Source organism: Serratia sp. CY47280 (assembly GCF_052168655.1).
GTDB lineage: Bacteria > Pseudomonadota > Gammaproteobacteria > Enterobacterales > Enterobacteriaceae > Serratia > Serratia bockelmannii.
Genome location: NZ_JBJNMG010000001.1, coordinates 336,157 through 565,248, shown reverse-complemented (window position 1 = coordinate 565,248; position 229,092 = coordinate 336,157). Strand labels below are relative to the sequence as shown.

The 229,092-nt window shown below is 59.6% G+C and carries 210 protein-coding genes, 3 tRNA genes and 3 pseudogenes (1 of these 216 only partly in view); 115 read left to right on the top strand and 101 right to left on the bottom strand.

The genetic code is table 11. The features are described 5' to 3' along the window. Positions 1-147: 147 nt before the first annotated feature. The 3 genes from ACJ8J4_RS02790 (at position 148) to ACJ8J4_RS02780 (ending at position 9,997) form a co-directional block, all read left to right on the top strand. A complete protein-coding gene (locus ACJ8J4_RS02790; protein ID WP_264383942.1) occupies positions 148-8,094 on the top strand; it encodes an RHS repeat domain-containing protein in 7,947 nt (2,648 codons plus the stop codon). A gap of 58 nt (positions 8,095-8,152) precedes the next feature. Beyond that, the gene (locus tag ACJ8J4_RS02785) at positions 8,153-9,637 is read left to right on the top strand and encodes a Ca2+-dependent phosphoinositide-specific phospholipase C (protein WP_049204014.1); all 1,485 of its coding nucleotides are present in this window, start codon (positions 8,153-8,155) and stop codon (positions 9,635-9,637) included. A 66-nt stretch (positions 9,638-9,703) separates the two neighbouring features. After that, positions 9,704-9,997, top strand: a complete 294-nt coding sequence (locus tag ACJ8J4_RS02780; protein ID WP_004928553.1) for a SelT/SelW/SelH family protein — start codon at positions 9,704-9,706, stop codon at positions 9,995-9,997. 6 nt (positions 9,998-10,003) lie between these two features. Here the strand turns inward: ACJ8J4_RS02780 and ACJ8J4_RS02775 are convergent, their stop codons facing one another. After that, positions 10,004-10,945, bottom strand: coding sequence for a LysR family transcriptional regulator (locus ACJ8J4_RS02775; RefSeq protein WP_197810947.1), 942 nt, complete (start codon positions 10,943-10,945; stop codon positions 10,004-10,006). A 97-nt stretch (positions 10,946-11,042) separates the two neighbouring features. Here ACJ8J4_RS02775 and ACJ8J4_RS02770 point away from each other — a divergent pair, with 97 nt between their 5' ends. The 7 genes from ACJ8J4_RS02770 (at position 11,043) to ACJ8J4_RS02740 (ending at position 15,663) form a co-directional block, all read left to right on the top strand. Further along, positions 11,043-12,242 carry an MFS transporter gene (locus ACJ8J4_RS02770; protein WP_025302806.1) on the top strand — a complete coding sequence of 400 codons (1,200 nt, stop codon included), beginning with the start codon at positions 11,043-11,045 and terminating at the stop codon, positions 12,240-12,242. Positions 12,243-12,347: 105 nt separating this feature from the next. Next, positions 12,348-12,842 carry a TIGR00645 family protein gene (locus ACJ8J4_RS02765; RefSeq protein WP_025302805.1) on the top strand — a complete coding sequence of 165 codons (495 nt, stop codon included), beginning with the start codon at positions 12,348-12,350 and terminating at the stop codon, positions 12,840-12,842. A gap of 189 nt (positions 12,843-13,031) precedes the next feature. Continuing rightward, a complete protein-coding gene (gene fabZ, locus ACJ8J4_RS02760; RefSeq protein ID WP_025302804.1) occupies positions 13,032-13,487 on the top strand; it encodes a 3-hydroxyacyl-ACP dehydratase FabZ in 456 nt (151 codons plus the stop codon). Between the two features lie 30 nt (positions 13,488-13,517). Beyond that, positions 13,518-14,306, top strand: coding sequence for a spermidine synthase (locus ACJ8J4_RS02755; protein WP_049204011.1), 789 nt, complete (start codon positions 13,518-13,520; stop codon positions 14,304-14,306). 80 nt (positions 14,307-14,386) lie between these two features. Next, entirely contained in the window at positions 14,387-14,581 is a 195-nt protein-coding gene (locus tag ACJ8J4_RS02750; RefSeq protein ID WP_004928567.1) for a ribbon-helix-helix protein, CopG family, read from the top strand. A 141-nt stretch (positions 14,582-14,722) separates the two neighbouring features. Continuing rightward, complete coding sequence (locus ACJ8J4_RS02745; RefSeq protein ID WP_025302802.1) at positions 14,723-15,124, top strand: VOC family protein; 402 nt, start codon at positions 14,723-14,725, stop codon at positions 15,122-15,124. After that, positions 15,124-15,663, top strand: coding sequence for a dihydrofolate reductase family protein (locus tag ACJ8J4_RS02740; protein WP_170311432.1), 540 nt, complete (start codon positions 15,124-15,126; stop codon positions 15,661-15,663). The genes ACJ8J4_RS02745 and ACJ8J4_RS02740 overlap by 1 nt, the downstream gene beginning before the upstream one ends. Here ACJ8J4_RS02740 and ACJ8J4_RS02735 read toward each other — a convergent pair. From ACJ8J4_RS02735 to ACJ8J4_RS02725, 3 genes are all read right to left on the bottom strand, one after another. Beyond that, positions 15,648-17,045 (bottom strand): MFS transporter, encoded by a 1,398-nt coding sequence (locus ACJ8J4_RS02735; protein WP_264383941.1) that lies wholly within the window; start codon positions 17,043-17,045, stop codon positions 15,648-15,650. The two genes, ACJ8J4_RS02740 and ACJ8J4_RS02735, sit on opposite strands and share 16 nt — an antisense overlap. Before the next feature lie 113 nt (positions 17,046-17,158). Then, on the bottom strand, positions 17,159-18,226 hold the full coding sequence (locus ACJ8J4_RS02730; protein WP_025302799.1) for an oxidoreductase: 1,068 nt from the start codon (positions 18,224-18,226) through the stop codon (positions 17,159-17,161). A 12-nt stretch (positions 18,227-18,238) separates the two neighbouring features. Next, positions 18,239-18,988 (bottom strand): DeoR/GlpR family DNA-binding transcription regulator, encoded by a 750-nt coding sequence (locus tag ACJ8J4_RS02725; RefSeq protein WP_025302798.1) that lies wholly within the window; start codon positions 18,986-18,988, stop codon positions 18,239-18,241. Between the two features lie 152 nt (positions 18,989-19,140). Between ACJ8J4_RS02725 and ACJ8J4_RS02720 the strand changes: the two genes are divergently transcribed. Then, positions 19,141-20,016 carry an alpha/beta hydrolase gene (locus ACJ8J4_RS02720; protein WP_049296061.1) on the top strand — a complete coding sequence of 292 codons (876 nt, stop codon included), beginning with the start codon at positions 19,141-19,143 and terminating at the stop codon, positions 20,014-20,016. Here ACJ8J4_RS02720 and ACJ8J4_RS02715 read toward each other — a convergent pair. Continuing rightward, the gene (locus ACJ8J4_RS02715; RefSeq protein ID WP_264383940.1) at positions 19,943-21,160 is read right to left on the bottom strand and encodes an MFS transporter; all 1,218 of its coding nucleotides are present in this window, start codon (positions 21,158-21,160) and stop codon (positions 19,943-19,945) included. The two genes, ACJ8J4_RS02720 and ACJ8J4_RS02715, sit on opposite strands and share 74 nt — an antisense overlap. Then, entirely contained in the window at positions 21,160-22,317 is a 1,158-nt protein-coding gene (locus ACJ8J4_RS02710) for a serine hydrolase domain-containing protein (RefSeq protein ID WP_264383939.1), read from the bottom strand. The genes ACJ8J4_RS02715 and ACJ8J4_RS02710 overlap by 1 nt, the downstream gene beginning before the upstream one ends. A 121-nt stretch (positions 22,318-22,438) precedes the next feature. On the opposite strand from ACJ8J4_RS02710, the gene ACJ8J4_RS02705 reads away from it, so the two are divergent. The 6 genes from ACJ8J4_RS02705 to ACJ8J4_RS02680 all read left to right on the top strand — a co-directional run bounded on the left by ACJ8J4_RS02705 (position 22,439) and on the right by ACJ8J4_RS02680 (position 28,805). Then, the gene (locus tag ACJ8J4_RS02705) at positions 22,439-23,326 is read left to right on the top strand and encodes a LysR family transcriptional regulator (protein WP_025302794.1); all 888 of its coding nucleotides are present in this window, start codon (positions 22,439-22,441) and stop codon (positions 23,324-23,326) included. A 225-nt stretch (positions 23,327-23,551) separates the two neighbouring features. Next, positions 23,552-24,856, top strand: a complete 1,305-nt coding sequence (locus ACJ8J4_RS02700; protein WP_049207674.1) for an MmgE/PrpD family protein — start codon at positions 23,552-23,554, stop codon at positions 24,854-24,856. Positions 24,857-24,875: 19 nt separating this feature from the next. Beyond that, positions 24,876-26,213 carry an LLM class flavin-dependent oxidoreductase gene (locus ACJ8J4_RS02695; RefSeq protein WP_049204006.1) on the top strand — a complete coding sequence of 446 codons (1,338 nt, stop codon included), beginning with the start codon at positions 24,876-24,878 and terminating at the stop codon, positions 26,211-26,213. Positions 26,214-26,230: 17 nt separating this feature from the next. Continuing rightward, on the top strand, positions 26,231-27,145 hold the full coding sequence (locus ACJ8J4_RS02690) for an ABC transporter substrate-binding protein (protein WP_049204005.1): 915 nt from the start codon (positions 26,231-26,233) through the stop codon (positions 27,143-27,145). Then, positions 27,142-28,047, top strand: coding sequence for an amino acid ABC transporter permease (locus tag ACJ8J4_RS02685; protein WP_025302790.1), 906 nt, complete (start codon positions 27,142-27,144; stop codon positions 28,045-28,047). Before ACJ8J4_RS02690 ends, ACJ8J4_RS02685 begins: the two co-directional genes overlap by 4 nt. Continuing rightward, positions 28,044-28,805 (top strand): amino acid ABC transporter ATP-binding protein, encoded by a 762-nt coding sequence (locus tag ACJ8J4_RS02680; protein WP_025302789.1) that lies wholly within the window; start codon positions 28,044-28,046, stop codon positions 28,803-28,805. Before ACJ8J4_RS02685 ends, ACJ8J4_RS02680 begins: the two co-directional genes overlap by 4 nt. A gap of 39 nt (positions 28,806-28,844) precedes the next feature. Here the strand turns inward: ACJ8J4_RS02680 and ACJ8J4_RS02675 are convergent, their stop codons facing one another. The 3 genes from ACJ8J4_RS02675 to ACJ8J4_RS02665 form a co-directional block, all read right to left on the bottom strand. Then, the gene (locus ACJ8J4_RS02675) at positions 28,845-28,982 is read right to left on the bottom strand and encodes an AcrZ family multidrug efflux pump-associated protein (RefSeq protein ID WP_016927779.1); all 138 of its coding nucleotides are present in this window, start codon (positions 28,980-28,982) and stop codon (positions 28,845-28,847) included. 193 nt (positions 28,983-29,175) lie between these two features. Next, a complete protein-coding gene (locus tag ACJ8J4_RS02670; RefSeq protein ID WP_025302788.1) occupies positions 29,176-29,646 on the bottom strand; it encodes an Rrf2 family transcriptional regulator in 471 nt (156 codons plus the stop codon). 130 nt (positions 29,647-29,776) lie between these two features. Then, positions 29,777-30,172 carry a DUF427 domain-containing protein gene (locus ACJ8J4_RS02665; protein WP_025302787.1) on the bottom strand — a complete coding sequence of 132 codons (396 nt, stop codon included), beginning with the start codon at positions 30,170-30,172 and terminating at the stop codon, positions 29,777-29,779. A 231-nt stretch (positions 30,173-30,403) separates the two neighbouring features. Between ACJ8J4_RS02665 and osmB the strand changes: the two genes are divergently transcribed. Beyond that, positions 30,404-30,616: an osmotically-inducible lipoprotein OsmB gene (gene osmB, locus ACJ8J4_RS02660; RefSeq protein ID WP_004940700.1), complete on the top strand. Its 213-nt coding sequence runs from the start codon at positions 30,404-30,406 to the stop codon at positions 30,614-30,616. A gap of 154 nt (positions 30,617-30,770) precedes the next feature. Here the strand turns inward: osmB and ACJ8J4_RS02655 are convergent, their stop codons facing one another. Then, positions 30,771-32,396 carry a methyl-accepting chemotaxis protein gene (locus ACJ8J4_RS02655; RefSeq protein WP_425531524.1) on the bottom strand — a complete coding sequence of 542 codons (1,626 nt, stop codon included), beginning with the start codon at positions 32,394-32,396 and terminating at the stop codon, positions 30,771-30,773. 336 nt (positions 32,397-32,732) lie between these two features. Between ACJ8J4_RS02655 and ACJ8J4_RS02650 the strand changes: the two genes are divergently transcribed. Together ACJ8J4_RS02650 and ACJ8J4_RS02645 are read left to right on the top strand one after the other, a co-directional pair. Then, complete coding sequence (locus ACJ8J4_RS02650; RefSeq protein ID WP_089195870.1) at positions 32,733-33,971, top strand: hypothetical protein; 1,239 nt, start codon at positions 32,733-32,735, stop codon at positions 33,969-33,971. Positions 33,972-34,020: 49 nt separating this feature from the next. Continuing rightward, on the top strand, positions 34,021-34,416 hold the full coding sequence (locus tag ACJ8J4_RS02645; RefSeq protein WP_264383938.1) for an SRPBCC family protein: 396 nt from the start codon (positions 34,021-34,023) through the stop codon (positions 34,414-34,416). A 6-nt stretch (positions 34,417-34,422) separates the two neighbouring features. Here ACJ8J4_RS02645 and ACJ8J4_RS02640 read toward each other — a convergent pair whose 3' ends face one another. Together ACJ8J4_RS02640 and mrdA are read right to left on the bottom strand one after the other, a co-directional pair. Next, positions 34,423-36,141, bottom strand: a complete 1,719-nt coding sequence (locus tag ACJ8J4_RS02640) for a penicillin-binding transpeptidase domain-containing protein (protein WP_049295574.1) — start codon at positions 36,139-36,141, stop codon at positions 34,423-34,425. Between the two features lie 107 nt (positions 36,142-36,248). Continuing rightward, positions 36,249-38,174: a penicillin-binding protein 2 gene (mrdA, locus tag ACJ8J4_RS02635; protein WP_264383937.1), complete on the bottom strand. Its 1,926-nt coding sequence runs from the start codon at positions 38,172-38,174 to the stop codon at positions 36,249-36,251. 294 nt (positions 38,175-38,468) lie between these two features. Between mrdA and ACJ8J4_RS02630 the strand changes: the two genes are divergently transcribed. Next, complete coding sequence (locus ACJ8J4_RS02630) at positions 38,469-38,750, top strand: YjcB family protein (RefSeq protein ID WP_004940713.1); 282 nt, start codon at positions 38,469-38,471, stop codon at positions 38,748-38,750. 36 nt (positions 38,751-38,786) lie between these two features. Here ACJ8J4_RS02630 and ACJ8J4_RS02625 read toward each other — a convergent pair whose 3' ends face one another. Continuing rightward, entirely contained in the window at positions 38,787-39,233 is a 447-nt protein-coding gene (locus tag ACJ8J4_RS02625; protein ID WP_038629307.1) for a MarR family winged helix-turn-helix transcriptional regulator, read from the bottom strand. A 251-nt stretch (positions 39,234-39,484) separates the two neighbouring features. On the opposite strand from ACJ8J4_RS02625, the gene ACJ8J4_RS02620 reads away from it, so the two are divergent. Beyond that, positions 39,485-40,684 (top strand): multidrug efflux MFS transporter, encoded by a 1,200-nt coding sequence (locus ACJ8J4_RS02620; RefSeq protein ID WP_004940721.1) that lies wholly within the window; start codon positions 39,485-39,487, stop codon positions 40,682-40,684. A 171-nt stretch (positions 40,685-40,855) separates the two neighbouring features. Here ACJ8J4_RS02620 and ACJ8J4_RS02615 read toward each other — a convergent pair whose 3' ends face one another. The 4 genes from ACJ8J4_RS02615 to ACJ8J4_RS02600 all read right to left on the bottom strand — a co-directional run bounded on the left by ACJ8J4_RS02615 (position 40,856) and on the right by ACJ8J4_RS02600 (position 43,441). Continuing rightward, on the bottom strand, positions 40,856-41,347 hold the full coding sequence (locus ACJ8J4_RS02615) for a nuclear transport factor 2 family protein (protein WP_025302780.1): 492 nt from the start codon (positions 41,345-41,347) through the stop codon (positions 40,856-40,858). A 9-nt stretch (positions 41,348-41,356) separates the two neighbouring features. Further along, complete coding sequence (locus ACJ8J4_RS02610; protein WP_028127408.1) at positions 41,357-41,809, bottom strand: MoaF-related domain-containing protein; 453 nt, start codon at positions 41,807-41,809, stop codon at positions 41,357-41,359. Between the two features lie 310 nt (positions 41,810-42,119). Beyond that, positions 42,120-42,554, bottom strand: a complete 435-nt coding sequence (locus ACJ8J4_RS02605; RefSeq protein ID WP_060447195.1) for a glyoxalase/bleomycin resistance/dioxygenase family protein — start codon at positions 42,552-42,554, stop codon at positions 42,120-42,122. 17 nt (positions 42,555-42,571) lie between these two features. Then, positions 42,572-43,441 carry a helix-turn-helix domain-containing protein gene (locus tag ACJ8J4_RS02600; RefSeq protein WP_164067056.1) on the bottom strand — a complete coding sequence of 290 codons (870 nt, stop codon included), beginning with the start codon at positions 43,439-43,441 and terminating at the stop codon, positions 42,572-42,574. Between the two features lie 181 nt (positions 43,442-43,622). Between ACJ8J4_RS02600 and ACJ8J4_RS02595 the strand changes: the two genes are divergently transcribed. Together ACJ8J4_RS02595 and ACJ8J4_RS02590 are read left to right on the top strand one after the other, a co-directional pair. Continuing rightward, the gene (locus ACJ8J4_RS02595; RefSeq protein ID WP_197758701.1) at positions 43,623-44,540 is read left to right on the top strand and encodes a DMT family transporter; all 918 of its coding nucleotides are present in this window, start codon (positions 43,623-43,625) and stop codon (positions 44,538-44,540) included. Between the two features lie 54 nt (positions 44,541-44,594). Further along, a complete protein-coding gene (locus tag ACJ8J4_RS02590; RefSeq protein ID WP_089180882.1) occupies positions 44,595-45,491 on the top strand; it encodes a PhzF family phenazine biosynthesis protein in 897 nt (298 codons plus the stop codon). A 47-nt stretch (positions 45,492-45,538) separates the two neighbouring features. On the opposite strand, the gene ACJ8J4_RS02585 is transcribed toward ACJ8J4_RS02590, so the two are convergent. From ACJ8J4_RS02585 to ACJ8J4_RS02535, 11 genes and pseudogenes are all read right to left on the bottom strand, one after another. Next, positions 45,539-46,069, bottom strand: coding sequence for a hypothetical protein (locus ACJ8J4_RS02585; RefSeq protein WP_148123419.1), 531 nt, complete (start codon positions 46,067-46,069; stop codon positions 45,539-45,541). 11 nt (positions 46,070-46,080) lie between these two features. Continuing rightward, entirely contained in the window at positions 46,081-46,836 is a 756-nt protein-coding gene (locus ACJ8J4_RS02580) for an Appr-1-p processing protein (protein WP_197835867.1), read from the bottom strand. Between the two features lie 154 nt (positions 46,837-46,990). Then, positions 46,991-47,401 carry a hypothetical protein gene (locus tag ACJ8J4_RS02575; protein WP_442515981.1) on the bottom strand — a complete coding sequence of 137 codons (411 nt, stop codon included), beginning with the start codon at positions 47,399-47,401 and terminating at the stop codon, positions 46,991-46,993. A gap of 602 nt (positions 47,402-48,003) precedes the next feature. Further along, positions 48,004-48,381: a hypothetical protein gene (locus ACJ8J4_RS02570; RefSeq protein ID WP_152692839.1), complete on the bottom strand. Its 378-nt coding sequence runs from the start codon at positions 48,379-48,381 to the stop codon at positions 48,004-48,006. 209 nt (positions 48,382-48,590) lie between these two features. Then, entirely contained in the window at positions 48,591-48,920 is a 330-nt protein-coding gene (locus ACJ8J4_RS02565) for a hypothetical protein (RefSeq protein WP_227257831.1), read from the bottom strand. Continuing rightward, positions 48,913-50,154 (bottom strand): annotated as a pseudogene (locus ACJ8J4_RS02560) (RHS repeat domain-containing protein); the annotation flags it as partial. The gene ACJ8J4_RS02565 and the pseudogene ACJ8J4_RS02560, both read right to left, overlap by 8 nt. A gap of 149 nt (positions 50,155-50,303) precedes the next feature. Next, positions 50,304-50,657 (bottom strand): hypothetical protein, encoded by a 354-nt coding sequence (locus ACJ8J4_RS02555; protein WP_043143939.1) that lies wholly within the window; start codon positions 50,655-50,657, stop codon positions 50,304-50,306. 3 nt (positions 50,658-50,660) lie between these two features. Continuing rightward, positions 50,661-51,926, bottom strand: a pseudogene (locus ACJ8J4_RS02550) (RHS repeat domain-containing protein); the annotation flags it as partial. A gap of 317 nt (positions 51,927-52,243) precedes the next feature. Beyond that, positions 52,244-52,639: a hypothetical protein gene (locus tag ACJ8J4_RS02545; protein ID WP_043144027.1), complete on the bottom strand. Its 396-nt coding sequence runs from the start codon at positions 52,637-52,639 to the stop codon at positions 52,244-52,246. An 11-nt stretch (positions 52,640-52,650) separates the two neighbouring features. Next, the gene (locus tag ACJ8J4_RS02540; protein WP_442515980.1) at positions 52,651-56,877 is read right to left on the bottom strand and encodes an RHS repeat-associated core domain-containing protein; all 4,227 of its coding nucleotides are present in this window, start codon (positions 56,875-56,877) and stop codon (positions 52,651-52,653) included. Between the two features lie 31 nt (positions 56,878-56,908). Further along, positions 56,909-57,340: a DcrB-related protein gene (locus ACJ8J4_RS02535; RefSeq protein ID WP_049206109.1), complete on the bottom strand. Its 432-nt coding sequence runs from the start codon at positions 57,338-57,340 to the stop codon at positions 56,909-56,911. Positions 57,341-57,573: 233 nt separating this feature from the next. Here ACJ8J4_RS02535 and ACJ8J4_RS02530 point away from each other — a divergent pair, with 233 nt between their 5' ends. Next, a complete protein-coding gene (locus tag ACJ8J4_RS02530; RefSeq protein ID WP_049206108.1) occupies positions 57,574-58,578 on the top strand; it encodes an alpha/beta fold hydrolase in 1,005 nt (334 codons plus the stop codon). Between the two features lie 69 nt (positions 58,579-58,647). Next, positions 58,648-59,298: a dihydrofolate reductase family protein gene (locus ACJ8J4_RS02525; RefSeq protein ID WP_049206107.1), complete on the top strand. Its 651-nt coding sequence runs from the start codon at positions 58,648-58,650 to the stop codon at positions 59,296-59,298. 41 nt (positions 59,299-59,339) lie between these two features. Here the strand turns inward: ACJ8J4_RS02525 and ACJ8J4_RS02520 are convergent, their stop codons facing one another. Beyond that, the gene (locus ACJ8J4_RS02520; RefSeq protein ID WP_060447201.1) at positions 59,340-60,956 is read right to left on the bottom strand and encodes a serralysin family metalloprotease; all 1,617 of its coding nucleotides are present in this window, start codon (positions 60,954-60,956) and stop codon (positions 59,340-59,342) included. A 411-nt stretch (positions 60,957-61,367) separates the two neighbouring features. Here ACJ8J4_RS02520 and ACJ8J4_RS02515 point away from each other — a divergent pair, with 411 nt between their 5' ends. Continuing rightward, positions 61,368-61,721: a protease inhibitor Inh/omp19 family protein gene (locus tag ACJ8J4_RS02515; RefSeq protein WP_016927814.1), complete on the top strand. Its 354-nt coding sequence runs from the start codon at positions 61,368-61,370 to the stop codon at positions 61,719-61,721. A 4-nt stretch (positions 61,722-61,725) separates the two neighbouring features. Here ACJ8J4_RS02515 and ACJ8J4_RS02510 read toward each other — a convergent pair whose 3' ends face one another. After that, a complete protein-coding gene (locus ACJ8J4_RS02510; protein WP_028127817.1) occupies positions 61,726-62,247 on the bottom strand; it encodes a chromate transporter in 522 nt (173 codons plus the stop codon). Continuing rightward, complete coding sequence (locus ACJ8J4_RS02505; protein ID WP_127145882.1) at positions 62,244-62,810, bottom strand: chromate transporter; 567 nt, start codon at positions 62,808-62,810, stop codon at positions 62,244-62,246. Before ACJ8J4_RS02505 ends, ACJ8J4_RS02510 begins: the two co-directional genes overlap by 4 nt. Positions 62,811-62,913: 103 nt before the next feature. Here ACJ8J4_RS02505 and ACJ8J4_RS02500 point away from each other — a divergent pair, with 103 nt between their 5' ends. Beyond that, positions 62,914-63,828, top strand: coding sequence for a LysR family transcriptional regulator (locus tag ACJ8J4_RS02500; protein WP_173888939.1), 915 nt, complete (start codon positions 62,914-62,916; stop codon positions 63,826-63,828). On the opposite strand, the gene licT is transcribed toward ACJ8J4_RS02500, so the two are convergent. From licT to ACJ8J4_RS02485, 3 genes are read right to left on the bottom strand one after another with little or no spacing between them, the layout of a single operon-like run. Then, on the bottom strand, positions 63,813-64,655 hold the full coding sequence (gene licT / locus ACJ8J4_RS02495) for a BglG family transcription antiterminator LicT (RefSeq protein ID WP_043143221.1): 843 nt from the start codon (positions 64,653-64,655) through the stop codon (positions 63,813-63,815). The genes ACJ8J4_RS02500 and licT overlap by 16 nt on opposite strands. A gap of 20 nt (positions 64,656-64,675) precedes the next feature. Further along, positions 64,676-66,091 (bottom strand): glycoside hydrolase family 1 protein, encoded by a 1,416-nt coding sequence (locus tag ACJ8J4_RS02490; RefSeq protein ID WP_049295548.1) that lies wholly within the window; start codon positions 66,089-66,091, stop codon positions 64,676-64,678. Continuing rightward, entirely contained in the window at positions 66,088-67,941 is a 1,854-nt protein-coding gene (locus ACJ8J4_RS02485) for a beta-glucoside-specific PTS transporter subunit IIABC (protein ID WP_264383935.1), read from the bottom strand. The genes ACJ8J4_RS02490 and ACJ8J4_RS02485 overlap by 4 nt, the downstream gene beginning before the upstream one ends. A 560-nt stretch (positions 67,942-68,501) precedes the next feature. On the opposite strand from ACJ8J4_RS02485, the gene ACJ8J4_RS02480 reads away from it, so the two are divergent. Further along, on the top strand, positions 68,502-69,671 hold the full coding sequence (locus tag ACJ8J4_RS02480) for a cupin domain-containing protein (RefSeq protein WP_142590408.1): 1,170 nt from the start codon (positions 68,502-68,504) through the stop codon (positions 69,669-69,671). Between the two features lie 36 nt (positions 69,672-69,707). Here the strand turns inward: ACJ8J4_RS02480 and ACJ8J4_RS02475 are convergent, their stop codons facing one another. From ACJ8J4_RS02475 to ACJ8J4_RS02455, 5 genes are all read right to left on the bottom strand, one after another. Beyond that, complete coding sequence (locus tag ACJ8J4_RS02475; protein ID WP_025302753.1) at positions 69,708-71,012, bottom strand: c-type cytochrome; 1,305 nt, start codon at positions 71,010-71,012, stop codon at positions 69,708-69,710. Positions 71,013-71,023: 11 nt separating this feature from the next. Beyond that, the gene (locus ACJ8J4_RS02470) at positions 71,024-71,482 is read right to left on the bottom strand and encodes a (2Fe-2S)-binding protein (protein ID WP_025302752.1); all 459 of its coding nucleotides are present in this window, start codon (positions 71,480-71,482) and stop codon (positions 71,024-71,026) included. Next, positions 71,482-73,704 carry a xanthine dehydrogenase family protein molybdopterin-binding subunit gene (locus ACJ8J4_RS02465; RefSeq protein WP_049207190.1) on the bottom strand — a complete coding sequence of 741 codons (2,223 nt, stop codon included), beginning with the start codon at positions 73,702-73,704 and terminating at the stop codon, positions 71,482-71,484. Before ACJ8J4_RS02465 ends, ACJ8J4_RS02470 begins: the two co-directional genes overlap by 1 nt. A gap of 200 nt (positions 73,705-73,904) precedes the next feature. Then, positions 73,905-74,729, bottom strand: coding sequence for a M55 family metallopeptidase (locus ACJ8J4_RS02460; RefSeq protein WP_043143230.1), 825 nt, complete (start codon positions 74,727-74,729; stop codon positions 73,905-73,907). Position 74,730: 1 nt separating this feature from the next. Then, positions 74,731-75,801 (bottom strand): P1 family peptidase, encoded by a 1,071-nt coding sequence (locus tag ACJ8J4_RS02455; RefSeq protein WP_264383934.1) that lies wholly within the window; start codon positions 75,799-75,801, stop codon positions 74,731-74,733. Between the two features lie 109 nt (positions 75,802-75,910). Between ACJ8J4_RS02455 and ACJ8J4_RS02450 the strand changes: the two are divergent. Continuing rightward, positions 75,911-76,110, top strand: a pseudogene (locus ACJ8J4_RS02450) (FAD-dependent urate hydroxylase HpxO); the annotation flags it as partial. A gap of 68 nt (positions 76,111-76,178) precedes the next feature. On the opposite strand, the gene ACJ8J4_RS02445 reads toward ACJ8J4_RS02450, so the two are convergent. Together ACJ8J4_RS02445 and ACJ8J4_RS02440 are read right to left on the bottom strand one after the other, a co-directional pair. After that, complete coding sequence (locus ACJ8J4_RS02445) at positions 76,179-76,445, bottom strand: hypothetical protein (RefSeq protein WP_043143311.1); 267 nt, start codon at positions 76,443-76,445, stop codon at positions 76,179-76,181. Positions 76,446-76,736: 291 nt separating this feature from the next. Continuing rightward, the gene (locus ACJ8J4_RS02440) at positions 76,737-77,480 is read right to left on the bottom strand and encodes a sulfite exporter TauE/SafE family protein (protein WP_261463979.1); all 744 of its coding nucleotides are present in this window, start codon (positions 77,478-77,480) and stop codon (positions 76,737-76,739) included. 107 nt (positions 77,481-77,587) lie between these two features. Between ACJ8J4_RS02440 and ACJ8J4_RS02435 the strand changes: the two genes are divergently transcribed. Beyond that, positions 77,588-78,469: a LysR family transcriptional regulator gene (locus tag ACJ8J4_RS02435; RefSeq protein WP_197812655.1), complete on the top strand. Its 882-nt coding sequence runs from the start codon at positions 77,588-77,590 to the stop codon at positions 78,467-78,469. A gap of 6 nt (positions 78,470-78,475) precedes the next feature. Here ACJ8J4_RS02435 and ACJ8J4_RS02430 read toward each other — a convergent pair whose 3' ends face one another. The 4 genes from ACJ8J4_RS02430 to ACJ8J4_RS02415 all read right to left on the bottom strand — a co-directional run bounded on the left by ACJ8J4_RS02430 (position 78,476) and on the right by ACJ8J4_RS02415 (position 84,264). After that, a complete protein-coding gene (locus ACJ8J4_RS02430; protein ID WP_264383933.1) occupies positions 78,476-82,045 on the bottom strand; it encodes a molybdopterin-dependent oxidoreductase in 3,570 nt (1,189 codons plus the stop codon). Beyond that, positions 82,038-82,580, bottom strand: coding sequence for a (2Fe-2S)-binding protein (locus ACJ8J4_RS02425; RefSeq protein ID WP_038873997.1), 543 nt, complete (start codon positions 82,578-82,580; stop codon positions 82,038-82,040). The genes ACJ8J4_RS02430 and ACJ8J4_RS02425 overlap by 8 nt, the downstream gene beginning before the upstream one ends. A gap of 85 nt (positions 82,581-82,665) precedes the next feature. Continuing rightward, positions 82,666-83,139: a MarR family winged helix-turn-helix transcriptional regulator gene (locus ACJ8J4_RS02420; protein ID WP_089180871.1), complete on the bottom strand. Its 474-nt coding sequence runs from the start codon at positions 83,137-83,139 to the stop codon at positions 82,666-82,668. Positions 83,140-83,205: 66 nt separating this feature from the next. Next, positions 83,206-84,264: a 2,5-dihydroxypyridine 5,6-dioxygenase gene (locus ACJ8J4_RS02415; RefSeq protein ID WP_025302742.1), complete on the bottom strand. Its 1,059-nt coding sequence runs from the start codon at positions 84,262-84,264 to the stop codon at positions 83,206-83,208. 326 nt (positions 84,265-84,590) lie between these two features. On the opposite strand from ACJ8J4_RS02415, the gene ACJ8J4_RS02410 reads away from it, so the two are divergent. From ACJ8J4_RS02410 to ACJ8J4_RS02390, 5 genes are all read left to right on the top strand, one after another. Then, a complete protein-coding gene (locus ACJ8J4_RS02410) occupies positions 84,591-85,742 on the top strand; it encodes an FAD-dependent monooxygenase (RefSeq protein ID WP_033645813.1) in 1,152 nt (383 codons plus the stop codon). After that, on the top strand, positions 85,739-86,533 hold the full coding sequence (locus ACJ8J4_RS02405) for an alpha/beta fold hydrolase (RefSeq protein ID WP_049295535.1): 795 nt from the start codon (positions 85,739-85,741) through the stop codon (positions 86,531-86,533). Before ACJ8J4_RS02410 ends, ACJ8J4_RS02405 begins: the two co-directional genes overlap by 4 nt. Before the next feature lie 15 nt (positions 86,534-86,548). Next, complete coding sequence (locus tag ACJ8J4_RS02400) at positions 86,549-87,301, top strand: maleate cis-trans isomerase family protein (RefSeq protein WP_015377793.1); 753 nt, start codon at positions 86,549-86,551, stop codon at positions 87,299-87,301. 9 nt (positions 87,302-87,310) lie between these two features. Next, a complete protein-coding gene (locus ACJ8J4_RS02395; RefSeq protein WP_033634448.1) occupies positions 87,311-87,940 on the top strand; it encodes an N-carbamoylsarcosine amidohydrolase in 630 nt (209 codons plus the stop codon). 142 nt (positions 87,941-88,082) lie between these two features. Next, a complete protein-coding gene (locus ACJ8J4_RS02390) occupies positions 88,083-89,393 on the top strand; it encodes an MFS transporter (protein WP_016927840.1) in 1,311 nt (436 codons plus the stop codon). A 125-nt stretch (positions 89,394-89,518) separates the two neighbouring features. On the opposite strand, the gene ACJ8J4_RS02385 is transcribed toward ACJ8J4_RS02390, so the two are convergent. Further along, positions 89,519-90,934 carry an aldehyde dehydrogenase family protein gene (locus ACJ8J4_RS02385; RefSeq protein WP_025302738.1) on the bottom strand — a complete coding sequence of 472 codons (1,416 nt, stop codon included), beginning with the start codon at positions 90,932-90,934 and terminating at the stop codon, positions 89,519-89,521. Between the two features lie 105 nt (positions 90,935-91,039). On the opposite strand from ACJ8J4_RS02385, the gene ACJ8J4_RS02380 reads away from it, so the two are divergent. Continuing rightward, positions 91,040-91,936 carry a LysR family transcriptional regulator gene (locus tag ACJ8J4_RS02380; RefSeq protein WP_025302737.1) on the top strand — a complete coding sequence of 299 codons (897 nt, stop codon included), beginning with the start codon at positions 91,040-91,042 and terminating at the stop codon, positions 91,934-91,936. A 107-nt stretch (positions 91,937-92,043) separates the two neighbouring features. Here the strand turns inward: ACJ8J4_RS02380 and dcp are convergent, their stop codons facing one another. Then, positions 92,044-94,245, bottom strand: a complete 2,202-nt coding sequence (dcp, locus tag ACJ8J4_RS02375) for a peptidyl-dipeptidase Dcp (RefSeq protein WP_197812661.1) — start codon at positions 94,243-94,245, stop codon at positions 92,044-92,046. 300 nt (positions 94,246-94,545) lie between these two features. Here dcp and ACJ8J4_RS02370 point away from each other — a divergent pair, with 300 nt between their 5' ends. From ACJ8J4_RS02370 to ACJ8J4_RS02330, 9 genes are all read left to right on the top strand, one after another. Then, entirely contained in the window at positions 94,546-94,836 is a 291-nt protein-coding gene (locus ACJ8J4_RS02370) for a hypothetical protein (protein ID WP_049208108.1), read from the top strand. Then, on the top strand, positions 94,833-95,120 hold the full coding sequence (locus ACJ8J4_RS02365) for an E492 group microcin (protein WP_442515979.1): 288 nt from the start codon (positions 94,833-94,835) through the stop codon (positions 95,118-95,120). Before ACJ8J4_RS02370 ends, ACJ8J4_RS02365 begins: the two co-directional genes overlap by 4 nt. 78 nt (positions 95,121-95,198) lie before the next feature. Then, a complete protein-coding gene (locus tag ACJ8J4_RS02360) occupies positions 95,199-96,725 on the top strand; it encodes an MchC protein (protein WP_264383931.1) in 1,527 nt (508 codons plus the stop codon). An 18-nt stretch (positions 96,726-96,743) separates the two neighbouring features. Further along, positions 96,744-97,193: a toxin-activating lysine-acyltransferase gene (locus ACJ8J4_RS02355; protein WP_025302733.1), complete on the top strand. Its 450-nt coding sequence runs from the start codon at positions 96,744-96,746 to the stop codon at positions 97,191-97,193. 17 nt (positions 97,194-97,210) lie between these two features. Continuing rightward, complete coding sequence (locus tag ACJ8J4_RS02350) at positions 97,211-101,017, top strand: AMP-binding protein (protein WP_264383929.1); 3,807 nt, start codon at positions 97,211-97,213, stop codon at positions 101,015-101,017. Then, positions 101,017-105,162: a non-ribosomal peptide synthetase gene (locus ACJ8J4_RS02345; protein ID WP_099816813.1), complete on the top strand. Its 4,146-nt coding sequence runs from the start codon at positions 101,017-101,019 to the stop codon at positions 105,160-105,162. Before ACJ8J4_RS02350 ends, ACJ8J4_RS02345 begins: the two co-directional genes overlap by 1 nt. A gap of 237 nt (positions 105,163-105,399) precedes the next feature. Beyond that, positions 105,400-105,660: a hypothetical protein gene (locus tag ACJ8J4_RS02340; RefSeq protein ID WP_016927848.1), complete on the top strand. Its 261-nt coding sequence runs from the start codon at positions 105,400-105,402 to the stop codon at positions 105,658-105,660. Between the two features lie 24 nt (positions 105,661-105,684). Continuing rightward, a complete protein-coding gene (locus ACJ8J4_RS02335; protein WP_016927849.1) occupies positions 105,685-105,852 on the top strand; it encodes a hypothetical protein in 168 nt (55 codons plus the stop codon). 105 nt (positions 105,853-105,957) lie between these two features. After that, a complete protein-coding gene (locus ACJ8J4_RS02330) occupies positions 105,958-106,182 on the top strand; it encodes a hypothetical protein (protein ID WP_154892309.1) in 225 nt (74 codons plus the stop codon). A gap of 186 nt (positions 106,183-106,368) precedes the next feature. Here ACJ8J4_RS02330 and ACJ8J4_RS02325 read toward each other — a convergent pair whose 3' ends face one another. The 3 genes from ACJ8J4_RS02325 to ACJ8J4_RS02315 form a co-directional block, all read right to left on the bottom strand. Beyond that, entirely contained in the window at positions 106,369-108,468 is a 2,100-nt protein-coding gene (locus ACJ8J4_RS02325) for a peptidase domain-containing ABC transporter (protein WP_016927850.1), read from the bottom strand. Beyond that, positions 108,461-109,747 (bottom strand): HlyD family secretion protein, encoded by a 1,287-nt coding sequence (locus ACJ8J4_RS02320; RefSeq protein WP_049295529.1) that lies wholly within the window; start codon positions 109,745-109,747, stop codon positions 108,461-108,463. Before ACJ8J4_RS02320 ends, ACJ8J4_RS02325 begins: the two co-directional genes overlap by 8 nt. A gap of 437 nt (positions 109,748-110,184) precedes the next feature. Next, positions 110,185-111,099 (bottom strand): LysR family transcriptional regulator, encoded by a 915-nt coding sequence (locus ACJ8J4_RS02315; RefSeq protein ID WP_049295526.1) that lies wholly within the window; start codon positions 111,097-111,099, stop codon positions 110,185-110,187. A gap of 103 nt (positions 111,100-111,202) precedes the next feature. Here ACJ8J4_RS02315 and ACJ8J4_RS02310 point away from each other — a divergent pair, with 103 nt between their 5' ends. Further along, entirely contained in the window at positions 111,203-112,369 is a 1,167-nt protein-coding gene (locus tag ACJ8J4_RS02310) for an MFS transporter (protein WP_264383928.1), read from the top strand. Here the strand turns inward: ACJ8J4_RS02310 and guaD are convergent. Continuing rightward, the gene (gene guaD / locus ACJ8J4_RS02305; RefSeq protein ID WP_164099485.1) at positions 112,351-113,667 is read right to left on the bottom strand and encodes a guanine deaminase; all 1,317 of its coding nucleotides are present in this window, start codon (positions 113,665-113,667) and stop codon (positions 112,351-112,353) included. The two genes, ACJ8J4_RS02310 and guaD, sit on opposite strands and share 19 nt — an antisense overlap. 187 nt (positions 113,668-113,854) lie before the next feature. Between guaD and ACJ8J4_RS02300 the strand changes: the two genes are divergently transcribed. From ACJ8J4_RS02300 to ydfG, 6 genes are all read left to right on the top strand, one after another. Beyond that, positions 113,855-114,037, top strand: a complete 183-nt coding sequence (locus ACJ8J4_RS02300) for a hypothetical protein (protein ID WP_127146125.1) — start codon at positions 113,855-113,857, stop codon at positions 114,035-114,037. A 58-nt stretch (positions 114,038-114,095) separates the two neighbouring features. Beyond that, entirely contained in the window at positions 114,096-114,620 is a 525-nt protein-coding gene (fecI, locus tag ACJ8J4_RS02295) for a ferric citrate uptake sigma factor FecI (RefSeq protein WP_060447216.1), read from the top strand. After that, positions 114,617-115,573 carry a ferric citrate uptake sigma factor regulator FecR gene (gene fecR, locus ACJ8J4_RS02290; protein ID WP_060447217.1) on the top strand — a complete coding sequence of 319 codons (957 nt, stop codon included), beginning with the start codon at positions 114,617-114,619 and terminating at the stop codon, positions 115,571-115,573. Before fecI ends, fecR begins: the two co-directional genes overlap by 4 nt. 115 nt (positions 115,574-115,688) lie before the next feature. Next, positions 115,689-118,040: a TonB-dependent Fe(3+) dicitrate receptor FecA gene (gene fecA, locus ACJ8J4_RS02285; RefSeq protein ID WP_442515978.1), complete on the top strand. Its 2,352-nt coding sequence runs from the start codon at positions 115,689-115,691 to the stop codon at positions 118,038-118,040. A 199-nt stretch (positions 118,041-118,239) separates the two neighbouring features. After that, positions 118,240-118,761, top strand: a complete 522-nt coding sequence (locus ACJ8J4_RS02280; protein ID WP_025302723.1) for a GNAT family N-acetyltransferase — start codon at positions 118,240-118,242, stop codon at positions 118,759-118,761. Between the two features lie 125 nt (positions 118,762-118,886). Then, positions 118,887-119,636: a bifunctional NADP-dependent 3-hydroxy acid dehydrogenase/3-hydroxypropionate dehydrogenase YdfG gene (gene ydfG, locus ACJ8J4_RS02275; protein WP_025302722.1), complete on the top strand. Its 750-nt coding sequence runs from the start codon at positions 118,887-118,889 to the stop codon at positions 119,634-119,636. A 36-nt stretch (positions 119,637-119,672) separates the two neighbouring features. Here ydfG and ACJ8J4_RS02270 read toward each other — a convergent pair whose 3' ends face one another. Beyond that, positions 119,673-119,999, bottom strand: a complete 327-nt coding sequence (locus ACJ8J4_RS02270) for a YnfA family protein (RefSeq protein ID WP_025302721.1) — start codon at positions 119,997-119,999, stop codon at positions 119,673-119,675. A 148-nt stretch (positions 120,000-120,147) separates the two neighbouring features. Here ACJ8J4_RS02270 and ACJ8J4_RS02265 point away from each other — a divergent pair, with 148 nt between their 5' ends. Both ACJ8J4_RS02265 and ACJ8J4_RS02260 read left to right on the top strand, forming a co-directional pair. Further along, entirely contained in the window at positions 120,148-120,516 is a 369-nt protein-coding gene (locus ACJ8J4_RS02265) for a DUF1283 family protein (RefSeq protein WP_019455910.1), read from the top strand. Between the two features lie 89 nt (positions 120,517-120,605). Further along, complete coding sequence (locus tag ACJ8J4_RS02260) at positions 120,606-120,905, top strand: DUF1161 domain-containing protein (RefSeq protein WP_019455911.1); 300 nt, start codon at positions 120,606-120,608, stop codon at positions 120,903-120,905. A 50-nt stretch (positions 120,906-120,955) separates the two neighbouring features. Here the strand turns inward: ACJ8J4_RS02260 and ACJ8J4_RS02255 are convergent, their stop codons facing one another. After that, on the bottom strand, positions 120,956-122,443 hold the full coding sequence (locus ACJ8J4_RS02255; RefSeq protein WP_193402459.1) for an MDR family MFS transporter: 1,488 nt from the start codon (positions 122,441-122,443) through the stop codon (positions 120,956-120,958). A 509-nt stretch (positions 122,444-122,952) separates the two neighbouring features. Between ACJ8J4_RS02255 and ACJ8J4_RS02250 the strand changes: the two genes are divergently transcribed. From ACJ8J4_RS02250 to clcB, 5 genes are all read left to right on the top strand, one after another. After that, the gene (locus ACJ8J4_RS02250) at positions 122,953-123,669 is read left to right on the top strand and encodes an ABC transporter permease (protein WP_043143261.1); all 717 of its coding nucleotides are present in this window, start codon (positions 122,953-122,955) and stop codon (positions 123,667-123,669) included. A gap of 64 nt (positions 123,670-123,733) precedes the next feature. Next, positions 123,734-124,591: a glycine betaine ABC transporter substrate-binding protein gene (locus tag ACJ8J4_RS02245; RefSeq protein WP_169541220.1), complete on the top strand. Its 858-nt coding sequence runs from the start codon at positions 123,734-123,736 to the stop codon at positions 124,589-124,591. A gap of 8 nt (positions 124,592-124,599) precedes the next feature. Next, positions 124,600-125,250, top strand: a complete 651-nt coding sequence (gene osmW / locus ACJ8J4_RS02240) for an osmoprotectant ABC transporter permease OsmW (protein WP_015377782.1) — start codon at positions 124,600-124,602, stop codon at positions 125,248-125,250. Further along, the gene (gene osmV / locus ACJ8J4_RS02235; RefSeq protein ID WP_016927861.1) at positions 125,247-126,386 is read left to right on the top strand and encodes an osmoprotectant ABC transporter ATP-binding protein OsmV; all 1,140 of its coding nucleotides are present in this window, start codon (positions 125,247-125,249) and stop codon (positions 126,384-126,386) included. The genes osmW and osmV overlap by 4 nt, the downstream gene beginning before the upstream one ends. A 125-nt stretch (positions 126,387-126,511) precedes the next feature. Then, a complete protein-coding gene (clcB, locus tag ACJ8J4_RS02230; RefSeq protein ID WP_025302717.1) occupies positions 126,512-127,813 on the top strand; it encodes a voltage-gated ClC-type chloride channel ClcB in 1,302 nt (433 codons plus the stop codon). Here clcB and ACJ8J4_RS02225 read toward each other — a convergent pair. Then, positions 127,810-128,202: a helix-turn-helix domain-containing protein gene (locus ACJ8J4_RS02225; protein WP_043143268.1), complete on the bottom strand. Its 393-nt coding sequence runs from the start codon at positions 128,200-128,202 to the stop codon at positions 127,810-127,812. The two genes, clcB and ACJ8J4_RS02225, sit on opposite strands and share 4 nt — an antisense overlap. Positions 128,203-128,271: 69 nt before the next feature. Here ACJ8J4_RS02225 and ACJ8J4_RS02220 point away from each other — a divergent pair, with 69 nt between their 5' ends. Further along, positions 128,272-128,766: a DUF2938 family protein gene (locus tag ACJ8J4_RS02220; protein ID WP_043143271.1), complete on the top strand. Its 495-nt coding sequence runs from the start codon at positions 128,272-128,274 to the stop codon at positions 128,764-128,766. A 5-nt stretch (positions 128,767-128,771) separates the two neighbouring features. Here the strand turns inward: ACJ8J4_RS02220 and bioD are convergent, their stop codons facing one another. From bioD to ACJ8J4_RS02205, 3 genes are all read right to left on the bottom strand, one after another. After that, positions 128,772-129,437, bottom strand: coding sequence for a dethiobiotin synthase (bioD, locus tag ACJ8J4_RS02215; RefSeq protein WP_025302714.1), 666 nt, complete (start codon positions 129,435-129,437; stop codon positions 128,772-128,774). 144 nt (positions 129,438-129,581) lie between these two features. Further along, positions 129,582-130,799, bottom strand: a complete 1,218-nt coding sequence (mlc, locus tag ACJ8J4_RS02210) for a sugar metabolism global transcriptional regulator Mlc (protein ID WP_025302713.1) — start codon at positions 130,797-130,799, stop codon at positions 129,582-129,584. Between the two features lie 159 nt (positions 130,800-130,958). After that, entirely contained in the window at positions 130,959-131,849 is an 891-nt protein-coding gene (locus tag ACJ8J4_RS02205; protein WP_025302712.1) for a LysR substrate-binding domain-containing protein, read from the bottom strand. Positions 131,850-131,996: 147 nt separating this feature from the next. Between ACJ8J4_RS02205 and ACJ8J4_RS02200 the strand changes: the two genes are divergently transcribed. Next, positions 131,997-133,265 carry an MFS transporter gene (locus ACJ8J4_RS02200; RefSeq protein WP_031300458.1) on the top strand — a complete coding sequence of 423 codons (1,269 nt, stop codon included), beginning with the start codon at positions 131,997-131,999 and terminating at the stop codon, positions 133,263-133,265. A gap of 51 nt (positions 133,266-133,316) precedes the next feature. Here the strand turns inward: ACJ8J4_RS02200 and ACJ8J4_RS02195 are convergent, their stop codons facing one another. Continuing rightward, positions 133,317-134,603, bottom strand: a complete 1,287-nt coding sequence (locus ACJ8J4_RS02195; protein ID WP_197835607.1) for a family 10 glycosylhydrolase — start codon at positions 134,601-134,603, stop codon at positions 133,317-133,319. 126 nt (positions 134,604-134,729) lie between these two features. Further along, positions 134,730-136,526 carry a glycoside hydrolase family 3 N-terminal domain-containing protein gene (locus ACJ8J4_RS02190; protein ID WP_442515977.1) on the bottom strand — a complete coding sequence of 599 codons (1,797 nt, stop codon included), beginning with the start codon at positions 136,524-136,526 and terminating at the stop codon, positions 134,730-134,732. A gap of 366 nt (positions 136,527-136,892) precedes the next feature. Between ACJ8J4_RS02190 and tus the strand changes: the two genes are divergently transcribed. Continuing rightward, positions 136,893-137,831, top strand: coding sequence for a DNA replication terminus site-binding protein (gene tus, locus ACJ8J4_RS02185; protein WP_099816806.1), 939 nt, complete (start codon positions 136,893-136,895; stop codon positions 137,829-137,831). On the opposite strand, the gene ACJ8J4_RS02180 is transcribed toward tus, so the two are convergent. From ACJ8J4_RS02180 to ACJ8J4_RS02170, 3 genes are all read right to left on the bottom strand, one after another. Next, positions 137,821-138,189, bottom strand: a complete 369-nt coding sequence (locus ACJ8J4_RS02180) for a VOC family protein (protein ID WP_028128189.1) — start codon at positions 138,187-138,189, stop codon at positions 137,821-137,823. The genes tus and ACJ8J4_RS02180 overlap by 11 nt on opposite strands. 90 nt (positions 138,190-138,279) lie before the next feature. Beyond that, a complete protein-coding gene (locus ACJ8J4_RS02175; RefSeq protein WP_025302706.1) occupies positions 138,280-138,969 on the bottom strand; it encodes a helix-turn-helix transcriptional regulator in 690 nt (229 codons plus the stop codon). A gap of 1 nt (position 138,970) precedes the next feature. Beyond that, positions 138,971-139,861, bottom strand: coding sequence for a LysR substrate-binding domain-containing protein (locus ACJ8J4_RS02170; protein WP_442515976.1), 891 nt, complete (start codon positions 139,859-139,861; stop codon positions 138,971-138,973). Positions 139,862-139,964: 103 nt separating this feature from the next. Between ACJ8J4_RS02170 and ACJ8J4_RS02165 the strand changes: the two genes are divergently transcribed. Continuing rightward, on the top strand, positions 139,965-140,630 hold the full coding sequence (locus ACJ8J4_RS02165; RefSeq protein WP_049203490.1) for a peroxiredoxin-like family protein: 666 nt from the start codon (positions 139,965-139,967) through the stop codon (positions 140,628-140,630). A 48-nt stretch (positions 140,631-140,678) separates the two neighbouring features. On the opposite strand, the gene fumC is transcribed toward ACJ8J4_RS02165, so the two are convergent. Both fumC and ACJ8J4_RS02155 read right to left on the bottom strand, forming a co-directional pair. Continuing rightward, on the bottom strand, positions 140,679-142,076 hold the full coding sequence (fumC, locus tag ACJ8J4_RS02160) for a class II fumarate hydratase (RefSeq protein WP_049203492.1): 1,398 nt from the start codon (positions 142,074-142,076) through the stop codon (positions 140,679-140,681). A 230-nt stretch (positions 142,077-142,306) separates the two neighbouring features. Beyond that, the gene (locus ACJ8J4_RS02155) at positions 142,307-142,642 is read right to left on the bottom strand and encodes a hypothetical protein (RefSeq protein ID WP_169541210.1); all 336 of its coding nucleotides are present in this window, start codon (positions 142,640-142,642) and stop codon (positions 142,307-142,309) included. A gap of 476 nt (positions 142,643-143,118) precedes the next feature. Here ACJ8J4_RS02155 and manA point away from each other — a divergent pair, with 476 nt between their 5' ends. The 3 genes from manA (at position 143,119) to ACJ8J4_RS02140 (ending at position 147,299) form a co-directional block, all read left to right on the top strand. Further along, positions 143,119-144,297: a mannose-6-phosphate isomerase gene (gene manA / locus ACJ8J4_RS02150; protein ID WP_025302701.1), complete on the top strand. Its 1,179-nt coding sequence runs from the start codon at positions 143,119-143,121 to the stop codon at positions 144,295-144,297. Positions 144,298-144,437: 140 nt separating this feature from the next. Further along, complete coding sequence (locus ACJ8J4_RS02145) at positions 144,438-145,964, top strand: YdgA family protein (protein ID WP_197835562.1); 1,527 nt, start codon at positions 144,438-144,440, stop codon at positions 145,962-145,964. A 78-nt stretch (positions 145,965-146,042) separates the two neighbouring features. Continuing rightward, positions 146,043-147,299 carry a hypothetical protein gene (locus ACJ8J4_RS02140; RefSeq protein ID WP_261456330.1) on the top strand — a complete coding sequence of 419 codons (1,257 nt, stop codon included), beginning with the start codon at positions 146,043-146,045 and terminating at the stop codon, positions 147,297-147,299. A gap of 107 nt (positions 147,300-147,406) precedes the next feature. Here the strand turns inward: ACJ8J4_RS02140 and ACJ8J4_RS02135 are convergent, their stop codons facing one another. After that, positions 147,407-148,564: a serine hydrolase domain-containing protein gene (locus ACJ8J4_RS02135; RefSeq protein ID WP_197821825.1), complete on the bottom strand. Its 1,158-nt coding sequence runs from the start codon at positions 148,562-148,564 to the stop codon at positions 147,407-147,409. A 102-nt stretch (positions 148,565-148,666) separates the two neighbouring features. Between ACJ8J4_RS02135 and ACJ8J4_RS02130 the strand changes: the two genes are divergently transcribed. After that, a complete protein-coding gene (locus tag ACJ8J4_RS02130) occupies positions 148,667-149,572 on the top strand; it encodes a LysR family transcriptional regulator (RefSeq protein WP_197821824.1) in 906 nt (301 codons plus the stop codon). Between the two features lie 29 nt (positions 149,573-149,601). Here ACJ8J4_RS02130 and blaSRT read toward each other — a convergent pair whose 3' ends face one another. Next, positions 149,602-150,738 (bottom strand): SRT/SST family class C beta-lactamase, encoded by a 1,137-nt coding sequence (gene blaSRT / locus ACJ8J4_RS02125; RefSeq protein ID WP_033640466.1) that lies wholly within the window; start codon positions 150,736-150,738, stop codon positions 149,602-149,604. 206 nt (positions 150,739-150,944) lie between these two features. On the opposite strand from blaSRT, the gene ACJ8J4_RS02120 reads away from it, so the two are divergent. Next, positions 150,945-151,826: a LysR family transcriptional regulator gene (locus ACJ8J4_RS02120; RefSeq protein WP_016927880.1), complete on the top strand. Its 882-nt coding sequence runs from the start codon at positions 150,945-150,947 to the stop codon at positions 151,824-151,826. Here the strand turns inward: ACJ8J4_RS02120 and ACJ8J4_RS02115 are convergent. Beyond that, a complete protein-coding gene (locus ACJ8J4_RS02115; protein WP_033640467.1) occupies positions 151,823-152,854 on the bottom strand; it encodes a Mal regulon transcriptional regulator MalI in 1,032 nt (343 codons plus the stop codon). The two genes, ACJ8J4_RS02120 and ACJ8J4_RS02115, sit on opposite strands and share 4 nt — an antisense overlap. A 223-nt stretch (positions 152,855-153,077) precedes the next feature. On the opposite strand from ACJ8J4_RS02115, the gene malX reads away from it, so the two are divergent. Continuing rightward, entirely contained in the window at positions 153,078-154,697 is a 1,620-nt protein-coding gene (gene malX, locus ACJ8J4_RS02110) for a maltose/glucose-specific PTS transporter subunit IIBC (RefSeq protein WP_197821823.1), read from the top strand. Further along, positions 154,690-155,871 carry a MalY/PatB family protein gene (locus tag ACJ8J4_RS02105; protein WP_197821822.1) on the top strand — a complete coding sequence of 394 codons (1,182 nt, stop codon included), beginning with the start codon at positions 154,690-154,692 and terminating at the stop codon, positions 155,869-155,871. Before malX ends, ACJ8J4_RS02105 begins: the two co-directional genes overlap by 8 nt. A 31-nt stretch (positions 155,872-155,902) precedes the next feature. On the opposite strand, the gene ACJ8J4_RS02100 is transcribed toward ACJ8J4_RS02105, so the two are convergent. Both ACJ8J4_RS02100 and ACJ8J4_RS02095 read right to left on the bottom strand, forming a co-directional pair. Further along, positions 155,903-156,271 (bottom strand): hypothetical protein, encoded by a 369-nt coding sequence (locus tag ACJ8J4_RS02100; protein WP_033640470.1) that lies wholly within the window; start codon positions 156,269-156,271, stop codon positions 155,903-155,905. Continuing rightward, entirely contained in the window at positions 156,268-156,864 is a 597-nt protein-coding gene (locus ACJ8J4_RS02095; RefSeq protein WP_025302691.1) for an NUDIX domain-containing protein, read from the bottom strand. The genes ACJ8J4_RS02100 and ACJ8J4_RS02095 overlap by 4 nt, the downstream gene beginning before the upstream one ends. 97 nt (positions 156,865-156,961) lie before the next feature. Here ACJ8J4_RS02095 and ACJ8J4_RS02090 point away from each other — a divergent pair, with 97 nt between their 5' ends. From ACJ8J4_RS02090 to ACJ8J4_RS02080, 3 genes are all read left to right on the top strand, one after another. After that, positions 156,962-157,717 carry a DeoR/GlpR family DNA-binding transcription regulator gene (locus tag ACJ8J4_RS02090; RefSeq protein ID WP_025302690.1) on the top strand — a complete coding sequence of 252 codons (756 nt, stop codon included), beginning with the start codon at positions 156,962-156,964 and terminating at the stop codon, positions 157,715-157,717. A gap of 135 nt (positions 157,718-157,852) precedes the next feature. Continuing rightward, a complete protein-coding gene (gene add / locus ACJ8J4_RS02085) occupies positions 157,853-158,851 on the top strand; it encodes an adenosine deaminase (protein ID WP_016927887.1) in 999 nt (332 codons plus the stop codon). A gap of 110 nt (positions 158,852-158,961) precedes the next feature. Continuing rightward, on the top strand, positions 158,962-159,507 hold the full coding sequence (locus ACJ8J4_RS02080; RefSeq protein WP_197835558.1) for an AAA family ATPase: 546 nt from the start codon (positions 158,962-158,964) through the stop codon (positions 159,505-159,507). An 11-nt stretch (positions 159,508-159,518) separates the two neighbouring features. Here ACJ8J4_RS02080 and ACJ8J4_RS02075 read toward each other — a convergent pair whose 3' ends face one another. Beyond that, entirely contained in the window at positions 159,519-160,523 is a 1,005-nt protein-coding gene (locus tag ACJ8J4_RS02075; protein ID WP_089180848.1) for a bile acid:sodium symporter family protein, read from the bottom strand. A gap of 72 nt (positions 160,524-160,595) precedes the next feature. Next, positions 160,596-161,636 carry an oxidoreductase gene (locus tag ACJ8J4_RS02070; RefSeq protein ID WP_197835556.1) on the bottom strand — a complete coding sequence of 347 codons (1,041 nt, stop codon included), beginning with the start codon at positions 161,634-161,636 and terminating at the stop codon, positions 160,596-160,598. 222 nt (positions 161,637-161,858) lie between these two features. On the opposite strand from ACJ8J4_RS02070, the gene ACJ8J4_RS02065 reads away from it, so the two are divergent. The 4 genes from ACJ8J4_RS02065 to rsxC all read left to right on the top strand — a co-directional run bounded on the left by ACJ8J4_RS02065 (position 161,859) and on the right by rsxC (position 165,989). Continuing rightward, on the top strand, positions 161,859-162,299 hold the full coding sequence (locus ACJ8J4_RS02065; RefSeq protein ID WP_016927891.1) for a DUF2569 domain-containing protein: 441 nt from the start codon (positions 161,859-161,861) through the stop codon (positions 162,297-162,299). Between the two features lie 135 nt (positions 162,300-162,434). Then, the gene (rsxA, locus tag ACJ8J4_RS02060; RefSeq protein WP_004938443.1) at positions 162,435-163,016 is read left to right on the top strand and encodes an electron transport complex subunit RsxA; all 582 of its coding nucleotides are present in this window, start codon (positions 162,435-162,437) and stop codon (positions 163,014-163,016) included. After that, a complete protein-coding gene (rsxB, locus tag ACJ8J4_RS02055) occupies positions 163,016-163,588 on the top strand; it encodes an electron transport complex subunit RsxB (RefSeq protein ID WP_004938428.1) in 573 nt (190 codons plus the stop codon). Before rsxA ends, rsxB begins: the two co-directional genes overlap by 1 nt. After that, positions 163,581-165,989, top strand: coding sequence for an electron transport complex subunit RsxC (gene rsxC, locus ACJ8J4_RS02050; protein ID WP_264383926.1), 2,409 nt, complete (start codon positions 163,581-163,583; stop codon positions 165,987-165,989). The genes rsxB and rsxC overlap by 8 nt, the downstream gene beginning before the upstream one ends. 33 nt (positions 165,990-166,022) lie before the next feature. Here the strand turns inward: rsxC and ACJ8J4_RS02045 are convergent, their stop codons facing one another. After that, complete coding sequence (locus ACJ8J4_RS02045) at positions 166,023-166,916, bottom strand: helix-turn-helix domain-containing protein (RefSeq protein ID WP_025302685.1); 894 nt, start codon at positions 166,914-166,916, stop codon at positions 166,023-166,025. Positions 166,917-167,282: 366 nt separating this feature from the next. On the opposite strand from ACJ8J4_RS02045, the gene rsxD reads away from it, so the two are divergent. The 5 genes from rsxD (at position 167,283) to dtpA (ending at position 172,462) form a co-directional block, all read left to right on the top strand. Further along, complete coding sequence (rsxD, locus tag ACJ8J4_RS02040; protein ID WP_089196521.1) at positions 167,283-168,368, top strand: electron transport complex subunit RsxD; 1,086 nt, start codon at positions 167,283-167,285, stop codon at positions 168,366-168,368. A 9-nt stretch (positions 168,369-168,377) separates the two neighbouring features. Beyond that, positions 168,378-169,007 carry an electron transport complex subunit RsxG gene (gene rsxG, locus ACJ8J4_RS02035; RefSeq protein ID WP_025302683.1) on the top strand — a complete coding sequence of 210 codons (630 nt, stop codon included), beginning with the start codon at positions 168,378-168,380 and terminating at the stop codon, positions 169,005-169,007. Further along, positions 169,004-169,702, top strand: coding sequence for an electron transport complex subunit E (locus ACJ8J4_RS02030; protein WP_025302682.1), 699 nt, complete (start codon positions 169,004-169,006; stop codon positions 169,700-169,702). The genes rsxG and ACJ8J4_RS02030 overlap by 4 nt, the downstream gene beginning before the upstream one ends. Then, the gene (gene nth, locus ACJ8J4_RS02025) at positions 169,702-170,343 is read left to right on the top strand and encodes an endonuclease III (RefSeq protein WP_019455952.1); all 642 of its coding nucleotides are present in this window, start codon (positions 169,702-169,704) and stop codon (positions 170,341-170,343) included. The genes ACJ8J4_RS02030 and nth overlap by 1 nt, the downstream gene beginning before the upstream one ends. A gap of 604 nt (positions 170,344-170,947) precedes the next feature. Further along, complete coding sequence (gene dtpA / locus ACJ8J4_RS02020; protein WP_264383925.1) at positions 170,948-172,462, top strand: dipeptide/tripeptide permease DtpA; 1,515 nt, start codon at positions 170,948-170,950, stop codon at positions 172,460-172,462. Between the two features lie 76 nt (positions 172,463-172,538). Here dtpA and ACJ8J4_RS02015 read toward each other — a convergent pair whose 3' ends face one another. Further along, positions 172,539-174,632: a prolyl oligopeptidase family serine peptidase gene (locus ACJ8J4_RS02015; protein WP_025302680.1), complete on the bottom strand. Its 2,094-nt coding sequence runs from the start codon at positions 174,630-174,632 to the stop codon at positions 172,539-172,541. A gap of 194 nt (positions 174,633-174,826) precedes the next feature. Further along, positions 174,827-175,390 (bottom strand): helix-turn-helix domain-containing protein, encoded by a 564-nt coding sequence (locus ACJ8J4_RS02010; protein WP_025302679.1) that lies wholly within the window; start codon positions 175,388-175,390, stop codon positions 174,827-174,829. 115 nt (positions 175,391-175,505) lie between these two features. Between ACJ8J4_RS02010 and ACJ8J4_RS02005 the strand changes: the two genes are divergently transcribed. Next, positions 175,506-176,693 (top strand): benzoate/H(+) symporter BenE family transporter, encoded by a 1,188-nt coding sequence (locus ACJ8J4_RS02005; protein ID WP_264383924.1) that lies wholly within the window; start codon positions 175,506-175,508, stop codon positions 176,691-176,693. 100 nt (positions 176,694-176,793) lie between these two features. Next, the gene (locus tag ACJ8J4_RS02000) at positions 176,794-177,297 is read left to right on the top strand and encodes a cupin domain-containing protein (RefSeq protein WP_033652588.1); all 504 of its coding nucleotides are present in this window, start codon (positions 176,794-176,796) and stop codon (positions 177,295-177,297) included. Here the strand turns inward: ACJ8J4_RS02000 and ACJ8J4_RS01995 are convergent. Continuing rightward, positions 177,262-178,116, bottom strand: a complete 855-nt coding sequence (locus ACJ8J4_RS01995) for an aminoglycoside phosphotransferase family protein (RefSeq protein WP_025302676.1) — start codon at positions 178,114-178,116, stop codon at positions 177,262-177,264. The genes ACJ8J4_RS02000 and ACJ8J4_RS01995 overlap by 36 nt on opposite strands. Positions 178,117-178,298: 182 nt before the next feature. Here ACJ8J4_RS01995 and ACJ8J4_RS01990 point away from each other — a divergent pair, with 182 nt between their 5' ends. Then, entirely contained in the window at positions 178,299-178,679 is a 381-nt protein-coding gene (locus ACJ8J4_RS01990) for a RidA family protein (RefSeq protein WP_025302675.1), read from the top strand. A 712-nt stretch (positions 178,680-179,391) separates the two neighbouring features. Here the strand turns inward: ACJ8J4_RS01990 and ACJ8J4_RS01985 are convergent. Next, positions 179,392-179,772 carry a nuclear transport factor 2 family protein gene (locus ACJ8J4_RS01985; RefSeq protein WP_025302674.1) on the bottom strand — a complete coding sequence of 127 codons (381 nt, stop codon included), beginning with the start codon at positions 179,770-179,772 and terminating at the stop codon, positions 179,392-179,394. Positions 179,773-180,048: 276 nt separating this feature from the next. On the opposite strand from ACJ8J4_RS01985, the gene ACJ8J4_RS01980 reads away from it, so the two are divergent. Next, positions 180,049-180,318, top strand: coding sequence for a hypothetical protein (locus tag ACJ8J4_RS01980; protein WP_004938382.1), 270 nt, complete (start codon positions 180,049-180,051; stop codon positions 180,316-180,318). On the opposite strand, the gene ACJ8J4_RS01975 is transcribed toward ACJ8J4_RS01980, so the two are convergent. Beyond that, on the bottom strand, positions 180,315-180,707 hold the full coding sequence (locus tag ACJ8J4_RS01975; RefSeq protein ID WP_004938379.1) for a nuclear transport factor 2 family protein: 393 nt from the start codon (positions 180,705-180,707) through the stop codon (positions 180,315-180,317). The genes ACJ8J4_RS01980 and ACJ8J4_RS01975 overlap by 4 nt on opposite strands. A 202-nt stretch (positions 180,708-180,909) precedes the next feature. Here ACJ8J4_RS01975 and ACJ8J4_RS01970 point away from each other — a divergent pair, with 202 nt between their 5' ends. From ACJ8J4_RS01970 to gstA, 4 genes are all read left to right on the top strand, one after another. After that, on the top strand, positions 180,910-181,605 hold the full coding sequence (locus ACJ8J4_RS01970; protein ID WP_212637253.1) for an HD domain-containing protein: 696 nt from the start codon (positions 180,910-180,912) through the stop codon (positions 181,603-181,605). Between the two features lie 95 nt (positions 181,606-181,700). Beyond that, positions 181,701-181,964 carry a DUF3811 domain-containing protein gene (locus tag ACJ8J4_RS01965; protein ID WP_004938373.1) on the top strand — a complete coding sequence of 88 codons (264 nt, stop codon included), beginning with the start codon at positions 181,701-181,703 and terminating at the stop codon, positions 181,962-181,964. Between the two features lie 360 nt (positions 181,965-182,324). Next, positions 182,325-183,209, top strand: coding sequence for a 4-hydroxy-tetrahydrodipicolinate synthase (dapA, locus tag ACJ8J4_RS01960; RefSeq protein WP_049209383.1), 885 nt, complete (start codon positions 182,325-182,327; stop codon positions 183,207-183,209). A gap of 92 nt (positions 183,210-183,301) precedes the next feature. After that, positions 183,302-183,907 carry a glutathione transferase GstA gene (gene gstA / locus ACJ8J4_RS01955; RefSeq protein ID WP_025302671.1) on the top strand — a complete coding sequence of 202 codons (606 nt, stop codon included), beginning with the start codon at positions 183,302-183,304 and terminating at the stop codon, positions 183,905-183,907. Between the two features lie 39 nt (positions 183,908-183,946). Here the strand turns inward: gstA and pdxY are convergent, their stop codons facing one another. From pdxY to anmK, 5 genes are all read right to left on the bottom strand, one after another. After that, a complete protein-coding gene (pdxY, locus tag ACJ8J4_RS01950; protein WP_043141216.1) occupies positions 183,947-184,807 on the bottom strand; it encodes a pyridoxal kinase PdxY in 861 nt (286 codons plus the stop codon). Positions 184,808-184,891: 84 nt separating this feature from the next. Next, positions 184,892-186,166, bottom strand: coding sequence for a tyrosine--tRNA ligase (gene tyrS / locus ACJ8J4_RS01945; protein WP_043141190.1), 1,275 nt, complete (start codon positions 186,164-186,166; stop codon positions 184,892-184,894). A 138-nt stretch (positions 186,167-186,304) separates the two neighbouring features. Then, the gene (gene pdxH, locus ACJ8J4_RS01940; protein WP_043141187.1) at positions 186,305-186,958 is read right to left on the bottom strand and encodes a pyridoxamine 5'-phosphate oxidase; all 654 of its coding nucleotides are present in this window, start codon (positions 186,956-186,958) and stop codon (positions 186,305-186,307) included. Positions 186,959-187,045: 87 nt separating this feature from the next. Continuing rightward, positions 187,046-187,348, bottom strand: coding sequence for an MliC family protein (locus ACJ8J4_RS01935; RefSeq protein ID WP_043141183.1), 303 nt, complete (start codon positions 187,346-187,348; stop codon positions 187,046-187,048). 45 nt (positions 187,349-187,393) lie between these two features. Next, entirely contained in the window at positions 187,394-188,515 is a 1,122-nt protein-coding gene (anmK, locus tag ACJ8J4_RS01930) for an anhydro-N-acetylmuramic acid kinase (protein ID WP_025302667.1), read from the bottom strand. Between the two features lie 351 nt (positions 188,516-188,866). Between anmK and ACJ8J4_RS01925 the strand changes: the two genes are divergently transcribed. Further along, positions 188,867-189,331, top strand: coding sequence for a glycine zipper 2TM domain-containing protein (locus ACJ8J4_RS01925; RefSeq protein ID WP_025159710.1), 465 nt, complete (start codon positions 188,867-188,869; stop codon positions 189,329-189,331). Between the two features lie 92 nt (positions 189,332-189,423). On the opposite strand, the gene slyA is transcribed toward ACJ8J4_RS01925, so the two are convergent. Beyond that, positions 189,424-189,855 carry a transcriptional regulator SlyA gene (gene slyA, locus ACJ8J4_RS01920; RefSeq protein WP_197835547.1) on the bottom strand — a complete coding sequence of 144 codons (432 nt, stop codon included), beginning with the start codon at positions 189,853-189,855 and terminating at the stop codon, positions 189,424-189,426. Between the two features lie 180 nt (positions 189,856-190,035). Between slyA and ACJ8J4_RS01915 the strand changes: the two genes are divergently transcribed. The 3 genes from ACJ8J4_RS01915 to ACJ8J4_RS01905 are packed head-to-tail and all read left to right on the top strand — an operon-like array spanning position 190,036 to position 193,173. Further along, complete coding sequence (locus ACJ8J4_RS01915) at positions 190,036-190,272, top strand: DUF1656 domain-containing protein (protein ID WP_004931303.1); 237 nt, start codon at positions 190,036-190,038, stop codon at positions 190,270-190,272. Positions 190,273-190,275: 3 nt separating this feature from the next. After that, positions 190,276-191,139 (top strand): efflux RND transporter periplasmic adaptor subunit, encoded by an 864-nt coding sequence (locus tag ACJ8J4_RS01910; protein WP_004931305.1) that lies wholly within the window; start codon positions 190,276-190,278, stop codon positions 191,137-191,139. A 3-nt stretch (positions 191,140-191,142) separates the two neighbouring features. After that, positions 191,143-193,173 carry an FUSC family protein gene (locus ACJ8J4_RS01905; RefSeq protein WP_142590434.1) on the top strand — a complete coding sequence of 677 codons (2,031 nt, stop codon included), beginning with the start codon at positions 191,143-191,145 and terminating at the stop codon, positions 193,171-193,173. Here the strand turns inward: ACJ8J4_RS01905 and sodC are convergent, their stop codons facing one another. Continuing rightward, positions 193,174-193,695: a superoxide dismutase family protein gene (sodC, locus tag ACJ8J4_RS01900; RefSeq protein WP_025302665.1), complete on the bottom strand. Its 522-nt coding sequence runs from the start codon at positions 193,693-193,695 to the stop codon at positions 193,174-193,176. It lies immediately after the preceding gene. 241 nt (positions 193,696-193,936) lie between these two features. Here sodC and ACJ8J4_RS01895 point away from each other — a divergent pair, with 241 nt between their 5' ends. Further along, positions 193,937-195,781, top strand: a complete 1,845-nt coding sequence (locus ACJ8J4_RS01895) for a polyurethane esterase (RefSeq protein WP_043141172.1) — start codon at positions 193,937-193,939, stop codon at positions 195,779-195,781. Positions 195,782-195,842: 61 nt separating this feature from the next. On the opposite strand, the gene ACJ8J4_RS01890 is transcribed toward ACJ8J4_RS01895, so the two are convergent. From ACJ8J4_RS01890 to ACJ8J4_RS01880, 3 genes are all read right to left on the bottom strand, one after another. Then, complete coding sequence (locus tag ACJ8J4_RS01890) at positions 195,843-196,739, bottom strand: aldo/keto reductase (protein WP_025302663.1); 897 nt, start codon at positions 196,737-196,739, stop codon at positions 195,843-195,845. Between the two features lie 99 nt (positions 196,740-196,838). Beyond that, the gene (locus ACJ8J4_RS01885) at positions 196,839-197,078 is read right to left on the bottom strand and encodes a DUF1289 domain-containing protein (RefSeq protein WP_015377731.1); all 240 of its coding nucleotides are present in this window, start codon (positions 197,076-197,078) and stop codon (positions 196,839-196,841) included. A gap of 23 nt (positions 197,079-197,101) precedes the next feature. After that, on the bottom strand, positions 197,102-198,031 hold the full coding sequence (locus tag ACJ8J4_RS01880) for a LysR substrate-binding domain-containing protein (protein WP_025302662.1): 930 nt from the start codon (positions 198,029-198,031) through the stop codon (positions 197,102-197,104). Between the two features lie 139 nt (positions 198,032-198,170). Between ACJ8J4_RS01880 and ACJ8J4_RS01875 the strand changes: the two genes are divergently transcribed. The 6 genes from ACJ8J4_RS01875 (at position 198,171) to rnt (ending at position 204,012) form a co-directional block, all read left to right on the top strand. Continuing rightward, the gene (locus tag ACJ8J4_RS01875; RefSeq protein WP_025302661.1) at positions 198,171-198,812 is read left to right on the top strand and encodes an NAD(P)-dependent oxidoreductase; all 642 of its coding nucleotides are present in this window, start codon (positions 198,171-198,173) and stop codon (positions 198,810-198,812) included. Positions 198,813-198,951: 139 nt separating this feature from the next. Beyond that, positions 198,952-200,589, top strand: a complete 1,638-nt coding sequence (eptA, locus tag ACJ8J4_RS01870) for a phosphoethanolamine transferase EptA (RefSeq protein WP_197835663.1) — start codon at positions 198,952-198,954, stop codon at positions 200,587-200,589. Positions 200,590-200,691: 102 nt separating this feature from the next. Next, positions 200,692-201,315, top strand: coding sequence for a TetR/AcrR family transcriptional regulator (locus ACJ8J4_RS01865; protein ID WP_394853078.1), 624 nt, complete (start codon positions 200,692-200,694; stop codon positions 201,313-201,315). A gap of 87 nt (positions 201,316-201,402) precedes the next feature. Beyond that, positions 201,403-202,506 (top strand): alkene reductase, encoded by a 1,104-nt coding sequence (locus tag ACJ8J4_RS01860; RefSeq protein ID WP_197826572.1) that lies wholly within the window; start codon positions 201,403-201,405, stop codon positions 202,504-202,506. Between the two features lie 335 nt (positions 202,507-202,841). Further along, positions 202,842-203,249, top strand: a complete 408-nt coding sequence (gene gloA / locus ACJ8J4_RS01855) for a lactoylglutathione lyase (RefSeq protein ID WP_004931325.1) — start codon at positions 202,842-202,844, stop codon at positions 203,247-203,249. A 79-nt stretch (positions 203,250-203,328) separates the two neighbouring features. Next, a complete protein-coding gene (rnt, locus tag ACJ8J4_RS01850; protein ID WP_016927925.1) occupies positions 203,329-204,012 on the top strand; it encodes a ribonuclease T in 684 nt (227 codons plus the stop codon). Between the two features lie 68 nt (positions 204,013-204,080). On the opposite strand, the gene ACJ8J4_RS01845 is transcribed toward rnt, so the two are convergent. Beyond that, positions 204,081-204,428, bottom strand: a complete 348-nt coding sequence (locus tag ACJ8J4_RS01845) for a Grx4 family monothiol glutaredoxin (protein WP_004931329.1) — start codon at positions 204,426-204,428, stop codon at positions 204,081-204,083. A gap of 416 nt (positions 204,429-204,844) precedes the next feature. Between ACJ8J4_RS01845 and ACJ8J4_RS01840 the strand changes: the two genes are divergently transcribed. Beyond that, entirely contained in the window at positions 204,845-205,663 is an 819-nt protein-coding gene (locus ACJ8J4_RS01840) for a C40 family peptidase (protein WP_043141154.1), read from the top strand. Between the two features lie 198 nt (positions 205,664-205,861). Next, positions 205,862-206,440 carry a superoxide dismutase [Fe] gene (gene sodB, locus ACJ8J4_RS01835; protein ID WP_004931333.1) on the top strand — a complete coding sequence of 193 codons (579 nt, stop codon included), beginning with the start codon at positions 205,862-205,864 and terminating at the stop codon, positions 206,438-206,440. 61 nt (positions 206,441-206,501) lie between these two features. On the opposite strand, the gene cydH is transcribed toward sodB, so the two are convergent. Further along, positions 206,502-206,591: a cytochrome bd-I oxidase subunit CydH gene (gene cydH / locus ACJ8J4_RS01830; RefSeq protein ID WP_019455989.1), complete on the bottom strand. Its 90-nt coding sequence runs from the start codon at positions 206,589-206,591 to the stop codon at positions 206,502-206,504. A gap of 324 nt (positions 206,592-206,915) precedes the next feature. Between cydH and purR the strand changes: the two genes are divergently transcribed. Next, positions 206,916-207,941 carry an HTH-type transcriptional repressor PurR gene (gene purR, locus ACJ8J4_RS01825; protein WP_025302656.1) on the top strand — a complete coding sequence of 342 codons (1,026 nt, stop codon included), beginning with the start codon at positions 206,916-206,918 and terminating at the stop codon, positions 207,939-207,941. On the opposite strand, the gene punR is transcribed toward purR, so the two are convergent. Continuing rightward, entirely contained in the window at positions 207,938-208,882 is a 945-nt protein-coding gene (gene punR, locus ACJ8J4_RS01820; protein ID WP_025302655.1) for a DNA-binding transcriptional activator PunR, read from the bottom strand. The genes purR and punR overlap by 4 nt on opposite strands. Before the next feature lie 123 nt (positions 208,883-209,005). On the opposite strand from punR, the gene punC reads away from it, so the two are divergent. Beyond that, entirely contained in the window at positions 209,006-210,217 is a 1,212-nt protein-coding gene (gene punC / locus ACJ8J4_RS01815; protein ID WP_264383922.1) for a purine nucleoside transporter PunC, read from the top strand. 343 nt (positions 210,218-210,560) lie between these two features. Further along, positions 210,561-211,712: a cyclopropane fatty acyl phospholipid synthase gene (gene cfa / locus ACJ8J4_RS01810; protein ID WP_043141148.1), complete on the top strand. Its 1,152-nt coding sequence runs from the start codon at positions 210,561-210,563 to the stop codon at positions 211,710-211,712. Between the two features lie 73 nt (positions 211,713-211,785). Here cfa and ACJ8J4_RS01805 read toward each other — a convergent pair whose 3' ends face one another. Both ACJ8J4_RS01805 and ACJ8J4_RS01800 read right to left on the bottom strand, forming a co-directional pair. Further along, positions 211,786-212,079: an I78 family peptidase inhibitor gene (locus ACJ8J4_RS01805; RefSeq protein ID WP_016927929.1), complete on the bottom strand. Its 294-nt coding sequence runs from the start codon at positions 212,077-212,079 to the stop codon at positions 211,786-211,788. A gap of 54 nt (positions 212,080-212,133) precedes the next feature. Then, positions 212,134-212,784: a riboflavin synthase gene (locus tag ACJ8J4_RS01800; RefSeq protein ID WP_025302652.1), complete on the bottom strand. Its 651-nt coding sequence runs from the start codon at positions 212,782-212,784 to the stop codon at positions 212,134-212,136. Positions 212,785-213,023: 239 nt separating this feature from the next. Between ACJ8J4_RS01800 and ACJ8J4_RS01795 the strand changes: the two genes are divergently transcribed. The 7 genes from ACJ8J4_RS01795 (at position 213,024) to ACJ8J4_RS01765 (ending at position 217,630) form a co-directional block, all read left to right on the top strand. Beyond that, the gene (locus ACJ8J4_RS01795) at positions 213,024-214,400 is read left to right on the top strand and encodes an MATE family efflux transporter (protein WP_043141143.1); all 1,377 of its coding nucleotides are present in this window, start codon (positions 213,024-213,026) and stop codon (positions 214,398-214,400) included. A 181-nt stretch (positions 214,401-214,581) separates the two neighbouring features. After that, positions 214,582-214,658, top strand: a tRNA-Val gene (locus ACJ8J4_RS01790). 20 nt (positions 214,659-214,678) lie between these two features. After that, positions 214,679-214,755 (top strand) — tRNA-Val (locus ACJ8J4_RS01785). 20 nt (positions 214,756-214,775) lie between these two features. Then, positions 214,776-214,852: transfer RNA gene (locus tag ACJ8J4_RS01780), tRNA-Val, on the top strand. A 121-nt stretch (positions 214,853-214,973) separates the two neighbouring features. Then, positions 214,974-215,279, top strand: coding sequence for a cupin (locus ACJ8J4_RS01775; RefSeq protein ID WP_025302650.1), 306 nt, complete (start codon positions 214,974-214,976; stop codon positions 215,277-215,279). A 393-nt stretch (positions 215,280-215,672) separates the two neighbouring features. Further along, entirely contained in the window at positions 215,673-217,085 is a 1,413-nt protein-coding gene (gene pykF, locus ACJ8J4_RS01770) for a pyruvate kinase PykF (RefSeq protein WP_025302649.1), read from the top strand. 308 nt (positions 217,086-217,393) lie between these two features. After that, complete coding sequence (locus ACJ8J4_RS01765; RefSeq protein ID WP_004931354.1) at positions 217,394-217,630, top strand: major outer membrane lipoprotein; 237 nt, start codon at positions 217,394-217,396, stop codon at positions 217,628-217,630. A 139-nt stretch (positions 217,631-217,769) separates the two neighbouring features. Here the strand turns inward: ACJ8J4_RS01765 and ACJ8J4_RS01760 are convergent, their stop codons facing one another. The 7 genes from ACJ8J4_RS01760 to sufA all read right to left on the bottom strand — a co-directional run bounded on the left by ACJ8J4_RS01760 (position 217,770) and on the right by sufA (position 224,689). Beyond that, complete coding sequence (locus ACJ8J4_RS01760) at positions 217,770-218,783, bottom strand: L,D-transpeptidase family protein (protein ID WP_025302648.1); 1,014 nt, start codon at positions 218,781-218,783, stop codon at positions 217,770-217,772. A gap of 296 nt (positions 218,784-219,079) precedes the next feature. Beyond that, on the bottom strand, positions 219,080-219,496 hold the full coding sequence (gene sufE / locus ACJ8J4_RS01755; RefSeq protein ID WP_025302647.1) for a cysteine desulfuration protein SufE: 417 nt from the start codon (positions 219,494-219,496) through the stop codon (positions 219,080-219,082). A 36-nt stretch (positions 219,497-219,532) separates the two neighbouring features. Further along, on the bottom strand, positions 219,533-220,759 hold the full coding sequence (gene sufS, locus ACJ8J4_RS01750; protein ID WP_089195828.1) for a cysteine desulfurase SufS: 1,227 nt from the start codon (positions 220,757-220,759) through the stop codon (positions 219,533-219,535). Next, positions 220,756-222,042: a Fe-S cluster assembly protein SufD gene (gene sufD / locus ACJ8J4_RS01745; protein WP_197835537.1), complete on the bottom strand. Its 1,287-nt coding sequence runs from the start codon at positions 222,040-222,042 to the stop codon at positions 220,756-220,758. The genes sufS and sufD overlap by 4 nt, the downstream gene beginning before the upstream one ends. Then, the gene (sufC, locus tag ACJ8J4_RS01740) at positions 222,017-222,763 is read right to left on the bottom strand and encodes a Fe-S cluster assembly ATPase SufC (RefSeq protein WP_016927936.1); all 747 of its coding nucleotides are present in this window, start codon (positions 222,761-222,763) and stop codon (positions 222,017-222,019) included. The genes sufD and sufC overlap by 26 nt, the downstream gene beginning before the upstream one ends. Before the next feature lie 43 nt (positions 222,764-222,806). Next, the gene (sufB, locus tag ACJ8J4_RS01735; protein ID WP_025302644.1) at positions 222,807-224,303 is read right to left on the bottom strand and encodes a Fe-S cluster assembly protein SufB; all 1,497 of its coding nucleotides are present in this window, start codon (positions 224,301-224,303) and stop codon (positions 222,807-222,809) included. A 14-nt stretch (positions 224,304-224,317) separates the two neighbouring features. Further along, positions 224,318-224,689 (bottom strand): Fe-S cluster assembly scaffold SufA, encoded by a 372-nt coding sequence (gene sufA / locus ACJ8J4_RS01730; protein ID WP_004931368.1) that lies wholly within the window; start codon positions 224,687-224,689, stop codon positions 224,318-224,320. Between the two features lie 526 nt (positions 224,690-225,215). Between sufA and ACJ8J4_RS01725 the strand changes: the two genes are divergently transcribed. Further along, on the top strand, positions 225,216-225,620 hold the full coding sequence (locus tag ACJ8J4_RS01725; RefSeq protein WP_004931369.1) for a hypothetical protein: 405 nt from the start codon (positions 225,216-225,218) through the stop codon (positions 225,618-225,620). A 45-nt stretch (positions 225,621-225,665) separates the two neighbouring features. On the opposite strand, the gene menI is transcribed toward ACJ8J4_RS01725, so the two are convergent. Both menI and ydiJ read right to left on the bottom strand, forming a co-directional pair. Next, a complete protein-coding gene (menI, locus tag ACJ8J4_RS01720; protein ID WP_016927938.1) occupies positions 225,666-226,082 on the bottom strand; it encodes a 1,4-dihydroxy-2-naphthoyl-CoA hydrolase in 417 nt (138 codons plus the stop codon). Beyond that, on the bottom strand, positions 226,079-229,092 hold the 3' portion of the coding sequence (gene ydiJ / locus ACJ8J4_RS01715; RefSeq protein ID WP_149570921.1) for a D-2-hydroxyglutarate dehydrogenase YdiJ. Its footprint extends 43 nt past the window's final position; the window shows 3,014 of its 3,057 coding nt (coding positions 44-3,057); the start codon falls outside the window, past its right edge — the gene reads right to left on this strand; the stop codon is at positions 226,079-226,081. The genes menI and ydiJ overlap by 4 nt, the downstream gene beginning before the upstream one ends.

Sequence of the window (229,092 nt, the reverse complement as noted above, 5' to 3'; positions counted from 1 at the left end):
AATCTGTTTCGCGGCGATGTGAATTTATCACTTGATTTGGTTGCGTTAACCGGAAGGAATCAACTCGACGTCAAAGTCACTGCATTTTATGGCAGCAACATCAAAAATGAAATTTATCAATCAAATGTTAGCGCACCAACCGGAATTATGGGATTAGGCTGGCAATTGCCTTTCGAACGCATTGAAGTCGATCACCGGGATAATGCAACACCCGGTGACAACCTTTATCGAATTTATACCAACAACGCCTCATCAGAATTAATTCGCGCGCCCAACGATTGGCTGAGAGCGAAATTACCAATCGCCGCCACCACCGCGCTCAATAGCGGCAAAGTGGACACCGAAATCCAATCCGCTTTCATCGCCGCCGGCCTGCAGTTGGGTTGCCATGCTCAGGTCGTCACGCGGTTCGACGATCGACAATGGGAAATTATCGACCCAGTCTATCAGCGCACCTTCAACGTGCTGCGCCAGGACGCCGAACTCGCCGTCTTCTCCGGCGGTGAAGCGTTTGAGTGCTTCCACTATGATTTCAGCAAGGTCCTGTATTATCCGCAGTTCGAACGCTGGGAGCTGGTCAAGGACAACGGGGTCAGCTACTTCTACGGCGGCAACGCGCAGGATGATCAGAGCATTCAATGGAAAGTGCGCTGGGGCAACTGGTCGGGACAATCCGCTTTGACCCACTCTCCCCAGGGCGATGCCTTGCAGTCTCGCTTTGCGGCAATCTGGAATCTGGCGCAGGTGGAAAGCCTGTGGGGCGATCGGATCGCCTTCCGTTACGAGGCCGTTGAACAGCCGGTTGGCGAACGAGGCTTAAGTTTTACCAAAGCCTGCTACCTGACGCGCATCACCGACATGTTCGATCGCACCGTCGATTTTGGCTATCAGGAGAAGCGGTACGACACGCAGTCGCCCGCAGGCCCACGGGAATACCTGTCTCCGCATTGGGATACCCCCTACAGCAAGGCCCCCGCCAACGCCGCTTCAGCCTATCAGGATCGCTACGAAACGCGCTATCTGGACAACATCGTCGTCAAAAACTCGCAGGGCACATTGCTCTATGCGGTGCAGCTGAGCTATGACACGCAGAGTAATTTCAGCGGTTACCCGCAAAGCGATCCGCTTTACGGTGATACCGTCAAACGCACGCTCACCGGCGTCCAGCGGCGCTATGCGGAAAATTGTGCGCTGCCGCAGATGCAGTTCAGCTACTGGCCGGCGGGTACGGTCAATGCCGGCGCGCTCAGTGGCGCCGTCACGCCGGACGGTGCGAAAATCGCCTACCGGTATAAGCAACAAACGCTGCCGCTGTGCGATCGCCAGCGGCAGATCGTCAGTCCCTGGCCGCGCAGCGCCAAACCGCGCGTATGGTTCGGCGGCGATTACGCGGTCTGCCTGTGGCTTAACGAGTCGAGCGACCAAATCCACGTCACGTTTTACACCTGGCTTGGGCGCTGGCAATGCTGGGCTCCCGAGCAGCAAACGATCAAGGCCGCTTTCGACATCAACAGTGTCAACGTCGTCACTGCCGGTGATTTCGCCTGCCTGACCTATGCCACCCCGCAGAGCGGCAAATCCTATGCGCATGTCTATCACAAGGATAACCGCAAATGGGGCGAGTGGTTCGACAGCGCGCCAATCGCCGCCAACACCACCCAACTGCAGCTGGCCGCCGGCGACAACTTTTTTGTGGTCTGCGACAAGGATCAACGGACGCTGCTGCGCTACACCTGGGATAACTTCACCAAACGGTGGGCGATCGCCGATAGGTCGGGCGATCTCAACGCCACCGCCCGCCCCTACATCGCGGCGGCCAACGGCTATTACGCCGTCCTGGATTATGCCCCCCTCACCGGCGGCGAACACCGTAATCGGCTGGCGCTTTATTATCAGGATAGCCAAGAACAATGGCGAAACGGCGCCTCACTCCCGCTGGTGTTCACCCTCGGCGGCGATGCGTCGGCCACCCGTTTCGGTTTTGCCGCCGGCGCCTCGTTTATCGCGCTGACCTACATCACGCAGGAGGTTTCGCTCAGCGTTGATTACACCGTCAAGGTCATCGGATGGGACGCGGCATTCGGCGCCATGACCAGCACTGACTTTCCCTGCCGCCTGCCGAAAAGCGCGCCGTCGCAAACCCTCACCATTCCGTTCCTGGCAAAATTCGTCAACAACGCCATGATTGCGTCCGGCCCCTATCTGCTGCGCTATAACGGCGCAGACTGGCTGCGTAACGACAGCCTGCTGTTACGCAGTACCTGCAGCGATCAGGACATCAACTGGTTCGCCTACGGCGCCGATTACGCAATCGCCGTCAGCAACCGCGAATTCGCGGCTCAGGCGCGCATGGTAGCCTACGATCCCAACCGGCAAATCATCGCCTGGAACGATGCGGCGCGCGATCTCTATACCCGTGACGATCCGACTTCGGAAAGAAAAAGACACTACTTCCCGACGGCAGGCGCGGATATCGCCACCATGGGCAACCGCGTCTATCACCGCGGTTCCTGGTGTAATTGGTTGGACGCGGCAGCCGGATATGCCGAAGTGCCCTACGCGATAGACAGCACCACCATGATCAATCAGGGACCGCGCTTTATCTCTTATCTGAACCTGGACGGCACGGCAGCCAAAAACACCACCGTGAAAACCTTCCGCAATCAGGCCTTCGCCGGCGATGACACGCTCACGCAACGTTATTTCACGCAGATTGGCGTCTCCGGCATGGTCAAACCCAATATCAACGGCCAATATCCCGCCGGCCTGTCCGCGTTCGTTACCTATCTACCGCTGAACAAAGACTTCGATAATGCGGAAAGCCTGACGCTGAATCGCTACCTCGACAACACGCTGCAAGGCGCACTGGTGGATTACTGCGTCGACACGGTCAGCATCGATGACGGCTACGCCGTCAGCACCACCTGCTACGTGTTCGACATTGCGACAGCGACCTGCGACCCTACCGGCGCGGTCTTCAAGTACTACAAGAGTGCCAGCTATCCCGGCAGCGAGAGCATGTCCGCGCCGCGCTTCGGCTATCGCGAGAACTATTACTTCAATGGCCTGACGCGCCAGGATCCGCAGGTCGGCCAGCGAGTTCGCGCTGCAGATCAAGCGTCATCCGGGCTGTTGGACGGCCAATTGATCGAGCAAAAGGTGTTTGACGCCGACGGCAATCTGTTGGTTCACGAACAAAAAAACCTGATGGCCTTCACCTCCGTAGCGATCGACGGCGTCGAGCGACCGCTGTTCGGCGGTTATACGCGCTGCATCGCCGACAACAGCCTTAATGATGGCCTAGCGATACGTACCGATTATCGCTATGACTCACGCTTCGGCAAATTGATCCGCGAGCGCTTTGACAATGTGACCGCCACCGGAGAAACGCAGGGCGTTGCCAAACTCTACGGCTATGCGTTCGAAGCCTATCCCTGGTTCTTACTGAAAAATGCGATCGACGCGCCCTTCAGCCAATTCGACGCAGCGGGGAGCGCGGCGCTGGGAGAGGCGCTGCCAATCTACGCCGGCAGTCTGCAACGCTACGGCGCTCTGCAACGGCAACAGCCGCTTGCCGATGAAGCTGCGCCGACAGTGTGGGCCGCCACGCAAGCCTATGTGCTGCAAGCCGCGATTGGCGCCCAGCCCCCCAGTCCGCCGGCGCTGGCAAGCGATCCGGGTGACGCGTGGTTGCCGGTAGGCACAATACTGGCCAGAACATTCTATGGTGCGATCCTCTCCCAGAAAAACAGCGAAAGCCAGGTCGAAAGCACGCTGTGGGACAACAACCAGATCCTGCCGGTGGCGGCGTTCGTCAGCGGCGCGGCGGATGAGTGCGATTTCATCGGTTTCGAACCCTATCAACACAGCACCGATCCCTGGCGGCTCGACGGCGATACGGCGATCGTCGACGACGACGCCTATGTCGGCAGCCGCAGCCTCAAACTCGGCGTCGGTGCGACCCTGACCCGAACGGCGCCGCTGCGGCAAACGCAGCCGGTCGTTGTCTCCGCCTGGATCAAAACCTCGCCCGGTTTCAACGCGGCGCCCGGTGCGGCAAACTTGATCAGCCGTAGTGGCAACGCCGCGCCGCACACCACGCCTATCGTCCCCACGGCAGAAGGCGCTTGGGTTTACTGGCAAAGCGTCATCCCCTATAGCGGCGATCCGGAGCGTCCGCTCGCGCTCGCCTTCGACAACCAAAAAACGGTCGGCTATGTGCTGTTCAACACCGTCAGCGTCACGCCGTTGGCCAGCAAGATGGAGGCCCGCTGCTACGATCCGCTGTATCTGGATGAGATCGCCGTTATGGGCAACAACGCCGATGTCCAGCGCTGCGGCTACGATCCGCTGCGGCAAAAGTTCGTTGAGACCGGGCCACAAGGCGAAAGCAAGAAAGGCGTGGTGAACTATGCGCCACGCAGTTGGCACGATACGCTGCCATTCAGCTACCCGCAGCACGATCCCGCCAGCAGCTGCGAAATTCTGGCCGCCGACGGTGGGCAATACGAAACCTTCACGCAGGGCGAACAAACCTGGACGCGCTGGCGGCGCGACGACGACAGCGCCTGGCGTCTCAGCCAGGGCCGGCTACTGCATTGCGGTACGACGCTCAACCGCCTGCGTTGGTTGGCCACCGCCGGCCGCTACGCAGTGGGCTTCACCCTTTCGTCGCCGGCGACGCAGAACCTCGCCTTCGGCCTGACGATCGGCGACAGTCTGAGCGCCCAGTGGGACGCCATCGCGGGATGGCGGCTGACGCTGGCGGGCAACACCTATACTGACGACGCGACCAACGGCTGCCTGCCCACCTCGGTGCTGCTGGTACCGGGCGACGATGCCGTTCTGTTATATGCCGACGGTCGTCAGGTTTTCGCCCTTCAGACCGATGCGAGGATCGACGGTGAATTCAGCCTGCAGGCACAGGGGGAAATCTATTTTGCCAATGCGGTTACCTTCCGTTCGCCACAGCTGGTCATCACGTATAAAAACGCCAACCGGCAGGAAACGCAGCATCAGGTGCTGAACGAAGGACGATGCCTGGTGCGTGAAACGCTGTACGACGCGCTGGGCAATACGGTTGCCGAAACCAAGATCGCCGCCTTTGAACGCACGTTGTTCGGCTACCGGGCGGCCTTTGTCCGCACACTGGACGCCGCAAACGGCGTGATGACCGGTGAAGTGAGTGATTATTACCCGCAGGACGAAGGTTACCCCTATAGCGGCACCCGTTATGAGGCTTCCTCGCTGAAACGCCCGGTGGCCAAAGGCATGCCAGGCAAAATCTTCGCCATTACCGGCGACAACCCGCATATTACGCGATTCATTTACGCCGTCACCGATCACACGCAGGTGGCAGGTATCGCCTGTCGCCCTGGAGAATTGCGGGTGAGCGCCCTGTACGATGCCGATGGCACCGGCGTGCTGTCACTCAACGATCGCCGTGGCCAGACGCTGAGCAAGCAGACCGAGGCCGGCGGCGTTGTTCGCGACGCTGTCCAACAGATCTACGACGCGGCGGGCAATATCGTGCAGGTTCGCCACCCGTCGTCTTCCCCGGCGGATGACGCCTTCATCAGCCACAATCGCTACAACTTCCTGTGTCAGCTCGCTGCACGCGTCACGCCGGATGCCGGAGAAACGACATATATCTACGATCCTGCCGGACGTCTGCGTTTCAGCTCAACGCCGCTGAGCCGCGCGAAAGACCGCGTGTTGTATAAAAAATATGACGTTCTGGGGCGCCTGAGCGAGGATGGCGAAGTGGCGCAAGCCTGGGGTGACGGTTCGGCGCTGCAGGCGATCGCCGATAACGATCCGCACTACCCGCACCATGATGACTGGCAAACGCAAAACGTCTATGACGGCGAAGGCGACGAGCCGACTCTGCGCGGCCGCCTGTGGAAAATGTACCGTCGCGCCGCTGACGGACTCTGCGTCGAAAACTGCTATGGCTACGATACGGGAGGCAATGCGACCCTGTCGCAACTGCGTCTGCCGGACGCTGGCGATTACATCACGGGCTATGCCTACGACAACCTCGGCAACGTCATCCGCATCGATTATCCCGCCGGCGCGCCGCTCGCCAGCGTGGCCTATCGCTATAACGACATGGGACAAACCGCCGCCATCGGCACGCCGGACGATCCGGAGAAGTTCGTTCGCTACCGTTACCATGCCGACGGCAGCCTGGCTGAAGAGCAGTTGAATTCACAGGGGGGGCGGGCGCTGCGACGCACCATGAGTTATAACTCTCCCGGCTGGTTGAATGAAATCAACAACCACTATGCCGACGGCGCACCGCTGTTGAAACATCGCTTCAGCTACACCGACGGCGGCTACGAGGGCGCCGGTTACTTCAACGGCAATATCGCCGGCGTAGTGCACGACAATGCGGTCAGGCCCGAAAACAGCTTCGCTTATCGCTATCGCTACGATCCGCGCGGCCAATTGACGGTCGCCGAGCACAGCGTCAATTCCGCCTACAGCCTCGGCGTCGGCGCGCCGCTGACCTTCGACGCCGGCGGCAACATCCTCCGGCTGCAACAGGGAGACACCCTCTTCAGCTACGAGTATCAGCCGAATAGCGGCAAAGTCGCCGCCGTGCTCGCCAATGACGCGGTCGCGCAGCGTTACGAGTATGACGTCGTCGGTAACGTCACGCTCTCCGCCAGTCGCGGTATTCAGCGTATCGATTACAACCCACTGAATAATCTTCCGTTAACGATCGCACTGGATGACGGCCGCCAGCTTGCGCTGTGCTACAACGGCATCAATCAGCGGGTGCAAAAGCGGTTCGCCGACGGCAGCAAACTCGCTTACGTACACGGCCTGAGCGACGCGCCGCTGATGGAGTTCGGCGCTCGTACGACGCAATATCTCTATGGCGTCGGCGGATTGCTGCTGCTCATCGACGGTGGTGAGGCCCAGTACGTGCTGAAGGATCAGCAAGGTTCGATCCGTGCCGTAGTGGCGGAAAACGGTCAGGTCAACGCATTGCTCGACTACATGCCCTTCGGCCAATCGTTGCCGACTGGCGTCGGCACGTCCTCGTTACTGCGCTATCGCTACACCGGCCAGGAGTTGGACGAAGATTTGGGACTCTATAACTATCGGGCGCGCTTCTACGATCCGCAATTGGGGCGCTTTTACTCCTGCGATCCTAGATTCCAGTATGGCGGCCCTTACGTCTACTGCGGCAACAACCCGGTTAATCAGACCGACCCTTCCGGTGAGATCGCCCCAATCATTATCATCTTGCTGATCGGGGCCGCCGTCGGCGCCGTGCTGGGCGGCGGGGTCGCCCTGTACAGCGGCTATCAGTCCGGATTGCGCGGCGGCGCGCTAGCCGGTTATGTATTCGCCGGCGCAGGGATAGGAGCCCTCGCCGGGGCTCTGTCCGCCGCCGGCGGAGTCGGCGCCTTTGCCGCAGGGTCGGCAGCGGCGGCGGCGGCTTCCACCACCGCCGGCGGCATTGCGGCGGGCCTGGCGGCCGGCGCAGGGGTCGGAGCCACCGTAGGCGCGGCAGTAGGTGCGGCGCAGGGAGTGAGCCAATTCTTCATCAACGACGCCTTTGGCGTCGCCAACAGCGGCAGTTGGCAACAGTCGCTGCTGAAAGGCGCCGTTACCGGTGCCGTCGGCGGCGCGATCAGTGGCGGCGCCGCAGGGGTTGGCGGTGCGGCCGCCTTCCAGCAGGCTGCGCGTTTCGCCGAGCTGACCGGCGGCAACGGCTGGGCCTTCAGCCCGACCTCGCTCACCCAGGTCAGCAACGCCTACAACGCTTTCGGTAGCCTGGGCATCGTGCCGTTGCCAGCCTTCGTCAGCCGCATCCCCAACTACAACCTGCCACTGGTCGGGGGAATGCAAAGTTTCGTCCTGGGGAAATTCAGCCTGCCAACTTTCAGCAGTCTCGGCGGTGCGGTGGCCAAGCAGGCCGTCTCGCCGCTGCTGCCGAGCGGCGGTGGCACGGCGACAGGAACCCCGCCGACGGCCTTCTATGGACAACAGGCCTACAGCCCGGCGATGACCGGCAGCATCGGGCTGCAAACGGCGCTGGTATTGGATCCCGCCGGCTGGAGCAACGGCAAAGCATAACCCACGCAGGGTGCGGGACTGCGCGTCCCGTCCCTGCGTCTTGATGAGAGGCAACGTCATGAATGATGCAACGATTCGCTACCATCAGGTGCGGCAAAAGAGCACCCACAACTCGTATCAACGCACGGAAAGCTACCCGGCTCAGGCGCTGTACTGGCGCATCCGTTCCCTTGAGATCGATATCCACAACAGTAATAACGCCGCCGGTTGGCCGCAGTTAAACGGCAACTGGTACGTTTATCATCTGGCGGTCATCGATCAGGTCAGCTCAGTCAACACCTTGGCGGATGCACTGGACGCGCTGTTGGCGTTTCATCGCGCGGTGCCGCAGCACGAAGTCGTCACCCTGTGGCTGGATTTGAAAGACGACTTCAACGCCGCCCGAGATCAAACACCCGAATCGCTCGATCGTTTGTTGGCCGAGCGCCTGGGGCGCGAACACATTTGGGGACCACCCGATCTGATCGGCGACTGCACCGATCTGCAAGCAGCGATCGCCGCCTATGGGTGGCCGTCGCTCGACACCCTGCGCGGCAAGTTCATTGTTGGCTGCACCACCGGCGATCTCGCCTCGCCGAATTCGGTGCTCAATCAGTATGTGCAAAACGGCGCCACCGCCAATCAACGGCTGGCGTTCGTCACGCCGGAAATCACCCAGGCGCAACAAATCGACCAACACGCCTGCGCCGTGATGTTCAACCTCTCGGCCGCCCACACCGCCCTGGCGAACGCGGTGTTTACCGCCGGCTTTGTCGGCCGCGCCTACGGCCTGAACGACGCAAACAGTTGGGCTACCGGCTGGAACAGTCGCGCGCACCATCTGGCCACCAACAAGGTTAACGCCGATTGGGACGGGTGGGCGCGCACCGATCTGCCGATGACCGGCTATCCGTTTACCGGCATCGACGTCACGCTACCGCCGGATCTGACCGAATCCGGTGCACTCTGCGCCATCAAGGTCGACTCCGGCGATATCTGGAATAAACGCGACAGCGGCTATTTTCGTTTCGATCGTGCCACTATCGGTGCCGAACGCACGCTCAGCGCCTTCGTCGCCAACCCGCAGTCACATACCGACGGCTTTATCAAAGGCGGAGTGATGGCGCGGGCCACGACCGCCGATGACGCCGCCTATATCGCAATATTTCAAACCGCTGCTCACGAAATCCGCATGCAGTACCGGCGGGATAACGGCGCCGGTACGGAAAAAATCGATGCCCGTCTGCCAAATGGCGTCAACGGCAAGCCCGTCGTCAGCAGCAATACGCCGATATGGCTGAAGCTGACGGTTAGGGCCGATGGCCACCAGGCACAAGGCAGTTATTCAATCGACGGCCTGATCTGGCACGCCGTAGGGGAGATCGGCGTCAGCCAAACGCTGCCGCTGCAAGGCTGGGCGGCCTCTTCACACGGCGCCGGCTCCGTAAAATGGCTGTTCGGCGGCGCAAAGGCGCCGACAGAGAGCACCGTCTTCGGCAACTCGGCCACCGGCGAATTCATCGCCGACAGCGCCCCTGCCGCGAGCCTCGGCCCCTACCGTTAGGAAAATTGACAACGGCGGTGCGGCAGCTGATGATGCAAGCACCGCTTCCTACTCGATCCGCCAACGATGAAAAATGCCCCCGCAGTGACGATCCACTACTGTTCGCAATGCAACTGGCTGCTGCGCGCCGGCTGGATGGCGCAAGAGCTGCTGAACACCTTTGGTGACGATCTCGCCTCCGTCACCCTGATGCCGGGCACCGGCGGGGTCTATCAAATCAGCGTCGATGGCGTGATGATTTGGGATCGCAAGATTGACGGTGGCTTCCCCGATGCGGCGCAGTTAAAGCAGCGGCTGCGCGATCACAGCTTCCCCGATCGCTCTCTCGGCCACAGCGACGGTAAAAAAGCCAGGCACTGAAGGCCGTCAGCGCCCCGTCGGCGGCTGCGCGCCGATAATGCGCGGCATCGTTTCTTTCATCATTTCCATGAATTTGCGTAAACGCGCGGGATAATAGCTGGCGTAGGGATACAGCAGGTAGATAGGCAGTGGCTCGGCTCGCCACAGGGGCAACAGCGTCTGCAGAGATCCTTGCGCCAACTCTTCTTTCACCACCCAAGACGACACGATCGCTACGCCCAGCCCTTCCAGCGCCGCTTTACGCGCCGCATAAAGGCTGTCGGTGCTCAACCTGGGTGCGATGTCGAAACGCCGCTGCTCGCCGCTGGTCGCGTGGGTCAGGACGACCTCATTGCGATAAAAACTGTTTACCGCCAGCCACGGCAATGATGCCAAATCGTCGAGATCGACGATCGCCGGTCGTTCAGTCAACAGTGCGGGTGACGCCACCGTGCTGCGCGGCACTTCCGCCAACAGCACCGCCACCACCGAAGGATCGGTCACCGCGCCAACGTGAATGGCGCAGTCTACGCCTTCGGAAATGAAATCGGGAGAGTGGTCGTTCAGCGTCCACTCCACGCTGGTTTGGGGATAGCGCCGCAAATACTCCCCGAGCGGCCCGATCAGCTGATCCTGCCCAAAGGCGTGCGGAGCGCGCACGCGCAGTGCGCCAACCGGTTCGTCGCGCGCGCCGCGCAGCGCATCTTCCAGGCTTTGCCATTGCGCGAGCAAGCCGCGCGCTTGCTGATAGCAGCGTTCGCCGTCATCGGTAAGATGGAGCGCATGCGTCGACCGTTGGATCAACCTGGTGCCCAACAGCTGTTCCAACGCCCGCAGACGTCGGCTGATGGTCGGCTGCGAGGTGCCCAGCTGCTGCGCCGCCGCCGACAGGCTCCCGCTCTCGACAATACGCACCAGGGTTTGCAGCAGTATTATACGGTCGCCGTTGGGTAAATTAATTTTATTCATACGCATTACGTATAACAGTTCTACCCATATCGGGTCTACCCGCCGATAGCATTCAAGACAAAAATAGCCGCACATCCACCTTGTCAGGAATTATCGAATGAGCCTCTCACCCACCGGCGGTGCGCTTTCCGCCAAAACCGTTTTCCTGTTGGCCACCGGCGCCGGCCTTAGCGTCGCCTCTATTTACTACAGTCAGCCGATGTTGAGCGTCATGGGTGCCGACTTCCATGTCGGCGTTGGCGATACCGGATTCGTACCGACCCTGACCCAATTGGGGTATGCCTTGGGTATTCTGTTACTGGCGCCGCTGGGCGATCGCCACGATCGCCGCGGGATCATTCTGGTGAAGGGCGTGCTGCTGGCCATGATGCTGCTGTTGTGCAGCCTGGTTTCCTCTTTTTCGCTGCTGTTGCTCAGCAGCCTGACGCTCGGCCTGGCCGCCACCGTCGCGCAGGACATCATCCCCGCCGCCGCGGCTCTGGCTCCTGATGCCCGACGCGGTAAAATCGTCGGCACCGTGATGACCGGGTTGCTGGCCGGTATTTTGCTGTCGCGCGTGTTCAGCGGGCTGGTCGCCGATTATTTCGGCTGGCGCAGCGTTTATGCGTTAGCCGCGCTGGCCGTTTTACCGATCACGCTGGTGATAGGGCGAGCTTTGCCGCGCTTTCAGCCACACAGCACGCTGAGTTATCCCGCCTTGCTGCGTTCGATGAGCCGGCTTTGGGCCACCTACCCTGAATTGCGGCGCGCGGCGTTGTCTCAGGCCTTTTTGTCCGTCGCCTTCAGCGCCTTCTGGTCCACGCTCGCGGTGATGCTGGCCGATCGCTATCAGCTGGGCAGCGCAGTCGCCGGCGCGTTCGGCCTGGCCGGCGCAGCGGGTGCACTGGCGGCACCGTTGGCGGGCAGTCTGGCTGACCGATACGGCCCAGACGCCGTCACTAAAATCGGCGCTGCGCTGGTAACGGTTTCTTTCGCCCTGATGTTTTTACTGCCGTTGCTACCGCAATCGGCGCAATGGGGGCTGATTGCGCTGAGCGCCATCGGGTTTGATCTCGGCATTCAGGCCACGCTGATCGCGCACCAGACCATTATTTACGGCCTCGATCCGGCTGCCCGCAGCCGCCTTAACGCCATTCTGTTCACGCTGGTATTCATCGGCATGGCCACCGGCGCCGCACTGGGCAGCCGCGTACTGGAACACCTGGGATGGCCGGGCGTAGTGGCGCTGACGACGGCCGCGGCGGGTGTTGCTTTGCTGATCCGCATGACGCGCCACTCTTTGCGTGCAACAGCCTGATCCGCGCCGTGATAGGCGCTCGGATAACGCAACCGGTTGATTTCGCCCGGGCCACCTGCGCTATACTGAGCGCCCTTTTTGCCACGCATTTAAAACAATTTTATGATGGAACGCTTGCTAGAAAACGCGATGTACGCCTCCCGCTGGTTGCTCGCACCGGTTTATTTCGGCCTTTCACTGGCCCTGGTCGCCCTGTCGATCAAGTTTTTTCAGGAAATCCTGCACGTCCTGCCCAACATTTTTTCTGTCGCGGAAGCCGATCTGATCCTGACCCTGCTGTCGCTGGTTGACATGGCGCTGGTGGGCGGGTTGTTGGTGATGGTGATGTTCTCCGGGTATGAAAACTTCGTTTCGCAGCTGGATATCACCGAAGGGAAAGAAAAACTGAGCTGGCTGGGCAAAATGGACGCCACCTCGCTGAAAAACAAAGTCGCCGCGTCTATCGTCGCCATCTCCTCCATTCACCTGCTGCGGGTGTTTATGGACGCCAAGAACGTGCCGGACAACAAGCTGATGTGGTATGTGATCATCCACCTTACCTTTGTGCTGTCCGCCTTCGTGATGGGCTACCTGGATAAAGTGACCCGCTCAAAACACTAAAACGTACTGCCACACCCGGTCGTCATGATCGGGTGCCTCCCTCACGCGCCCTTCTTCGCCTGTTTCCCCGCCGTCGTTTTTTTCATCTGGCACATCTGATGATAATTTTATTATAATGTTATTACACTCATCATGGACTGAACGCCGGCCCTTGCACCGGTTTCGCCGCAGACAGGATCACGCTCTCTCATGCCATTGACTGGTCACCCCCTGCAATTCAACGATATTCAGGCGATTTTGCCTCATCGTTATCCCTGCCTGTTGGTCGATCGCGTGCTGCCCGCCGGCACCTGCATTGCCGAAGGGAGGCTGAGCGCCATCAAGAACATCACCGCCAATGAGCCGACGTTCTGGAACGGCCACGCGCACTTCGCCGGTTTTCCCGGCGTGCTGTTGGTGGAAGCGCTGGCGCAAAGCACCGGTCTGCTGGCGCATTACTATCTCGGGGCGCTAAACGAGGGGGAGCATTACTATTTTGCGGCCATTCAGCGTGCGCGGTTTTATCGCGCCGCCCGCCCCGGCGACCAGGTGCTGATGGAGGTGGCCTTTGTGCGCCGCCGCGGGGCGATCGCCCGCTTTACCGGCCGCGCCAGCATCGATGGCCAGCGCATTTGCACCGCCGATTTCATGTGCGCCCGTAAATAGGCCGCTTGCCGAAGGAGCCCTGCGAATACCATGTCTCTGGTTGACAGCTTACTCAAAACCCTTGATTTCTCTCCGCGCGGCCAGGTGATCGCTCGCGAAACCGACGCCTGGGGCGAAATCATCGTTTCCGACCACAAGGACTACCGCACGCTGCGGTTTGACGGCATCTGCGAACAGAGCAAGATGAGCCTCAGCAACCCCGCGCAGCCGATCCACAACTACATCAAAGCGATGCTGATGGCGGTGGCCTGGCAGCCGCCGGCCTCGGCGTTGATTTTGGGGTTGGGCGGCGGCAGCTTGCTGCGTGCGCTGCACGCGCTCGATCCGGCGATGCGCCTCGACGTCGTCGAGCTGCGCGCTGCGGTGATCGCCGTCGCACGCCGCTATTTTACGCTGCCGGCCACCGACACCATCAGCCTGCGCACCGCCGACGCCATGGACTTTGTGCGCCCGCCCGCCGAGACGCGTTACGATCTGATCTTCTCCGATCTCTATTCGGCGTTCGCCATGGATCCGCAGCAAGGCACCCAGACATTCCTGGAAAACTGCGCCGCGCGGCTGAACGACGGGGGCTGGCTGGTGCTGAATTACCACGATCTGCCCGACGAAAACAGCCTGCTGTACCACAGCCTGCACCGGATATTCGGCACCGTATTGTTTTGCGTCGCCCCCAGCGGCAACGTGATCATTTACGCCACGCCGGCCCAGGTGACGTTGCCGCTGAGCGCGCTGCGCAACCTGGCCGCCGGCAGCGGCGAGCTGTTCAACTGCGAACTCGGCTACCTGTCACGCAAAATAGAGCGGCTGCATTTCCGCTAAAGACGAGCGGCGACGCGGTCTGGCTGGCCGCTTCGCCCACGTGGTATTATCATTCAGTTATCATTCTCTGGAGGATCCTGATGGAAAAGAAAACGGCGCGGCTAACGGTGCTGATTGACCCGGACAAGAAGAAAGCTCTGGAAGAACTGTGTCTACAGCAGGACGTCACTCCTTCCCAGGTGGTACGCCAGCTGATCCGCGATTATCTGCACAAGCATCAGGTTGACTATCCCAGCCAGCCGACTCACGCCAATCCACGCGTCGAAAGCAATTGAGCGGCTGCCTGTTCCGCCTACTGTGAAGCGCGCGTTGCTCCTGCGCGCGTCCCTAATCCGAATCCTCCGTTACGGTCTGTCCATTCTGCAATATCGCTGCTACTGTTTGCGTTCATACTCTCTCTTCGGAAAGGAAGCGCCATGTTCAGCCATATTACCGTCGGCGTCAGCGATCTGGACGCCGCCGCCGCCTTCTACGACGCCATTCTGTTGCCGCTGGGATTACAGCGGCGGGAAGTGACGCCGGACGGCGGTCCCGCTGCCCGCTGCTGGGTGAAGCCGGGCCAAACGCTGCCGCGTTTCTATGCTTACCAACCCTTCGACAGACAGCCAGCCAGCGCTGGCAACGGCAGCATGCTGGCCTTTCTCGCCGCCGATGAGCTGGAGGTTAAACGCGCCTACGCTGCTGGCCTGCTGGCGGGCGGCAGCAGTGAAGGCGAGCCCGGCGAACGCGCGCATTACGGCAAGGGCTATTACGGCGCTTACCTGCGCGACCCCGACGGCAACAAGGTCCATGTGGTGTACCGGGGAGATCTCGCCTGATGAAATGTTCGGTTTATATCGCCACCAGCGTAGACGGATTCATCGCCGGCGCGGACGGCGACATCGACTGGCTGCTGCGCCCCGAGTATGCGGTTTCGTTGCTAAACGGCCTGAGTTATGAGGCATTTATCGCCGACATCGACGCACTGGTAATGGGGCGCCATACCTATGAAAAAGTCCGCGCCTTTCCCGAATGGCCCTATGGTGACCTGCCGGTGGTGGTGCTGTCGACGCAGCCGCCCTCGCCGCACGAGACAGGCCACGTTCGCTGGATGAATGGCGAACCGGCGGCCATCGTGGCGCAGTTGGCCGAGCAAGGCTGCGGTCACCTGTATATCGACGGCGGCCAGACCGTACAGCGTTTCTTGCAGGCCGGATTGATCGACGAACTGACGATTACCCGCGTGCCGCTGCTGCTGGGTGGCGGCATTCCCTTGTTCGGCGCCGATGGCCCGGAGCAACGCCTGCGCCTGCTCGCCGTCACCCAGTCGGACAATGGTTTCGTGCAAGAACGCTACGCGGTTCAGCGCGCATCGTAACGCAGCATCCGTCGGCGGCCGCCGAAGGCGATGAGCAACGCAGCCAGCGCCAACAGCGCCGCCACGCCGTAAGTCACCCGCATGCCGTCAACCGCGGCCGCCGCCGCAGTACCCGCCACCTGCTGCGAAGCCAGATAAAACAGCGCCCCCATCGCCGAAGCGCCGGTGATCGCCCCGAGATTGCGCGCCAGGTTCACCATGCCGGCGATCAGTCCGCGCCGTTCAGGAAACAGATCCTTTATCAGCATGGTGTTGTTGGCCACCTGAAACAGCGCATAGCCGGCGGTCAGCAGCGCGATGGGGGCGATATAGCCGAGCACGCCCCAGCGGTTAAGCAACGACAGCAATGCCGCCCCGGCGGCCACCGCCGCCAGCCCAAACTGGGCGATGCGCTGCGAGCCAAAACGATCCACCAGATAACCGGCCGGTATGCCGGTCAGGATCGCCACCGCCGGCCCCGCCGACATCACCAGCCCGACCTGCGCAGCGCTTAACCCCAGCGCGCGTGACAGATAGAACGGCCCGACCACCAGCGTGGCGGTCATCACCGTCATCACCAGCGCGCTGGCCGCCAGCCCCGCCGTCAGGGCCGGATGGCGGAACAGCGTCGGCGCCAACAGCGGCGATACGGCGCGGCGTTCCACACCGATGAACAGCGCCCCCGCCAACAGCGCCCCCAGCATCAACGCCAGGTTGAGCGCGCCAAAATTGCCGCGCCCAAGGGTCATCGCCAGTGAATAGCAGAGCAATGCGCCGCCCAGCAGCAGCGTACCGGCGCGATCGAACGGTTCCGGGGGCGCTGCCGCGCGCGGCCCATTCGGCAAGTATCGCCAGGCGAGCCACAGCGCCAGCAGCCCCAGCGGCAGGTTGATCAGGAACATCGCCCGCCAGCCAAAACCGACGATCAGCGCGCCGCCCAACGACGGCCCCAGCGCGGTGCCCACGGCCGACATAGTGCCGAGCAGCCCCATCGCGCGGCCGATTTTTTCCGTGCCCAGCGCCTCGCCCGCCAGCGCCATGGCAATTGACATCATGACTGCGCCCCCCAGCCCCTGCGCCAGGCGCGCCGCCAGCAGCAGCCAAAGCTGCGGAGCCAACGCACAAGCCAACGAAGCGGCGGTAAACAGCGCGATGCCCGCCAGCAGCAGGCGGCGGCGATTGAGGCTGTCGCCCAAGCGGCCGATGCCGATGATGCAGGTGGTGACGGCCAGCAAATAACAGAGCAATACCCACTGCACCGCTTGGAACGAGGCATGGAACGCGGTGGCGAGCGCCGGCAGCCCGACATTGGCGATGCTGATGCCGAGCGATGACAGCAGCATGCTCAAAGACAGTGCGGCCAGTATGCCGCGGACGCCCTGCGGCGAAGGATGGGATAACATGATAAGCACTCCTGACATAGACTGAGGATTAGCCTATGTCAGGGGATAGGATGGCGGAAGACGCACGGCGTGCACTGTATCCATGCGCCTGACGCCTTATCTGACGCGAGCCGTTACCAGGCGGCGATTTCCGCCTCGGTGAGCGGCAACGGCTGAGTCACACCGGTTTCCGCCGCCAGGGTGGCCGCCTCCAGCACCGCCATTACCGCCAGCGCCTGCGGTGCGGTAACCGGATTGCTGCCGGCGCCGCGCAGCGCGTCGCGCACCTGGACGTAATATTGACGCTGGTCGCCATCCGGCGTCGGCAGCGTACGCACCGGCTCCGTGCCGATAAACAGGCTCATCGCATCGTCGTCTTTGCCCCACTCCGCCGAGCCCGGCGTCACGCCAGCCAGCAGTTGGCTCTCCTGCCCGTCGGCGCGCGCTTTGACCACGCTGCCTTTCTCGCCGTGCACGGTAAAGCGTGAGACGCCGCCCGCCACCAGCATGCTGCCGTGCAGGATCACGCGGTGCGTCGGGTAGTTGAGCACCACGTGGGCCCAGTCGTTAATCTGCGCGTTGGGGCGCAGCGTAGCGATGTTGGCCTGCACGCTGTGCGGTAAACCGAACAGCTGCAGCGCCTGATCGACCATGTGCGGCCCCAGATCAAACCACAGCCCGCTGCCCGGCAGGTTCTGCTCGCGCCAGCGCACCCGCACTTCTGGGCGGTAACGATCGATGTGCGACTCAAAGTGCGTCACCTTGCCGATCAGCCCCTGTTCGATCACCTGCTTCACGCCCAGGAAATCGCTGTCCCAGCGGCGGTTCTGGAATACCGACAGCAGGCGATCGTGTTTTTCCGCCGCCGCAATCAGCGTACGCGCCTGCGCCAAATCCAGCGTAAACGGCTTATCCACCACCACGTGCTTGCCCGCCTCCAGTGCGGCCAGCGCCAGCGGCGCATGGGTGTCGTTCGGCGATGCGATCACCACCAAATCCACCTCCGGCCGGCGGATGGCCTCCAGCGGATCGGCGATCACCTGCACGTGCGGCAGATCGGCATGCACCTTGGCGGCATCGCGCGAAGCCACCACGCTCAGTTCCAGCCCCGGCACCGCGTTAATCAGCGGCGCGTGAAACGCCTTGCCGACAAAGCCGTAGCCAATCAGCGCCACCTGCAACGGTCGAGCAGTATCGTTCATCAGTGTTCTCCTCTAGCGGTCGTCGGCGACGACACAAAGTTCAATCAATGATTGTTCGTCCAGGTTGTCCCACGGGCGATCGGTAAACAGACGTTGGATCTGCGCCAGATCCGCAACGTGATGCGGCTCGCAGCGGTCCAGTTTCATATGGTCGGCCACCAGCCAGCGCTCGCCGCTGTTGGCCAACATGGCGCGTTTGACCTCTGCATCGGCCTCTTCGCCGGCGCTCAGTCCCAGTTGGGGATGCACCGCACAGGCGCCCAGCAAGGCGATGTCCGCGCGGTAGCGCGCCAGCAACGCCAGCGTGGCGCTGCCGGCGAATAGCCGCTGACGCACATCCCACTGGCCGCCAAGCAGGATCAGGTTAATCTCCGGCCTGTCGCTCAGGCACTGCGCGATATCCAGCGAAGCGGTGATCACCGTCGCCGGGCCGCGCAACGCCTGCGCCACCGCCAACAGCGTACTGCCCGCATCCAGCATCAGGGTGCTGCCGGGCGGGATCTGCGCAGCCACCGCGCGGCCGAGCCGCTGCTTGATCTGCGGCAACAGCGCCGCGCGCGCCTGACGTGGCATGCCGGACGGTTCGAGCGCGATCGCCCCGCCGTGATTTTTCTGCGCCAACCCTTGCCGCTCGAGATCGGCCAGATCGCGGCGCACGGTATCGACCGAAACGCCGATGGCGCCGGCCAATTCCGCCACCGCCGCCTGCCCGCGTTCGCTGAGCAAATCCAGTAAATGGCGCTGTCGTGCCGCTTTGTGCATGGGCTTATTCCGCCGTAAAAAGCATAAAACAGCAATATACAGCAGATAACAGCAATGGAGAAGCCGCAATTGTGCGCACCGGCGATCAAACATCTTTTCGCCTGTGGGACGATGATGATGAAGACATAACGCATAACAATCCGGAGAAACGCATGAACATCGATCTGACGTTTGAACACCTGAACGCACGCGCCGTGCAATACAATGCCCGCGCTTCGGTGGAGGATTTTGACGCCTGCATGGCGGAATACGCCGCGCTGGCCCAGCGCGCCAAGGCCCAGACGCCGGGCATTTACGATCTGCGCTACGGCATGAGCGCCGCCGAGCGCCTCGACCTGTTCCCGGCCAGCGCACAACCCGCCCCGCTGCTGATCTTTATTCATGGCGGCTATTGGCATTCACAGCGCAAAGAGGAAGCCTGTTCGATGGCCGCCGCGTTTGCTCGCCGCGGCGTGGCGGTCGCCACGCTGGAATACACGCTGGCGCCGGAAGCGACGCTCGCGGAGATCGTACATGAGGTGCGCAGCGCCGTCGCCTGGCTCTATCATCACGGGGCACCCTTCGGCATCGATCCGGCGCGCATTTTCGTCAGCGGCAGTTCGGCCGGCGGTCACCTGTGCGGCATGCTGATCGCCGACGGTTGGCAGCAACGCTATCGCCTGCCGCCCGACGCGATCAAAGGCGCGCTGGCGCTGAGCGGCCTCTACGATCTGCGCCCGCTGTGCGATATCTACATCAACGACTGGTTGCACCTGACGCCCGAGCAGGCGCAAACCCTCAGCCCGCTGTTTTTACTGCCGGCGAAAGACCATGCGCCGCAGATCCTGCTCGACGTCGGCCAACGGGAAACGCAAGGTTTCAAAAACCAGACGCAGGCCTATTATGACGCTTGCCGGGCGCATGGCCTCGACGTCCAGCTGCTGGCCGACCGTCACTGCAATCACTTTACGCTGGTCAACGAGCTGGCGGATGCGGAAAGCGCGATGTTCCGGCAGGTGATGGCGATGATCGACGCAACGCAACGGTAGCCTGCCGCTGCAACCGCAGCCTGGCGGCGATCGTAATCACCGCCAGCGCGGCGAACAAGGCTCCGCACAGCAGGCTGCCCTGTAGCCCCCACGCGGTAATAAACCCGCCGCCCGCCAGCGAGCCCAGCGCCACGCCCAGATTGATAAAGGCGATATACAGCCCGGTGGCGAACGCCGGCGCTTGCGGAGCTTCGGAGGTCAGCCAAATCTGCGTGACAATCAAACCGCTGGTGTGCGCCGCTCCCCAATACAGGCAAAGCGCCGTCATCGAGCCAATATTCACGCTGCCATAGCGATACAGCAGCGCATAAGCCGCAATCAAGGCTATCGGATGCAGCAGCACCGTCACCGCACGATGGCGGCTCAGCCATCTGCCGGCCAACAGGTTGCCCACGACACCGCCCACACCGAACGCCACCAGAAGAAAGCCGATGACGCCGCCGCTGAGACCGATTTCGCGGCTGAGGTACTCGGCCGCGTAAGCATAGACGGCAAACATGGCGGCAAAGATCAGCACGCAGGTAGTGATATTCAGCCACAGCGTACCGCTGCGCAGTATCGCCAACTGTTTGCCATAGCTGAGGCGCTGTACGGCCGCATCAGGCAAACGCCACAGCAATCCCAGCGCCGCCAGAAGGTTCACCCAGGCACAGAACCTGAACGACGCTTCATAGCTGAACTGTCCGGCGATCCATTGCGTCAACGGTATCCCCAGCACCATGCCCATGCTGGTGCCGATGAACGCATAGGCGGTTGCTTTGGTGGCCTGATGCGGCGGATAAAGCGCCGCGGCCGCCACCATGGCCAGTGAAAAATAGATCGGATGAAACAACGCCGGCACAATGCGCAGCAGCATGAGCATGGCGAAGCTGTCCACCTGTGCGGACAGCGCGCTGGCCGCCGCAAACACGGTCAACGCGATCAACAGCATGCGTTTGCGATTGAACCGCGACGCCAACAGCACCAACAGCGGCCCGAGCAGCGCAATGGTCAGGGCGAAGATCCCGACCAGCCAGCCGGCCTGCGCCGTGGAAATGCCATACCGTGCAATGATCAGCGGCAAAATGCCCACCACGCCGAACTCAATGCAGTAAACGCCAAACAGCCCCAGCGCGATAAAGAAAATCGGTGGCATCAGACCCATCACCTCGCTCCCATCGCGGCATAAACCGCCTGACAAATCTCGCCGACAAAGGCGCCGGACATTCCTTCCAGCGCCGTGTTGGTAAACGCCACTACGCTGAGCTGCCGGACTGGATCGACGAACCACGAGTGGCCATAGGTGCCGCCCATCCGCCAGCTGCCAACGGACTCCGGCGTTTGCGCGGCGACGGGATCTTTCAGCACGGTGATGCCCAGGCCGAAGCCGCGCCCTGGCCAAAACGGCATCGGCAGATCGCCGATTTGGTTGGTGGTCAGCGCCGCCACCCACTCGGTTGGCAGTACCGGCTTTCCTCCCTGACGCAACGCTTCCAGCAGGCGCAGAAAATCCTCGGCCGATCCGACCATGCCGGCCCCGCCGGAGGCATACGCCTGCGGATCGAGCGCACGCGCCGGCGACAGATGAAAACCGGCGCTGCCGTCGATGAACGGTAAACAATCCGGCTGGCGCAGGCGGCGTGGCTCGCCGGGATGGTCAGCGTAAGCGGCCGCCAGGCGCGCGGCGTCCACCGCCAGGAAATCGGTATCCGTCATCGCCAGCGGCCCGGTCACCCATTTGTTGACCGCCTGCGCCAGCGGCAGGCCGCTCGCCCGTTCAATAACCGCGCCCAACACATCGGTGGCGATGGAATAACGCCACGCCGCGCCGGGCGGTGCCAGCAACGGCGCGGAAGCAATGCGCCGCACATTTTCCGGCAGGCTGAGCGCCGCCTCATCCATGCCGTCGGAGACCGCCGACTGAGCGTAGAATCCCCCTTCCGGCTGGAAAAATCGGTAGCTTAACCCGGCGGTGTGGGTCATCAAATGGCGCAGCGTCAACAACGGGACAGTGCCGTCCGCCAGCCGCGGGCGAAAATCCGGCAGCCAGCGGGTAACGGGATCGTCCAACCGCACGGCGCCTTGCGCCATCAGCGCCAGCGCCGCCGTGGACACGATCGGTTTGGACACCGAGGCCAGACGAAACAGCGTATTGAGCGCCATCGGCCGGCCGGCTTCGCGATCCGCCATGCCCGCCGCGCGTCGATAAACGATTTCACCGCCCTGCGCCACCAAAACGACCACACCAACCAATCGTTTTTCGCGTAAGGCTTTCTCTATCGCGCCGTCAATCGCGTTGGCGGTGGATCCGTATTCATTCATCTTTATTACCCCAGGTAGTCAGCCCATGCTGTCGCCACCGAGCATAGGGCGTGGCGATTAACGAAAAAACAGGCTAGATTTCCTTTCATAGCGGACACTCACGTCCGTAATGGGGCAAGCAATGGATAATCTGTCTGGGGTGAGCGTCTTTGTGCAGACCGCGGAGACGCTGAGTTTCGTTGAGGCCGGGCGCGTGCTCGGCATTTCCGCTTCCGCGGTGGGGAAAAGCATCGCCCGCCTGGAAAACCGGCTGGGCACGCGCCTGTTTCACCGCAGCACGCGCAGCATGACCCTGACCGCCGAAGGCCGGCTGTTTCTGCACCGCTGCCAGCGCATTCTGGAGGAATTGGCGGCGGCGGAACGGGAAATCAGCGATACGCACAGCGCGCCGCGCGGCAAGCTGCGTGTCAGTTTGCCGCTGGTGGGCGGCCTGCTGAATCCGGTGCTGGCGGAATTTGTTCGGCGTTACCCGGAGATTGAGCTGGAAACCGATTTTTCCGACCGTCGAGTCGCGGTGATTGAAGAAGGGTTCGATGCGGTGATCCGCGTGGGCGATACCGAGGACTCTCGCTTAATGAGCCGCCAACTGGGCACGTTTCACCTACAGCTAGTGGCGGCGCCGGACTATCTGCGCCGGGCGGGAATACCCCGCCAGCCGGCAGAACTGCGCGATCACGCCTGCCTGTTATACAGATTCCCCACCACCGGCAAAGTCGAGACCTGGCCGGTGGCGGGCGGAGATAAACTGCTCGACGAAGGCCTGGGCAAGCGCACGGTATGCAACACCGTCGATACGCTGATTTACCTGGCGGAACAGGGCCTGGGCATCGCCTGCCTGCCCGATTTCGCGGTGCGACAGGCGCTGGAGCAGCAGCGGCTCCAACACGTGCTTGGCGACCAATGCCGACACAGTGGCAGTCTCAAAATCCTCTGGCCTTCAAGCAAACATCTTACACCGCGTCTCAGGGCATTTATCGACATCATGAGCGTTCGCCTTTTCTCAGCCTAAGTCCTCTACCGTGTTAGAACAAATTCAGCTTTGTTTTGCACAAAAATAGCTAAAGCGCAGCCTGCCGCGCCTGCCAGCAGCCCTGACGGCGGCGCAGTGCCGTCGTGATATTCCATTCAGCGATATAGAAGCGCCGTTCGTTCTTTCGGGACAAAGAAAACCGCCACACAATACCTTTCACCCCGCACTCGTGCATAACCATCTATAAATTCAGGTGTTAACGCCTTGTCATTATCGATAACCGCCCAATTCGCTCATCTGATATTGAACAGCCAGCCGGATCAAACCGCCCTGTCAGCCGCTCGCCGCGGCGTGAAAGATTACTTCGCCTGCGCATTGCCGATTGCCCGCGGGGCGTTGAGCGATGCCGGTCTGGCAGCGATCGGCACGACGTTTCCGCCGACCAGCAGTGAGAACCGTGCACTGCGCTATGGCTATGTCAGCCACTCGTTGGACTTCGATGATTACCATCCTGCGCTGCGTGGCCATCCTAGCACCGTAGTGCTCTCCGCCCTGCTGGCGCTGAACGGTGAGAGTGACAATGTCACTGAGCTATTAACCGCCTATGTCATCGGCGTAGAGGCCGCTGGCCGGCTGGGATTGGCCGCTGGCACGCAACATTACGTGCTGGGTTTTCACAGCACCGCCACCCTGGGCGCGGTCGCCGCCTGCGCCGCCGTGGCGCGTTATCTGCAGCTTGACCAGCGGCAAACGCAGATTGCTCTCGGCCTGGCGGCCACGCAGGCGGCGGGCCTGCGCAGCCAGTTCGGTTCGGCGGCCAAACCGCTGCACGCAGGGCTGGCGGCACGCAACGCGGTCAATGCCGCCCTGCTGGCTCAGGCCGGTTTCATCGGCCAACCGGAGGGCGTGCTGGACAGCCTGCTGACTTCCCACGGCGGCGGCAGGCAAAAACCGGAATGCCTGACCGCCGACTGGGGCACGCCCTGGCGCATCCTGCAGCCAGGGCTGGAGTTCAAGCGGTATCCGACCTGCGGTGGCACTCACAGCGCGGCCGAGGCGGCGCTCGCCCTGCGCGCGCGGCTGCTGGAACAAGGCGACGCCCTTGCGGAGATCGCACTGGTTGAGGTCAGTTTTCCGCCCGGCGCAGATACCGCACCCTATATTCGCCAGCCGGCCACCGGTGTGGAAGCGCGCTTTAGCCTCGAATACGTCATAGCCGATGCGCTATACCACGGCGAGGTCCCGCTGACGCATTACGGCGAACAGCCGGTCGATGCGGCTATCGCCGCCCTGGCGGCAAAAGTTGAGCGCCATGTCGATCCCGCAGCCCCGCCGGACGCGCTCGATCCGGAGATGCGCTTCCATCGCCTGACCCTGACGCTGCAGGACGGAAGGCAAATAAGTGACATGGTCACAAGAAAGCAAACCGCCGCCCGGCCGACAGACCTCGACGCCAAGCTGCACGCCATTCTGCAGCTGCTTCCGGGCCTCGAAGGCGAAAGCGTTATCCGCGACTGCGCCCTCATGTCCCCTGGCGCGCTGCCGCGACTGATTGCATTGTTAAATTAATAATAAAACAGGAATAATTATGAGTACTTCACCTTCAACACCATCGCGCCAACTCCGTCTCGGCCTGTTCGTTCAGGCGCTGGGACACCACATCGGAGGATGGCGCGCACAAGGCGCCAGCGGTTCACCGACCGATATCGACTGGTTCACCTGGATCGCAAAAAAAGCCGAAGAAGGCACCTTCGATATGTTCTTCGTCGGCGACGCGTTGGCAACCAGCGTGCACCGCCTGCCCTCGACGATGTCACGCCTGGAGCCGCTGACGCTGCTGGCGGCGCTGGCGGTTAACACCCGCCATATCGGGCTGGCGGCGACCGCCTCCACCACTTTCGATCAACCTTTCCATCTGGCACGCGCCATGGCCTCCATCGACCATATCAGCCACGGCCGCGCCGCCTGGAACGTGGTGACCTCTTTCTCCAGCGATGCGGCGCGCAATTTCAGTCGTGAAGACCTGCCGTCGCACGCCGAACGCTATGAAGTGGCGCGGGAATTCCTCGAGGCCAGCTACAAACTGTGGGACGGCTGGGAAAAAGACGCCATCGTGCGCGATAAGCAAAATGGCGTATACGCCATCGACGAGAAAATCCACGCCGCCAACCATAAGGGCAAGCATTTCTCGGTGCAGGGCCCGCTGAATATTTCCCGCTCGCCGCAGGGGCGGCCAGTGATCATTGAGGCCGGCTCTTCCCCGGCCGGCCAACAGTTGGCGGCGGAAACCGCCGAAGTGGTGTTCACCGCCGCCGCCAGCCTGGAAGAAGGACAGGCTTTCTACCGCAGCCAGAAAAAATACGTGGCCGACGCCGGCCGCAACCCGGACCACCTGCTGATCCTGCCAGGTGTGATGCCGATTGTCGGCCGTACCAAAGAAGAAGCGCAGGAAACCTGGTATCAGCTGAATCAACTGGTGGATATCGATAACGGCATTGAGCAGCTGTCGGCGCGCTTTGGCTTCGATTTGAGCGATTACCCGCTGGACGGCCCGGTGCCGAACGTGGGCGCCACCGAAGGCGGCCAAAGCCGCGTGAAACTGCTGACCGATCTGGCCGCGCGGGAAAACCTGACGCTGCGCGAGCTGGCGGCCGTCGCGGCCGGTTCGCGTGGCCACCGCGTGGTGGTAGGCACCGCCGCAGAGATCGCCGACGACTTCCAGCTGTGGTTGGAACAGCAAGGCGCAGACGGCTTCAACATCATGCCGGCGGTGTTGCCCAACCAACTGGAACTGTTCGTCGAGCTGGTGATCCCGGAGCTGCGCCGCCGTGGCCTGTTCCGTGAAGAGTATCAGCATGCAACCCTGCGTGAAAACCTGGGCCTGCCGGAACCGGCAATCAACTTCGCTAACGTAAAATCGGCTTAATCCGCAGGGAAATCATGATGAAAAACACATTCAAACGCACCGTACTGTCCCTGCTGTTGGCTTCCTCCACGCTGGCGCCGTTGGCCGCCGGTCATGCCGCTGAAGGCGATGTTCCCTTCAAGGCGGCGGTGAAAGCTGCCGCCGATCCGGCGCTGCACGACAGCCTGCCTGACGCTATCAAAAAGGCCGGCTATATCGTTGCCGGCACCAACCCGAACACCCCGCCGACCACCTTTTACCAGGCGGACAACAAAACGCTGGCCGGGCGTGAAATCGACGTGATGAGCGCAATTGCCGATCGCCTGGGCGTGGCGATCCACTGGAAGGACACCGGCGGTTTCGACAACATCATCCCCGGCCTGAAGTCCGGCCGTTATGACGTCGCGCTGGCCAACATTGACGCCAACAAAAAGCGCTTCCAGCAGGTGGACTTCGTCGGCTATTACAACGCTTCCAAACTGGCCTTGATCGCCCGCAAAGACGCTGCGCTTGGCCCTTACACCGAGCTGGCCCAGCTGTGCGGCCAGACCGTCGGCGCCGGCGCAGGTACCTCGCAAATCACCCGCCTGCAGCAGGCCAGCGATCAATGCGTCGCCGCCGGCAAGCCGGCCATCACCATGCCGATCTTCCCGGACCGGCCGGCCGGGGTGCAGGCGGTGATCAGCGGCCGCGTGCCGATGTTTTTCGGCCCGTATGAAGGGCTGCGCTACCAGGCCACCCACGTCAAACCGCTGACGCTGGCCGGTGATATCAACATCGACGGTACCACGGTGGCCATCGCCCTGCCGAAAGGCTCCGAACTGGTGAAACCGGTGCAGGCGGCGCTAAATTCGCTGATCGCCGACGGTAGCTACCAGAAAATCCTCGACGGCTGGGATATCGGTTTTGGTGCCGTGAAAACCGCCGGCATCAATGAAGAGATCGCAAAATGAGTGGGCAATACCCTGTCGACGACGCGGAACTGAGCATCGTTGGCCACCGGCATTACGGGCGCTGGCTCAGCGCCCTGGTTGTACTGCTGATCGTCGGCGTTATCGTCAATTCCATGCTGCACAACCCGCGCTTTGAATGGTCGGTGGTGGCGGAAAATCTTACCGAGGCGTCCATCCTCAACGGCGTGCTCATGACGCTGAAGCTGACGGTAATTTCGGTGGTGTTCGGCTTCGCCGGCGGCGTGCTGCTGGCGCTGATGCGCCTGTCGGCCAATCCGGTATTGGTGGCGGTAAGCTGGTTCTACACCTGGTTCTTCCGTGCAGTGCCGATGCTGGTGCAGCTGTTCCTGTGGTACAACATCGCCGCGCTTTATCCCCGCATCAGCTTGTGGATCCCGTTTCTGGGCGAAGTCGCCAGCGCACCGACCAATACCCTTATCAGCACCTTCAGCGCCGCGGTGATTGCGCTGGTGATGCATCAGTCGGCCTATGCGGCGGAGATCGTGCGCGCAGGCATCCAAAGCGTCGGCAGCGGCCAGTTGGAAGCCGCCAAAGCACTGGGCTACCGTCGTGGGCAAATCCTGTGGCGCGTGGTATTGCCGCAGGCGATGCGCACCATCCTGCCGCCGGCGGGCAATGAGGTGATCGGGCAGTTGAAAACCACCGCGGTGGTGTCGGTGATTGCCCTGCAGGACGTGCTGTATTCGGCGCAGATCATTTACCAACGCACCTACGAGGTCATCCCGCTGCTGCTGGTCGCCACCCTGTGGTATCTGGCCATGACTTCGATTCTGTCGATTGGTCAATACTACGTGGAGCGCTATTTTGGCCGCGGCACGCAGGCAACGCGCAGCGGCAGGTTCTTCCTCAACCGCAAAGCCCCTCAGGGAGGTGAACAATGAGCGCATCTATCCACATCAACCGGGTGCGGAAATCCTTTTCCGGCACCGACGTGTTGAAAAACATCAGCCTGACCATTCCGGCAGGTTCGGTAACGGTGATCCTCGGCCCTTCCGGCTCCGGCAAATCCACCCTGTTGCGCTGCATCAACCACCTGGAAAAGCTGGACGGCGGCACCATTCGTGTTGGCGAACAGCTGATCGGCTATCGCCAAAAAGGCCGGCATCTGTACGAGCTGAAAGAAGCCGAGGTGGCCGAACAGCGTAAAAGCATTGGCATGGTATTTCAGCAGTTCAACTTGTTTGCACACCGCACCGTGTTGCAAAACGTCAGCGACGCGCCGCTGCGGGTGAAAAAGGAAAAAAAAGCCGAGGTGCAGGAACGGGCGAAACAGCTGCTGACCCGCGTCGGGCTGGAACATCGCATCAACGCCTGGCCGCGTGAACTGTCCGGCGGCCAGCAGCAGCGCGTCGCCATCGCCCGCGCGCTGGCAATGAACCCACAGGTGTTGCTGTTTGATGAACCGACCTCCGCCCTCGATCCTGAATTGGTTGGCGAAGTGCTGCAGGTGATGAAAGACTTGGCGCATTCGGGCATGACCATGGTGGTGGTCACGCACGAAATCGGCTTCGCACGCGAAGTGGCCGACCAGATTGTCTTTATGGATCAGGGAAAGGTGGTTGAAACGGGCAGCGTGCAGCAGGTTCTGGATGCGCCGGGACATGAGAGGACGCGCAACTTCCTGGCGACGGTATTGTAACCCTCCGTCAGGGGGCGTTGCGTCCCCTGACGTTCAAATTCAGCCGTTATTTTTTCTGCCGATAGCGGAAAAGACGTTGAACACTTCACCCAGGCCGTAAATCGCGCCGAGCAAGACGGCCACCATTACCGGCACCAGGACCACCACGGTGGCCAAGCTTTCAATCATTTCTAACATCGTTCTCTCCTGGTTTATAAGCACAGCGAATCTACGCCGGAAGAAAAGGTTTCCGGCCAATCGATCGATTATCGTGGGGAGGCAGTCTAAAACGTGAGCTACATCACACTTGATGCGAGCTAATGTAACTTACACAATTACATTAACGCAATGCAAAAAATGCTCTGCGCGTAGCGGGAATTTGCGTGGTTTTTTATTGCGTATCCGCTTGATATTGCGGTGAACAAGGGACAAAAGGATAGCCTGCGCACCGTTCGACCTGCCCGGCCATTTCGGCGATGCTGGTTTGCGCCAGGCTGGCTTCCAGCGCGTGACCGACGCGTGCAAATTCTTGCTCCAGCACCGGGGTAATGGCGTGGCCGATATAGCACGCATCGTTAGGCCGGGTACGGTGCAGCATGAAATACGGTTGATCCTCTACCGCGCGATACACGTCCAGCAGCGAGATCGTTTCCGCCGGCCGCGCCAGCAGCGCCCCACCGCCTTGTCCCATCTGTGAATAGGTCAGCCCGGCCTCCGCCAGCGCGCCGAGGATGCGCCGTACTACCGTCGGATTCGTGTTGACGCTGCGCGCGATGTCTTCGGAACGCACCGTCTGGCCACGACACAGCGTGATATTGGTCAGAATATGGATGGCAACGGCAAATCGCGTAGAGGTAGACACCTTGGCACCTGCTCAGAGTTTCGTTTATGTCGGATTAAAACATAAGGAAAGCGTATCAATTTACGGTAATACACATAATGAGTAGGGATAATGAGAATGTCAACCTGCCCCGCCCGATGGCGGCGGCGGCTCACGCTTCTGTGCGGATCTCCGTCACTTTATCGGGATAAAATGCCAGATGATCCTTGATCGCTACCACGGCGTTGTAGGGCATTTCATAACTCCAGGCCACATTGGCCTCCTGCTCGCCGTTAAGCACAAGGGAGAAATAACTGCAGTCGCCCTTATAAGGGCAGTAGCTGACGTGCTCGTTTTTCTGCAACAGCGCCCGATTCACATCCTCACGCGGAAAGTAAAACACCGGCGGATAGGTGGCTTCCTGCAGGATGAGCACGTTGCGGCTGTCGGCCAGGGTCTGACCGGCTGCACGCACGACAACCCGCGCCGGATGGCGGGTCAAGGTGATTGGGTGGTCCGGGCCGGGGATTTTCACCGGTTTGCCGGATGCGGAAACGAGATCGGACATGGCGGCCTCCAGCGTGTGCGCCCCGCACCCCGCGAGGCGTCTTTCCAGTATAGACCCACGATTTTACCGGCGGCCGCACATTCGGCGAGCAATCGCTTTTCACCGCCGCAAAATTAAGAATTTTTACCTGTTCGATTTTCTTACGGAGGAATACATTCATCCCAACTTCTACCGGCAGGTTAATCGGATTATTTTTAATCCATTAATCAGTCAATTTACCAGGAACTCATTATGAATATTAAACGTGCCGCAGGTGTGTTGGTGGTGGTGATGGCAACGCTTTCCGTTACCGCATGTGGGCATATGTCCAATCGCGATCGCAACACGGCGATCGGCGCTGGCGTCGGTGCAGTCGGCGGTGCGGTGCTGACCGACGGCAGCACGCTGGGTACCCTCGGCGGCGCGGCGCTGGGTGGCATTATCGGCCACCAGACCAGCCGTTAATCATCGCGTTAAAATAATCTCTGCAGGCCGGCATTTTTTTAATCCATAAGCGCCGGTCTGTTTTTTATTTATCGAAATAACGTCCCTCAGCGGTGGAAAATAATAAATAACGTTTAGCGCAGCTTTATTATTCATTAACCTGCGTCAGGGTTATTTATTGCACAGGCAGCCTGAAACGCGCCATCGCTTTTTCCAACCGTTCCGATTCGCCCTGCAGCGACTGAGAAGCGTCGGTCACCGCGTTCACCACAGCGCCGGTTTGTTGCACCACCTGATTCAGCGCCGCAATGCGCGCCGTCACGTCCTGAATGCTCTCCCCCTGATTGAAAGACGCCTGCGAGATTTCCCCCATCAGGGCACTGCATTTGTTCACCAGATCGATAATCTGGCGCAGGTTGCCGGTCAGCAGATCCACCGCCTGCGAACCTTGATCGATTTGCTGCAGTGAACGGTTGATCAACTGCTGAATATCGCGCGTCGAATGGCTGCTCTTTTGCGCCAACAGACCCACCTCTTTGGCTACGATGGCAAAGCCGCGGCCGTGAACGCCGGCATGCGCGGCCTCGATCGCCGCATTCAGCGCCAGAATATGGGTCTGGAACGCCACGCTGTCGATCAGCGCGACGATGCCACGCATCTCGGCCGATTGGTTGACGATCCCTTGGATTGAAACATTGACGGTTTCCATCATCTGCTCACCGGCGCCGGCGTACTGCCGGGCTTGTTCGGTTCGTTGGCTGGCCTGCTGGGCGTATTGGCCGTTTTCTTCCACCCGCGCCGCCAGCTGCTGCACGTGCTCGGTCGCCAACTGCAATTCGCCGTCCTGCTTCGCCGATTGTGCCGTCAACTGGCGATTGCCGTCCGCCAGCCGGCCGACGCCACTCAGGATCCCGCTCGCCGCATCGCGCACCTCGCTCACCAGCCGCTGCAGGCCGTTTTGCATATGGCCAATGCTGGTCTGCAGCTGACGCATCTCGCGGTTCAACGCCCGCTCAGGCGGCAGCGGCCGCGAAAGATCGCCGGCGGCCAGCACGTTGAGGTGCGCGATTGCCCGCTGCAGCGGTGCGATAACCCAGCGAGAGACGCCGACCCAGACCCCTACGGCAATCAGCACCAGCGCCGCCAGCGCGCCAAACGCAAAGATCTTGGCCTGCTCCAGCGCCGCCAATTGCCGCACGTTGACGTCATCGCCACGCCGCTCGTTCAGCGTCTGGTAGGCAAGATACTTCTCGTTGAAATCCGCCTGAAACGCCTGGATCGGCACGGCGAAAAACGCATCGACGCTGGCGCTGCTTTGCAACCCTTGCGCCTGTTCCTTCAGGCCGTCATAGAACAGACGATAGCTGTCTTTCAGGGCGCCCACCGCTCCGGGCGCAGCCGCGCTCAAGCGCTCGAACCGGGCAAAGGCCTGCTTTGAAGCCGCCAACGCCGCCAACGATTCATCCAGCAGGCTATGCCAACTGCCCTCGGAGCCGGTGGCTTTATCCTGCAGATAATAGATGCCCGCACGGTTCAGGGTATCGCTGGCCGTCAGCAGCGACAGTCTGGCGCGATCCATTGTCGCCTGCTGGCGATGCAACGCATCGCCCGTCACCAGATTAACCTTGGCGTCGCGCAAAATATTGGAAATAAATAGGGTGGAAAACAATTGCAGCAGAGAAAATAGCGCGATAACGCAAATTACCCCGCTTAATAAGCCCATACTCTTGCCGAAGCCAAACGCACGCGGTAGCGCTGCCGCAGGTTTTACCCTGCGGCCCAGTGTCAGTTTTATGTTCATGATTTTTAGTCAGTCATACCAGGATGCCGCGAGTCTAACGGGCATTGATGACACGACTATTTCAGCCTGCTCTGCGTCGCCCCCGCCGGCCAAGATCCCCCAATAATCGGTATTGCCCGTCAACTCTCATTTTTATTTCTTGACTTGTTTAATACCGGATTTATAGTTTTTCCATTAAAAAAGAAACAAAGTTTCATATATTAACCGGCGCGGCATTTAATATATGAAACGCTCAATAAAATCGTCTCAAATATAAAACCGATGAGCGTAAATGCCCTGTTCACAGGTGAAACTCGCTCGCCTTAATAAACAGTCTATTTTCTTCAGGGGCCTGCTATGCGCAAGATCACGCTTTGTTTTTTCCTTGTTTCACCAGTGAGTTATGCAACCGTCGCCGCATTGCCCAACGATGTTGCCACCACCGCGGCGCCGGTAAAAAAAAGCCGCCCGGCATTTCCGCATATTCATTGGCAAAGCGAGGATAATAAAAAGAATATTGATATCGGCGGTGCACTGCGCGCCAATTATCGCTATGAAGACTGGCACAGTAGCAATTATCGGAATCCTCCGCATTTACGCTTTGACGCTTTTCGCATCGATGCCGTCGGCCAGGTAAACGATGCATTTTTCGATGGCGGATTCTGGTTTCAGGATCGGCGCAAATACGCCATCGACCGCGCCTATGTCGGCTATCACCTGTCTGAACGTTCCGCCGTGCAACTGGGCGCGCCGTTCAAACCGTTCGGCCTGATGCCCTACCCGCAGTTCGGCTGGTCGTACGGCATTCCGTTTTACCTCGGCTTTGGCGTCAACACCGGGCTGGGCGCCAAATACCAATATCAGCATGACGATTGGGCCTTCGACGCCGCCTATTACCCGCGCATGATGCCGACCGGCGTGCGTTACGCCCCCGACGTCGCCAGCTACGACGATTTGAAAAACACCAACTATGCGTCACAGCACCTGCAGCGCAACGAAAAACGCGATCAGATAAACCTGCGGCTGACGCGCGCTTTCCACCAGGGCGGCTGGGACAATGAGCTCGGCGGTTCGCTGGCGGCCTCACGGCTCTACAACCAGGCTACCGGCGATAACGGCAGCTTCTGGGCGGCAGGCCTGCATACGCTGGTGAATAACGATCCCTGGCATCTGTCCGGCCAGGTGATCCGCTACGGTTACGACGCCAAAGGCCCGGCCGGGGCCAACAATTCGGTGATCCTGATGGGCGGCAACGGCCTGACGCCGGCCTATCTGATCCCGTCGCAGGCCACCACCGCCGCCATCAACCTGGCGCGCGACGTCGACGTACCCTGGGGGCCGGTGAAAAAGCTGCGCTTCTACAACGACTACAGCGTGCTCTGGAAGGATAAGCACGGCGGTTCCGACTCCAAAATGAATACGCTCGGGGTGCAGGTGTTCGCCATGCCGGTGATGCTGTGGGTGGATCTGACCTGGGCGCAGAACGCCAACCCGTGGGGCGGCGTGGAAAACGCCACCGGTTGGACCGGCACGCAATCCTCCGGCAGCAATAAATGGTATTTTCGCACTAACGTGAACATCGGTTACTACTTCTGAGCACGGCGAGATCTACACTGAAGTATCACCGCCAACCGGAGAAGCCACGATGCTGAGCGCGCAAACGCTGCATATTGCCATCAACCGCCCCTGTGACGAGGTGTACGCCTTTCTCAGCCAGCCGGAAAATTTCCCCTTGTGGGCCAAAGGGTTAGCCAACAGTTTACGGCAGGAAGATGAAGAATGGGTGGCAGACACCCCACAGGGAAAACTTCGTATTCGCTTCAGCGCGCCGAATGCCTTCGGCGTGCTGGATCATTGGGTGACGCTGCCGAACGGCGGCGTGGTCTACGTGCCGCTGCGCGCGCTCGCCAACCGGCACGGCACCGAGGTGATCTTCACCCTGTTCCGCCAGCCGGGCATGGACGACGCGCTGTTCGCCCGCGACGCCGGGCTGGTGAACGCCGATCTGCAGGCGCTAAAGCGCCTGCTGGAATCGCGCTAATCCCCATCAGCTCTTGACCGACGACACCACGTTAAGCGGTTGGGCATCCGGCAGGATATTCATGTGCTCCAGCACCTGGGCCATGATCTTGCCGAACACCGGCCCCGCCACCGAACCGCCGAAGTGCTTGCCGGCTTTCGGGTTGTTGACCATCACCACCAGCGCCACCTGCGGATCGCTTGCCGGCGCCACGCCGGCGGTGTAGTTGATGTAGCCGCCGTCGTATTTGCCGCTGGGGCCCATTTTCTCGGCGGTACCGGTTTTGATCGCCAGCCTATAGCCCGGCACCGCGGCGCTCACCCCGCTGCCGCCAGGCAAGGCGTCGCTCTCCATCATATGCACCACGGACCGTACCGTATCCGCCGGCAGAATACGTTGCCCCATCACCGGCGGCGTCACCTTGGTGATCGACAGCGGGCGATAAATGCCGAAGGAACCGATAGCAGCATATTCGCGTGCCATCTGCAGCGGCGTCACGCGCAGCCCATAGCCGAAGGAGAAGGTAGCGCGTTCGATATCGGCCCAGCGTTCACGGTGCTGCGGCAGATAGCCGCTGCTCTCGTTGCCGATGCCAAGCTCGGTCGGCCGCCCCAGGCCAAAGCTACGGTAGACCGCCGGCAGCACGGTGGCCGGCAGCGCCAGCGCAATGTGCGATACCGCGATGTCGCTCGATTTTTGCAGCACGCCGGTGATGGTCAGTTTCGACCAGTGGCCGACGTCTTTGATCAGGTGACCGTTCACCCGATACGGCGTGGTGTCCAACACGGTATCCGGCCGGATCAGCTTATGTTCCAACCCCACCATCACCACCACCGGTTTCACCGTCGAACCCGGTTCGAAGCTGTCGCTGCTGCACACGTTGCGGATATCTTTCGCCGGCGTGCTGCCATAGTTGTTCGGGTTGAACGACGGATAGCTGGCCATACCGAGGATTTCGCCGGTGTCGATCTTGACCAGTACCGCACAGCCGGAGTCGGCCTGGTTAGCCACCACGCCGTCGCGGATCTGCGCATAGAGCACGTACTGGATAAATTTGTCGATGCTGAGCGTCACGTTCGGCGGTGGCACCGGATCCACGCTTTTGAGCACGCCGATCACCGCGCCGCTGCCATCCTTCTGATAGACCCGCAGGCCGTTTTTTCCCTGCAACAGCGGGTTGAAGCCCAGCTCGATGCCCTCCAGTCCCTGATTGTCCTGGCCGACGATACCGATCAGCCCGGCGGCATCCTGGCCCATCGGATAAAAGCGGCTGAAATCCTGCTCGGCGCTGACGCCGGTCAGGTGCAGTTTGCTGATGTAGGCGGCGTTGTCGTCCTCCACCTTGCGCGCCAGGTAGACAAAACGTTTGTGCGCGTTGCTCTGGATCAGATGCTGTACGTCCGCCAGCGGGATCTTCAGCACGTTGGCCATACTCTGCCAGCGTTCGTTACCGGTATCGGTCTGGGTATCGAGAATATGCTTCGGGTCCAGCACGATGTCTTTGGAGGACACGCTGACCGCCAGCGCCTCATCGTTGCGATCGGTGATCATAGCGCGGTTGGTCGGCACCACCTGGGTGCGGATCGAACGCTGGTCGGCCTGATCCGCCAACTGCTGGTGTTCCAGCAGCTGCAGGTAGCCGACCCTGAACGCCAACAGAAAAAAACAGACCAGCATGCCGGCGCAAATCCAGCCGAAACGAACTGTGGAATAGGTTTTACCGCTCTTTTTGGTCGATGGCGCCACTGTTGTGTTAACCCTACGTTTTTATTCGGTTTATGGTGTTATTTCAGTCTACCTTGCCGGAAATGGTCAGGAGATTGCAGTTTGTAAGAAAGTAAAAACAAACCGCATCACCGTTGCACATCCGCACTGTCGTTTAACTGCAGTTTACTTTGCGGCATATCACCGGGCTGTGGCGCGTTGGCCGGGTCAAAAATATGGTCGAGGATCGCGCGTGCGGTCGGCCCCGCCACCACGCCGTCGCCACCGCCGTTTTCCAGGATCAGCGCCATCGCCACCCGGGGGTTTTTGTAAGGCGCGAACAGCGTATAGAAGATGTGATCGCGTAGCCGCACCGGGATCATTTTGGCGTTGTAGGTCTGGTTTTGCTTCAGGCTGAACACCTGCGAGGTGCCGGATTTGGCGGCGATCTGGTACGGCGCGGTATGGAACAGCTTGTAACCGGTGCCGTTCGGCAGGTTGGCCATGCCGTACATGCCGTTGCGCACAATGCCCCAGTAAGGCGAGTGGGGATCACCGATTTGCGCCGCTTGCGCCGGCGGCTGGTAGCGCGTCACCCGGTTGCCCTGCTGCAGCGAATACAGCAGATGCGGCGTTTTCACCTGGCCGTTGTTGATCAGCGTGGTCAGCGCTTTTACCATCTGGATTGGCGTCGCCACCCAATACCCCTGGCCGATGCCCACCGAAACCGTATCCCCCTGATACCAGCCTTTTTTGTGCACCTTCAGCTTCCAGTCGCGGCTTGGCAGCACCCCGCGATACTCTTCGTTCAGATCGATGCCGGTGGACTGGCCGTAGCCGAACTGGCTCAGCCAGTGGTGAATACGATCGATGCCCATCTCATACGCCACCTGATAAAAGAAGGTGTCGGCAGACTCCTCGATCGCTTTGGTGACGTTGAGCATGCCGTGGCCGGTTTTCAGCCAGTCGCGGTAGCGGCGCTCGGTGCCGGGCAGCGTCCAGGTCGGCGCGCCGAAAAAGGTGGTGGTGGGCGTGATCACCCCGGCGAACAGCGCCGAAACGGCCATGTAGGGCTTCACCGTGGACGCCGGCGGGTACAGCCCCTGGGTGACGCGGTTGATTAGGGGCAGATCCGGGTTGCGGAGCAGCGCCTTATAGGCCTGATAGCCGATGCCTTTGACGAAGGGATTGGGATCGTAACTGGGGCTGGAGACCATCGCCAGAATGCCGCCGTCGCGCGGATCTTCCACCACCACCGCGGCGCGCTGCCCCTTCAGCACCGATTCAATGTACTGCTGCAGCGGCAGATCCAGCGTCAGGTAGATGTTTTTGCCGGCCTTCGGCGGCTGCTCCTTCAGCAGGCGGATCACCCGCCCGTGGTTATCCACTTCCACCTCCTGATAGCCGGTGGTGCCGTGCAGCTCGGACTCGTAATAGGCTTCGATGCCCTGTTTGCCGATGTTGCGGTCGGCGGCGTAGTTTTCGCTCAGGCCGGCCTTGTCCAGGCGCTTGAGATCGCTGTCGTTGATCTTCGACACATAGCCCAGAACGTGCGCCAGCTGAGCGCCGTAAGGATATTCACGCTGTTGATAGGTATCGATTGTTACCCCGTCGAAACGGTATTGATTGACGGCAAAACGCGCCACCTCGGTGTCGCTCAGCCCGGTTTTTAGCGTCACCGGCTTGTAACGGCTGTTGTGGTGCATGTCATCGCGAAACGCGCTGATGTCCTCCGGCGTCAGGTCGACGATCGGCGTCAGCGCCTGCAGCAGCGCCGCCATGTCGGTGATTTTGCTGGGCGTGATCTCGATACGATACAGTGTCACGTTTCGCACCAGCGGAGTGCCGTTACGATCAAAGATCAGCCCGCGGCTGGGAGCTAGCGGCAGCATCTTGATGTCGTTCTGGTTGGAGCGCGTCTGGTAAAAGCCGTGCTGGCGGATTTGCAGCCGGTAGAGGTTGACGATCAATACGCCGAAGCACACCACTACCAGCGCCAGCGCCACGCCTGCCCGGCGGATAAACAGTCTTTCTTCCGCAGAGTGGTCGCGAATTGTTTCTTTTAACAGGGCCATGCAGTGCCGGTACCTTTTGCGTCACATTTCCCCGCAAAATCAGGGGGCTGAAAAGCCGGCAAGCATAGCGTTATCGGGCGCGACGCCCCATGAAAAGGTTGCTAATGAAATGGCATAACTGTTTCAGCATATTGGAATGTTACCGGCGGCGATTTTTTCACCGCGATCCCCATTGAGCCCCCGTTCGCCCCAATGCTACAATGTGATCTTAATCACACTATTACCGATATTCCCCCGCATTTCCCTGTCGGCGCCCTGCCGGATGCGGCTTTTTGTTACATAGGATCGAGTTCGATGAGTACCATTGCCACCGGTTTAGTCATGATGCGCTGGGAGTTGCTGAGCGCCGTGATGATGTTCTTCGCCAGCCAGTTAAACGTCGTTTGCCGTAAAACCAGCCGCAACGGCATGGCGTTCATGTTCAGCAGCCTGGGCCTGTTTACCGCCTGCTGGTTCGTGATGGGCCTGATGGGCATCCACCTTACCCTGGAAGCCTTCACCCAGTTCTGGTCATCGGCCTGGGATCGCTACGTGGACGTGGTCAGCACCATGCCGGCCGATTGGCCGATGCCGTAACCTCGCTGCACGGGCGGCGCACCGGCCGCCCAGCGATTATTCCTCGTCCGTTGGCGCCGCCGCCAGCCGCGCCATCAACGCCCCCGCCTCAACCAACAGCGCCTGTTCTTGCTCCGTTAAACAACTTTCCATCGCCGCCAGCAGCCACGCCTCGCGCCGGCTGCGGCTTTGCTGCAGCAGGCCCAGCCCGGCGGGCGTCAGACGTACCCGCACCCGGCGTTTATCTTCGGCATCCGGCGTGCGCACCAGCAGCCCGTCGGCCTCCAGCTCACGCAACGCGGCCGCCAGGTTAGAGGAACGCATGCGCTCCGATTCCGCCAGCAGCGACGGCGTCGCCTCGCCGCCGTGGCGATCGATAGCCCCCAACAGCATCAGCTGGGCCCAGGATTTTTCGTCGCTACGCGACTCGCGCCGTAAACGGCGCACCAGCGACATTAACTGCGTGCGCAGCAGCGTCACGTCTTCAGGGTGATCTTTTTTCATTGGCATCAATCTAGCGTTCAGTTTATCCCTGCTTTCACACCGCCGGATCGCGCAGTGCCCTGCCTGGCTACCGCGCCGCTCTGGCTTAACCTAGTTATCTATGATAATATAGCTATTAATATATAGCAAAAAAGACACTGCATCGGCAGGGTTACGTTTGCTCACGCATTTGCCCCTCGCCGATTAATTTGCAGTGTTATTATTATTTTGCTTAATAAATCCCTCCTTATTCAACGTGGTACGGTAAGCCGATGGAAGCGTGGAAAGTCAATCTGATCTCGGTCTGGCTCGGGTGTTTCTTCACCGGGCTGGCGATGAGCCAAATCCTCCCTTTTCTGCCGCTGTACGTCGAACAGCTCGGCGTCAGCGATCACCAATCCCTCAGCCTGTGGTCCGGGCTGGTGTTCAGCGGCACCTTTTTGGTCTCGGCGGTGGTCTCGCCGCTGTGGGGCAGCCTGGCCGACCGCAAAGGCCGCAAGCTGATGCTGCTGCGCGCCTCGCTGGGCATGGCGATCGTCATCGCGCTGCAGGGGCTGGCCACTAACGTGTGGCAGCTGTTCGCGCTGCGCGCCCTGATGGGGCTGACGTCCGGCTATATTCCCAACGCCATGGCGCTGGTCGCCTCGCAGGCGCCGCGTGATAAAAGCGGCTGGGCGCTGGGCACGCTCTCTACCGGGCAGATCTCCGGCGTGATCGCCGGGCCGCTGTTGGGCGGGCTGATGGCCGACCATCTGGGGCTGCGGGTGGTATTTTTCGTCACCGCCGGGCTGATGTTCGTCAGCTTCCTGGTGACGCTGTTCCTGATTAAAGAGCGGCGCATCACGGTGAAAAAAGCGGATCAGCTGAGCGGCAAGGCGGTATTCCGTTCGCTGCCCTATCCGACGCTGATCGTCACCCTGTTCGTTTGTACCCTGATGATCCAGCTGGCTAACTCGTCCATCAGCCCGATCCTGACGCTGTTCATTCGCGAGCTATCGGGCGACGTCAGCAATATCGCCTTTGTCAGCGGCATGATCGCCGCCGTGCCCGGCATTGCGGCGCTGATCTCGGCGCCACGCCTCGGGCGGCTCGGCGATCGCATCGGCACCGCGCGCATCCTGATCGCCGCGCTGCTGTTCACCACCGGCCTGTTCGCCGTGATGGCCTGGGTCAATACGCCGCTGCAGCTGGGCATTCTGCGCTTCCTGCTGGGTTTTGCCGACGGCGCGCTGATGCCGGCGGTGCAAGCGCTGCTGCTGAAGTATTCCTCCGATCAGGTGACCGGGCGCATCTTCGGCTATAACCAATCCTTCATGTACCTGGGGAACGTGGTTGGCCCGCTGCTGGGATCGGGCATTTCGGCGATGATGGGGTTCCGTTGGGTGTTCGCCGTCACGGCAGTCTTGGTGCTTTGCAATGCGCTGCAGCTGCGCCATCAGTTCAAAAAAGTGGAAAATCAACGTGCGGGATAACGGGGAATGTGGGGAAACGCCTCAAGCAGTGGCGGGACAATGACGCCCATCAACCGTACCACCACTGCCAAAGGCGGCCGTAGCCTACTCGACGCGGCGGTCATTTAATATTTATGTAAGTAAATAAAGTGTTGCAGGCGCGTAGAGGGCCGCCGCAGCGGCCCTTGTGGCTCAGAACATGGTATTGTCGTTAGCCGATTTTTCCGGCACATCCTGATTGACGTCCCAATGCTCGGTGATTTTCCCCTGATCGTTCACCCGATAAATATCCACGCTGGCGGTGCCGCGATCCTGCGGGTTATTTTGGTATTTGACGTGAACGTAGACCAGATCGCCGTTGACCGCGCTGCGGTATATTTTGGCGCTGTATTGCGGATTGTCTTTAAAGGTCTGGCTGAAGAAATCGAGGAACGGCTTGATGCCGTCGCCGACGAACGGGTTATGCTGCTTGTAGTTTTCCACAATCAGCCTCTGCGCCACGCCGATGTCGTGGCGGTTGAAGAAGCCCGCGTACAGATCTTCCACCACCTTCAGCTTTTGCTGGGCATGATGATAGCCGCCCTTGCCGGCCGACTTTTGCGACGCCGCCTGATCCGTTGACAACGCCGGGTAACTCGCCAGCAAGCCGCCGACGATCGCACAGGCGATCAATGCCTTTTTCATAACTGCTCCTTAGTTTCCTGAGTGACCTACGATTTTCAGCTGCCCTTTCAGATGGGTGAAGCTGCCGTCCTTGGCGGCGATGTTGGTGTACACCTCGCCGCGCTCAAAGTCCTCGATATGCGTCACGTTGTCGCCGGACTGCGGTTCGTGCCAATAAACCATGTAGACCTTCGGCCGAATCTCCACTGCGGTGTACTGTACCGTGTCGGTAATGCCCTGCGACGCCTCGCCGATACCGGTGAAGGTCATGGTCTTGTCATCGGTAAAATCCAGCTTGAAGGCGAAATCGCCGAAGGTCACCTGCACCACTTTACCGACCGCAATAAACTGCCCGTGTTTTTCCGTCATCGTCGCCGCCTTACTGTTTGTCAGGGAGGGTTGCGCCGCCATAGCGGCAGGCAATGCCAGGGGGAAAGTCAGGGCTATCGCCAACGCGATGCCCGTTCGTTTCACTGTTTTCATCGTTCCTTCTCCTTTCCGTGGTTGAAAACGAGAATCATTATTATTTCTTAAGCATTGATGGAAATATAAGAATAATCTCTATTCCCATCAGTCACCTGGCGGCAAAAAAAGACGGGGGAAAATCGCCGTAAAATGGCATGGCAATAGCGCGTTCTGGCCCTTGGTTTTTACGCAATGAACGGGATTACTGCTTTCAGGGAAGGAAACAACTCGGGGATTCGATAGGTCTATAGCGCAGATCGCTTTAAGCTAATGCGTATTTGTTCTTAGGCCGCCCGCCGCTGCAAAACGGCGGCGAACGGCACGGCGTTTAACGCAGCCAGGGCGTATAGGTGACGCCAACCAGCAGTCCTTCCGGGCTGAGCAACCGGGTAACGCGTTGCCCCCACGGCTCTTCGCGGTTGGCGACCAACAGCCGATAACCGCGATCGACCAGCCCCTGGGTGGCTACCGCCATGTCGGCTACGTCAAACTCGATCCACGCCTGCGGCACCGCGAGATCCGCCGGCCAGCGATCGTCGCCAAAGCAGGACTGCGCCGCCTGCGCCAGCGGCCACAGGGCAAAATGCTTCACGCCGTCCAGCGCGCCCTGCTCCGACAGCAGATAGCTCTCGTTGCCCGGCATCGGCTTGAGCGGCAGCCCCAGCGCCTCGACATAAAACGCCTTGCTCTCGTCGCTCTCACGCGTGATGGGCCCGAATCCGGCGACAAACAACACGCCCAGCCCGGCAAATTGTTGATCCATGCTGCACTCCCCTTCGGTTAGCGCCCCTGCCGCACCTGCAGCGGAGCAAATCCATAGGCCGCCTTGAAGCGGTTGCTGAAATGGCTGGCGGAACTGAAGCCGCACGCCAACGCGATCTCGGTGATCGGCTGTTGGCTATGCCGCAACAGCTGTTCCGCCCGCTGCAGGCGGGCGCGCATCACAAACTGGTGCGGCGCCAGGCCAGTGGCGTGCTTGAACATGCGGGCGAAATGGTATTCGCTCAACCCGGCCTGCGCCGCCAGATCCGCCAACAGCAAAGGCCGATCGAGGTGGCTTGCGATATATTCCCGCACCCGCCTGGCTACCGCAGGGGCCAGGCCGCCGCGCACCGGCGGCAGCTTCCACTGCAGCTGGCTGTAGCGCTGGATCAGGTGTGACATCAGCAGGTTCGACGCGCTGCTGAGCGCCAGCAGATTGGCGCTGTCTTGCCAATCGCAGTTGAGCAAAAACTGGCGGTACAGCAGCGTGATCTGCGGATCTTCGCCGAAGCTGCGCGGCTCCACGTTGATCGCCGCCGGGCTGCGATCCCAGGTTTGCTCCGCCAGCTGCCGCAGATGCCCGTCGGTGCAGTACAGATGCACGAACGACAGATCGCTGCGCACATCCCAGGTGGAGGCGTATTGGCGCGGCATGATGCAGAACCGATCCGGCCCGCCGCCGTTGCGCCAGCCGCCCGGCACCTGCTGGTAGCACTCATAGCCGTCGGCGACGTACAGGCTCAGGGTATGGTGGTCGGCGCTTTCCTGCGTGACGCGATCGTTGCAGTTGGACCAGGCCGCCAGCTCCACGCCGGTGCCCAGCAGCACGCTGCCGTGCAGCCGCGCCTTGTGCTCACGCAGTGTTTCAAACGCCTGATAGTTGGACATCGCCGGCCCCGTTGTTCGACATGCCGACAGTGTAAAGAGTGGCGCCGCGGCATGCCAGCCGCCGCCCCGCGCTTTTGGCAAAAAAAGCGCAAGAATATGCAACTGAGCGCAAAGCGCTGCAAGCGCCGCCGCGCGCCAAAGCGGATACTGCGCCATCGGTTTTTTCGGAGTAACAAATAGAATGAATGCGCTGTTGTACCTCGCCGTGGTGCTGATTTGGGGCACCACCTGGATTGCGATCACCCTGCAACAGGAAGGGCCGGTGGCCATTCCCGTCTCAATCGCTTACCGCTTCGCCATTTCCGCCGCGGTGATGTTCGCCGTGCTGTTGTTAACGCGCCGCCTGCGCCGTCTCGCCCCGCGCGATCATCTGTTCTGCGTGCTGCAGGGCTGCTGCGTGTTCGGCTTCAACTTCTTCTGCTTTTACCACGCGGCGGCTTACATCAGCAGCGGGCTGGAATCGGTGATCTTCTCGATGGCGGTGCTGTTCAACGCCCTCAACAGCCTGCTGTTCTTCCGCCAGCGCCCCAGCCCCAACCTGCTGCCGGCGGCGCTGCTGGGGTTGACCGGCATCGTGGCGCTGTTCTGGCAAGATCTGGCCGCCACCCGCATGGCGCCGGAGCTGCTTAAAGGCATCGGCCTGAGCGCGCTCGGCACCTACGGCTTCTCGCTGGGCAATATGATCAGCACGCGCCATCAGCGCCGCGGGCTGGATATTTTTTCCACTAACACCTACGCCATGACCTACGGCGCGATGCTGATGGCGCTGATCGCCCTGGCGCAGGGCGCGTCGTTCCAGATGGAATACAGCAGCCGCTATATCGGCTCCCTGCTGTACCTGGCTGTCTTCGGATCGGTGATCGCCTTCGCCGCCTACTTCAGCCTGCTCGGCCGCATCGGCGCCGGCGCGGCGGCCTACAGCACCCTGCTGTTCCCGCTGGTGGCGCTGACCATCTCAACGATCTACGAAGGCTATCAGTGGCACTTCAACGCCGTGCTGGGCCTGTGCCTGATCCTGCTGGGCAACCTGGTGATGTTCGCCAAGCCGGGGCTGAAGTGGCGACGGGCAGATATCTCAAAACAAAACTCAACCCTTTGAAGCCATTGGCGAATATCGTTATCATCAGGTTTTGTTGATAACGGATGATGGCCAATGCTCAGAAGTGATGATGTGACACCCCGCGCCTACAAACAGGTGGACGTTTTCACCGCCACGCCGCTGCTCGGCAATCCCGTGGCGGTGGTGCTGGAGGCCGAAGGGCTGAACGACGCGCAGATGCTGGCATTGGCCCGTTGGACCAACCTTTCGGAAACCACCTTTGTGCTTAAACCGACGCACCCGGTGGCGGATTATAAGGTGCGCATTTTCACCACCGAAAAAGAGCTGCCCTTCGCCGGCCACCCGACGCTGGGCACCGCCTACGCCCTGCTGGAAGCCGGATTGGCACCTAAACGGCCTGGGACGGTGATGCAGGAATGCGGCGTCGGCCTGGTGGCGGTCAATATCCAGCCGGAAGGCACCTTGGCGTTCGCCGCGCCCGAAGTTGAGCTCAGCCCAATGGCGGCTGAGGAAACAGAACGGCTGATGGCCGCTTTACGGCCCGCGATGATTGCAGCAAGCCCCCTGCCGGTGATTGCCGAGATGGGTATTCGCTGGCTGATGGTGCGCCTGCCGGACGCGCAGTCCTGCCTGGCGGTGACGCCGGATCAGGCCACGATTAAACAGCTGCAAACGGCGTGTGATGTGGATGGCGTGGTGATTTATGGCGCCTGCCCCGCAACCGAACCGGCCGATTACGAAATGCGTGCGTTTATGGTGGAATGCGGTGTTTTGATTGAAGATCCGGTGACCGGCAGCGCCAACGCCTGCCTGGCGCGCTTGCTGCAAGCCAGCCGCTTCCCAGACGGCGGCCAGACCGCACAGGGCTACCTGGTGCGCCAGGGCACCCAACTGAATCGAGATGGCCGCGTGAGCGTGCGCTTTATTGACGGCGAACCCTGGATCGGCGGGCACTGCCGCACCCTGATTAACGGCACATTGGGTATTTAGTTTGGGGGAGGAATAAGAGGATGGTGAGCATCTTTTGGGAACGTCAATTAGCAACTCTCAAAGCCTATGTTTAGCTGTTCTTCATTACATAGGTCAACAAACTGCTGAGAGACAATTATCCTTTCACAATAGATGCTATCCCTAGCAATAAAGAACTCCCTGTCACACTTGTAAGCAGGCACATCAATGAGCTTGCTTCCATCCCCAAGCTCTCTGAACGTCGAGGCTTCCTCATCAATAATTGAAAAATAATTATTCACTTTACACAGAAGCATCGTTTCAGTTACGTTTTCTACCGCACATTCATAGAATAACATTTCAGACGAAACCTTGCGTTCAAATACAGCCTTAGCTCTTTTTGAAAAAATTGGAATTCCGAGACTGGCAGGAAAATAGTCATGCAAATTAAAAATATCGCTACTCAAAGCGCTTGGCACTTTCCCTTTTGGCAGTGAGTAGGATAGGAACTTACCATCACCTTCATTCCAAATAAAAAAGCTGGACAATCTTGATTTCGGATCGGGAAAACAAATCAAGTTATCGCCAAATGTAAAGCTACTGAAAGTATAGAAGTTCATGTCACTCTCACTCAACCTAATTTAACGATATTGCATTTTATTCTCTTTCTTGCCAAGCACTCTTTAATTAGAGAAAAAATAGCATCCCAATCACCACCTCCCAATCCTGCACCAATCATAGGTGATTGTATACTAAGCCTTTCTTTTAATGCATAATCAGAAACCAGACTTAGGCATTCTTTCAGTGCTTCATATGAAACATACTGAGCATTATCATCTTTACTTTTCTTTAGTCCATCCTGAGCCAACATATTTGCAACATATATCCGCTCGTTTCCGTTCACACAGATGAATTGTACATTCCCGAGAAAAAAATCCTTTTTTTCAGAGAACCACTTTAAATATCCTTCCTTTACTGCTGGATAGCGTTTTGATAGAGGAACAACAAAGCCTTTTCCCCACTTACCCTTATTATTCACAATATGAATGATCATTTTAGATTTTGACAAAGGAATAGATTCATCACCATAACTAAAACTGACATAATCATTCAAAACATCAGGGGTGATTGTCTTATCCCATTCACTTTCAAATTCAAGACTAGTTATCAACTTTGACTCAGAAAGATCAAGCTCACTTTTCTTACCATCATAAAGTAAAAAACCTATATCTTCGTGCCAATCTTCCAAAGATGAGGATGAATAATACAAATCATTTATTATAGTTATTTGTCTTGTTGCAACATCGCCATTAAACTCAGTATAGATCCTCCCTTCGCCAGAAATGAGTTCACATTTACCTTTATAATAATTCTTATCGGACTCCACAGTTCTTTCCTCCTCCTACGACAGATGGAATAAGCTATTTCTAACAATCAATCACCATGTTACTTACAATAACCCTCTAATTTTCAATGCCACTATCAAAAAACTCAAAGCTTCAATTAACTACTAGCATTCAATAATCTCGAAATCCTTTGAACTATGAAATGAGAAAACCGAAAAAATTATTTGATTCTAAAGATAATAGCCGCTCATCGTCACCTGCCTTATATTTTAAGAAAACCCCTGAGGACGGATCGTCACTATAATTTACTCCAACTATGATAACCTCCTGCTCAGTTTTAAATGACTGGGAATAAATTGACATCATAGAAAATTGATCATCCACATCTACCTCAAACCGCGGAGCGATGTTTTCAACCAAATGTGAATTAACAACCCCATCATTACCGATGTAAACCTCAAAAACAACCTCACCAGATATAAAGTAAATCCTGTCATACATCGGGTGAAAAATCGGTGGTGTATCCGAATCTATGTAGCCAGTGACAACTATATCACTCACCCCAAATTTAATTAAATGTTCACTAAACTCACTCATATATTCCATAAGCTAACGCCAGAATGAAAAATCAGATACGAAAATTTCGTTTATTATCAGACCACTAGGAATATGATTTATCGCATCGGAAATCTCATCATATGGGGATGGGAGGATAAACGAAACACCAAAATCATCATTAATAATGATGGAGCCATTGTATATTTTCTGCGACATCGTCAGCTTTATTATATCTATCACACTCATTCTGGGAAATATGATTCCATTGTAGCCCCTTGATAATGAGCATTACATCCAAGTGACAAAATGACACCGTCTTTATCAGTTACGATGGTCAAGGTATTGTCGACTGTATATGACTTTCGATCACTCCCGTCAGGTAGGAAGTGGTTTTTAATCTTAACACTAAATCTGGAGTGCATCTCATTAATATATAGTGAAATATTTTCATTTAGAACGACATTCCCTATGAAAACACCCGACACAATCCTCGCGTTAAAATCAATCATGTTAGACACCGTAATATTAAATGATTTATCAATGTGTACGGATGGATATTTCAAAATTATCAAACCTGCTCTTTTAGATACTTTTCATTCTAGACATTCAGAACCGACTGAGAATTGTCGGCTCTAGCAACATCACTTATTTTAATCATTAAAAACTAGAGTGTTTCTCTCAAGATTGTGATCTTTTATATAACTATCTTCCCATTCAAAATAATCATTCGGTGCTGTACGAGGAAAACCCTTCTCAAAATATCTATCACCATATGACATTACCATACCCCAATAATATTCATCCTCATGACCTAACATACAGGCCTCCATGAAATTCTCGGGTGGTGTTGTAAACATAGGCGTATTGTTAATTATGTAACTTGCTTCCTCTTCACTTTTTCTTCCATAAAAAACAATCACTCCATAAATAATATGGACCCAAGAATAAAAATTCATAATGACACTTTCATTTTTACTAGATTCATTCAAAAATACCAGATTGTCAATTAATCTATTATTTTCAAACATATTAATCATTACCCACCTAGATTATACACCGTGTCACTTACTTCCAATAACGCACTAATCCGATCAATGTAACACCAGAAAATATTCGCCGAACAGTCGCCGTTGTCACATCACTCCTGCGACAACCGACGGTGCTGCCACAGGAGGCTTATAAACTCTTCGAACTATGTGGTTAGTAAGAGAGAGTATTACCCTCCTATTAAGATACTTTATCTTGGTTTAAATGGATGAAGACATTGTTTAAAGACTTCTCTCATAGTCTCGTCACTCATTTTATTTAAAGAATCATGTTGATATTTATTAATTTTGTTCATTACTGCAATCTCATTGTCCGGGTTTTGTATGTCATAAAATTTTCGCTCAAACTCTCCAAGATAATCAATAGCAATCAACTTATCAAATAAACTATTGATTGCATAACTACCAGCATACTCTAATGATTCAACATCATCACAAGAAAACTTAACATACATTATAAGCTTCTTCAGTGCACTAATTTCAGCCTGAGTAACAATTATTTTCTTTTCATTTTCATCCACCACAGCTCCCCCTTGCCTTAATCTGATTAAAGGTTAATTTACTTCTCGTTTCATAATTCATTTTAGATACTATGGAATAAGGATTCCCCCCAGAGTAAAGGACATCTTTTAACTTCAACCTTCCATTATGAATGTATTCAAGGGCAGATGACTGTTTTATGTTACTCATTTGCACAGGATCTGCTTTAAAGATAATAGCATAATCACCTCTTCCTACATGCTTAGGATCATTAATAAGAATGTCCCGCATGACATCGTTAGGTGACATAAGTATATCTGTTATATAAACCTTCCCCTTGGCATTAGCCTCGAGAACTCCTGTTTTCATTATACTCTCAAAACCGCTTTTATCCGTATAATGTATAAAGACACTTTCACCACTCAACCCCAACGGATCCACCCACATCAGCGGGTTCGGCGCATACTGATAAAGGTTCAGCCCGCCGCGCAGCCCTATCGGATCCTGCGTGGTGAAACGCCCCACCTCGGGTTCGTAGTAGCGGAACAGGTTGTAGTGCAGGCCGCTTTCGTCGTCCTGGTATTGCCCGGCGTAGCGCAGCGGCTGCTGGTATTGCGCGCCCTGCCGCTTCGCCGCGCCGGCCACCGTCTGGCCCTGCAGCTTGCCGAAGGTGTCGTATTGCCCGGACCAGCACAGGTTGCCCGCTGCATCGGTCACTTCCAGCGGCGCGCTGTTCAGATCGGTGTGGTACCAGTAAATATCAGCCGAGCGGCTGTCGCCCGCCTGCTCCAGCGCCGCCAGCGGGCTCCACGGGCTGGCCGGATCGTAGCTCCAGCTGCGGCGGCTGCCGTCGTCGCGCTGCTCCTGCAGCAACCGGTAACCCTGCCACAGGAAACGGGTCGTCTGTTCGGTTTTGCCCTTGTAGTGCACCGTTTTGCGGCTGCGGCGGCCCAGCGCGTCGTAATGGTACTGCGCCTCGAACTCGCCCTGCGGGCCGCGGCCGTGCGCCTGCACCAGCCGATTGTCGGCGTCGTAGCGGTAGTGCTGTTCATACAGGCCGTTGCGCCGGCTGATCAGGTTGCCCCAGGCATCGTAACGGTAAAACAGTTTTTGCCAGTGCGTCAGCCGGTTGTCGGCGATCGGCGCCAGCGGCAGGTGCGCGTCGATGTCGCTCTGCGGGCTGCGCTCGCCCAGCAGGTTATCCGCCAGATCGTACACCAGCCGCGCGCCCGGTTTGCCCTGATTGGGTTCGCGGTGTTGCAGCAGGCGGCCTTTGATGCAACTAACAATCTAATGTTTTTACTCTTCCTTTTTTTATTTTTAAAGAACCTAATATCTCCTTTTCAAGCTTTGATCTTATATCTCATATTTAATGCTGCTCACTAAAGAGCCCCAAAGAAAGGATCCTTTCGACAGCTTGTCGGTCACTCTTCTTCGATGCACTCATCACTTATGTTCGATAATCCATCAAGTTGATTAAACGCATTCTTCAAGAATTTGTACCTGCTGAGTTTTTCTGGATTCTTCCCATTAGTGAAAGACACCTTAATTATCGTGCTAAACTCTTTGTTATCTTCCTCTAACCACTCATTAGAGTGAGGAATATAATTATCAGTAATGGTTAACTTGTCTGCATAAAGGCCAGTATATGCAAAGTAAACACCAAAATAGGAACTGTCATACTCCGAGCAAGTTACATCCCATTTATCGTCCAGTAATTTGCTCACTTCTTTTTTTGATATAACACTGCCATATTTTAAAAAATATAATTTTTTCATAATTTATCCACCACATTTACCAGGTATTCTAGTTCCCTTTCCTTTAGCCTTAACTTCAGCAGCAGACTCAAAGACCATTGCGTTCACAGGTCTACCTCCTGACATTTTAGATAATTTTTGCAATGTATCATCAATACCTAATTTCTTAGCCATTTCACTACCCATATCAATTGGTCCAGTGCGCCCTCCTTTTCCTATTCCAAGCTGTTCTGCTTTTTGATATAGCTCAGGATGTGAAATAGCAACGTCAAAATCACTAACACGGCCAACATCAAATGGTTGACCTGTAGAGAAACTTACCCCCGATACGGAGCTTCCTTGCATATATGAAACTGTGCCGGGATATCCTGATTTACTCATTCCTGCCTGTAATGCTTCACCGAATTGTTTAAATTGGCCGAAACTATTAAAGCCATGTGGAACTCCTTCTACAGATAACCCAAACGGATCCACCCACATCAGCGGGTTCGGCGCATACTGATAAAGGTTCAATCCGCCGCGCAGCCCTATCGGATCCTGCGTGGTGAAACGCCCCACCTCGGGTTCGTAGTAGCGGAACAGGTTGTAGTGCAGGCCACTTTCGTCATCCTGGTATTGCCCGGCATAGCGCAGCGGCTGCTGATACTGCGCGCCCTGCCGCTTCGCCGCGCCGGCCACCGTCTGGCCCTGCAGCTTGCCGAAGGTGTCGTATTGCCCGGACCAGCACAGGTTGCCCGCCGCGTCGGTCACCTCCAGCGGCGCGCTGTTCAGATCGGTGTGATACCAGTAAATATCCGCCGAGCGGCTGTCGCCCGCCTGCTCCAGCGCCGCCAGCGGGCTCCACGGGCTGGCCGGATCGTAGCTCCAGCTGCGGCGGCTGCCGTCGTCGCGCTGCTCCTGCAGCAGCCGGTAGCCCTGCCACAGGAAACGGGTCGTCTGTTCGGTTTTGCCCTTGTAGCGCACCGCCTTGCGGCTGCGGCGGCCCAGCGCGTCGTAATGGTACTGCGCTTCGAACTCGCCCTGCGGGCCGCGGCCGTGCGCCTGCACCAGCCGGTTGTCGGCGTCGTAGCGGTAGTGCTGTTCGTACAGGCCGTTGCGCCGGCTGATCAGGTTGCCCCAGGCGTCGTAACGATAAAACAGTTTTTGCCAGTGCGTCAGACGGTTATCGGCGATCGGCGCCAGCGGCAGGTGCGCGTCGATGTCGCTCTGCGGGCTGCGCTCGCCCAGCAGGTTATCCGCCAGATCGTACACCAGCCGCGCGCCCGGTTTGCCCTGATTGGGTCGGCGGTGTTATGCAACAGGCGGCCTTTGCTTAAAAAAATTTATTGAATACTGTCTTTTTTTCTCTAAAACCTATCTTTTTTAAAGAGCAATATGTTATTTAAATACTCACTTTACTAATTTATGATTTGGAGATCCTCCAATACCCCTTGTCTACATAAGCTACCGCAGTATTTGCTCAGTCTGTTCAACTAACGACTTTCTAAACTTATTAACCACTCCAAAATTGATTTTATATTCTGAACTTAAACTATTTTTATCCACTTAACCAACTCGTACTAATAAAAACACTTTAATGAACTAGCACCAGACAGCTATAGCTACATTTAATCTTTATCACCATCGATATAGTTACTAAATCCTTGGAATATAAAATCATCAAACTCAATATTCACACTCCAATCATCTCCCAACTGTGAAATGAACTTTTTACCTTTTTCACATACAACGTTAAGTTTTGCATAAGAGGCCTTTCTCCAGTTGATAATATTAATGTTATCACAACCAGTGCCGTTTAACTCTATGACCAAAACATTGAAATCCTTTCCCCAACCCCCCCATTTACTCACATCAACTGCTGGTTTCTGATGTGTATGTATCTTAACTGACAGACGTCCTTCGACATCGAAAACAATCTGCCCAATATATACACTTTCTTCCAAACCATTAGGGAATACTTTTTTTAAAAACTCGTTTCTTCTTACAAAATCCAATAAATTCATATAATCACCAATTAAAAATTGTAATGGCCATGCGTTCCGGGAACACTGCCTGTATTTAAATTATCGATAGGTCTCACATTAAAATGTGGCTCTGCCCCATGTAATGCAGTTGCCTTTGTATGACCAAGACTATGCTCTTGGATTACAATAGGGACCCCTTCTCTATTTGTATAGTGATATTGCCTGACCTGTATAGGTGTTCCATTAACATCAAGTATCTTATTACCTTTACCATCCAATAGGTCAACCCGATCTATTTTTGGATGTTGGTTATTACTGATTTTTGCATCACGCTTAGCTTGTCTAAAGGCATCTCTTCTACTGGTGCCAATGTATGTGGTTTTTTTATTTTTTTCAGCACCACACGCACTCAACCCCAGCGGATCCACCCACATCAGCGGGTTCGGCGCATACTGATACAGGTTCAACCCGCCGCGCAGCCCTATCGGATCCTGCGTGGTGAAACGCCCCACCTCGGGTTCGTAGTAGCGGAACAGGTTGTAGTGCAGGCCGCTTTCGTCGTCCTGGTATTGCCCGGCGTAGCGCAGCGGCTGCTGGTATTGCGCGCCCTGCCGCTTCGCCGCGCCGGCCACCGTCTGGCCCTGCAGCTTGCCGAAGGTGTCGTATTGCCCGGACCAGCACAGGTTGCCCGCCGCGTCGGTCACCTCCAGCGGCGCGCTGTTCAGATCGGTGTGGTACCAGAAAATATCCGCCGAGCGGCTGTCGCCCGCCTGCTCCAGCGCCGCCAGCGGGCTCCACGGGCTGGCCGGATCGTAGCTCCAGCTGCGGCGGCTGCCGTCGTCGCGCTGCTCCTGCAGCAACCGGTAGCCCTGCCACAGGAAACGGGTCGTCTGTTCGGTTTTGCCCTTGTAGTGCACCGTTTTGCGGCTGCGGCGGCCCAGCGCGTCGTAATGATACTGTGCCTCGAATTCGCCCTGCGGGCCGCGGCCGTGCGCCTGCACCAGCCGGTTGTCGGCGTCGTAGCGGTAGTGCTGTTCGTACAGACCGTTGCGCCGGCTGATCAGGTTGCCCCAGGCGTCGTAACGGTAAAACAGTTTTTGCCAGTGCGTCAGGCGGTTGTCGGCAATCGGCGCCAGCGGCAGGTGCGCGTCGATGTCGCTCTGCGGGCTGCGCTCGCCCAGCAGGTTATCCGCCAGATCGTACACCAGCCGCGAGCCCGGTTTGCCCTGATTGGGCTCACGGTGTTGCAGCAGGCGGCCTTCGGCGTCGTAACCGTAGTGCACTTCGCCGCGCAGCGCGTCGCTCACCCCGGCCAGCTCGCCGCGGCCGGTGTAGCGATAAGCGCGCCACAGCACGCCGTCTTCCGGCCGGGTCAGTTTGTCGTGGCCGAAGGCGCTGCTCTGCCAGCTGCGGCGGCCCAGGGCGTCGTAACGCCGCTGCTGCTGCAGCGCGCCCTGGCTGCGGCCGGTTTCCCGGTGCAGGCGATCGCGAGTGAATTCGCTCACCACCTGCTGGTTGAATTTGATGGCGCTGGCGTGGCCGGAGCCGTAATACAGCCACTGCAGGCGATCGCCCTGCGGCAGCGTCAGCGCCTGCAGGTTGGCCAGCGCATCCCACTGGTATTGCAGCTCGCCGTTGACGCCTTGCTCGCCGAGCAGCCGCCCGGCGGCGTCATAGCGCATCTGCACGCTGTCCGGCTCGATCCCCAACGCCACGCCGCTCGCCGTCGGCAGGCGGTTCAGCTCACGCAGCCGCCCCATGGCGTCGAAACGGTAATGCCATTCCGCACTGGCGTTACTGCGCCAGACCAGCTGCCCGGCCTCGTCGAAGCGGAAGCGCTGTTCGCGCTGAGTCAGCTCGCCCGCGCCGCCCGGCAGGCCGACCTCACGGTGCTCTTCCAGCAGCCCGGCCGCGCCGTAACGATAATAGTGGCGGGTGTCGTCCGGGCGTTCTTCGGCCACCACACGGCCCACCGCATCGTAGCTGAAGCGGTAGTCGCCGCCGTTGCCGTTCTCCAGCCGCGTCAGCCAGCCCTGCGGGCTGTAGTGATAGCGCCGGGTGCGGTTGATGCGGTCGGTGATGCTGACCGGCAACCCCAGGGCGTTGTACTGCCAGCGGGTCAGGCTGCCCAGCGCGTCCTGATGTTCGGCCAGCTGGCCGTGCGCATTCCAGTTAAAACGCTCTTCGCCGCCGTCCGGGTGGATCAGGGTGTGCAGGCGCCCGCCGTTATCCCATAGGTAGCGCGTCTGGTGGCCTTCGGCATCGGTCTGCGCCGTCAGTTGCCCCAGCGCATCGTAGGTATAAGCCGTGACGCTGCCGGAACAGTCGGTGTAGCGCGTCAGCTGGCCGCGGGCGTCCCACTCCAGCTTCACTTCCCCGCCCAGCGCGTCGATCACACTGGCCGGCAGGCTCTCTTCGTCATCCGGATAGCGGTACAGCGTGGCATTGCCCAGGGCATCGACATAACGCGTCGGGCGCCCCAGCGTGTCCCAGTGCTGCGCCTCGCTGCTGCCATCCGGGTACGCGACGGCGAACAGCCGGCCGCTGTTGCGCGAATATTGATAGCGCGTCATGCGGCCGAGCGGATCGGTCTCCGACAGCAGGCGGCCATAAGGATCCCATTCGCTCTGGCGCTGCGCGCCGCCGGGCAGCAGCACGCTGCACAGCTCGCCGCGTTGGTAGATAAAACCGTAGCGGCGCTGGTCGAAATCGGTGTACTGCGCCACGTTGTCGTCGTCATCCAGCCGCCACTCCGCGCGCTTGCCGTCGCCGCGCACCGCGCTGCGGCGCCCGCCGGCGAAGTCGTAACCGAACTCAAGGGATTCTCCGGCGCTGTTGCGGTAGGCCGTCACGCGCGGCACGCCGTCGATCTCTTGCCATTGGTATTCGTTCAGCAGCCCGGCGGCGTCCTGGTGGCTGATCATCAGGCCGTCGCGCCAGCCAAAGCGGCGCGTCACCTCACCGGCGCGGTTGCTCACCGTCGTCAGTTGGCCCTGCTCATCGTAACCGTAGCGCGCCAGCGTCCGTTCGCCTTCGGCGGTTTGCAGCGCCACTTCGCGCAGGCGGCCCTGCGCATAGCGGCACATCAGGCGCTGCCCGGCGCTGTCCACCAGTTCGCTCAGCAGCCCCTCGTCGTCGTAAAACAGCGAGGTGGCGTTGCCGATGGCGTCGGTGATCATGCTGAGCCGGCTCGGCTGCTCGCCCGCCAGCGGCGGGTAGTGGAAAATCTGTTCGCCGACGTCAAACAGCTGCCAGCTGCCGTCATCGTTGTGCATCAGCCAGCATTTTTCGGCTTCGCAGTAAGTTTTGTGGCCGCGCGGCACCATAGGGAAAGCGACGAAGTCGCCGGAAGGCGCGCGCCACACCAGGCCGTCCTGATACGGCTGCAGGCTGCTCTCCCAGAACAGATTCCAGCCGCGGCCCAGTACGCTGTCGCCGGGGTTGCCGCTGCGCCAATAGCGCTGCCAGGCGACCGGCAGGCGCGATGGCAGCACGAAATCGAGATCGTCTTCGCCGTCGAGGAATTTCTGGCCGCTGACGATATCCACCGGCCGGGCGATAATGCCAACCGCGGCGGTCGCGGTCATCAGGGTGCCGGCACGGCAGGCGATGCGCGCCAGTTTGTTGATGCCGGGCAGCTTGCCCAGCAGTTTGCCGAGCGCCCCCAACTTGCCGGCGGCGCCGCCCACGCCGCCCACCAGGCCGGCGAACAGCAGCGTCAGGTCAGAGACCTTGTACAGCCAATCCGGCACTTCGGGCTTGATCGGCAAGGTGGTGACGGTGCCGCCGCCGATAAACACGTTGGGCGAACCTTCCATCACCTGCGCGTCGCAGTTGGTTTTGTCCCCCACGCGCGAAGCGGGCTGGCCGTTGATGCTGACCTTGTCGGAGCCCTGCGCCATCTGCATACTCGGGCCGTCGTCGCTGCAGGCCACCTGGCTGTTGGTGGCGAGCGCGGCGGGTTTGCCGTTGATGAAAACGTTGGGGGAGCCGGTGACGATATTGCCTTTGGGGGTCAGGCTACCGGCACCGGCGTCGGCAATGCCGTCGCGCGCCGCGGTGGCCGCCTCCCCGGTGAGATACCCCACCGCCAGGCTGGCGCCGATGAGCAGCACGCCGACGCCAATACAGGAAGCCGCCAGGCCGGCGACGAACAGCGCACCCGCCGCCACCGCGCCTGCGGCGGCGATCAGGCCGCCGACAAGGGTGCCGGCAATCATGCCGGCCAGGGCATGGGAATGCCCGATGGTATCGCCGACGCGGGCCGCTTCGGTCATCGTAAGGTCCTTTTACGCAAAGAGTTCATCGTTAGGCCGCCCGGTAGCTGCTCAGCACCTGCTGCAACAGCGCGTCATCTTGTGGCGTCAGCTTGCGCGCCATCGCCAGGGTGAACACCAGCACCCGGCCTTCCGCCAGGGCGAACACCGCCTGGTTCTGCCAGATGCGTTTGCCGTCGCGCAGGTAGCTGGCGCGCACCCATTCACCGGCGGCCAGCCCATCGCCCAGCGTCGCCGGCTCGCGGCTTTTGAACGCCCAACCTTTCAGCCCCTGTGCCAGCGCATCGAGCTGGCGGGTGACGTAGCCTTCCAGGTTCTCCTCCGGCTGCAGCGCATCGCGGGAAATATTGACTGAGGGGGAAACATCATCGCCGGCCAACAGGACGTTGACCGTGCGATCGGCATAGCCTTCCGGCAAAGCGACGCTGCCTTCGCTGAAAGCGCAGCGGGATAAAGCGGACATGCGAGGATCCTTTTGCATAAATAATGCTTAAGCATCGCATAACTTAGCCTTGAAATAAAACCATCAGGCGCCGCCAATGTTGCGCGGCGTGACCGCGTTCACTGTGAAAAAGAGCGTTGCCGGAATCTGGCCGGGAATCAAACCGTCATATTACAGAATTATCTGAAACCACTGGCGCGCCGACGCCTTGATTGTGGCTATACTCGGCTCTCGTCCGTTTTCAGGAGATCAGGATGCTGAGATTCACCCGTAGCGCGCTGCTGTGCGCCGCGCTGGCCGCGTTCAACGCCGGCGCCGCCGAAACGCCGACGTTCGGCCCGGAGCTGCAGGGCTTTCACTACCCCTACCCGTTGCAGCAGTTCAGCTTCACCTCGCAGGGGCAGCCGTTAAAAATGGGCTATATGGACGTGCCGCCGGAAGGCGCCGCCAACGGCCGCACCGCGCTGTTGCTGCACGGTAAAAACTTCTGCGCCGCCACCTGGCAGGACACCATCAAGGCGCTGAGCAAGGCCGGCTACCGCGTGATCGCGCCGGACCAAATCGGCTTTTGCTCCTCTACCAAGCCGGCGCATTACCAGTACAGCTTCCAGCAGCTGGCGCAAAATACCCACGGCCTGCTGCAGAACCTGAACATCAGCAAGGCCATCGTCATCGGCCACTCCACCGGCGGCATGCTGGCCACGCGCTACAGCCTGATGTATCCGCAGGCGGTGGAACAGCTGGTGATGGTCAACCCGATCGGCCTCGAGGACTGGAAGGCGAAAGGCGTGCCGTGGCGCAGCGTCGATCAATGGTTCGCGCGCGAGCTGAACACCACCGCCGAGGGCATCCGCAATTATGAGCAGCACACCTACTACGGCGGCCGCTGGAAGCCGGAGTACGATCGCTGGGTGGATATGCTGGCCGGGCTGAACAACGGGCCGGGCCACCGCCTGGTGGCGTGGAACTCGGCGCTGATCTACGACATGATCTTCACCCAGCCGGTGTACTACGAGTTCAAGGATCTGCAAACCCCCACCACGCTGATGATCGGCACCGCCGACACCACCGCCATCGGCAGCGATATCGCCCCGCCGGCAGTCAAGGCCAAAATAGGGCATTACGCGGTGCTGGGCAAACAGGCGGCGAAACTCATCCCGCACGCCACGCTGATCGAGTTCGCCGGGCTGGGCCATGCGCCGCAAATGGAGGAGCCGGCGCGCTTCCATCAGGCGTTGCTCAAGGCGCTGCAACCCTGAGCGGCCGGTTGGCGCGGCCGCCGCACGGCGGCTAAACTTTCAGCTGGCACTCAACTGCAGGAGACAGCCATGCGACAGATTATTGCCAGCGCGTTCGTCAGCCTCGACGGCGTGATGCAGGCGCCCGGCGGGCAAGACGAAGACCGCAGCGGCGGCTTTCGCTTCGGCGGCTGGACCGCGCCCTATTGGGATGACGCCGTCGCGGAAACGATGAGCGATCTTTTCTCTGCGCCTTTCGATCTGCTGCTCGGGCGGCGCACCTACGATATCTTCGCCGGCTACTGGCCGCATATCACCGACGAGGCCGACCCGTTTTCCGCCGACATCGCCCGCGTGTTCAATCAGGCGGCCAAGTACGTCGCCACCCACCACGGCGAGACGCTGACGTGGGAGAACAGCCAGTGGCTGGGGCAAGACATCCTCGCCCGGCTGCGCGAGCTGAAGCGCACCCAGGGGCCGGTGCTGCTGGTGCAGGGCAGCAGCACGCTGATGCAACAGCTGCTGGCCAACGATCTGGTGGATGAACTGCGCTTGCTCACCTACCCGGTGCTGCTCGGCGGCGGCAAGCGGCTGTTCGATGACAACGCGGCGCCGGCGGCCTTCACGCTGACCCACTCGGTGGTCTCGCCCGGCGGCGTGATCGTGGCCCACTACCGCCGCGCCGGCGAGGTGACGACCGGTTCTTTCGTAGCGGAAAGCGCGGCGGCGGCCCAGCCGTAAAAAAAGGGCCGTTCGGCCCTTTTCTCTTCCCCTTCATCACCTCAGGCAAACAAGATATCGCTCTGCTCGACCTGCCCGACCACGTGGATCTTGAAGTCGGCGGCGTAGCTGTTGCTCTGGGTGTTCATCAGCAGATCGGTGGTGCCGTTGAAGGCGTCGAAGTTGAGCTGGATCTCGCCTTTCTGGCCGCTGAAGACGCTGCCGCTGTCGATAAAGCGCAGCTCGCTCAGGCTGTTGTTGAAGCGCAGGCCGGAGAGATCGATCTTGTCGATGCCGTGCTCGAAGTCTTCAATCACGTCGAACGCCGCCACCGTGGACTCTCTGGCGTTGAGATAGACGAAATAGTCGGTGAAGTTATTGGCGTCTTTGCCGCCCCACAGATGATCCGCCCCCAGGCCGCCGTACAGGATATCGGAGCCGGCGTTGCCCGCCAGCAGGTTGTCCTGATCGTTGCCGATGATCACATCGCGCCCGCTGCCGCCGATGGCGTTCTCGATGATCGCCCCGCGCGCGATGGCGACGTTCTGCGTGCCGCCGCCGACGCTGGAGAACGCGCCGTCGTTCAGATTGATCATCTGCTGCTGGCTGTAGCCAGAGAAGTCCAGCGTGTCGTTGCCGCCGGCGTCCCACACCGCGAAGTTGACCGGTTTGCCGTTGTCCGCCGTGGCGGTCAGGAAATCGCGCCCGGTGTTGGAGTTGAAGCCGTACACCGTGTCGCCGGTGCGGGTGCTCATGTTGGCGCCGTACAATTTTTGGATCGCGGCGATGTCATCCACCATCGGGCCATAGCCATAGACCCCTTTGGTGTCGGCGCCGGTGTAACCGGCGTTGAAATAGCTCATGATCGAGTATTGCAACGAATCCTGATAATAGGCGGCATCGTTCTGGTAGCTCGGGTTGCCCAGCGACGCGTCATAAGATCCCGGGTGTGCCAGCCCCAGGGCATGCCCCAGCTCGTGGGTGAAGGTCTGGCTGCTGAAGTCACCGCTAACCGGCGCCTGATGGGTGGCAAAGTTCTTGTTGAACCACACCGTGCCCGCAAAGGCGTTATCGCTGCCCGGTTTGGCGCTCGGCGGGTAATAGGCGTACGCGTTGATGGCATTCGGGCCGCTGCCGGCGGCGGTGCTGCCGTCGGCGCGCTGGGTGAAGTAAGCGAAGGTGATGTCCGCGCGGTGGTTGATATCGGTGGACGCCGCCTCGGTAAAGGTCACGTTCGCCACGTCGGCCCACGCCTGCATCGATTTCAGCGCCTGAGCCTGCGCCGCCTGGGTCAATGGCTGCAGCCCCTTGTCGCCGTCACCGGTCTGGCCGATGCGGTTCAGCGCGCTCTGCGTCAGGAAGGAATAGGTCAGCGCGACCGGCTGGTGATACACCTGGTCGCCGTTGTGCGTCAGGCCCGGCCGCGTCAACTGATCGGCGGCGCGATCGAAGCTGAAGTTATCGCGGATTTTACCCAAATTATTAATCGCCGCCCCGCCGCGCTGGTTGCTGTACAGGTTAGCGTTGTCCAGCGTGAACAGCGCGCCGTAGCCCAATCCGTCATAGGGGCTGCCGGGCTGGTGATAGTAAAACTGATAGTTATGATCGTTGGGGGATGTGGCGGCCAGGCTGGTGAACTCATCGTCATCTTGCAAAATGTCGTTGTGGCGACTGCGCATTGTATTCTCCTTTTACACAATAGGAACCCACTCGCTTTGTAAGACTATTCATCAGTCGTTCTAATCTAAGCCAAGGCTTAGGAATGACCAGTATAGTGACTCACCCCGCTGGCGCGAGCCCACCCGGCCTGGCTTCACCGCGCCGGGCATAGAGATGGAGATACGCGTAACAATTTGTATTCTCACTATATTAATGAGAAAAATGAGCGCATTAACGGGTTAATTATTCGTCTTTTTGCGTATTTTATCACCGATCAGATCAGAATAATCGAGGATTAAAAAACCTAATCCTTCCCTCATCATCAAGATAGGTACGTGCTAAAGTGTGAACGGACAGCCGAAAGGAGTGACCCGATGCCAACCCATTTCCTTATGCGCGCCTTGCGCCGCGCCAGCCTGACAGGAGTCGTTATGAGCATATTGTGCAGCAGTGCCCTGGGCAGTTCACTGCCGTTGCTGGAACCCGCCGCGCTGAAGGGCGACTGGCAGCTCGCCGCCATCGGCGACGGTAAAACCGTCTGCGAGGTGCAGCTGAGCGACGAAGCGGTCGCCAACACCAACGCTTTCCGTTTCAGCGCCTCCGCCCAATGCCTGCAGCCGCTGGCGCTGCACGCGCTGCCGGTCGCCTGGCGGCCGACGCCGGACGGCATGACGCTGACCGACGCCGAAGGGAGCATGGTGGCGTTTCTGGCCCTGACCGCGCCGAAGCGCTATGAGCTGATCGACCGCAATGGCCCTTCGCGCTTTGTACTGATCCCGCGCTAACCCTTCAGGCGAACAGTAACCCGAGTAGCGCGCCGCCCGCCAGCACCCACAGCGGATGGAGGCGCTTGCTCATGCTCAACCCCGTCGCCAGCGCCACGATTGCCGCCAGCCGCCAGCTGGGCGCGGAAGCCTCGGCGATCAAGATACCGCTGGCCGCCACCAACCCCACGGTCAGCGGCACCAGTCCGGCCTGCACGATGCGGCGCCACGGGCGATCCTTAAAGCGCCGCCAGGCGCCCATCACCAATAGCGTAACGATGGAAGACGGCCCGAACTTGGCGATCGAAGACACTAACAGCCCCGCCCAGCCGGCGACGTGCCAGCCGACCAGCGGCACGATCATCATGTTCGGCCCCGGCGCGGCCTGCGCCATGGCGAACAGCGCGCTGAACTCCTGGGCGCTCATCCACTGATGCACCTCCACCACCTGCCGCTGCATTTCCGGCAGAATGGTCATGCCGCCGCCGAACGCCAATAAAGAAAGCTCGGTGAAAATCAGCGCCAACGCCATCAACACCCCGCTCATGACGGCCACCGCCACATCAGCAGAATGCTCAGCGGCGCCAGCACCAGCATGGTCGGCAACAGCGGCAGGCGCAGCCAGGCGATGGCGATCAGCGCCAGCGCGACGATCGCCAGCGCCGGCCATTTACCGCGCAGCGGCAGCAGCATCTTGAGCCCGGTCGACAGCAGCAGCCCGGCGGCGGCGGCGGCCAGCCCGGCGAACACATGCTGCACATGCGGATCGTTTTGGAAGCGGGCGTACACCACGCCCAGCCCCACCACGATCGCCGTCGGCGCGCTGATGAGGCCCAGCAAGGCGCACAGCGCGCCGCGCAGCCCGCGAAACTCCATGCCCACCGCCACCGACAGGTTGATCACATTGCCGCCGGGCAGGAACTGGCACAGACCGAGCAGCTCGGTAAACTGTTCGCCGCTCAGCCAGCGCCGGCGCTCCACCAGCATACTGCGCGCCATCGGCAGCACGCCGCCGAAGCCGATAAGCCCCAGCCAGAGAAAGCCCAAAAACAGCTCCGCATTACCCGGCGCTGCCGCCGGGTGCGGTTTTAACGTATTGATATCTGACATGACATTGCCGTTCCACATCGCTTGTTTTGATGTCTGGTATCATGCGCGCCGCCGTGCCATGATGTCTAATGCATTCCGGAGAAACTAACAATACCTTTGAGGTATGGCTATGATCGAACTGCGTCGCCTGCGGGCATTCGTCACCGTGGTGGAAGAAGGCAACATCACCCGCGCCGCCGAGCGGCTGTTTATCCAACAGCCGCCGCTGACCCGCCTGCTGCAGGGGTTGGAAGACGAATTGGGCGTGAAGTTGTTACAGCGATTGCCGCGCGGCGTGCGCGTCACCGAAGCGGGGGGCGTGCTGTTCGAAGAAGCCCGCGCCCTGCTGGCGCGCGCCGAACGCCTGCGCGAAGCGGTACAGCGCGCCGCCCGCGGCGAGCAGGGCCACATCGCCATCGGTTTCACCAGTTCCGCCGCGCTGCATCCGTTCGTGCCCAACCTGCTGCGCCGCTACCGCGACATCCTGCCGGGTATCACCACCCAGTTGGAAGAAGCCGGCAGCGGCGAACTGATGGAGGCGTTGCTGGAACAGCGCCTCGACGCCGCCTTCGTGCGTTCGCCGGCCAACGGCATTCCCGGCCTGAGCGTCGAGCCGGTGCTCAGCGAGCCGATGATCGTCGCCCTGCCGCTGGGCCACCGGCTGGCGCAAGAAACGCAGCAGCCGCTGCCGCTGGCCGAACTGGCCCACGAGGCGTTTATTCTCTATCGCCGCCCGGCCGGCCAGGGGCTGTACGACGCCATCCTGGCCGCCTGCCACCGCGCCGGCTTCAGCCCGCGCATCGTGCAGGAAGCGCCACGCCTGCCGGCCACCCTCAGCCTGGTCGGCGCCGGGCTGGGGTTGTCAATCGTGCCCGGCTCGATGCGGCGGCTGGGCGGCGACGGCATTGTCTACCGCACCCTCGCCGAAGAAGCGCAGCTCAGCGCCCCGCTTTACCTGGCGCTGCGCCATAGCCCGGCCTCACCGATCGTCGAGCGCTTTCGCGAACTGGTCGCCGAGGCGGTTCAGGCCTCGGGCTGATCGGTGATGCGCGTCAGGTGGATCATCAAATACAGCAGCTCATCGTTCGACATCTCCATTTGCAGCAGATTCTTCACGTAATCGCGGATCAATAGCGCACCACGATAGGCATGCGGGTACTCGGCCATCATCTGGGCAAACAGAAAGTCGGCCTTCGAGGTCATCTGTTTGCCGTCGAGCATGCGCTGGATAAAGAACTGCATATGCACTAAAAAGCGCGCGTAGTTCAGCGAATCGGTGTCGATATTGAGGCGAAAGTGATACTTGATGATATTGAAAATATCTTTCAGCATCTTCACCGCCAGCAACGTGTGCTCCATGTTTTGCACTTCGGTCTGGCCGTTGACCAGGTGAAAGGCGATATTGCCCGCTTCCTCTTCAGGCAGTTGGATACTCAGCCGCTGGTTAATGTAGGCCAAGGCTTGCAGCCCCACCGCAAACTCTCGCGGGTAGAAACGCTTCACCTCGAACAGCAGGCGGTTTTGGATGGCGATACCCTTGTGATGACGTTCGATAGCAAAACTGACGTGATCCGCCAGCGTAAAGAAAATCTGTTCATTAATGTTGCCGTTCAGTTGGCGGTTGGCCTCACTGAGGATCATCTGCACAATTTCGATGTGTTCCGTCGGGGCAGTTTCAATCAGCCGCAGGTAATCGCGCCCCTTTTGCCCCTCCTGCACCACATACACTTTCTCAATGGCGGCCGGGTTGATCTCGTCTCCGGTTTTGCTGTTAAAACCAATTCCCTTGCCCATGACGATAACCTCACGGTTATCGTCGTCCGCGGTTAACACCAGACTGTTGTTGAGCACCTTAATGACTTTCATCGTCTCGGCCGTCACCTTGCTTATTTGCCTAACCGGCCATTGGCGGCGATAAGCTGCCGATACCAGTCAAAACTGCGTTTTTTGATGCGCCGCAGATCCTTAAGATCCCGTTCTCCGCGGTTCACGTAGATAAATCCATAGCGCTTGGCGTAGCCCTGATGCGTGCTGACGACGTCAATCGCCGCCCACGGGCAATAACCGAGCAGCTCGACGCCATCGTTGATCGCCAGCCGCATCTGTTCGACATGCTGCCGCATGAATTCAATGCGATAGTCGTCGTCGATGGTCTCATCCGCCCGCAATTCATCCGGCGCGCCAATTCCGTTCTCCGTGATGAGTATCGGCAGGTGATAGCGTTCGAAGGTCTTGCGCAGCGTTAAGCGCAGGCCAACCGGATCGATCACCCATCCGTAGCGCGTCTTGCCGACAAACGGGTTTTCCGCCGCACGATACACACCCGGTTCGCCGAGCATAATTTGCTGATCGCCGGCGCGTGCGCTCACGTCTGAACCGTCGCCGCGGCTAGCGGCGATCGTGGCGGTGGAATAGTAATTGATCGCCACATAATCCGGTCGTGCCGCCAACAGCAGCGCCGCGTCCTCCGGCTCCCTGTCCGGCGCCCACCCCCGATCCTCGAGATAACGCCAGGCCAGGGCGTTGTAGCGGCCATGCACCGCCACATCGAGAAAACTCCAACAGCGCAACGTCTCCCAGTTATGAGCGGCAATGGCATCCAGCGGATTGCAGGTCTCCTGATACATCGAGGTGGTATTGATCGCCGGGCCAATTTTCCCGCCGGGACAGCGCTGATGGCATAATGCCATGACTTTGGCCTGAGCGACCAACATATGATGACTCTGCTGATACAGCGTCCGTTTGTCAGGCAACGCACCGCCTTTGGGCGTGCCGATAGCGCCGGGGTGCAGGATCATGGTGTTCTGTTCATTGATGGTGAGCCAATACTTCACCCGATCGCCGAAGGCGTCGAACAGCACGCCGGCGTAAGTGACAAAAGCCTCGATGGTGGCGCGATTGGACCAGCCGCCCTGCTGCTCCAGCACATAAGGCAGATCGAAATGATACAGCGTCACCACCGGCTCGATGCCGTGCGCCAGCAATTCGTCGATCAACTGCCGGTAAAACGCCAGCCCCGGCGCATTGACTTCGCCGACGCCATCGGGCAACACGCGCGTCCACGCAACCGAAAACCGGTAGGCCTTTAACCCCAGTTCTGCGAACAGCTTCACATCCTCGCGAAAGCGATGATAGTGATCGCTGGCCACCGTAAAATCCGCCGTGCCTGCGGGATGTTCAAGCATATCGACGATCGACGGGCTTTTTCCGTCTTCATTCCATGCGCCCTCCACCTGATAGGCGGAAGTCGACGCGCCCCAGAGAAACTCGGCGGGAAAATCGTGCAAGCGTTGATAAATCATGCCGGCTCCTTATTGGCCTTCAGCGCCATAATCGTCTCACCGGCATGAACGCCATGCGGCTTAGGTAACACCTGAACCTGAAACGCTTCGCTGTTGACGATCAATACCGGCGTCGTCAGATCGAAGCCCAATGCGGCGATCGCGCCGATGTCAAAACGCACCAGCTCGTCGCCGACCTTCACGCGATCGCCAATCTGCAGTCCGGAGTCAAAGTGTTGGCCACCCAGGTTTACCGTGTCGATGCCGATATGCAGCAACAGCTCCGCACCGTTGTCCCCCTTGATGCCGACCGCATGTTTTGACGGCAGGAAAGTCACGATCTCGCCGTCCAGCGGCGCACGCAGCACCCCTTCCGACGGTATGATCGCCATGCCCTGGCCCAACAAGCCCTGTGAGAAGACGTCATCGTTGACCTGATCCAACGTCACGGCTTTGCCAGTCAGCGGGCTGAAAACCGGCGATACCTCGTCGGCCGCCACCTGAGTCACTTCGGTCGCCTCCTCGACCGGATCGTCGAAGCCAAGGATCCAGGTCAGGGCAAAGGTCACGACGATGGCAATGGCGCAAGTGATCAGCGCATGCACGATATTCATCGGGTTCTCACCGATAAACGCCGGCAAAGCAGCCAGGCCAGGAGAAACGAAGGCATAGCGCACCAACCCGCTCAACCCGGCGTAAATGCCGGCGCAGCCACCGCCGATCATCGCTGCGATCAACGGCTTGCGCAGTTTCAGCGTCACCCCGTACAGCGAGGGTTCAGTGATCCCCAACAACGCGGTAAAACCGGCGGAGGACGCCAACTGGCGCAAATTCGTGTTCTTGGTGCGGAATGCCACACATAGCGTCGCCGCACCTTGCGCAATATTGGACGCCAACATGCCCGGCCCGTTAATCATCTCAAAACCATTCTTGGTCAATTGGCCGGTGGCTATCGGTGTCATCGCCCAGGCGGTGCCGGTGATCACCAAAAATGGCTGCAGCCCGCCCATCAACATAGGAATCAGCCAGCTAGCCCTACCATCGACGATCGCCGCACCGGCGGCCACCATGTCATTGAGGAAAATGCCGAACGGCCCGACCACCACCAATGCCAGCGGCGCGGTGACCAGCAGCACAATCATCGGTTTGGTGAAGAACTTGATCATCGTCGGCGAAACTTTCTCGGCAAACCGCTCGATATAGGACATCAGCCACACGGTAAAAATGATCGGCAACACCGAGCCGGCATAATCCGCCAGCCGCACCGGCATGCCGAGAAAATCAATCGCGGTGCCTGCCGCCAGCATCTGAGCCAGATTAGGGTGCAGCAACGCGCCGGCGAGGGTCATCGCCAGGATGGGATTGCACTCGAATTTTATCGCGGCACCGTAAGCCAACAGCACCGGCAGGAAGAAAAACGCCGCATCGGCGACGGTATCCAGCAATCGATAGGTCGTGCCGGCGGGATCTATCGCCCCGGCCAGCTTGAGGATCGCCAGCAGTGCCTTGATCATCCCCGCGCCGGTAATGGCCGGGATCACCGGGGTAAAGGTCGTGGAAATCACGCTGATAATCCGTGACACCACGTCACCTTTCGGCTGCTGCTTTTGAGCGCCGGTTTGCGGCTGGCCAATCTCCTTTTGCAGCACGCGGAACGTTTGCTGCACGTTATTGCCGACCACGATCTGAAACTGGCCGCCGCGCACCACCACGCTGATAACGCCCGGCAGGGCTTCGATCGCCTTCGAATCCACTTTAGCGTCGTCGTTGAATTCCATACGCAAACGGGTCGCGCAGTGCGTCAGCTTGCTGACGTTGCCTTTACCGCCGACCCGCGCCAATATTTCTAAGCCAATTTTCTGATAGTCCATCGTTTTCCCCAGTAAAATGCAAAAAAAAAGACCAAAATGGAAATGCGCCTCGTCACAAGGAGAAGTGCATTCCTATTTTGGTCTTGCCTGCTTTAGCAGTAACACGCCGCAATAAAAATGGTGTGCGGTCTTCTCGACCGCGCTAAAAGTATCACCATACTCGCGAATACTCGGCAATAGCCATACGTCAGCGTTGTGAAAGGCGTCACGATTTAGCGTAAATGCACTGCAATGTCGCCGCTGCACGCTTTTTGCGCACACCCATAGCGCAATCGGAAGGAAATAACCCAAAATAATGCGCTTTATTGTCACTTTGTTTATTTAATTACGGGGGAAGATTAATTCAGATCCATGACTATTCAACTTCCGGACAATTAATTAAACCTGCACTCACTTAGTAACAAACGCAAACAAATAAGCGCCTACGCAATACATTCCAGCCGCTAGGATTTAAGGGTCACAGCCTATTCCCGCCGATGACAAAAAATCATTTCAATGGCGATCGCGCCTTCCCCGTCGCCTGCTGCTGCAGGCGCACGGTTTATATTGGAGAAAATGCTATGCTATCGCGTCGTGATATATTGAAAGTCTCCGCCGTCAGCGCGGCCGCCGCCGGCATGATCGGCGGCATCGCCAAAAATGCCGCTGCCGACGACCATCGTAATATCGTGCCTCCCAGCAGCTATCAGCCGCCTGCCGATGCGCAGCATCTCTATAAATACAAATTCACCGACAGCAAAAAACGCAGCCTGCCCAACGGCTGGGCACGCGAAGCCACCGTCGAGCAATTCCCGATCTCCGAAGGCGTGGCGGGCGTCGACATGACGCTGGAGCCGGGCGGCGTGCGCGAACTGCATTGGCACGCCATCGCCGCCGAATGGGCATTCATGCTGGAAGGCCATGCGCGCATCACCATCCTCGATCCCGAGGGAAAATGTGAGGTGGCGGATTTCGGCCCCGGCGACGTCTGGTATTTCCCGAAAGGCTATGGCCATTCCATTCAGGCGCTGGCGGACGGCGCGCATTTTATTCTGGCATTCGATAACGGGCATTTCTCCGAATTCGGTACCTTCAGCATCACCGACTGGGTGGCGCATATGCCGAAAGAGGTATTGGAAAAAAGCGTCGACATGCCGGCGGCGGTATTTTCCAAGGCCAAACAGGGCGAAGCGTATATTGTCGGCGGCGCCGTTCCGCCCGCCTTGCCATTGCCGAAAAGCGACGGCGGATTAAATAATGCCCCGCTGACCCACCGCTATGAATTAATGAAGCAAAAGCCGTTCTTTGAAAATGACGCCGGCAGCGTCCATTTGGTGTCGTCGAAAGAATTTCCTATTTCCACCACCATGACCGGCATCATCGAGATCGTGAAACCCGGCGCGATCCGGGAATTGCACTGGCACCCCAACGCCAACGAATGGCAATACTATATTGCCGGCAAAGGCCGGATGACGGTGTTCAGCTCGCACAGCCACGCGCAGACGGAAGAGTACGCCCCTTCGGACGTCGGTTACGTGCCGCAGGGCTTCGGCCATTACATCGAGAACATCGGCGATGAGGATTTGAAGGTACTGATCGTGATGGACAACGGCATTTATCAGGATATTTCGTTGTCCGACTGGCTGGCGAAAACCCCGGCTTACCTGCTGGCGGACAACTTCAATAATCAGGTTGAGGACTGGCAGGATAGACCGAAAGACAAACGGGTGATGTCGCGGCGCAGCCGCTGACGCCGCGGCGAGGGAGAATCTCCCTCGCCGCTTTCTTTACTGCTTGCGCTGCTCCGCCACCTGTTTGGCGGTGACCTTGCCCTGTTTGTCGCCGAAATGGCCGACCACGAAGTTGGCGACCGCCGCCACTTCCTCGTCGGAATAGGCGCTGCCGAACGACGGCATCATCTCATGCCGCTCACCGACGCTGATGCTCGTCCCCTTCAGGATAGCCTGCACCACGCTGCGCCCCTGCGGATCGTTCACCGCCGTGCTGCCCACCAGCGACGCGTACTCGCTCTGGCGGCCCGGCCCGTTCCACTGGTGGCAGCCGCTGCAGTCGTTGGCGAACATCCGCCGCCCGAGCGAGCTGTCTTGCCCGCCCGGCAGGATCGGGGTGGAAGCCCCCGCGCCCTTCGGCTGCAGATTCACCGCAGCGGCGCCATCGCCGGCAATCGGTTCGATGTCGCGCAGGTATTTCACCAGCGCCAGATTATCTTCCGGCGTCAGGAACTGCAGGCTGTTTTCCACCGCTTCCGCCATCGGGCCGGCGGCGCTGCTGCGCCCCGGCGCATGGCCGGTGGCCAGATATTGCGACAGCTGCTGGTCGCTCCAGCCGCCGATGCCGGTCTGTTTGTCCGGCGTGATGTTGGCGGCGAACCAGCCCTGCACCACTTCACCGCTCAGGTGCTTGCTCTGGTTAAGACCAAACCCCAGATTGCGCGGCGTATGGCACTCGCCGCAGTGGCCGAGCGCCGTCGCCAGATAGGCACCGCGATTCCACTGTTCATCCTTGTTGAGATCCGGCGCGAAACGCTGCTCCTGGAAGAACGCCAGGTTCCAGAATTTCATGCCCCAACGCTGGTTGAACGGGAACGACAGCTCGTTTTGCGGGTTGGCCTGTTTCACCGGCGGCAGACTGAACAGATAATCCTTGATCGCCAGCACGTCATCGCGGCTCAGTTCGGTGTACGAGGTATAAGGCATCGCCGGATACAGGTTGCCCTGTGGGCCGATGCCCTCACGCACCGCGCGCACGAACTGATCGTCGCTCCAGTTGCCGATGCCGGTTTCCTTGTCGGCGGTGATGTTGGTGCCGTAAATGGTGCCGAACGGCAACTTGAAGGCGAAGCCGCCTGCATAAGGCGCGCCGCCCGGCGCGGTGTGGCACGCCACGCAGTCGGCGGCACGCGCCAGGTACTCGCCGCGCGCCAGTTTGTCGGTGATGCCGGCCGGCGCCCCGGCGATCGGCGCCGCAGGCTCAGCGCCGGTGGGCCGCAGCAGCGTATACAGCGCGTATCCTCCCGCCAACACCACCACGGCGATAATCAGCCATAACAGCCCTTTCAAGGCATTGCTCATCGCATCTCTCCCTAACCCAACGCCTTGGCGGCCTGGTGGATGGCGGCGCGAATGCGCACATAGGTGGCGCAACGGCAAACGTTGCCGCCCATCGCCGCGTCGATGTCCGCATCGCTCGGGTTCTTGCTTTGCGCCAGCAGCGCGCTGGCGCTCATGATCTGGCCGGACTGGCAGTAACCGCACTGCACCACGTCCAGATCAAGCCAGGCTTCCTGCACCGCCTTGCCTTCCGGCGTGGCGCCCACGGCTTCGATGGTGGTGATTTTTTTGCCGACGGCGGCGGAGACCGGCGTCATGCATGAACGCACCGGCACGCCGTCCAGATGCACGGTACAGGCGCCGCACATGGCGATGCCGCAGCCGAATTTGGTGCCGGTCAGGCCGGCTTCGTCACGCAAGAACCACAGCAGCGGCATGTGCGGATCGCCCTCGAAGGTCAGCGGCTGCTCGTTTACGGTTAATTGAATCATCAGGTTCTCTCCTTGTCAGACGCCGGATTCGCAGTGGGATTATGCAGCGGCAGGCTCAGCGAGGTGCGCGGCCGCCCGAGCAGCGCCAGCGCGTTGCCGACTGCCGGGGCAATGGTCGGCACCCCCAGCTCGCCCACGCCGGTCGGTTTCTCGGTCGAGGGCACAATGATCACCTCGATCTCCGGCATCTCATCGATGCGCAACGGGCGGAAGTTATTGAAGTTGGACTGTTCGACCACGCCGTCTTTCAGCGTGATATTGCCGTACAGCGCCAGGCTCAGGCCGTAACCGATGCCGCCCTCGATCTGCGCGCGGATCACATCGGGGTTCACCGCCACGCCGCAATCCACCGCGCACCACACTTTATGCACTTTCGGGATGCCGCCTTCGCCGATCGACACCTCGGCCACCTGCGCCACATAGGTGTCGAACGCCTTGGCGACGCCCACGCCGCGCGCGCGTCCGTCTACCACTTTAGCGCCCTGCCAGTCAGCGGCTTTCGCTACCGCCCGCAGCACGCCCGCCGCGCGCGGCGCATCGCCCATCAGCGCCAGCCGCCCTTCGACCGGATCCTGGCCGGTTTCCTGCAACAGCTGATCGATAAAGCTCTCCACCGCATGGCCGGTGTGGGTGCTGGCGACCGACCGCAGCGAGGTGGTCGGCACCTTGCCGGGCACGATATGCGCATCGCAGCGGAAGGCTTCGAAAGTGTATGAGACCTCGCTGGCGCCTTCGACCATCATCTGATCGAGGCCGTTGACCACCAGCGCATCCATCGCGCTGTGGCGCGTCCAGGAGTGGCCGACCACGGTATCGGTCCAGCCCACCACCTTGCCGCCCCGAATGGCGCCGCGCAGGCGGTGCAGGATCATCGGGCGATACCAGCCGTTGCGGATGTCGTCCTCGCGCGTCCACACCACCTTCACGCCGTGGCCGGGGCCGATGCCTTTGGCCGCCGCCGCCATGTCGGCCGCCAGATCCGGCCCCAGCGTCGGGTTGCCTAAATCGATGCGCCGGCCGAAGCTGCCGCCCGCCAGAATGGTTTCAATCTGTACCTTGTCCGGCGGCAACTCGAACAGATCGCACAGCTGCTTGTGGTCGAGCGTTTGGATTTGGCAGCCGTAGCGCGCCTTGACGCTCTCGCCGTCCCAGAACAGATAGCCGTCCAGCGGCTCCATCGGCGCGTGCGCGACGTACGGGAAGGTGTATTCGGCCTCGATCACCTTGTCGGCCTTGTCGAACACCTCGTCCGGCTTGCCAAGACTCTTCGCCACCACGCCGGTTTTCTGCGCCACCTGACGGAATTCGGCGTAGATTTCCTCGGTGTTGCGTCGCTCCGCCTGCGCGTCGTCCCAGGTGACCCGCAGCCGGTCCCGCCCCTGGATCGCCGCCCAGGTATTGTTGGCGTAAACCGCCACGCCGGTGGCAACCTGTTTCACCGCCACCACGCCCGGTACCGCCAGCGCGCGTTCGGCGTCAAACGTCGCCACCTTGCCGCCGAAACGCGGCGGTTTTTTGATGGTGACGGTCAACATGCCCGGCTCGTGGATATCCTGCGAGAACTGCGCGCTGCCGTTGGTTTTCGCCAGCGAATCGACGCGGTGCAAACCGCGCGTTTTGCCGATCAGGGTGAAATTGGCCGGATCCTTCAGCGTCAGGCTGGCGGGATCGGGCGGCGGCAGCGTGGCGGCCAGCGCGGCGAATTCGCCGAAGCCCGCTTCGCGCCCGCTGGCGGCATGGCGGATCTTGCCCGCCTGCACGGTGATTTCCTGCGCCGAGGTTTTCCAGCTCTGCGCGGCGGCCTGCACCAACAGCGCGCGCGCCATGGCGCCCATGCGCCGCATTTGCTCATAGGCATTGGCCACCGAGCTGGAACCGCCGGTGCCCTGGAATCCGAAGGCCAGGTTTTTGTAGACATTGGTGTCCACCGGCGCGGCCACGACCCGCACCTGTGCCCAGTCGGCATCGAGCTCTTCGGCGACCAGCGTCGCCATGCCGGTATAGACCCCCTGGCCCACTTCGGTGTGTTTACTGATGACGGTGACGACGCCGTCGGCGCCGATCTGAACGAAGGCGTTGGCGTCTAACGCCGCCGCGCCGGAGGCGATCGGGGCAGCCGAACGCGCCAGCGCGCCGGTGGACGGCAGATAGGCGCCGATCACCAACGCCCCGGCGCCGACGATAAACCGCCGCCGCGAAAGCGGAACTTGGGATATGCTCATTGCTCATGACTCCAAAAAAACCGAAGGCGTCACTGCCTTCGGCGAAACAAATCTTGTTATGGGAATGGCTTGTTGCGCCCGTCAGGTGATATAGCGCAACAGAGCAATAATTAGCGTAGCCTATTATCCAGTAGACTTAATGTTGAAGAGGGTTTTTCTATTGGAGAATCGTGCGGTGCGGGCAGGCACCCGCACCGGGGTCAACTCTGCGTCGTCGCCAGATAGGAGAAAACGCTGAGCAGGTTGATTTGCGCCGCCATGTTGTCGCTGTCGAAGGCCACGGTCAGCGCGTCCTGGCGCTCCACGCCAGGCACCAGGCTGAACAGATCCGCCAGCACCGGTTTGGCCGCCATCAGCGTCAGCCGGTAAGGTGGCATAAAACGGCGCTCCACCGGCAGTCTGGCGCCCTGGCGCACCTGTTGCATCGCCCGCTCGCGGATCTCCGCCCGCGCCCGCTGTGGGCTGAGCGATTCGGCGGCGGTTTGCGAGAGGGCGCGTTTTACGCAAACATAGCCAGATTGCGGATAACGTTCAGCGATCCAACGTTGCAGCTCGTCGTCACCGCTCACCAACCACAGCGGCACGTTCAACTCCGCCGCCATCGCCGCATACAGATCGCTTTCGCCTACCACCTCGCCGTTCAGGCTGACGCGATAAAAGGCCCGGCCGTTGATGGTATGCGCCAGCACGCCGCGTTCGCCGGCGGCGCTGTGATAACCGATAAACATCAGGCCGTCGTAACGTTGATGCTGCAGCCCTTCCACCATCGACAGCCCGCGCGGCTTGCCCTGCACCAGGCGCGCCCGCGCATCGATGCGATCGGCGCGCAGATTCTGCATCATGGCGTGGCTGTCGGCCACCGTCACCTCGGTGGCGCCGCCGGCAAAAGCGCCGTCGATGGCGGCGTTGACCTCCTGCTCCATCAGCTCGCGCGCCACCGCATAGTCAGCATGGGCCGGGTTGCACTGCTCCGGCCGCATCACGCCGGCAATACCCTCGATATCCGCAGAGATAAAGACCTTCACATCAGGCTCCCGTTATTTGATTTGCCGCCAGCCGATCGAGCAGCGGGCCCAGCGCTGCGCGCGCATGCTGCTGAAAACCGCTAACGCCTTCGGCGCTCAGCAACGCATCCAACACCGCGTATTCGGTGGCGTCCGCCGCCGCCGCAAACAGCGGCTCCAGCCGTTCGTCCGGCAGCGTGGCTCCCAGCAACCGGGTGGAGAACGCCAGCGCGATGTCGCCGGAGCCGTGCCCCCAATGGCTGCCCACCCGCCCCAGACCCGCGCCCGCTCGGCGGGCGATGCGGTTCAGCTGCCGGCTGTCCAGCGCCCGATCGCAGGCGATGATGATGATGACCGAACCGGCGTCCACCTGCGGCGGTGGATCCGCCAACAGCTTGCCCAGCGCCGGGCCAACGCGCACGCCGCTCAGCGTCAACGAGTCGAGGGTGCCGAAGTTGGCCAGCACCAGTACGCCGAGCGTGGTGCCAAGCCCCGGGCAATAACGCGAGGCGGTGCCGATGCCGCCCTTCAGGCCAAAGCTGCTCATGCCGCGCCCGGCGCCGACGCTGCCGCGCGCAAAGCGGGTGGAATGGTTATCCAGCGCGCTGAAGACGTGCTCCTCACGCACCGCCATCGCCTGAATATCGTTGAGGTAGCCGTCGTTGCACTCCAGCACCAGCGGGTTGATGGTGGCGCTGCCGCGGCCGATCTGCGGGTAGCGCAGACAGCTGCGCCGCACCATGGCGTTGAACAGCGTGCCGACGGCGAAGGTGTTGCTCAGCAGGATCGGCGTTTGCAACTCCCCCAGCTCATTCAATTGCACCAATCCCAGCGGCTTGGCGAAGCCGTTGAGCACCGCGCTGCCGCACGGCAACGGTTGGTTGAACAGATCGCCCGGCGGCACGATGGCGGTGACGCCGGTCTGGCATTCGCCGTCGGCCAAGGTGTGATGCCCGACGCTGACGCCCGGCACGTCACACAGGCTGTCTGTCGGCCCGGCCGGATAGCGCGCGCCCGGCAGGCGGCGATGGCGCCGCCAATAGCTCAGCAGATTGTCGAGGCTTTGTTGTTCAAACACCTGGCTGTCAATCATGGTTCCCTCATCCGCCGTTAGCCCATCAGAAAACCAGAATATCGCGCAATGCGCCGCGCCGTAAATTGAAAGCGGAAGCGGGCAGCAAAAATCGCCTTGCCCCATCGCCGTTCAGACCCACTCGCAGGGCATCGAAGACACCCTGCTGCGTTATCAAGATCTGGTGCTGAAGGCACGCAAACGCTGCGACGTGGCGCACGGCAAAGACATGGCTATCACCCACGGCGGGTATGAAGACTGAAGAGCGAAATCGGCAAACGCATTCTCGCCGGCATGTGGGAGACCATTTTGGGCGGCCCGCAGGCCTGAGCCTTATTGGGTTTTTAGCGGGCAATCGGATAGTATAAAAAATGAATGATTCAAAACTGGATTATGGCTCAATTGAATAAATAAACCATGACCATAACAATGACGCAAACAGAGCAAAACAATAAATCACCGGAAAAATTTCTCAATGAGTCCAAATAGTCATTGCTGTTCTTATTTAGTTGGTTAATGGCATCATTTTCGTTCTCAGCTTCTACTTCAATATGATGCTTTCTGAACCCTTTCTGCTTCATATCTTTAATTATTTCTCGTGTAACCACTTCCTTTCTCTGCACCCTTGATTCATCGCTCTTTATAAAAACAACATATTTATTCATCATATACCCCATAAAAGCACAGAATTTTACTTCTGTGCTGGGATTGCAGCTGTTAATTAGCGTTTGGTTCTGGATTCTCTGGCCTCTCTCGGTCCAGTGCCATTGCCGCCATAACCATTTCCTGTAGAACTGCCATTCCCCAGAAACCACTGGCGCAGGAACCGCTGTCATAAGGGCTATTTTTTGACAAGAATGACTGAAGGTGTATTCTCACTGCTGAAAATAATCATATTGGAATAAAATCCAGAATAATATACCGAACCTAATTACACGCAGATGCTATCGATTCAATTAATTGAATCGCCAAATAATCTCAACGCCCAAGATTAATAACCCAATAAAGAAGAGGCGGCGGAACAGCTGCGGGCGACAATGACGACGCACCCTCTCCCCCAGCCACATGCCGCCCAGCGCCGGCAACAGTGCCAACAGCGAACCGCCGAGCAACGCGCCGGGCAGCGCCTGATGCCAGGCTAATCCGGCGGCCAGCGCCAGCGTCGAGACGGTGAACGACAGCCCCAGCGCCTGCACCAGATCGTCACGCGCCAGGCCCAATGCGTTCAGATAGGGCACCGCCGGTATGACGAATACGCCGGTGGCGCCGGTCAGCACGCCGGTCACCAGGCCGCACAGCGGCCCCAGCCAAGGCTCTGCCGTGGCGGAAACGCGCCAGTCGAAACGGGTGAATCCCAACAGCGCATAGCCGATCAGGCAAACGCCCAGCGCCAGCGGCGCCAGGCGGCCATCGGTTGCGGTGAGCGCGCCGGCGCTCAATAACGTGCCCAGCATGACGCACAGCATCATCGGCCAGAGCCGCCGGCACAGCGCCCCCAACCGCGGCCCGCACAGCAACTGCCACAGGTTGGTGATTAGCGAGGGCAACAGCAGCAGCGCGGCGGCCTGCCCCGGCGGCATCATCAGGCTGAGCAACCCCATCGACACCGTCGGCAACCCCAGACCGATCGCCCCTTTGACCGTGCCGGCCAGCGTAAAAATGCCCGTCAGGGCGATAATCTCGAGTAACGTCAGCGACATGCGTCTATCCTTATGGCGAATCAACGGCTCGATTGTGGCCAGCGCCGCGCCGCAGCACAATGCGGCAATGGCAGAGCCTGCCTGCGGCAAAGACAGAGGAAGAACGCATGCATTTTGACTTTATCGATCTGCGGCTGTTGGTGGCGGTGCTCGAAACCGGCAGCATCACCGCCGGCGCCGAGCGCGTCGGGCTGTCGCTGGCCGCCGCCAGCGCCCGCATGCGCGGGCTGGAACAACAGGCCGGCGTGGCGCTGTTGACGCGCAATCCGCGCGGCGTCCAAGCGACGCCCGCCGGTGAGCGCCTGTTGCAACACGCGCGCGTGCTGCTGCAACAGCGCGACCGGCTGCGGGGTGATATGGCCGAGTTCGCGCCGGGCCAGCGCAGCCAGCTGCGCATCGTCGCCAATACCGTCGCCGCCGACGCTTTTTTGCCGGAGCTGTTGGCGGATTTTCTGGTGCTGCACCCGCACACCGACATCGCGCTGGAGGAGCTGCCCAGCCCGGCCATCGCGCTGGCGATCGCCGAACGGGCGGCGGATATCGGCATCGTGGCGGACCACGCCGATCTGCGTGGGCTGGCAAGCTACCCTTTTCGCCAGGATCGTCTGGTGCTGGCGCTGCCGCCGGGGCATGCGCTCAGCGGCCGCCGCACGCTCAGCTTTGCGGACGCCCTGCCTTTTGATTTCATCGGCCTGCCGGAAGAGAGTGCGCTGCAACAGCATCTGGAACAGCTGGCGATACGCAGCGGCGGCCCGATGCGATTGCGGGCGCGCACGGCTCATTTCGACGCCATCTGCCGTATGGTGCTGCGCGGCGCCGGGCTAGCGGTGGTGCCGGAAGAGAGCGCCCAACGCCATCCGCAAATTCGGCACAGCGCCCTGCCGCTGACGGACGAGTGGGCGACCCGGCGTCTGTCGATCGCGGTGCGTGACCTGGCGCAGCTGCCGCTGCCGGCGCAGCGGCTGGTGGCGTTCCTGCGCCAAGCCTGAGGCAGCTCAGTGCGTGCCCGGCTCTGCGCGCAGCCGCGCCACCTGAGCCTCCACGTCGCGCCAGGCCGGTTTGTCGCCGGCATAGCGTTGGCGCAGATAATTCACCAGCGCCGTCACCTGCCGATCGGAAAAGCTGTCCTTAAAGCCCGGCATAAAGCCCAATTCGGCGGTGGCCGGTTTGGGGATCCCTTGCAGGATCACCTTGATCAGGTTATCGGGGCGATCGCTGAAGATATTGGTGTTATTGGCCAGATCCGGGCTGACGCCGAACAGCTGCGGCCCGCCGGCGGCGGCGCTGTGACAGGCCTGGCAAGCGCCCTGAAACAACCGCTCGCCCGCCAGTTGACCCGCAGGCAACGCGCGGGCCGCCAACTGCGCCTGCGGTTCCACATTCAGCGTCGCCTTGGTGCTCAGCGACATCACATAGTTGGCCATCGCCCGCAGATCGCTCTGCGGCAACGTCGCCAGTTCGCTGACCACCGGCCCCATCGGCCCGGCCGCCACGCCGTGCTCGGCGGAATGCCCGCTGCGGAAGTACTGAAACAGCTGCTCCTCAGTCCAGGGCTTGTCCGCATTGGCCAATTGATTCAGCGCCGGCGCTTCCCACCCGTCCACCATCCCTCCCGCCAGGAAGGCCGCGCCGCCCTTTTCCGCCCCCAGCAGATTACGCGGCGAATGGCAGGCGGCGCAGTGGCCAAGGCCGTTGACCAGATAGGCGCCGCGGTTCCACTGCGCGCTTTGCTGCGGATCGGGTTGATATTCCCCCTGGCGCAGGAATAGCGCGTTCCAGCCCGCCATCAGCGGCCGCAGGTTAAACGGGAAGCGCATCTGATTGGCCGGATTGCTCTGGCGCACCGCCGGTTGCGACATCAGATAAGCGTACAGCGCCTGCATGTCGCCGTCGGTCATTTTACTGAAGGCGGTGTAAGGAAATGCCGGATAGAGGTGGCGGCCGTCGCGGGCGATGCCCTGACGCATCGCCCGATCGAATGCGGTAAACGACCAGTTGCCGATGCCGGTTGCCACGTCCGGGGTAATGTTGGTGCTGTAGAGCGTGCCGAACGGCGTCGCCATCGCCAACCCACCGGCGTTGGTCGCCCCTTCCGACGCGGTATGGCAAACCGCGCAGTCTCCGGCGGCGGCCAACTGACGGCCGCGCTCCAGCGTGGCGGCCGACCAGGTGCCGGCGCCAGGCGTCGCCACCGGCGCGATCTCCGCCCGCCACGGCAAGGCACTGCCGGCGATGCCCAGCACCGCGCCGAACAGCCCCGCCGCGCCGCCGAACCACCATTTGCCGCGCTTCTTTTTCGTGGGAGGGGCGGCCTGCCGCTCGGCATCCGGCCCGTTCAGCGCCTCACGCAGCTTGTCCGAGGTGATCGGCAGCTCGCGAAAACGAATGCCGGTGGCGTCGAACACCGCGTTGGCGATGGCCGCCGCGCTGGGCACCGACGCCGACTCCCCGGCGCCCAGCGGCGGATCGTAAGGGCGCGGCATCATCACCACGTCCACCTCCGGCACCTCCGGGAAGGTCAGGATCGGGTAAGCTCCCCACTCTTTGGCAGAGACCGTCGATTCCTCAAACGTAACGCGCTCTTTCAACACCCGGCTGGTCGATTGCAATACGTTGCCATGGATTTGGTGACGCACGCCGTCCGGGTTAACCATCATGCCCGCGTCGTGGCCGACCACGATGCGCGTTACCGCCACTTCGCCGCTGGCTTTGTCGATCGCCACGTCAGCCACCCAGGCGGCCCAGGCCGCGCCAAAGCCGGGAAACTTGCTGTGGATGTAACGGGCATAAGCAAAGCCGCGCCCGCGCAGCACGCCGTCTTCCGCCGGGGTCTGCATCGGTTCGGTATGCGGCGTCCAGCCGGCGCGTTCTGCGGTGCTGCGCATCAGTTCACTGGCGCGTTCATCATGGATGTAGCGCAGCCGATACTCCAGCGGATCGACGCCGGCGGCGTGGGCCAGCTCATCGATATAAGACTCGTGGGCGAAGGTGTTGGGCAAGGCGGAAACGCCGCGCATCCAGGAGGCGCGCACGATCGGCGCCATGTCCTCGATGCTGACGCGCAGCGACGGATATTCGTATGGCGGCACCGAGGTGCGGTCGCCCATTTCATAGGCCACCGGCAGCGGTTCGACGCGGCCGGTCAGCAACAGCGCCAGCGTCGGCGCGCCGTTGGAAGGATAATAGGTGCGAAAATCGTAGGCGACCGGGTGCCCGGCGGCGTCCAGCCCGCCGTCCACCTCCATCAGTTGCGCCGTGCCCTTCGGTTCCCACACATGCTCTTGCTCGCGGGTCAGCTGCACCCGCACCGGCCGGCCCACCGCCCGCGACAGCAGCGCCGCGTCGGCGCAGACGTCATCGGCGCAATTGCGGCCATAGCAGCCGGCCGCCTCCATGCGAACGATCTCGATCTGCGCTTCCGGGTATTCCAGCAGCCAGGCCAGATCGGCGCGCAGCAGGTGCGGATTCTGGCTGCCTGACCAGACCTGCAGGCGCTCCGGCCGATAGTCCGCCAGCGCGCAGGAAGGGCCTATCGAGGCATGCAGCTGATACGGCCACAGGTAGCTGCGGGTGAAGCGCCTGTCGGCCGCCGCCAGCGCCGCGTCCACATCGCCGGTATCGTGCACCACCCGGGTCGAGTGCGGATTGTCGCGCAGCGCCTGCGCCACGTCGGTCATCTGCGGCAAATTGCGGCGCCAGTCTTTCCAACTGACCTGCAGCGCCTGTGCCGCCTTGATCGCCTGCTCTTCGCGCTCGGCGACGATGCCGATGAAATCGCCGATCACCACCAGTTTGACGATGCCGGGAATATGCGCGATCGAGGTTTCGTCCACCGCCAGCAGGCTGGTGCCGACAAATTCGCCGCTGTCGTAGCCGGCATAGGGCGGCCGCACCACCCGGCCGTGCAGCATGTTCGGCAGGCGCATATCGTGTACGTAGGTGGTTTCGCCGGTCGCCTTGGCCGGAATATCGACGCGCGCGGTGCTGGTGCCCACCAGGCGATACTCCGCCTGCGGTTTCAGCGGCGCGTCGCCGGAAATCGACAGCTCGACATGACCGCCGGCCACCAGCTCGGCGTAGCTGAGCGCCTGCCCCTGCGGGCTGCGGATCACGCCCTCCTCCAGCGTCAGCTGTTCCACCGGCGCATCGAAGCGCTGCGCCGCCTGGCGCAACAGCCAACGGCGCGCTTCGGCGGCGGCGTTGCGCAGCGGCACGGCGGAGATCTGCAGCGTGGCGCTGGCGATGGTGGCGCCCTGATTCGGCGCGCGCTCGGTATCGCCCAACACCATTTGCACCTGATCCATGCGCAGGTACAGCTCTTCGGCGACGATCTGCCCGAGCGCGGTGCGCACGCCGGTGCCAAGATCGACATGGCCGTTAAAGGCATAGATTTCGCCGCTGCCGCACAGGGCGATAAACAGCCCCTGCTCTTTGGGCTTCAGCACCGGCGTTTGCCCTTTGGGCACCAGTCCCGGCGGCGGTTGCACGCTGTCGACGATCAGCAGCACGCCGTCGCGCTGCAGCAAGTCGGCCTGGCTCGGCGATGGGACACGGGAATCAGTCATGGGCGTGGGCGTCCTCATCGCGGCAGAGAATGATGGCGCGCTGAACCGCACGCAGGATTTCGAGATGGGTGCCGCAGCGGCACAGGTTGCCGGACAGCGCCTGACGGATCTCCGCCTCGCTCGGGGCGGGATTACGATCCAACAGGGCTTTGGTGGTCATGATCATGCCATTGAGACAGTAGCCGCATTGCGCCGCCTGCTCTTCGATAAAGGCACGCTGCACCGGGTGCGGGCGCTGGCGATCGCCAAGGCCTTCCAGGGTCACGATCGCCCGGCCGGACACGCCGAGCGCCGGGATCACGCAGGAGCGCGCCGCCACGCCGTCGATCAACACGGTACACGCACCGCATTCGCCCAGGCCGCAGCCGTACTTCGGGCCGTTGAGCGCCAGATCGTTGCGCAGTACCAGCAAGAGCGGCGTATCCGCCATCACCTGCGCATGAAGCTGTTCGCCGTTCACCGACAGCATCAGCGGATGCTCCGTCAGCGTGGTTTTCGCGCCTTCCCTGGGCGATTGCACTTCAGATATCGCCATTGTTCGCGTCTCCGCCTGCATGTGATGGTCTTATGGGCTGGCCTCTCGCCACCGACCACCAGGCAACCGACGTTGCTCGGGCGAATCAGCCGGTGGGCGGATCTTCCAGCATTTTATTCAGCAGGAATATCAGCGCTATCCGTTCGGCCGGGTTGAGCGTTCCGAACGTCAGCTCTGTGATTTTCGCCGCCTGCGGCACCGTTTCCGTCAGCAGCACGGCGCCGGCGTCGGTCAGGCCGACCACCACCTTGCGCCGATCGATCGGATCCGGCGTTACCGTGATCAGATCGCGCGCCTTCAGCCGTTCGACGATACCGCGTATGGTGGCCTGATCCACCGCCGTCACCTGCACCAGTTCGGTCAGTGAGCTCGGCCCCATATCGCGCACCGCGCACAGGGTGATGAACTGCACCGCCGTCAGCTGCGAATCGCCGACGTTTTGCTGGAAAATCGCCACGTGGCGCTGATAAACCTTGCGCAGCAGGTGCCCGACTTGCTCGGTAAAATGATAATTTTCGGGTTGGCCGCTCACGGCTGACGGGTATTCGGGGGGCGTCATTGCGTTACTCTCACCATCTATGGAATCCACGAGAATAGTACAAACCCCCGCCGTTGGCAGCAACGATTACGCCCGGCGCACGCGCGACGCCTCCGGCGCCACCACTTCCCCGTCCGCCACCACCGTTTGCCCGTCGAGGCGAATGTCGCAGCGGCGCAGTGCGATATCCATATGGCAAGGCGTTTTGCGCGTGCCGCCCACTTCGGTGTTCGGCCCGGTGGAGAACAGGAAGTTGCCGTAGAACGCGCGCGCGTCCATGCACATGCCGTCGTTCTTGTCGTGCAGACCCATCGCCGTCCACTGGGCGCGCGGCTGCAGACCCCAGCCGATGTGCGAGATGCCGTACACCTCCGGATCGTCGAAGTATTTCATGTATTCGCGCAGGTATTCCGCCTCGAAGCCGCCGTGAATGCGAGTAACGAACCCTTGTTCGATCTCCAGCGTGATGCGTTCACGCGCATAGCTTTTGAACGGCAGCAAGATATCGCCGACCTCCAGCACCAGCACCCCTTCCGCCTGCTCCTCATTCGGCCAGGTGAACAGGAAACCGCTCGGCCAGTGATCCCAGCGCCCCGGTTCATCGGCATAGCCGTACTCGGTCACCGTCGGGTATTGCCCCAGCGGCGCGCGGAAATCGCTGCCGGCGGCGGAGGTCACCTGCATCAGCTTCGCCTGCTCCAGCACGGCGGCGGCGGCCAGCACCCGCGCCTTGTCCTCCGCGTTGGGCAACATGCGCGCCAGCACCTCCGGCGGCTCCACCGCCAGCAGGATGCGGGTGCCAGTTTTCAGGATCTGTTCCTGCTCCGGCGAATGCAGCAGCATCATGGTATCGACGATCAGGTCGGCGGCCTCCAGCGCACGCTGCGCCGCCAGATTGCCGGTCAGCGCGGTATCGCCGCAATAGGCGGTCATGTCGTTGCCCATCGCTCGCGGATGGTTGAACGCCGGCAGTTCGACGGCATACACCTTGGCGCCCAGCCGCAGCGCTGCGTCGGTCGCGGCGCGCACCGTGCGCGCATCGGAATAATGGCTTTTCAAAATCGCCACGCTCTGCGAAGCATCAACCTTCGACAGCGTAAGCACCTGCTCGAACAGCTGTACCAACTGGGTTTCATTGACCGCCATGGCCTGTCTCCTGTCTCGTCAAGGGTGACCGACGCCCGCAAGGCGGCGGTGATTTTTCAAACAATTTAAAGTGAACACACTCATTTCATCTAAGTCAAAAAAGCAAAGGAAAGCAAGCTGCGAATATCCACCATAAGAAAGTCCTATTTCATCCCGCATCAATCCTGTGATTAACATGAGTTTAACAGTAATACGCCGTCAATTAGCGTGAGCGAGATCTGATTTAACACTTTTGCAACTTTGCGTTATCTAGCGCATACACTATAAATCGATCGTCCAGCCACGCGTTGGGCCTACGCTGAAAAAAGCCAACAGACAGGGGAAACATGATGAGCAAACAACCACGCATCGCCGTCGTCGGCGCCGGGCTGGGGGGCGCCGCCGCCGCCGGGCTGCTGCAAAAAGCCGGCTTTACCGTCGATCTGTATGAACAGAGCCCGGCGTTCTCACGCCTTGGCGCCGGCATTCACATGGGGCCGAACGTACTGAAGATTTTCCGCCGTCTCGGTATTGAGCAGCGGTTGGAGCAGATGGCGTCTCATCCCGATTTCTGGTTCAGCCGCGACGCCGAAAGCGGCGACTACCTGTCGCGCATCGAACTGGGCGCCTTCGCCCGCCGGGAGTACGGCGCCGCCTATGTGACGGTGCACCGCGGCGATTTGCAGGCGTTGCAGCTCTCCGCGCTGCAGCCCGGCACCCTGCACTTCGGCAAATGCCTGAGCAAAATTGAAGATCGCGGTGACGAGGTGGTGCTGAACTTCGTCGACGGCACCTCGGCCCACGCCGACATCGTGATCGGCGCCGACGGCATCAATTCGCGCATTCGTGAGCACCTGCTGGGCGCTGAAGCGCCGACCTACAGCGGCTGGGTGGCCCACCGCGCGCTGATCCGCGGCGAGAAGCTGGCGAAATACAACCTGACGTTCGAAGACTGCGTGAAGTGGTGGTCGGCGGATCGCCATCTGATGGTCTACTACACCACCCAACGGCGCGACGAGTATTACTACGTCAGCGGCGTGCCGCACCCGGCCTGGGATTTCCAGGGCAGCTTCATCGACAGCAGCCGCGAAGAAATGTTCGAGACCTTCGCCGGCTACCACCCGATCGTGCAGGCGCTGATCGAATCCAGCGAGCAGGTCACCAAATGGCCATTGCTGAACCGCAAACCGCTGCCGCTGTGGAGCGAAGGCCGTCTGGTGCTGCTCGGCGACGCCTGCCACCCGATGAAACCGCACATGGCGCAGGGCGCGGCGATGGCGATCGAAGACGCCGCCATGCTGACCCGCTGCCTGCAGGAAACCGGCCTCGGCGACTACCGCACCGCCTTCCAGCTGTATGAAGCCAACCGCAAGGAGCGCGCCTCCCGGGTGCAGGCGGTGTCCAACGCCAACACCTTCCTGCGCACCCAGGAAGATCCGGCCTGGGTCTACGGCTACGACCTGTACGCGCAAGCGCTGAAATCGGAGAACGCCGCATGAGCACCTTCCTCTACGGCGCCCACGTTCACGCCAACGACATTCGCCAACACTATCTGCGCTACGGCGGCCACGGCCCGGCGCTGATCCTGGTCCCCGGCATCACCAGCCCGGCGATCACCTGGGGCTTCGTCGCCGAGCGGCTGGGGGAAAAATACGACGTCTACGTGCTCGACGTGCGCGGCCGCGGTCTGTCGTCCAGCGGCCCGGAACTGGCTTATGACGCAGAGACCTGCGCGCAGGACGTCAACGCCTTCGCCGCTGCGTTGAACCTGGACAGTTACGCCCTGCTCGGCCATTCGATGGGCGCCCGCTTCGCCCTGCGCGCCGCCGCTCTGCAGCCCGCCGGCGTGCGGCGGCTGGTGCTGGTCGATCCGCCGGTTTCCGGCCCCGGCCGCCGCGCCTATCCCGGCCAATGGCCGTGGTACGCCGACTCCATCCGGCAGTCGCTGCCGGGCATGAGCGCCGAGCAGATGCGCGCCTTTTGCCCAACCTGGAGCGAAGAGCAGCGCCGGCTGCGCGCCGAGTGGCTGCACACCTGCTACGAGCCGGCGATCCAACGCGCCTACGACGATTTTCATCAGGTGGACAGCCACCGTGACTACCCGCTGCTGACCATGCCGACGCTGCTGATGGCCGCGGGCAAAGGCGGCGTCATTCAGCCCGAAGACCGGGCAGAGATCCGCGCGCTACAGCCGGAGATCGCCATCGTCGAGGTCGAGAACGCCGGACACATGATCCCGTGGGACGATTTCGACGGCTTCTTCCGCGCCCTGGGCGATTTTCTGGATTAACTGAGGAACACCGACATGAGCAACCACTACCGCATCGGCCAGATCGTGCCCAGCTCCAACACCACGATGGAAACCGAGATCCCGGCGATGCTGGGCGCGCGCCAGCTGATACGCCCGGAGCGTTTCACCTTTCACTCCAGCCGCATGCGCATGAAACACGTCAATAAAGAAGAATTGGCGGCGATGGACGCCGAGTCCGATCGCTGCGCGCTGGAGCTGTCCGACGCGCGGGTCGACGTGCTCGGCTACGCCTGCCTGGTGGCCATCATGGCGATGGGGCTGGGCTATCACCGCGAATCGCAGGCCCGGCTGGCGCAGGTGACGAAAGACAATCAGGCCGCCGCGCCGGTTATCAGCAGCGCCGGCGCGCTGGTCAACGGCCTGAAGGTGATCGGCGCCAAACGCATCGCGCTGGTGGCACCCTACATGAAACCGCTGACCCAGCTGGTGGTGGACTACATCCAGCACGAAGGCATCGAGGTCAAGGTGTGGCGCGCGCTGGAGATCCCGGACAACCTCGAGGTCGGCCGGCACGATCCGGCCAGGCTGCCGGGGATCGTCGCCGAGATGGATTTACGCGAGGTCGATGCTATCGTGCTGTCCGCCTGCGTGCAGATGCCTTCGCTGCCGGCCGTCCCAACGGTAGAGGCCCAAACCGGCAAACCGGTGATCACCGCCGCCATCGCCACCACTTACGCGATGCTGACCGCGCTGGAGCTGGAACCGATCGTCCCCGGCGCCGGCGCCCTGCTGTCCGGCGCCTATTGAGGAGGCAGAATGAACGACACCCTCAGCGACAACTACCGCGGCGTCTGGGGCCAGCGCATCGGCTTCGGCCGGCGCCCGGCGCTGCTGGCGATCGATTTTATGCAGGCCTACACCACCGAAGGCGCGCCGCTGTTCGCGCCGGGCGTGGTGAGCGCGGTCGAGGAAAGCCGCGAGCTGCTGGCCTGCGCGCGCCGAACGGGAATTCCGGTGATCCACACCCATATCCGCTATCATGCAGGCCATTTTGCCGATGGCGGCCTGTGGGTGAAGAAAGCGCCGGTGATGAAAGACATGGTGGCGGGCAACCCGCTGGCGGCGTTCTGCCCGCCGGTGGCGCCGCTGGCCGATGAGGTGGTGCTGAGCAAGCAATACGCCAGCGCCTTCTTCGGCACCGCGCTGGCGCCGCTGCTGGTGGCGCAAGGGATCGACACGCTGCTGATGATCGGCTGCTCCACCAGCGGCTGCATCCGCGCCAGCGCGGTGGACGCGGTGCAGCACGGCTTCCGCGCCATGGTGGTGCGCGAGTGCGTCGGCGATCGTCACCCCGGCCCGCACGAAGCTAACCTGTTCGACATCGACAGCAAATACGGCGACGTGGTGCACAAACGGGAGGCGCTCGACTACCTGAACCGGTTATGAGTCAACGATTCACCTGCAACGACAATAACGAAGGCGCAGACAGCGCCTCACGCGACCGCCCGAAACAGGGCGGCGCCCATGCAACGCAAACACAACAGGCGCCTCCTGCGGAGGCCAACACGCACCACCTGGAGACAACATCATGGCCATTGTCGACACCCCGCTGGCGGGGAAAGCGGACGCAGAATCGCTGCTGCTGTACCGCAAAATCACCTGGAAACTGATCCCGTTTCTTTGCCTGTGTTACCTGGCGGCCTACCTCGATCGCATCAACGTCGGGCTGGCCAAGCTGCAGATGGCCGACGCGCTGCAGCTGAGCGAAGCGGCCTTTGGTCTGGGCGCCGGGCTGTTCTTCGTCGGCTATATTCTGTTCGAGGTGCCGAGCAACCTGATCCTGCAGCGCGTCGGCGCCAAGATGTGGATTGCCCGTATCATGATCACCTGGGGGCTGCTGTCCACCGCCACCATGTTCGTCACCACGCCGACCCAGTTCTACGTCATTCGCTTTCTGCTCGGCGTGGCGGAGGCCGGTTTCCTGCCCGGCGTGCTCTTTTACCTGACGCTGTGGTTCCCGACCTATCGCCGCGGCCGCATCATCGCGCTGTTCATGATCGGCCTGCCGCTCTCCAGCGTGATCGGCGGGCCGCTCTCCGGCTGGATCATGGGCCATTTCGACATGCGCCACGGGCTGCACGGCTGGCAGTGGCTGTTTTTGCTGGAGGGCATTCCCAGCGTGCTGTTGGGCGTGCTGACCTTCTGGCTGTTGCCTAACACTTATCAGCAGGCCAAGTGGCTGACGCCCGAGGAAAAACAGCGCATCGCCGACGATCTGGCGCGCGACGACGCCGAGGCCGATCACGGCAAGCACAGCTTCCGCGACGGCTTCTTCAACCTGAAGGTGTGGATGCTCGGCGGCATCGACTTCGCTATTCTGCTCAGCGCCTACGCCATGGGCTTTTGGATGCCGACCTTCATCAAAACCGCCGGCGTTACCGACATCACCACCATCGGTTACCTGACGGCGATCCCCAGCGTCGCCGCCCTGCTCGGCATGCTGCTGATCGGCAGCAGTTCCGACCGGCTGCGCGAACGGCGCTGGCATATCATCGTGCCGTTTATCATCGGCGCGCTGGCGATGGCCGGCAGCACCTTCTTCACCCACAATGCGCTGGCCACGGTGCTGCTGTTCTCCATCGCCCAGGCGGCAATCATCGGCGCAGTGCCGGTGTTCTTCAGCCTGCCGGCCACCTTCCTGCGCGGCACGGCGGCGGCGACCGGCTTCGCGCTGGCCTGTTCGCTGGCCAACATCGCCGGGCTGGTAAGCAATTCGCTGATGGGGCTGGCGCTGGATCTGACCGGCAAGAGCGGCGGCGCGCTCTGGGCCTTCGCCGGCTGCCTGCTGCTCAGCTCGCTGCTGGTGGTGGCCCTGCCGGCCAAGGTGGTGAACCGCTGAGCGTTAATAGAAAGGGGAAAGGCGCAAGACAATGACAATGATGATAAGGAACCGTTGTCTGCTTTGATTCTTGCGCCGTTTTCTCCCCATAACAGGACATGTCAATAACGACGATGGGCTCTGGGTTACCCCACCAACAACGTTTTTGCTTCCAGATAAGCCTGCATCCCCCATTTGCCCATCTCGCGCCCCAGCCCGGACTGTTTGAAACCGCCAAACGGCGCTTTAGGTTCATGATCCAACGTGTTCAGCAGAACACGCCCGGAGTCAATCTGCTGCGCCACCCGCACCCCGCGTTCGCGATCGCCGCTTAACACCAGCGCACTCAGCCCGTAGGCGGTGTCGTTGGCGATCGCAAGCGCTTCGGCCTCATTGTCGTAAGGGATGATCACCAGCACCGGACCAAAAATTTCTTCCCGGGCAATGCGCATCCGGTTATTGCCCGCAAATACCGTAGGCTTCACGCACCAGCCTTTATCCATACCCGATGGACGGCCAACGCCGCCAACCAACAATGTCGCCCCTTCTTCCTCGCCCAAGCGGATATAATCCTGCACCCGTTGCCACTGTTTTTGGCTCACCATCGGGCCGATTTCCGTATTTTCATCGCGCGGATCGCCCGACCGGACTTTGCCTACCGCGTCGGCAATCGCCTGTTCAAACTCCGCCTGACGGCTGCGCGGCACCAGAATTCGCGTGCCTGCAATGCAGGCCTGGCCGCTATTCATAAAACCGGCGGCAAGCGCCAAAGGCACGGCCTGCATGACATCCGCATCGTCCAGGATCAGCGTCGGCGATTTGCCCCCCAGTTCCAATGTCACCCGTTTCAGCGATTCTGCACCGCTTTCTACGATATGTTTGCCCACCGCCGTGGAACCGGTAAACGAGATCTTGGCAATATCGGGATGTCGATTAATGACCTCACCCACCACCTCGCCTCGCCCGGTGATAATGTTAAATACCCCGGCAGGAATGCCCGCGTCGTGCAACGCTTCGGTGATAACCCGCGTTTGCATCGCGCTCATTTCGCTGGGCTTGATCACCGCGGTGCACCCTGCCGCCATCGCCGTCGCCAGTTTGTTGCAGATAAACCCGGCATCGCTGTTCCATGGCGTAATCAGCCCGGCGACGCCGACAGGCGTCATGATGACCTGCGCCTTACCCGCCTGTTCCGTAAACTCGAAATTTTCCAGCGCGTCGATCGCCTGAGCTATCGCGTCCGCCGGGTAGCTGGCCATCCAGCGCCCACGAATTTTGGGCGCGCCATATTCCATCACGACGGCGTCCATCAGCTCATCTTCACGGGCCATAACCGCTTTGTGCATACGGCGCAATACGGCAAGGCGTTCCGCCTTACTGGTCTTGGACCAGTAAGGAAATGCGGCCTTGGCTGCGGCAATCGCCCGCTCGGCATCCACCTCGTCCGCCAGACGCACAGTGCCAATCACGTCTTCTGTCGCCGGGTTAAACAGCGTGAAGCGTTCTTCACCGTGGGGTGTCACGAATTCACCGTTGATATAAATGCTGTCAATTTTTTGCATGGTGCGCTCCACATGTTCCGATTAGTCAAACGAGTATAGAAACAGATGATCAATACGATAAGTGGGTCTATCCTGTACGAACTGTACCGATAATCGGGATAATCTATGCATCGCAGTGGACTGACAGAGTTGGAAGTCGTGTTGGCGGTGGCGCAGCGACAAAGCTTTCGCGCCGCCGCACGGCAATTAGGCATGTCGGCCACCGCCGTCAGCAATGCGGTGGCCGGGTTGGAAAGCCGCCTGAAAATACGTCTGTTTAACCGTTCGACCCGCAGCGTGGCCCTGACGCCGGCGGGCGCGCGTTATGTAGAACGAATCGCCCCCGCTCTGGCCGAGATTCGGCGTGCATCAGAAGAGATCGCCACCCAACCCGACGCGCCAACCGGCACGCTGCGCATCAGCGCACCGCAGGAGTGCGTCTCCCTGCTCTACGAACCGTTGATCGAAACGTATTTGCGGCGTTACCCGCAAATGCGGCTCGATATCACCAGCGAATCAAGAATGGTGGACATTGTGGCGGAAGGTTACGACGCGGGGATCCGTTTGGCGGAGTCCGTCCCGCAGGACATGATCGCCGTGGAGCTAACGGGAGATATCCGCATGTTGGTGGTCGCTACACCAGACTATTTCGCTGAACATGGCATACCGCAATCGCCGGAGGATCTGTTACGGCACAAAAGCGTCGGGATGCGTATGTCACACGGAGGGATTTACCATTGGGAATTGGAACGCCACCAACAGAAACTTCGAGTCAACGTACCGCCGCGCATTGTATTGAATGAAATGCGCGCCATTCATCGTGCCGCATTGAGCGGTGTGGGGATTGCCTTCGTTTCAGATTGGTTTGCCCGTGAAGATATCGCATCAGGTCGACTTATTAGCGTACTGGACGAATGGTGCCCAGCTTTCGGCGGATTGCGTCTCTATTATCCCGGCAGACGACATGTTCCTCCGGGGCTCAAGGCATTTATCGATTTGGTGCATGAAATTCAGGCCAGGTAGCTTGTCTTCTCTCTGTCGACCAGAAAACGGCACCGCCAAACGTCGGAATGCGACCGGCATTTGGCGTGCCGTTGGTTTACTCACTCTCCTTGTTCATACCCTCGGGACTATTCGTCCTTCAGCCCGCGGTTGATCAGCATCGGTTCGATGCTCGGCTCTTTGCCGCGCCAGTCGATGTACAGCTTCTCCAGATCCTGGCTGTTGCCGCGCGACAGGATCATGTCGCGGAAGCGCTGGCCGTTTTCGGCGGTCAGGCCACCGTGCTCGGTGAACCACTGGAAGGCGTCGTCCGCCAGCATTTCCGTCCACAGATAGGCGTAATAGCCCGCGGCGTAGCCGTTACCCCAGATGTGCTGGAAATAGCTGGAACGGTAGCGCGGCGGCACGTAGCCGAGATCGACCTTGTCTTTTTGCAGCGACTCGGCCTCGAACTTGTCCACGTCTTGCTGCGGCTGGTCGGCGGTCAGCATGTGCCAGTGCATGTCCAGCAGCGCGGCGGACAGCAGCTCGGTCATGCTGTAGCCCTTGTTGAACTTGTCGGCCTTCTTGATCTTGTCGACCAGTTCCTGCGGCATCGCCTCGCCGGTCTGATAATGCTTGGCGAAGTGGCTGAACACTTTCGGATCGCTGACCCAGTGCTCGTTGAACTGCGACGGGAACTCGACGAAATCGCGCGCGGTGTTGGTACCCGACAGGCTCGGGTATTCCTGATCGGCGAACATACCGTGCAGCGCGTGGCCGAACTCGTGGAACATGGTGATCACGTCGTCATACGACAGCAGCGCCGGCTGCCCCGGCGCCGGTTTGGTGAAGTTGGCGACGTTGTAGATCACCGGCTTGGTGCCGTTGAGCTTCGACTGATCGACGAAGTTGCTCATCCAGGCGCCGCCGCCCTTGTTGTCGCGCTTGAAGTAGTCGGTGTAGAACAGCGCCAGCGATTTGCCGTCCTTGTCGAACACTTCATACACCTTAACGTCCGGCTGGTAGACCGGAATGTCCTTGCGTTCTTTGAAACTGATGCCGTACAGCAGGTTGGCGGCGTAAAACACGCCGTTGTTCAGCACGTTGTTCAGCTCGAAGTAAGGTTTGATCTGCGATTCGTCCAGATCGTACTTGGCCTTGCGCACCTGTTCGGCGTAGAACTGCCAGTCCCAGGCCTGCACCTTGAAGTCGCCTTTCTGCTGATCGATCACCGCCTGAATGTCTTTGGCTTCACGCTCGGCGCGCGCGGTGGCCGCCGGCACGATGTTGCGCATAAAGCTCAAGGCGGCATCCGGCGTCTTGGCCATCTGGTTTTGCAGCTTCCAGGCGGCGTAGTTCGGGTAGCCCAACAGCTTGGCCTGCTCGGCGCGTACCTTGGCCAGACGGGAAAGGGTCTGGCGGGTATCGTTGCCGTCGCCCTTCTCCGCGCGCGTCCAGGAGGCGTCGAACAGCGCTTGGCGGGTGTCGCGATCTTTCAGGCTCTGCAGCAGCGGCTGCTGGGTGGTGTTCTGCAGCACCAACAGCCACTGTTTCTCCAGCTTGCGCTCGGCGGCCGCCTGCGCTGCCGCGGCCAGCTCACCTTCGGACAGACCGTCCAGTTTCGCCTGGTCAGTTATCGCCAGCGCGCCGTTTTTGCTCGCCGCCAGCAGTTTGTTGGTGAACTGGGTGCTCAGCGTCGCTGCTTCCTGGTTCAGCGCCTTCAGCTTGGCCTTGTCGGCGTCCGACAGGTTGGCGCCCGCCAGCTCGAAGTTCTTGTAGGTCACTTCCACCAGCCGGCGCGATTCCGGATCCAGCTTCAGCGCATCGCGATCCTGATAGATGGCCTTGATGCGCGCGAACAGCTTGCCGTTGAGCATGATGTCGTCGTTCAGCGCCGCCAGCATCGGCGAGGTTTCTTCATCCAGCTTCTGCAGCGCATCGCTGGTGTTGGCCGAGGTCATGGCGCCGAACACGTTCATCACCCGCGTCAGCAGCGAACCGGCCTGCTCCAGCGCCACGAAGGTATTCTTGAAGTTGGGCTTGGCCGGGTTGTTGGCGATCTTCTCCACCTCTTCCCGCTTTTGCTTGATGCCCGCCTCGATCGCCGGCGCGTAGTCGCTTTCCTTGATCAGGTTGAACGGCGGCGCCTGGAACGGCAGACGGCTTTGATAGAAGAACGGGTTTTGGGTCTTTTGCTTGTCGTGCTGATTGGCTTCACCGGTCACGGTAGCCTCCTTCGCCTGGCCGCTGGGCAGGGCACTATGGTCGGCGTGAGGTTGGGTTTCTGCTGCCTGTGCCTGCGAGCCCAGCGCCATGCCGATCGCCAGCACCAATGTGGATAAACGCATCAAATCGAAACTCCTCCATGTTCACGGAATAAGGTCTCGGGGAATGGCTCCCTCAGAGTCATCACCTAGCTTAGGCGCAGTTGGCAGTTTGAGCAAAAACAAGTGATTAGAAGTTAACCGCCTCGCCGACCGCGGCCAAACGCTTCTTTGACATCTTTATTTTTCATCATCGACATATAGTCACAAAAGGTAATCATTTTATGATTAATTAATTCAATACCATGATAAATAAAGAGGAATCATAAAATACCCTGTTGACTTATCAGGTTACCCAATGTAACTTGATGTAAATTTTGATTAATGGAGCTAATCAAATTGCACCTTATAACGGAAATAGTTCTTATTGTCATTTTCATCCTCATTATCAGTGCGATCTATAAAAACGCGAAGAAAAAAGGCGTGCGCACGTACCACATCGTTATGCTGTTCTTGATATTTCCCCTTGCCGTATTTTTAGACTACTGCCTGCAGCGCCAGGCGATCCTTTTGGATACGGCCGCCCTTAAAACCACGGCCAGTTATGGTTTGCCGATGGCGATTATTTTTTCGCTTGTTTTATCTATCACCTCTCGCAAGAAGGAGTTTAAATGAGAGCCTTAACGGAAGTTGAATTGTCATGTATTAACGGATCTGACGGCAACGATTCTTATAATCCGACTTCGCTCATTGTCGGTAGCCTGAGCACAATAGCGAAATTACCCACCCCCGAATCCTTAGCCGTGGGCGTCGGGACGGAAATAGCTATTCAAGCCGCACCACACATGCCGGTTAACGTTGCTATTCCACAGGTTCCTATGGGCCCAACCTGGAATGGCAGTGGCGGTGGCCGCCCTTCACCTTCGTCTTCACTTTCAACACCGGATTCATCAAATTAAAAAAACAGTCTTATTATTCCTTGTGCAATAAGGCCGGGATTTAACTTACTCTGCACCAATAAAAATAACGATTAAAAAATGACAAAGCTCGCCATGCTTCACGAAAGCTTGATCCCTTTCGTCGCAAAAAAGACAGGTTCTCAATTACTCTGGCACAATGCATTAAGCCCTGCTGAACAAGACGAACTGAAAAAAGAGACCAGCTATCTCATCGAAGAAAATAATCGCCATGCTATTTTTGATGATGGTACGCCGCGCTTAAACGATGAAAAAGTCTTTTTCGCCGAACGTTATGGCGGCGGCGCTATTTCGCGCAACGGCGGCGGAGCACGCTGTGGCTTTGATGGGCGTTGGCAGGTTAAAGGTATTGGGGCTAATGCGTTAGTCGGTCAAGGGGCAAAGCATGTCGATGGCGAGTTGACGATGACTGGCGCAGTATTGGAGGCATTATGGGGGAACGTCATGGCCAAACTGCTGCCTTACGGTGCCGTGCCCAATAAGGCGATCTTGGTGACCGATAGCCCCTTAGCCGCCATCTCTCCTGAATCGGCGAGAAGTCCCCATAACCGCAAGGCGTTGCTGGTGCGTGAGCCCGTCGTGCGCCCTGCACATTTTTGCCGCGCACCCTACTATCATCCTCATGATGCGATGCAAAGGCAGCCTTCGGATATTCAGCGGGTCGAAAAGCTGATTGTCGCCGCACCGGCTTTTCTGCCTCGTCCCCCGGAGTTTGACGCCGCAAGCTGGTTGGCATTGCCCCAGGAAGAACAAGCATTCTACGGGCTCTGCGAGCTTGCCCGGCGTCTCGCGACGCAGATCGCGTACTGCCGCACCCGGCATTTGGTGATGATGACCTCACCCTCCAATTGCGATATGGCCGGTAGGCTGCTGGACTTTCATGGTGTTCGCAGTGTTTTTCCCGCAGAACGTCGCGATCCCGGGCGCAGCTACATTCAACACAACAAGCTCAATGAAGACGCCCCTTTGTTGCTGAGAGGCTTGCAAGATCTCGCTTTTTATTTAGCCAAGCATCAATTCGGCCCGGCATTTCTCGCGGCAGCGCGCCAAGGCATCGGTGCGGCCTTCAACATGGCCTATAAACGAGCCTGCCTGCTGGATAATCTCGGTATGGCGGGTTTTGACCCTGCATTTTTACAACGCCTGCCTCTCACCGCCGAGTGGTTCTCCTTAGGCGAACGCTTGCAAAAAATGTTCGATTTGGCTCCCGGCATCTTTACCCGTCGACAAGGTCTTGGCCTGGGGAATGCTCATCCGGCGATTGCCCTATTGCACCGGCTCATCGACGCACCCGTAAGGGTTCCCGCCGAACAACAGGGTACGACTGCGGAGGAGAGATTTTCTCTGGCGTTCCGTCGGTTATACGCGCAATACCTTCAGGAAACATCAGCAGCTCAAACCTCCGCCGGATTACAACTGGCGATGAAGCAGACCGTCACCAGAAGGTTGGGTTCCCGCACGTTCATGCGCCGTGAAGTGATTTTTCAAGAAATTTCCGGCTGGCGCGGCGAAGTCAGCGAGATCACCGAACAATTGCAAACCTATCTCGACCGTTTCGAGCGCCAGGCGATCAACGTATTACAATAATAACGCTGAGGATATTTCGTGAGTTTTATCAAAGAAAACCAGCAGGGTAAAAGTAGGTTCAGTCAATACGAGAGCCTGGGCTTCGCCGTTAACTGTATGTTGATGAATAAAAATTACAGTTTGTACCATATAAAAACGTTGCAGCTATGGACTCAGGAAGCGATTAATCAAAACCAATTTAAAATATTATTCGACCATTTGGATAACCCGATAGGGTATATAACCTGGGCCTACCTGAGAGATGAGACGCTGAGTCGATTTATTAACGATCCGCAGTTTCTTCTCCATAACTCAGAATGGGATGAGGGCGGTACGCTGTGTATTTTAGATTTTTGCTGCAAGCCAGGCAGCGCGCATTTATGTTTGGAACACCTTAAAAGAGTTCACCCCATCGTAGAACGCCGCACGGTTGTGTGGCGCTCCCGCCGAACGGGCAGACTGATGACTGTAAAAAATAAAGAAAAATAATTGTCAGGGATGAGGCAATGAGCAAACATCAATTACTGGATTCACAGGCAGGATTTTACTATGGCACCAAGATCGGCGATGATAAATCGAGCTATAATATCGCGGAATATGTCGAAATAAATCACACTCTCGATATCGCAAGAATGAAACGTGCTATTCATCGTGTCATCAGCCAAACCCCTACGCTGCACGTTCTGTTTGATGAGGATAACGGCACGCCTTATCAATATTCCGTCACCGCCAATATCTCAGTGGAATGGGTAGATCTTTCGCAGAGCGCCAACGATATGGCCACCGCTATCGAATTAATGGAAGCGGATGCTAAGCGCCCCTTCTCGCTGAACGCAGCGCCATTATTCAGACAAAAAATCATCAGGCTGGGTGAGAAACGCTTTCTGTGGTATTTCTGCAGCCACCATCTGCTGCTTGATGGTTACGGCACTTATTTGCTGATCCATCAAGTGGCGCAGGCCTACCGAGACCAGACACAACAACCGCAAGACGTACCGGCGATCGATGCCTTGCTCAGGGCTGAATCTGAGTATAAACAGTCAGCCGCCTATCAAGCAGACCGACATTTTTGGCAAGCGACCAGCGCCTCACTGCCAGACCCGATGACATTAGCCTGCGCCAATATTCCCTCGGGACAGACCATCCGCCATGTGACGTCGTTGCCCTATCCTGCCGAGCGCCTTGCGCTGCAAACCGAACATCCTTCCTGGCTGGCGCGCACTTTTGTAGCGGTGATGGCGTATTTGTACCTATGTACCGGCGAGAAGCAGCAAACGATCGGCGTCCCTATGATGGCGCGAACAGACGCCCTGTCGAGGCAGGCGCTAACCTGCAAGACCAACGTTGTTCCTTTGACTCTCGATATTGAGGACACCGCTTCATGCCGACAGTTGGCGCAAACCATTGAACACGCGCTCAAGCAACTCAAGAAACATCAAGCGTTTCGTTACGAAGAGATAAAAAGTCTGAGGAGCGTCGCCAGCCGCTCGCCGTTGTTCAACATCGTGGTCAATATCATTCCCTTTGAAGCGGCAGCCTCATTCTCTCCCGCTCAGCGTAGTGAAATCCGTAACTTACGCTCAGGAGGCGCGCAGGATCTGGTCTTCAACATGCGTCCCGATCTCGATAACCAAACGCTGCGGCTGGAGATCGATGCCGACTCAGGGCTTTACGATGCGGCCAGTCTGGTGCGGCACAGCCAGGGGATACAGACCTTGTGCACCTTGCTGTACGACGATCCGGAAAATCTTTCCGTCGCGGCATTGCGACAACGTTTCCCGCTCTCGCTGCTGGGTAAAACAGCCAACGACAACGTGGTCGATATCATGCAGCGTATCGATCGTGCCGTCGTTCAAGCGCCGCAACGCACGGCGATCCTCACGCCTGAACACGCCTCGTCATCGCTCAGAACGCTGTCTTATGCCGTTTTGCAGCAGCAGTGGCGTGCGCTGGCCGATGTCCTGGCTCCCGTTCGCGCCGCACATACCGTACTGTTGCTCGACTTGCCGCAAGGGCCGGAGGCCATCATCTGCATGCTTGCTGCGTTGCAATTGAAAATGCCCTTCGTCAACCTGAATGCCAAAGGGGATGGAGCGGCTTACCGTCAACTGCTTGAACAGTTTAGCGACGCTATCCTGATTACCGATCGCACGCGTCCCTCCGTTCATTCCGAGCCTGGCGCATTGGCGCATTGGCGCGCATCGACACTCAATATGCCGACGGATTTCGCACACTTCACCGTGTTTCGCCGGCAAACATCGACTGAGGCGCCGGCGTTCCCGGTCGGTACCAGCTATATCATGTTTACCTCCGGTTCGACGGGAATGCCTAAAGGCGTGATAGGCGCCCGACATGCTCTCAACGTTTTTGTCGATGCGGCGATAAAATGCTATGGCATTCAACCGCACGAACGCGTGTTGCAATTTGCGCCCTTGCATTTCGATGCCTGCATCGAAGAAATTTTCATGACGCTGGGGGCCGGCGCCCACCTGTGTATCGCCCCCGAGACCGTCAAGCACAGCTTTGCCGCTTTCTTCACATTCTGCGACGATCATCACATCAGCCTGTTGGATCTGCCGACCGCCTACTTTAATGAAATGCTGTTCGCCTCCGGCGGTGAACAGACGCTACCGCCGGCCGTCACTACCGTTATCATCGGCGGCGAAAGCCTTTCACCGCGAGCCAAAGAACGCTGGTTCGCGCACTACCCCAAAGGCAGGAAGTTATTCAACTCCTACGGCCCAACCGAAACAACCGTGGTGGCGACGGCCGCAGAAATCAAAAACGATGGCGCCGCCGTGACGATAGGCACACCGCTGGATGGTATATACACGGCGATCGTCGGCGAGGATCTCAGGCCGTTGCCGCTCGGCTGCAGCGGCGAATTACTGATAGCCGGAGCGACCGTCGGCCTGGGATATTGGCATCAGCCAACGCTGAGCGCGGAAAAGTTCGTCACCCTTGAGGCCAACGGCCATCTCATGCCCGCCTTTCGTACCGGCGATATCGCCTGCCAGCGCCAAGATGGGCAGTTGGTGTTCCTTGGCCGCAAAATTCGTGAAGCGAAAATCGCCGGGCAGCGCGTCAATATGGGTGAGATAGAAAGCTGTCTGGCCCGCTTGCCCTCCATTGTCGAGATTGCCGTACTGGCCAAAAGCGGCGACGCGGGAACGGAACTGTACGCGCATTATCACAGCCGGCAGCCGCTCAGTGAGGCAATGCGCCGCACACTGTACGGCGAACTGCCCAATACCCATATTCCTCAGCGCTTCGTGCATCATCCAACGCCGCTGGTCAAACTGGCTAACGGCAAGATTGATTATCGCACCCTGGAGAGACAATCCCGGATGCCTGAACCCACACGGGAGTTGCGTTCGACGACATTCAACACCCTGGTGCATGAAGTTTGGCTGGCGACGCTGGGCAGTGACGATGGCGACTTCTTCACGCTCGGCGGCGAGTCCCTGCAGGCCATAAAAATCATTAACGTGCTTAACGCCCACTGTCGGTTGGATCTGAACCTGAGCGACATTCTTGAACATCCAAGACTCGCCGATTTCTGCCGACACCTGACGCAGTTGGCCCATGCACGCTATGGTCTGGATCCGCAGCATCTGGACATCCGTTGCGCTATCGGCCGCTGTCTATCAACCGAGGCGCCGACCAGCAGCAGGCTGTTTATTCAATCTCCCGAAGGCACAGATGAACGGCTTTTATTGGCCGCCCTCGCCGACAAACGCGGTGTGGACATTCTGTCACCGCAGGCGCTGCCGTTGCCTGCTGAATGGTCGCTGAACGCGGCCATATTCAACGTACCGAACGAAGCCACTCAATATGCCAGTTGGCTCGATGCACTTTCGGCCCTGCTGCACACCCTGCCCGGCCGAGTTAACCACATGATCTTTATGCATGATACGGCCGGCGGAGCCAAACTCACGCAAGGCCTGCTACGCGATTTCCGGCATGAGCGACTACTGTTGCTGCATAAAGTCGATGCGCGCCGCCAAGCCGTCGACGCCGGTGTTACAGAGTTGATAGCCCTCTCTGCGCGGCTGGGTTATTTCCCGCACATTCGGTTCGATACGGCCAATGAGCGATTGAACGGCTGCGTACTGAGGATCTTCGGTTTCGATGATGGCGAGAATATCGACCATCGCGCCGCCTTCACAATGGCGCAGCGGAGAAACCCGGGAGTGCAGTTGTGTAGCTTAGCGTATTGGCTGAATTTGATTTCCGCCCACAGCGACAAACGCCCGAATAAAAGCGGTCGAACAGCGAAAACTATCGACGTCAACATGGAAGGAGCGCACTGATGAGCGTCATCGGCTTGATCAATCTGATGGAAATGGCGAAACAGGGAGCAAAATTCGGCGAGCTGTCGCCTCGACGCCAAACCATCGAGCATGTTGACGCCGCCGCACTCAGTGCGGTGCAGGAAGACATTACCGCATTTTTATCTGTCTGTACGCCAGACAATTCAGAGCGGCACACCGGCGAGAAGCCTTGTTACACCGTCAATCACTACGCGGGCCAATACCTGTGGCTGTATGAAAACTTCACCAAGAACAGCCCGCTGTATAACATTCCGATCGCTAAAGAGATCCTGGGGCCCTTTGAACCCGAGCGTTTGCTCGCCGCGTTGAAAAAACTGCTCAAGCGGCACGGTGCGCTTTGCGGCCGCTACCGGCTAGACGGTGAAGCCATCACCGTTGACATCGTGCATCCTGATGAAACCATTTTCGAACACAGCCTCGAGGACATCAGCAGGCTGAACAGTGAAGAGCAGCAAGAAAATATGCTGGCGGCGCTTAACGCCCAGTGTACGATTCCGTTTGACCTCGCGGCTGAGTATCCCCTGCGCTGCCGGATCTTGAGAAAGAGCGCGCAGCACCACTATCTGTTCTTGACCTTCCACCATTGCGTGGTCGACGGCTGGACGGCCAATTTGCTGGTGGATGAACTGAGCCGTGACTATCAAGCGTACGAAGAGCATTGGCATTATGACAACGGTCAGGCGTTTTTCCGCTATCTTGAAGACCCTTTCCTCGCCGTCGCCAATGTCGATGACAGCATGGCGTTTTGGCGCGATGAACTGGATGGTGCGCCGGAAAAACACGCGCTTGAATACGATATCGCCATCACCGCGGCAGGCAAAACACAGAATATCGTCAGAACATCGCTGACGAACGAACTGCAGCCGGCCCTGGCCCAGTTAGCCAAACATAACGGTACGACGCTGTTTACGCTGTTGCACTCCGCCTTCGCGTTACTGATTGCCAGAGAATCGGCGACGGATCGCGTAGTCATCGGTAGCCCGATCGCCAACAGGAACGAGCCGACGTTAAACGACGCCGTTGGCAGCTTCGTCAACACGATCGCTCACCAATTTATCATCACTGGCGACAACAGTTTCACCGCGCTGCTGCAAAAGAACGCCAATAAATTTGCGCGCGCTTTCAAACATCAGGGATTGCCCTTCTCTTACCTGGTTGAACAACTCAAGCCCACGCGCGGCAAGTTCCACCCCATTTTTCAAATCATGTTCGTCTGCCAACATCGCAAAAGCAACGAGCTAAATCTTGGCGGTGCGCAGGTTAACACCCTGCCAAGACGCTATGCGCCGCCCAAGTTTGATCTGGTTCTGGAAGTGATTTCCGGCGCAGAGGGCATTCAATTGGAGTGGCAATACAACGCCAAGCTGTTTACGCCGGAGCGTATTAACGGATTGGCGCAAGCTTACGCATTGCTGTTGCAGCAAATTGCCTGCGATCCTTCGCGGGCCGTCGACCACTATTCGCTGGCGCCAATGGCCGATAACCGGCAATTGCGGCAGCTCTCCGTCGGGCAGGCGATGCCGGTATGCTTGCGGCAACCTCTTTCCGATCGGCTGTTACGCGCTGCCCACCAGCATGGGGATCGCCCGGCGTTGTTCGAGGGAGATCAGGTGTGGCATTACGATCGGCTATTGCAGCACGCCGGCCTCGTGGCGCATTGGCTGAACGCCCATACCGCTCCAGGCGCGCTCATCGCCATCGATCTTCCACGCGGCGCTCATCAAGCTATTGCGGCGCTCGGCGTGATCCTCGCCGGACGCGCCTACTTGCCGTTGGCCGAAGGATTACCGGATGCCCGCGTAGCGGCCATTATGCGAATATCGGGTTGCGCCTGGGTTTTGAGCAATCGGGCTCACCATCGCGCCCGCTATCCGCAGACAACCCGCCTTCAGGATCTGGAGGCGCTGTTTTCTCCCTCTGCCACAGGCACAGCAACCTTCCCATCAGGCGAAGCGGAAGCACTCGCCTATGTCATTTATACATCGGGGACGACAGGTACGCCAAAAGGCGTGGCGATGGAACACGGCGCCGTCACCAATACCTTGCTGACCATGAATCAACTGTTTAACGTTTCACATCGTGACAACGTATTGGCGCTCGCCGACCTGGCCTTCGATTTATCGGTCTATGACCTGTTCGGCAGTTGGCTAGCCGGCGCATCGGTAACCGTGTTATCGCCGCACGACGCTAAAGAGCCGTCAGCATGGCTACATGCGATACGCCAGCGGAAAATCAGCATCTGGAACTCGGTTCCCGCCATCTTACAAATGCTGGTGCAATACTGCGCACAAGAAAACATCCTGTCGCTGCCTCAACTGCGGCATATCTGGCTGAGCGGCGATCGTATCTCTCCGCGGCTGATCGCCGAAGCACATCGGCTTTGCCCCAACGCCACCATCACCAGCCTTGGCGGTGCCACCGAAGGGGCAATATGGTCAATTTATCATCCACTTACACGAGATACGCACTACAGAAACGCCATCCCCTATGGAACCGCATTGCCGAATCAAAGCATGTGGGTGTTGAATGAAAAACTCGAGCCGTGCGGTTTCGGCGTTACCGGCGACATTTATATCGGTGGCGTTGGCGTTGCCCGCGAGTATTGGCGCGATAGGCAAACCACCGCCGGCAGCTTTGTTCTTCTCCCAACCACCGGAGAACGCGTGTACCGCACCGGCGATCGTGGCCGTTGGCATCGCAGCGGTTACATCGAATTCCTCGGCCGCGAAGACCAACAGGTGAAACTGCAGGGTTTTCGCGTCGAATTGGGTGACGTCGAATTCGCGCTCAAAAGCAGCGAACTGGTCGCTGAAGCGTGCGTCGTCTGTCGCGATGAAACCAGGAACGGCACACCGTATCTGGAAGCCTATTTCACATTGACCGAGGCGGGGAAAGCCAGCGTCCAGGCGGAGCAAAGAATACGCGAGCAGGTTACGGCCGCATTGCCCGCGTATATGGCGCCATCCCACTATCATCTTATTGAACGTTTCCCGCTTTCACGCAACGGCAAATTGGATCGCACCTTGCTATCGCCAGGCACCGAACGGAGCCAGGCCAGCGATGCTGTTCCCGCCGCGTCCGCGGAACTCATGCTGCTACGTGAGTTGTTGGCGGATACGTTAGGCTGTGCTCCAGACAAGATCGACCCCTATGCCAGCTTCTTCAGCAATGGCGGCAGCTCGCTTTCCGGCATTACGTTTTTGGGTAACATCAAGCGCGCCCTTAATGTGGAATTAACCCTGGCGGAAATCCTTGGCTACTCACAGCTCGATAAACTTGCCGAGCGTCTGCGCGATAACGCGCCCCTGCCGTTATCGATGTTGTCCGGCGCAGCCGATCGCCCCTCTCTGCCCACCTTGTATTTGGTGCATGGTGCCGGTGGCCAGGTACATCAATATGCAAAGTGGATAAAACAACTTTACGCCTGCGCCAACATCATCACCATCGCCAGCCCGGGGTTGGCCGCGCCAGGCGCAGACGACACACTCACCCTGCAGCGATTGGCCGCCTCCCATTTGGCGGCCATACCGCGTGCCAAACGCGACACTGCCGTTATCGCCGGCTGGTCATTGGGCGGCCAATTAGCTGTCCATATGGCGGCGCAGGCTACGGAACAAGGCGCGCCCTTTGCGCATGCGGTGCTTGTCGACAGCGGTTTGCCCGCCCAGCACCCCTCAGTGAATCGAGGTTTCAGCGTGGCGCAAAGTTATCTCAGCCTGTTCGACTCTCTCGGTATTGCGCGCCATTTGTGTCGGCATCAAGAAACGAACGCGATAGACAGCTTCGCCAACGAGATAAAAATGCACTATGCGCTGAATCAGAGCGTGCTTGCGGAGAAGATCACGCTGGAACATGCCGAAGCCTTTTGTTGGGCGCTGAAAAAATCCTTTGATCTGACGAATAACGCCGGCCCTCTGCCACAGATAGCGATACCGCTGACGCTTTGGCTCAGCCAGCAACGTCAGCGTAAACACCCCAATCTTGCACAACGCTGGGAGAGGCAATCCTCTCATGACGTTCAACTCAATTATTGTGCAGAAACGCATTACAGCATTTTAAACAACGCTCAACTTCTTCGAGCGCTGACGCGGATGCTGCGCGCGTTGTCCACATCATTGGAATAACGCGAGAAGATACCCCTGGCCAATCAAACCTATCGAGGCACTGATGAAATTACCCAGCAGTTGGATTTTTTTGTTCTGCTTTTACTACACATTCATGGATATTTTTTATTCGTTATTTTTTTCCGAAGACAGGAGGTTTACCAGCACAATCATTCAATCCTTTATCTTTTCAACCTTGCTAGTGGCATTTTTCTGGTATCGGAAAACTGCAAAAACCAATAATATAAGGAAGTCGTTATGAGAGAACTTACGATTAATGAAGTGAACTTTATCGCAGCCGCTGGGGATTTCAGCTATGCGGAGCTGGGCGGGGCCGTCGCGGCCGGCGCGGTTGGTGGGGCGATGACCGGCGCCATGGCTGGCGGTGTCGGTGCCGGCCCAGGCGCTGTTGCCGGTGCCGTTATCGGTGGTGCCGCCTATACCGCAGGCAAAATGGTGGAATCCATGTTGGGTGGCAATAAACAAACATCGACGAACAATCCTGCCGACAGTAACTAATACAGGAAGATTCGTGTTCATCATATGAAAAAGTCACTTATTGTATTGTTCGCCATTTTAATTGGGCTTGTTGCTGGCACGATTGCGGATTATTTCACCCTCAATCGCTTCTTGAAATACGCCCTTATCGCCGTTGCCGTTATCGGCACGCATAAATTGCTCAATAGCGATCGCGGGCAACGCTCGGCATGATAAACGTGGCTTATTTGAAAATTTAATGATTAAGGAGCAAATATGCGCAATCTTACCTCTGAAGAATGTTCAATCATTTCCGGTGCAGGAGATCGCAGCGGTACATTGACGGTTTCCGCGGAAACGGTCGGCGCAGCGATCGGCGGTGGCATCGGCTCTATCGGTGGCGTGGCGGGCGGCGTTGTCGGCACCATTGTCGGCGGTGCTGTCGGTAACTATGTCACTGGCGATCGTGCCCCCGGCTCTGTTGGCCCATCAGGCATTCCCTGGGGCGGGAGCAACGGCGGCGGTACCATGTGGGGGAACAACAACAATACCGATTCGAACTGATCGGGGCCCTGCCAGCCACACGGCTGACCTCCCCGGTTAACGTTGGCTTCAGCGCCTAAAGCGTCATTTCATGCCAGGGTTATCGTTATGATAACCCTTTTTGTCATGGGCCCACCACAGGGTGAGCAGCGCGGTTGGCGTAGCGAAAATGTCGAGATGAAGAAGCCAGGTGAAGCGAAGCTGACGTTACCCGAGTTGAATGACTCTATCCGCAGAGGCAATCGTCGATGGACGGTGCGCAATAATCACGCGGGTAATGTTCAGTTGTGAAATAGCGCGGTTAATATGTGTTTCATTATCGAGATCCAAGTGGCTGGTCGCTTCGTCCATAAACAGAATGCTGGGGCGACGATAGAGCGCACGGGCTATCAATAAACGCTGTTTCTGTCCGCCAGAAAGGCTTCCCCCCAATTCGCCGATCAATGTTTCGTAGCCCATCGGCATGTTTTGAATATCATCATGCATATTGCAACGCCGTGCGCACGCCTCAATACGTTTCAGATCCATTTCGGCGTCAAATCCTGAAATATTTTCAGCGATAGATCCCGCCAGCAGCTTGTCATCTTGCAGCACGCAAGCGATACATTGGCGATAATTATTAACGCCAATGTTGCTGATATCCATACCATCGACCAGCACGGCTCCTTCATCCGGCGACAGCAACCCACACATTAACTTCATCAATGTGGTTTTACCCACGCCGGAGGGGCCGACAATCGCCACGCTTTCTCCCGCGGCAATGCTGAGATTCAAATCCGTGATAATGGGTTTCGCCAAACGATCATACTGGTAGCGCAGATTCCGCACCTGAAGCTCTGCGGCGTTGCCTTTTGTGAAGAGCTGACGCGCGGGCATTTGCGGTTCCGGTGACGAAAGCACAATGTCCGCCACCCTTTCATTGTGCAAGCTTAACATTCGCAGCTGAAGCATCATGTCGATCAAGCTGCTGGCACGCTCCGAGAACTGCCCACGGTAGGCGTTAAACGCGATAAACATGCCGATCGTCATTTGATTGTCTATGACCAATGCCGCGCCGAGCCAAAGGATGATCACCTGATCGCAGGTGGCAATAAACGCCCCCAAACCGCCAAACATCATGTTTAACTTGGTCAGCTTGATACCCGCATTGATCGTTTCTACGTTTAGATTCAGCCAATACTGTGAACGGGTTTCAGATAACCCCAACGCCTTTAACGTACTGATGCTATATAACGTCTCCATGAAATGAGACCCGGCCCGCGCGCCCTTCACCAACTGCTCTTCCGACAGCTGCCGATAATGTTGATAAGTCGACAGCCTGAGAATGACGTATATCGCCGTAAAGCCGAGCACCACCCAAACTAACCAGCCGCCATAGAGCAGCATCATGACAAATACCCCGACAGACATGATGCCATCAATAATGCTGCTGACGATGCTGGTAGTGAAAGTCGCTCTTATCGTATCCAATGAGCCGAAACGGGATTGAATATCACCCAACTTGCGCTTCTCAAAGAAGGAAAGCGGCAATTTCATCAGATGATCAAACACTCCCGCCTTCCATTGCACGTCTATCAACGCGCCCATGACGATAGAGATCCATGAGCGCAACATGGATACGCCGGTGCGGAATAAAATAAAGAACAGCAATCCTATACATATCAGCGCTAAAAGATCATGATCGCCGGCCAAAATCACATGGTCCATGACCAACTGCGTACCAACGGGCAACAGCAGATTAACCGCTTCAATCACGATCGACAGACAGAAGATCTTTAGCAAGGCTCCCTTAAGGCCGCGCACATTGCTCATCAGCTTACGAAAGCGCAATCTGCTTTGCTGTTTGATCGGCTGAAATTCACTGTCTGGCCATAGCTCAAGCGCTACGCCGGTAAAATGCCGCGACAGTTCATGCAACTCCAGCACTTTACGGCCAAAGGCAGGATCATGGATCACCGCCCGTCCTCGGCTGACACTGACAAGCACCACGAAATGCTTCATGTCCCAATGCAGAATACAGGGCATTTTCAACGCTTTAAGCTCATCGATATTCAGCGATAACGCTCTGGATTGCAGCTTGAGGGCGCTCGCGATGTCAATCAACGCGGAGAGCGTCGCCCCGCGTGAAGAAAAGCCGTAGCGGCTGCGCAGATTAAACAGATCGATTTGCAAACCATGGTAATGGCATACCATCGCTAAACTGGCCAGCCCGCATTCCGAGGCTTCAGTTTGCAGGATCTGCGGCACTTTGCGGCGCAGCGACAAATTGAGTTTGCCCTTTAGCGCGTCTAAATAAGATTCAGTCATTGATTGGCCCCATCAGGCTGTTTTTCATATCGTAGAAAGGTGAGAACATCCATTGATATAGAGGCCTTTCTTCCAGAAACAGCGTGGATTGAGCCCGCATGCCGTTAGTGAGCTGCAACGCTTTGCCCTGGTAACTGACATGCGTTTTATCCAGGGAAACGGTCACCTTGTAAAAAGATGCCGTTTGCGCGCTGGGTTGATGCACGGGAGAACTGCTGTAAGTTGACATTTCTTGAATGGAGGCCGGTACATAAGCGATGCTTTCTATTCTGCCGGGAAACTGACCGAACTTCTCATAAGGGAAAGCGTCATAGCGAATGTTAATGCCGTCCCCCGCTGAAACATAAGGCACACTGGTGTTCGGCAACCATAAAACTAGCTGATAAATCGCGCCGTTACGTGGAATAATCTGTACCAAGCTGTCACCGCTATTGACCATCTGACCCGGCGTAACGCTGAGAGACTCAATGCGGCCATCGCTTGGGGCGTTCACGATCAATGCGCCGCTGGCATCGGCTTCCGCTAACTGCCGTTGCAAATCATTGCGCTGAAACTGGTACTGCGAAATTTGGTTATCAAAATCTGCCGCGCGCGTAACGATGTCACTTTCCAAATTCGTAATTTGCAACGACTCCTGAATGTGTTGACTATGCAAGTTTTGGAACAGACTTTGTTGTTGATAAAATGAATAGGTTTGCCCGCTAAGCTGATCTTTGGTAATCAGACCGCGTTGCTGATATTCCTTATAGGAACGCATGTTGTCCTGAGCAAATGCCACCCCCTCTCGTGCATTATCCAACAGCTGTTTGGACTGCATATGCGCCAATTCATACTGTTTTTTTTGCGCGCGTAGATTTTCCAGCGTCATACGCTTGTTGTCTTGCAACTTAAGAATGATGCTGTCGACATGTTTTAACTGGTTTTCAAGCGCCAGGCGCGTATTGGCGCTCACTTTCCCGTTATCCGTCACTCGGCTGACATCAATCTGATAAAGACGCTGGCCTTTTTTAACCACATCCCCCACTTCGACGAAGCGTTCTGAGATAAAACCCTGTTGGGGCGCAAACACGTTGACTGAGCGGGGGAAGGTGGTGATTTCACCATAAACATTAATGCGGCGTGTATAATGACTGAATATAAGAAAAGAGAGGAAAACAAGAATAAATAAAAACGATAAAAGACCAAAGCACCAGGCAGGCAAGCCGTTTATCAATAAAGCCTTACCCGCCCATTTCGCCCGCTGATGATCCGTGGCTTCCTGTCGAAACAAATCACGCATGACATCCCTTTCCAGAAATAAAATTCAAGCCAGCCTTGGCTCGTAAAATGCGGAAGCATATCGAAAAACAGCAGCAGAGATTAAAACAGATCTGTTGTTTTTAATTAGCGATATCGTAAAGATAATTATTCTCATTATGATATCGGGCGTTCCGAATAAATGCAATGTTTTTTACGCACTTACCCAGCCACATAGCCGTATATCACTATGCATATCAATAAAAAACCAATAAAGAGCCTCCTAATCAAATAACTCTATTCATTCTATCTCTCGCCATATGTAATAGGCAGCGGCGTGACCGCCGGATCGAGCAGCAATGTGGATAAACGCATCAAATCGAAACGCCTCCATGTCCACGGAATAAGGTCTCGGGGAATGGCTCCCTCTGAGTCACCTCCTAGCTTAGGGCAGTTGGCAGTTTGAGCAAAAACAAGTGATTAGACGTGAGCCGCCTCGCCGACCTGCTGTATCAGAAAGGTCAGCAGCGCGCGCGTTTTGGCCGGCAGATAGCGGCGACCGGGGTAAACGGCATACAGCTGCAGCGGCGCCGGCGGCAGTGCCAGCGGCACCTCAACCAAACGGCCATCGGCCAGAAACGGCCGGCAGCCGAGCTCGGAGAGCATGGCGAACCCCACGCCGGCCAAGGCCGCCTTCAGCGCCATTTCCCCGCTATTGACGCGATAGCGCGCATTGACCGGGACGGTAACGAAGGTTCCGTCCGGGCGGACGAACTGCCACGGCATGCCCTTCAGCGCATCCACCGTGCTGATGCAGGGCAATTGCGTGAATTGTTCAATCTCCGACGACGGCGACCACTGCGCCAGCAACGCCGGAGCGGCCACCACGATGCAGGGGAAAGACGCCAGCGGCTGCGCGACATAGTCGCTGTCGTCCAGCATGCCCCGGCTGATCATCACCGCCAGATCGACATCGTCGAGCAGCGACGTCATACCCGCCAGGTTGGTCACGCAGCTGATTTCGATCTGCGGATGCTGCAGGGCGAACGCCGCCAGCGGCTCGCCCAACAGGTATGGCCCCACTTCATTGGGCACGCACAGGCGCAGCGGCCCACGCAGCTGTTGCTGCCGTTCGCTGAGGGTTTGCGCGGTGTGTTCCAGCGACGCCAGCAGCGGCTGGGTGCGTTCATGCAACAGCTGGCCGTTCGGCGTCAGCCGCATCGAGCGAGTGCTGCGTTCGAGCAATCGCTGCTCGAGCTGGCGCTCCAGCTGAGAGATATAGCGGCTGACGTTGGAGGTCGGCATCGCCAGCGCCCGCGCCGCCCCGACGAAGCTGCCTTGCTCCACCACCGCCACGAAAATGCGTAACAGGTTTAAATCCAATTTATCGCGCATGATTATCCCTGATTTGATAACAAACCATGCCATTTCTACCATCTAATCCCGATCAACGCCAAGCGCTACACTGCCGGCCTGACTCTGCAACCGATAGATGCTTATGACACCCACGAGAAAGCTGACGGCGATAGCGCTGGTCATCGCCTTTATTCAGTTCACCAACGCACTGGAATACATGGTATTCAACCCGATATTCCTCTACATGGCCGCCGATTTTTCCGTGCCCGTCAGCTTCGCCGGCTATGTCAGCGCGGCCTATACGCTGGCGGCGGTGATTTCCGGCATCGGCGCATTTTTCTGGATCGGCGGCGTTGAGAAGCAGCGCTTTCTGATGCTCAATGTCACGCTACTGGGCGTGACCACCTTATTGATCGCCACAACCCAGCAGTTTTACTGGCTGTTAGCGCTGCGGCTGCTGGCCGGGCTGTTGGGCGGCACCACGATGGGCGTCGGGATCGGCTTGCTGCTCAACGCCGCGCCGGCCGCGCTGCACGGCAGAATGCTGGCGACGGTGATCGCGTCTTTTTCGCTGGTGAGCATTGTCGGCATGCCGGGCATGCTGTACTTGTGCGAAGTGGCAAGCTGGCGCGTTGCGCTGGCGGCTATCGGCGGGCTGTGTCTGCTGGCGGCGGTGTTGGTGGCGCTGTTCGTTCCCAGGGATGCGCCGCAGCCACAGGCTGCCGCGCCCGTCACGCTCGATCGCCGGTTGTTGCTGTTCGCCGCCGCCGCCGGCCTGACGCAGTTCAGCCCAATGCTGCTGATCCCGGTGCTGGCGCCGCTGCTCACCCAGCGGTTACAGGTGGTAGACGCGCATTTGTCCTGGCTATTTTTCATCGGCGGCGTGGCGGGTTATCTGGCGACAGTGCTGGCAGGCCGCTGGCTGCAACGCTTTGGTGCCGTGACGCTGACGGTGGGCGCCACGCTGTTGCTGCTGGGCAGCCTGTGGCTGGCGGCGCGCGGTGGCGATCGCGGTGAACTGTTCATGGTCGCGTTTCTCGCGGCGGCCTATGCGCGGCTGGTGGCGATCTCTTCCCTGAGCATGCGCTGGCCGGACAATCGGCAACGCGCCGCCTTCGGCGTACTGCAAACCGCCCTGATACACCTGAGCGCCACGGTGGCCTTCTTGCTCTCCTCCACGCTGCTGAGCGGCGGCCTCACCCCGCTCAGTTTGCAACGTCTGTTATGGCTGTGCGCGCTGAGTGCCGTCGCCGTCGCACCGCTCAGCGTTTGGCTGCAGGCGCGGCTGCGTCAGCGCGACGCCTCATAAACCACCTTACCATTCACATAGGTGCGATAAATGTTGCGATCGTCTCCCAGGGTCATCAGCACGAACCCTTGCTCCGCAGACGTGGCGCTGTTGGCGTAGCGCAACTGCTGCAGCGGCGTGACCGCCGGATCGAGCACCACGAAATCCGCCTCTTTGCCGACGTTGAAGTTGCCGATTTTGTCGTCCAGTGACAGCGCGCGGGCGCCGCCCAGGGTGGCGTGATAGAACGCTTCTACGGCAGAGAGCCGGTAATGCTGCAGCTGGCCGACCTTGTATGCCTCGCCCAGCGTGCGCAGCATATTGAAAGTGGTACCGGCCCCCACGTCGGTGCCGATGCCGAGCTTCACCCGCTTGCGCCAGGCCTGCTTCAGATCGAACAGCCCGCTGCCGAGGAACAGGTTGGAGGTGGGACAAAACGCGATTGCCGAGCGGGTCTCGCACAGGCAGTCCCATTCCTGCTCCTCCAGGTGCAGGCAGTGGGCGAACACGCTTTTACCGCCGGTCATGCCGTAGCGATGGTAAACGTCCAGATAGCTTTGGTTCTGCGGGAACAGCGATTTTACCCAGGCCACTTCCTGCGGATTCTCGCTCAGGTGCGTCTGCAGCCAAACGTCGGGGAATTCTTCGCGCAGCCGCTGCACCTGCGCCAGCAGCGCCGGCGTACTGGTGGGCGCAAAGCGCGGCGTAATGGCGTAACCGAGGCGGCCTTTGCCGTGCCAGCGTTCGATCAGTTCACGCGTCTGGCGATAACTTTGCTCCGGCGTTTCCAGCAGCGCCTCCGGCGCATGGCGATCCATCATCACCTTACCGGCGATCAGGCGCATGTTCAGCGCTGCCGCCTGGCTGAACAGCGTATCGACCGACTGCGGATGCACGGTGCCGAACACCAGCGCGGTGGTGGTGCCGTTGCTCAACAACTCCCGCAGAAAGAAGGCCGACATCACATCGGCGTGCTGCTCGCAGCCGTAACGGCTTTCGGTCGGGAAGGTGTAATTGTTTAACCAGTCCAGCAGTTGATCGCCATAGGCGCCAATCATTTCGGTTTGCGGATAGTGGATATGGGTATCGATAAACCCCGGTACGATCGGTTTTTCGCGATACTCCGTGACCGCGAAGCCCGGTGGCAGCAGCGCCTCGCCCTGCTGCCAGCTGCCGAACCAGACGATGACGCCGTCGTTCAGCAGCAGCAAACCGTCGGGAACATGCCGCAGGCGTTCCTCGAGCTGTTGCGGCGCCTCCACACAGGCGGCGATATCAAAAAAATTGCCACGAATAGCCGTGGTGAATTGCAGTGCCATTATTTTCTTCCTTGTGACGGCCGGCCAAGCCCACCCGCGTAATAACTTGCGATGATGAAACAAGGCCCTTTTTACCCAAACATAAAGACCGGATTAAGCATAGCAAGCCGTGTGCCAACAGGCGGTCATAAAATATATTTTTATTTAAAAACAGAGTGATACTAATTCAACCAAAGAAAACCAACCGATGAAAAAGAATAAAACGCGCGGCGGTCTTCAACGGCAGACGAATAGCAACCGTTTGCTTGCCGAAATAACACCGCGCCGCTGCACCTTTATTGGGCAAGCGGATAATTTCGCGGCCGTGACGTTTATTCCAACACGATGCAAAGCGGTCTGGCCCATTCCGCAGGCCACCCGACAAACTTGAAACGATAACCATTCTCAATTATCATCCGCGCATCTTTTTGACCAGCAATGCGAAAACCATGTCCGCCACCGCTTCCGCCCCGCACACCGCGCTGTCGCGCCTTTACGCCACCCATCATGCCTGGTTGCAGGGATGGTTGCGCAGGCGGCTGGGCTGCGCGTTCGACGCGGACGATGTGGCGCAGGACACCTTCATGCGCCTGCTGAAAAGCGACGCCGCGGCGACCCTGCGCGAGCCGAAAGATTTTCTGGTCACCGTCGCCAAGCGGGTGATGGTCGATCTGTTCCGCCGCAGAACGCTGGAACGCGCCTATCTGGAGATGCTGGCGCTGATCCCGGAAGGCTACGCCCCGTCGCCGGAGCAGCGCCAGAGCCTGCTGGAAAGCCTGCAGCAGATCGACGCCATGCTCGATGGCCTGGGGCCGAAGGTAAAACAGGCCTTTCTGTTGTCGCAGCTCGACGGTCTGGGCTATGCGGACATCGCCGCGCGCCTCGGCGTGTCGGTCAGTTCGGTTAAAAAATACATGGCCAAAGCCACCGAGCATTGCCTGCTGTTCAGCCTCGAAAACGACATTTATTCATGAGCAACGCCATCACCCCCGAGCAGCGCCAGGCGCTGAAAATGGCCGCACACTGGTATGCCCTGCTGTGCGATGAGCACGTCACCGAACGCCAGCGCCAACAATGGCAAGCCTGGCACCAGCAGCATGACGATCACCGCTGGGCCTGGCAGCGCGTCGAAGCGCTGCAGAGTCAGTTGCAGGGCGTGCCGGGCAAGTTCAGCTACCGTGCGCTCGATCGCGCCGACCGCCAGTCGGCGATCGATCGCCGCACCCTGCTGAAGAGTCTGCTGTTGCTGCTCGGCGTGGGCGGCGGCGGATTCTTCTACCAGTCGCCGCTCGGCCGGGAGCTGCGCGCCGACTACCGCACCGCCACCGGCGAAATCAAACCCATTGTGTTAAGCGACGGCACCCAACTGGTGTTGAACACCGCCAGCGCGGTAGACGTGCATTACGACGATCGCCAACGGTTGATCCGCTTGCACGCCGGAGAAATCAGCCTGGTGACCGGACGCGATCCCCGGCCGCTGTGGGTACAAAGCCCGCAGGGGGCGATGCGCGCGCTCGGCACCCGTTTTTTGGTGCGCGAGAGCGACGGCGAAACGCGCCTGGCGGTGCTGGAACACGCGGTCGAGGCGCAGCTGGCGCAAGACGCGCAACAAAAGCGCCGGGTGAACGCCGGAGAACAGATCAGCTTCAGCACCACGGCCTTCAGCGACAAACAACCGGCCACGACGGAGGACGGCTGGCTGCGCGGCGTGTTGAGCGTCAGCCAGTGGCGGCTGGACCGGGTGATCGCCGAACTGGCGCGCTACCGGCGCGGCCACCTGAGCTGCGATCCGGCCGTCGCCGGCCTGCGCGTCAGCGGCAGTTTCCCGCTCAACGATACCGATCGCGCCCTCGCCCTGCTCAGCCAGACCCTGCCGGTGCGCCTGCAGAGCTTTACCCGCTATTGGCTGCAAATCGTCCCCGCCTGAATCTTTTTAAATAAAAATGATAAAAAATCGCATTCTTGATTGTCCCTTTTGCTTCGCTCATCCGACTCCCAGGAAAACACTGCAGCAATAAATAAAAAATGATTCAGGAGAAGGTATGAACAACGCTTGGGGAAAGGTCGCTCCGGCTTCGCTTTGGGGAAAACGGGCCACGCCGCTGGCCGTGGCCATTGGCCTGGTCTTCGCTGCACCGCAGATGGCGAGCGCCGCCAGCGCCGCTGCCGCCTATCACATTCCGGCCGGTGAGCTGGACGGCGCGCTGAACGCTTTCGCCGCGCGCGCCGGCATCGCGCTCTCGGTGGACGGCGCACTGACCGCCGGTAAACGTTCGCCGGGCCTGAGCGGCAGCTACGGCGTCGATGACGGCCTGAACGCCCTGCTGGCGGGCAGCGGCCTGCAGGCTAAAGCGCTCGGCAACAACGGCTACACGCTGGCCAAACTGCCGCAGCCGCAGAAAGAAGAGGACATCACCGTGGTCGGCGACTGGTTGGCGGAAGGCCGCCAGATCGACGTGTTCGAACATCCCGGTGCACGCGACGTAGTGCGCCGCGAAGACTTCGTCAAAACCGGCACCACCACCGTGCGTGAAGCGTTGAACCGCGTGCCGGGCGTAGTGGCGCCGGAGAACAACGGCACCGGCAGCCATGACATGGCGCTGAACTTCGGCATTCGCGGCCTCAATCCGCGCCTTGCCAGCCGCTCCACCGTGCTGATGGACGGCATCCCAGTGCCCTTCGCCCCTTACGGCCAGCCGCAGCTGTCGCTGGCGCCGGTCTCGCTCGGCAATATGGATGCGATTGACGTGGTGCGCGGCGGCGGCGCGGTGCGCTACGGGCCGCAGAGCGTCGGCGGCGTGGTTAACTTCGTCACCCGCGCCATCCCGAAAACCTTCGGCATGGAGGCCGGCATGCAGGGGCAGCTCAGCCCGACCTCGCGCCAGGATCACCCGAAAGGCACCGGCAACCTGATGATCGGCGGCACCGCCGACAACGGCTTCGGCGCGGCGCTGCTCTACTCCGGCACCCGCGGCAGCGACTGGCGCGAGCACAGCGCGACCAATATTGACGACGTGATGCTGAAAAGCCGCTACGCCCCGAACGAGGTGCACACCTTCAACAGCCTGCTGCAATACTACGAAGGCGAAGCGGACATGCCGGGCGGCCTGAGCCGGGCGGACTACAACGCCAACCCATTCCAGTCGACGCGCCCGTACGACAAGTTCTGGGGCCGCCGCCAGTTGGCCAACTTCGGCTATCAGTATCAGCCGGATCAACAGCATAAGTTCGACGTGCAGAGCTTCTACACCTACACCCTGCGCAGCGGCTATCTGGATCAGGGTAAAAACCTGACGCTGTCGCCGCGCGAATACTGGGTGCGCGGCGTGGAACCGCGCTACAGCCAGAGCTTCCGCTGGGGCGATTCGGCGCATGAGGTCGGCGTCGGCTACCGCTACGTCAGCGAATCCACCCACGAGCTACGCTACACCAGCAAGGCCAGCACCGGCAGGCTGCCGTCCACCGCCAGCCCGTACGATCGCGACACCCAGTCCGGCACCGAGGCGCACGCCTTCTATATCGACGATCGCATCGACATCGGCGACTGGACTATCACGCCGGGCATGCGCTACGAGTACATCAAGTCGTATCAGAACAACTACATCAAGAACAACCGCCTCGACGTTAGCTATAACGCACCGCTGCCGGCGTTGAACGTGATGTATCACCTGAACGAATACTGGAACCTGTACGCCAACACCGAAGGCTCCTTCGGCACCGTGCAATACAGCCAGATGGGCAAAGCGGTCGACAGCGGCAAGATTGAACCGGAGAAGGCGCGCACCTGGGAGCTGGGCACCCGCTACGCCGGCGATGCGCTGACCGGCGAGATCGGGCTGTTCCTGATCAACTTCAACAACCAGTACGACTCCAACCAGGTGACCGACAGCGTGACCGCGCGCGGCAAAACCCGCCACGCCGGGCTGGAAGGCAGCCTGCGTTACGATCTGTCGCAGCTGACGCCGAAACTGGACGACCTGACCGCCTACGCCAGCTACGCCTACGTCAACGCCACCATCCGCGAAGACGGCGGCTACAAGGGCAACCAGGTGCCGTTCTCGCCGAAGCATAAAGGCACGCTGGGGCTGGACTACACGCCGGGCAACTGGGCGTTTAATCTTAACGGCGAGTTCCAGTCCAGCCAGTTCGCCGACAACGCCAACACCGTGGCGGAAAGCGCCGACGGCAGCACCGGCCGCATTCCCGGCTATATGCTGTGGGGCGTGCGCGCCGCCTATGATTTCGGCCCGGAAATGGCCGGTCTGAATCTGGGCGTCGGGGTGAAAAACCTGTTCAACCACGAGTATTTCACCCGCGCCTATGACGACAACAACAAAGGTCTGTACATCGGCCAGCCGCGCACGATCTATCTGCAAGGTTCGGTGAAGTTCTGATCTTCAGCGGCGGGCGCGGTTAACCGTGCCCGCCGCCTTTCCCATCAACGTGACGATGTCACATAAAACCACTCCTCCGCGCCGCCGCAACGGCGAAAAATAAGTCGCTTCTGACGCCAATACGCGTAGTATCGACGATCCGCCCCGATTTATGGGCGCGGATTTTTTGCCGTTCTGGCCTGAAAAGCGAGGGAATAAGATGAATCATAATGACCTTTCTCAGTGCCGCGTGGACACCGACCGTTTGTTGATTGCCCCCTTTACCGCAGCAGACGCCGACGATGTTTACCAGGCGATCACCCCCACTCTGACGCGCTTTATGACCTTTGAGCCGGAAGCGTCACCGGAAGATTTCGCCAACGTCTGGCAAGGCTGGCTGCCGCTGATGCGCGAAGGCGAAGAAGTGATCTTCGTCGCCCGCCGGCGCGAAGACCGAGAGTTCGTCGGCGTCGGCGGCGCACACAACCTGCGCAGCCACACCCCGGAGCTGGGCATCTGGGTCAAAGAGAGCCTACATGGCCAGGGTTACGGCCGCGAAATCGTTGAGAGCATCGCGCGCTGGGTCAGCGAACGCTTTCAGCCGCAGCACCTTATCTACCCGGTGGCCGAACAGAATACCGCCAGCCGCCGCCTCGTCGAGTCGCTGGGCGGCGTGCTGGCCGGCCGTTGCGAACGCGTCAAGTATGACGCCGTGGTGTACCACCTGCCGCCTCAGCGCTAATCAGCATCGGGCCGCCGGCCCGGTGTGACCTTTTTTGCTTTCCGCCGTGATAACCGCTGCCACTGCCTGCGGCTTTGTGCTAATGATAGAGGTATGTAGGGTAAAAACAGTTGAGGAACAGCAACATGATTATTTTTGTTACCGGCGCCACCTCCGGTTTCGGCGAAGCCATTGCGCGCCGTTTTATCCGTGAAGGCCACCAGGTGATCGCCGCCGGGCGCCGCCTTGAGCGTCTCGAAGAGCTGCAGGACGAATTAGGGCAAGCGCTGCACATCGTGCGGCTCGACGTGCGCAACCGCGCCGCCATTCAACAGGCGATCGAAGCACTGCCGGCCGAGCTGCGTCAGATCGACGTGCTGGTGAACAACGCCGGGCTGGCGCTGGGGCTGGAGCCGGCGCACAAGGCCAACGCCGATGACTGGGAAACCATGATTGACACCAACGCCAAAGGGCTGGTGAACATGACGCGCGCGCTGCTGCCGGCCATGGTCGAACGCAACGTCGGCCACGTGATCAACATCGGCTCCACCGCCGCCAACTGGCCTTACGCCGGCGGCAACGTGTACGGCGCCACCAAGGCGTTCGTCAAACAGTTCAGCCTGGGCCTGCGTGCCGATCTGCACGGCACGCGCATCCGCGTGACCGATATCGAGCCGGGCCTGGTGGGCGGCACCGAGTTTTCCAACGTGCGCTTCAAGGGCGATGACGGCAAGGTCAATAAAACCTACGAAGGCGCCGATGCGCTGACGCCGGAAGACATCGCCGAGTCGGTGTTCTGGGTCGCCACGTTGCCGGCGCGCGTCAACATCAACACGCTGGAAATGATGCCGGTCAGCCAGTCCTTCGCCGGGCTGAACATCCACCGCGGCGCCTGATCCCTGGCGGCGGGAGGCGACTCCCGCCCTGTTTCCTCAGGCCGCGCGCCAGCCGGAAACGATGATCAGCATGCCCACCAGCGCCACCCCGGCGCCCACCCAGTCCAGCGCAGACAGCTTCACCCCATCCACCACCCGCAGCCACAGCAGCGCCGTCGCCACATACACGCCGCCATAGGCCGCGTAGACTCGCCCGCTGGCCGCCGGATGCAGTGTCAACAGCCAGACAAACAGCATCAGGCTTAATGCCGCCGGCAGCAGCAGCCAGGCGCTGCCCTGCTTCTTGAGCCACAGGTAAGGCAGGAAACAGCCGATAATTTCGGCGAGCGCAGTGGCGAAAAACAACAGCGTGGTTTTTAACATCGGTCGCAGTTTTCTCTCGATAAAGTAAACGAATCGGCGCTTGGCTGGTGAATTCCAGGAACGCAGTGGTATATTTGTCACCACGCCTGCGGGCGAGGTAACGCCAGTGCCGCCATCATCAGGCGCACTCACTCATAAGGATGAAACGATGAAAACATTTTCGACCCAACGACTGCTGCGCGGGATGCTGCCGGTCGCCATGCTGGCCGTTATGGGCGCCTGGCAGGCGCCGGCGCTGGCCGCCACCTGCACTCAGGGCAGCACCTGCGTCACCGTCGATGGCAAAGGCAGCGGCGCGATGAGCACCGAAGAAGCGCGCCAGAGCAAAGAGCAGTGGAATGATACCAAAACCCTGCGCCACAAGGTTAACACTCGCGTCGAGAAAGAGTTCGACAAGGCCGATCGCGCCGCGGATGACGAAGACCGTTGCAACGACAGCAACAACGTCAACGCCTACTGGGAACCGGACACCCGTAAATGCCTGGATCGCCAGACCGGCCGTCGGATTAATCCTTAATCCGCCTGCGGCGGGCGGGCAAGCGTGAAACCCGGTCGCCGTTGCTGCTATCCTGTTACAGGAAGTCCATTGTCTAAAAGGATGACGTGATGAAAAAAACGCTGATATTAACCGCTGTGTTGCTGGCCGGCGCCCCGCTGGCGGCACTGGCCTCCTGCGAAAGCGTGAAAGCGGACATTTCGCAAAAAATCGTCAATAACGGCGTACCGGAGTCCGGCTTCAAACTGGAGATCGTGCCCAACGATCAGGCCGATCAAGCGGGTGGCCAGGTGGTCGGCCACTGCGAAAACGACACCCAGAAGATCGTCTATACCCGCCTGAACAACGGCGACGATCGCGGTGACGCGGCGCAGACCGGCACCAGCCAGGATACCTCCAACACGCAGTAAGCCACACCGGCTATCCCGGGCGCTCTGCAGCAGCGCCCTTTCCTTATCCCTTACGCCTGCTCCGCCTCTTCTTCTTCGCCCTGCGGCCGACAACGCGCCGGGATCAGCATCGCCGCCGCCAGCGCCAGCAACGACACCAGCGCCGACACCAGAAATACCCAATGCAGCGAAGCCGCCACCTGCTGGGTCAACTGCGCCAGCGCCTCGCCCCCCATGCTCTGCCGCACCGCCGGCTCCATCAGCCGCTGCACCGGATCGTCAATCTCCGGCAGACGCCATTGCAGGTTGAGGTTCAGCGTGGCGCCCAGAATCGCGGTGCCGATGGCCGACCCCACCATGCGGGTAAACACCGTACAGGCGGTGGCGATGCCGCGAATGCTGTAATGGGCCGCGTTCTGCACCGACACTAAAAATGTGGTGTTGCACAGCCCCATGCCGGCACCGACCATAAACGCCGCCACCCGGCCCCACAGCAGGCCGCCCGCCGGCTGCAACAGCAGCAATATCAGGCCGCCCGCCACCAACAGCAGCGCCCCCAGCAGCGCCGTGGCGCGATACGAGGTCATCAGCATCAAACGGCCGCTCAGCGTGCTGGCCAGCGGCCAACCGATCGACATCAGGGCCAGCGTGGTGCCCGCCTCCAGCGGCGAGCCGCCCATCACGCCCTGAATGAAGGTGGGCAGGAAAGCGCTGATGCCCATCATCGCCGCACCGATCACCAGCCCGCCGATGTTGCCGGCGACGATCACCCGGCTTTGCCACAGCGCCAGCGGGAACAACGGTTCGACCGCACGCCGCTCCTGGCGGACAAGCAGCGCCAGCGACGCCGCCGCCAGCGCAAACAGCGGCGCCACCCACCATCCCAGACTTTCCATCTGCAACAGCGCCAGCAGCAGCGCCGAAACGAACAGCGTCAGCCAGGCGGTGCCCGCCAGATCCAGCGCGTGCCGCCGCAGCTGCTGATGCGCCGGCAGATAGCGCCAGAGGAAGAACATCGCCAGCAGGCCGATCGGCAGGTTAACCCAGAACACCAGCGCCCACGGCAGATGCTGGACGATAAACGCCCCCAACAGCGGGCCGATGATCGCCGACACGCCCCATACGCTCGACAGGTAGCCCATCACCTTCGGCCGCTCGGTGGCGCTGTAGATGTCGCCGATGATGGTGGACGCGATCGGCATGATGGCGCCGGCGCCCAACCCCTGCAGCAGACGAAAGCCGATCAGCCAATACATGTCGGGGGCGAAGCCGCACAGCACCGATCCCAGCAGAAACAGCGTGGCGCCGAAGAAGAACACCCGCTTGCGGCCGTAGAGATCCGCCAGCCGCCCGTAGATGGGGATGGTGATCGCCTGCGCCAGCAAATAGACCGCGAACACCCAGCCCAGCAGCGAGAAGCCGCCGAGATCGCCGATGATGGTCGGCATGGCGGTGGCGACGATGGTGGCTTCGATCGCCGACATGAACATCGCCAGCATGCAGGCGATCAGAATCAGCGGGCGGTGAGCGATGGGTGCGGGTGAAACGTTATTTGTCATGGCGTTATGCAGCTTTCCTGGCGTTTTTATTTTCTCTGAGTATATCAGCAAGCGCCTGCGCCGAGTCTATCCGCCCTCACATCCTGTCTTTGCCGGCGGCGAATCGCACCATTTGGACTCATTGTTACAGCGTAACGTTATGCGGCGGATTTTTTTCACTTTCCATGCATCCCAGCGCTGACGCGGGCTGAGGCGCAGATCGGCGTAAACTCAATCACCTGATTTTGTTCATAAAACTTGGCACGACCAACGACAGGGTGCTATACCTTCCCTAGCCGACGCCTTTGGGCTTCGTGCTTTCTCGGGTTTAAATATCAGTATCTTATGCTGATTAACTCACGTATTGAGCCTACGTTCAGCACGCTGTGCCGAACGCACCCTTCGCTCAATGTCGCTAACCTCATGCGAAACGCCCGTTTTGTACCGCCACGCCCGCCGGGCCGTGGGTAACAATCAGAGCGGAATGCGCCGTCTCGTCGGCCGCTCCGCGCAACGGAGGACGCAACATCATGCACAAGTCAGCGCCATACCGGCGCCTGCTCCTCGGGAGCCTGCTGTTTATCGCCGTCATCGCGCTGCTGGTTTACGGCATCGGTTGGGACACCCTCAAGTCGCGCCGGGAAGATTTGATCTATCTCGGCCAGCAACACATGTTCCTGGTGGCCTGCTCCATGCTGCTGTCGCTGCTGGTCGGCATTCCCAGCGGCATCCTGCTGAGCCGCCCCTTTGCCCGCCGCTGGGCGGAACACGTGATGCAGATCTTCAACGTCGGCAACACCCTGCCGCCGCTGGCGGTGCTGGCGCTGGCGATGGTAATCATCGGCATCGGCGATCGGCCGGCGGTGGTGGCACTGTTCCTCGCCTCGCTGCTGCCCATCGTGCGCAATACCTATGCCGGCCTGCGTTCGGTGCCGCCGGCGCTGGTCGAGGCCGCCAACGGTATTGGCATGACCGCCGGGCAGCGGCTGCGCCAGGTCGAACTCCCTAACGCGCTACCGGTGATCTTCGCCGGGGTGCGCATCGCGATGGCGATTAACGTCGGCACCGCGCCGCTGGCGTTTTTAATCGGTGCCAGCAGCTACGGCGAGCTGATCTTCCCCGGCATCTACCTGAACGACTTCCCGACGCTGATCCTCGGCGCCGCCGCCACTGCGCTGATCGCCCTGCTGCTGGATCTGGCGCTGGCCGGTCTCGGCCGCCGGCTCAGCCCGCACACCGCATCCTGATGGGAGAAACGCGATGACTCGATGGTTACAACGCCTCCGCCACGCGCTGCTGTTCTCCTTGCTGATGACCGGCGCGGCCGTCTGGGCCGCCCCGCTCACGCTGGCGAGCAAGAACTTTACCGAACAGCGCATTCTGTCGGCGATCACCGTGCAATACCTGCGGGCCAAAGGTTTTCAGGTCGAACCCAAGACCAATCTGGCCACGGTGATCACCCGCAACGCGATGATCAACAAACAGATCGACATGACCTGGGAATACACCGGCACCTCGCTGATCATCTTTAACCACATCAATAAGCGCATGACGCCGCAGGAAACTTACGACACGGTGAAAAAACTCGACGCCAAGCTAGGCCTGGTGTGGCTGCAGCCGGCGGACATGAACAACACTTACGCCTTCGCCATGCAGCGCCAGCGCGCGGAAAAAGAGCAGATTCGCACGATGTCGCAGCTGGTGGCCAAAGTGGAACAGGTGCGTAAAACCGACCCGAAACACAACTGGCTGCTGGGGCTGGACCTGGAGTTTGCCGGCCGCTCGGACGGCCTGAAGCCGATGCAGGCGCTGTACGACATGCCGCTCGATCGCCCGCAAATCCGCCAGATGGACCCCGGCCTGGTCTACAACGCCATTCGCGACGGCTTCGTCGACGCCGGGCTGGTGTACACCACCGACGGTCGGGTGAAAGGGTTCGATCTGCAGGTGCTGGAAGACGACAAAGGCTATTTCCCGAGTTATGCGGTCACGCCGGTGGTGCGCGCCGACGTGTTGCAAAACACGCCGGGGCTGGAAGCGGCGCTGAACACGCTGTCGAAACAGTTCAATAACCAGGTCATCACCGAGCTTAACGCCAAGGTAGATATCGACTACCAGACGCCGCAACAGGTCGCCGACGCGTTCCTCAAGCAGCGCGGCCTGATTTAGGAGACATGATGAATACCTTACTTTACGCCTGGCAAAACTGGGCCTATATCGCCGGATTGACGCTGGAACACCTGCTGCTGGTCGGCGTCGCCGTCGGCCTGGCGATCCTGATCGGCGTGCCGCTCGGCGTGCTGATTGTCCGCCACAAATGGTTGGCGACGCCGGTGCTGAGCCTGGCCACGCTGGTGCTGACCGTGCCCTCCATCGCCCTGTTCGGGCTGATGATCCCGCTGTTTTCCTTAATCGGCCACGGCATTGGCTACGTACCGGCGATCACCGCGGTGTTCCTCTACTCGCTGCTGCCGATCGTGCGCAATACCCACACCGCGCTCGACAACCTGCCCGGCGGGCTGCGCGAAGCCGGCCGCGGCATCGGCATGACGTTCTGGCAACGCCTGCGCTGGGTAGAGATCCCGGTGGCACTGCCGGTGATTTTCGGCGGCATTCGCACCGCCGTGGTGATGAATATCGGCGTGATGGCGATAGCCGCAGTGATCGGCGCCGGCGGCCTTGGCCTGCTGCTGCTCAACGGCATCAGCAGCAGCGACATCCGCCAGTTGATTACCGGCGCCGTGATGATCAGCCTGCTGGCGATCGTTCTCGATTGGTTATTGCACCGCTTGCAAATTGCGCTAACGCCCAAGGGGATCCGCTCATGATTAAATTGGAAAATCTGACCAAACAGTTCATGCAGAAGAACGGCACACCGTTCAACGCCGTCGACAACATCAATCTGGACGTGCCGGAAGGTGAAATCTGCGTGCTGCTCGGCCCTTCCGGCTGCGGCAAAACCACCACGCTGAAGATGATCAACCGCCTGATCGAACCCACCGGCGGCACCATTCTGATCAACGGCGAGGACACCAGCGCGCTGGATACCGTCAGCCTGCGCCGCAAAATCGGCTACGTCATCCAGCAGATCGGTCTGTTCCCCAACATGACCATCGAGGAGAACATCACCGTAGTGCCGCGCATGCTGGGTTGGGACAAAAAACGCTGCCACGATCGCGCCGAGGAGCTGATGAGCATGGTGGCGCTGGATCCCAAGCGCTTTTTGCACCGCTACCCGAAAGAGATGTCCGGCGGGCAGCAACAGCGCATCGGCGTGATCCGCGCGCTGGCCGCCGATCCGCCGGTGCTGCTGATGGATGAGCCCTTCGGCGCGGTAGACCCGATCAACCGCGAAACCATCCAGAACGAGTTTCTCGACATGCAGCGCCAGCTGAAAAAGACCGTGATGCTGGTCAGCCACGACATCGACGAAGCGCTGAAGCTCGGCGATCGCATCGCGGTGTTCCGCCAGGGCAAAATCGTGCAGAACGCCAGCGCCGATGAGCTGCTGGCGCGCCCGGCGAACGACTTCGTCGCGTCCTTTGTCGGCCAGGATCGCACGCTGAAGCGCCTGCTGTTGGTGCAGGCCGGCGACGTGGCCGATCAACAGGAAACGGTGACGGTGCGCCGGGAGACGCCGCTAGTGGAGGCGTTCGGTCTGATGGACGATATCGACGCCCGCTCGGTGACGGTGGTGGATGCCGACGGCAAACCGTTGGGATACGTCAAACGCCGTGAGGCGCGCGGCGCGCCCGGGGTCTGCGCCGACAGCCTGCACCGTTTCCGCGTCACCGCCCGTGCGGAGGAGAACCTGCGCGTGGTGCTGTCGAAACTGTACGAGCACAACACCTCCTGGATGCCGATCGTCGATGAAGACGGCCGCTACAGCGGCGAAATCTCGCAGGATTATATCGCCGACTACCTCAGCTCCGGCCGCACGCGCCGGGTGTTGACGCCGCAATAACCCCCGCCGGGGCGCTCGCCGCCCCGCCTATGCCGCAGTTTGCTAAAGATTCACTGGTCATCGGCCGGAGCGCCAAGCACAATGCGCTGATGACCCTTTGATTTTTCTCACGACGCCGCCCACGCATGAAAAGATTGGTCCACCTGCACCACTATCGCGCCCTGCTGCGCAGCCTGCTTATCGCCGTGTTTATCGGCGTCGCCGCCGCCCTGGCGGTGTGGCTGTTCCACCGTTCGATGATTGGCCTCGAGTGGCTGCTGCTCGGCAATGCCGACGGCAGCCTGGTGGCCGCCGCCGCCGCGCTGCCCGGCTGGCGACGTGCCCTGACGCCCGCGCTGGGCGGTCTGGCGGCGGGCCTGCTGCTGTATATTCACCAGCGCTACCGTCACCAGCGTCCGGCGGCGCCCACCGACTATATGGAAGCGATTGAGACCGGCAACGGCAAGCTGGATACCGGCGCCAGTCTGGTGAAGTGTCTGGCGTCGCTGCTGGTGGTGTCGAGCGGCAGCGCCATCGGCCGCGAAGGCGCGATGATCCTGCTTGCGGCGCTGGTGGGCTCGTTGTTTGCCCAGCGCTTTACGCACGAGAAAGAATGGAAACTGTGGGTGGCCTGCGCTGCCGCCGCCGGGATGGCCAGCGCCTATCATGCGCCGCTGGCGGGCAGCCTGTTTATCGCCGAGATCCTGTTCGGCACCCTGATGCTGGCCTCGCTCGGCCCGGTGGTGATCGCCGCAGTGAGCGCCCTGCTGATGACCAACCTGCTCAACGGCGGCCAGGCGCCGCTCTACCTGGTGACGCCGCTATCCGCCCCTCTGCCGACACAATACCTGCTGATGGCGCTGGTCGGCGTGGTGGCCGGCGCCGGCGGGCCGCTGTTTTTATGGCTGATGACCGCCACCGGCCGCGCGTTCCGATCGCTGCGGTTGAAGCCGCCGTTGCAGCTGGCGTTGGGCGGCCTGATCGTCGGGCTGCTTTCGCTGCTGTTCCCACAGGTGTGGGGCAACGGTTACAGCGTGGTACAGGCGCTGCTGATTGCGCCACCGGGGGTGTTGCTGCTGGGGGCGATCCTGGTATGTAAACTGTTGGCAATCCTTGCCAGCAGCGGGTCGGGCGCACCCGGCGGGGTCTTCACCCCGACGCTGTTCGTCGGCGCCGCGCTCGGCTCGATCATCGGTCAGCTGTTTGGCCTGTGGCCGGGCATGGATGCGGCGGTGCCGCTGCTGCTGGCGCTGACCGGCATGGCTACCCTGCTGGCCGCCACCACCCATGCGCCGATCATGGCGGCGCTGATGGTGTTTGAAATGACCGGCGAATACGCGCTGCTGCCCGGCATTCTGCTGGCCTGCGTGATCGCCACCACCGTGTCGCGCGGCCTGCGGCCGGTGTCGGTGTACCACACGGCGCCGCCGCCCAAACGCGAGGCTTAGAACTCACCCTGCTGCAATATTTTCCTGAACTGCGGGCACTGCAGGTGCTCGGGTTCAGGACAATCGACCATGTGCCGCAGCCCGTCGCGCACCTGCATCAGGCGCTGGATATGGCGATCAAGCTCATCCGCCCGCGCCGCCAGCAGCCCGCGATCGATCGCGATTTGGCCCCGTTCGTCAAACAAGGCACTCATCTCATCCAACGTAAAGCCGGCCAGGCGCGCGAGCGCAATCAGCCGCAGTTGATCGAGCACCCCGGCGGCGTATTGACGGCGCAAACCGTGGCGGCCTATCGACGCAATCAGCCCCTTTTTCTCGTAATGCCGCAGCGCAGAAGGCGCGACTCCGCTCAGGCGCGCCACCGCGCCGATATCCAGTTCTTTTGCCATTGACTTGAAGCCGACTTTAAGTTGCACACTGTGCGCACATTATCACGTCACTGAGTTAAGGACACCCGTATGACCCCCGATATGTTAGTGCGCATCCTGTTAACCGGCGCCGGCGCCACCCTCTGCATGGATTTGTGGGCGTTGCTGCTGAAGCGGCGCTTCGGCATCCCTTCCCTCGATTACGCGCTGGTGGGCCGCTGGTTTCTCGGCATGTTCGACGGCCGCTGGTTTCACGCCACCATCGTCACGGCGCCGCCGCGCCAGGGTGAGAGAAAAATCGGCTGGATACTGCACTACGCCATCGGCTTGGCGTTCGCCTTTATCCCGCTCGGTTTGGCGGGCATCGAGTGGTATGCGGCGCCGGAACCGCGCATCGCGCTGTTGAGCGGCTGGCTAAGCCTGGCGGCGCCGTTTCTGGTGATGCAGCCCGCGCTGGGCTTTGGCGTGGCGGCGGCGAAAACCGCCAATCCGCGCAGAGCGCGGCTCCTCAGCCTGCTCACCCACACGGTGTATGGGCTGGGCCTGCTGATCGCCGCCCGATTGTTGGCGACGTTCTGTGCCTGAATGGGCTACAGCAACGTGGAAATATCGAGGTAGTGCGCCAGTTCGCGCTGCTCCGCGCGCGGCAGATACGGAATTTCACCCAGCAGCGGCGCGGAAATGCGCTGCTGCAGCGCCGTGATGGTTTCGGCGTAGTGCGCCAACCCCGGATTGATGCGGTTGGCCACCCAGCCCAGCAGCGGCAGGCCGTCGTTGATGATCGACTGCGCGGTCAGCAGCGCGTGGCTGACGCAGCCCAGCTTGATGCCCACCACCAGCACCACCGGCAGTTGCTCCTGCACCACCCATTCGGCGTACGGGCGCAGATCGTTCATCAGCACGCGCCAGCCGCCGCTGCCCTCCACCACCACCGTATCGGCTTTGGCGGACAGATCCCGCAGGCCGCTGCTCATCAGGCCATAGTTGATATCCTCGGTCGCATGCGCGTGAAACACCTCATCCAGACAAGTGATGGGGTTGATCTCCTCGTAGGACAGCGGCAAGGTTGAAGATGCCTGCAACACCAAAGCGTCTTTATTGCGGATGCCCTCGCTGGTTTCCTGGCAGCGCGCGGCGATCGGCTTGTAGCCGGCCACTGAACGGCCTTCGGCGGCCAGCGCCTGCATCAACCCGCGGGAAACCACGGTTTTACCGACGTCGGTATCCGTGCCTGTCACAAATAAACGCTTCAACATGAATAAAATGCCCCAGAATGCCCCGTTAACAATGTGTCGCCGCATCGGCGGCGAAGAAGTCTTTCGGAAAAATTCTAGGGGATGCTGCCACGTAGGGGCTTGAGGTAGCTCAATCTTTTGCGGGATTAATAAGAAGTTCTGATGTTAGCCTTGCAGCAATTGCACCAGCAGCGAACCGTTGTACAGCGCCTCTTTCACCAGCGCGGCGCCGGGCATGGTGCCCTTATTGAAGAACTGCGTGGATTCGACCTTGACCTGCTCGCTGTAGGCCGGCAGCGCCTGCTGGCGAATGCAGGACGCGATGGCCGGGTGCAGGATCTCCGCCGCGCGGTTGAGCGGCGAGCCCACCAGGATCTTCTCCGGATTGAACAGGTTGACCATGATCGCCAGAATGCGCCCCACGCTGTGGCCGACGCCGAGAATGATGTCCCGCGCCAGCTGATCGCCCGCCAGCGCGGCGTCGCACAGCGATTCAACGGTCAGCGGCGCGCCGTGCAGGCTGGAGCTCATCGAACCGCTCAGCCGCTGCTGGGCGATCTCCAGGATGTTCTCGATGCTGGCTACGGTTTCAAGGCAGCCGTGGTTGCCGCAATAGCAGCGTTTGCCGTACGGATCGACCTGGGTGTGGCCGATCTCCACCACGCTGTGGCTGCCGGCGTGCAGCACGTGGCCGCCGGTGATCACCCCGGCGCCGACGTTGTGGTCGATCACCACCTGAATCACGTTCTGGCTACCGCGCGAGGCGCCATACAGCGCCTCGGCCATGGTCCAGGCGCTGATGTCATGCTGCAGGTAAACCGGCAGGCCGGTGCGGGTTTCCAGCGCCGGGCCGAGCGGCATCTCCAGCACGTCGTAAAACGGCATGCGGTGCACCACGCCGGACTGCACGTCGATCATGCCCGGCAGCGTGATGGCGATCGCCGTCAGTCGCTCCAGCTTGCTTTGGTGGCGGATAAAGAATTGGTCGACTTCGGTCAGGATGCGTTTCAGCAGCGGTTCAGGGTGTTCGGCCGCCAGCGGCAGCAACTCTTCCACCACCAGTTTGCTGCTGAGATCGCGCAGCGCCAGCGTGATGCTGCCGCGGCTGATACGGGCGGAAAGGTAATGCCAAGCCTCGGTGTCCAGCACCAGCCCCACCGCCGGGCGGCCCCGGCTGCCGATTTCCTGGTACTCGGTTTCCTTGACCAGATGGGCTTCCAGCAGTTCGCGCACGATCTTGGTGATGCTGGCGGGCGCCAGCTGTGCGCGTTTTGACAGTTCGATACGCGAAATCGGGCCCAGCTGATCGATTAGCCGATAAACCGCCCCCGCATTGGTCTGCTTGATTTGATCGATATGCCCAGGCTGCCCAACCGCAATCACAAACCGGCTCCTACTATTTTTCGCGCTTCTAAATAAAGACTAGGGGTTATGGTGGGGCTTTTGTCATACAGCGTCAACTATTTGATTCGTTATGTGATTTGCTGCACAAATTCCTCGCAATTTCAGCGCGAATTGATTTTTATTTGCCCAACCTCAACGTCATTTCAGCATCAACGCCATCAGCGCCTGCGCCGCGGCGGTCAGCGGCCGGCGGCGGTGATGAACCAGCCAAACTTCGGTGGTGGCGTCCGGCTCCGCCAGCGGCAAATAGCGCACGCCGTCCACCCGCACTCGGGCGAATGACGCTGGCAAAATCGACACCCCCAACCCGGCGGAGACCAGCCCGATGATGGTCATCGCTTCCCCCACTTCCTGGGTGATATAGGGAGTAATGCCGGCCTTGCTGAGCAGCAGCAGGATTTCGTCATACAGCGCGGTGCCCACTTCGCGCGAGAAGAACACGAACGGCTCCTGCGCCAGGTGTTGAAAACGCAGCGCGCCGCCGGGCGTTTCCGCCAGCGGATGCCCCTCCGGCACCACCGCCACCAGCGGTTCGCGCAGCAACAGCTGATAGTGCAGCGCTTCCGGCAGCCGCGTGTTGCGCATCACCCCCAGATCCAGCTCACCGTTCAGCAGCGGTTCGATCTGCTGTTTGGTGTTGATTTCGCGCATTTTGATATGCACCTGCGGGGACTGCTGACGAAAGGTGCGCAGGCTGCGCGCCACCACGCCGATAAAGGGCGCGGAAGAGGTAAAGCCGATGGTCATTTCCCCCAGTTCGCCACGATCCAGACGCGCCGCCTTTTCCGCCGCGCGCCCGACCTGATCGAGCACCTGGTAGGCTTCTTTGAGGAACATTTCCCCGGCCTGGGTCAAACTGACGTTGCGGTTGTTGCGCGCCAGCAGCCGCGCGCCGACCATCTCTTCCAGCGCCTGGATTTGCTGGCTGAGCGGTGGCTGGGAGATCCGCAACCGCTCGGCGGCACGGCCAAAATGCAGCTCTTCCGCCACGGCAATAAAGTAACGCAGGTGTCTCAGCTCGATATTCATATTTAAAACGTCTTAATTTGAATTATTAATATATTAGACAAAAAATTCGCCACTCCCTATCATTTTGTTATCTGCAAAGTGTCTGTTTATCTCCCCGAAGTTCGGTAAGGAAACGCTGTGACAACCCCTGTGCGTTCTGCGGCCGTGATGCCGTCGACGCTGGCCGCCAACGATGACGCGGCCGCTGCGCCAAAAGTAAAACGCTCCACCCTCAACAACAAACTCCCCTATATCGAACGCGGCACGCCGCAGTTTATGCGCGTAACGCTGGCGCTGTTTTCCGCCGGGCTGGCAACCTTCGCGCTGCTCTACTGCGTGCAGCCGATCCTGCCGGTGCTGTCGCAAGACTTCGGCGTATCGCCGGCGGAAAGCAGCCTGTCGCTTTCGGTCTCTACCGGCCTGCTGGCGATCGGCCTGATGTTCACCGGGCCGCTGTCAGACGCCATCGGCCGTAAATCGGTGATGGTGGTAGCGCTGCTGCTGGCGGCGGTCTGCACGCTGATCTGCGCCTTTATGACCAGTTGGCACGGCATTTTGCTGATGCGCGCGCTGATCGGCCTGTCGCTGAGCGGCGTGGCGGCGGTCGGCATGACCTATCTCAGCGAAGAGATCCATCCCAGCTTCGTCGCCTTCTCGATGGGGCTATACATCAGCGGCAACTCGATCGGCGGCATGAGCGGCCGCCTGGTGACCGGGGTATTGACCGACTTCTTCTCCTGGCGCGTATCGCTCGGGGTCATCGGCCTGTTCGCCCTCGCCGCCGCCTGCATGTTCTGGCGTATCCTGCCTGCCTCGCGGCATTTTCGCGCCAGCTCGCTGCGCCCGCGCACCCTGCTGATCAACTTCAAGCTGCATTGGCACGATAAGGGCCTGCCGCTGCTGTTCGCGGAAGGTTTCCTGCTGATGGGCAGCTTCGTCACCCTGTTCAACTATATCGGCTATCGCCTGCTGGCGGATCCTTACCACCTGAGCCAGGCGATTGTCGGCCTGCTGTCGGTGGTGTACCTCACCGGTTCCTACAGCTCGCCCAAGGCCGGCGCGCTCACCTCGCGCTTCGGACGTGGCCCGGTGCTGCTGGCGTCAATCGTGATTATGCTGATCGGGATCCTGATTACCGCGCTGCCGCAGGTGCCGGCGATCTTTATCGGCATGATGCTGTTCACCGCCGGTTTCTTCGCCGCCCACTCGGTGGCCAGCAGCTGGATTGGCCGCCGTGCGCGCCGCGCCAAAGGCCAGGCGTCGTCGCTGTATCTGTTCTGCTATTACGTCGGCTCCAGCGTGGCCGGCACCCTCGGCGGCGTGTTCTGGCACAGCTTCGGCTGGAATGGCGTAGCGGCGTTTATCAGCCTGATGCTGTTGCTGGCGCTGCTGGTGGTGCATTACCTGAAACGCCTGCCGGAAGCCGCTCGTCTTTGAAAAGAAAAAGCCGCGGCGATTTGCCGCGGCTCGTCCTGCCAGTGCCTGTGATTATTGACCGGTTTTCCAGCGGGTGCGCAGGTACTCCATGGCCTTATCCGTTTGCGGCTCGGTCAGATAGCGTTGCCGGAACAGGATGGTTCCCCCCATCCCCGGCAGGCTCTCGTTGAGATCCAACTGCCTTTTCAGCTCGGGAACGCCGCCATCGACGGTCCAGGCCGGCTCGCTGGCCGATGGCGTGCCCACTTTATACAGCGCCACCCCGGCATAGAGCCGAACCGGCGTGCCTTTCACCACCTCGGCCCACCAGTTGGCCAGCACGTCGTAGCGGACAATTTCACGATCAAAAGGCCAATACAGCTGTGGTGCGATATAGTCGAGCAGCCCCAGTTTTACCCACTGGCGCGTATCGGCATAGGCCGTATCGTACGATGGCGCCCCTGCCCGCGTCGCCGAGCCGGCAGGATCGTCCGCTTTGTTTCGCCATACGCCCGCCGGGCTGACGCCAAACGCAACCGCGGGTTTCAACGCTTTGACGGTGGCTGAAACCTGTTTTATCAATTGCAGCGTGTTGTCCCTGCGCCAGGCGGCTTTGTCTGCAAACCCTTTGCCGTAGGCGCGATACGTCTTCCCATCATCCAGCGGCGATTGCGGCGTTTCGTAATAGAAATAATCGTCAAATTGAATGCCATCGACATCATAGTTTTTGACTATTTCAGCCACCACGCCAGTGATCCAGTTGCGCACGTCGGGTAAGCCAGGATCGAGCACGAAGCGGTCGTTGGCCGTGCGGATCCAGTCAGGATGCAGCGCATAGACGCTGGCCGGTGGGGACTGCAACGTCTGATTAAGTGCATCAATCGTTTGCTGTCGGGTATTCATGGAAACCCGATAAGGGTTCAGCCAGGCATGCACTTTGATGCCGCGCCGGTGCGCTTCTTGCAGCATAAAGGCCAGCGGATCATAACCCGGATCCTGGCCCACGGTGCCGGTCAAGACCTCAGACCAAGGCAAGATCTCAGAACGCCACAGGGCCGTTCCGTCCGGTTTAACCTGAAAATACACCGTGTTAATCCCGGTTTTCACCATGTCGTCCAGCGCATCCGTCAGCCCCTGCTGCTGCAGGCGCACCCGCTCTTGCGCCGTTTCCGCTTTCAGGGAGGCCGCCGGCGGCCAGTCCAAGCCAATGACCGTGGCCAGCCAGATGCCCCGCATCGGTGTAACCGGCGGTGTCGGCTGTGCAGGTTTCTCCGGTTCGGGGGGCTTGGCGCATCCGCTCACGCCCAGCATGGCGGCCATCAACAGCCATCCGCCTAGTTTTGTTGCGCCTGTCGGCATAAATATTCTCCTTCCGTGAGTGACGGTTATCCCATGTCGTTTCGTGCAGAGCAAGAAACCGCCCGCTTTCTCAACGCGAGCAAGCTGCCGGCGTCGCCCTTTCTGACGACGCCGGTACTTGTCCCATTACCAGCTCAGCCCGGTCCCGCGAGGGAATGCGATCTTGTCCGTGTTGGTCTCCACATCGTAGTCATGCCAGGTGTTGACCGGCAGTTTTCCGTGCGGTGTGATTTTTCCCGTCAGCACCTGTGCCAGAGATATCATCGAGGGACCGCGCCACACGCCGCTGTCATACCCGTAGTAAGAATAGGTGGCGACGGCCGCCTCCACGTCTGCGGCATAGTTCACAATATCGTAAGGTGCGCGCAGTGAGAGGTGAACGCGCTTTTTCCCCTGTTCGGCGGCGTATTTCAACCAGCCCGGATAAGGGCTGCTGTCATTACTCGCTCCGGTTGCGGAGGTAATGACCCCATCCTGTTCAGCAGGCGTAAAGCGGGTCGAAAGCGTGCCGAGCAGGAACACGTCGCAATCGGCAATATGCGCCCTGACCTGAGCATCGCTCAGTTCCGTTTCCTTCGCGGCAACGACGTTCTGGTAGCCTTCCTGTGCCATCACGTTAGCGATGCCTTTGGCCTGCTCACCCCACGGGGTCAGGATAAAATAGCACAGCGCTTTGTCTTTCAACGGCAGCAGGCTGTGACGGTTGATAACCACGGTAATGGAGCGATCGGCAATGCGCTTTTCCAGCTTGTGTGCTGAGGACGAAACGCTGCTGGAACAAGAGGCTTCGCGATGCCCCATCAGGTGATGGCGTAATTTGAGGCGCAAAATGCGCTCGACCGAGGCATCGATATCAGCCTCGCTGAGATGCCCCGTTTTCACCCTTTCCGCAAGATAACGAATCAGGTCCGGCAGCAGGTTAGCCTGGGCCGGCGAAGCGATGCTGACAGGCATCAGGGCGATATCCACCCCGGCGGCAAAGACGTTTTCAGCCGCCCCCTGTTGGGTGAAGTGCTCAGCAATCGCGCCCATATCCAGCGCGTCTGAAATCGTTACGCCGGCATACCCCAACTCATTGCGCAGAATCTGTGTCTGAATTTCATGCGACATGGTGGCCGGCACCGTGATTTTATTACCGTTGCGGGTGTCGATCTGGCGGTTGTCCAGAGCCGGATACTGAATATGCGCGGTCATGACCATGTCCGGCGCCGCACAGCGGTCAATGGCCTGTTTGTAAGGCGCGATATCGATGGCAAACGCCTCTTCCCGCGTACGATCGACGCGCGGCAAACCGGTATGCGAGTCGGTGGAGGTGCTGCCATGGCCAGGGAAGTGTTTGTAAGCGGTGATCAGCCCTTGCTGCTTCATCCCCGCAACCATTTTCTCGGCCAGGCGGGACACGGTGTTCTTATCATCGCTGAAGGCGCGAACGTTAATCACCGGGTTGAACGGGTTGGTGTTGACGTCCACGACCGGGGCAAAGTTGGTGTTGATATGCAACGCGCGCATATCCTGGGCCATCAGTTTGCCTTGTTCAACGGCGAGCTGTTTATCCGCACCGCCCTCAATCGCCGCCGCCAGCGCCATATTGCCGGGAAATGAGGCGTAGTCGCCGCGCGGCAACCGGAAAACGTTACCGCCCTCGTTGTCCGTGCCAATAAACAGGCGAATGCCGGCGTGCGTTTTCATCGCGGCATACCAAGCCGTCAACGTGTTGATCTGCTGCTTGTCTTTCAGATTATTGGTAAACAGGATCACCCCGCCCACGTGGTTATCGGCGATCAGCTTGCCAATGGCTTCATCGGGAACGGTCATATCCTGATTGCTGCTACCGTTCCGATCCCAGTAGCGAAAATCCAGCATGATTTTTTGCCCGATCTTCTCTTCCAGCGTCATGTTTTTGACTTTCTGTTTAATATCCACAGTAAACCTCCTGTTAAAGCACCCGTTAATGACAGAAGAAAAGATAACCCCAAGGGCTCATAGCGTCCTGCCATTCTGTTTGTTCCAGCGATTGGACAACGGCAAACGAGAAATGGACTAAACAAAAAATAAACGAGCGGGAAAAAATTCATCCATGAATCAAAACCATAAGAAGACCAGGTTTATTTTCGACAATCACGCTTACCCGCATGTGTGGCAGACGAGCGAGAGAATTCCCCCTGCTACCCGCCCTATTTCCCCCTGGTAAGCCGGGCGGGCAGTTAAGCCGAGTATTTCCCCATCGCCGATGTTGCCCCCAGCCTGCTACTCTCCTATAGTATGTTGTAACTAAAATAGGAGCGTACGATGAGCAGATACGATGTGATTGGCCGAATGAATGCCTGCTTTGTCGAGCTAGAGCAGGCGCTGAGCGCATTGCAGCAGCAGATCACCCCGCTGCGCTTGCTGGCAGCGCGGGTGTTCAGCCTGCCGGAGGTTGAAAAAGGCCAGGAACATCAGGCTATCTCGCATATCGCGGTCGAACAGCACGTGGGACAAGCGGCGCGCGATCTGGCGCTGGAGCATTATCAGCGGCTGTTCATCCACCATAACCGGGAGAATGTCAGCAGCAAGGCCGCCGTGCGGCTGCCCGGCGTTATCTGTCTGGCGGTGGAGCAACCGGAGTATCAGGCGCTGCAGGCGCAGCTGGCGCTGATCAACCGCCTGAAGGGCGAACTGGAGCAGATTATCACCGTCGATTCCGGTCTGGCGCCGGAGCAGCGTTTCGAGTTCGTACACACCCATCTGCACGGGCTGATTACCCTCAGCGCCTACCGCACCCTCACCGCCCTGACCAACCCCGACTCGGTGCGCTTCGGCTGGGCCAACAAGCACATCATCAAAAACGTCAAGCGGGACGACATCCTGGCGCAGCTGGAGAAAAGCCTGAAAGCCGGCCGCGCGGTGCCGCCGCACAGCCGTGAACAGTGGGCCGCCCTGGTCAGCCGCGAAATAGACGATGTCAGCCGTCTGCCGCAGTACGCGACGCTGAAAATCAAGCGGCCGGTCAAAGTACAACCTATCGCCCGCGTGTGGTATCAGCAGCAGCAAAAGCAGGTGCAGCACCCCTGCCCGCTGCCGCTGATCGCCCTGTGTCAGGTAGAGAGCGGCGCCGCAGTGCCGAAGATTGGCGAGCTGCTCAACTACGACGTTGACGCGGTGAAACACCGTTACAAACCCGACGCCCGACCGCTGCGGCTGCTGGTGCCGCGCTTGCACCTGTATGCCGATGACGCTACTCGCTGAGGGCATATACTCGCAGGCGATGGCCGTCCGGATCCCGTGCGACGAAGGTGTAACCGAATTCCATCTCGGTCGGCGTTTGCTCGATAGGCAGCCCGAGTTCGCGCCACTGGTTATAGCGCGCTTCGACCTCTTGCGGATCCTGGCACAAGAAGCCCAGCTCACCGCCGCCGCCGGTCAACGTGGCAGCGGGTTTTACCCCCTGTTTGGCCCACATCCCCAGCTTGAAGCCGTTGTTGAGCACAAACAGGGCGAAGCCGGGAGAAAGCTCTACCGGCGCCTGTCCCAGTAAACGTTGATAAAAGGCGGCACTGTTCAGCGGATTGTCGACGTAAAGCAGGGTCATGCTGGGAAGGGTCATCGGTCTGTCCTCTGGATGATGGGAACCGGCCGGTTCCCGATAGGCACAGACTAAGGCGCGCGACTGACAGTTTATGGCAGCAGCGTGCCGCTATTGCTCCGCAATGCCCTCGCTGAGGCGCCACTCTTTCAGCAGCCGCCGCCGTCCGCGCGGATAGCGCGGTTCCAACGGCGTGGCGGCCTGGATGCGATCGAGGCGAAAATGACGAAAGGCCTGGCGCAGCTCGCACCAGGCGACCAACATCTGGAACTGGTCGAAAAAACCCAGTGCAAAGGGCCACAACAGGCGTTCGCTGCGCTGCCCCGCCAGGTCAAGATAGTCGATATGCAGCTTGCGCTCGCGGCGGATGGTGTCACGGATCAGCACCCGCAGCTCATCCGCCACCGGCGGCGCCTGAACCGGCGCTATCAACAGCGTGTTGGCCTCAAGCTCCTCCCGCAGTGCCGGCGGCAGCACGTCAGCGATCTTGGCCAGCGCCTGGCCCGCCGCACTCGCCAGCTGACTGTCGCCGTGGCGGCTGACCCAGCGCATCCCCAGCACCAGTGCTTCTGTCTCCGCCTGCGAGAACATCAGCGGCGGTAGCATGAAGCCGGGGCGCAGCACATAACCGACGCCCGCCTCGCCGGCGATCTCCGCCCCCTGCTGCTGCAGCGTGGCGATATCGCGGTACAGCGTGCGCATGCTGATGCCCAGCGTCTGCGCCAGCGCATGGCCCGCCACCGGATAACGGTGGCTGCGCAGCAGCTGCATCAGATCGAGTAAACGTTGTGCGCGCGACATATCACGGCTCCCTGCATAACGCGGTTTGGACAAAATCGGCAAAGGCCCGCGCCTTGGCCGAAACGAAATGGCCGCCGGGGAACACCGCCCACAGCGCCAGCGGCGGCAGTTGCCAGTCCGCTAAGGCCGCAATCGCCGCCCCGCTTTGCAGCTCGTTGCGAAACATGCCTTCGCTGGCGACGGTAGCACCGAAGTCCGCCATCACCAGCTCGCGCACGCACTCCGCCGCGTTGACCCGCATGCGCCCTGGCAGCCGCAGCGTGCGCTGTTCCTCTCCACGGCTGAAGCGCCACTGCTCGCCGCCGCCACGGTGATGGTAAATCACCATCTCATGCTGCAACAGATCTTCCGGCCGCTGCGGCATACCGGCAGCGGCAAAATAGCCGGGCGTGCCGATCACGCATTGCTTTACCTCACCCAGCTTGCGGGCGGTAAAGCCGGAATTCTCCAATTCGCCAATACACAGGGCAATATCGATGCCCTCTTCAATCAGCGACAAATTGCCGTCATCCAGCAGCAGATCGACGTTCAACCGCGGATTGGCGCGCATAAACGCCGTCAAATCAGGCAAGGGAACGATGCGGGCGAACACCGCCGCCGAAGCGACCCGAAGCCGGCCGCTCAGGGTCTCGCCAGCGCTCTGCACCAGCGCTTCGGTCTCCGCCAGCTCGTTAAGGATACGTCGGGTGCGTTGATACAGCTGCTGTCCCGCATCCGTCGGCTGCAGGCCGTGGGTCGAGCGCAGCATCAGGCGCGTGCCGAGCTGCTGTTCCAGCCGCGCCACCGCTTTTGAGACTGCCGGCTGCCCCACGTGCAGCCGCCGCGCTGCCGCGGTAAAGGAACCGCTCTCGTAAACGCAGGCATAGGTTTCGTAATCGGCAAATTTACCCATGACATTCCTTGATGGAATAACGGTTAGCATTTATTGCAGTCTACACGCGCCATTTAGGAATGGGCAAGATGAGCGCTCCCCCTCATTCCCATCAGGAGAACGCATGACACTGCAAGACAAACTCGATGCCTTCAAAGTGGCATTCGAAACCGACCAACTGCCGTTCAAACTCGCGGCGCAAGATCACGCGCTGATGCGTGAGGCGATCCAGGCGCAGATCGCGTCGGGCATTACCGAATGCGCGCTGACGGTCGGCGACGCCGCGCCCGGCTTTATCCTACCGGACAGCGAAAACCGGCCATGCTCTTCCGCGGCGCTGTTGGCGAAGGGCCCACTGGTCATCAGTTTCTATCGCGGGGTCTGGTGCCCTTACTGTACGCTCGATCTGCAGGCGCTGCAGGCCGCACTCCCCGCCATCACGCATCACGGCGCGCAGCTCGTGGCCATTTCACCGCAGAGCGCGGTGCATAACCGCCAGGCCGCGCGCGATCACGATCTCACCTTTCCGCTGCTCAGCGATGCAGGCAATCGCCTGGCGGCTCAATTCGGCCTGCGTTACCGCCTGCCGGACGCGCTGATCGCCCTGTATCAACAGCGGCTCGGCCTCGATCTGGCGCAGTTCAACCAGGATGACAGCTGGACGCTGCCGCTGCCGGCGCGGTTCGTCATTACTCCCGATGGCCGTATTGTCTACGCCGAAGCGCACGCCGATTACACCCGGCGGCCGGAGCCGCAGGCGCTGTTGTCGGTGCTGGAAGGATTAGCATGAAAAGACGGGGCGCAACCGCGCCCCGTTAAGAGATGGTGATGAACGCGGTTACTTCTGCATGCTGCCGACCATCGCCTCCGGCCGCACCCACTCATCGAACTGCGCTTCGGTCAGATAGCCGAGCTTCAGCGCCGCGGCTTTCAACGTCAGCCCTTCCTTGTGCGCTTTCTTGGCGATTTCCGCCGCTTTGTCATAACCGATATGGGTGTTGAGCGCCGTCACCAGCATCAGCGATTCATTCAGCAACTGGGTAATGCGATCGCGGTTCGGTTCGATGCCCACCGCGCAGTGCTCGTTGAAGCCCTGCATACCGTCGGCCAGCAGGCGGATCGACTGCAGGTAGTTGTGGATCACCATCGGGCGGAACACGTTCAGCTCGAAGTTGCCGGAAGCCCCGCCGATGTTCACCGCCACGTCGTTGCCCAGCACCTGCGCGCACAGCATGGTCATCGCTTCACACTGGGTCGGGTTGACTTTGCCCGGCATGATGGAGCTGCCCGGCTCGTTCTCCGGGATCGAGATCTCGCCGATGCCGCAGCGCGGGCCAGACGCCAGCCAGCGCACGTCGTTGGCGATCTTCATCAGCGAAGCCGCCAGCCCTTTCAGCGCGCCATGCCCTTGCACCAGCGCATCGCAGGTCGCCAGCGCTTCGAACTTGTTCGGCGCGGTGACGAACGGCTGATGGGTCAATTCCGCCAGCGCTTTAGCGACGCGCACCGCGTACTCCGGATGGGTATTCAGGCCGGTGCCGACCGCCGTGCCGCCCAGCGCCAGCTCGGCGATGTGCGGAATACTGCCCTCGATGTGTTTCAGATTGTGCGCCAGCATCGCCGCCCAGCCAGAGATTTCCTGCCCCAGGGTCAGCGGCGTGGCGTCCTGCAGGTGGGTGCGGCCGATTTTAACGATGTCGCGGTAGGCTTCGGCCTTGTCGCTCAGCGTCTTGTGCAGCACTTTCAGCTCGGGGATCAGGTGCTCGCGCAGCGCAATCACCGCCGCCACGTGCATCGCGGTGGGAAACACGTCGTTGGAGCTCTGGCTTTTATTGACGTCGTCGTTCGGATGCACCTTGCGCTCTTCACCGCGCACGCCGCCCAGTAGCTCGCTAGCGCGATTGGCCAACACTTCGTTCATGTTCATGTTGGTCTGGGTACCGGAGCCGGTTTGCCAGATGGACAGCGGGAACTGGTCAGCATGACGATCCGCCAGCACTTCGTCGGCGGCGTTGATGATGGCGGCACCCCGCTCGGCCGGCAGCAGCCCCAGATCCACGTTCACCTGCGCGGCGGCGCGCTTGGTCAACGCCAGCGCGTGGATCAGCGCGGTCGGCATCTTTTCGGAGGAAATACGGAAATGTGCCAACGAACGCTGGGTTTGCGCGCCCCACAGCTTGTCGGCCGCGACTTCGATGGGGCCCATAGAGTCTTTTTCGATACGAACGCCTGCCATCATGATCTCCTTAGCATAATTCCTAAAATTGTAGGGTTAGGCCGACGCGCTACCCCCCGTCGGCATGCACTCCCAGTATAGTGACATAATAACTATTCGCATTAAGAGAGTTATCTCACAGCACGTTTCATCTCTTTTACCCATCAATGACGCGGTTATTTTCCGCCGGTTAACCCGCGCCGAAATAAACGGCCGGAAATGAGTCCGGAGAATAAAAGTGTGGGTAGCCATTAACGCGGATGACGCGAATTAAAATTATTGATGCGTTGCGCCTGTAAATGATTGAGCTCATCGATACGTTGTTGCTGCAGATGATTGATTTCGTCATAGGCGTCCTGCCGTTCATTATGCCGATACGCCCCGGTCGCCACCGCGCCGGCGGTAAGTGCCAGCGGGTGCGCCACGGGTGCGATCGCGGTGGGAACCGCTACCGGCGCGGGTGCAACGACGATCGGTGCCGGCGCGATCACCACGGCGCGCGGAGCTGCGTAGGGATAGGCGACAATCACCGCCGCCTGAGCTGCGCCGGTGCAAAAGCCCAACAACAACAACAACAGTTTTTTCATGCAACAGACCTCTTGTTTCGTTAAATCGACTCGTTGGCCGTTACGGTAAAGGGGTCTGACGCGCCGGTTTAAGCTCGGCGTGTGATCGCCCGGCGCAGCGCGAAAATAATAATAAGGGAATGGCTCAGACGGTAAAAAATAAATTCAGCCGACATAGTTTGACATGTTGAAGAATAAATAATGACGCAGGATAAACGAGCTATCGGCAATAACCCATTCTCCCAAAGAATAATCTTGCGACGGATTTTCTGGGCCGCGTTGAGACCTGCGCACCAATTGAGACGCCGATCGTTATCACGCTATACTTTGGCCCCGTTGCCGGGCGCGACGTTATCCGGCGATGTTTTGATCGCGCCCATGATTTTTCCTGCCGACGCGAGGGTATGATGGTCGTCGGCATAGATTGAGTTAACCGTATAAAATCAGAAGGTTAATTGCCAATAGTGCGGCAATGACGTAGAAGGACGTTTATCGACATGCAAAAAATGACCAACGCGGTACAGAATTACGCTTGGGGCAGCCACGACGCGCTGACCCGTCTTTACGGCATCGCCAACCCGGATAATCAGCCGATGGCCGAACTGTGGATGGGCGCCCATCCCAAGAGCCCTTCCCGCGTGCCGGGCGCCGACGGTGAACTGCGTTCGCTGCGCGATCTGATCGACGAAGACCAGCCAAAACAGCTGGGCGCCAACGTCGCCAGCCGTTTTGGCGAGTTGCCGTTCCTGTTTAAAGTGCTGTGCGCCGATCAGCCGCTGTCGATCCAGGTCCACCCGAGCAAAGCGGCGGCCGAGGTCGGCTTCGCGAAAGAGAACGCCGCCGGCATCCCGCTGAGCGCCGCCGAACGCAACTACAAAGATCCCAATCACAAGCCCGAGCTGGTGTTCGCGCTGACGCCGTTCCTGGCGATGAACGGTTTTCGTGAATTGGCCGATATCGTTTCCCTGCTGCAACCTATCGCCGGCGCGCACCACGATATCGCCGCCTTCCTGCAGCAGCCGGACACCGCCCATCTGTCTACCCTGTTCGCCAGCCTGTTGACGATGAGCGGCGAGCAGAAGTCGCTGGCGCTCGGCGTGCTGAAAGCCGCGCTCAACAACCAGCAGGGTGAACCCTGGGATACCGTGCGGTTCATCGCCGGTTTCTATCCGGACGACAGCGGCCTGTTCTCACCGCTGCTGCTGAACGTGGTGCAGCTCGCGCCGGGCGAAGCGATGTTCCTGTATGCCGAAACGCCGCACGCCTACCTGAAAGGCGTGGCGCTGGAAGTGATGGCCAACTCGGATAACGTGCTGCGTGCCGGCCTGACGCCGAAATTTATCGACGTGCCCGAGCTGCTGGCCAACCTGCAGTTTCGCCCGCAGCCGGCTTCCGGCCTGCTGACCCAACCGGAGCGGCGCGGCAACGAGCTGTTCTTCCCGATCCCGGTGGAAGATTTCGCCTTCTCACTGCACGATTTGACCGCCGCGCCGCAGGCGCTGGCACAGCGGAGCGCGGCTATCGTGTTCTGCGTCAGCGGCGAAGCGACGCTGGAAAAATCCGGGCAGCGCCTGACGCTCAAACCGGGTGAATCCTGCTTTATCGGCGCCTTCGAATCCCCGGTCAACGTCAGCGGCAGCGGCCGCATCGCCCGGGTTTATAACCAACTGGCCTAACCGTTGATAAATTTCAGCAAATTGCTTGCTGAAAGCGAGAGCTGCCCCCACAATTAAACGCCTGCGGGCGTTTTTTGGCGGCCCCTATTTGCCCCTCCCACGCAACGGAGGGTGATAAGAAAAAAGGATGAAACAGAGCTATGAAAAAATCGTTAGTCGCTGTCAGCGTCATTGTCGTTCTTGGCGCAGCATGGACCGGGGCATCCTGGTACACCGGGAAACAGATCGAGCAGCACATGGGCGAAGTCGTCGACAACGCCAACGGCCAACTGAAAGCCTACCTGCCGAAAGCCGGCGTCAAGCTGAGCTATGAAAATTACCAGCGCGGCCTGTTCAGCAGTAAAGTGCGTTATGTGCTGCGTTCCGACGGCACGGATACCAGTGAAAACGCGGCGCTGAAAGCCGGTGAAGAAGTGGCGTTCCTGGAAACCATCGATCACGGTCCGTTCCCGTTCGCGCAGCTGAAAAAATTCAACCTGCTGCCGAGCATGGCGTCGGTGCATACCGAGCTGGAAAACACCCCGGCGGTGAAAGGCCTGTTTGAAACCACCAAAGGAAAATCGCTGTTTACCGCCGATTCGCGCATCTCGTACAGCGGCGATACCGCGTCCACCATCGACTTTATCCCACTGGACTACCAGAAGGATAAATCTTCGTTGAAATTCAGCGGCGCCACCATTGACGCCGACGTGTCCCGCGATCTGAAAAAATTCGCGCTGGACGCCAATAGCGACACTATCGTGTTCGCCAGCCCGAACGAATTCGGCCAAAACGAGCAGATCACCTTCCAGGGCTTCAACCTGAAAGGCAACAGCAACGAAAGCAAGTTCGGCGTGAAGCTCGGCGATCAGACGATGACCCTGAAACAGTTCAAACTGACGATCGACGGTAAAGACACCGTGGCGTTGGACGGTTTCAATCTGGTGAGCAAGTTCGGCGAGCAAGGCAGCAGCAACATCGGCGGCCAGATCGATTACACCATGGACGCGCTCAAGGTGCAGGGCAACGACTTCGGCGCCGGTAAACTGACGCTGAAAATCGACAACGTCGACGGCAAGGCGCTGAAAGACTTCTCCGACAGCTACAACCGCCAAACCATGGCGCTGCTGCAGCAGGGCGAGAACCTGGATCCGGACGTCTACGAACAGCAGACCTCCGAGATGCTGCAAAAGAACCTGCCGATGCTGCTGAAAGGCAACCCAAGCCTCAGCATCGCCCCGCTGAGCTGGAAAAACAGCAAGGGTGAGAGCCTCTTCACGCTGGATCTGGCGATGACCGATCCGAGCAAGGCCGCCTCCCCGGCACAGTCGCCGGATCAAGTGATCGCTCAGGCGGTTAAAAAGCTGGATCTCAGCCTGACCATTCCGGAAGCGATGGCCACCGAAGTGACCGCGAAGACCGCTCTGTTGCAGGGTTACAATGAGGAAGACGCGCAGAAACTGGCGCAGCAGCAAGTGCAGGGCCTGGCGGCCATGGGCCAGATGTTCAAGCTGACCACCCAGAAAGACGGCGTGATCGCGAGCAAGTTCCACTACGCTGACAATCAGGTTGACCTGAACGGCAACAAGATGTCGCTGCAGGAGTTCATCGGCCAGTTCGCCATGCTGGGCGCCCCGGCGGAAGACGCTGAACCGGCGCAGGAAGCGGAACCCGCTCCGGCACCGTAAATTATCAATATGGGGGCTATATAGCCCCCTATTACCTACTAACATAGATCTTTTAATATCTATTATCGAAGTAGAAAAATGGACACAAGAAAACAAATCAGAATAAAAAACTTAAAAAGAGATGACCTGCCAAAACTATGGCAAGAACTATCAGAACTAGAGTTTACAGAACTGATTGAAAGAAGCTCTCCAAAAGAAATATCATCGCTTTTCGGTCACATGAATTCACCGGCGATAGCAAAAGTCGCAAGTTATTTAAGCCAGAGTGCTTGGGATCACATAATTCAAACGGTACTCTCGAATACGATAAACAAAATATTAGCATCCTGCAACACAAAAACCATAAAAACCATACTAGAAAAGATTGATGCCGAACAACTAGCTTCACTAATAAATAAATGCAATCAAGTACAAAAAGAAAGATTATTAGATGAGGTTCCTGAAGATAAAAGAGAGAAAATCCCCTCTCGGAATCATGGTGCCAGTCGAACATCAAATAACATTACTGATTATTATTTATCGTCTGCTTTCGAAAACTCATTGAAAAGTAATATAATAGAAAGAATTAGAGATCTTGAAGAGAAGGAGTCTATTTTAGAGAAAAACTACAACATTAAAGAAAATAGAATAAAAGAGCGGTTAATTTTATCAGAGAAACAACTATCATCGATTGAACAAATGATATCCAGCAAAGAGGAGCAATATAAGGAAATTGAACTAAAACTTATTCAAAGGGAAGCGGAATTAAATAAAAAAATCAATGAATTAGAAGAAAAACAAAAGAAAATAGAACAAGAAAGACTGGAAGTAAAACTCCCAGAATATGTGGACACGGCTGTTAATGGCTTAATAAAAAAAGCGGGTTTTTTTGATGAAAAAGCCTGTTTGTGGAATATCCAAGGGGGGGTTGCCTTGTTGCTCGCTATAGGTTTTGCTGCCTTTGCCCTTATATATGGCAAAGGGAAGCTTGAAAATGTCTCTCAAGAAAGTATCAACTGGTTACTGGTTTCCTTCCTATTATTTAAAGGCCTCATCATTGTGACATTATTGTGCGCTTGGGCAAAGCATGCTTTCAATATAGCAAACGCTTATGTTCATGAGTCATTGAAAAGAAGCGATAGGATGCATGCCATCAACTTTGGGAAATTTTACTTGGAGGTTTACGGTAACAAAGTCAACCAAGCTGAAATGAAAGATATTTTTGAAAACTGGAACATCAATACAGATAGTGCATTTGCCAAAATTAAAGACTCTGACTTCACCCCAAAGCATATAGAGCAAGTATCTACACTAATAGACTCGATTAGAAAAATAAAGTTTCCTGACTCAAAATAAAACTCAACATTTCTAATGTTGGAGTGGAGTACATAAGCTGTACTCCATTATAAAATGCATAGATTGATAATCTGATAATACTTTTCGTTAAAACATTAGAGCATTATCTATAGAAGCGCATACAGCGCATCGCGGATCTGCTGCGGGTAGCGGCCGCACATGCCCTCAAACGCGGTGTTGGTCAGTATCACCACGCTCAGCTGCGCCTGTGGATCAAAGAACCAGCTGTGGCCGTAAACGCCGCCCCAGGTCAGGGTACCGGCATGCTGCGGCGTCTGCGCAGCGTCTGGATCCACCAGCAGCGCGCCGCCAAAGCCGAAGCCCCAGCCCGGCCCTTGCGTTTGCGCCTCGGCGCCGACGTGCGGGTGACGCAGCAACGCCACCGTATCCGGTTGCAACATGCCCTGCCCGCCGCTGCGCAGCGCCTCCACCAGCCGCAGCACGTCGTCGGCATCACCGACCATGCCCGCGCCGCCGGAGGGATAGGCTCCGACGTTAAGCGCGCGCGCCGGCGAGAACGTCACTTCTCCCCCCGCCATGCCTTCCGGCAAGGCGATCCGCAGGCCTTCATGCATGCGCCGCGGCCCTTGCGGCGTGTTGTAATACGGAGTCGCCAGGTTCACGGCGTCCGTCGCATGGAATGCGGTGTTGCCAAGCCCCAGCGGCCGCGCCACCCAGTCGACAAACAGCTGCGGCAGCGACATGCCCGTCACCCGCTCCAGCACCGCGCCAAGCACGTCGATCGCCAGTGAATAATTGAAGCGCTCTCCCGGTTCCGACAGCAATGGCGCCTGCGCCAACAGCCGCAGGTTTTGCTCCAGCGTCAGCGTCGACAGCTCCACGCCGTCCTGGATCCCCAACTGATGGTAAACGCCCGCCGGCGGTTGGTTCAGCCGATAGTCCAGACCGGCGGTATGGCTCAGCAAATGGCGGATCTTGATCGTCGGGCGGCGGCCATCCGCCAGCGCCGGGGTAAACCACGGCAGCCAATCGCTGACCGCATCGTCCAGGCTCAGTTTGCCCCGCTCAATCAGGCGCAGCGCCGCCAGCGTGGTATAGGGTTTGGAGACCGACGACAGCCGAAACTGCGTTTCCCGCCGCATCGGCCGGCGCGCTTCGCGGTCGGCATAGCCGGCCGCGCCAGCGTAACAAATCTCGCCCTGCCGCGCCACCAGCACCACGCTGCCCACGATGCGCCCTTCGGCCATCGCCTGTTGATCGATCGCCGCGATCCGTTCTGTTAACGCCTGTTGTGTTGCCGACATGATTTTCATCTCGCTGAGGGAAAGTAAAACCAGTCTAAAACGTTCGTCATAAATTAAAATAAGGCATAATTTAATGAATCATTAAGCACAGGTTATTAATAGATGAGTTCTCTCCTGCAACTGCTGCCCTATTTCGAAGCCGTGGCACGGCTGGGCAACTTTACCCGCGCGGCCAGCCAACTGGGCGTCACGCCGCCGGCGGTGTCGCAAAACATTCAGGCGCTGGAGAATCAGCTCGGAGTGAGGTTATTCCACCGCACCAGCCGCTCGGTGCGCCTCAGCGACGAGGGCCGGTTGTTCTATCAGAAGGTGTCGCCGGCCATGAGCCAGATCGACGTGGCGGCGGACGACGTGCGCGCCCTGGGCGCGCAGCCGGCGGGCCTGCTGCGCATTACGCTGCCGCAGCTGGCCGCTTCGCTGCTGGTGATGCCGCACCTGGCGGAATTTCAGCGACGCTATCCCGAAGTGCAGCTGGAGCTGTTTACCGAAGATCGCTTTTCCGATCTGGTGCTGGGCAGTTTCGATGCCGGCATTCGCATGCACGCGATGCTGCAAAAGGACATGATCGCCGTGCCAATCGACAACGGCCAGCGCCGGGTGCTGGTCGCCTCGCCCGACTATCTGGCGCGTTGCGGCGCGCCGGCCACGCCGGACGATCTGCTTGCGCACCATTGCCTGCGCTACCGTTTTCCCGGCAGCGGCAAATTGGAACCCTGGTATTTCAGTCGGCACGGCGATGAGCGGGCGCTGGACGTCATCGGCAGTTTGATCTTTAACGAAGATCGGCTGATCAAGGATGCGGCGTTGGCGGGGCTGGGTATCGCACAGCGTTTTCAGGGCACGGTGTTGCAGGAGCTGGCGCAGGGCGATCTGGTGGAAGTGCTGCCGGAGTATGCCAGCGAGGCATCGGGATTTTTCATCTACTTTCCCGCCGGCAGGCATCTGCCGCTCAAGCTGCGCGCCTTTATCGACTTCATGCGCGAGCGGCGAGATCGACAGCACCGGTAACAGGGGCGCCCCGACGGCGCCCCCCACGATCAGCGCTTATCCAACGCTTGCACGATGCGGTAAGCCGCCTCGACCCGATCGTCGTTCGGGAACCATTTGTTGGCCAGCATCACCACGGCGATATTCTTCGCCGGGATAAACACCGCGTAGGTGGAGAAACCGCCGGTAGAGCCGGTTTTGTTATACCAGCCGGCGCGCAATTCCGGCTGCGGCGGCGTGATGGCGGTAGCCGGCGTGCCGTTCATGATCATCCCGGCGTTGTTGCCCTCGATCAAACGAGACAATTTCACCGGGTACGGGTAGTTCTCCCACATCAGATCCTGCGTGAACGCGCCCGCCTTGTAATAACCGACGTGCGTCGCGGTCAGCGCCTCGCGCCACGGCTGCGCGACCTTCACCTGCTGCAGGTTGGCGTCCAGATAGCGAATCAGATCGCGAGCGTTGGACTTGATGCCGTAAGACTCGGCGTCCAGCGGGCCGGGATTGACCCGCACCGGCTTATCGTCCTTGTTGTAGCCCTGCGCATAGTTGGCCATCTGCGCCGCCGGCACCTGAACGTAGGTGTGGCGCATGCCCAACGCCGGCAGCATCCCCTGCTCCATCGCCTGGGTAAACGGCTGGTCGAGGCTCTTGGCGGCGATCATGCCCAGCATGCCGATGCCGAGGTTGGAATAGACGCGGTAGCTGCCCGCCGGATGTTTCGGCTGCCAGGCCCGGTAGTAGGCCATCAGTTGGGCGTTGTCGGTCACGTCGTCCGGCACGAACAGCGGCAGGCCGGAGGTATGCGTCGCCAGATTCAGCAGGCTGACGCCGTCGAAGGCGCTGCCGCGCAGCTCGGGCAGGTAGCGGCTGGCCGGATCGTTGAACGACAGCTTGCCCTGCTGCTGCGCATAGACCGCCAGCGTCGCGGTGAAGGTTTTGCTCAGCGAGCCCACTTCGAACAGCGTCTGCTCGGTGATCGGTTTGCCGGTCTGCTTCGAGGCGACGCCATACGGGTAAATCTGCTGTTTGCCGTCGACCGACACGGCGATCGCCATGCCCGGCACGCCATATTTTTTCATCAGCGGCTGAATAACGGCGTCGATATCCTGCTGCTGCGCGGCGTGCGCGGTCGGCAAGATCAGTGCGGCGATCAGCGCGGCCGCCAGGCGGTTCATTTTCGTCATGATAGAGGCTCTTCGGTTGCAGGGCATCGGCCGCGGCCAAAAGTTTTTATTGGCGTTATGCACGGCGCTTTCCCTGGTTGATGATGTCATTCCTTTACGGCTGCCGCGACGCTCTCAGCAGCCGCGCCAAATATCGGATTTTGCCGTCGGGTTGACAAGCGATAATAATTTCAGCCAGCATAAAGAAAAACTTATGGCTATCGACAATGCGCAACCGACTTCCCCTCAACGCCCTGCGGGCGTTCGAATCCTCCGCCCGCCACCTGAACTTCACCCGTGCCGGCCTGGAACTGCGCGTCACCCAGGCCGCCGTCAGCCAGCAGGTGCGCATGCTGGAAGAACAGCTGGGCATTCAGCTGTTCCGCCGCCTGCCGCGCGGGTTGGATCTGACCGAAGAGGGCCAGGCGCTGCTGCCGGTGTTGAGCGACGCTTTCGACCGCATCGAGGCGGTGCTGCAGCAGTTCGAAGGCGGGCATTTCCACGAGGTGCTGACGGTGGCGGTGGTCGGCACCTTCGCCGTCGGCTGGCTGATGCCGCGGCTGGCGGCGTTCCGCGCGGCGCACCCGTTCATCGATCTGCGGGTGCTGACCCACAACAACCTGGTCAATCTGTCGGCCGACGGCATGGATTTCGCCATCCGTTTCGGCGAAGGTCTCTGGCCCGCCACCTGCAATATCAAGCTGTTCGACGCGCCGCTGACGGTGCTCTGCCCGCCGGCGGTCGCCGCGCGCTTGCGCACGCCGCAGGATCTGCAGCACGAGCAGCTGATGCGCACTTACCGCAAGGATGAATGGGAACGCTGGTTCACGGCTGCGCAGGTGACGCCGTGGCGGATCAACGGACCGGTGTTCGACTCATCCCGGCTGATGGTGGAAGGCGCGATCCAGTGTGACGGCGTGGCGCTGGCGCCGGTCAGCATGTTCCGCCGCGAACTGGCCGCCGGTGCGCTGCAGCGGCCATTCGCCGCCGAGGCCGCGCTCGGTGCCTACTGGCTGACCCATTTGAAATCGCGGGATCTGACGCCGGCGATGAAAACCTTTATCGGCTGGATCCGCCGGGAGGCGGAAGAGGAACAGCGGCGGGACTAGGCGGAGCCGCGCCGGATCAGCGTCGGCGGCAAAATGACGTTCTGCGCCGGCAGATCGGCGTCACCGATGCGCTGCAGCAGGCGCGCGGCGGCGCTGCGCCCCACTTCCCGCGCCGAGCTGGAGACGAAGGTCAGCGGCGGCTCGGTCAGTTCGGCCTCCGGCACGTCGCCGAAACCGATCAGCGCCACCTGCCGGCCATAGTAGGCGTCGACCCCGTCCGAGCCGATGCTGCGGCCGCTGCGCGTCAGGCCAAAATAGGCGCCGAGCGCCACCGACGCCTTGTGGCAGACGATGGCGGTAATATTCGGGTAGTGGCGCAGCAGTTGCTCTGCCGCTTCCGCCGCCTCACGCTGCCGGCAATCGCACTCGACGATCCATTCGCTGCGAAACGGCAGGCCGTACTGCACCAGCGTGGCGCAAAAACCGCCCAACCGCTCGGCGCGCGTCAATGAGTCGCTCTGGCCGCCGAGGTAGGCGATTTGGCTGTGACCGCGTTTGATCAAAAATTCGGTGGCCAGCTTGGCGGCCTGCATATTGTCCGGGCGCACCACGTCCACCCCATCGAGACCGCTGGAGCGCGCCACGCAGACCAGCGGCACGCCCTGCTCGGCCGCCTTTTCCTTCAGCCCAGCCGCCGCGCGGATGCCGCCCGCCAGCACGATGCCGTCGACGCCCTGCGCCAGCAGCGCGTCAAACGCCCGCTGCAAGCCCTGGCCGTCGCGCCCGCTCTGGGTTAAAAACAGCAGCTTGTCGTGCGCCTCCAGCGCTTCGCTCAGCCCGGCGGTCATTTCGGCATAGAAGGGTTCGCAGATGTCGCGCAGAATAAGGCCAATCACTCCGGACTCCCCGCCGCGCAGCGTCGCCGCCTGGCGATTGCGCACATAACCCAGCTGCTCTATCGCCTGATTGACCTTCTCGGCGGTGGTCGGCGAAATGCGCCCCTTGCCGCTCAACACCAGGGAAACCGTGGTGACCGACACGCCCGCCTGCTGCGCCACATCGGTGATGGTGATTTTTTTGATGCTCATAGTCTCTGCGAACCCGTTCCTGGGCAACCCGCGCCGTAATGATCAAGGGTATACCGAATCCGTTAGCTCAGTAAAACGTTTTACTGCCTGCCGCATTGTCGCCAAAAACCGGGCGGCAGATTTGTGATTGGCGGCGCATTTTTGCTAGGTAAAACGTTTTATCTTCTTTTTACCTAATCAGAAGTCCCCTTTTTGCTCGTCTTTTCGCCAGGAGAAGTCGGTTATGTCAGCAGCCAACAAACCCAAAATCACCCTCTGGGAGTTCTTCCAGAGCCTGGGCAAAACGTTCATGTTGCCCGTCGCCTTGCTCTCTTTCTGCGGCATCATGCTGGGGATCGGCAGCTCGCTGAGCAGCCGCGACGTGATCACCCTGATGCCGTTTATCGGCCACCCGATCTTCCAACTGATCTTTACCTGGATGAGCAAGGTAGGCTCCTTCGCCTTCAGCTTCCTGCCGGTGATGTTCGCCATCGCCATTCCGCTGGGCATGGCGCGCGAAAACAAAGGCGTCGCCGCCTTCTCCGGTTTCGTCGGCTTCGCCGTGCTGAATCTGGGCACCAACTTCTACCTGACCGCCGCCGGCGTGCTGCCCACCAGCGATCCGTTGGTGCTGAAAGCCAACAATATCCAGAACATCCTCGGCATTCAGTCGATCGATACCGGCATCCTCGGCGCGGTGATCGTCGGCATCATCGTCTATCGCCTGCATGAACGCTTCCACACCATCCGCCTGCCGGACGCGCTGGCGTTCTTCGGCGGCACGCGCTTCGTGCCGATCGTGACCACCGTGGTGCTGGGCCTGTGCGGCTTGGTGATCCCGCTGATCTGGCCGTGGTTCGCCGCCGGCATCACCGGGCTGGGTTGGGTGATCAACAGCGCCGGCGCCTTTGGCCCGATGCTGTTCGGCACCGGCGAACGCTTGCTGCTGCCGTTCGGCCTGCAGCACATTCTGGTGGCGCTGATCCGCTTTACCGAGGCAGGCGGCACGATGGAGGTGTGCGGCCACAGCGTCAGCGGCGCCCTGACCATCTTCCAGGCGCAGCTCTCCTGCCCAACCACCACCGGCTTCGCCGAGAGCGCCACCCGCTTCCTGTCGCAGGGTAAAATGCCGGCGTTTCTCGGCGGCCTGCCGGGCGCGGCGCTGGCGATGTACCACTGCGCTAAACCGGAGAACCGCCATAAAATCAAAGGGCTGTTGATTTCCGGCGTGGTGGCCTGCGTGGTTGGCGGCACCACCGAGCCGATCGAGTTCCTGTTCCTGTTCGTCGCGCCGTTCCTGTATCTGATCCACGCGCTGCTCACCGGGTTGGGCTTTACCGTGATGGCACTGCTGGGCGTGACCATCGGCAACACCGACGGCAATATCATCGACTTCGTGGTGTTCGGCATTCTGCACGGCACCGCCACCAAGTGGTATCTGGTGCCGGTGGTGGCCGCCGTCTGGTTCGTCGGCTATTACGCCATTTTCCGCTTCGCCATCCAGCGCTTTAACATCAAAACGCCGGGCCGTGAGAGCGACAGCGCCGTCAGCCAAAGCGCGCCGAGCGGCGCGGTGGGCAAATCCGGCTACAATGTGCCGGCGATTTTGGCGGCGCTCGGCGGCCCGGGCAACATTATCACGCTGGACAACTGCATCACCCGCCTGCGCCTGTCGGTCAACGATATGAGTCAGGTGGACGACGCGGCGCTGAAAGCCAATCGCGCCATCGGCGTGGTGCATCTCAACGACCATAATCTGCAGGTGGTGATCGGCCCGCAGGTGCAATCGGTGAAAGATGAATTAGACTCACTGATAGCCACGGCGCAACCTGCCGCGGCGCTGCAGGGAGCCACCCATGTTTGATTTCTCCACCCCGATCGACCGCCACGGCACCTGGTGCACCCAGTGGGACTATATCGCCGATCGTTTCGGCAGCGACGACCTGCTGCCGTTCACCATCTCCGATATGGATTTCGCCACCGCGCCGTGCATTCTCGAGGCGCTGCAACAGCGCCTGCAGCACGGCGTGCTGGGCTACAGCCGCTGGCAGCATGAGGATTTTCTCGGCGCGCTGCGCCACTGGTATCAGCAACGTTTCAACGTCGCCATCGACACCGCAACGGCGGTGTACGGCCCTTCCGTTATCTACATGGCGGCGCAGCTGATCCGCCAATGGTCCTTACCGGGCGACTATGTGGTGACCCATACCCCGGCTTACGACGCCTTCTACAAGGTGATCCTCGCCAACCAACGCCAGCTGTTGGCCTGCCCGCTGCACAAGGCCGGCGACGACTGGCGCTGCGACATGGCGCACCTTGAGGCGTTGCTCGCGCGGCCGCAAACCAAGATCCTGCTGCTGTGCAGCCCGCACAACCCCACCGGCAAAGTGTGGCGCCGCGACGAGCTGCAGCAAATGGCCGAACTGTGCGAGCGCCACGACGTGCGCGTCATCAGCGACGAAATCCACATGGATATGGCATGGGGTGAACACCGCCATACGCCGTGGAGCCAGGTGGCGACCGGCGCCTGGGCCTTGCTGACCTCCGGCTCCAAGAGTTTTAACATTCCGGCACTGACCGGCGCCTACGGCTTTATCAGCGACGACGCCAGCCGCGAAGCCTATTTCCAGCAGCTCAAAGCCCGCGACGGCCTCTCCTCGCCGGCGGTGCTGGCGGTGGCGGCGCACGTGGCCGCCTATCGCCACGGCGCACCCTGGCTGGATGCCCTGCGCGACTATCTGCAGGATAATCTGACCTACGTCGCCGAGCGGCTGGAGCAGGCGTTTCCCGCGCTGGGCTGGCGCCCGCCGCAGGCCACCTACCTGGCCTGGATCGATCTGCGGCCGCTGGCCGTGGACGATCGGGCGCTGCAGCAGGCGCTGATCGAGCGCGAAAAGGTGGCGATCATGCCTGGCTTTACGTACGGCGAGGAAGGCCGCGGGTTCCTGCGCCTCAACGTCGGCTGCCCGCGCAGCAAGCTGGAAGCCGGCATGGACAAGCTGATCGCCGGGTTGAGGTTGGTGCTGGACGAGCAATAGCGCGAGGGGGCGAGCCTCTGCCCGCCCTCCGTTACGCCTGAACAGACGGGATTTCCTCCAGATGACGATAGACCGTCAATCCCCATTCGTTAGCCAACCGCACGTCGTTATCGGCCCCCGCAGACGCCCCTTCGATGCGATACACCGCCTGACACTGCGCAATCAGTCGGTGAGCCACCGGATAAAGAAACGCCTCGCTGACCGCATCGCCAACCTGAGTGGAACCGGCCGCGGCCGCCAAAGGCAGCGCCAGCCACTCGCCGATCACCGGCACGTGCCCCCGCTGGTAAACCGCCAGCGCCGCCTGTTCCAGGCGCGCCAGATTGGCGGCGATACGCTGCGGATCGCCATCGGTGCCGCTGCGATAGGGGCCGGCGATCAAGATTTGTTGTGCTTTCATCGTTCTTCCTCCAACGTCCGGTTCAAGGCGACAAACTGCAGCAGCATGATGGTCTTGGCGTCAACGATCGTGCCCTGGCGAATCGCCTGCAGGGCTTGCGCCAGCGGCAGCTCGAGCACCTCCAGATCTTCCCCCTCCGCCGCCAACCCGCCGCCCTCGTTGATGCGGTCGCCCGCCTGATATTCGCCGACGAAAAAGTGCAGCTTCTCGGTGACCGAGCCTGGGCTCATATAGGCTTCGAATACTTTCTCCACGCTCTGCACGAAATAGCCGGTTTCCTCTTCCGCTTCGGCGCGGATGCGTGCCTCCGGCGACGCGTTGTCCAGCAACCCGGCGGCAGCCTCAATCAACATGCCGTCATGGCCGTTGACGAAGGCCGGAAAGCGGAACTGGCGCGTCAGGATCACCGTTTGCGCCTGCCGGTTGAACAGCAAAATGACCGCGCCATCACCGCGATCGTAGGTCTCGCGACTTTGCCGCTGCCAGACGCCGTCGCGCCGCAGAAAATCAAAGGTGGTTTTTTTCAGCAGGTACCAGTCATCGGACAACACCCGGGTTTCGACAATGCGAACCCTGTCTTTAGTGGCTATCATCGGTTTACTCCGCCAGAGGAAGGAAATTGATACTATCGTGCAGTTTCGTGTATGATCAAGATATTTCGTGCAAACCAAGTTTGAGAGGAAAATGGCCATGTTGACCAGCCAGCGCAAGAAAATCATCCTGGAAAAACTGGCTCAGGACGGCCAGGTGTTAGCCAAGCAGCTCAGCGAAATGTTCGGGCTGTCGGAAGATACGGTCCGGCGCGATCTGCGCGAATTGGACGCCGAAGGGTTGCTACAGCGGGTGCATGGCGGCGCCCTGCCGGTTTCTTCCGCCATTGCCAGCTTTGCCGAACGCAATCAGTTGGAATCCGGCGCCAAACGCGCGATCGCCAAAGCGGCAGCGGCGCTGATCGCCCCCGGCCAGGTAGTGATTATCGACGGAGGCACCACCTCTGCAGAGCTGGTCAGGCAACTGCCGGCCAACCTCAACGCCACCATCGTCACCCACAGCCCCAGCGTCGCCGTGGGCCTGGTCGATCACCCCACGGTCGAGGTGATTCTGATCGGTGGCCGGCTGTACAAGCATTCGATCGTCAGCGTCGGCGCCGCCGCGGTGGAAGCGATGTCGCATATTCGCGCCGATCTCTATTTTATGGGCGTGACCGGCGTACACCCCACTGCGGGGCTGAGCACCGGCGATCTGGAGGAGGCTTACATCAAACGCGCGCTGGCGGCCCGCGCGGCGGAAACCGTGGTGCTGGCTTCCGCCGCCAAGCTTAACGCCGCCTCGCAGTATGCGATCGGCGATATTACGCTGGCGCACACCATCATCGTTGAGCGGGCTACCGATGACGCGCTGATCGCGCCGTTGCAGCAGGCGGGCGTCAGCGTGTTGAAAGCCTGATTCACGACGATAATGCGATATATCTCGCATTATTTGTGATTCACGTCACTTTTTTATGCAACGCGATGGCAAGTTTCATCCATTTGTTTTTATACTGTTCTGCACTTTACCTACGATAATTAGCGAGTGCCCAGCATGATCGATCCCCGCCTACCGCTTACCGACATTCACCGCCATCTCGACGGCAACATCCGCGCGCAGACCATTCTCGACCTCGGTCGCCAGTTCAATCTCGCCCTGCCGGCCAACGATTTGGAGAGCCTGCGCCCGCACGTGCAGATCACCCATGCCGAACCGGACCTGGTCAGCTTCCTGCAGAAACTGGACTGGGGCGTGGCGGTGCTGGGCGATCTGGACGCCTGCCGCCGGGTGGCTTACGAAAACGTCGAGGACGCCGCCAACGCCGGCCTGCACTACGCCGAGCTGCGTTTTTCCCCTTACTACATGGCGATGAAGCATCAGCTGCCGGTCGCCGGCGTGGTGGAAGCGGTGATCGACGGGATCCGCTCGGGCTGCCGCGATCGCGACATCGACATTCGCCTGATCGGCATCATGAGCCGCACCTTCGGCGAGGCTGCCTGTCTGCAAGAGCTGGAAGGATTGCTGGCGCACCGCGACGGCATTACCGCGCTGGACTTGGCGGGCGATGAGCTGGGCTTCCCCGGTAGCCTGTTCCTCAGCCACTTCAACCGCGCGCGCGACGCCGGCCTGCGCATCACCGTGCACGCGGGCGAAGCCGCCGGCCCGGAAAGCATCTGGCAGGCGATCCGCGAGCTGGGTGCCGAACGTATCGGCCACGGGGTGAAAGCGGTCGAAGATCCAGCGCTGATGGACTTCCTGGCGGAACACGGCATCGGCATCGAGTCCTGCCTGACCTCCAACATCCAGACCAGCACCGTGCCGTCGCTGGCGCAGCATCCGCTGGCCACTTTCCTGCGCCACGGCGTGCTGGCGTCGATCAACACCGACGATCCGGCGGTTCAGGGCATCGAGATCGAGCATGAATACCGCGTCGCCGCGCCGCAGGCCGGGCTGACGCCGGAAGAAATCCGCACCGCTCAGGAAAATGGCCTGAAGCTGGCTTTCCTCAGCGAACAGGAAAAACAGGCACTGCGCGCCAAAGTGCAGGGCTAAATCTCCCAAGGCGCCAAACGGCGCCTTCTTCTCATCCCCCGTTTTCTTCCGCCTGCTCGTCTTTATCGCTGTTTTCACCCCATCACTCTGTGGCAAGAGAGGAATTCCGTATGTCTGACAAACTACGCCGCATCGTGCTGACCGGCGGCCCGGGTTCGGGCAAAAGCACGCTCATCGACGTTCTTCATCACCGTGGTTACCCGCACTCCTTGGAGGCGGGCCGGGCGATTATTCAGCATCAGGTGAATATGGGGGGTAATGCGCTACCGTGGGGCGATCGTCAGGCTTTCGCCGAGCGGATGCTCGATTGGGAACTGCATTCATGGCGCGAAGCGACGGGTGCAACATGTTGGTTCTTCGATCGCGGCCTGCCGGATATCGCCGGTTACCTGACGCTGTGCGGATTATCGATCCCCACCCCCTTAACGGCGGCGATCGACGCCTTTCGCTATGCCGATACGGTGTTCATCACCCCACCGTGGCGAGCGATTTATGCGCAGGACAGCGCGAGGAAACAGTCTTTCGCCGAAGCCGAGCAGACCTATCGGGCGATGGTGGCCATCTATCGCCGTTATGGCCATCGGCTGCAAGAGCTGCCGCGCGTTTCACCCGATGAGCGCGCCGACTTTCTGCTCGACGCGCTGAGCCACCGTTAGCGGCCTGCGGCCTATTTGGCCACCAGCGCCTCCGCCTCGGCCCGCTGTTTAGCGGTTTTACGCGCATAGCGCTGCGCCAGCACCGCGCACACCATCAGTTGAACCTGGTGGAAAATCATCAGCGGCAGCACCATGGCGCCCACCGCCGCGGCCGGGAACAGCACGTTGGCCATCGGGATGCCGTTCGCCAGGCTCTTTTTCGAGCCGCAGAAGACGATGGTGATCTCATCGGCGGTGTTGAAGCCCAGCCAGCGCGCCGCATAGGTGTTGATCACCAGCACCACCGTCAGCAGCACCAGCGACATCACCAGGATGGTCAGCAGCGACCAACCGTCGATACGGTGCCAAATCCCTTCCACCACCGCCGCGCTGAATGCGGTATACACCACCAGCAGGATCGATGAACGGTCGGTCAGGTTGATCAACTTGCGATGGCGATCGACCCACTTGCCGATCAATGGCCGCGCCAGGTGACCGACCACAAATGGCACCATCAATTGCAGAATGATCGAACCGATGGCGTGCAATACGTCGGTATTGCCGCCCTGGGTATGCATCAACGCCCCCACCAGCAGCGGCGACAGGAACACGCCGAGAATGCTCGATGCCGAGGCGCTGCAGATCGCCGCCGCCACGTTGCCGCCCGCCGCCGACGTAAAGGCGATGGCCGATTGCACCGTGGCCGGCAGCGCGCACAGGTAGAGGAAGCCGAGATAGACCGTCGGCGTCATGATGCCCGGCACCAGCAAGTTCATCGCCAGCCCGAGCAGCGGGAACAGCGCAAAGGTGCTGAGGAACACCAGCAGGTGCAGCTTCCAGTGACTCATGCCGGCGATAATCGCCTCGCGCGACAGCTTGGCGCCGTGCATAAAGAACAGCAGCGCGATGGCGGCGGTGGTCAGGTGTTCAAAGAAGGTTTTCCAGATGCCTTCGCAGGGGAACAGCGAGGCGACGATCACCACAAAAATCAGAACCAGCAAAAATTTATCAATGCGCAAACGCTGCAACCAGGACATGAAACGGATTTCCTTGCACGTAAAGTCGTAAAAAGGCCCGACGTTGCGCCGGGCACAGAGGAATGAACGGGATCAGACCACCGGCAGCGCCTGCTGCAGCCGGGCCGATTCCAACCCCAGTTCGATCAATGCCATCACCGCGATGGCGTCGGCGGCCGGCACCGGATTTTCGCCTATGCCGGCAATCGCGTCGCGCACCGCCGCGTAATAAGCCGGGTAATTGCCGGGAATATTGAGCAGCGGTTTCTCAGCCAGCAGATCGTCACGTGACAGCGTCACTACACCCTCGCGCATGTCATAGCCCCAATCGGCCTGTGGCAGGCGCTCACCGGCCTTCAGTCGGTCTTCCTGCGGATCCAGGCCATATTTGACATAGCTGCCACGGGTGCCGTGCACCACGTAGCGCGGGCTCTCTGCCGCAGCCAGCATGCTGGCGTGCAGCACCACACGGCGATCGCCATAGCTCAGCAGCGCGTGGAAATAGTCCACCGCCTGCGCCCCCGACCGCAGCTCACCCAGATCGACAAACAGCCGTTCGGGTTTGCCGAAGAGTTGCAGCGCCTGATCGAGCAGATGCGGTCCCAAATCGAACCAGATACCGCTGCCGACGCCGCCCTGTTCACGCCAGCGCTGGCGCACCTGCGGCCGATAGCGATCGAAATGTGACTCGAAATACACCACCTCGCCCAGCGAACCGTCGTTTAACAGCGCTTTAAGGGTGAGGAAATCGCTGTCCCAGCGGCGGTTGTGGAACACCGACAGCAATAAACCACTCTGCTGTGCCTGCTGTTGCAGCGCCTGCGCTTGTGACAATGTCACGGTAAACGGTTTATCCACCACCACGTGCTTGCCGGCGGCCAACGCCTGCTGTGCCAGCGGGAAATGGGTATCGTTGGGGGTAGGAATGACGATCAGATCGAGGGCCGGATCGGCGAACAGCGCCTGCGCACCACCCACCACCGTCATCGACGGCCAGTCGGCGTGCACTTTGCCGGCATCGCTGCTGGAGACGGCGGCCAGCGCCAGCCCCGGTGTACCGGCAATCAGCGGCGCATGAAAGGTTTTGCCGGCGTAGCCGTAACCGACCAGCCCGACACGAATTTTCTCAGCCATGGGATTTCCTCTTGCTGGCTCACGACAGACCCTTTCGATTTGACACCATGCGGCCGGATGGAACAAGAAGTAAATGAGATGTTAATTCGAAGCGAGGCCGGCGTAGCCAAACGTGCGGCCCGGCGTCGCGATGCCGAGCTATCCGGTTGATAGAGATGACGAAGCCTATATTACCCGCTAAGCTATGCCGCCTGTGATCCCCGTTTCAATCAGGAAGCCTTTATGTCTCAAGCTGAATACACTCGTATCGGCGGTTGGTTGCTGGCCCCGCTGGCCTATCTGATCGTCACCCTGCTCAGCGCCAGCCTGATGCTGCTCCTGTACGCCATGGCGATCTTCATGCCCGAGTCGCGCGACTATCTGTTGACCAACGCCCAGGCATTTACCCTGCAATGGTACTTTTCGGTGCTGACCACGCTTTTGATGTGGGGCTTCACCCTGTGGCTGGTGTTTCTGTTTTGCCAGCGCTCGCAGCGCTTCCCCAAACTGTTCTTGTTATGGCTGCTGATCACGGTAATTCTGGCGGTGAAAGCCTTCGCCTTCGCGCCGGTGCCGGATGAAGTGGCGGTGCGCAGCCTCGGCTGGCCGCTGCTGATGGCGGCGCTGCTGGTGCCTTACATCAAGCGTTCGCAGCGGGTCAAAGGGACCTTTACCGAACGTTAAAGGGAGTTGCAGCACGTTTTATTGGGTGATTTGTGTAAATTTTCACCAAAAAAGGCAATACCCCTGCGATTCATATGTTGTCGTCCGGCCGCCGATTCCCGATAATAGGCGGCTTTTATTTTTTTAGGCATCGCAATGACCGAATACCTGCTCCTGTTTGTCGGCACCGTACTGGTGAACAACTTCGTTCTGGTGAAGTTTCTTGGCCTGTGCCCGTTCCTCGGCGTTTCCAAGAAGCTGGAAAGCGCCATCGGCATGGGAATGGCCACCACCTTCGTTATGACGCTGGCCTCCGTCAGCGCCTGGGTGATCAACACCTTTATTCTGGTTCCGCTGGATCTGGTGTATCTGCGCACGCTCTCCTTCATTCTGGTGATCGCCGTCGTCGTTCAGTTCACCGAGATGGTGGTGCGCAAGACCAGCCCGGCACTCTACCGCCTGCTGGGCATCTTCCTGCCGCTGATCACCACCAACTGTGCGGTGCTGGGCGTAGCGTTGCTTAACGTCAACCTCGGCTATAACTTCCTGCAGTCCGCCGTTTACGGCTTCAGCGCCGCCGCCGGTTTCTCGCTGGTTATGGTGCTGTTCGCCGCCATTCGCGAACGTCTGGCGGTCGCCGACGTCCCAGCGCCGTTCCGCGGCTCCTCGATCGCGCTGATCACCGCCGGGCTGATGTCGCTGGCCTTTATGGGCTTTACCGGGCTGGTGAAATTCTAATGACTGCGTTGTGGATAGCTATCGCGGCTTTAAGCGCGCTCGGGCTGCTGTTCGGACTGGTGCTGGGTTACGCCGCGCGCCGTTTTGAGGTGGAAGAGGATCCGGTCGCCGAGCAGGTCGACGCAATCCTGCCGCAGAGCCAGTGCGGCCAGTGCGGCTACCCCGGCTGTCGCCCCTATGCCGAGGCAGTGGCCAACGGCGAGATGATCAACAAATGCGCGCCAGGCGGCGAACAGGTGATGCTGAAACTGGCGGAGCTGCTCAACGTAGAGCCGCAGCCGCTGGGTAGCGAAGCCGCCGCCGAGCCGGAGCGTAAGGTGGCCTATATCGACGAGGCCAACTGCATCGGTTGCACCAAGTGCATTCAGGCCTGCCCGGTGGACGCCATCGTCGGCGCCACCCGCGCCATGCATACCGTCATTACCGACCTCTGTACCGGCTGCGATCTGTGCGTCGCCCCTTGCCCTACCGACTGTATTGAAATGAGACCGGTCGCTACCACCACCGCCAACTGGAAGTGGGACATGAAGACGATCCCGGTGCAAGTGATCCACGTGGAGCAACATGCTTAATCTGTTCGCCGCCTTTAAAAAAGACCGGATCTGGGATTTCGACGGCGGGATCCATCCACCGGAAATGAAAACGCAGTCCAGCGGTACGCCGCTGCGTGTCGCTCCCCTGCCCAAGACCTTTATCATTCCGCTGCAGCAGCACCTGGGGCCGGAAGGCGAACTGTGCGTCAACGCCGGCGATCGGGTGTTGAAAGGCCAACCGCTGACCGTCGGCCGCGGCCGCACCGTGCCGGTGCATGCCCCGACCTCGGGCACCGTCAGCGCCATTACGCCGCACATCACCGCCCATCCGTCCGGGCTGACGGAGCTGTGCGTGATAATCGAGGCAGACGGGGAAGACCGCTGGTGCGAGCGCGATCCGGTGGCGGACTATCGTCAATCCCCTGTCGCGGAACTGATTCAACGTATTCATCAGGCCGGCATTGCCGGTTTGGGCGGCGCCGGTTTCCCGACCGCCAGCAAGCTGCAAGGCGGCATGAGCGGCGTGGAAACGCTGATCCTCAACGCCGCCGAGTGCGAGCCTTACATCACCGCCGACGACCGCCTGATGCAGGAACATGCCGATCAGATCATTGAAGGCACGCAGATCCTGCAACACATTCTGCAACCCAAGCTCACGCTGATCGGCATCGAAGACAACAAACCGGAGGCAATCGCGGCGCTGAAACAGGCGTTACGCGGCCAGTCCAGCATTGCGCTGCGCGTCATCCCGACCAAATACCCGTCCGGTGGCGCCAAGCAGCTGACCAAAATTTTGACCGGCAAGGAAGTGCCGCACGGCAAACACTCCTCCGCTATCGGCGTATTGATGCAAAACGTCGGCACCGCCTTCGCCATCAAGCGAGCGATCGTCAACGGCGAACCGCTGATTGAGCGCGTAGTGACCCTGACCGGCGAGGCGATCGAGCGCCCCGGCAACCTGTGGGCGCGCATCGGCACGCCGGTGCAGCACCTGCTTGACTTCACCGGTTTCCGCCCGCAGGCGCAGCAGATGGTGGTCATGGGTGGCCCGCTGATGGGCTTCACCCTGCCCGCGCTGAACGTGCCAATCGTCAAGATCAGCAACTGCATTCTGGCGCCGACGGTCGATGAAATGACGCCGCAGGAACCCGAGCAATCCTGCATCCGCTGCGGCCTGTGCGTGGACGCTTGCCCCGCCGGGCTGCTGCCGCAACAGCTGTACTGGTTCAGCCGCGGGCAGGAGCACGACAAGGCACGTAACCACAACCTGTTCGATTGCATCGAGTGCGGCGCCTGCGCGTTCGTCTGCCCCAGCAACATTCCGCTGGTGCAGTACTACCGGCAGGAAAAGGCCGAAATCAAGGCTATCGATCTGGAGGCGGCTCGCACCGCCGAGGCCAAGGCGCGTTTCGAAGCCAAACAGGCCCGTCTGGAGCGCGAGAAATTGGCGCGCGAAGAGCGACATAAAAAGGCCGCCGTGAAACTGACCGACGACGATCAGGGCGCGGTGCAGGCCGCGCTGGCGCGCGTACGCAGCAAGAATGCCGAAGCGGCGGTTACGCCGGTCGACGGCCAGCAGCCGGACAACAGCGAGATGATCGCTGCCCGCGAAGCACGTAAAGCGCAGGCGCGCGAACGACGCGCCCAGCTGGCTGCCGAGGTGGAAACGAAAGCACCGCCGGCGGCCACCGGCGATGACGCGCGTAAAGCCGCCGTGGCCGCGGCGCTGGCCCGCGTGAAAGCGCGTAAAGAAGCGCCGGCCGCAACAGAGGACGATCCGCGGAAAGCGGCCGTTGCTGCCGCCTTGGCGCGCGTGAAGGCCAAAAAAGCGGAGCAACAATCTGACGCCCCTGCAGCGGCGGAACCGGCTCCGGCAACCGCCGAGGAAGATCCGCGCAAGGCCGCGGTGGCAGCGGCTATCGCCCGCGCCAAAGCCAAAAAAGCCGCGCAGCAGGCCGATGCTCCTGCAGCGGCGGAACCGGCTCCGGCTGCCGCCGAGGAAGACCCGCGCAAAGCCGCGGTTGCCGCGGCACTGGCACGTGTAAAAGCCAAGAAAGCCGCGCAACAGGCGGATGCTCCTGCAGCGGCGGAACCGGCTCCGGCTGCCGTCGAGGAAGACCCGCGCAAAGCAGCGGTTGCCGCGGCACTGGCACGTGTAAAAGCCAAGAAAGCCGCGCAGCAGGCGGATGCTCCTGCAGCGGCGGAACCGGCTCCGGCTGCCGTCGAGGAAGACCCGCGCAAAGCCGCGGTTGCCGCGGCACTGGCACGTGTAAAAGCCAAGAAAGCCGCGCAGCAGGCGGATGCTCCTGCAGCGGCGGAACCGGCTCCGGCTGCCGCCGAGGAAGACCCGCGCAAGGCGGCGGTGGCAGCGGCTATCGCCCGCGCCAAAGCCAAAAAAGCCGCCAGGGAATCGCTGACGGCGGAAACGGAAGACAAATGATGACAGCGGCGCCTGGCCGCCCCCGGGTGCCGTTTAATCGATAGAAATCAGGTAGGTGTAATCCACTTCAATCTGGCGCAGTTTGGACTCGGGGTTCCACTCTTTGGTTTGAATGATCTCCATTTCCATACTGCCGCGCACCTCATCCTTCAGCCCCGGCATCACATGCGACATCAGGTAGCCGAAAAACTGCAGACACTCTTTCGCCGTGCCCTTATGGTTGATGGAGATAAACTCGCGGCTCGGCAGATGGAAGGTGTCGATCTGATGGTTGGAAAGAATATCCTTTTTGTGTTCAGGATCGACCGCCATCACCAACGTGGACGAGAGCTCGTCGCCCTCCCCGGCATGAGGAGAATAAATGCTGTAAATTCGCCGACAGTCAACGTGCAACCCCTTGAAGAAGTCGTTGAAAATCTCGTCCTTCATCGCCATGCAGGAAGAATATTCCAGCTCCTGTTCGGAGGCGAAATCCAACCGGCGCGTGAAGCCGACCAACTGCATGTCGGGCAGCGTCAACCGCTTCACTTCCGGATAATAACCGGCACCGTAGCTGGCTTCGAAGTTAAAGCGCGGCATCAGGTTTTTCACGTCCCAGTGCGCCATCGAGCGGTAGCGATTGGGCGTGGTGCCGAAGCGCTGCTTGAACATGCGGGTGAAGGTCTGCTGTGAATCGAAGCCCAGCTCATCGGAAATGTCGATGATGGAGCGGCGAGTAATGCGCAGCGCCACCGCGGCGCGCGTCAGGATGCGCGAACGGATATAGGTGGCGAGTTGAATGCCGGTAATACGCTTGAATTTACGCTGCAGATGCCACTTGGAATAGCCCGAAATACGCGCGACTTCATCCAGGTTTGGCCGTTTCTCCAGATGTATCTCCACCCACTCAATTAGCTCTTCAATAAAAAAAATGTCTTCATTTGTCATTATTATGGATTCACTGACTCAATAATGTTCGCGATAGTAACCTACACGGATTATGTGAAAGTTGTTATTTTGTGCGGAAATCTGGAGAAAAATGATATCTCATTCAGACGCTTAACCCATTTTCCGCGGTCGATGGCGGCACAAGTTCCACTGACAATTCCTCACGTTAGCCCATTTACCGGCCAAAAAAAAATCAAATCGCGCCGTCCCGATCGCCAGATGTGCGGAAAGCCGAATACCCCTACCATTAAGGCGTATTACCCTCGCATCGAATCAGGTAGAATGCTCGGCTATTATTTTTTGCCGCGCCCGCAATTCGGCGCATCGAAACTGCCGCAGGCGCGGCGCAGAAGGTATCGTTACTCTATGAAGTTCAGGCCGGTATCACCCACAGCCGCCAAAGGCTTACACATCGCCAGCTCGCCGTTCACCCACAACCAGCAAAGCACCAGCCGCATTATGCTGTGGGTGATGTTGGCGTGCATTCCCGGCATCGCAGCGCAGATTTGGTTTTTCGGCTACGGCGTGTTGATCCAGGTGGCGCTGGCGGCGATCGTCGCGCTGGCGGCGGAAGGCGCGATCCTAAAACTGCGCAAGCTGCCGGTGCGCAGCCGGCTGGCGGATAACTCCGCCCTGCTGACCGCGCTGCTGCTCGGCATCAGCCTGCCGCCGCTGGCACCCTGGTGGATGATCGTCATCGGTACGTTCTTCGCCATCGTCATCGCCAAGCAGCTGTACGGCGGCCTTGGGCAGAACCCGTTCAATCCGGCGATGGTCGGTTACGTGGTGCTGCTGATCTCCTTCCCGGTGCAGATGACCAGTTGGCTGCCGCCGGATGAGCTGCGCGCCACCGCGCTGCCGTTCCACGACACACTGCTGGCCATTTTCAGCGGCCATACTTCGCAAGGCGCGACGCTGCATGAACTGCAGATGGGCGTGGACGGCATCAGCCAGGCCACGCCGCTCGATGGCTTCAAAACCGGCCTGCGCAGCGGCCACAGCGTGGAACAGGTGTTGCAGCAGCCGCTGTTCGGCGGCGCCTTGGCCGGCATCGGCTGGCAGTGGGTCAACCTCGGCTTCCTGGCCGGTGGTCTGTTTATGCTGGCGCGCCGCCTGATCCATTGGCATATCCCGTTCAGCATGTTGGCCGCCATCGCTTTCTGTTCCGGTCTGGCCTGGTGGCTCGATCCGGCGCATCAGGCTTCGCCGCTGATCCACCTGTTTTCCGGCGCCAGCATGCTGGGCGCGTTCTTCATCGCCACCGACCCGGTCAGCGCCTCCACTACGCCGAAGGGCCGTTTAATCTACGGCGCGCTGATCGGCGTGCTGGTGTGGCTGATCCGCGTCTATGGCGGCTACCCTGACGGCGTGGCCTTCGCCGTGCTACTCGCCAACATCACCGTCCCGTTAATCGACCACTACACGCAGCCGCGCGTGTACGGCCATCGCTAAGGAGCCGCCATGCTGAATTCCATGAGAAAGCACGGCACCACGCTGGCGGTGTTTGCGGCGGTCACCACTGGCCTGACCGCCGTGGTCTACGCCCTGACGAAAACCACCATCGCCCATCAGGCGGCGCTGCAGCAAAAAGCACTGCTCGATCAGGTGGTACCGCCAGAAAACTACGACAACATCATGCAGAACGAGTGCTTCCTGGTCAGCGACCCGGCGCTCGGAGACGGCGCGCCGCACCGTTTATACCTGGCGCGCAAAAACGGGCAGCCAACCGCCGCTGCGCTGGAAACCACCGCGCCGGACGGTTACTCCGGCGCCATCAAGCTGCTGGTCGGCGCTGATTTCAACGGCACGGTGCTCGGCACCCGGGTGATTGAGCACCACGAAACCCCGGGGCTGGGTGACAAAATTGAACTACGCATTTCCGACTGGATTTCTTTCTTCAGCGGCAAGAAAATCGAAGGCCCTGACGATAAGCGCTGGGCGGTGAAGAAAGACGGCGGTATGTTCGACCAGTTCACCGGCGCGACCATCACCCCGCGTGCGGTGGTCAATGCGGTGCGGCGCACGGCGTTGTATATGGAAACGCTGCCGCCTAAACTTGAAAGCTTACCTGCGTGTGGAGCCAGCGAATGAGTGAAGCCAAAGAATTGATCGTCCAGGGGTTGTGGAAAAATAACTCCGCCCTGGTGCAGCTGCTGGGCATGTGTCCGTTGCTGGCGGTGACGTCCACCGTCACCAACGCGCTGGGCCTGGGGCTGGCCACCACGCTGGTGCTGACGTTGACCAACGCCTCCATCTCCGCGGTGCGCCGCTGGGTACCGAGCGAGGTGCGTATTCCTATCTACGTGATGATCATCGCCGCGGTGGTGAGCATCGTGCAGATGCTGATCAACGCCTATGCCTTCGGGCTGTATCAGTCGCTGGGCATCTTTATTCCATTGATCGTGACCAACTGCATCGTGGTGGGCCGCGCCGAAGCGGTGGCCGCCAAGAAGCCGGTCGGCCTCTCGGCGCTGGACGGCATGGCTATCGGTCTCGGCGCTACTGGCGTGATGGTGACGCTGGGCTCGATGCGCGAACTGCTGGGCAACGGCACGCTGTTCGACGGTGCCGACCTACTGCTGGGCAGTTGGGCCAAGTCGCTGCGCATCGAAGTGGTGCACTTCGACAGCCCGTTCCTGCTGGCGATGCTGCCGCCGGGTGCCTTTATCGGCCTGGGGCTGCTGCTGGCGGTCAAATATCTGATCGACGAAAGAATGAAGGCACGCAAAGCCCGCGCCGTGGCAGTGGAACCGCTGTTGGAACAAGGACGTGCTGAGAAGGCCTGATGAACAAGCAGAAGCGACTGGAAATTCTGACCCGGCTGCGCGACAACAACCCGCACCCGACCACCGAGCTGGTGTACACCACGCCATTTGAACTGCTGATTGCGGTGCTGCTGTCTGCGCAGGCCACCGACGTAAGCGTCAACAAGGCGACCGCCAAGCTTTACCCGGTCGCCAACACCCCCGCCGCCATGCTGGCGCTGGGGGTTGATGGCGTCAAGGAGTACATCAAGACCATCGGTCTGTTCAACAGCAAGGCCGAAAACGTGATCAAGACCTGCCGCATGCTGCTGGAGCTGCACGGCGGCGAAGTACCGGAGGATCGCGCCGCGCTGGAAGCACTACCGGGCGTCGGCCGCAAGACCGCCAACGTGGTGCTCAATACTGCCTTCGGCTGGGCGACCATCGCCGTCGACACCCATATCTTCCGGGTGTGCAATCGCACCCACTTCGCGCCGGGCAAGAACGTCGATCAGGTGGAAGAGAAGCTGTTGAAGGTGGTGCCCGCCGAATTCAAGGTCGATTGCCACCACTGGCTGATCCTGCACGGGCGCTACACCTGCATCGCGCGTAAACCGCGCTGCGGTTCCTGCATTATCGAAGACCTGTGCGAGTATAAAGAAAAGGTTTATCCGGAATCCTGAGCCTGTTGGGTGCGGCAAACCGCACCCGTCGCTTCATCTCTCCCCGCCAGCGCCTCTTTTTTATCGGAAATGTGATATCGCGCAGCAGTAACCCCGGTGTTATCGCGGTTTTCAGTGAAAAACTCAGTGCCGTGTTATTTTCAAGCGAAAAATTAGTCGAAAATTGCGGTGAACGTCACGCTTTCAGGATCACAAGGCGTTCACAAATGCCAGCCCCGTTTTCTTAAATTTCTATAATTTTACAAAATGCGTCATATGCACAACATTCCAATGGATTAATAACCACACATACACTGATGCGCTAAAAAATAGCAATTCAGCAGAATATATCCCTGTTTAAAATCCGTATAGCTTTTAATCAAAACAAAAAATCGGCAAATCATTAAAACCCGAAAGTTAATACTGCATAACATTTGCAACATCGCAGCATAATCCTGCGAGCGTTAAATGTAACCGAATATGACAAACTGCTTGCCACGTTGACAAAGATAGTGAACATTAACCGCCGTCCCCATCCTATAACAACGCAAAAGGATGCCGTTCCGCATCAACTTTTGTACTTTCCCGTCCTCCAAAGACGGGCTGCGAAAAAACAGAGGTACCAGTGTCAACAGCAAACAACCAACACCCGGAGAGCGTTAGCCTTAACGCGTTCAAACAACCGAAAGCGTTCTATCTGATCTTCTCGATCGAACTGTGGGAGCGTTTCGGCTATTACGGCCTGCAGGGCATCATGGCGGTTTATCTGGTCAAGATGCTCGGCATGAGCGAAGCCGACTCCATCACCCTGTTCTCTTCCTTCAGCGCCCTGGTATACGGCTTCGTCGCCATCGGCGGCTGGCTGGGCGACAAGGTGCTGGGTGCCAAACGCGTGATCGTGCTCGGCGCACTGGTGCTGGCCGCCGGTTACGCCATGGTGGCCTACTCCGGCCACGACATCTTCTGGGTCTACATGGGTATGGCGACCATCGCCGTGGGCAGCGGCCTGTTCAAGGCTAACCCGTCCTCCCTGCTGTCCACCTGCTATGAGAAAGACGATCCGCGTCTCGACGGCGCCTTCACCATGTACTACATGTCGGTGAACATCGGTTCCTTCTTCTCCATGCTGGCCACCCCGTGGCTGGCAGCGAAATACGGCTGGAGCGTGGCGTTCTCCCTGAGCGTGGTCGGCATGCTGATCACCCTGGTCAACTTTATGATGTGCCACAAGTGGGTGAAGGAAAACGGCTCCAAGCCTGACTTCAAGCCGCTGCATCTGCCGAAACTGCTGATGGTGCTGGTCGGCATCGTGGCGTTGATCGCCGTGTCCAGCTGGCTGCTGCACAACCAGGTGATCGCGCGCTGGGCGCTGGCCCTCGTTTCCGCCGGCATCGTGCTGGCGTTCGCCAAGGAAACCTTCGCCCTGCACGGCGCCGCACGCCGCAAGATGATCGTCGCCTTCCTGTTGATGCTGGAAGCGGTGGTGTTCTTCGTGCTGTACAGCCAAATGCCAACCTCACTGAACTTCTTCGCCATCCACAACGTGGAACACAGCATCTTCGGCATCGCCTTCGAGCCTGAGCAGTATCAGGCGCTGAACCCATTCTGGATCATGCTCGCCAGCCCGATTCTGGCCGCGCTGTATAACAAAATGGGCGATCGCCTGCCGATGCCGCACAAGTTCGCTTTCGGTATGATCCTGTGCTCCTGCGCCTTCCTGGTGCTGCCATGGGGCGCCAGCTTCGCCAACGAACAGGGCATTGTGTCGGTCAACTGGCTGATCCTGAGCTACGCGCTGCAGAGCATCGGTGAGCTGATGATTTCCGGCCTGGGTCTGGCGATGGTGGCACAGCTGGTGCCGCAGCGTCTGATGGGCTTCATCATGGGTTCCTGGTTCCTGACCACCGCCGCCGCCGCGCTGATCGCCGGTAAGGTTGCCGGTCTGACCGCCGTCCCAAGCGACATCAACGACGCGCACGCTTCGCTGGCCATCTACAGCCATGTGTTTATGCAAATCGGCATCGTCACCGCCGTCATTGCTATCCTGATGATGCTGACCGCGCCGAAACTGTACCGCATGACGCTGGATACCACCGAAGACGCCAATCAGAAAGCGCAGGAAGCCACCGCGGCTCACTGATCGTCGGCAGATTGGGCGTAAATAAAAACACCGAGGTTAACGCCCCGGTGTTTTTTTATGCCCGCAATAAACGGGTTTACGCTGATTTGGGTTTATCGCTCAGGTTGGCCCACATGAATTCGCTTACCAGTGCGCTGTGGAATGCCGCCTGTTGCTTGTCGGCGGCGGCGCTGTGCCCGCCTTCGGTATTTTCATAGAAATAAGCCTGCTGATACCCCATCGCCTGCATGCGCGCCGCCATTTTGCGCGCGTGGGCCGGGTTGACCCGATCGTCGCTGGTCGCGGTATAGAACAACACCGGCGGATAGGCCGTCTGCGTCTGAATGTTGTGGTACGGCGAGAAGGTCTTGATGTAGGCCCACTCCTCCGGCTTGCTCGGGTCACCGTATTCGGCGATCCACGACGCGCCGGCAGAAAGCTGCGTATAGCGCTGCATGTCCAGCAGCGGCACTTCGCAAACGATGCAGCCGAACAGCTGCGGATACAACGTCAGCATATTGCCCACTAACAGGCCGCCGTTGCTGCCGCCGCGCGCGCCCAGATGCGGTGCCGAGGTCACCTTGCGTGCGATGAGATCTTCGGCCACGGCGGCGAAATCCTCGTAGGCGCGATGGCGGTTCTGCTTGAGCGCCGCTTGATGCCAGGCCGGGCCGTATTCGCCGCCGCCGCGGATGTTGGCCACCACGTATACCCCACCGCGTTCCAGCCAGGCCGGCGCCTTGCCGCCGAGATAGCCCGGCAGCAGCGGCACTTCAAACCCGCCGTAGCCATACAGCAGCGTCGGCGTGCTGCCGTCCGGTTTGAGATCTTTGGCGGCAATCTGGAAATACGGCACGCGGGTGCCGTCCTTGGAACGCGCAAAATGCTGGCTCACTTGGTAGCCTGACGCGTCAAAATCCTGCGGCGCCTGTTTCAGCAGCGTCGCCTCACCGCCATCGAGGTTGCCCATATACAGTGAGGTCGGTTGCAGGAACCCGCTGACCGTCAGGAAATAGGCGTTGCTCTCTTCGTCGATGCCGCCGGCGGAAAGGGTGCTGATGGCGCCGGGGTTGCCCAGCGAACGACGTTGCCAGCTGCCGCCCTGCGGCGTCAGCACTTCCAGACGGTTGACCACGTTATCCATGATACTGAGGATCAGATGATCGCGGGTGCCGCTGTAGCCGCTCAGCGCCTGCTCCGCCGTTGGGGTAAACAGCAGTTGCAGCTCGCGCTTACCCGCCAGATAGTCATCGAAGTTGGCCGCCAGCAGCGCGCCGGACGGATAGCGCTTGCCGCCCACCTCCCAGTCGCTGCTCGGTTTGATCAGCAGCCATTCCCGATGCGTATCCAGCTCGGCGTCGGCCGGGATGTCGATTTTTTTCTGCCGGCCGTCCTGCATCAGCAAGAAATAGTCGCGGCGGTAGAAGTCCAGGCTGCGGCCGACGAAATCGCGCTCAAAACCCGGCGTGCGGTCGTGATAGGCGAAGACCGCCATGTCCTCGGGCTGCGCTTCGTACAGCGTTTCGGCGGCGCTCAGCGGCGTGCCGCGCCGCCAGCGCTTGGCGATGCGCGCGTAGCCGGACTGGGTCATCGAGCCGGGGCCGAAATCGGTGGCGATGAACAGCGTATCCCGATCGACCCAGGAGACCCGACTTTTCGCCACCGGTACATTAAAACCGTCTTTGACGAAGCGTTTGGCCACCAGATCGAATTCGCGGATCTCGGTGGCGTCACCGCCGTCCGGCGACAGCTGCATCAGGCAATAACGGTATTCCGGCGCCAGCGGTTGCGAGCCCTGATAGACCCAATCCTTGCCCTCCGCTTTGCCCAACGCATCGATATCCAGCACCGTCTCCCAGGCCGGTTTGGCCTTGCGGTACTCGTCCAGCGTGGTGCGCCGCAGCAGGCCGCGCGGGTTGGCCCGATCCTGCCAGAAGTTGTAATAGTACTCGCCGCGTTTGCTCACCCACGGGATTTGGGTGTCTTTATTAAGGATATCCAGGACTTCGCGCTCAATGCGCTGAAAGTCTTCGCCCTGGCCGAAACGCGCCACGGTGCGCTGATTTTCCTGCTGCACCCATTGCAGCGCTTTTTTACCCTGCAGCTCCTCCAGCCACAGGAAGTCATCGCCGGCGGCCGCGCCGCCCTCCGCCGCCATCGCCAGGCGGATACTGTTAGGTAATGAAGTCATCGCGAATACGGCTCCTGCGGTTTGCGCACTGAGTTTAATGAACTGACGTCGATTGGTGACCGGCAAAATCAAGCTCCTTTTGAGTCGGCTGCAACGCCGCCCCGTCATGGGCGACAGCCTGTGAAATAAGAGTCATTTTCAACAAGGTAGGCGTTTGGCGGCGCGGAGTCAAAGCCCGCGGCCACCGCGTTGAGTCAGGATTGAGGATAGTGGATCAGATCGTGGATGCGCACCGTTTGTGAACTGGCGTTGCGGTAGGCGTGCGGCCGATCGGCCTGAAAGCGCATCGCTTCGCCGGCCGCCAGGCTGTGCCATTCGCCGTCGATCGCCAATTCTAGTCGGCCGCTGATCACGATCACATGCTCGATCACGCCCGGCTCATGGGGCGACGATTCGCTGAGCGCGCCCGGTGCGAGATCGATGACGAACATATCGAAACCCAGCTGGCGGTCGTAGGGAAACAGCGGCACCACGCGCATATCAGCATTGTCCTGATCGTACACCGGCAGTTCACCGTAGCGGTGCAGCGTCGCCTGTTGCTGAGCGGGCGACGCCTCAAGAAAGGCGGAGAACGCCACGTTGAAGCCGGTGGCGATCTTCCACAGCGTCGCCACCGTCGGGCTGGATTCACCGCGTTCAATCTGCCCGAGCATCGCTTTGCTGACGCCGGTGTATTCCGCCGCCTGCGTCAGGCTCCAGCCGCGCTGTGTGCGCAGCGTGCGAAGGGTGTGCGCCAAATGGCCGGCAAGTTCCTGCATCCTGTTCTCCTCTGCGTATCGTGCCCGATTATACCCGCTTGTGCGCTATAGCGCACGGTGCTATGCTGATTTCTTGTCGTGCGTTATAACGCACAATTACCGATTGGAGCTCCTCATGCGCCCAGCCTTCTCCTTGCGCCATCTGACCCTGCCCGCCATCATGGCCGGCTTTGTCGCCGTTCTGGTGGGTTACACCAGCTCTGCCGCGATCATTTTCCAGGCCGCCGCCGCCGCAGGCGCCACGCCGGCGCAGATCGGCGGCTGGCTGAGCGCACTGGGGATCGCGATGGGTGTCACCTCGCTCGGACTCTCGCTTTACTACCGCACCCCGATCCTCACCGCCTGGTCGACGCCCGGCGCGGCGCTGCTGGTCACCAGCCTGCCCGGCACGCCGATCAACGAGGCGATCGGCGTGTTTATCTTCGCTTCCGGTCTGATCCTGCTGTGCGGCGTCACCGGGCTGTTCGCCCGCCTGATGGACTACATCCCGCAGGCGATTTCTGCGGCGATGCTGGCGGGGATCTTGCTGCGTTTCGGGCTGGACGCCTTCGCTTCGCTGCAGCTCAATTTCCCCCTCAGCGCCGGCATGGGGCTGGCCTATCTGCTCAGCCGCCGTTATCAACCGCGCTACGCCATCGTGCTGACGCTGGCGGTTGGGCTGGCGATCGCCGCGCTGCAGGGCAATATCCAGCTGACGCAGCAAGCGCCGGCGTTCGCCATGCCGGAATTTATCGCGCCGCATTTCAATTGGCCGACGCTGCTCGGCATCGGCGTGCCCTTCTTCGTGGTCACCATGGCTTCGCAAAACGCCCCCGGCATCGCCACGCTGCAGGCGGCGGGCTACCGCGTCCCCACCTCACCGCTGATCGCCTGGACGGCGCTGACCGCACTGCTGCTGGCGCCGTTCGGCGGCTTCTCGGTGTGCATCGCCGCCATTACCGCCGCCATCTGCATGGGGCCGGACGTGCATCCCGATCCGCAGCGGCGCTATATGGGCGCGGTGGCCGCCGGCGGCTTCTACCTGCTGGCCGGGTTGTTCGGCGGCGCCATCGGCCTGCTGTTCAGCGCGTTGCCGGTCGCCTTGATCCACACCATTGCCGGGCTGGCGTTGCTCGGCACCATCGGCGGCAGCCTGCAACGCGCGCTGCATGATGAAAAACAGCGCGACGCGGCGCTGATCGCCTTCCTCATCACCGCCTCCGGCGTCACGCTGCTCGGCATCGGTTCGGCCTTCTGGGGCATTGTCGGCGGCGCCATCGCCCATCTGCTGCTGTCGCTGCCGCGGCGAGCCTCCGAGGCGTAACGGGCGGTCTACATTGACAAGCGGCGCCGTGGCGCCTTCACTTTCTCTGTCGTCTGAATGTCAATCCACCTAATAAGTGACGCCGTCACCAAGGAAGCTTATGACCGAGAAAGCCGCGCTGTTGGCCCAGCGTCTGATACGCAATGTCGAACAGGTAGAGATGAAGCATGACCGACGGCCGCCGCTGTATGACAGCGTCGGCGCTCGCCTCGGCACCGGCACCGCCGCCGACAAGCTGGGCGCTTCTTTCGATTGTGTGGCGCCGGGCATGCGCTCCTGCCCCTACCATTTTCACTATGCTCAGGAGGAAATGTTCATCATTTTGGAAGGCAGCGGTACGCTGCGCGTGGCCGGAGAAATGCTGCCGATCGTCAGCGGGGATGTCATTTTCATTCCGCCTGGCCCGGAATACCCGCACCAGATCATCAACACCTCCGATGCGCCGCTGAAGTACCTGTCCGTCAGCACGCGCGAACAGCCGGAAGTGGTGATGTATCCGGACTCAGGCAAATACCAGGCGATGGCGCGCGGCAATGACGGCGAACAGGTGCGTTATCTGCAACGCCCTTCAGCCTCGCTCGATTACTGGCAGGATGAACCCTGAATCGCCGGCCGGCAACGGGAGATCCAACGCGCGCGCCGCCAGCTCGGCCACGCGGAAGTCGATATCCGCCGCCTGCCCGTCTTCCATAAACCAGGCGGCGGAGAGCCCCGCCCAGGCCAGGATCCATTGCAGCAAGCGCCGGCGTTCCAGCCCGGCCAAGCGACAGACCTGTTCCACGCGCCGCTGGAAAATGGCCGGATCGGTGGCGATGCCGTAGTTGGGGTTGCAGAAGATATTGGCGTAGTCAAAGCCCCGTTCACCGTACAAACGCTTGGGGTCGATCGCCAGCCAGCCGCGTTCGCCGAAGTCCAGCACGTTGTCATGGTGGATATCACCGTGCAGCACGCTTTCATCTCGCGGGCTACTCAGCAATTCCGCCGCCGTCGTGGCGCTGAGACGCAGCATGCCGCCGTGCGCCTGCGCCGCCGGCCACAGCGAGCTGAACCACTCTTGCAACGGGATCAATTCGGGCAGCGGTGCCGCGCGCGGCGCATGCAAGGCGGCGATCGCCCGGCACAGGATCGCCGTGGCCTGCTCATCGTCGCCGTCACGCACCAGCTGCGCCAACGAGCTTTCGCCCTGTGCGCGCTCCAGCAGAATGCCGTCTTCGTGCCACGCCAACACCTGCGCGGCGCCTTCCCCGCGCCACCAGCACATCAGCTGGCCGCCGAAGCGCTCCTCCTGCTCGCGGGCGATCTTCAGCATGGCGGCCTCGCCCCGGTAACGCACCGGCATCAGCAGACTGCTGTGGGTTTCGAAGGCTTTGCCGTCCTGTTCCAGTTGCCAGCGTTGCAGGTAGGGAGTAAAAAGCGGGTTCATCGTCTCATGCGTCCTTGTGGCCGATCTGCGCCGCACTGTCACATTCGGGTGAGAGACGACGTATAAAATAAAGAGGGATGATACTCTCAAATATCATCGGTGTGCGGCGTCTGGCCGCCGTTTTCTCAGTATCCTAACCAAGTTTGTCGATTTTATTAACCGGTCTTGCGCGGGGTTTGATCATGACATCATTAAAACGCACGAATTATCCGCAGTTGCCTACGCCGGGCGGCCCCTATGTACATGCGGTGCGCCACGGCGATCGCCTGTATGTGTCGGGCTTGACGGCCTTCGCCACCGACGCGCAAGGCTTGAACGCGCCGGAACAGACGCAGGAGATCCTCGAGCAATTGGCGACCATCGCCGCCAGCGAAGGCGTGAATCTCAAGGCCTTGATTAAAATCAGCGTGTTCCTGACCGACATCGCCGATCTGGCGGGCGTGCGCCCGGTGCTGTTTGACTATTTCGACGGCGCGCTGCCGGCCTGTTCACTGATGGCGGTCAGCGCGTTGTTCTCACCGCAGGTGTGCGTAGAGATAGAGGCGGTGATGGCGTTGCAATAATGCGCGGCTAGAGCACAATGCTGATTCAGTTAAGCGTTTTTCTGCAGGCGTTCGTGACATTTTCGGTCGATAAAAGTGAGATGCCTCATGTGGCTCACTCACCTCGACCGAGCCAGGGGCCGAAGGCGCGGCCCCTGGCAACCCGCGCCTTTGCCCTATCAGACGGTTGGCTTTGCCAACTGCCCTCTCTCCGCCATAGCACATTGAGGCCGGTTGCGACAGGCGTCCCTGCCTGTCTCACCTGAAACCGCCGTCCATGGCGGTTTCTCCTAATGCGCTATGCCTGCGTTCGGCGTCTTCAAGGGCGCCCAACACCGCGCTCATCTCCAACTTCTCTGCCATAACCTCATCAGCGGCAGATTTCCCGGTAGCTGCCAGCTCGGGTGTTGACCTTTAACGCGCATCACCGGCTGCCGAGCAAGGCGGCGTTGTCAGGGGCAACCGGCCAGGGAAGGCCGGTTGAGGCGAGACTAACAGGGACGTTTGTCGCAGCCGACCCGCCCGACAATGCAGACACGGCGAGGGTATCCGCGCAGCGGACAGGCGGTGTTAAGCAAAGGCGCGGGTGTAGGGGCCGCGCCATCGGCCCCTACAATTGCCGTTCATGTTGGCCACAAAGAAATGCGGAACATTGACGGCAATTCCCCTGCACAGAACGCCCAGAGGCTGGATAAGAAAAATGCCACTCAGGCTTAAGTGAGCGGCATTGCGGCTAGAGCGCACCTTCATCCGGCATGCAGGGGCCGATCTTGAACCAGGCTTTGGCGATCTGCCCCTGTTCCACTTCGTAAATGGCGATGACATCCATTTTGCCGCGCCCCTGCGGGAAGTTGCGCGTCACCACTTCCTGATCGACCACCATATTCCCCACCGCCATGCGTTTTATCCGTTCGCCATACAGACTCGGCTCCTGGAAACGCACAAGATGCCGTTCACGGATCGCCGCCTTGCCGCTGGCCAGCAGCGTGTCGGGATGCTCGTAATACTGCGCGTCGTCCGCCCAGCAGGCCATAAAGGCCTCGATGTCGCGGGCGTTATAGGCGTCAAGCTGTTGTTGAACCACATCCTGCGGGCGTGCCGTTTTATCGTTCATCACATCCTCCTGCCGAAGTTAACCGCCGCATACGTCGAACCCATCACGTTAACCGCCCAGTGCTGCAGCTTGATGACACGGCGAGATTTGAATAAAAAACCAAAAATAGCGAATAAATAACCTATCACGCCCGATGGGTAATTCAAGCGCCCGCGCATAAATTTTCTGCGCCGCGCCAGGGGCGGTGAAAACCGCATAACGCCACGCGTTAATCTTTGCGGCGGTTAGGGAAATTCTGCTAATTTAGCGTGAACAGCCTGATGATAACGAAACGCTATGCAGCAAAAACCGGTGTTGGACGAAGCCAGACAGTTAAAACGACTCAACGCCGCCACGCGGCGCCAATCCCATATGTACAAATGGATCGCGCTGATTGCTGCGCTAGATGCGCTGTTGGTGTTTTGGTATGACCGGGATATGCGCAACGTCACCTTCTCGGGAGCGGTTGCGCTGGTGTGCGGCTATTTGTGGATCCGCGATCGCAACAAGGCCCGGGGTTACCGGCGCGAGTTCGACCGCAAATTCGGCAAGCGCAGCGGCGATTAAGGCTGCATTGCTTCCAGCACTTTAGCGCTGTCGACGATCTGCACGAACTTCACGATTTTTCCGGCGCGAAGCGTATAAATATGCGCAAAGGAGGCGCTGAAGGATTTGCCGGTGGCCCGGTAAGTGCCGTGATAAAAACCCTGAGCGATCACGTTGTCGCCGGCATCGTAAAAGTGATCGACGTCGGCGCGGTAACCTTGCCATTCGCTGCCCAGGCGCTGATGCACGTTCTTGATGATGTTCTCCGGGCCGATATAGGTACCGGCGTAAGGGAAACCCGCGGCTTCGGTCCACTCTGCATCGGGGGCCAGCGCCGCCAGCAGATTGCGGCCGTTTTCTTCGGAGCTGCCTTCATAGGTTGCGCGCACTATTTCAAGAGGGGTTGGCATGTCTCTTCTCCAAATGGCTGATGAGGATATTCCGGCCATCCCCGCGGACACAGGCTCTCACCAAGCGGAGACGGCGGAATGCGGCTATTCTAGGTTGCTTGTTTCGCTGCAAAAACCGCAGTTATGACAATAGTGGGTTGCACTTTAGTAAACAATAGCCATTTTTCTGTCATTTTCCCGGCATCCGACACGGCTATGCTGATTGACCGATTTTCCCCAACAGGAGCTGAACGTGTCTTTACCCTCGCTGACGCAAGAGTTGTTACAACCGTTTTCCCCCTACCAAACGCTGGCGCAAACGCTGTTGCCGCTCACCCTCGAGTCGGACGACGGTTCGCATGACGTGGCGCACCTGCATCGAGTCTGGAAGAACTGCCGCCACATCAGCAAGCTGGAAGGCGGCGACCGGCGCATTCTCTGCGCGGCGGTGCTGCTGCATGACGCCGTGGCGGTGGAAAAAAACTCGCCGCAGCGCCATCTGGCCTCGCGCATGGCGGCGGAGCAAGCCACGCTGACGCTGACCCGGCTGGAATGGGCGCCGGCGGACATCGCGGCGGTAGCCCACGCCATTGAAGCGCACAGTTTTTCCGCTGGCATCCCCCCGCAAACGCTGGAGGCAAAGATCCTGCAGGACGCCGATCGTCTCGACGCCATTGGCCTGATTGGCGTGGCGCGCTGCTTCTATATCGGCGGCCGCATGCGCAGTGCGCTGTACGACGCCGCCGACCCGCGGGCCGAACATCGCCAATACGACGACAAACGTTTCAGCCTGGATCACTTCGAAACCAAGCTGTTCAAACTGCAAGACGGCTTCCAGACTGCCGCCGGGCGGCACATGGCCAAGCTTCGCACCGAACGCATGCGGCGTTTTGTCGATGATCTGCTGGAAGAGGTGTAATGCCGGCCTACGGGGCATTTTCGTTATGCCCATAACATTTTCGGTCACATAACACCGTTAAACTGAAAGCCAACTTCACCGAACGGGCGGCACAGATGAAAAAGTTGACGTTGAAAGAGATGACGGAAAGCGAGCAACGGGAAGTCAAAACCGAGCTGGACAAAGCGCGTAAAAGCCACGGCCGGCCGCTGACCAACGCCGAACAGCACAAGGTCAAGGATGAAGTGGTGGCGCGCATCATGGCCGCCAGAGCAAAGCTCGCTAAGGCAGAGCGTGCAGAACGCAAAGCCAACCGCTACCGGCCAAGCGGCGACACCTTCAGTTGGTCTGCCACTATCGGCTCCCGCCCGCCGCGCTGAGCCAGTCAAACCCTCCCCGCCGCGGCGGGGATTTTATTTATTAGCCAAACTCATCCCTGCTGATGAATCATGAATAACAATGTTATCAATCTGTTGTAAATTGACAGCCTGATGAAGAATATTCATTATCACCCCACTTCCCCTTTTCACGAGACTGCCATGGCCTACCCACGCAACGCTGATATTCTGATGACACCTGCGTTGTCCGTTGGCGGTTTGGCGGCGGTTAAATCGAAGAAACAGACGCTCATTTGACCGGGGCGCGCTGTCCCGTCAGATGAGCTGACTGGATGGCCTGCAACGCCCCGCCTTCAATTTTCTCATCTGGCTTCTCTGTCGGTCACACAGAAGGAATATTTTATGGCCTCATTTTCGGGTATTTGGGTGGCGATGGTTACCCCTTTCAATCAAGATGCCGTCGATCTGGCGGCAGTGAAACGCCTGGCGCGACACCTGCTCGACGCAGGCATCGATGGTCTGGTGGTCTGCGGCTCTACCGGTGAAGCCGCCGCGCTGAGCAAAGAAGAACAGCTGGCGGTACTCGACGCCGTGCTGGAAGTGGCGCCCGCACACCAGGTGGTGATGGGCCTTTCCGGCAATAACATGGCCGCCACGCTGCAGATGCAGCAGGCCATTCAGCTGCGCGACATCGCCGGCGTGCTGATCCCGGCGCCTTACTACATCCGCCCTTCGCAATGCGGCCTGATCGACTATTTCACCCAGTTGGCCGACGCCTCCACCGTGCCGGTGATCCTGTACAACATTCCGCAGCGCACCGGCATCGCCATGGAGCTGGCCACGCTGCGCCGGCTCGCACGTCACCCGCGCATCACCGCCATCAAGGACTGCGGCGGCAACCCTGACGCTACCATGGCGCTGATCGCCGACGGCGAAATCGATGTGATGACCGGGGAAGACAATCTGATCCTCACCACGCTGTGCCTCGGCGGCACCGGTGCCATTTCCGCCGCCGCGCATGTTCACCCGGAGCGTTTCGTCCAGCTGGTACAGCAAGTCGCCACCGGCGATCTGGCCGCTGCGCGCAGCAACTTCTATGAGCTGCTGCCGATGATCCACCAGATGTTCAGCTTCCCGAATCCGGCGCCGGTCAAGACGGTACTGGCCCAACAGGGGCTGATCGCCAATGAGTTACGTTCGCCCATGCAGGTGGCGCCGCAGGCGCTGCAACAGCAGATCGCCGCAACGCTGGCGCAGCTGCAGACAGCCGAGGCGCTCATCGGTTAAATTTGTAAGCTAAGCCGCTGTAATTTTGGCGCTATGGGACTACGATGAGAGGTTAAGCATGCCCGTCATTCGTCATCAACAAGGAGCTTCCGATGAAACTGTTCTATAAAGCCGGCGCCTGTTCGCTGTCCCCGCATATCGTGCTGCGCGAGGCAGGGCTGGATTTTACGGCGGAGAAGGTCGATCTGGCGCAGAAGAAAACCGAGAGCGGCGCCGATTACCTCGCCATCAATCCCAAGGGACAGGTCCCGGCGCTGCTGCTGGACGATGGCAGCCTGCTGACCGAAGGCGTGGCGATCGTACAATACCTGGCGGACCGCGTGCCTGACCGCAACCTGATCCCGGCGGCGGGCACCCTGTCGCGCTACCACGCGATCGAATGGCTGAACTACATCGCCACCGAACTGCACAAAGGGTTCAGCCCGCTGTTCAACCCGAAGACGCCCGAGGAATACAAAACCATCGCGCGCGCCAGGCTGGAGCAGCAGTTCAGCTATCTGGATTCGGTGCTGGCGAAGCAGCACTTCCTGTTGGGGAGCCGTTTCAGCGTGGCTGACGCCTACCTGTTCACCGTGCTGCGCTGGGCATTCGCCCTGCAGTTTGACGTGCGCAAGCACGCCCATCTGGCGGCCTGGTTCGATCGCGTTGCGGCGCGCCCGGCGGTAGATGCGGCGCTGAACGCCGAAGGATTGAAGTAAACACTCGGCCCCGGTGGCCATCGCCGGGGCCCGTTGCACTTACAGTTTTACCGCTTTGAATTCGCTGCGCGGCTGCACGATCCGATCCTGCGCCGCCACCACCTGCAGCTCGTATTCCCCCATCTCCTGAGTCGTCAGCATCACCTCATACACGGCGGCGGTCACGTGCTCCAGCGCTTTATCCAGCGCCTCGCCCTTCAGTAGATCCACCAGCAGCAGACCGCTGGTCAAATCGCCGACGCCGACCGGCTGACGCGCGCCGAAGTCCACCAGCGGCCGGCTGATGTGCCAGGCCTCGTCCGCCGTCACCAGCAGCATTTCGAAGCAGTCGGCGTGATAGCCGGCGCGGGCCAGGTGCTTAACCAGCACCAGCCGCGGCCCTTTGGCGATCAGCACGCGGGCGGCCTGCACCGCATCGGCCACGTTGGCGACGGCCATCTGGCTCAGCATTTCCAGCTCCAGCAGGTTCGGCGCCACCATGTCGCTGCACGGCAACGCCTGGCGGCAGTGAAACTCGGCCACGCCCGGCGCCACGATGCAGCCTTTTTCCGGATGCCCCATCACCGGATCGCAAAAATACCAGGCGTTCGGGTTCGCCTGCTTAACCTGACGCACGATCTCCAGAATATGGTCACCCTGCTCCGGCGAACCGATATAACCGCTCAGCACCGCATCACAGCGCTTCAGCTGATCGATATTGGCGATGCCCTGCGCGATCTCAGTCAGGTGGCTGGCCGGCATGACGCAGCCGGTCCACTGGCCGTATTGCGTATGGTTGGAGAACTGCACCGTGTTCAGCGGCCAGACGTTGACGCCCATACGGCGCATCGGAAACTCAGCCGCACTGTTGCCGGCGTGACCAAACACCACGTGCGACTGGATAGAAAGAATGTTTTTCATCGACAGAACTCGTTCGGAATACGGCAGCCGGGCGGCTGCGCAAAAATAAAGGGGCCGCCAGGGCCCCTTACCGTTATTATTCGCTTACTGCCAATCCACCAGGCAGTAGTGTTTCTTGCCGCGGCGCAGCAGCGTGTAGCGGCCGAACAGACGATCTGAATCGCTGAAGCGGTATTCGGCATCGGACTGTTTCTCACCGTTGATGGTCACCGCGTTGGAACCGATCATGGTGCGCGCCTGGCCGCGTGACGGCACCAGTTCGGCATTCACCAACGCCTGCTGCAGATCGGCGTCGCCATCCAGTTTGATGGTCGGCATACCGTCCTGCGCCAGTTGGGCGAAGTCCGCTTCGGTCATGTCATGCAGCGCGCCGGAGAACAGGCTCTGCGTGATGCGCTTGGCGGCCGCCAGGCCTTCCGCACCGTGCACCATGCCGGTCACTTCTTCCGCCAGCACGTACTGGGCGCGCGGCGCCTTGCCGCTGTTTTTGTCTTCTTCTTCCAGCGCGTTGATGTCTTCCAGGCTCATGAAGGTGAAGAATTTCAGGAAGCGGTAAACGTCAGCGTCGGCGGTATTGATCCAAAACTGGTAGAACTTGTACGGGCTGGTTTTTTCCGGCGCCAGCCAGACCGCGCCGCCTTCGGTTTTACCGAACTTGGTGCCGTCTGCTTTGGTGATCAACGGCACGGTCAGGCCGAACACCTGCTTCTGGTGCTGACGACGCGTTAGATCGATACCCGAGGTGATGTTGCCCCACTGGTCGGAACCACCGATCTGCAGCTCCACCTGGTGGCGGTTGTACAGCTCGGAGAAATCGTAGCCCTGCAGCAGGTTATAGGAGAACTCGGTGAAGGAGATGCCGGAGTCGTCGCGATTCAGGCGCTGCTTGACCGCTTCCTTGTTGATCATCTGGTTGACGGAGAAGTGCTTGCCGATGTCACGCAGGAAGGTCAGCACGTTCATGCCGCCGAACCAGTCGTAGTTGTTGGCCGCGATGGCGCTGTTGCTGCCGCAGTCGAAATCGAGGAACGGGGAAACCTGTTTGCGGATCTTCTCGACCCACTCGTTCACCGTATCGGTGGTGTTCAGCTTGCGCTCCGCCGCTTTGAAGCTCGGATCGCCGATGAGGCCAGTGGCGCCGCCCACCAACGCTACCGGCTTGTGGCCGGCCAGCTGGAAGCGCTTCAGGCACAACAGAGGAACCAGATGGCCCAAATGCAAGCTGTCAGCGGTCGGATCGAAACCGCAATACAGTGCAATTGGCCCTTGCGCCAGTCGCTCCGCTAACGCTTCCTCATCCGTAACCTGGGCAACGAGGCCCCGCTCTTGCAGTTGTTTAATCAAGTTGCTGCTTGCCATCAATGACTCCATGTATAAACGAATGCACCTTTGCCGGTACACGGCCTTTCGCCCAGTGGCGAAATAAAAATTCAGGGTAGCGCATAGAATAAAGCGCCGGCGGCGTCAGCACCAGCGCTTAGAGGGGATTTTACGTCTTCAAGGTGCCAGTCGGTCAATTTTCCAGTCATTCCCGTCCCGCTGATATAGGAAACGGTCATGCAGGCGATGGGCGCCGCCTTGCCAGAACTCGACGGAGTCAAATTTCACGCGGAATCCGCCCCAGAAACTCGGCAACGGCACTTCGCCCTGCTGGAACTTTTGCTTCAACTCGAGGAATTTGCTTTCCAGCACGCCGCGCGCGGAAATGCGCGACGACTGCTGCGACACCCAGGCGCCGATCTGGCTGTCCTTCGGCCGGCTGTTGAAGTACTTCAGCACCTCGAGGGTCGACAGGCGCTCCACCTGCCCCAGGAAAATCACCTGACGGTCGAGCATGTGCCAGGGGAACAGCAGGCTGATATGCGGGTTTTGCGCCAGCTGCTGTGCCTTGCGGCTGCCGAGGTTGGTGTAGAACACCAGCCCCTGCTCATCGAAATGCTTGAGCAGCACGATGCGCTGATACGGCTGGCCGTGTTCGTCGACGGTGGCGACGCACATGGCGGTAGGATCGGCCAGGCGCGCGTCGCAGGCCTGTTTCAACCAGCGCTCGAACAGTTCGAGCGGGTTGGCGGTCAGATCGTTGCGGCGCAGGCCGCCTCGGGTATATTCACGGCGCAGGTCCGCAACATCAAACTCATTCTTTTCAATCATCTGGTTTATCGACCAACTGAAAAATCCGTCGTTACATTCTGCGCCTGCGGCGTCAGGAACTCAATCGCTCCGACGCCGCCGTGACCGTCACTCCGTCAACACGCAGTCGCTCATGACTACCTTGCCGTTGCGCTCAAGATAGGCGTTACGATCTTTCGACCAAAAAGTGTATTTACCGTCGCTGTATTTGGCACCGGTCAGCGCCAGCACCTGCTTAAGATGCAGTTGCTCGCCGTCCATCAGCAGGCTGACTTCGCTCGCCTTGCCGTCGAGCCCCACCGTCAGCGGCGTAGTGCCGCACTGGTAGTGCATCGTCTGGCTGCTCTGCGGCAGGATGTAGCTGCAGCCGGACAACGCCAGCGCGCCGGCGACGAAAATGACTTTTTTCATGCTGTTGCTCCTTAGAGAAATCCTTCACAGGTTATCCTAACAGAGCTAACGGCCCCTCAACGGCAAAACCGGATAAATCCCACCCAGCACCGTTTCACGGCTGGCGCCGGTGACCGAAGGCAGGTTGCCGGCCTGGCCGGACAGCGTGCGAAACGCCAGCCAGGCAAAGGCCAGCGCCTCCATGTCGTCTCCGCTGACGCCGCAATCGTCGGTCAGCCCGACCTCCGTGCCCGGCAACAGCGCCGACAGGCGCGCCATCAGCAGCGTGTTGCGCGCTCCGCCACCGCAGACCAGCAGGCGCTCGCACCCGCCGGCCAGTTGTACCTGTTCGCTGATGCTGACGGCGGTCAGCTCTGTCAGCGTGGCCTGCACGTCGACCGGCGCGATCGCCGGCAATCCGGCCAGCTGCCGCTCCAGCCAGGCGATATTGAAATACTCGCGGCCGGTGCTTTTCGGCGCCGGTAGCGCAAAGTAAGGATCCGCCAGCATTTGCTGCAACAGCGGCAAGCAGACTCGCCCCTGCATCGCCCAGCCGCCGTCCTGATCGTAAGGTTGCGCGCGGTGACGCCAGACCCAGGCATCCATCAGCATATTGCCCGGCCCGGTATCGAAACCGCGCACCGGCGCACCGGGCAACAGCAGAGAAAGGTTGGCAATGCCGCCGACGTTCAGCACCATACGCCGCTCGACGGGATGCCCCAGCAGCGCCTGATGAAACGCAGGCACCAGCGGCGCGCCCTGCCCGCCGTAGGCCATATCGCGCCGGCGGAAATCGCCGACGGTGGTGATATTGGTCAGCGCGGCGATGCGGTTGTTGTCGCCGAGCTGCATCGAGAAACGCGCGTCGCCTTCCGGTTCGTGCCACACCGTCTGGCCGTGGCAACCGATGGCGGTGATCTGCTCGGCGTCGATGCCGGTTTGCTTCAGCAGGCCAAGCACCGCCTCGCCAAACAGCGTGCCCAGCTGTGCGTCCAATCGGCCGACGGCGGCCAGCGTGGTCTGCTGCCCCTGGCACATCCCCAGGATCTCTTTTTTCAGCGCGATCGGCATCGGATGGCTATAGCTGGCCTGCTGCGCCACCATGCGATCGTCGATCGCGGCCAATACCACATCGATTCCGTCCAGACTGGTGCCGGACATGACGCCTATATAGCGGCCTGACTTCATAGCAACATCCTCTAACCCGCGCGGTAAGCAAATTTTATCCTGACAAATAAACCAGAATTGCCGGATTAACGCCATGAATTATGATGCTTTTTTTACACGCCGTGAGCCAGGTGCGTCGCGGTGGCACATTTCATGTGTTAAACCGTGCGTTAACCGGCAACGGAATGTCGGTGAGGCTGTCATAAAGGTAAACCGCGGTTTATTATTGGTTGAACAGAGAAAAGTTAAGCTGCGTGCAGCGATGAGGCATGGCGCTGTATCAACTTTCAGCCATACTTTGTCTATCATTTTCACTGAATCTTGCCTGGTGAGCATTGCCAGGTTATGGACTACTACCATCAGGAGTTTTATATGATCAAGCGTCTTCTCGTCGTTGCCGTCGCCGCCGTTACGTTGGCTGGGTGTGCCAATGAATCCATGTCCGGCGATGTCTACTCGTCCTCGCAGGCCAAACAGGTGCAGAACGTCACCTACGGGACGCTGGTTTCCGTGCGTCCGGTGAAAATTCAGGGCGGGGAAGGTTCCAACGCCTTGGGGATGATCGGCGGCGCAGTGATTGGCGGGCTGTTGGGTAACACCGTTGGCGGCGGCACCGGTCGTACGCTGGCTACCGCGGCGGGCGCTATCGCCGGCGGCGCAGCGGGCAACAGCATCGGTGAAGTGGCCGGTCGTACCTCAGGCTACGAGCTGGAAATCAAAACCGACCAGAAAGAGAACATCGTCGTGGTGCAGAAAGCGGGCGACACCAAGTTCAGCCCGGGCCAGCGCGTGCGCATGGCGCGCATGGGCGACACCATCACCGTCTCTCCGCTGTAAGTCAGCCGGCGGCACACGGCAAACCGGAGGCAATCGCCTCCGGTTTTATTTCTGATGCTGTGAAACTGTAATCGTAGAAAATAAGAATATTATTATTTGTTCTGCAGTTCGGTGATATTTTGTTCTAACTTGCCAATCAGCCCTACCAACAGATGCACTTCGTCGGCGGTAATGCCGCTTAAAATCTCACTGCGCGTAGACGTGATCACACTATCGACTTCTCTGATGATCGGATCGGCCGCTTCGGTCAACTTGATGCGCTTCGCACGGCGATCGTTGGCACAGGTGTGACGCGTGATAAGCCCCTTCTCCTCCAGTTGGTCCAGCGTGCGAACCAGTGACGGTTGCTCGATACCGATCGCCTTGGCCAGCTGGATTTGCGACTGCTCCGGCGGCAAGCGATTGATATTGTGCAACGTAACCCAATGCGTTTGGGTCAGCGCCAACGGCTTGAGCCGGTGATCGATGAGCGCTCGCCAAACACGAACCAATCGTGCTAAATCTGAACCTAATGTTGACTCCACTTACCCCTCCTTATAATTAGCATGCTAACATTACCTCCCAGAGCTTAGACTATTTTGGGTAACTCACATTAAAAACACAAATGTATATAATGTATATTGTGGAAATAACCACTATTTTTAGCCGCTATTGTTTAATCGTTATGCAAATATTCAACATATTCACCCTTAGGGATTGTTAATGTGAATACATCATGGTTACACACCTCATCCCCCTTACCCGATTTGGTCCTGGGGGCATCGCTTTATTTTCCACCTATATTTAAAGCTTTTTTACTAGGACTGGTCTTATGGCTGCTGATTCATCAGCTGCTGAGAGACTGGATGTATTCCGGTGAAATCTGGCATCCCATGTTGATGGACCTGTCCATTTTCGTTCTGACCGTCAGCGGTTCCTTATGGATTTTAGCGAGTTGGTAACCCATGCAGCATAAAACATTAAAATACTTCTCTACGGTGATCGTCTGCGCCATTGCCGTCTGCGCCGGTTGGTGGCTCTGGAATTATTATATGCAATCCCCATGGACCCGTGACGGAAAAGTGCGCGCAGAACTCGTCAATATCACCCCTGAAGTCTCTGGAAGATTAGAGAAAATAAGCGCGAATGACAATCAGTTCGTACCTGCGGGAAGTCTGATTTTTACCCTCGACCCGGTGCCCTACCAGATTGCGCTGGACAATGCCGAGGCCGCGGTGGCAAAAGCGCAATCCGATCTGGCCAAAGCGGACCATGAGGCTGCCCGCCGCCGCGGTTTACCGCGTAACGTTATTTCCGCTGAAGACTTGGACGAGTCCAATTTAGCCGCTCAGGCAATGAAGGCCGCCTATAAAGCGGCCCTGGCCAACCTGGAACAGGCCAAATGGAATTTGAGCAAAACCAAAATTTATGCGCCAACCGACGGTTATATCACCAACCTGCAGGCACGCGTCGGAAACTACGCCAACGCCGGCACGCCCCTGGTGGCGTTGGTGGATGTGCATTCGTTTTATGTGCTCGGATATTTCGAAGAAACCAAGCTGAAGCATATAAAAGAAGGCAATAAAGCGGACATCGTTTTATATAACGGCAACACGCCGCTGCAGGGGGAAGTAGAGAGCATCGGACGCGCCATTTACGATCAGAGCGTCGACAGCAGCAACGATCTATTAATGGACGTTAAGCCCAATGTTCCTTGGGTACGTTTGGCCCAGCGTGTGCCGGTGCGGATAAAATTGCTCAACGTGCCCGCCGATTTGACGCTGGTCGCCGGTACCACCTGCACCATTTCGATTCATCAGCGGAACTAAAGTGTGAACCTGCCTTTTCTGGAGTGGAGCCGTACCCCCTGGGGTAAGGCGACCGGCGGCCAATGGCGCTATGCGCTGCGCAACTCGCTGGCGATGTGTCTGGCGTTGTGGGTGGCGTTCGTGCTCGAGCTCGACGAACCCTATTGGGCGCTCACCTCCGCCGCGGTGGTGAGTTTCCCCACCATCGGCGGCGTGATCAGCAAAAGCATCGGCCGCATCTTCGGCAGCCTGGTGGGCGCCGCCGCCTCGGTAGCGATCGCCGGCCACTGCCTGAACGATCCCTGGCTGTTTACACTGTTCATCGCCGCCTGGATCGGGCTGTGCACCTACGTCTCGAATCATTACCAAAACAACGTCTCTTACGCCTTCGCGCTGGCGGGCTATACCGCCGCCATCATCGCCTTCGGTACGGTTAACGTCACCGATACCCAGCAGATTTTCGATATCGCGCAGGCGCGGGTTTGCGAAGTGATCACCGGTATTCTGTGCGGCGGGTTGATGATGATGATCCTGCCCAGCACCTCCGACGGCGAAGCCTTGCTGACCTCGCTGCGGCGCATGCAGCTACGCCTGCTGGAGCACGCCGCCATGCTGTGGCAGCCGGAGGTCACCGCGCAGATGCGCACCTCGCACGAGGGGGTCATCGGCCAGATCCTGACCATGAACCTGCTGCGCATTCAGGCATTCTGGAGCCACTACCGGCTGCGGCGGCAAAATAACCTGCTCAACTATCTGCTGCACCAGCAGCTGCGCATTACCAGCGTCATTTCCAGCCTGCGCCGCATGCTGCTGAACTGGCCGGATCGCCCTGCTAATCTGATGCCGGTGCTGACACAGCTGCTGGACGAGCTGCGCGATCCCGCCACCGATAAATATCGCTTGGCGCGTCTGCTCCAGCAGATCGCGCCGCAAGACGCGACGGACTACCGCCATCGCGCCTTCTGGCTGCGGTTGCGGGATTTCTGCTGGCTTTACCTGCGTTGCAACCGCTGGCTGCTGCGGTTGGAAAGCGCCACGGCGGTCAGCGAGCTCCAACCGCCGCGCGTCACCTCGCTGGCGCGCCATACCGACAGCTACGAAGCCGCCTATAACGGCCTGCGCACCTTTTTATGCATCGTGATCGGCTGCGCCTACTGGATCAACACGCAGTGGGACGCCGGCAGCGCGGCGCTGACGCTCACCGCCATCAGCTGCGTGCTTTACTCCTCCACGCCTTCGCCGATCAACAGCGTCAGCACCTTGCTCAAGGCGGTGCTGCTGCTCTCGGTCGCCTGCTTTGTGGTGAAATTCGGTTTGATGATCCAGATTGACGACTTCTGGGTGTTCTGCGCCTTCCTGTTCCCTATTCTGGTGACCATGCAAATGCTCAAGCTGCAGAATCCACCTTATGCCGCGCTCTGGGGGCAGCTGATCGTCTTTATGGGCTCGTTTCTGACCGTCAGCAACCCGCCGAGCTATGACTACCAGTCCTTTATCAATGACAACATCGGTAAAATCGTCGGTGTATTGCTGGCCGGGTTGGCGTTTCAGATCCTGCGCCCCAGTTCGGACAAGCGAAAAAGCCGCCGCATTATCCGCGCGCTGCGGCGCGATTTTATCGATCAGTTGAGCAAAAAGCCGCAGCAGAGCGAAAGCCAGTTCGAATCGCTGATCTACCATCGCATCAGCCAACTCAATCAGAGTCAGGATCAGGAGGCCCGCACCTGGCTGCTGCGCTGGGGCGTGGTGCTGCTCAACTGCAGCCATATCGTCTGGCAGCTGCGCGACTGGCAGACCCGTTCCGATCCGCTGTCGGCGGTGCGCAACGTCTGTATCCACTGCCTGCGCGGCATTATGACGGAGAAAGGCGTGCAGCACAGTTCGCTGGACGCCACGCTGCAGGAGCTGCTGCGCATGAGCAACGCGTTGGCGCACCACCCGGAACAGGCGGCGCGCGATCTGGCCGGCCTGATCTGGCGGCTCTACTGCTCACTGCAGCAATTGCAACAGGCGATGGGGCAGCCCGCCGCCGCACCGGCCGTTAGCGGCGGATGATCACTTGACCACGCCGCAGGCGAAGCGTTCGCCGCCACCGCCGAGCGGCTGTGGATGATCCGAATGGTTATCGCCGCCGGCGTGCACCATCAGCGCCTTGCCCTCTATTTCGCTGATTTTTTTCAGCCGCGGTGCCAGCACCGGGTAGTTTGCCATGCCGTCGGCGGTCACATAGATGGCCGGCAGATCGCCCAGGTGCCCGTCGGCGTACGGCCCGAGGTGTTTCCCGGTCTTTTGCGGGTCGAAATGTCCGCCGGCCGCCAGCGCCGCCACCGCTTTACCTTCCTTCATGCCCGGCTCGCAGCTGCCTTTTTCATGCACGTGGAAACCGTGTACTCCGGCCGGCAACGCTTTCAGGCTCGGCGTGAACAGTAAGCCATACGGCGTTTCGCTGATGACTACCTTGCCGATATCCTGACCGATACCCTGCCCGGTCACCAGATGCATCTCAACGTCAGCTGTCGCCGCCTGAGCCGCGCCACACGCCATCAAGCCGAGCGCCGCATACCAATAACGTTTCATCAATCAGTCTCCTTAATGACTACATCGAGCTATCAGTATAGGAGAGCCTGCGCCGGCACTGTTAACCAACGCACAATCTCGCTAATTTGATTCGCAGGCCTAATATTTAGCACTAATAATAATTCTACCGATGTTGGTCCTCTGACCAGCTGTCGTTCGGCTAACGTTGTTTCCCTGTTTCCACCGCCGACGCATGAGAGTTCACTCCCCGGCCAGGCGGCATACTTCATAAGGAACTGATATGGGCATCTTTAGCTATAAGGATCTGGACGAAAATGCGTCGAAGGCGCTGTTTTCCGACGCCTTGGCCATCTCTACCTACGCTTACCATAATATCGATAACGGCTTCGATGAAGGCTATCACCAGACCGGTTTCGGCCTCGGTCTGCCGCTGACGCTGGTCACTGCGCTGATCGGCAGTACCCAGTCGCAGGGTGGCCTGCCTGGCCTCCCTTGGAACCCCGACTCCGAACAGGCCGCGCAGGAGGCGGTAAACAATGCCGGCTGGTCGGTGATCAGCGCCGCGCAGCTCGGTTACGCCGGCAAAACCGATGCGCGCGGCACCTACTACGGCGAGACAGCCGGTTACACCACCGCGCAGGCCGAAGTACTGGGCAAATATGACAGCGAAGGCAATCTCACCGCCATTGGCATCTCATTTCGCGGCACCAGCGGCCCGCGCGAGTCGTTGATCGGCGATACCATCGGCGATGTGATTAACGATCTGCTGGCCGGGTTCGGGCCGAAAGGCTATGCCGACGGCTATACGCTGAAGGCCTTCGGCAATTTGCTGGGCGACGTGGCGAAATTCGCTAAGGCCCACGGGCTGAGCGGTGAAGACGTGGTGGTCAGCGGCCACAGCCTCGGCGGGCTGGCGGTCAATAGCATGGCGGCGCAGAGCGACGCCAACTGGGGCGGCTTCTACGCGCAGTCCAACTATGTCGCCTTCGCCTCGCCGACCCAGTACGAAGCCGGCGGTAAGGTGATCAACATCGGCTACGAGAACGACCCGGTGTTCCGCGCGCTCGACGGCACCTCACTGACCCTGCCGTCACTGGGCGTACATGATGCGCCGCACGCCTCCGCCACCAACAATATCGTCAACTTCAACGACCACTACGCGTCGGACGCCTGGAACCTGCTGCCGTTTTCCATTCTCAACATTCCGACCTGGCTGTCGCACCTGCCGTTCTTTTATCAGGACGGCCTGATGCGGGTGCTGAACTCCGAGTTTTATTCACTGACCGACAAGGACTCGACCATCATCGTCTCCAACCTGTCGAACGTGACGCGCGGCAATACCTGGGTGGAAGACCTGAACCGCAACGCGGAAACGCACAGCGGACCGACGTTTATCATCGGCAGCGACGGCAATGATTTGATCAGGGGCGGCAAAGGCAACGACTATCTCGAGGGCCGCGACGGTGACGATATCTTTCGCGACGCCGGCGGCTATAACCTGATCGCCGGCGGCAAAGGCCACAATATCTTCGATACCCAGCAGGCGTTGAAAAACACCGAGGTCGCCTACGACGGCAACACGCTTTACCTGCGCGATGCCAAGGGCGGCATTACGCTGGCGGACGACATCAGCACCCTGCGCAGCAAAGAAACCTCCTGGCTGATTTTCAGCAAAGAGGTGGATCACCAGGTGACAGCAACCGGATTGAAATCGGATGCGGGCCTCAAAGCCTATGCCGCCACTACCACCGGCGGCGACGGCGATGATCTCCTGCAGGCTCGCGGCCACGACGCCTGGCTGTTCGGCAACGCCGGCAACGACACGCTGATCGGCCACGCCGGCGGCAACCTGACCTTCGTCGGCGGCAGCGGCGATGACATCCTGAAGGGCGTCGGCAACGGCAATACCTTCCTGTTCAGCGGGGATTTTGGCCGCGACCAGCTGTATGGCTTCAACGCCACCGATAAACTGGTGTTTATCGGTACCGAAGGCGCCAGCGGGAATATTCGCGACTACGCCACGCAGCAAAACGACGATCTGGTGCTGGCCTTCGGGCACAGCCAGGTCACGCTGATCGGCGTCTCGCTCGATCACTTCAATACCGATCAGGTGGTGTTGGCCTAAGGATCAGCATAAAAAAAAGCCGGGCGCTTTCGCCGCCCGGCTTTCCTCTTTCTGCTCCGCCTTAGGGCACGTCATACCCCAGCGCCGCCTTGCGAATGCGGAACCACTGCTGGCGGTTCAACACCAGTTTCTGCGCCTTCAGCGCCGAGCGCACCCGCTCAATCTTGCCGGAGCCGATAATCGGCAGCGGCGAAGACGGCAGGCGCATCACCCAGGCGTACACCACCTGCTCGATGGTCTCGGCGCCGATCTCTTGCGCCACTCGCTGCAGCTCGTCGCGCAGCGGCTGGAACTCAGCATCGTTGAACAAGCGGCCGCCGCCCAGGCAGGACCAGGCCATCGGCTTGATGCGCAGCTGCTGGCACTGGTCGAGCGTGCCGTCCAGGATCGCCGGTTGGTGAATCGGCGAGATCTCCACCTGATTGGTGACCAGCGAGAACGGCAGGCGCGACTGCAGCAGTTGGAACTGCGCAGGCGTAAAGTTGGAGACGCCAAAATGGCGCACCTTGCCGCTTTTGTGCAGCGCGACAAAGGCTTCGGCCACGTCGTCAGCGTCCATCAACGGATCCGGGCGGTGGATCAGCAACAGGTCCAGGTAGTCGGTATGCAGATGGCGCAGCGACTGTTCCGCGCTCTGTACGATATGATCGCGGTCGGTGATGTAGTGGCCGATCGGGTTGCCGGGCTTGGCGGTGGTGGCGATGCCGCACTTGGTCACCAATTCCAGCGACTGGCGCAGCGCCGGCTTCAGGCGCAGCGCATCGCCGAACGCCTGTTCGCAGGCATAGCCACCGTAGATATCGGCGTGATCGGCGGTGGTGACGCCCAGTTCGACATGCTGTTCGATGAACGTCAGCAGCTGCTGCGGCGACATGCCCCACTCCATCAACCGCCAGTAACCGCAAATCATGCGGGAAAATTCAGGCCCCTGCGGCGCGAGACGAATACGTTCTACCATTGCGAAAACCTCATGACATTAGTTGTCAGTCAGCATACACAAGCCGGTGAGGCACAGGGAAGCGGTAAGCCACACGAACGTGCGGCAGATCAGGAAAGGTTAAAACAGCGACGGCTGCTCAGGCAGCGGCTCGTCAGGCGCTTTATTGGCACGCTGCAGCCGCAGGAAGCGTTGACGGCACAGGCGCAGCACCTCGCGCTTTTGCGCGTCGCTCATGTTCATCCAGCCGAAACGCTCCTCGCGGCTGCGTAGGCAGCCACGGCAGAATCCGCGATCGTCAGCCTGGCAAATGCCGCGACACGGGCTGGGAATGTCGAAAAACTCAAGCTGCTGCGCCACGGGGCTCCTCCTGCGTTCTCTTGCTAATTGAAGACGCCATCGCCGCCGCTGGCAAGTCCCTTTTCGCCATTGCGGCGAAAATAGTCGCGCAAATAGCGCAGCGCCTGGCGGCTTTTCTCCGGCATAGTGCGTTCGAGCGTCAGCGCGTTCAGCCGCAGCGGCGCCGGCCGCCACTCCGGCAACAACAGCAACAGCTCGCCGCGCTGCAGCTCATCGCCAATTTCATACAGCGGCTGAACGGAAATGCCCAGCCCGGCACGGGTAAAGGCGCGCATTACGTTCATGCTCTCACTGACGATCTGCCCTTCCGCCAGCCGCAGCTTAACCTGCTGGCCGGACTGATGCAGCAAGTCCAGATGGGCCCCGCTATAGCCGCTGGAGATCCAGCGGTGCTGCACCAAATCCTGCGGTTTTTCCGGCACCCCATGCTGGCTGAGATAACGCGGCGCGGCGCACAGCACCATCGGCCACGCCGTCAGCGGATGCGCGATCATATTGGCGTCCGCCAGTTGACGGTTGGCCCGCAGCGCGATGTCGACCCGCTGTTCTATCATGTCGACGATGCGATCGTCCGCCAGCACCCGCAGCGTCAGCTTGGGGTGCGCCTGCAGCAGCGGCGACAATGCCTCCGCCAACGAACGGCCGCCGATGCCGACCGGGGTGGCGATGCGCAGCTCGCCCACCAGCGTATCCCGCAGCTCCGCCAGCCGCTGCTCCGCCTGCTTCGCCTGTTGCAGCATCGCCTCGCAGCCGGGATAGAACGCGGCTCCCGCCTCGGTCAGCGCCAGACGGCGGGTGGAACGATGCAGCAATGGCACCCCGAGCGCCTTCTCCAGCGAGCGCATATGCTGACTGACCGCCGAAGGCGTCATGCCCAGACGCCGCGCCGCGCCGGCCAGCGATCCCTCCGCCACCACGGTGGCGAATACCGCCATTCGATTGAGTTTATCCACGATTATGAAGTTTTACTTAATCAAGAAAGCATGAATATGGCACTAATCACGGCTATTGTTAAGGACTAGAGTAGACACCACGCAGCAGGCACATCGGCCTGCCTTACGATACTGAACCTATCCCCGAAGGAGCATACAGATGAAAGTAGCCATTATTGGAGCAACCGGTTTTGTTGGCCGCCGCGTGGTAGATGAAGCGCTGGCTCGCGGTATTCAGGTAACGGCAATCGCCCGCCAGAAAAAAGATTTGCCGGAGCACGCCAATCTGACCATCGCACTGGGCGACGTCGCCGACACCGCCTGGCTGGCGGGGCAGTTGCACGGTCAGGATGCGGTGATCAGCGCCTACAATCCCGGCTGGGGCGAAGACAACCTGTATGAGAAGACTACGCGCGGCGCCCAGCAGATCCTTACCGCTGTCGGGCAGGCAGGCGTCAAGCGCCTGTTGGTGGTGGGCGGCGCAGGCAGCCTGGAAGTGGCGCCGGGCGTTGAACTGGTGGATACGCCGCAGTTCCCGGAAAATATCCGCCCCGGCGCGCAGGCGGTGCGCGATCTGCGCAATAAACTGCGCAACGAATCAGCACTCGACTGGACCTATCTCTCGCCGGCCGCCCTGCTGGAGCCGGGCAAACGCACCGGCCAGTTCCGCCTCGGCACCACGCAACTGCTGATGAACGGCGACGCGCCGGCCAGCATTTCGGTGGAAGATCTGGCGGTCGCTATCGTTGATGAGATTGAAAAACCTCAGTTTATTCGCGCGCAATTCACCGCCGCCTACTAAACTGCCCCACCGCCAGGCCATAAGGCCTGGCGGTTTTCACGTATTCTCCGTCGCCAGTATTCTGAATTTCTAAGGTTTTCTTAAGTTTCATCCGGTAGATTTCACGACATTATCTACTTTCAGGATCCCGACATTGGCAATGTGGTTACGTCAACGCTTACAGTGCAACAGCCTCGGTTTTACCCTCGCCACCGCCCTGTTCTTCACTCTATTTCAAAACGCGTTATTCCTGCATCGCGCCTGGTCGTATATCACCTTCGATAGCGTCCACAGCGTGATTTTCGCGGCGAGCATGCCGGTGGTGATCTTTTGTGCGCTGAATATTATCTTCAGCGTGTTGACCGTGCCCTACCTGCGTAAGCCGTTGATCATCTTTTTCTTGCTCGGCAGCGCCGCAGCCAACTATTTCATGTTCAGCTATGGTGTGGTGATCGACGGCAACATGATGCAAAACGCCTTCGAAACCAACCCGCAGGAGGCGACCGCGCTGCTGACGCCGCGCATGGGATTGTGGCTGGCGCTACTCGGCATTCTGCCGGCGGTAGCGGTCTGCTTCACCCAAATTCGCCAGACTCGCCCCTGGTGGTACATGGTCGGGCTGCGCGCCGCTAACGTCATGCTGTCGTTGGTGGTGATCCTGATCGTCGCCGCGCTGTTCTACAAAGACTACGCTTCACTGATCCGCAACAATAAAAGCGTGGTGAAGATGTTGACGCCTTCCAACTTCGTGGCCGGCACCATCAAGTTTACCGAACAACGTTACTTCACCCGCAATCTGCCGCTGGTCAAGATCGGTGAAGACGCGCGTAAAGGGCCGCTGATCGCCAAGCAGACCAAGAAAACGCTGGTGATCCTGGTGGTGGGCGAAACCGCCCGCGCCGAAAACTTCTCCCTCGGAGGTTACGGGCGCGAAACCAACCCGCGCCTGAAGCAGGACGACGTGGTCTACTTCAAGAACGCCAGTTCCTGCGGCACCGAAACGGCGATCTCCGTCCCCTGCATGTTCTCCAACATGCCCCGCAAGGAGTACGACGCGACTCAGGCAACGCATCAAGAAGGCATGCTCGACGTGCTGGCGCATGCCGGCGTCAATGTGCTGTGGCGCGATAATGACGGCGGCTGCAAAGGTGCCTGCGACCGGGTGCCGCACGTGGACATGACCAAGCTGAAACTGCCGCAGGACTGTGACGGTGAGGTTTGCATGGACAACGTGCTGCTGTACAAGCTGAACGACTACATCAATAGCCTGAAAGACGACGGCGTGATCGTGCTGCACCAGATGGGCAGCCACGGCCCGGCTTACTACCGCCGCAGCACACCAGAATTCCAGACGTTTTCGCCAACCTGCAACAGCAATCAGATCCAGGATTGCAGCCATGAACAGCTGGTGAACACCTACGACAACTCAATCCTGTATACCGACGCAATGCTCGATGCCACCATCAAGCTGCTGCGGCAGTATGACGAGCGGTTCAATACCGCACTGGTCTATTTATCCGATCACGGCGAATCGCTGGGGGAAAACGGCATGTATCTGCACGGCACGCCTTATGTCTTCGCGCCGAGTCAGCAAACGCACGTGCCTTTCCTGATGTGGATGTCTGCCGACTATCAGCGCAATTTCGGCATTGATCGCCAGTGCCTGAACACGCTGGCGGAAAAGGACGACGTGTCGCAGGACAACCTGTTCCACACCCTGTTGGGCATGCTGAACGTACAGACCCGCGAATATCAATCCCAGTTGGATATCCTGCAGCGTTGCCGCAACGCGGCGTAGCGCTTAACTTCCGCGTGCCGCTGGGGCACAATAGTTTGCAGACAACCGGCGTTTTGTGCGCCGGTTTTTTTATTCCCATTGACCTAGACCAATCGGTCTATTATGCTCGGCGCCATGATGACCAAATCAACGCATTGCAACGTGGATACACGTGAACATCTGCTCGCCACCGGCGAAACCCTCAGCCTGCGCCTGGGCTTTACCGGCATGGGGCTGAGCGAACTGCTGGCTACCGCGGGCGTGCCGAAAGGCTCGTTCTACCACTATTTTCGCTCGAAGGAAGCCTTCGGCGAAGCGATGCTGCAACGCTATTTCACGCATTATGACGCACAGATGCAGGCGCTGTTTGCCGACAGACGCGGCGATGCCCGCCACCAGCTGCTCGGCTATTACGCCCAGGCTATCAGCTATCACTGCCGCAGCGAATGCCATAACGCCTGCCTGGCGGTGAAGCTTTCCGCCGAGGTGAGCGATCTGTCGGAACCAATGCGCCATGCGCTGGAAACGGGCACCGCTCGCGTGATCGGCCACTTGCAGGAGGCCATCGAGCGCGGTATCGCAGAGGGCTCGCTGTCGGTGGCCATGAGCCCCGCGGCGACCGCAGAAACGCTGTATTCACTGTGGCTCGGCGCCTCGCTGCGCGCCAAGATCCGCCATTCGCTGGCGCCGTTAACCAGCGCGCTGGAAAGCATCGAGTTGCTGCTGCGCCCGCCGCAGCAGCCGTAACACCACCGTCTTTTTTCGTGAAAATGCAGTTCGTGTTTTTTTATCGCCCACCACTAGACGACCGGTCTATTAAATACAGGATGCACTATGAAGACTGAAAAATTGCTCTCTCCGCTGAAGGTTGGCGCCGTCACCCTGCCCAACCGCGTGTTTATGGCTCCGCTGACGCGTCTGCGCAGCATCGAACCGGGCGATATTCCTACGCCACTGATGGCGGAATATTATGCGCAGCGCGCCAGCGCCGGCCTGATCGTGACCGAAGCGACGCAGATCTCCTTCCAGGCGAAAGGCTACGCCGGTGCGCCAGGCCTGCATACCCCGGAACAGATCGCCGCATGGAAACACATCACGCAGGCGGTACACGACAAAAACGGCCACATCGCCGTACAGCTGTGGCATGTAGGCCGCATCTCCCACGCCAGCCTGCAGCCGGGCGGGCAAGCGCCGGTCGCGCCTTCGGCCATCAACGCCGACACCCGCACCACCGTGCGTGATGAAACCGGCGCCTGGGTGCGCGTGCCGACCTCTACGCCGCGCGCGCTGGAAACCAGCGAGATCCCGGGCATCGTTAACGATTTCCGCCAGGCGACCGCCAACGCGCGTGACGCCGGCTTCGACTTCATCGAGCTGCATGCGGCCCACGGCTATCTGCTGCACCAGTTCATGTCACCGGCTTCCAACCAACGTACCGATCAATACGGCGGCAGCATCGAGAACCGCACCCGCCTGACGCTGGAAGTGGTCGATGCCACCATCGCCGAATGGGGTTCCGAACACATCGGTATCCGCATCTCGCCGCTGGGGCCGTTCAACGGGCTGGACAACGGCGAAGATCAGGAAGAAGCGGCGCTGTATTTGGTGGAAGAGCTGAATAAGCGCAACATCGCTTACCTGCACATCTCCGAACCGGACTGGGCCGGTGGCAAGCCGTATTCCGACGCCTTCCGCGACTCGGTGCGCGCCCACTTTAAAGGGGTGATCGTCGGCGCTGGCGCCTACACCGCCGAAAAAGCCGAAGCGTTAATCGAAAAAGGCTTCATCGACGCGGTGGCCTTCGGCCGCAGCTATATCGCCAACCCGGATCTGGTCGAGCGTTTCCGTCAGCACGCCCCGCTGAACGAACCTAAGCCGGAAACCTTCTACGGCGGTGGCGCCGAAGGTTATACCGACTATCCGTTTCTGACGAAGTAACCCGTCCTGACCCCAACGGCCACGCAATCGCATGGCCGTTTTTTATGCGCCGCGCGCAAAAAGGCCCGCACAAGGCGGGCCGGGGTTCCCTGGTGTTGTTTATGCTGCAGTTCAATTTCTACACGGTTATGTGGGGAATTGATAATTGATTGTGCAGATCAATTACTTCGTATCGATCGGTACGCTCGATCAATATTTAAACACCACCGCTCCAACCCCGACATGTGACATTGTCACTCATTCGTCACATTGAATTCCCTTGTAGGACAAGGCTATACTCGCTTGTGCTTCAATCCACCCGCCGTCTGCCACGGCACAGTCAATTCAGAGGAATTATGCGCTTACTCCATACCATGATCCGCGTCGGTGACCTGCAACGTGCCATCGACTTTTACACCAAGGTATTAGGCATGCGTCTGCTGCGCACCAGCGAAAACCCGGAGTACAAATACTCCCTGGCTTTCGTCGGCTATACGGAAGAGAGCGAAGGCGCGGTTATCGAACTGACCTATAACTGGGGCACCGACAGCTACGACATGGGCACCGCCTTCGGCCACCTGGCGTTGGGCGTAGACGACGTTGCCGCCACCTGCGACAGCATCCGTCGCGCAGGCGGCAAGGTCACCCGCGAAGCCGGCCCGGTGAAAGGCGGCACCACGGTGATCGCCTTCGTCGAAGATCCGGACGGCTACAAAATTGAGCTGATCGAAAACAAACACGCCGGTCAGGGCCTCGGCCATTAAGCCACCCCTTCAGGGCGCGCTGGCGCCCTGCTGATTCTCCGCGCGATAGCGCCTGCAACCGGGCGCAAAATTTGCCATAATGCGCGCTGCATTCGATGAAGATAAGAAACTGATGGCCGAAAAAAGTGATCTTAACGCCCTGAGTGGTCGTTTTCGTGGGTTTTATCCCGTAGTAATAGATGTTGAAACCGCCGGCTTCAACGCCAATACCGATGCGTTGCTGGAGATCGCCGCCGTGACGCTGAAAATGGATGAAGATGGCTGGCTGCAGCGGGACGAGACCCTGCACTTCCACGTGGAGCCTTTCGAGGGCGCCAACCTGCAGCCGGAAGCGCTGGCGTTTAACGGCATCGATCCGCACAACCCGTTGCGCGGCGCGGTCAGCGAATACGACGCGCTGCACGCCATTTTCAAAGCGGTGCGCAAAGGGCTCAAGGACCGCGGGTGCAACCGGGCCATTATCGTGGCGCACAACGCCAACTTCGATCACAGCTTCCTGATGGCCGCGGCCGAACGTGCCGGCCTGAAGCGCAATCCGTTCCATCCGTTCGCCACCTTCGACACCGCTGCGCTGAGCGGCCTGGTGCTGGGCCAAACGGTGTTGGCGAAAGCCTGCATCGCCGCCGGTATGCCGTTCGACAGCAGCCAGGCGCACTCTGCGCTGTACGACACCGAGCAAACCGCCCTGCTGTTTTGCGAGCTGGTTAACCGCTGGAAACGTCTCGGCGGCTGGCCGCTGCCCGCCGGCGATCTCGCTGAATAAGCCCAACAAAAAAGGCGGCCCAGTTTGCACTGGCGCCGCCCGTTACGCGATAACCACAAGCCTGTCGATTAAGACTGCTGGTCTTCCTGCGCTTTATACTTTTCTGCCGTTTCTTTGATCAGCTGCTGCAGTTCGCCGCGCTGATACATTTCGATAATGATATCGCAACCGCCGACCAGCTCACCGTCTACCCACAGCTGCGGGAACGTCGGCCAGTTGGCGTATTTTGGCAATTCGGCGCGGATGTCCGGGTTTTGCAGAATATCCACGTAGGCGAAACGCTCGCCGCAGGCGGACAGCGCTTGCACTGCCTGCGCGGAGAAGCCACAGCTCGGCAGCTTTGGCGAACCTTTCATGTACAGCAGAATCGGGTTTTCAGCGATCTGGTGCTGAATTTTTTCAAGTGTCGTCGTCATTTATTGCTTCCTCAAGCCACATTTCATGGCTACAACATGCATCACGCGGGCTATTGTAGCGGCTGGAACAGTCGCAAGAAAACGCCATCTTTTGCAAGGATATTCGCCCGCCGCCGATCGCGTTTCACCGGCCACGTCATTCCGGTCAAAACATACGTTGAGAATAACATTTTTAATCCGACCATTTCACTAATATATTGCGCCGCGATGACGGCGCGACTTAATTATATCCGCCACCGCCGACTGGCGCTTTTTTATACACCAACAGGCTGATTTTGAAACAAAAAAAATGTCATTAACGTTTTCTCACAATATGGATTATTATTTATGAGTTCTTCGCTGTTTTATATGGCGAAATTCGGGAATACTGTAACTCTTTCGATATCCGCTTCGGGGCCAAGGTTGGTGACGTCGACATGCGTTTAATTCTTACGCTCTTTGCGCTGCTGTTTACGCAGCTCTTCTTCAATTTGGCGCACGCTGCGCCACAGGCGCGTGTTGCCGCCGAGCAGCGTAAAAGCCATGCTAATGAAGCGCGGCCCGATGACCGCAGAAAAAAGAAAGCGGACAAAGCCGCTAAAAAAGCCAAAGTGACGGCCCCCGCGAAAAAAACCAAGACCGCCAAGGCGAAAAGCGAGAAAAGCGCGAAAAAGATCGCCAGCGCCAAACCCAAGGCCAAAGCGCAGAAAACTGCCAAGATTAAAGTCACCCCGCCGAAGAAGGGCTATAAAAAAGGCTATGGTCGCCACCGCGAAGCCGGTATGGCCACCGCTAAACTGGTGCGTGACGAGAAGCCGTTAAAACTTAGCCCGGCGCACAAAAAACGCTACCAACACGCCAAGCAGACCGCGATGGCCAAGCTGATGGATCAGATGGGCAAGCCTTATCGCTGGGGCGGCAGTTCGCCGCGCACCGGCTTCGACTGCAGCGGCCTTATCTATTACGCCTATAAAGACGTGGTGAAAATCAAAATGCCGCGCACCGCCAACGAGATGTATCACCTGCGCGACGCGGCGCCGATCAAGAAAAGCGAACTGGAAAGCGGCGATCTGGTGTTCTTCCGCATCAACAACCGCGGCGTGGCGGACCATGTTGGCGTCTACCTCGGCAACGGCAAATTCATCCAGTCACCGCGCACCGGTGAAGAGATCCGCATCAGCCAGCTCGACAACGACTATTGGCAGAACCACTACATCGGCGCACGCCGCGTAGTAACGCCGAAAACTATCCGTTAATTCCCTGCTCTGTGCGGTTGCGGCCCCGGTCGCAACCGCCTGCTCAAGCTATCGCCCATCGCACCTCCCCACGCGCATTTCTCGCTTTTCTTCCTGTTTTTTATGATGAAAATTGTTAAGATTGAATGACCACAATAAAAAACGGCCCATATGACTCTCGCCCGGCGAGAGGCGAATGGCGCTGTAAAGGAGGAAGCAATGTCGTTTGAATTACCTGCATTACCGTATGAGAAAAACGCGCTCGAGCCGCACATCTCCGCCGAGACCCTGGAATACCACTACGGCAAGCACCACAACACCTACGTGGTTAACCTGAACAACCTGGTGAAAGGCAGCGAGTTCGAGGGCAAATCGCTCGAAGAGATCATCAAGACCTCTAACGGCGGCGTCTTCAACAACGCCGCGCAGGTGTGGAACCACACCTTCTACTGGCACTGCCTGTCACCACAGGGCGGCGGTGAACCGCAGGGCGAACTGGCGGCAGCGATCGTCAAATCCTTCGGCTCTTTCGCTGCGTTCAAAGAGCAGTTCACCGATGCCGCAGTGAAAAACTTCGGTGCCGGCTGGACCTGGCTGGTGAAAAAACCGGACGGCGCGCTGGCGATCGTCAACACCTCCAACGCGGCCACCCCGCTGACCGGTGAAGACAAACCGCTGCTGACCGTTGACGTGTGGGAACATGCGTATTACATCGATTACCGCAATGCGCGTCCAAAATACCTGGAAAACTTCTGGGCGTTGGTCAACTGGACCTTCGCAGCGGAAAACCTGGCGTAAGCGCAGGTTCTGAGGTGATGAGGCGCAGCCTGGCTGCGCCTTTTTTATAACCGGGGGTAAATCAGTTCAACGCGGCAACGAAGCTGAAAGCGATAATGACCGCCAGCGCGCAGACGGTAGTGAACAGCGACATCTTCAATTCGGTATCCATGACAACTCCTTTAAAATGGGCTTTCCTAAGGATAAAAGGCGCACAATTAGTACGTCAAATCATTTTCCCACAGTTCGCCGATAAAATCTTGTTATCATTTCCCGGTTTATAATCTCGATTACCTCTTCCACTTTTGTTCAATATGCGACAAAATTCGCAGTTCACAACTGCGTACCGGCATTCATGCCCCTCCTGATTAAGCGCTGAAGACTTCAACACACTAAAAACTCAGTTTTCGCTTCTCTGGAGAAGGATCTACGTAGGCAAACGATTAACATCACACTTACATGCTGTAAACATGTGAGTTCAGGAGTCATTCCTTACATGGCAACGATTAAAGATGTGGCCAAACGCGCGGGCGTTTCCACCACCACCGTTTCGCACGTCATCAATAAGACTCGTTTCGTCGCCGAAGAGACCAAAGCGGCCGTGTGGGCCGCCATTAAAGAGCTGCACTACTCGCCGAGCGCCGTGGCGCGCAGCCTGAAAGTCAATCACACCAAGTCGATCGGCCTGCTGGCCACCTCGAGCGAAGCCCCCTACTTTGCCGAAGTGATCGAGGCGGTGGAAAACAGCTGCTACAGCAAAGGCTACACCCTGATCCTGTGCAACTCGCACAATAATCTCGACAAGCAGCGCGCCTACCTGGCGATGCTGGCGCAAAAGCGCGTCGACGGCCTGCTGGTCATGTGCTCCGAGTATCCGGATCAGCTGCTGGGCATGCTGGAAGACTACCGTAACATCCCGATGGTGGTGATGGACTGGGGCGCCGCGCGCGGCGACTTCACCGATACCATCATCGATAACGCGTTCGAAGGCGGCTATCTGGCCGGCCGTTACCTGATCGAGCGCGGCCACCGCGATATCGGCGCCATTCCCGGCCAACTGTCACGCAACACCGGCGGTGGCCGTCACCAGGGCTTTATGAAGGCGCTGCAGGAAGCGAATATCGACATTCGCGAAGAGTGGATCGTCCAGGGTGACTTCGAGCCGGAGTCCGGCTATAAGGCGATGCACCAAATCCTGTCGCAAAAACAGCGGCCGACCGCGGTATTCTGCGGCGGTGATATCATGGCGATGGGGGCCATCTGCGCCGCCGACGAGCTGGGCCTGCGCGTGCCGCAGGATATTTCCGTGATCGGCTACGACAATGTGCGCAACGCCCGCTACTTCACCCCGGCGCTGACCACCATTCACCAGCCGAAAGAGCGCCTGGGCGAAATGGCCTTCACCATGCTGCTAGATCGCATCATCAGCAAGCGCGAAGAGTCGCAGGTGATCGAAGTGCATCCGAAGCTGATCGAACGCCGCTCGGTCGCCGACGGCCCGTTCATCGACTACCGCCGCTAATCCCCCGCGCCGGAAGCCTGCGCAGCTTCCGGCTCCACCTCACTCAGCCACTCCTGATTCAACGTCTCTCCATCACCCAGATACGCCAGCAGCCAGCTCATCGCCGGTGACGGTTTATCCTGCTGCCAGGTCAGGCAGCACGGGCTGGCGGGAAACGGCTGCTGCAGCTGCAACGCCTTCAACTCACCGCGCTGCACCCGCGGCAGCGCCAGATGCGCCGGCATCATACCGACGCACAGCCCGGCGCACAGACAGTCGAACGCCGAGGTCCAGTCCGGCACCACCAGCCGCCGCTGGTTATCCAGCGTCCAAGTGACACGCTTGGGCAGATTGCGCGAAGTGTCCTCCAGACAAAGCGCAGGGTACGGCCTAAGCCGATCGTCATTCAACGCCCCTGCCAATTGCGCCAGCGGGTGCTGCGGGCTGACCACGCACAGCCAGTTCATATCCCCCATGTCGCGAAAGGCGAAGCCGCCGCCGACCGGCACCGCGCGGGTGGCGCCAATCGCCATATCCGCCCTGCCGTCCACCAACGCATCCCACACGCCGTTAAACACCTCGGGTTGCAACATCAGTTCAACGTCGGGGAAATGGCGGTAGAAATCCAGCACCAGTTGGCGGCTGCGCTGCGGTTTGACGATGATGTCCACGGCGATATTCAGCTGACCGCGCCACCCGTTAGCCACCTGCTGACAATGGCGGCGTGTGTCGAGCATTTTTTTGATAACAGCTCGCGCATCCTTGATAAATAACGCGCCGGCCGGCGTCAGCTCCACATCACGGTGACGCCGCTCAAACAGCGGCACCGCCAGCCATTGTTCCAACTGCCGCACGGTGTAGCTCACCGCCGACGGCACCCGGTGCAGCTCCTGCGCCGCCGCGCTGAAACTGCCGGTGCGCGCCACCGCGTCAACCACTTCAAGAGAATATTCAGACCACATCGCTTTGCCTTCAATTTTTTTAACAGCACTTTGCAAATATTACCGTTTCACAAGCAGAGATCCAGCCGGATACACTGGCCGGCGCTAAAAACCTGCGACACTAAAATATTAACGAGAAATACCATGCGAAACTCCTTTGGTTTTATGTTCTATCTCGCCGGCCTGAGCATGCTGGGTTATCTGGCGACCGATATGTACCTGCCCGCCTTTGGCGCCATGCGGGAGGAACTGCAAATTTCCGCCGGCGCGGTCAGCGTCAGCCTGAGCATATTTCTGGCCGGCTTCGCCTTCGCGCAGCTGCTGTGGGGGCCGCTCTCCGACCGGCTGGGCCGCAAACCGGTATTATTGATTGGCCTGACGCTGTTCGCGTTCGGCTGCCTGGGCATGCTGTGGGTGGAAAATGCCGTGCAGCTCTGGATACTGCGCTTTATTCAGGCCGTCGGCGTCTGTTCCGCCGCCGCCATCTGGCAAGCGCTGGTGGTCGACCGCTATCGCGAAGGCCAGGCCAATCGCGTATTCGCCACCATCATGCCGCTGGTCGCGCTGTCGCCAGCGCTGGCGCCGCTGCTTGGCGCCTGGCTGCTTAACCACGCCAGCTGGCGTGCGATCTTCGCCGTGTTGCTGGCCATCACCGCCCTGCTGCTGCTGCCGACGTTGCTGCTCAAAGATCGCGCCAAAACTCAACCCTCTGCCGATGCGCCAAAAAGCAGCGTCAGTTTTTGGCAATTATTGAAATCCCCGGTGTTCAGCGGCAACGTCGCCATGTACGCCGCCTGCTCGGCCGGCTTCTTTGCCTGGTTGACCGGCTCGCCGTTCATCCTTGGTGATATGGGCTATGGCCCGAGCGACATTGGTCTGAGCTATGTGCCGCAGACGCTGGCTTTCCTGCTGGGGGGCTATGGCTGCCGCGCCGCGCTCAAACGCATCAATGGCAAAACCCTACTGCCGTGGCTGCTGGTAGCTTATGGTGTCAGCATGGTGGCGCTGTATCTGGTGGCGACCGTAACCACTCCGACGCTCACCACGCTGCTGATCCCGTTCTGCGTGATGGCGCTGGTCAACGGCGCGGGCTACCCGATCATGGTGGCGAATGCGCTGATGCCGTTCCCGGAAAGCAGCGGCAAAGCCGCCGCGCTGCAAAATACGCTGCAGTTGGGGCTGTGTTTTGTGGCGAGCATGATGGTGTCGGCGTTTATTGCCCAGCCGCTGCTGGCGACGGTGACGGTGATGGTGTCTACGGTGATCCTCGCCGCGCTGGGCTATTTCCTCCAGCGGGGAAAAGCGGGCGATGCGCAGCAAAAGACGCAGCGGAAACATGCTAACTCAGCGTCATAATTGCCAAGCTTAATAATCACTTAAAGAATATGCGCGCCGAGTGCGATTTACAGTTGAGTCAACGCCTCGGCACGCCTATACTCAAAAACAACTTTATAAAGTAACACCTTATAATCTCTATATCTCAATTAGCTCTTGTGTACGCGTCTTGCGTCACACTCTTTTTTAAAGAGGCGTTTATCCTGCGCCATTTGCGTCGGGTCGTTTCTTTAAATTTCCTCTGTTCATAGTCGGATATCAGACGCCGCGGGCTTATTTCCCGTCGGTATACGTATGCACCCGCAGAAATTGTCTAAGCTGTTTCCTAACGGGTCATCAGTCAGAAGAAGGTGATGGAGAAGCTATGAGTTCATCGTGTATAGAAGATCTGAGCATCCAGGATAACCAGTGGTATCGCATCGCGCACGAAATGCTCGGTCTGGCCGGTATCGAAATCAATGGATCGCGCCCTTTCGATATTCAGGTTAAAAATCCCGAATTCTTTAAACGCGTTTTGCAACAAGGGTCACTGGGCCTCGGCGAAAGTTATATGGACGGTTGGTGGGAGTGCGAACGGCTGGATATATTCTTCCAGCGCGTGGTCAGCGCCGGGCTGGAGAAGAAACTTCCCCACCACCTGAAAGATACCCTGCGGATCGCCGCCGCGCGCCTGACCAACCTGCAATCGAAAAAGCGCGCCTGGATCGTCGGCAAAGAACATTACGATCTTGGCAACGATCTGTTTACCCTGATGCTCGATCCTTACATGCAGTATTCCTGCGGCTACTGGAAAGACGCCACCACGCTGGAGGAAGCGCAGGAAGCGAAGCTGCGGATGATCTGCGAAAAACTGCAGCTGCAGCCAGGCATGCGCTTACTGGACATCGGCTGCGGCTGGGGCGGCCTCTCTGCCTATGCGGCGAAGCATTACGGCGTGTCGGTGGTCGGCGTGACCATTTCCGCCGAACAACAGAAACTGGCCCAGGCTCGCTGCGCCGGGCTGGATGTGCAGATCCTGCTGCAGGATTATCGCGATCTTCATCAGCAGTTTGATCGCATTGTCTCGGTCGGCATGTTCGAGCACGTCGGGCCGAAAAACTACCGCACCTATTTCAATGTGGTAGAACGCAATTTAGCGCCGCACGGCCTGTTCCTGCTGCACACCATCGGTTCCAACAAAACCGACATGAACGTCGATCCGTGGATCAACAAATATATCTTCCCGAACGGCTGCCTGCCTTCAGTGAGCCATATCGCCGAAGCCAGCGAAGGCCATTTCGTGATGGAAGACTGGCACAACATCGGCGCCGACTACGATCGCACGCTGATGGCCTGGTTCGAGCGCTTCAAACAGGCGTGGCCGCAGCTTGCCCCGCGCTACTCCGAACGCTTCGAGCGGATGTTCAGCTATTACCTGAACGCCTGCGCCGGCGCGTTCCGGGCGCGCGATCTGCAACTGTGGCAGGTGGTATTCAGCCCGAAAGGCGTTGAAGGCGGCATCCGCGTCGCCCGCTAAGCCACTTGCCCGACAAAAAAGGCCCCGGTAGTCACATCGCCGGGGCCTTTTTTGCTCGTTCGAAGCGTACGGCTTAGCCGCAGTAAACGCGGATGATTTTATCGTCGCTGTCGCCAAGGAAGTTCAGGCGGCGCAGGTTGAAATCCATGGTGACGGCAGAGTTGTACGGAATGGCTCGCACCTTGGCGTCGATCCGTACGCCTTCCAGCGAGGTCATCGGTTTGCCGACGAAGTTTTGATACTGTGATGCGCCACAGGTATCGTCCGCATCGGCCATTTGCGCGCCCGCGCCCTGCTCAGGCGAACTGCTGCAGGCGCTCAGCGCCAGCAACGCGGTTAACAACAACGTTTTCCCATAAAACTTCACGCGTTTCTCCTCTCTGCTTATGATTCGATTCCGGCGGCAACGCCCGAATCGCTGTCAGTCTTTGTGCGCCGGCGCCACCGCCGCCGCCAGCGTCGCTTCCCGGTTGGCCAGCACGCGCTCGACGGTGTCCACCACCGCCTGCGTTTGCGGATCGATCTCGATGTTCACCTTGTCGCCGAGGCGTTTTTTACCCAGCGTGGTGCGATCCAGCGTTTCCGGGATCAGGTGCACGCAGAAACGGTTATTCACCACTTCGCCGATGGTAAGGCTAATGCCGTCGATGCCGATGAAACCTTTGTGCAGCACATATTTCATCAATTCCGCATCCGGCATGCGCAGCCATACCTGCCGGTTATTTTCCGAGGTATAAATCTTGGCCACCTCCGCCGTGCAGATAATATGGCCGGACATCAAATGGCCGCCAATTTCATCATTGAACTTCGCCGCGCGCTCGATATTGACGATGTCGCCCAGCGCCAGATCGCCGAGGTTGGTCAGGCGCAACGTTTCTTTGATCAAATCGAAGCTGACGCGGTTGCCTTCCACCGCGGTGACGGTCAGGCAGCAGCCGTTATGGGCCACCGACGCGCCCAGCTCCAGCCCCGGCAGCAGCTCGGTAGGCATTTCGATCACGTGGGTGCGGAAATTGGGTTTCTCATCAATGGCGACCAGCGGCGCGGTGCCTTGTACGATACCGGTGAACATATGTGCCTCTTCTTGCTAAATAGGTTAAAACGCTACCGGCAGTTTGCCCCAGTTGGCGCTGAAAACCAAATCCGCGACGGTAAAAAAGGAATGGCTGCGCATTTAATAACTATTTATCTGCGGCGTTTGCTTAACGACGCCGAGCAGGTACAATCTTTTTGACAAAATTCCGCTATTTTAATTGTTGTCCTCTCGCGGCAGCCCTCCCTCCCACATATATAAATAGAAAAGGTGTATGCGTGCAGAAGTACTTAATTGAAGCGCGTAGTTTATTGGCTCTCGCTATCCCGGTCATTATCGCGCAAATATCGCAAACCGCTATGGGCGTGGTGGATACCATCATGGCCGGCGCTTACAGCGCCACCGACATGGCGGCGGTGGCGGTCGGCACCTCAATCTGGCTGCCGGCCATCCTGTTCGGCCACGGTCTGCTGCTGGCGTTGACCCCGGTTATCGCTCAGCTCAACGGTGCCGGCCGCCGCGATCGTATCGGCCATCAGGTGCGCCAGGGTTTTTGGCTGGCCTCCGGCGTCTCTGTACTGCTGATCGTCGTGCTGTATAACTGCAAGTTCGTCATCGACATGATGCACAACATCGATCCGCAGCTGGCGGATAAAGCCGTCGGCTACCTGCACGCCATCATGTGGGGGGCGCCGGGCTACCTGTTCTTCCAGGTGATGCGCAACCAGTGCGAGGGGTTGTCTAAAACCAAGCCCGGCATGGTGATCGGCTTCCTCGGCCTGCTGGTGAATATCCCGATCAACTACATCTTCATCTACGGCAAGTTCGGCATGCCGGAACTCGGCGGCGTCGGCTGCGGCGTCGCCACCGGCAGCGTCTACTGGATCATGTTCCTGATGATGCGCTGGTACGTGAAGCGCGCGCCGTCGCAGCGCGACATCAAACGCCAGGCCGGCGATCTCGGCGGCCCGGACTGGGCGGCGCTGAAGCGCCTGATCGGCATCGGCATGCCGGTGGCGCTGGCGCTGTTCTTCGAAGTCACGCTGTTCGCCGTGGTGGCGTTGCTGGTTTCGCCGCTCGGGATCGTCGCGGTCGCCGGCCACCAGATCGCGCTTAACTTCAGCGCGCTGATGTTCGTGCTGCCGCTGTCGCTGGGCGTCGGCGCCACCATCCGCGTCGGTTATCGTCTGGGGGAAGGCTCGGTCGAAGGCGCGCGCGTCGCCGCCTATTCCGCCATCGGCGTCGGCATCACCATGGCCGTCTGCACCGCGCTGTTTACCGCCACCTTGCGCGAACCGATCGCTCTGCTGTACAACGACAGCCCGGCGGTGGTGGCTATGGCCTCGCAGCTGATGCTGTTGGCGGCGCTGTACCAAATTTCGGACTCGATCCAGGTGATCGGCAGCGGCGTGCTACGTGGTTATAAAGACACCCGAGCGATCTTCTTCATCACCTTTATCGCTTATTGGGTATTGGGCCTGCCGAGCGGCTATCTGCTGGCGTTAACCGACGTGGTGGTGCCGGCAATGGGGCCAAGCGGCTTCTGGATCGGCTTTATCATTGGCCTGACCTTCGCCGCCATCATGATGGCGCTGCGTATGCGCTGGCTGCAGAAACAGCCGACCGCCGTCATCCTGCAGCGATCCACGCGCTGAATCCGCTCCCGGCCGGTTTCATCCCCGGCCGGGCTGCGGTTTGCGGAAAAAAACGCCGGACTGCGCACAACCTCAGCAATCGCGTGAAATACCGAATAAAATTGCGCTTTTCCCCTTGCCAGCGCGCAGGTAGCTCGTTAATATTCGTCCCCGCTGTCAGCCATGACAGACAGGAAAAGATGCGTCCGTAGCTCAGTTGGTTAGAGCACCACCTTGACATGGTGGGGGTCGGTGGTTCGAGTCCACTCGGACGCACCAAATTCCAGAAGCAGTACAGTGCGTCCGTAGCTCAGTTGGTTAGAGCACCACCTTGACATGGTGGGGGTCGGTGGTTCGAGTCCACTCGGACGCACCAAATTCCAGAAGCAGTGCAGTGCGTCCGTAGCTCAGTTGGTTAGAGCACCACCTTGACATGGTGGGGGTCGGTGGTTCGAGTCCACTCGGACGCACCATATTGCTGATTTATCTCTCCCCCTATCGCGTTATACTTCCCGTTGTTTCGTCTCTGCTCGACCGCTCGATTTCTCATGTCGATTGCGCCGAACTACCGCCATCCACCATCAGGAACGCCACATGACCACCTTCACCGCCAAAACCGCCTTTTTACCGCTCGACAATGGCCTTGCCCGCCGTGAAGGGGTGATGAGCGACGGTTCGCCGGCGGCGGAAGTGCGTTTCGAGGCCGGCGCCTTTGGCCAACTGCAAAAGCCCCCGCATGCGCTGCAAACCCGGGTGATATCGGGTGAATTCGAGTTCACCCTCGGCGGCGATACGCGGACAGTACGGGCCGGCGAGAGCCTAATCCTGCCGGCCAACGTCGCCAGCGGCTGCTTCTGCCTGAGCGCCGGCGTGCTGCTGGAAATCCCGCAAACGCGCTAAGCCATATTTACAGCAAGGTTATTTGCGCAACAAACTGTACGCAACGCGTTGCATTTGCGCCACATTTGCCCCCGTTTTGACATATCCGCCACACCGCTGCGGTTTTTTATTTTGTTTCCCGCCGCTTAGCCTTTATAATGCGCAACGTCTATCAGTTGAATGGTTTCAGCCCTTGATCTGCGAAAACGCAATAACAACACGATTTCATCTCACCCCGTTGCGCAGCATCTCCGCGCCCCCGCGCGGGCTGAATTTTTCCGCCCCACTTCAACTGTCGTCACCTATCCTTAACTATGTTTTTCACCACCAGGCACGGCTCAAATTCCCTATCGGCGTAAATAGCGCCGGTCAAATTCGTTTTTTTATCCATCACAACTTGTAGAAAACTCCGCCATGAAAAAGACCAAAATTGTTTGTACCATCGGTCCAAAAACCGAATCGGAAGAAATGCTGACCAACCTGCTCAATGCGGGCATGAACGTGATGCGTCTCAACTTCTCTCACGGCGACTATGAAGAGCACGGCAACCGCATCAAGAACATGCGCGCCGTGATGGCGAAAACCGGTATCAACGCCGGCATCCTGCTGGATACCAAAGGCCCGGAAATTCGCACCATGAAATTGGAAGGCGGTAAAGACGCCTCGCTGGTCGCCGGCCAAACCTTCACCTTCACCACCGACCAGAGTGTGATCGGCAACAGCGATCGCGTAGCGGTCACCTACGCCGGCTTCGCCGCCGACCTGAAGATCGGTAACACCGTGCTGGTTGATGACGGCCTGATCGGCATGGAAGTCACCAACGTGACCGAGAACGAAGTCGTTTGTAAGGTGCTGAACAACGGCGACCTGGGCGAGAACAAAGGCGTCAACCTGCCGGGCGTGTCCATCCAGCTGCCTGCGCTGGCCGAAAAAGACAAACGCGACCTGATCTTCGGCTGCGAGCAAGGCGTCGACTTCGTGGCGGCGTCCTTCATCCGTAAACGTTCCGACGTGCTGGAGATCCGCGAGCACCTGAAAGCGCACGGCGGCGAGCAGATCCAGATCATCTCCAAGATCGAGAACCAGGAAGGCCTGAACAACTTCGACGAAATCCTCGAAGCGTCCGACGGCATCATGGTTGCCCGCGGCGATCTGGGCGTGGAGATCCCGGTCGAAGAAGTGATCTTCGCCCAGAAGATGATGATCGAAAAATGCAACCGTGCGCGAAAAGTGGTGATCACCGCCACCCAGATGCTCGATTCCATGATCAAAAACCCGCGCCCTACCCGTGCGGAAGCCGGCGACGTTGCCAACGCCATCCTGGACGGTACCGATGCTGTCATGCTGTCCGGCGAGAGCGCCAAGGGCAAATATCCGCTGGAAGCGGTCAACATCATGGCGACCATCTGCGAGCGCACCGATCGCGTGATGCCAAGCCGCATCGACTCCCTGAACGATCGCCGCAAGCTGCGCATCACCGAAGCGGTGTGCCGTGGCGCGGTTGAAACCGCCGAGAAACTGGACGCGCCGCTGATCGTCGTCGCCACCAGCGGCGGCAAGTCAGCGAAATCCGTGCGTAAATACTTCCCGAACGCGGTGATCCTGGCGCTGACCACCAATGAGACTACCGCGCATCAGCTGGTGCTGAGCAAAGGCGTCATCCCGCAGATGGTCAAGGAAATCGCTTCTACCGACGACTTCTACCGCATCGGTAAAGAAGCCGCGCTGGCCAGCGGCCTGGCGCAAAAAGGCGACGTCGTGGTGATGGTTTCCGGCGCGCTGGTGCCGAGCGGCACCACCAACACTGCCTCGGTACACGTGCTGTAATATAAAACGTGACATAATTGCCTTGATCAAAACGCCGCTTTGCGGCGTTTTTTTTATCAGCAGTAACCTATTTTTCTCAAAACGCAACCGCGGACCGCTCATTATTTAGCTAATAAAGAATCGGAGTAGTCCCATGGAAGCCGGCTGTTTTCCCTCGTTTTTTTAACTAATTTGTAAAACCAGATGCAAGTTTGAGCGAACGATCAAAATAAAGCACCTCAACACTAAAAAATTATTCTCTTTCGAAAAAAGTTTGTGTAATACTTGTAACGCTACATGGAGATTAACTCAATCTAGAGGGTGTTATAATGAATCGTACTAAACTGGTACTGGGCGCGGTAATCCTGGGTTCCACTCTGCTGGCTGGCTGCTCTAGCAACGCTAAAATCGATCAACTGTCTTCTGACGTTCAGACTCTGAACGCTAAAGTTGATCAGCTGAGCAACGACGTGAACGCAATGCGTTCTGACGTTCAAGCTGCTAAAGACGACGCAGCACGCGCTAACCAGCGTCTGGACAACCAAGCTCACGCTTACAAAAAGTAAGATAGCTTTGGTTATTGAAAACGGCGCACATTGTGCGCCGTTTTTTTTCGCCTGTATCCTGGACTGATTTTTCCTGCATAGCGGGCAAAAAAGAGGTTCAGCACGCTGAACCCCTCTTCGACCGCTCAATCTTGCAAACTTAGTTCACCGAACTGATTGGCGCTGCCTTGAATGGGCTCTTATTCGCCGCAGGCGCCGCTGCAGGCGTTAAACTCACCTCAGACGGGCTCTCCCCTACGTTGACCAGCACCGGCATGCCAGAACGGCGTACAACCGCGCTATCGAACACGGCGCGATCGGTCTGACCATCCGCAGCAAAGGCTTTCTCGGCTTTAGACAACGCGATCGGCATGGTCTGCGGATCGTCGCTTTCTACCCGCGACAGCGGCTGGTGCACTTCCACATAGCGTTTGCCGTCCGGCTCAACCGAAATCTTCACCGGATCGTTGATCACCTGCACCCGTGTACCACGCGGCACCTGATTGAACAGCGCTTCGATGTCCGTCGGACGCAGGCGAATGCAGCCGGAGCTGACACGCATGCCGATACCGAAGTTGGCGTTGGTGCCGTGGATCAGGTATTCACCGCGCCCCATCGCCAGACGCAGGGCGAACAGCCCCATCGGGTTCTCAGGCCCGGCCGGCACCACTGCAGGCAGCGTCACGCCCTGGGACTGATAGCGCTTGCGGATGTTGGCGGTGGGCGTCCAGGTCGGGTTAGGGATCTTCTGGCTGATGGAGGTCACTTCCAGCGGCGTGTGCATCCCGGTCTGGCCGATGCCGATCGGATAGACGATCACTTTGTTCTCGCCTTTCGGGTAGTAGTAAAGACGCAGCTCGGCCAGATTGACGATAATCCCTTCACGCTTAGTGTCAGGCAGCAGCATTTGGGTCGGAATGGTCAGTACCGTGCCTGGCTTGGGCAGGAACGGGTCGGTGCCAGGGTTGGCTTCCAGCATGCCCAGCAGGCCAATCTTGTAGTCGGCGGCGATCGCCTCCAGCGGACGGCCGTCGTTTGGCACGGTATAAGTGGTGTTTTCACCGATCAGACGGCTGTCTGGCGGCGGCAGCGGGTACTCGGTCGCACTGGCGGCCTGCGTGCCGGCCAGTACGGTGGCGAAGACCATGCCCATTAAACTCAACGCACGTTTCATTATCATCCCTATATTTTTTATGACGGTTCGCCCCCAAGGCTAACGAGCGCCCGACGGTGGGTAAATCAGACAATACCTGATTAATACTAGCAACGCTGGCATCAAAGGCAATAAGTTCTCTAAAAATCAACACGTTATAACGTAATCGCCGTCGTTGATTGTCAACGAAACGTCAATAGGTAAGCTGCTGAAATATCACTGAATTGGGGGATGGTTCCTGGGGAAAACAACGGATTGTAAAGACTCATTGACAAAGCGAATATATCAATGAGCCTTGAGGAGAAAGGCGTTAAGGATCAGGCCAGCTGCGCCGCTTTACTGCGAATGGCACGGATCATCGCCTCCAGCCCCTGCGAGCGTGAAGGCGTCAGATGTTGGCTGAGCGCCAGTTCGCCGAAAAACGGCCGCACATCGAGATCGACGATCTGTTGTGGCGTTAATTGACGATACAGAATAAACACCACCGCCAGCAGCCCTTTGACGATCGCCGCATCGCTGTCGCCGTGAAACTCGACCTGCCCCTGCTCATCGAGACGCATCACGATCCACACCTGGCTTTGACAGCCGGAAATCAGGTTGCCGGCCTGCCGCTCGGCCTCGTCCAGCGGCGGCAACTTGGCGCCAAGTTCAATCACGTACAGGTATTTCTCCTCCCAGTTCAGACAGCGGGAGAAATTACGCACCAATTTATCTTTGTCCGGCAAATTCGCCATGGGGATCCTTTTGTACCGCCGGGGACGCGCCCCGGCCTAACCTAATAGCTGATGAATGCGTTGCAGCCCGGCCACCAGCCGGTCCACCTCTTCGCGGGTATTATATAACGCCAGCGAAGCGCGGCACATGCTCGGCACCTGATAAAACGCCATCAGTGGCATGGCGCAGTGATGGCCGGTGCGAATGGCGATGCCATACTGATCGAGGAAGCTGCCGACGTCATAGGCGTGGTGTTCTCCCAAATTAAAGGCGATCACCCCGGCCCGATGTGCCGGACCATAGATTTTCAGCGTCGGCACCTGCGTGAGCGCCTCGAGCGCGTAGTGCATCAGCGACTGTTCATAATCGTGGATCGCATTCAGACCCAGGGCTTCGACGTAATCGAACGCCGTCCCCAGCCCCATGATGCCGGCGGTGTTCGGCGAACCCGCCTCGAAGCGCCACGGCGGATCGGCGAAGGTGGTGCCCGCCGTCAGGCTGACCTGGCGGATCATCGAGCCGCCCCCTTCCCACGGTGGCATCTGCTGCAGCAGCGCCTGGCGGCCATACAGCATGCCGATACCGGAAGGGCCGTACAGCTTGTGGCCGGAAAACACGTAAAAATCGCAGTCTAGCGCCTGGACATCGACGCGCTGGTGCATCACCGCCTGCGCGCCGTCCACCAGCACCGTCAGATCCGGCGCCAGGCCTCTGGCGCGGGCGATGATGTCGCGCACCGGGTTGACGGTGCCCAGCACATTGGAGACCTCGGTCAGCGCCAGCAGTTTGCAGGACGCGTCGACCAGCTCCGGCAACCGCGCCAAATCCAGCGTGCCGTCGGGCTGCAGCGGCCAAACCCGCAGCTGCAACCCACGCTCCTGCGCCAGCATCTGCCAGGGCACGATGTTGGCGTGGTGTTCCATCTCGGTGATGAGAATCGCATCGCCCGGCTGCAGCAGGTGGCGGCCAAAGCTGTTGGCCACCAGGTTGATGCCTTCGGTGGTGCCCTTGACGAACACCATCTCTTCCGCCGAGGCGGCGTTGATAAAGCGCGCCGCCTGTTCCCGCACCGCTTCCATCTGCTGAGTCGCCTCGGCGCTCAGGGTGTGAATGCCGCGATGCACCGCGGCATAGCCGTGGCGATAGAAATCCAGCTCGCGGTCGATCACCACCTGCGGTTTCTGCGCGCTGGCGGCGCTGTCGAGATAGGCCAGCGGTTGGCCGTTCACCTCACGCGCCAGCAGCGGGAAATCGCCGCGCACGCGTTCAATCGGATAACTCATGCAGCCTCCCCCGGCAGGCGCTGGGCGATGCGTGCCAGCACCCGTTCCCGGATGGTGTCGTTGGCGATGCCTTCGGTCAGCTCGGCGGCGAAGGCGAAGATGATCATCTGCTGTGCCGCGTGCTTGTCGATACCGCGCGACTGCAGATAGAACAGCTGCTCTTCATCGATGCGCCCTACGGTGGCGCCGTGGCTGCACTTGACGTCATCGGCGTAGATCTCCAGCTGCGGCTTGGTGTCCACTTCCGCCACCTTACCCAACAGCAGGTTATGGTTGGTCATCTGGCCGTCGGTTTTAATCGCGTGCTTGGCCACTTTGATCATGCCGTTGAACACCGCCTTGCCGCGATCGCTGACCACGGTTTTATGCAGCTGGCGGCTTTCGCAATAGCCCTTGTTGTGCTCCAGATAGGTACGGGTATCGCAGATCTCTTTGCCCACCGGCAGCACCAGGCTGTTGATCACCAGGTTCGCGCCTTCGCCGTTCAGCTGCGCGCTGGTGTTATGCCGCGTCAAGCCGGCGCCCAGCAGGAAGCTGTCGCTTTTCACCCGCGCGTCGCGGCCAATGACCAAATCGTTATGGGCAAAGTGGTAGCTTGGCTGGCTCTCAAACGCCAGCTTGCAATGCAACAGTCCGGCGTTGTCCGCCACGTTGGCGGTCAGGCGTGCGCCGGTGAAGTGCGCGGCCTCGCCCAGGCTGACGTAGTGTTCGATCACTTCCGCCTCGGCCCCGCGCCCAATCTCCAGATGATGGCGGTGATGCACGGTGTTCACTTCCCCGCTGGCGCCGCGTCCGCTGCTGATATGCAGCAGGTACAGCGGACGAGCCGGGGCCTTGCCGGCCGGCAGGCGAATCAGGCTGGTTTCCTGCGCCAGGCTTTCGGTCAGGTGCAGGAAAATTTCCGGTTGGATCGCCTCCGGCAGCGCCTGTGGCGTGCCGTAGGCGGTCAACTCAAACTGGTAATCACCCAGATCGTCATCGCTCAGCGCGGCGCTGTAGCGGCCGTCGATAAACACCAGCCGGTAGGCATCGATGCCGAGCGCCAGCGCCTCGAGCTGCTCTGCGCTCACCAATGCGGGCTGCGGCTCGAGGAACTGCTGCTCCAGCAGGCTCTCCAGCGGCGTGTATTTCCAGTTTTCATGCTTGCGCGTCGGCCAGCCGAGGCGCAGCGCCTGCTGCCAGTGCGCCAGCGCATGCGGCGAACGCTCGCCACCGCGGCCTTCGAACAGGCGATACAGCTGCTGCAGCGCGTTTGAATTACTGTTGGTCGGTAAGCCAGCCATAGCCCTGCTCCTCCAACTGTTTTACCAGCGAGAAATCGCCGGATTTGACGATGCGCCCCTGCGACAGCACGTGTACGTAATCCGGTTGGATGTAGTCCAGAATGCGCTGGTAGTGGGTGACGATGATAAAGGCGCGCTTGCCGTCCCGCAGCGAGTTGACGCCGTTGGCGACGATCTTGAGCGCATCGATGTCCAGACCGGAGTCGGTTTCATCGAGAATGCACAGATCCGGCTCCAGCGCCGCCATCTGCAGAATGTCGTTGCGCTTTTTCTCGCCGCCTGAGAAACCGACGTTGACCGAACGGGTCAGCAGGTCGGCCGGCATGTCCAGCAGCGCGATTTTCTCTTCGATGAAATCGGCGAAGTCAAAGCGATCCAGCGGCTCCTGCTCGCGGTATTTGCGCACCGCGTTGACCGAGGTCTGCAGGAAGAAGTGGTTGCTGACGCCGGGGATCTCCACCGGGTACTGGAAGGCCAGAAACACGCCCTCGCCGGCGCGGTCTTCCGGATCAAGCTCCAGCAGATCCTTGCCCTTGAAGGTGACTTCCCCTTCGGTCACTTCGTACTCTTCACGCCCGGCCAGCGTGGCGGACAGCGTGCTCTTGCCCGAGCCGTTCGGCCCCATGATGGCATGCACTTCGCCCGGTTTGATCTCCAGATCCAATCCCTTGAGGATCTCGTTGCCTTCCACGCTGACTTTCAAATTCTTGATGCTTAACATGCTGTGTCCTCAGATAGCGCCGACGGCGCTAAAAATGCGGCGATTAACCCACGCTGTGTTCCAGGCTGATGGCCAGAAGTTTCTGCGCCTCGACGGCGAACTCCAGCGGCAGCTCGGAGAAAACGTCCTTGCAGAAACCGTTGACGATCATCGAAATGGCGTCATCCTCGCTGATGCCGCGCTGCAGGCAGTAGAACAGCTGGTCGTCGCCGATCTTCGAGGTGGTGGCTTCGTGCTCCAGCTGAGCGCTGTTGTTGCGCGCTTCAACGTAAGGGAACGTGTGGGCACCGCTGTCCGGCCCGATCAGCATCGAGTCGCACTGGGTAAAGTTACGGGCGTTTTCCGCCCCCGGCAGGATTTTCACCAGGCCGCGATAGGTGTTCTCGCTGTGGCCGGCGGAGATGCCTTTGGCGATGATGGTCGACTTGGTGTTTTTGCCGATGTGGATCATCTTGGTGCCGGTGTCCGCCTGCTGATGGCCGCTGGTCAGCGCCACCGAGAAGAATTCGCCGATCGAATTGTCGCCCTGCAGGATCACGCTCGGGTATTTCCAGGTGATGGCCGAGCCGGTTTCCGACTGGGTCCAGGACATTTTCGAGCCGGCGCCTTCGCACAGCGCGCGCTTGGTGACGAAGTTGAGGATACCGCCCTTGCTCTCACCGCCGGAGAACCAGTTCTGCACCGTCGAGTATTTCACTTCGGCGTCTTTATGCAGGATCACTTCCACCACCGCCGCGTGCAGCTGATAGCTATCGCGCACCGGGGCAGAACAGCCTTCGATATAGCTGACATAGCTGCCTTCGTCGGCGATCAGGATGGTGCGCTCGAACTGGCCGGTTTTGGCGGCGTTGATACGGAAATAGGTCGACAGCTCCATCGGGCAGCGCACGCCTTTCGGCACATAGACGAAGGTGCCGTCAGAGGCCACCGCGGCGTTCAGCGCAGCGAAGAAGTTATCGTTGGACGGCACTACGCGCCCCAGGTACTGACGCACCAGATCCGGGTATTCCTGAATCGCTTCGCCGAACGAGCAGAAGATCACCCCGCTCTCCGCCAGCTTTTCACGGTAAGTGGTAGCGACCGATACTGAGTCAAAGATGGCGTCCACCGCCACTTCGCTGCCCTCGCGCACCGGCACGCCGAGCTGATTGAACGCCAGCTCCACTTCGCTGGTCAGGTAATCTTTTTCCGTCGCCGCGCCCGGTTGCTGCTCGGCGCCGGGTTGCGAACCGCAGGCATCGTCGCAGCTGCCGCAGGACGGCGCCGAATAGTAACTGTAGTCCTGGTAGTTAAGGCGTTCGTAATTGGCCTTCAGCCAGTGCGGCTCTTCCATCTGCAGCCAGGCGCGGTAGGCCTCGAGGCGGAATTCCAGCATCCACTCGGGTTCGTTGCGCTTGGCCGAGATGGCGCGAACCACCTCTTCGTTGATGCCTTTGGCCAACTCATCGGTTGCCAGCTGGGTGAAGAAACCTTCTTTGTAGCGACCTTCGCTGACCCAAGCCTGCACTTCATTAGGCATTTCTACATTGCTTCGTGTCATGTTGATTGCATCGCTCAAACGCCAAAGCTCTCGCCGCACCCGCAGGCATGCTGAGCTTTAGGGTTGTTGAATTTGAATATCTGATTCAGCCCTTCGCGGACGTAATCTACCGTGGTGCCATCGATGAACGGCATGGCCTTCAGCGGCACATAGAGTTTGGCGCCGTCGCGCTCAAACAGCAGATCGTCATCGGCGGGTTCGCGGGTCAGATCCAGCACATAGGCAAAGCCGGCGCAGCCGGATTGTTTCACCCCTAGCTGCAGCCCTTTCACCTGCGGATCCTGCTGCATCAGTTTCGTTATTTGTCGTACGGCGCTGTCGCTGAGCGAAATGCCTTGCCAGACATTTTCATCCAGAGAAAAGGTGCCGACATTTTCCGTTTGCATAGGGTCTACCTCACACTCGTGTTTGGCCACAGCCAATCTGGGTTGCTTATATGTTAGTGATAACGATTATCACTTCAACCGTTTGTTTTGCGGGGGTATCCACCGCGAGCGCGGTTTTTCGCTGCGGCGTGCGGCAAGCCAGCGGGACATTCGTGGTGGCTTGCGGCATCTGGCGGCAAGGTGTGCATGCTATCCCTATGAATTTGTTCTTTATCCTGCATCACCGTACCGCACTCCCCGGTGGCCCGTCAGCGTTACAGTGCCGCGGTACACTGCCGATCTAAACATTCATAGAAAATACCTATTTCTGCATTCTGTCTGTCGTAAATGTGCGTTTATCGGCATTTCGTGGCGCGGCACCAGCGCGCGCCCCTCAGGTTAAAGTTTAGTCGCTCAGGATTAAATTGGGTCGTCGGCGGCCTTTTACACCCCCACGATGAAAAAACGCCGCGCCGGGGATTGATCGGCAACGCGGCAATTTATATGATAATGATTATCATTCAATTTGAATTTGAGCGCGAAGCCAATGACTCTTTCGATCAACGCATGGTTGCTGGGCAAGATTGATGACTACAAATTCAGCGTGCGCGACGCTACGGTGGACTTTTATATGGCCGAAGCGGCGCTGCGGCGCCCGGAATGCAATATCGACCACCTGAAGCGGTACAACAGCGTCAGCCTCACCATGGCCAATCTGTGCCTGGAGAACGGCGATGACGACAGCTACCTGCACGCGCTCAGCAAACTGCATAATCGGCTGATCGTCGAGATCAACAATCCGCAGCGCTGCCAGCTGTTTCGGGTGCAAAGCTACCACTTCGCCCGCCACACGCTGACGCTGATCTGCCAAAAATATGCAATGGAAGGCACCTGGGAGAAGGCGAACGCGTTTCAGAAGGACTTCGTCAAACGCGTACCGTTTCAGCTGTAAAGCGAAAGGCTCCGCAGGCCGGCAGCCTGCGGAAACCGGCGGGGATCAGTCGATGACCGCCGTGGTCAGACGCGAGGTGCAGCACAGCCGATCGCGCGCGTCGAAGATCTCGATTTGCCACACCTGATGGCGACGGCCGACGTGCAGTGCGCGACATACCCCGCGCACCTGGCCATCGAACACCGCGCGCAGGTGGTTGGCGTTGATCTCCAGCCCCACCACTTTCTGCTCGCCCTCACTGCACAGGTAACCGGCCATCGATCCCATCGATTCCGCCAGCACCACCGACGCCCCGCCGTGCAACAGCCCGAACGGCTGGCGGGTACGGCCATCGACCGGCATGGTGGCCTCGAGGAAATCCTCGCCCAATTGGGTAAACTCGATGCCCACATGGCTGACCATGCAGCCGTCGCCGGCGCGGTTCAGCTGCTCCAGCGATGTTTCACGTTTCCACAATTTCACTCAATCATCTCCAGAAGTGCCTGTAATGGGTGGCGCACGCCATTGCCCTCGATGCGTTTCACCTGACTGCGGCAGGAATAACCGGTCGCCAGGCAGCGCTGCCGCGGCAAACGCTGTAGCGTCGGGTGCCATGATAGCTCATAAATGCCGAGCGAGTTTTGCAGGTTCTTGGCTTCATGGCCGTAAGTCCCCGCCATGCCGCAGCAGCCGACGCTGACATTCTCCAGTTTGGCGCCGAAACGGGCGAAGATCGCCGCCCACTGTTGGCCGCTGGCCGGCAGCGCGGTGGTTTCGGTGCAGTGACCGAACAGATACCAGGGCTCGCCGGTCGCCGGCTGTTCGGCGCGATCCGCGATCCGCTGTTGCAACCATTCATGCACCAGCTGCACCTGGAAATCGCCGCGCTCGGCGCCGAGGATCTCGCGGTATTCGTCGCGGTAACACAGCACCAGCGCCGGATCGACGCCCACCAGCGGCATGCCGAGCTGCGCTACGCGGTTAAGAAAATCGGCGGTTTTGCGCGCGGTGCGGGCAAAGCGCGTCAGGAAGCCCTTCACATGCTGCGCCTTGCCGTTCGGCGAGAACGGCAGCAGCACCGGTTTATAGCCGAGCTTTTCCACCAGCCGAACGAAATCCGCCACCACTTTGGCGTCGTAATAGCTGGTGAACGGATCCTGAACAATCAGCACGTGTTCTTCGCGTTGCTCGGCGTTCAACCCTTCCAACTGTTCCAGCGTCAGCGTGGTCGCGCGGTGGCCGGACAGCTGCTGACGCAGCGTCGGGCTGGACAACAGCGGCAGATCGACCATGCCGACGGCGTTGCGGCTCATCTCCCGCAGCCACGGCTGGCGGAAGAAGAAGTTGAACACCTTCGGCGCGCGGGCCATCAACGGGGTATAGCTCTCCACGCCGGCGACCATGTAGTCGCTCACCGGGCGCAGGTAGCGGGTATGGTAAAGCTGCAGGAAGCGCGAACGGAACCCCGGCACGTCAATTTTGATCGGGCACTGGGTGGAACAGGCCTTGCAGGCCAGACAGCCGGACATCGCCTCTTTCACTTCGTGCGAAAAGTCGTACTCGCCCTTGCCGGCATGCCAGCTGTTGCGGGTTTTCTCGATTAGACCACGCAAGCTGAGGCGCTGCTGCGGCAGCTGTTTCTCCAGCGCCAACGGATCGACGCCCTGCTCGGCCAACAGACGCAGCCACTCGCGCACCAGCGTCGCCCGCCCTTTCGGCGAATGGATGCGGTTGCCGCTGATCTTCATCGACGGGCACATCGGGCTGCGCACGTCGAAGTTGAAGCACAGACCGTTGCCGTTACACTCCAGCGCGCCGCGGAACGAGGTGCGCACCTCGACCGGGATCTGACGATCGAAGGTGCCGCGTTTGACCGCGTCTACCTCCATCATCGGTGCATCTACCGCCAGTGGCGAACAGATCTTGCCCGGGTTCAAACGGTTATCCGGATCAAACGCCGCCTTGATGCGGCGTAGCTCTTCATACAGCGTTTCCCCGAAGAACTCAGGGCTGTACTCGGCACGGAAGCCCTTGCCGTGCTCCCCCCACAACAGACCGCCGTATTTGGCGGTCAGCGCCACCACCCGATCGGAGATCTGCTTCATCAGCACTTCCTGCTGCGGGTCGCACATGTCGAGCGCCGGGCGCACGTGCAACACCCCGGCGTCGACGTGGCCGAACATGCCGTAGCTCAGGTGGTGGTCGTCAAGCAGTTGACGGAATTCGACGATATAGTCCGCCAGGTGTTGCGGCGGCACACAGGTATCCTCGGCAAACGGAATCGGCTTGGCGCGCCCCTTGGCGTTGCCCAGCAGCCCGACCGCCTTCTTGCGCATGTTGTAAATGCGCTCGATGCCAGCCAGATCGCCGCAGATCTGGTACCCGATCACGCCGCCCTGCCGCTGCGCGATCAGTTCATCCAGCCGTTGGCACAGAGCCTCCATCTGGCCGTCGATCAGCGCCCGATCGTCGCCGGCGAACTCGACGATGTTCAGCCCGAGCATTTCTTTATCCGGCACGTCGGCGATCAGTTCGTTCACCGAGTGCCAAACAATGTCTTCACGCGCCAGATTCAGCACCTTGGAATCGATGGTTTCCACCGACAGCGCCTTGGCCTCGACCATAAAGGGCGCATTGCGCAGCGCCGAGTCGAAGGAGTCGTACTTCACGTTGACCAGGCGGCGCACTTTCGGCAGCGGCGTGATATCCAGCCGCGCCTCGGTGATAAACGCCAGCGTGCCTTCGGCGCCGGTCAGGATGCGCGTCAGATCGAAGGTTTGCAGATCGTCGCTCAGCACGTGGCGCAGATCGTAACCGGTGAGGAAGCGGTTGAGCTTGGGGAATTTCTCCAGGATCAATGCGCGCTGCTCACGGCAGCGATTGAGCACCGTGCGGTAGATGCGCCCTTCGACGGTCTCTTCCAGAGCAATCGTTTCCGCCAGCGCCGTCGGCATGGCGCGGGTATCGATCATCTCGCCGCCCAGCAGCACCGCCCGCAGGCCCAACACGTGATCGGAGGTTTTGCCGTATACCAGCGAACCTTGGCCGGAGGCGTCGGTGTTGATCATGCCGCCCAGCGTGGCGCGGTTGCTGGTGGACAGTTCCGGCGAGAAGAAGTAGCCGAACGGCCGCAGGTATTGATTCAGCTGATCCTTGATCACGCCGGCTTCGACTTTCACCCAGCCTTGTTCGACGTTGATCTCCAGAATGCGGTTCATATGGCGCGACATATCGACCACGATGCCGGTATTGAGCGACTGGCCGTTGGTGCCAGTGCCGCCGCCGCGCGGGCTGAAGGTCAGCGTATTGAATCGCTCTTCCCCGGCCAGACGCGCAATCAGCGCCACGTCAGCGGTGGAACGGGGGAACACCACCGCATCGGGCAACAGCTGATAGATACTGTTGTCGGTGGCCATCGTCAGGCGGTCGGCGTAGCTGGTGGCGGTATCGCCGTTGAATCCGTTTTGCTTCAGTGCTTCCAAAAAGTCGAGCA

Coding starts and splice junctions, on each gene's coding strand:
- ACJ8J4_RS02520 (WP_060447201.1), bottom strand. CDS start 60,956: ATGCGCAGTCGCCACAACGACATTTTGCAAGATGACGATGAGTTCACC.
- ACJ8J4_RS02545 (WP_043144027.1), bottom strand. CDS start 52,639: ATGAATTTATTGGATTTTGTAAGAAGAAACGAGTTTTTAAAAAAAGTA.
- mrdA (WP_264383937.1), bottom strand. CDS start 38,174: ATGGCCCTGTTAAAAGAAACAATTCGCGACCACTCTGCGGAAGAAAGA.
- tus (WP_099816806.1), top strand. CDS start 136,893: ATGAGCAGATACGATGTGATTGGCCGAATGAATGCCTGCTTTGTCGAG.
- ACJ8J4_RS02500 (WP_173888939.1), top strand. CDS start 62,914: ATGGCTATGATCGAACTGCGTCGCCTGCGGGCATTCGTCACCGTGGTG.
- rnt (WP_016927925.1), top strand. CDS start 203,329: ATGCGCGCTGCATTCGATGAAGATAAGAAACTGATGGCCGAAAAAAGT.
- ACJ8J4_RS02600 (WP_164067056.1), bottom strand. CDS start 43,441: ATGTCCAACTATCAGGCGTTTGAAACACTGCGTGAGCACAAGGCGCGG.
- ACJ8J4_RS02765 (WP_025302805.1), top strand. CDS start 12,348: ATGGAACGCTTGCTAGAAAACGCGATGTACGCCTCCCGCTGGTTGCTC.
- ACJ8J4_RS01975 (WP_004938379.1), bottom strand. CDS start 180,707: ATGCCAACCCCTCTTGAAATAGTGCGCGCAACCTATGAAGGCAGCTCC.
- add (WP_016927887.1), top strand. CDS start 157,853: ATGATCGATCCCCGCCTACCGCTTACCGACATTCACCGCCATCTCGAC.
- ACJ8J4_RS02315 (WP_049295526.1), bottom strand. CDS start 111,099: ATGCGCGATAAATTGGATTTAAACCTGTTACGCATTTTCGTGGCGGTG.
- ACJ8J4_RS02165 (WP_049203490.1), top strand. CDS start 139,965: ATGACACTGCAAGACAAACTCGATGCCTTCAAAGTGGCATTCGAAACC.
- ACJ8J4_RS02530 (WP_049206108.1), top strand. CDS start 57,574: ATGCTGAGATTCACCCGTAGCGCGCTGCTGTGCGCCGCGCTGGCCGCG.
- punR (WP_025302655.1), bottom strand. CDS start 208,882: ATGTGGTCTGAATATTCTCTTGAAGTGGTTGACGCGGTGGCGCGCACC.
- ydfG (WP_025302722.1), top strand. CDS start 118,887: ATGATTATTTTTGTTACCGGCGCCACCTCCGGTTTCGGCGAAGCCATT.
- ACJ8J4_RS02485 (WP_264383935.1), bottom strand. CDS start 67,941: ATGGACTATCAGAAAATTGGCTTAGAAATATTGGCGCGGGTCGGCGGT.
- ACJ8J4_RS02415 (WP_025302742.1), bottom strand. CDS start 84,264: ATGGCGGTCAATGAAACCCAGTTGGTACAGCTGTTCGAGCAGGTGCTT.
- ACJ8J4_RS01865 (WP_394853078.1), top strand. CDS start 200,692: ATGCTCGGCGCCATGATGACCAAATCAACGCATTGCAACGTGGATACA.
- osmB (WP_004940700.1), top strand. CDS start 30,404: ATGAATATTAAACGTGCCGCAGGTGTGTTGGTGGTGGTGATGGCAACG.
- ACJ8J4_RS02490 (WP_049295548.1), bottom strand. CDS start 66,091: ATGATTTATCAACGCTTGCACGATTTTCCCGCCGAGTTTCTCTGGGGC.
- ACJ8J4_RS02095 (WP_025302691.1), bottom strand. CDS start 156,864: ATGATAGCCACTAAAGACAGGGTTCGCATTGTCGAAACCCGGGTGTTG.
- ACJ8J4_RS02425 (WP_038873997.1), bottom strand. CDS start 82,580: ATGGCGATATCTGAAGTGCAATCGCCCAGGGAAGGCGCGAAAACCACG.
- ACJ8J4_RS01895 (WP_043141172.1), top strand. CDS start 193,937: ATGGGCATCTTTAGCTATAAGGATCTGGACGAAAATGCGTCGAAGGCG.
- anmK (WP_025302667.1), bottom strand. CDS start 188,515: ATGAAGTCAGGCCGCTATATAGGCGTCATGTCCGGCACCAGTCTGGAC.
- fecR (WP_060447217.1), top strand. CDS start 114,617: ATGAGCAACGCCATCACCCCCGAGCAGCGCCAGGCGCTGAAAATGGCC.
- ACJ8J4_RS02755 (WP_049204011.1), top strand. CDS start 13,518: ATGTCTCTGGTTGACAGCTTACTCAAAACCCTTGATTTCTCTCCGCGC.
- ACJ8J4_RS02435 (WP_197812655.1), top strand. CDS start 77,588: ATGCATTTTGACTTTATCGATCTGCGGCTGTTGGTGGCGGTGCTCGAA.
- ACJ8J4_RS02715 (WP_264383940.1), bottom strand. CDS start 21,160: ATGGGTCTGATGCCACCGATTTTCTTTATCGCGCTGGGGCTGTTTGGC.
- ACJ8J4_RS02045 (WP_025302685.1), bottom strand. CDS start 166,916: ATGACAAATGAAGACATTTTTTTTATTGAAGAGCTAATTGAGTGGGTG.
- ACJ8J4_RS02570 (WP_152692839.1), bottom strand. CDS start 48,381: ATGTTTGAAAATAATAGATTAATTGACAATCTGGTATTTTTGAATGAA.
- ACJ8J4_RS02625 (WP_038629307.1), bottom strand. CDS start 39,233: ATGAAAAAAGATCACCCTGAAGACGTGACGCTGCTGCGCACGCAGTTA.
- ACJ8J4_RS02430 (WP_264383933.1), bottom strand. CDS start 82,045: ATGACTGATTCCCGTGTCCCATCGCCGAGCCAGGCCGACTTGCTGCAG.
- ACJ8J4_RS02590 (WP_089180882.1), top strand. CDS start 44,595: ATGCTCAGAAGTGATGATGTGACACCCCGCGCCTACAAACAGGTGGAC.
- ACJ8J4_RS02345 (WP_099816813.1), top strand. CDS start 101,017: ATGAGCGTCATCGGCTTGATCAATCTGATGGAAATGGCGAAACAGGGA.
- ACJ8J4_RS02335 (WP_016927849.1), top strand. CDS start 105,685: ATGAAAAAGTCACTTATTGTATTGTTCGCCATTTTAATTGGGCTTGTT.
- ACJ8J4_RS02585 (WP_148123419.1), bottom strand. CDS start 46,069: ATGAACTTCTATACTTTCAGTAGCTTTACATTTGGCGATAACTTGATT.
- ACJ8J4_RS02575 (WP_442515981.1), bottom strand. CDS start 47,401: ATGGAATATATGAGTGAGTTTAGTGAACATTTAATTAAATTTGGGGTG.
- ACJ8J4_RS02745 (WP_025302802.1), top strand. CDS start 14,723: ATGTTCAGCCATATTACCGTCGGCGTCAGCGATCTGGACGCCGCCGCC.
- ACJ8J4_RS02340 (WP_016927848.1), top strand. CDS start 105,400: ATGAGAGAACTTACGATTAATGAAGTGAACTTTATCGCAGCCGCTGGG.
- ACJ8J4_RS01925 (WP_025159710.1), top strand. CDS start 188,867: ATGATCAAGCGTCTTCTCGTCGTTGCCGTCGCCGCCGTTACGTTGGCT.
- ACJ8J4_RS02075 (WP_089180848.1), bottom strand. CDS start 160,523: ATGTCCTGGTTGCAGCGTTTGCGCATTGATAAATTTTTGCTGGTTCTG.
- ACJ8J4_RS02005 (WP_264383924.1), top strand. CDS start 175,506: ATGCGCCCAGCCTTCTCCTTGCGCCATCTGACCCTGCCCGCCATCATG.
- ACJ8J4_RS02100 (WP_033640470.1), bottom strand. CDS start 156,271: ATGAAAGCACAACAAATCTTGATCGCCGGCCCCTATCGCAGCGGCACC.
- ACJ8J4_RS02260 (WP_019455911.1), top strand. CDS start 120,606: ATGAAAAAAACGCTGATATTAACCGCTGTGTTGCTGGCCGGCGCCCCG.
- ACJ8J4_RS02695 (WP_049204006.1), top strand. CDS start 24,876: ATGAGTACTTCACCTTCAACACCATCGCGCCAACTCCGTCTCGGCCTG.
- ACJ8J4_RS02390 (WP_016927840.1), top strand. CDS start 88,083: ATGGCCATTGTCGACACCCCGCTGGCGGGGAAAGCGGACGCAGAATCG.
- ACJ8J4_RS02750 (WP_004928567.1), top strand. CDS start 14,387: ATGGAAAAGAAAACGGCGCGGCTAACGGTGCTGATTGACCCGGACAAG.
- ACJ8J4_RS01860 (WP_197826572.1), top strand. CDS start 201,403: ATGAAGACTGAAAAATTGCTCTCTCCGCTGAAGGTTGGCGCCGTCACC.
- ACJ8J4_RS02730 (WP_025302799.1), bottom strand. CDS start 18,226: ATGAACGATACTGCTCGACCGTTGCAGGTGGCGCTGATTGGCTACGGC.
- sufS (WP_089195828.1), bottom strand. CDS start 220,759: ATGAGTTATCCGATTGAACGCGTGCGCGGCGATTTCCCGCTGCTGGCG.
- osmW (WP_015377782.1), top strand. CDS start 124,600: ATGAATACCTTACTTTACGCCTGGCAAAACTGGGCCTATATCGCCGGA.
- ACJ8J4_RS02225 (WP_043143268.1), bottom strand. CDS start 128,202: ATGGCAAAAGAACTGGATATCGGCGCGGTGGCGCGCCTGAGCGGAGTC.
- ACJ8J4_RS01775 (WP_025302650.1), top strand. CDS start 214,974: ATGACCACCTTCACCGCCAAAACCGCCTTTTTACCGCTCGACAATGGC.
- ACJ8J4_RS02555 (WP_043143939.1), bottom strand. CDS start 50,657: ATGAAAAAATTATATTTTTTAAAATATGGCAGTGTTATATCAAAAAAA.
- rsxG (WP_025302683.1), top strand. CDS start 168,378: ATGCTGAATTCCATGAGAAAGCACGGCACCACGCTGGCGGTGTTTGCG.
- ACJ8J4_RS02255 (WP_193402459.1), bottom strand. CDS start 122,443: ATGACAAATAACGTTTCACCCGCACCCATCGCTCACCGCCCGCTGATT.
- ACJ8J4_RS02145 (WP_197835562.1), top strand. CDS start 144,438: ATGAAAAAATCGTTAGTCGCTGTCAGCGTCATTGTCGTTCTTGGCGCA.
- ACJ8J4_RS02385 (WP_025302738.1), bottom strand. CDS start 90,934: ATGCAAAAAATTGACAGCATTTATATCAACGGTGAATTCGTGACACCC.
- fabZ (WP_025302804.1), top strand. CDS start 13,032: ATGCCATTGACTGGTCACCCCCTGCAATTCAACGATATTCAGGCGATT.
- ACJ8J4_RS02475 (WP_025302753.1), bottom strand. CDS start 71,012: ATGAGCAATGCCTTGAAAGGGCTGTTATGGCTGATTATCGCCGTGGTG.
- ACJ8J4_RS02030 (WP_025302682.1), top strand. CDS start 169,004: ATGAGTGAAGCCAAAGAATTGATCGTCCAGGGGTTGTGGAAAAATAAC.
- ACJ8J4_RS02115 (WP_033640467.1), bottom strand. CDS start 152,854: ATGAGCATCAAAAAAATCACCATCACCGATGTGGCGCAGCAGGCGGGC.
- purR (WP_025302656.1), top strand. CDS start 206,916: ATGGCAACGATTAAAGATGTGGCCAAACGCGCGGGCGTTTCCACCACC.
- ACJ8J4_RS02685 (WP_025302790.1), top strand. CDS start 27,142: ATGAGTGGGCAATACCCTGTCGACGACGCGGAACTGAGCATCGTTGGC.
- ACJ8J4_RS02710 (WP_264383939.1), bottom strand. CDS start 22,317: ATGAATGAATACGGATCCACCGCCAACGCGATTGACGGCGCGATAGAG.
- blaSRT (WP_033640466.1), bottom strand. CDS start 150,738: ATGACGAAAATGAACCGCCTGGCGGCCGCGCTGATCGCCGCACTGATC.
- ACJ8J4_RS02065 (WP_016927891.1), top strand. CDS start 161,859: ATGTCTCAAGCTGAATACACTCGTATCGGCGGTTGGTTGCTGGCCCCG.
- ACJ8J4_RS02690 (WP_049204005.1), top strand. CDS start 26,231: ATGAAAAACACATTCAAACGCACCGTACTGTCCCTGCTGTTGGCTTCC.
- ACJ8J4_RS02195 (WP_197835607.1), bottom strand. CDS start 134,603: ATGCCGACAGGCGCAACAAAACTAGGCGGATGGCTGTTGATGGCCGCC.
- ACJ8J4_RS01760 (WP_025302648.1), bottom strand. CDS start 218,783: ATGAAACGTGCGTTGAGTTTAATGGGCATGGTCTTCGCCACCGTACTG.
- ACJ8J4_RS02180 (WP_028128189.1), bottom strand. CDS start 138,189: ATGACCCTTCCCAGCATGACCCTGCTTTACGTCGACAATCCGCTGAAC.
- pdxY (WP_043141216.1), bottom strand. CDS start 184,807: ATGAAAAACATTCTTTCTATCCAGTCGCACGTGGTGTTTGGTCACGCC.
- gloA (WP_004931325.1), top strand. CDS start 202,842: ATGCGCTTACTCCATACCATGATCCGCGTCGGTGACCTGCAACGTGCC.
- guaD (WP_164099485.1), bottom strand. CDS start 113,667: ATGGCACTGCAATTCACCACGGCTATTCGTGGCAATTTTTTTGATATC.
- rsxC (WP_264383926.1), top strand. CDS start 163,581: ATGCTTAATCTGTTCGCCGCCTTTAAAAAAGACCGGATCTGGGATTTC.
- ACJ8J4_RS02175 (WP_025302706.1), bottom strand. CDS start 138,969: ATGTCGCGCGCACAACGTTTACTCGATCTGATGCAGCTGCTGCGCAGC.
- ACJ8J4_RS02780 (WP_004928553.1), top strand. CDS start 9,704: ATGAAAAATGCCCCCGCAGTGACGATCCACTACTGTTCGCAATGCAAC.
- ACJ8J4_RS02405 (WP_049295535.1), top strand. CDS start 85,739: ATGAGCACCTTCCTCTACGGCGCCCACGTTCACGCCAACGACATTCGC.
- ACJ8J4_RS02620 (WP_004940721.1), top strand. CDS start 39,485: ATGGAAGCGTGGAAAGTCAATCTGATCTCGGTCTGGCTCGGGTGTTTC.
- ACJ8J4_RS02510 (WP_028127817.1), bottom strand. CDS start 62,247: ATGAGCGGGGTGTTGATGGCGTTGGCGCTGATTTTCACCGAGCTTTCT.
- ACJ8J4_RS02370 (WP_049208108.1), top strand. CDS start 94,546: ATGGAGCTAATCAAATTGCACCTTATAACGGAAATAGTTCTTATTGTC.
- ACJ8J4_RS02455 (WP_264383934.1), bottom strand. CDS start 75,801: ATGATTGACAGCCAGGTGTTTGAACAACAAAGCCTCGACAATCTGCTG.
- dapA (WP_049209383.1), top strand. CDS start 182,325: ATGGCCTCATTTTCGGGTATTTGGGTGGCGATGGTTACCCCTTTCAAT.
- ACJ8J4_RS02595 (WP_197758701.1), top strand. CDS start 43,623: ATGAATGCGCTGTTGTACCTCGCCGTGGTGCTGATTTGGGGCACCACC.
- ACJ8J4_RS02680 (WP_025302789.1), top strand. CDS start 28,044: ATGAGCGCATCTATCCACATCAACCGGGTGCGGAAATCCTTTTCCGGC.
- ACJ8J4_RS02420 (WP_089180871.1), bottom strand. CDS start 83,139: ATGACGCCCCCCGAATACCCGTCAGCCGTGAGCGGCCAACCCGAAAAT.
- ACJ8J4_RS02300 (WP_127146125.1), top strand. CDS start 113,855: ATGAAAAAGAATAAAACGCGCGGCGGTCTTCAACGGCAGACGAATAGC.
- pdxH (WP_043141187.1), bottom strand. CDS start 186,958: ATGATTGAAAAGAATGAGTTTGATGTTGCGGACCTGCGCCGTGAATAT.
- ACJ8J4_RS01845 (WP_004931329.1), bottom strand. CDS start 204,428: ATGACGACGACACTTGAAAAAATTCAGCACCAGATCGCTGAAAACCCG.
- ACJ8J4_RS02740 (WP_170311432.1), top strand. CDS start 15,124: ATGAAATGTTCGGTTTATATCGCCACCAGCGTAGACGGATTCATCGCC.
- rsxA (WP_004938443.1), top strand. CDS start 162,435: ATGACCGAATACCTGCTCCTGTTTGTCGGCACCGTACTGGTGAACAAC.
- ACJ8J4_RS01980 (WP_004938382.1), top strand. CDS start 180,049: ATGCAGCAAAAACCGGTGTTGGACGAAGCCAGACAGTTAAAACGACTC.
- ACJ8J4_RS02245 (WP_169541220.1), top strand. CDS start 123,734: ATGACCGGCGCGGCCGTCTGGGCCGCCCCGCTCACGCTGGCGAGCAAG.
- sufB (WP_025302644.1), bottom strand. CDS start 224,303: ATGACACGAAGCAATGTAGAAATGCCTAATGAAGTGCAGGCTTGGGTC.
- ACJ8J4_RS02445 (WP_043143311.1), bottom strand. CDS start 76,445: ATGAATAAATATGTTGTTTTTATAAAGAGCGATGAATCAAGGGTGCAG.
- ACJ8J4_RS01910 (WP_004931305.1), top strand. CDS start 190,276: ATGCAGCATAAAACATTAAAATACTTCTCTACGGTGATCGTCTGCGCC.
- sufA (WP_004931368.1), bottom strand. CDS start 224,689: ATGCAAACGGAAAATGTCGGCACCTTTTCTCTGGATGAAAATGTCTGG.
- ACJ8J4_RS02410 (WP_033645813.1), top strand. CDS start 84,591: ATGATGAGCAAACAACCACGCATCGCCGTCGTCGGCGCCGGGCTGGGG.
- sodB (WP_004931333.1), top strand. CDS start 205,862: ATGTCGTTTGAATTACCTGCATTACCGTATGAGAAAAACGCGCTCGAG.
- ACJ8J4_RS02200 (WP_031300458.1), top strand. CDS start 131,997: ATGCCGTCGACGCTGGCCGCCAACGATGACGCGGCCGCTGCGCCAAAA.
- ACJ8J4_RS02400 (WP_015377793.1), top strand. CDS start 86,549: ATGAGCAACCACTACCGCATCGGCCAGATCGTGCCCAGCTCCAACACC.
- malX (WP_197821823.1), top strand. CDS start 153,078: ATGTCAGCAGCCAACAAACCCAAAATCACCCTCTGGGAGTTCTTCCAG.
- rsxD (WP_089196521.1), top strand. CDS start 167,283: ATGAAGTTCAGGCCGGTATCACCCACAGCCGCCAAAGGCTTACACATC.
- ACJ8J4_RS01725 (WP_004931369.1), top strand. CDS start 225,216: ATGACTCTTTCGATCAACGCATGGTTGCTGGGCAAGATTGATGACTAC.
- fecA (WP_442515978.1), top strand. CDS start 115,689: ATGAACAACGCTTGGGGAAAGGTCGCTCCGGCTTCGCTTTGGGGAAAA.
- ACJ8J4_RS02605 (WP_060447195.1), bottom strand. CDS start 42,554: ATGGATCAACAATTTGCCGGGCTGGGCGTGTTGTTTGTCGCCGGATTC.
- manA (WP_025302701.1), top strand. CDS start 143,119: ATGCAAAAAATGACCAACGCGGTACAGAATTACGCTTGGGGCAGCCAC.
- ACJ8J4_RS02675 (WP_016927779.1), bottom strand. CDS start 28,982: ATGTTAGAAATGATTGAAAGCTTGGCCACCGTGGTGGTCCTGGTGCCG.
- fecI (WP_060447216.1), top strand. CDS start 114,096: ATGTCCGCCACCGCTTCCGCCCCGCACACCGCGCTGTCGCGCCTTTAC.
- dcp (WP_197812661.1), bottom strand. CDS start 94,245: ATGCGTTTATCCACATTGGTGCTGGCGATCGGCATGGCGCTGGGCTCG.
- ACJ8J4_RS01995 (WP_025302676.1), bottom strand. CDS start 178,116: ATGAACCCGCTTTTTACTCCCTACCTGCAACGCTGGCAACTGGAACAG.
- ACJ8J4_RS02220 (WP_043143271.1), top strand. CDS start 128,272: ATGACCCCCGATATGTTAGTGCGCATCCTGTTAACCGGCGCCGGCGCC.
- ACJ8J4_RS01875 (WP_025302661.1), top strand. CDS start 198,171: ATGAAAGTAGCCATTATTGGAGCAACCGGTTTTGTTGGCCGCCGCGTG.
- cfa (WP_043141148.1), top strand. CDS start 210,561: ATGAGTTCATCGTGTATAGAAGATCTGAGCATCCAGGATAACCAGTGG.
- ACJ8J4_RS02705 (WP_025302794.1), top strand. CDS start 22,439: ATGGATAATCTGTCTGGGGTGAGCGTCTTTGTGCAGACCGCGGAGACG.
- ACJ8J4_RS02790 (WP_264383942.1), top strand. CDS start 148: ATGGGATTAGGCTGGCAATTGCCTTTCGAACGCATTGAAGTCGATCAC.
- ACJ8J4_RS01990 (WP_025302675.1), top strand. CDS start 178,299: ATGACATCATTAAAACGCACGAATTATCCGCAGTTGCCTACGCCGGGC.
- ACJ8J4_RS02515 (WP_016927814.1), top strand. CDS start 61,368: ATGAGCATATTGTGCAGCAGTGCCCTGGGCAGTTCACTGCCGTTGCTG.
- ACJ8J4_RS02540 (WP_442515980.1), bottom strand. CDS start 56,877: ATGACCGAAGCGGCCCGCGTCGGCGATACCATCGGGCATTCCCATGCC.
- ACJ8J4_RS01765 (WP_004931354.1), top strand. CDS start 217,394: ATGAATCGTACTAAACTGGTACTGGGCGCGGTAATCCTGGGTTCCACT.
- ACJ8J4_RS01985 (WP_025302674.1), bottom strand. CDS start 179,772: ATGAACGATAAAACGGCACGCCCGCAGGATGTGGTTCAACAACAGCTT.
- ACJ8J4_RS02365 (WP_442515979.1), top strand. CDS start 94,833: ATGAGAGCCTTAACGGAAGTTGAATTGTCATGTATTAACGGATCTGAC.
- ACJ8J4_RS02140 (WP_261456330.1), top strand. CDS start 146,043: ATGGACACAAGAAAACAAATCAGAATAAAAAACTTAAAAAGAGATGAC.
- cydH (WP_019455989.1), bottom strand. CDS start 206,591: ATGGATACCGAATTGAAGATGTCGCTGTTCACTACCGTCTGCGCGCTG.
- ACJ8J4_RS02170 (WP_442515976.1), bottom strand. CDS start 139,861: ATGGGTAAATTTGCCGATTACGAAACCTATGCCTGCGTTTACGAGAGC.
- ACJ8J4_RS02325 (WP_016927850.1), bottom strand. CDS start 108,468: ATGACTGAATCTTATTTAGACGCGCTAAAGGGCAAACTCAATTTGTCG.
- fumC (WP_049203492.1), bottom strand. CDS start 142,076: ATGGCAGGCGTTCGTATCGAAAAAGACTCTATGGGCCCCATCGAAGTC.
- bioD (WP_025302714.1), bottom strand. CDS start 129,437: ATGTTGAAGCGTTTATTTGTGACAGGCACGGATACCGACGTCGGTAAA.
- sufC (WP_016927936.1), bottom strand. CDS start 222,763: ATGTTAAGCATCAAGAATTTGAAAGTCAGCGTGGAAGGCAACGAGATC.
- ACJ8J4_RS02265 (WP_019455910.1), top strand. CDS start 120,148: ATGAAAACATTTTCGACCCAACGACTGCTGCGCGGGATGCTGCCGGTC.
- ACJ8J4_RS02360 (WP_264383931.1), top strand. CDS start 95,199: ATGACAAAGCTCGCCATGCTTCACGAAAGCTTGATCCCTTTCGTCGCA.
- ACJ8J4_RS02615 (WP_025302780.1), bottom strand. CDS start 41,347: ATGAAAAAGGCATTGATCGCCTGTGCGATCGTCGGCGGCTTGCTGGCG.
- sufD (WP_197835537.1), bottom strand. CDS start 222,042: ATGGCTGGCTTACCGACCAACAGTAATTCAAACGCGCTGCAGCAGCTG.
- nth (WP_019455952.1), top strand. CDS start 169,702: ATGAACAAGCAGAAGCGACTGGAAATTCTGACCCGGCTGCGCGACAAC.
- ACJ8J4_RS02735 (WP_264383941.1), bottom strand. CDS start 17,045: ATGTTATCCCATCCTTCGCCGCAGGGCGTCCGCGGCATACTGGCCGCA.
- ACJ8J4_RS02380 (WP_025302737.1), top strand. CDS start 91,040: ATGCATCGCAGTGGACTGACAGAGTTGGAAGTCGTGTTGGCGGTGGCG.
- ACJ8J4_RS02470 (WP_025302752.1), bottom strand. CDS start 71,482: ATGATTCAATTAACCGTAAACGAGCAGCCGCTGACCTTCGAGGGCGAT.
- ACJ8J4_RS02610 (WP_028127408.1), bottom strand. CDS start 41,809: ATGAAAACAGTGAAACGAACGGGCATCGCGTTGGCGATAGCCCTGACT.
- ACJ8J4_RS02080 (WP_197835558.1), top strand. CDS start 158,962: ATGTCTGACAAACTACGCCGCATCGTGCTGACCGGCGGCCCGGGTTCG.
- ACJ8J4_RS02505 (WP_127145882.1), bottom strand. CDS start 62,810: ATGTCAGATATCAATACGTTAAAACCGCACCCGGCGGCAGCGCCGGGT.
- ACJ8J4_RS02630 (WP_004940713.1), top strand. CDS start 38,469: ATGAGTACCATTGCCACCGGTTTAGTCATGATGCGCTGGGAGTTGCTG.
- ACJ8J4_RS01840 (WP_043141154.1), top strand. CDS start 204,845: ATGCGTTTAATTCTTACGCTCTTTGCGCTGCTGTTTACGCAGCTCTTC.
- punC (WP_264383922.1), top strand. CDS start 209,006: ATGCGAAACTCCTTTGGTTTTATGTTCTATCTCGCCGGCCTGAGCATG.
- ACJ8J4_RS02465 (WP_049207190.1), bottom strand. CDS start 73,704: ATGAGCATATCCCAAGTTCCGCTTTCGCGGCGGCGGTTTATCGTCGGC.
- ACJ8J4_RS02655 (WP_425531524.1), bottom strand. CDS start 32,396: ATGAACATAAAACTGACACTGGGCCGCAGGGTAAAACCTGCGGCAGCG.
- ACJ8J4_RS02130 (WP_197821824.1), top strand. CDS start 148,667: ATGAGTTCTCTCCTGCAACTGCTGCCCTATTTCGAAGCCGTGGCACGG.
- gstA (WP_025302671.1), top strand. CDS start 183,302: ATGAAACTGTTCTATAAAGCCGGCGCCTGTTCGCTGTCCCCGCATATC.
- ACJ8J4_RS02250 (WP_043143261.1), top strand. CDS start 122,953: ATGCACAAGTCAGCGCCATACCGGCGCCTGCTCCTCGGGAGCCTGCTG.
- ACJ8J4_RS02665 (WP_025302787.1), bottom strand. CDS start 30,172: ATGTCCGATCTCGTTTCCGCATCCGGCAAACCGGTGAAAATCCCCGGC.
- osmV (WP_016927861.1), top strand. CDS start 125,247: ATGATTAAATTGGAAAATCTGACCAAACAGTTCATGCAGAAGAACGGC.
- ACJ8J4_RS02270 (WP_025302721.1), bottom strand. CDS start 119,999: ATGTTAAAAACCACGCTGTTGTTTTTCGCCACTGCGCTCGCCGAAATT.
- ACJ8J4_RS02280 (WP_025302723.1), top strand. CDS start 118,240: ATGAATCATAATGACCTTTCTCAGTGCCGCGTGGACACCGACCGTTTG.
- ACJ8J4_RS02310 (WP_264383928.1), top strand. CDS start 111,203: ATGACACCCACGAGAAAGCTGACGGCGATAGCGCTGGTCATCGCCTTT.
- ACJ8J4_RS02440 (WP_261463979.1), bottom strand. CDS start 77,480: ATGTCGCTGACGTTACTCGAGATTATCGCCCTGACGGGCATTTTTACG.
- ACJ8J4_RS02770 (WP_025302806.1), top strand. CDS start 11,043: ATGAGCCTCTCACCCACCGGCGGTGCGCTTTCCGCCAAAACCGTTTTC.
- ACJ8J4_RS02090 (WP_025302690.1), top strand. CDS start 156,962: ATGTTGACCAGCCAGCGCAAGAAAATCATCCTGGAAAAACTGGCTCAG.
- ACJ8J4_RS02105 (WP_197821822.1), top strand. CDS start 154,690: ATGTTTGATTTCTCCACCCCGATCGACCGCCACGGCACCTGGTGCACC.
- ACJ8J4_RS02010 (WP_025302679.1), bottom strand. CDS start 175,390: ATGCAGGAACTTGCCGGCCATTTGGCGCACACCCTTCGCACGCTGCGC.
- tyrS (WP_043141190.1), bottom strand. CDS start 186,166: ATGGCAAGCAGCAACTTGATTAAACAACTGCAAGAGCGGGGCCTCGTT.
- ACJ8J4_RS02120 (WP_016927880.1), top strand. CDS start 150,945: ATGCGCAACCGACTTCCCCTCAACGCCCTGCGGGCGTTCGAATCCTCC.
- ACJ8J4_RS02785 (WP_049204014.1), top strand. CDS start 8,153: ATGAATGATGCAACGATTCGCTACCATCAGGTGCGGCAAAAGAGCACC.
- clcB (WP_025302717.1), top strand. CDS start 126,512: ATGAAAAGATTGGTCCACCTGCACCACTATCGCGCCCTGCTGCGCAGC.
- ACJ8J4_RS01935 (WP_043141183.1), bottom strand. CDS start 187,348: ATGAAAAAAGTCATTTTCGTCGCCGGCGCGCTGGCGTTGTCCGGCTGC.
- ACJ8J4_RS02535 (WP_049206109.1), bottom strand. CDS start 57,340: ATGTCCGCTTTATCCCGCTGCGCTTTCAGCGAAGGCAGCGTCGCTTTG.
- ACJ8J4_RS01890 (WP_025302663.1), bottom strand. CDS start 196,739: ATGGTAGAACGTATTCGTCTCGCGCCGCAGGGGCCTGAATTTTCCCGC.
- ACJ8J4_RS02000 (WP_033652588.1), top strand. CDS start 176,794: ATGACCGAGAAAGCCGCGCTGTTGGCCCAGCGTCTGATACGCAATGTC.
- ACJ8J4_RS02645 (WP_264383938.1), top strand. CDS start 34,021: ATGCTGAGCGCGCAAACGCTGCATATTGCCATCAACCGCCCCTGTGAC.
- sufE (WP_025302647.1), bottom strand. CDS start 219,496: ATGGCGAATTTGCCGGACAAAGATAAATTGGTGCGTAATTTCTCCCGC.
- ACJ8J4_RS02650 (WP_089195870.1), top strand. CDS start 32,733: ATGCGCAAGATCACGCTTTGTTTTTTCCTTGTTTCACCAGTGAGTTAT.
- ACJ8J4_RS02480 (WP_142590408.1), top strand. CDS start 68,502: ATGCTATCGCGTCGTGATATATTGAAAGTCTCCGCCGTCAGCGCGGCC.
- pykF (WP_025302649.1), top strand. CDS start 215,673: ATGAAAAAGACCAAAATTGTTTGTACCATCGGTCCAAAAACCGAATCG.
- ACJ8J4_RS02135 (WP_197821825.1), bottom strand. CDS start 148,564: ATGTCGGCAACACAACAGGCGTTAACAGAACGGATCGCGGCGATCGAT.
- ACJ8J4_RS02720 (WP_049296061.1), top strand. CDS start 19,141: ATGAACATCGATCTGACGTTTGAACACCTGAACGCACGCGCCGTGCAA.
- ACJ8J4_RS02525 (WP_049206107.1), top strand. CDS start 58,648: ATGCGACAGATTATTGCCAGCGCGTTCGTCAGCCTCGACGGCGTGATG.
- ACJ8J4_RS01965 (WP_004938373.1), top strand. CDS start 181,701: ATGAAAAAGTTGACGTTGAAAGAGATGACGGAAAGCGAGCAACGGGAA.
- ACJ8J4_RS02070 (WP_197835556.1), bottom strand. CDS start 161,636: ATGGCTGAGAAAATTCGTGTCGGGCTGGTCGGTTACGGCTACGCCGGC.
- eptA (WP_197835663.1), top strand. CDS start 198,952: ATGTGGTTACGTCAACGCTTACAGTGCAACAGCCTCGGTTTTACCCTC.
- ACJ8J4_RS02775 (WP_197810947.1), bottom strand. CDS start 10,945: ATGAATAAAATTAATTTACCCAACGGCGACCGTATAATACTGCTGCAA.
- sodC (WP_025302665.1), bottom strand. CDS start 193,695: ATGAAACGTTATTGGTATGCGGCGCTCGGCTTGATGGCGTGTGGCGCG.
- ACJ8J4_RS02725 (WP_025302798.1), bottom strand. CDS start 18,988: ATGCACAAAGCGGCACGACAGCGCCATTTACTGGATTTGCTCAGCGAA.
- ACJ8J4_RS02320 (WP_049295529.1), bottom strand. CDS start 109,747: ATGCGTGATTTGTTTCGACAGGAAGCCACGGATCATCAGCGGGCGAAA.
- ACJ8J4_RS02205 (WP_025302712.1), bottom strand. CDS start 131,849: ATGAATATCGAGCTGAGACACCTGCGTTACTTTATTGCCGTGGCGGAA.
- rsxB (WP_004938428.1), top strand. CDS start 163,016: ATGACTGCGTTGTGGATAGCTATCGCGGCTTTAAGCGCGCTCGGGCTG.
- ACJ8J4_RS02015 (WP_025302680.1), bottom strand. CDS start 174,632: ATGACTTCATTACCTAACAGTATCCGCCTGGCGATGGCGGCGGAGGGC.
- ACJ8J4_RS02395 (WP_033634448.1), top strand. CDS start 87,311: ATGAACGACACCCTCAGCGACAACTACCGCGGCGTCTGGGGCCAGCGC.
- ACJ8J4_RS02350 (WP_264383929.1), top strand. CDS start 97,211: ATGAGCAAACATCAATTACTGGATTCACAGGCAGGATTTTACTATGGC.
- ACJ8J4_RS01800 (WP_025302652.1), bottom strand. CDS start 212,784: ATGTTCACCGGTATCGTACAAGGCACCGCGCCGCTGGTCGCCATTGAT.
- licT (WP_043143221.1), bottom strand. CDS start 64,655: ATGAAAGTCATTAAGGTGCTCAACAACAGTCTGGTGTTAACCGCGGAC.
- ACJ8J4_RS02155 (WP_169541210.1), bottom strand. CDS start 142,642: ATGAAAAAACTGTTGTTGTTGTTGTTGGGCTTTTGCACCGGCGCAGCT.